We start from the raw sequence: 227,253 nt of genomic DNA, 5'->3' as shown, positions 1-227,253 counted from the left end.
GTCGACGACGCCCAGGTGCCCGGCTGGGGAAAGGCGGTCGGACGCCAGGTCATCCTGGCGCTGCTCAACTTCTTCTGCTACCTGCCGCAGATCGTCAACGCGATCCTGCTCGCGAAGGACCCGCAGAAGCGCGGCTGGCACGACAAGGCCGTCGGCACCCGGGTCGTCACGACGCGCTAGCGGCGGGCGCCCGCCTGGCGGTCGACGATCGCGAAGACCCGCGCGGGGAAGCCGGAGCCTTCGCGCGGCTTGGGCCAGGTCGCCACCACCAGGGCACCGGTGGCCGGCACCCGGTCGAGGTCGGCGAGCAGCTCGACCTGCCACTTGTCGGCGGCCAGGATGTAGGTCTCGGCCGGGGCGGAGCCGCCGGCGACCACGGCGCCGGGGTCGGTGTCGGTGGTGTCGTGACCCACGGCGGCCACCTCGCGCTCCTCGACGAGGAAGCGCAGCGCGTCGACGCCCCAGCCGGGGTAGTGCGCGGTCCCGTCGGCGTCGCGGTTGGCCATCGCCTCGCCGTCGGGCCACCGGGTGGCCCACCCGGTCAGCAGCGCCACGAAGGACCCGGGCCCGATGCGCCCGTGCTGCTGCTCGTGGGCCGCGATGTCGGCGGGGGTGACGAGGTGGTCGACGTCGGCGGCCACCTGGCGGCGTACGTCGACGACCACCAGCGGCAGGATCATCTCGGTGACCGGCAGCTCGTCGAGGGTCCGGCCCCCGCGGGCGAAGTGCGCCGGCGGGTCGACGTGGGTGCCCCACTGGCCGATGTGGGTGTAGCGGTGGGCCAGGAAGCCGGTACCCACCGTCCCGACGCCCTCGTCGAAGTGGAAGAGCGTCTCGCGCTCCTCGTCGGGGAAGGCGAAGTAGTGCGGGATGCCCGGCCCGAACGCGTGGGTCAGGTCGATCCACTCGCAGGTCCGCAGGCGGGTCAGGACGTCGAGCAACGAGTCGGCCATGCCGCGGATGCTAGTCGCGCCCGGGTCTGCGCGAACCCCCCCTCACCCGTCCTGACGAACCTCACCGCGACACGCCGCGAGGGCGTGCGGGCCGTCAGGATCGTGGGCGCACCCGCACCTTCTGGCCGGGCTCGATGTCCACCCGCCCCTTGGCGGGCCAGCCGTTCCACCGGCGGATCTTGGCGCTGGGCCGGTCGAACCAGCGCGAGACCCGTGCGAGGGTCTCGCCCTCCTGGGCGCGGTAGATGCCGCGGTGGTTCGCGACAGGACGGCGCAGCGGGGTCGGGCACGGCGAGAGGTTGGGCTCGGTCCAGGCGGGGGCGAGCTCTCCGACCCACTTGGCGCAGGGCCCGTGGTCGAGGGCACGCGGCGAGCCGGCCCACCACGAGGTGCGCCTGGTGGCGCCGTTCCAGGTGAAGGAGAGGTGGATGTGGTCGGTGTGCGGGTCCTGGCCCTCGTAGCGCTGCCAGCCCGCGGCGGCGTCGTACCCACGCCAGATCTTGCGGTTCCAGATCATGTACATCACCCCCAGGCGCCGGGCGCGAGCCGCAGCCTCGCCCTTGACGCCGCGGGTCAGCCACGTGGTCGCGCGGCGGGCGGTGCGCCGGTCCTTGGCCTTCGAGGCGCGCAGCGACCAGTCCCACGCCCGCCCCTCCTTGTGCTCCGAGAGCCCGCCGCTGCTGCAGGCCCGCGTGATCCCACCGCTGCCTCCCCCGAACTTGGCCAGCAGCAGCCGGCGCGCCGCCAGCACGCCGGGCTTGGCGACCGGGTCGCAGGAGACCTGCCCCTGGTACGTCGGGAAGGCGTCGACCTCCTTGGCCTGTGCGGAGGGCGCGGCGAGCAGCACCGAGCTCGCGAGCGCGGCTGCGAGGGCGAGCGCCAACGGGCGCGCAGGACTGGTGAGGGGCATGAGGGTGCTCCGGGGGGTGAGCGGCGGGGGAACGAACGCCCCTGAGGGTATCCGTGCTCGGTCCACAAGAGTGTGGAGTCGCGGATGGACGTGGTGGATCCGGGACTCCACACTTCCCCGACCCCGACCCCGACCCCGTCCCCGACGCGAGGTGCGGGGCTAGATGCCGAACGGCGCGGCGTACCTCACCGTGCCACTCGGGAGGGCGCGGTCCGGATGCAGGCTCAGAGCCATGAGCGCGTCGTCCGGTACGTCGATCGAGAGCTTGATGTCGAAGAGCGATGCGCGGCGAAACCCGAACCGTGGGTAGTAGTCGGGATGTCCCAGGACGATCACGAAGGGTCCTTCGTCCCCGCGAGCCGCATCCAGCAGGGCCCGGACGGCCGCAGATCCGGCTCCTGTGCGCTGGTGCTCGGGCAGCACCGAGCACGGAGCCAAGCACAGGGCCGGGGCGTCGTCGACCCAGCAGCGCGTGAGGAGCGCATGACCGACCACCCGGCCATCGGGCGTGGTCGTCACCATCGAGAGCCCGTCGATCCACGCGTCGTCGGCGCGCAGCGCATCGACCAGGTCGGCTTCGTCGCGGGTCTCGAAAGCAGCCATGGTGACGGCGCGGACCGCGGCATGGTCGCTCTTCTTCTCCGGTCGGGTCGTCCATGCGTCGTGGCTGTTCATGCTGCCTCCTTCGGCCGTGGCTCAACATTGCCAGAGCGTCCCGGTGTCGCTGCTCAGCAGAGTCCTGCCAGTCCGGCCGTCTACTCGACCTGACGCCCGCACGCCACCATCTTCCAGTCGGTCGGCGCGGAGGTCCTCTCCGTGCCCCCGTCGGTGTACGCGACCCGAAGAGCGTTCGCCGCGGCGCCGTCCGGGCCCACACGCATCGAGACCGCGAGGTACTGGGACACGTGGGACCCCTGGGAGCCGCAGGCCTCCACCTCGACGTCGTCCAGGCCGCTGACGGTCCCGAGCGTGTTGCCGCCCCACTTGATGTAGGACGAACCACCCCTCTCGACCTGCTCGGGCACGCCCTTCAAGTAGCCGCCACGGGTCACCCTGGCGCCCCGCTCGGGGTCGTCCTCGTAGGTCAAGAGGTGGTAGGCGACCTCGGTCGGAGCGACCTCGACGTCCATGTCCGCATCCCTCAGGGTCAGCGTCTGTGCGGAGGAGCTGCAGAGCGGGAAAGCGAACGTCGCCCACCAGCCCTGAGGGCGTCGCGGCGCCTCGAAGGCGAACCCGCCGGTTCCCGCCTTCACCACCAGCCCCTCATCCGGCGCGGTGTCGGGACCCTCGGCATTCCGCGGGTCGGAGCATGAGCCGAGGACCAAGCAGGTGGCACCCCGACAAGGAGGTGCCGGCGTGGTGGTTGCGGGCGTTCGTTGTGACTCACCTGAAGCGCTCCTGGACCTTCCCAGCATGGAGACCGGGCGTGCGCGGCCAGTTGGTTGTGCGTACCGCCCGCCCTCAGTGGGCCATGTCGACGAATCGCGAGTAGTGGCCCTGGAAGGCGACGGTGATGTCGCGGGTCGGGCCGTTGCGGTGCTTGACCACGAGCAGGTCGGCCTCGCCGGGGCGGGTCGACTCCTTCTCGTAGGCGTCCTCGCGGTGCAGCAGGATCACCATGTCGGCATCCTGCTCGATGCTGTTGTGCAGCGCGATGCCGTTGGCGACGAAGTTGTGCACGCCGAGAACCGTGGCGTCGTAGACCGCCTGCTCGCCGACCGGCTCGACGCTGGCGATGGCATCCCAGTAGACGTCGTTGGTGGCCAGGACCTCCAGGTCGGCGTCGCCGAGGACGCCGGCCACCTTGGCCAGCCGTTCCCGGCTCGGCGCGTGCTTCCACATGGTCGAGCCGCCGAACGAGGTCCCCATGGCGGTGGCGAACTCGCGGTGCGTCATCTGGCGCTCAGCGAGCTCCTGGCGCACGCGTCCCCACACCTCCTGCGGCACCGTGTCGAGGTTGGTGTTGGGCCGGACGTCGCGCAGGGCCGACGCGAGACGGGTGACCTGCTCGCCGCGGGCACCGTGCACACCGATCTCGTCGAGGAAGCGCAGCTGGTTCTCGGCGCCGACCACGTGCACCTGCCACCCGTCGCGGTAACCGGCCTTGCGGGACCGCTTGATGCGCGTGAAGACGTTGTAGCGCGCCAGGAGCCGGGCCACGTCGTCGGCAAGGCGCCGGCTGGTGGAGGCGTAGTAGACCCGACCCATGCGCCGCTTCTCGTCGAGGTGCACGCACCCGTCGGTGGCCCACAGGTGGTGCAGGAACAGGCCGACCTGGTCCTTGGGGAGGCCGAAGACCCAGTCGGGCACGAACTTCTCGTGGCTGCGGCGCCCGAAGAGACCGTCCTCGTCGAGCCAGGCCGCGATCGGGTTGCGCCGACCACGCGCCAGCCCGAACGGCGCCGGGAGCCGCAGCGTCGTCACCCGGGCCGCCGGGTAGTCGTCGCGCACGGCCGTGATGCCGAAGCGGCGGTGCGCCGCCTCCGCCACCACGGCGAGGTTCGCCTCGTCGATGCTGGCGTAGCGCAGCGGCTGGCGCTTCACGAAGGATCCGTCGCCGAGCAGGTGCGCGAGCAGCACGACCTCGTCGGGGTCGCGCGGCGTGATCTGCAGCGGCGGCGGCACGTGGCGCACGGACCCGACGCGGGAGCCGACGGTCAGCTCGGCGAGCGGCACCCAGCCGTCGTAGGTCAGGAAGGGGTGGTTGCCGGTGGCCTCCACGGTGCGGCCCGAGGACAGCGTCACGCGGTACGTCGCCTTGGTCCCGCTCGGGAACGCGTGCGTCAGGGTCCGCGGCACCAGCTTGAGCCGCTCGTCGAGCGCCCAGACCGGGATGTCGGCGGCGCCCGTCTCCATCAGCTCGCCGAGGCTGATCTCGGCGTTGGTGTCGGCGCGCAGGAGCCGGGTCTCGGCGGTCAAGCAGCCCGACTCACGCAGGTCGCTCATCGCCGGTCGCTTGTCGGCGCGCTGCTCGGAGCCACGGTTGAGCTGCGAGAGCGCGATGATCGGGACCTCGAGCTCCTTGGCGAGCAGCTTGATCTGGCGGGAGAACTCCGAGACCTCCAGCTGGCGCGACTCGACCTTCTTGCCCGAGCTCATCAGCTGCAGGTAGTCGATGACGATCAGCTGCAGGTCGTGCTTCTGCTTGAGCCGCCGCGCCTTGGCGCGGATCTCCATCATCGTCATGTTGGGGCTGTCGTCGATGAAGACCGGGGCCGAGGAGACCTCGCCCATCTTGCGGGCCAGCTTGGTCCAGTCGTCGTCGCCCATCGCGCCGTTGCGGATGTGGTTGAGCGGCACCTTCGCCTCGGCCGAGAGCAGGCGCATCGTGATCTCGGAGCGCGTCATCTCGAGGCTGAAGAAGACGCTGGTCAGGTTGTTGTGGATCGACGCCGCGCGGCAGAAGTCCAGAGCCAGCGTCGACTTGCCCATGGCCGGACGCGCCGCGACGATGATCATCTGGCCCTTGTGCAGGCCGTTGGTCAGCTCGTCGAGGTCGGCGAAGCCGGTGGGCACGCCGTAGATGCCCGACTCGCGGTTGCCGATCGCCTCGATCTCGTCGAGGACGCCGTCCATGATGTCGGAGAGCGGGGCGTAGTCCTCGCCGGAGCGCTTCTCGGCGAGCTTGAAGACCTCGGCCTGGGCCTGGTCGACGATGTCGTCGACCTCGCCCTCGCCGGCGTAGCCGATCTGCACGATCTTGGTGCCCGCGTCGACCAGGCGGCGCAGCACCGACTTCTCGCGCACGATCTCGGCGTAGTAGCCGGCGTTGGCCGCGATCGGGACGTTGGCCGACAGCGTGTGCAGGTAGGGCGCGCCGCCCACCTTCTGCAGCTCGCCGCGGCGCTGCAGCTCGGCGGCGACGGTGACCATGTCGACGGGCTCGCTGCGTCCGTAGAGGTCGATGATCGCGTCGTGGATCGTCTCGTGGGAGGGCCGGTAGAAGTCGGCGCCCCGGACGCGCTCGGTGACCTCGGAGATCGCGTCCTTGCTGATCAGCATCGAGCCCAGCACCGACTGCTCGGCCGCCATGTCCTGCGGCGGCGTGCGGTCGTTGGGGCCGCTGCGCGGACGCTCGCCGGGGGCGTAGGAGACGGGGCCGTCGCCCCAGTCCTCGTACGGCGGCTCCTCGGCCGTGCGACCGCTCTGCTCGGTGATGCTCACGTGCTCTCCCATGCCTGGTCCCGGACCGACCCCGTGCCGGCTGGGCCGGTCCCACGACGCTAGGTCCGGCCACCGACAGACCGGCGCCGGACCGCTCGCAGACCGGTCCCGCACGACGTCTCGAGGACCTCGTCCGCGTGACCGTACGTGCCCAACGGCTCCATCGGAAAGCCGGTTGTCCACAGGCCCTGGGGATAACTACCTCCGACCCGTGGACGACACGCGGTGACGTGTGCACTGCCTGGGGACGCACCTGTGGAAAGAGTGGTCAATCTGAGCTCCACTGCCCCTCTGACCTGCGGTGATGCTTATCCCCACCTGTGGAGGAGAAATTGTGGCGCGGTCGGTGCGTTCATCTCCCGGTCGCCTCGTCGCTGCCCCGGAGGTTTGTCGACAATGCTTCCGCTAGCGCACTTTCCACAACTTGTCCCCAATTCGGGACAGAGACCGCCGGCCGGTCTGGTCCGCCCGGCGCCTACGATCCGCTGGTGAGCCCACGACCCGGTACATCCGAGCACCGGGCCACCGACCGCGAGATCTGGCGGCTGGCCGTCCCGGCCTTCCTCGCGCTGGTCGCCGAGCCGCTGTTCCTCCTCGGCGACGCGGCCGTCGTGGGCCGGCTCGGCACCACCGAGCTGGCCGGTCTCGGCATCGCCGCGGTCGTGCTGCAGACCGCCGTGGGCCTGTGCGTCTTCCTCGCCTACGGCACCACCGCCAGCGTCGCGCGCCGCCTCGGCGCCGGCGACCTGCGCGGCGCGCTGGCCCAGGGCGTCGACGGGCTCTGGCTCGCGGTCGGCATCGGGGTGGTCACCACCGTCGCCGGCGTCGCGCTCACCGGCCCGCTCGTGGCCGCGTTCGGTGCCGGCCCCGAGATCAGCGCGCAGGCCACGACGTACCTGCGCATCGCCTTCCTCGGCACCACCCCGCTCCTGCTGATGCTGGCGGCCACCGGGGTGCTGCGCGGGATGCTCGACACCCGGACCCCGCTCTACGTCGCCGTCGGCGGCAACGTGCTCAACATCGTGCTCAACGTCGTGCTGGTCTACCCGGTCGGCCTGGGCATCGCCGGCTCGGCGATCGGCTCGGTCGTGGCCCAGGTGCTCAGCGCCGCCGTGCTCTGCGCCGTGGTGGTGCGCGGCGCCCGCGCCCAGGGCGCGCCGCTGGGCCCCGACCTGCCCGGCATCCGGCTCGCCGCCCGGGCCGGGGTGCCCCTGGTGGTGCGCACCCTGACCCTGCGCGCGGCCATCCTCGCCACGACGTACGCCGTCACCCTCGGCGCCGCGCCCGGCGCCGGGCTCGACGTCGACCTGGCCACCCACCAGCTGGCGATGACGCTGTGGGGCTTCCTGGCCTTCGTGCTCGACGCCATCGCGATCGCCGCCCAGGCACTGACCGGTCGCACCCTGGGCGCCGGCGACGTCGAGGCCACCCGGCGGCTGACCCGCCGGATGCTGCGCTGGGGCGTGGTCAGCGGGGTGGTCACCGGGGTGCTGCTCGCCGCGGCCAGCCCGCTGCTGGGCCCGCTCTTCAGCCGCGACCCCGCCGTCCACGAGGCGCTGGTGCCGGTGCTGCTGGTCGCGGCCCTGGGCCAGCCGGTGGCCGGCATCGTCTTCGTGCTCGACGGGGTGCTCATCGGCGCCGGCGACGGGCGCTACCTGGCCCTCGGCGGGCTGGTCACCCTGCTGGTCTACCTGCCCGTCGCGCTGCTCGCGGCGTCGTGGGGCGGGCTGCTCGCGCTGTGGGTGGCCTACACGACGGTCTTCATGGGCTCGCGGATGGTCGTGCTGGTGCTGCGCGAGCGCGGCGACGCCTGGGTCGTCACCGGCGCCGGCACGCCCGGGCCGGCCCGGCCACGGTCGAGCACGGAGTCGTAGGCTCCCCGCCATGGCCCCGCTCTCCCTGGTCGCCTCGGGCCTGCTCCTGGTCGCGCTGGTCGCCCCCGTCGGCGGGTACGACGTGCTGGCCGACTGGGCGGGCTGGGCCCTGGTCGTCGTGGCCCTGCGCCGCCTGCCCGGCGCGACCGCGACCCGGCAGCGACCGCTGCTGGTCGGGCTCGCGGTGGCCGCGGGCCTGCTGGCGGCGCTGCTGTGGTTCCCGGTGCTGCACCAGCCGCTGGTCGACGTCGACCCCGCCGTCGCCTGGGCGCTGAGCCTGCCGGCCCTCCTGGTCAGCGTGCTGTTGGCCCACGAGCTGGCGGCCGCGGCCGCGAGCGCCCACGACCGCTCGGCCCGGCGGCGCTGGCAGCTGGCACGTACCGTCGCCGTGCTCGTGGCCGTGCTGCCGGTGCTCGTCTACGGCGCTGGTCTGGACCGGCTCGAGCCCCTCGCCTTCGTGCTGGCCGACCTGCTGATCCTCGCCGTGATCGTGATGCTGCTGGTCGATGCGCGGCGACCGTGGGCCGGAGGCACCCCCCGCGACTTCGGCCGAAGCCCCGCGGACGCGGCCGGGGGTTCGTAGCCTCAGGCGCAGCGGGGCGTTGAAGCATCGACCCCGCCAGCCCCCGGAGGAACCTCGATGACCGTCCCCTCGTCCGTGCGTCGCGGCGCGACGCTGTCCGCGGCCGTGCTCGTGGGCACCCTGCTGCCGGTGCTCTCCCTGCCCGCCGCCCAGGCCGACCCCGGCTGCACCACCGAGGCGGCCCCGCCCGGCGAGCTGCCGCTGCCGCTCCCGCTCCCCGCCCCGATCGGCCCCGGCGACCGCTGCGACGACAGCGAGGCGCCGGTGACCTCCTCGGTGAGCGCCGTCCCCGCCGCCAACACCGCCGGCTTCATCGCCCGTGACTCGGTGACCTTCACCTTCACCGGCGCCCACACCGACGCCGACGCCGACCCGATCGCCTTCGAGTGCCAGTTCTTCAACACCCCCGAGGCCCCGGCCGACGACGACTGGACCCCCTGCGCCAGCCCGCAGACCTACTCCGACCTCGAGGACACCCGCCGCCAGCTCGGCGGGGTCGAGACGCCCTACACCTTCCGGGTGCGTGCGTACGACGCCGCCGACCGTGGCATCGACGCGACCTCGCCGACCAACCTGCTGCTCGGCACCGGCGGCGCCGAGACCGACCTGCCCGACACCGACCAGACGCCCGAGGAGACCAGCTTCAAGGTCGACACGCAGCGTCCGGTCGCGAGCATCTTCAACACGCCCTTCGACCGGCTGACCCCCGAGCGGCCGATGATCACCACCGACAGCCCGACGCTGCGCATCAACGGCAACGAGCCGGCCCTGGTCTTCGACTGCGACATCGACGGGCGCGCGGTGCCCTGCCGCGACGACAACGTCACCTTCCCCGACCTCGGCCCCGGCACCCAGACCCTCTCCGTCTCGGTCACCGACCGGGCCGGCAACACCTCCGCCGCGCCGGTCACCACCACCTTCACGGTGCCCGAGGACCTGGTCGCCCCGGGGCGGCGCTGGAAGACCCGGGCCTCGCGCCAGGCGTTCGGCGGCGACTACCTCGAGGCGTCGGCGTACAAGACCAAGCTCACCGTCGCCGGTGTCGACGTCCGCGAGGTGCGCCTGCTGGCCACCACCGGCCCGAAGAGCGGCAAGCTGAAGTACAAGACGCCCGGGGGCGCGTGGCGCAAGGTCAGGCTCGGTGGCAAGACCACCAAGCGCGGCCAGGTCGTCGTCGTGCGCAACGAGCAGAGCGCGCCGTTCACCGGCAAGATCGCCTTCCGGGTGATGAGCCGCGGCAAGCCGGTGCAGCTCGACGCGATCATGCTGCGCTGAGCGCCGCCTGACGACGCACGACGGGCCCGGACCTCCAGTGGAGGTCCGGGCCCGTCGGCGTGGAGCGGGTGCTGCTGGGTCTCAGGCCTTGACGACGTTGAGGGCCACCGTGGCGGACACCTCGTCGTGCAGTCGCACGGAGACCTCGTGGGCGCCGAGCGAACGGATCGGGTTCTTGACCGCGATCGTGCGCTTGTCGACGGCCTCGCCGGTCGTCTCGGTCAGCGCCGAGGCGATGTCGGCGGGGGTGACGGCGCCGAAGAGACGCCCGCCCTCGCCGGCCTTGACGGCGACGTTGACCGACGTGGCCTCGAGCTTCGCCTTGATCTCGGCGGCGTGCTCGATGCCACGGACCGCACGGCTGGTGCGCGCTGCCTTGATCGACTCGACGGTCTTCTCGCCGCCGCGGGTCCAGCGGATGGCCACGCCACGGGGCACGAGGTAGTTGCGGCCGTAGCCGTCCTTGACCTCGACCACGTCGCCCGGGCCACCGAGACCGGTGACCTCCTGGGTCAGGATGAGCTTCATCGTCCGTGCTCCTCTCAGCGACCGGTGGAGGTGTAGGGCAGCAGGGCCACCTCGCGGGCGTTCTTGACGGCGATGGCCACGTCGCGCTGGTGCTGGACGCAGTTGCCGGTCACCCGACGCGCGCGGATCTTGCCGCGGTCGGAGATGAACTTGCGGAGCAGGGTGGCGTCCTTGTAGTCGACGCCGCTCGCCTTCTCCTTGCAGAACTGGCAAACCTTCTTCTTGGGCTTGCGAATCACTGCCTTGGCCATTGTGGTGCTTCCTTTCTAGAAGCCCGCCCCGGAGTGGGTACCGGGTCGGAATGGGTCAGGTTGATCTGGACAGGTGGTGCTGGACCGAGGGTCCGGGATCAGACGGCGATCAGAACGGGGGCTCCTCGCCCACGCCCGGGGCGCCCCAGGGGTCGTTGCCCTGGGCCGGTGCCGGCCGGGACTGGCCCCCGCCGAACCCGCCGCCCTGCTGGCCCCCCTGCTGGGGAGCCGGCGAGGCCCACGGGTCGTTGGCCGGGGCACCGCCCTGGCCTCCGCCCTGCTGGGCGCCGCCGGAGTAGCCTCCGCCGCCGCCCTGGCCACCGCCGGAGTAGCCCCCGCCGCCGCCCTGTCGGGTCGTGCGGGCGACCTTGGCGGTCGCGTAGCGCAGGGACGGGCCGACCTCGTCGACCTCGAGCTCCATCACGGTGCGCTTCTCACCCTCGCGGGTCTCGTAGGACCGGGCCTTGAGGCGGCCCTGGACCACGACGCGCATCCCCTTCTGGAGGGACTCGGCGACGTTCTCCGCGGCCTGGCGCCAGATCGAGCAGGACAGGAACAGCGCTTCGCCGTCCTCCCACTCGTTGGTCTGGCGGTTGAGGGTGCGCGGCGTCGACGCGATCCGGAAGTTGGCCACGGCCGCCCCCGAGGGGGTGAAGCGCAGCTCCGGGTCGTCGACGAGGTTGCCGACCACCGTGATGACGGTCTCGCCTGCCATGAGGTCTCCCTAGCGGTGTGCTGATCCTGGTGCTGTTCGGTCGTCCGAGACAGCGTTCGCGACCATGGTGGCCGTTCGCGCCGACATCGGACAGGGGTCATCCACAAGTGGACGACCCGAGGCGTCGAGCCGGGGCTCAGTGCGCGTCGGGCCGGATGACCTTGGTGCGCAGGATCGCCTCGTTGAGGCCGAGCTGACGGTCGAACTCCTTGACCGTGTCGGGCTCGGCGTTCAGCGAGATGACGGCGTAGATGCCCTCGGCGTTCTTCTTCACCTCGTACGCGAGGCGACGACGTCCCCAGACGTCGACGGACTCGACGGTGCCACCGTCCTTGGTGATCACGTTGAGGTACTTCTCGAGGGACGGCTGAATCGTCCGCTCTTCGAGGCTGGGGTCGAGGATGACCATCACTTCGTAGGCACGCATAGCGGTCTCCACCTCCTCTGGACTCGGCGGCCACGGTCTCTCCGTGGCAGGAGGGCTGTGCGTTCCCGCGCCCGGCACGCCGCGGAGCGACGCGCTGGTGGGAGCGGGGACCGAGGACACGGACCCGTCGGTGGGTCGTGCGATCTCGGACAGGGCAAGATAGCAGCGCACCGGCGTGCCGGCCCAAACCCGGCTGTGGACGACGCCGCATGGCCGGTCCCCGCAGCGGGTAGACAGCCCGTGTGAGCCACCCCCGTCCGCCGCACCCCCCGCCGGCCCGGCCACCGGCGCGTCCGCCGACGAGCCCGCCGGCGCGCCTGGCCGGTCGCTACGAGCTCGCCGACCGCATCGGCCTGGGCGCGATGGGGTCGGTCTGGCGGGCCTGGGACCACCAGGCCGGGCGCTGGGTGGGCGCCAAGCTGCTCGACCAGGGCGCCACGCGCGCGGACGCCGGGATGCTGCTGCGCTTCGTGCGCGAGCAGTCGGTGCGCATCGCGCACCCCCACGTCGTCGCCCCCACCGGCTGGGCCGCCGAGGACCACCTGGTCGTCCTGACCATGGACGTGGTGCGCGGCGGCTCGCTCGACGACCTGCTCGCCGAGCACGGGCCGCTGCCCGAGAGCTACGTGCGGGTGCTCCTGGCCCAGCTGCTGCGCGCCCTGGCCGCCGTGCACGAGGCCGGTGTCGTGCACCGCGACGTCAAGCCGGCCAACCTCCTCCTCGAACCCACCGGCGGTGCCCGGCCGCACCTGCGCCTGGGTGACTTCGGCGTCGCCACCCTGCTCCACGAGCCCCGGCTGACCCGGCACCCCGGCGCGGTCGGCACCGACGGCTACATGGCCCCCGAGCAGCGCGGCGGCGCTCTCCCCGACCCGCGCCAGGACCTGTACGCCGCCGGCGTGGTCGCGCTGCAGCTCCTCACCGGCCGCCCGCCGGCTCCCCAGGGGCCACCGGCCCCGCCGACCCCGGCGACCCCGGCGCCGGGGGACCTCGGCGGGCTGCTCGCAGCGCTGACCAGCCCCGACCCGGCCCGCCGGCCTCCCACCGCCCTGGCCGCCCTGGAGCGCCTGCACCGGCTCGGCGTACCGCCGGGCACGCCCTGGGACCAGGAGCCCCGGCCCCCGCACGTGCCCGACCGGCTCGGCGAGCCCGCTGCGCCGCGGTCCTCCTCCGCCGGTCCGCCCCGCACCCGGACGGGGCTCGCGGCGCTGTGCCTGGCCGGCGCCTCGACGCTGTGCCTGGTGGCGCTGGGGCTGCTGCTGGTCGGCTGAGCGTCCGGCCGCCACGGCCTCAGCGGCGGCGCAGCAGCAGGAGGCCCGCGACGAGCAGCACCAGCGCGGCCAGCAGCAGCACGCTCGCCACGCCCAGCCGCTGCTCAGCCAGCGCCGGAAGGAGGAGGACCGCTCGCGGGTGCACGGGGCCAGCGTTCCCGGGACCACCCCCGACAAACCCCCGAGCCCGCGGCAAGCGCCCGCCGAGCACCGCGAGGAGGCCGGCGCCGGGCCCTGGGGCGCGTGGTCGGTGCCCGCTCCTAGGCTGGGGACATGTCGCCGCAGTCCCAGCAGATCGCCATCGGTGCCCACGTCGACCAGGCCGACCCGGTCGGGGAGGCCCGTGAGCGCGGGGTGCCGCTGGTCCAGATGTTCCTCGGCGACCCGCAGGGCTACCGGGGCCCCGAGATCCAGCACCCCGGCGGCGCGGCCGGCCTGCGCGACGAGGCCGCGGAGGCGGGGGTCGAGCTCTACGTGCACGCGCCGTACATCGTGAACGTCGCCACCACCAACAACCGCATCCGGATCCCCAGCCGCAAGCTCCTGCAGCAGCACATGGACGCCGCGGCCGAGATCGGCGCGAAGGGCCTCATCGTGCACGGGGGCCACGTCAACAAGGCCGACGACCCGTCGATCGGCTTCGACAACTGGCGCAAGGCCGTCGAGGCGACCGACGTCAAGGTCCCGCTGCTGATCGAGAACACCGCCGGCGGGGACAACGCGATGACCCGCTACCTCGAGCGGATCTCCGGCGTGTGGGCCGCGATCGAGGGCACCGACGGTGCCGACATGGTCGGCTTCTGCCTCGACACCTGCCACGCCCACGCCGGCGGCAACGCCCTCGAGACCGTGGTCGCCGACGTGCTGGCCATCACCGGACGCATCGACCTGGTGCACGCCAACGACAGCCGCGACGAGTTCGGCTCGGGCGCCGACCGGCACGCCAACTTCGGCGCCGGGCGCATCGACCCCGACCTGCTGGCCGCCGTGGTGCGCGACGCCGGCGCGCCGGTCGTGATGGAGACCCCGGGCCCCGCCGAGGCGCACGTCGCCGACGCGGCCTGGCTCCGCGATCGGCTGTAACGTCGCCGCCGTGACCCGCAGCGCGCCCCGAGCCGAGACCTCCGCCCCGATCCGGGTGCGGGAGATCACGCCTGCCGAGCACCTGGGGTTCCTCGAGACCCGCGAGTCGGCCAGCTTCCTGCAGACCCCCGCCTGGGGCCGCGTGAAGTCGGAGTGGCGCCGCGAGTCCCTGGGCTTCTTCGACGGCGACGAGCTCGTCGGCGCGGCGCTGGTGCTCTACCGTCAGCTGCCCCGCCTCAAGCGCTACCTGGCCTACGTGCCCGAGGGCCCGGTCATCGACTGGGCCGACGACGACCTGGCCCGCTGGCTGCGGCCGCTGGCCGCCCACTGCCGTGGGCGCGGCGCCTTCGGGGTGCGAATGGGCCCGCCGGTGGTCACCGCCCGCTGGAGCGCCCAGCAGGTCAAGGACGGCATCGCCGACGACGCCGTACGCCGCCTCGGCGACCTGGCTCCCCTCGAGCGCGACCACGTCGGCGCGCGGGTGCTCTCCCAGCTCGCGTCGCTGGGCTGGCGCCACCAGGGCGTGGAGGGCGGCTTCGCCGCCGGGCAGCCGCAGTTCGTCTTCCAGGTGCCGCTCGTCGACGCCGACGGCGCCGCCCTCGACGAGGACGCCGTGCTCAAGGCGATGAACCAGCAGTGGCGCCGCAACATCAAGAAGGCCGCCAAGGCCGGCGTCGAGGTGCAGTCGACCTCGGGCGTGGCCGAGGCGCTGGAGGCGCTGGAGGCGTTCCACGAGCTCTACGTGCACACCGCGGAGCGTGACCACTTCACCCCGCGCCCGCTCTCCTACTTCCGCACCATGGTCGAGGCGCTGGCCGGCGAGGGCGAGGAGCTCGGGCAGCCCGACCGGATGCGCCTGCACCTGGCCCGCCACGAGGGCGACCTGGTCGCGGCCACCATCGCGATCCGCGTCGGCACCCACGCCTGGTACTCCTACGGGGCCTCCTCCACCGAGAAGCGCGACGTGCGCGGCTCCAACGCCGCGCAGTGGGCGATGATGCGCGACGCGCTCGCCGCCGGCGCCCACGTCTACGACCTGCGCGGCATCACCGACACCCTCGACGGCGACGACAGCCACGTCGGGCTGATCCAGTTCAAGGTCGGCACCGGCGGCCAGGCCGTCGAGCTGGCCGGCGAGTGGGACCTGCCCCTCAACAAGGTGCTCTACCGCGCCTTCAGCCTCTACATGGCACGCAGGTGAGCGCGCGATGAGCCTGGTCCTGACCGTCGACGGCCCGCGCTGGCGCGAGCACCTGCGCCGCACCGCCGCGGCCCACCCCGGCCTGGTGCCCGTCGTCAAGGGCAACGGCTACGGCTTCGGGCTGGGCCGCCTCGCGCGGCGTACCCAGTGGCTGGCCGAGCAGGACCTGGGCCACGACGCCGGGGCCGGCACCTGCGACACCCTGGCCGTGGGCATGTACGACGAGATCGGCGAGGTCGCCCAGCGCTTCGGCGGCAGCATCGTCGTGCTCACCCCGTGGCGCCCGTTCGGCACCGCGCTCGAGGCCACCGCCGACGACGCGCTGGCCGACCGGCTGGTGCACACGGTGGGCCGCCTCGAGGACCTGCGCGACCTGCTCGAGCGCCGCCCCCGCGCCCGGTTCGTGCTGGAGCGGATGACCAGCATGCAGCGCCACGGCTTCAGCGCGCGCGGCCTGTGGTCGGTCGGCGAGGTGCTGCGCGCCCACCCCGGCGCCCGGCTCGAGGGCGTGGCCATGCACTTCCCCCTCGCCCACGGCTCGCACACCTCCGAGGCCTCGCGCCTGCTCACCGACGTCGTCGGCGCCGAGCTGCCCGAGGGCCCCGGCGCCCGCACCGTGTGGGTCTCGCACCTCAGCGACACCGAGCTGGCCGGGCTGGCCGCCCGCTGGCCCGAGTACCGCTTCCGCTCCCGGATGGGCACCGGCCTGTGGCTGGGCGAGCGCAGCGCGCTGACGGTGACCTCGACCGTCCTCGACGTGCACCCCCTCGAGCGCGGCGACGTCTTCGGCTACCGGGGCCGCACCGCCCCCAAGTCGGGCCACCTGCTGGTCGTCACCGGCGGCACCGCCCACGGCATCGGTCTCGAGGCGCCCACCGGCGACCTCGGCCTGCGCGGGCGCGCCGCGACCCTGGCCCGCGGCGGCCTCGACGCGGTCGGCTTCGTGCGCTCCCCGTTCTCCATCGACGCCAAGCAGCGCCTCTTCGCCGAGCCGCCCCACATGCAGGCCTCGATGCTCTTCCTGCCCGCCGGCGCCCGGGTGCCGGCCGTCGGCGACACCGTCGACGTCCGGGTGCGCTACACCGCCACCACGTTCGACCGCATCGTCGTCACCTGAGGGTGCGTCGGACCCCTGCATGAGTCCCCGGCTGACCGGGGACTCCTGCACTTGTCAGGGGTTGCAACACCCATCAAGCGCATGAGTCACCGGCTGGCCGGGGACTCATGCAGCCGGTCCGTACGCCGCCGCACCGGGTCGTGGCGGGGCCGCCAGACGTCGCGGGTGACCAGGGCCACGAGGTAGAGCTCGGCGGCGACCCGGAGCACGATGGCGACCCAGTAGAAGCCGGCGTCACCGCCCCCGCCGGCGTCGAGGAGGCCGCCGAGGTACCACCAGACCGACGCGAAGTAGAGGACCTCGCCGGCCTGCCACACGAGCTGGTCGCGCAGCCGGGGCCGGGCGAGCACCGCGAGCGGCAGCAGCCACAGCACGTACTGCGGCGAGTAGACCTTGTTGACCAGCAGGAAGCCGGCGACCAGCAGGAAGCCGAGCTGCGCCAGGCGCGGGGTCTCGGGGGCCAGCATGCCGAGCACGAAGACGCCGGCGCACCAGGCGGCGAAGAACACCAGCGAGGTGGTGTTGATCGTGGAGGGCGTGATGTCGAGGTCGGCGGCCTGCGCGGCGACCAGCCACAACGAGCCGAGGTCGGCGCCGCGCTCGGAGTTGAAGGACCAGAAGACCCGCCACTGCTCGAGGCCGGTCAGCACGGCCGGCAGGTTGGCCAGCACCCACGCGACGCCCGCGCCCAGCCAGGCCAGCCCCAGCGCGCGCCACCGGCGCTCGCGCAGGCAGATCACCAGCAGCGCGCCCAGCAGGAAGAGCGGGTAGAGCTTGGTGGCGGTGCCGAGGCCGACCAGCACCCCGGTCAGCAGCGGTCGCCCGGTCGCCCACGCCCACGTCGCGCCGGCGACCAGCACCACCGCGAGCAGGTCCCAGTTGACCAGGCCGGTCAGCAGCAGCGCCGGGGAGACGGCGAACCACAGCGCGTCCCACGGTCGCCGCGGGTGGGTGCGGGCCAGCAGCCACACCGCGAGGAGGGTGAGCACCGCGAAGCCGAGCGCGTTGACGATGACGAACGCGCGGATCTCGCGCTGGACCTCGACGTCGCCGAAAAGCGAGCCCGGGTCGGCGGCGCGGCGCGCATCGAGGTCGGGCAGGCCGGTGAGCCCCTCGGTCAGCCCCTGCGCCACCAGCGCGGTGCCCCAGGCCCAGTAGGAGATCCCGACCGGGTACTCCATCACCTCGGGGTAGCGCTCGCGCAGCGACTCGTCGCCCGAGTAGGGCCAGGCCCGCTCGACCAGCGCGCGTCCGGTGTAGAGGTAGGGCAGGTCGGAGTAGCACATCTGGCTGAAGCGGGCGTCGCTGTCGCTCCAGGTCTCGGAGTAGCAGGGCGCCTTCTGGAGCATCCCCAGCGCGACCACGACCGCGGCCAGGGCCAGCAGCACCCGCACCGGCGTCCACCAGGGGTGCCGGCCGGCGCGCTCACCCAGGGGCCCGCCGAGACCCTCGCTGAGGGTCGCGGCGAGCGGGTCCTCGCGGGTGGGCGCGCCGTCGGTCACTGCACGCGGCGGCGCTCGGCGTACGCGGCGTCGTCACGGCCCGCGCCCTGGCCCGGCGAGGGCGAGCCGCCCCCGGCGGCCGGGGACGAGGTCGACGACGGCTGCGACGTCGGCGAGGAGCTGCCCGAGGGCGACGGGCTCCCGCTCGGCCCGCAGAGGATGCCCTCGCAGTCGTCGGTGGGGCTCGGTGTCGGGGTGGGCGCCTCGGTGGTCGGCTCCTCGGTGGGGCTCGGCTCCTGGGTCGGCGACGGCTGCTTGGTGGGCGACTGCTGCGTGGGCTGCGGGCTCGACGGCGTCGGCGGGGCGGTCGTCGGCTCGTAGCCCGGGGGCGCCTCGCCGTCGACGAAGACCGGCTCGGGGAACTCCTCGACCTCCAGGCCCTCCATCAGGTCGCTCATCACCGCGAGCCAGGTGTCGGCGGGGTAGGCGCCACCGAAGTACTCCGGCAGCCAGCCCTGCAGCTGCTCGTTGCCCTTGCCGCGCACGTACATCACCGCGGTCGACATCTGCGGGGTGTAGCCGGCGAACCAGGCCGAGGAGACCTCGCCCTTGCCGTTGGTGGCCGTGCCGGTCTTTCCTGCGGCGGGGCGGCCCAGGGCGAGCGCGGCGGTGCCGGAGCCGCCGGTGACGTTCTGCTGCAGCGCGTAGGAGACGTCGGCGGCGATGTCGGCGCCCACGGCACGCTGGGTGCTCTCCTCGTGGGTGTACTCGACCTCGCCGTCGGCGCCCACGACCTCCTCGACGACGTACGGCTCGGAGTAGACGCCCTCGTTGGCGATCGTCGCGTAGGCGTTGGCCATGTTGATCGGGCTCACGGTCGCGTTGCCCAGGGCGATGCCGGTGATCGGCTCGAGGCCCGGCGAGGTCGGCGGGATGCCGGCGGCGTTCTTGCCCGCCTCACCCGGCGGGATGCCCATCGCGTTGGCCATGTCGAGGATCTTCTGGGGGCCCTTGTCCATCGCCAGCGTCATGTCGATGAAGGCGGAGTTCGCGGACTTCTGGGTCGCGTAGACCATGTCGATCGCCGAGCCGTAGCTCGCGTCGCCCTGGTTCTCGATCTCGGTGCCGTCGGGCAGCTCGTAGGGCGAGTTGCCGTCGAAGGTGTCGCGCAGCGAGAAGCCCTCCTTGATGGCCGCCGCGAGGGCGAAGGCCTTCAGCGTCGAGCCGGCCTGTCCGCCCGTGACGGCCCAGTTGTACTGCGACTGCACGTAGTCCTGGCCGCCGTAGAAGCCGCGCACGGCACCGCTGCCCGGCTCGACGCTGGCCACACCGACGTGCAGCTGCTTGTCGCCGAAGCCCTCGGGGCGCGCCTCGAGCACGCCCTCCTCGGCCGCCGTCATCGCGTCCTCGGTGAAGGTCGTGGTGACCCGCAGGCCGCCCCCGTCGATCTCGTCATCGCTGAAGCCGAGGCGGTTGAGCTCGTCGCGCACCATCTCGAGCACGTGGCCCTTCTGGCCGCCGTAGGTGCTCTGGGCCTGGATCTTCGGGAACTTCGGCAGCCGCTTCACGGCCTTCTCCGCGGCCTCGGGAGTGATGGTCTCGAGCTTCTCCATCTGGCTCAGCACGTAGGCGTAGCGCCCCTTGAGGGCCTGCTTGGAGTCCTTGCCGCCGGCCGGGTCGAAGCGCGAGGGGTTGTTGAGCACCGAGGCCAGCACCGCCGACTGGCGCAGGTTCATGTCGGCGGCGTCCTTGTCGAAGTACGCCTGGGCGGCCGCCTGCACGCCGTACGCGCCACGACCGAAGTAGATGGTGTTGAGGTAGCCCTGCAGGATCTCGGTCTTGGACTGCTGTCGGTGCAGCTTCAAGGCCAGGATGGCCTCCTTGACCTTGCGCTCGTAGGAGCGCTCCTGGGTCAGGTAGAGCACCTTGACGTACTGCTGGGTGATCGTGGACGCGCCCTGGGTGTCGTCGCCCGCGGCGTTGTTGAAGAAGGCCCGCGCGATGCCCTTCGGGTCCAGGCCCGAGTCGCTCCAGAACGACTGGTTCTCGGCGGCGACCACCGCGTCCTTGATGGAGTCGGGCATCTCGTCGTAGGAGATCGAGGTGCGGTCCTGGGTCGCGAAGCGGCCCGCCTCGGTCTTGCCGTCGGCGTAGTAGACGAAGGTCGTCTCGGTCTCGAACTCCGCGTTGGGGTCGGGGATGTCGGTGCTCTGGTAGAGGTAGAAGAACCCGCCGGCCGCGAGCAGGACCCCGACGACACCGGCGATCGAGCCCCACTTGAGGACGCTGAGGGAGCGCTGCTTCCAGGTGCGCGGCGTCTTCTTCTTGGGCGTCTTCTTCACGGCCGGGCCCGCGGCCCTGCGCTTGGCTGTCACGTCGGTGCTGCTCCAGGGGAAGGGGGCGCGCGGGGGGCGCCCGGTGGTCCGGACCGTCCATCAGGGTACGCACCCGCGGCCAGGACGCGCCGATCACGGCGCGACGCGGCTGACCACGCACTTTTCTCATCGCAGGGATATATCGCTACGATAGGTCGCATGGCACGTCGTGGAGAGACCATCGAGCTGGCAGTCCTCGGACTGCTGCACGAGGGACCCATGCACGGCTACGAGCTGCGCAAGCGGCTGAACCTGATGCTCGGCTGGGGCCGGGTGCTCTCCTACGGCTCGCTCTACCCGACGCTGAAGAAGATGCTGCGCGCCGGGCTGATCGACGAGTCCGCCCCCACCCGCACGCCCGTGAGCCGTCGGCCCCGGATCACCTACGAGGTCACCGAGGCCGGCACCCATGAGTTCGAGCGGTTGATGTCGGAGGTCGGTCCCACCGCGTGGGAGGACGACAACTTCGACATCCGCTTCGCCTTCTTCTCCTCCACCGACATGGAGATCCGGCTGCGGGTCCTCGAAGGCCGCCGCACCCGCCTCCAGGAGCGCCTGGAGCGAGTCCAGGGACAGCTGTCGATGACCCAGAAGGAGGTCGACCGCTACGCCGCGGAGCTGCAGCGCCACGGCGTCGAGTCGGTCGAGCGCGAGGTGCGGTGGCTCTCCGACCTCATCAACGCCGAGCGCGACGGCAACCACCCGGGTCGCGACGCGGCCCGACCGCAGTCCGCCCAGGCCCAGCAGTCCCCGCAGTCCCCCCGGGACGCGCACACCGACGAGAACGACGACCAGCACGTCCCACCGGACACCTCAGCCGAGGTGCCGGCGACCACAGCTCGACGACCCGGCCCCGCGGCCGGGGAGTCGTGAGACAAGGAAGGAACGACCCGATGGGTTCGGTTCGAGTAGCAATCGTGGGAGTCGGCAACTGCGCCACCTCCCTCGTCCAGGGTGTCGAGTACTACAAGGACGCCGACCCCGAGGGCAGCGTCCCCGGTCTGATGCACGTCATGTTCGGCGAGTACCACGTCAAGGACGTCGAGTTCGTCGCCGCCTTCGACGTCGACGACATGAAGGTCGGCAAGGACCTCTCCGAGGCCATCCACGCCTCCCAGAACAACACCATCAAGATCGCCGACGTGCCCACCCTGGGTGTCGAGGTCCAGCGCGGCCCGACCCTCGACGGCCTGGGCAAGTACTACCGCGAGACCATCGAGGAGTCCGGCGCCGAGCCGGTCGACGTCGTGGCCACGCTGCGTGAGGCCGAGGTCGACGTGATGGTCTCCTACCTGCCCGTGGGCTCGGAGGAGGCGGACAAGTTCTACGCCCAGTGCGCCATCGACGCCGGCGTGGCCTTCGTCAACGCCCTGCCCGTCTTCATCGCTTCCGACCCCGAGTGGGCCAAGAAGTTCGAGGACGCCGGCGTCCCGATCGTCGGCGACGACATCAAGAGCCAGGTCGGCGCCACCATCACCCACCGCGTGATGGCCCGCCTGTTCGAGGACCGCGGAGTGACGCTGGACCGCACCTACCAGCTCAACGTCGGCGGCAACATGGACTTCAAGAACATGCTCGAGCGCGAGCGCCTGGAGTCCAAGAAGGTCTCCAAGACCCAGGCCGTCACCTCGAACCTGACCGGTGAGCTCAAGGGCAAGATCTCCGACCGCAACGTCCACATCGGTCCCTCCGACCACGTCGAGTGGCTCGACGACCGCAAGTGGGCCTACGTGCGCCTCGAGGGCCGCGCCTTCGGCGACGTGCCGCTGAACCTCGAGTACAAGCTCGAGGTCTGGGACTCCCCCAACTCGGCCGGCATCATCATCGACGCCCTGCGCGCCGCCAAGATCGCCAAGGACCGCGGCATCGGCGGACCGATCATCTCGGCGTCGTCGTACCTGATGAAGTCCCCGCCGGTGCAGCTGCCCGACGACGAGGGCCGCCGTCGCGTCGAGGCGTTCATCGCCGGCGACGAGTAGCCAGCAGCTCCCAGGAGCACCAGCAGCACGACGAACGGCGCGGACCCACCCGGGTCCGCGCCGTTCGTCGTCGGACGTAACCCCGGGTGTACGGGGGTCGTTGCCCGGGGGACGCGCCCCTACCAGGGGGCGCCCCGTCTCGAGGACCACCATGCACCCCACACCCCGCCACCGCCGGCGGCTCCGGGCCACCGCCCTGCTCGCCGCCGGCACCACCGCACTCTCGGCGATCGGGGCCCTCGGCCTCGGAGCCACCGCCGGCGCCGCCCCTGCCAGCAGCCCCGCCAGCGCCCTCGCCGCCACCGCGGCCCCCGGCGACGTGGCCGCCCCGCCCAGCGAGGCCACCCTGGGCGACCTCGCCGTCGAGAACAGCTTCGTCTCCTCGGTGGGCTGGGTGAAGCCCGGTGAGACCTACCCCTCGCGGATCCTGCTCACCAACTCCGGCACCACCCCGGTCACCGGTGTGAGCATCACCGTCACCGCCCCGCGCGGCAGCACCATCACCGGCGCCCGCGCGCCGGGCGGGACCTCCGCCAGCCCGGTGCCCGCCGGCGGCACCGAGACTCTCGTGTGGACCGTGCCGCTGGTGCCCGCCGGCAGCGCCGAGTCGCCGGCCCGGGTCACCCTGGTGCTGGAGCACCGGGCCGACTCGCTGGCCCAGGAGCCCACCATCGTGTGGCGCGACCTGTCGACCACCGCCCGGATCACCCGCGCGGCGCAGAGCACCAGCGTGACCAGCCACGGCCCGAAGGTGATCCCGCCGGACGAGATCTACGACACCGCGCGCTACGGCGACCGCCCCTTCCCGATCGTCCCGGTGCAGTACACCGACCGCGCCTACCAGGCCACCCACACCGGCGACCAGCTCGAGAAGGTCATCAACGACCCGGCCTTCGAGGGCTCCACCTTCAACCTGTTCCAGGAGATGAGCCTGGGCCAGCTGTTCCCCGAGGGCACCGTGCCCTCGGCCGGCCTCGACGGCACCGACTTCACCTACGCGCCGGGCTTCGAGTTCACCGGGGTCGAGCCGGGCCAGACCTGCACCGGCGGCCTGACCTACGCCGACTCCCCCCTCGACCCGGCCGGCACCCCGCTCTACCCCGAGCGGATCAGCGACGGCGTCTACAACCTGCCCGGCAACACCGCCTACTACGGCGCCGACGCCAACGGCTCCGCGCTGATCGGCGCGCTCGCCGGCGTCGGAGCCCTCCAGGCCATCGACAGCGGCTGCGGCACGCCCGGCAAGATGGTCTACGACGCCGCGGCGATCGCCGACCCCGAGGTCGACTACTCCGACTTCGACACCGACAAGGACGGCGTCGTCGACTTCTTCATGGCCGTCTTCGCCGGCTGTGGCGGCAACGGCGCCAGCCAGCTCAGCGTGGCCGGCTGCGAGTACGCCGGCGCGCCGTACGACAACGTGTGGCCGCACTCCTCGTCGCTGGAGTTCTACTACACCGACCCGACGACCGGGCTGGCCGGCTTCACCACCGACGACCAGCTCAAGGACCTCGAGGGCCGCCCGCTCTGGTACACCGACACCGCGCGGACCACGATGACCACGACCGACAAGGGCGCCGACCTCAAGGTCTTCGTCCGGGTCGGGCCCTACAACGTCAACCCCGAGACCGCCATCGACGCCGCGAGCGTCATCAGCCACGAGTACGGCCACTCGCTGGGCCTGCCGGACTTCTACTCCACCGGCAGCCGCGAGACCTACGGCGACTGGAACCTGATGGCCACCGACCAGTCGCAGAACATGGACGCGTTCTCGCGCCAGGAGATGGGCTGGGTCGTCCCGCAGGTCCTCGACGCCTCGACGTCGGTCACGGGCTGGAAGGACTCCAAGACCGACATCGACGCCATCACGTGGCAGACCCCCGACGGCACGCCGTACACGCTGCGGGAGGGCACCGACGGCCGCGTGCAGAACTCGCAGATGTACGTCGCCAAGCTGCCCGGTCGCCAGCTGCTCGACCCGGCCGTCTTCGACTCCGGTGACAAGGCGAGCAAGACCCACGCGTGGTGGTCGGGCTCGGGCAACGACTTCGGCTGCGCTCCGCAGAGCGGTCGCAACCTCGACGTGGCGATCCCCCAGCTGGCCAGCGTGCCCGCGGGCAGCACCGTCGAGCTGTCGATGAAGTCGTGGTGGGACATCGAGTGGGACTACGACTACGGCTTCGTGCTCACCACCACCGACGGCGGCAAGACCTACACCTCCCACGAGTCGGAGGAGGGCTACACCACCTCCAACACCGACCCCACGGCCGGCAACCCCAACCAGAACCAGTGCCAGGCCACCTTCGACAACGGCCTGACCGGCACCTCCGGCAGCTACCAGGCCGGCTCGGAGGCCATCGACCGCAAGCTGGGCGAGACCCCCGAGGCGGTCTTCCTCGCCGACCGCTACGACATCAGCGAGCTCGCCGGGCAGCAGGACGGCGCGCTGCGCTTCAGCTACGCCACCGACCCGGGCCTGGCCCGGCCAGGCTGGTTCGTCGACGACCTCAAGGTCACCGTCACCGAGCCCGGCAAGGCGCCGTACGACGTGCTGGTCGCCGACCTCGAGACCAGCGGCGGTCCCGACGACGGCCGCATCTTCAACGGCGGCTGCCGCAAGGACCTGGCGGTGGCCCAGAGCTGCACCCAGGGCTGGAAGTTCCTGCAGGCCGGCGCGGCCTCGCAGCAGGACCACGCCTACTACCTCGAGATGCGTGACCGGTCGGGCTTCGACTTCGACGGGAAGGGCCAGGCCGACCGCGGCGGCGCCGCCTTCGAGGCCGGCCTCTCACTGGTCTACACCGACGAGGCGCACGGCTACGGCAACACCGGCACCGACAACCCGCCGGCCCAGTCGCCGCTCGACGCGACGCCCACCCCGGGCAGCGACACCCCCGAGCTGGCGGACGCGGCGTTCACCGCAGCGGCGGGGCGCTCGAGCTTCTCCGACGCCCCGGCGAAGCCGCACGTGGACAACTACTCCGACCCGAGCACCACGTCGGGCGACTGGGAGTTCGCGTTCGGCTGCCTCGGCTTCACCGTCAAGGAGATGACCGGCGCCGACGCGGCCCCGGCCAACAACCTGACCGGCGTGGTCGACCTGACGGTCGGCTCCGGCTGCGGCGAGTTCGACTACGGCTACCTCGACGAGGAGCCGGCCGGCGACAACACCGCGCCGCAGGCCGCGGCCAAGGCCACCCCGGCCACGGTCGGGACCGGCGACGAGGTCACGCTCTCGGCCGAGGGCAGCACCGACGCCCAGACGCCGGCCGCCGACCTCGACTACAGCTGGGACCTCGGCGACGGAGGCAGCACCAAGGACGCGACCGGCCAGGTCGTGACCACGACGTACGACACGGCGGGCACCAAGACCGCCACGGTCACGGTGACCGACCCGCAGGGCGCCGTCGACACCGCGTCGGTGACCATCACCGTCACCGAGGGCGACGGCGAGAACACCGCCCCCACCGCCGAGGCGCGGGCCAAGCCGGCGCGCGCGACCAACGCGCGCTCGGTGCGGCTGTCGGGCAAGGGCTCCAGCGACGCCGAGTCCGACGCCAAGGACCTGACCTACACCTGGGACTTCCACGACGGCGGCAGTGAGGTCGACGCCCGTGGGCGCCGCACCAAGCACCGCTTCCGCGAGGTGGGCATCCAGAAGGTGACCCTGACGGTCACCGACGAGGCCGGCGCCAGCGACACCGACACGATCCGGTTCCGGGTGCACCGGTTCTCGGCCTGCCAGTCCGGCAAGGTCGAGCGCTCCGGCTCGTGGCGCACGGTCGGGTCGCAGCGCGGGCCCGGAGGCAACTACTGCGACAACGCGGCCAAGGGCCAGGGCGGCGGCAAGGACGTGCTGCGCCTCGACTTCAGCGGCCCGCAGGCCGCCGTGGTCTACGGCACCGACGCCCGGGGCGGCAAGGCCACGGTGCTCGTCGACGGCGAGCGCGTGGGGGTGGTCTCGTTCAGGAGCGACGAGCCCTCGCGGCGCGTGGCCCTCGAGCGCCGGTTCACCGGTCTCGGCAAGGGGTCGCACACGCTCGTGCTGAAGGTCCGCTCCCGGCTGGCCTACGTCGACGGGTTCGTGACCAGGAAGTAGCGCCAGCAGCACAGCGCCGGCGCCGGTCCCCGCATGGGGCCGGCGCCGGTCTGCGTCCGCGCCGACTCCGCTGGTCGAGCAGTGACGAGCGCCAGCGAGGAGCGTCGCCGAGACCCGGTGACCGACGTGCCCGCCGTACGCCATGGGGTCACCGGGTCTCGGCGTCGCTCGAGCCTCCGGCCCTCGCTGCTCGACCAACGGTGCGGCGCTGTCGTTGCTCGAGCAGTGACGAGCGCCAGCGAGGAACGACGCCGAGACCCAGTGGGCCCCGTGCCCGCCGTGCGCCATGGGGTCACCGGGTCTCGGCGTCGCTCGAGCCTCCGGCCCTCGCTGCTCGACCAACGGTGCGGCGCTGTCGTTGGTCGAGCAGTGACGAGCGCCAGCGAGGAACGTCGCCGAGACCCGGTGACCGACGTGCCCGCCGTGCGCCACGGGGTCACGGGGTCTCGGCGTCGCTCGAGCCTCCGGCCCTCGCTGCTCGACCAACGCTGCGGCGCTGTCGTTGGTCGAGCAGTGACGAGCGCCAGCGAGGAACGTCGCCGAGACCCGGTGACCGACGTGCTCACCGTGCGCCATGGGGTCACCGGGTCTCGGCGTCGCTCGAGCCTCCGGCCCTCGCTGCTCGACCAACGCTGCGGCGCTGTCGTTGGTCGAGCAGTGACGAGCGCCAGCGAGGAACGACGCCGAGACCCAGTGACCAACGTGCTCACCGTGCGCCATGGGGTCACCGGGTCTCGGCGTCGCTCGAGCCTCCGGCCCTCGCTGCTCGACCAACGCTGCGGCGCTGTCGTTGGTCGAGCAGTGACGAGCGCCAGCGAGGAACGACGCCGAGACCCAGTGCGCACCGTGCCCGACGTGCCCGCCGTGCCCGCCGTGCGCCATGGGGTCACCGGGTCTCGGCGTCGCTCGAGCCTCCGGCCCTCGCTGCTCGACCAACGGTGCGGCGCTGTCGTTGGTCGAGCAGTGACGAGCGCCAGCGAGGAACGACGCCGAGACCCAGTGGGCCCCGTGCCCGACGTGCCCGCCGTGCGCCATGGGGTCACGGGGTCTCGGCGTCGCTCGAGCCTCCGGCCCTCGCTGCTCGACCAACGGTGCGGCGCTGTCGTTGGTCGAGCAGTGACGAGCGCCAGCGAGGAACGACGCCGAGACCCAGTGGGCCCCGTGCCCGACGTGCCCGCCGTACGCCATGGGGTCACGGGGTCTCAGCGTCGCTCGAGCCTCCGGCCCTCGCTGCTCGACCAACGACGAGTGGCCCTCGCTGCTCGACCGACGGTGGGACGGGTCAGGAGGCGAGGGTGTCGCGCATCCGCTCGAGGGTGCGCTGCATCCCCGCGCGCAGCTCGTCGGTGAAGGCGGGGACGCCGCCGAAGGCGACCTTGGTCAGCCCGAGCGAGAGGGCCGAGACGCCCTCGGGGGACTCACGCTTGTGCACGATGCGGGTGCGGGTGCCGCCGTCGAGCGGCTCGAGGGTGAAGGACCACACGGTGCGGTTCTCGACGACGCGGAAGGCCACCTCGCGGTGCGGCTCGAAGCGCACCACCTTGGCCTGGGTGGGCCAGTGCATCCAGCCCCGGTGGTTGAGGTTGATCATCCGGCTGCCCAGCCGCACCGCGCCGCCGGGCACGAAGGTGCGCCGCACCTGCGGGCTCCACTCCGGCATCCGGCGCACGTCGCTGACCAGCGCCCAGGTCTGGGCGGGGGTCGCGTCGACCTCGATCTCGGCGTGCAGGTCGGTGCTGGACTCGGGGCCGGACTGGGGGCCGGACTGGGGGCTGGGTGCGGTCGTCATGGCCGTGACCGTACCGTCGGTATGCCGTGCTCGGCTAGCGCTGTGCCCACCAGGCGAGCAGCTCCTCGCGGGCCCGCTCCTCGCCCAGCGGCCCCTCGTCCATCCGCAGCTCGAGCAGGTGCCGGTAGGCCTCGCCGACCTCGCGGCCGGGGCCGACGCCGAGGATCTCCATGATCTGGTTGCCGTCGAGGTCGGGGCGCATCGCACCCAGCTCCTCGGCCTCGGCCAGCCGCTCGATGCGCGCCTCGAGGTCGTCGTAGGTGCGCGCCAGGCGCTCGGCCTTGCGCCGGTTGCGGGTGGTCGAGTCGGCGCGGGTCAGCACGTGCAGCCGGGTCAGCTGGTCGCCGGCGTCGCGGACGTAGCGGCGCACCGCCGAGTCGGTCCACTCCCCGCTGCCGTAGCCGTGGAAGCGCAGGTGCAGCTCGACCAGGGTGCTGACCGCGTCGATGTCGTCGTTGGAGAAGCGCAGCGCCTTCATCCGCTTGCGGGTCAGCTTGGCGCCGACCACGTCGTGGTGGTGGAAGGTGACGGTGCCGTCGTCGAGGAAGCGGCGGGTGCGCGGCTTGCCGACGTCGTGCATCAGCGCCGCCAGCCGCGAGACCAGGTCGGGCCCGCCGAGGCGCTCCTCCTCCTGGTCGATGGCCTGCTCCAGCACCGTCAGGGTGTGCTCGTAGACGTCCTTGTGCCGGTGGTGCTCGTCGCGCTCGAGAGCCAGGGCCGGCAGCTCGGGCAGCACCAGCTCGGCCAGCCCGGTGTCGACCAGGAGCGTGAGCCCGCGCCGCGGGTAGGGCCCCATCACCAGCTTGACCAGCTCGTCGCGCACCCGCTCGGCGGAGATGATGTCGATGCGCCCGGCCATCGCGCTCATCGCCGCCACCACCGACTCGTCGACCTCGAAGCCGAGCTGGGCGGCGAAGCGCGCCGCGCGCATCATCCGCAGCGGGTCGTCGGAGAAGGAGTCCTCGGGCGTGCCCGGGGTGCGCAGCACCCGGTGGGCCAGGTCGAGCACGCCGCCGTGCGGGTCCTCGACCTCGCGGCCGGGCAGCCGCACCGCCATCGCGTTGACGGTGAAGTCGCGGCGCCCCAGGTCACCGGCCAGGGTGTCGCCGAAGGCCACGTCGGGGTTGCGCGACGACGGGTCGTAGGACTCCGAGCGGTAGGTCGTGATCTCGACCTGCCACTCGCCCTTGCGGCAGCCGATGGTGCCGAAGTCGCGGCCCATGTCCCACATCGCGTCGGCCCAGCCCTTGAGCAGCCGCTCGGTCTGCTCCGGGCGCGCCGAGGTCGTCAGGTCGAGGTCGTTGTGGTGGCGGCCCAGCATCGCGTCGCGCACCGGACCACCGACCAGCGCGATCTCGTGGCCGGCCTCGGTGAAGCGACGGCCGAGCTCGTCGATGACGGGAGCGATGCGGTCGAGCTCGGCGGCGACCGATCGCTGCACCTCGACCATGCTGAGGGGGGCGGGCTCGTCGTGGGGCACGGGCCGACAGTCTAGGTGCCGGCCCCCACTACAGTCGGGGCGTGGTCCTCCCCCGCTCACTGCGCCCTGCCCCCGGGGCCCGGCACGGTCGACGCGGGGGTGCCGGACGGCTGGTGGCCGGCGGCGTCGCGGGCGTCGTGGTGGCGATGAGCACGGCCGGCGGACTCGTCGCGCCGGTCCAGGCGTCGTACGCCGCCGCCGCCGACGAGGGCGACCGGGAGCCGCTCAGCGTCACGATCGAGTCGCTGACCCCCGGCGAGCTGCCCCGCTCGGGCCCCATCGAGGTCAGCGGCACCGTCACCAACGTCGACGACGAGACCTGGACCACCGTCAATCTCTACCCCTTCCTCGGCGACACCGCGCTGACGACGCCCGCCGACCTCAGCGAGGCGCGCAGGACCCCGGTGCGCGACTTCGTCGGCGCCCGGGTCACCGACCCCGGCCCGTACGCGACGATCGAGACCCTCGAGCCCGGCGAGTCGGCCGACTACTCCTTCACCGTGGCCCGGTCGCGCCTCGACGTCGACGAGCGCGGCGTCTACTGGTTCGGGGTGCACGCGCTGGGCCAGGACGCCGCGGGACGCGACCTCAACGCCGACGGCCGCGCCCGCACGTTCCTGCCCTGGGTCGGCGGCGAGGACCGCAGCCTGCGGGTCTCGGTGGTGGTCCCGCTGCGCAAGCGGGTGCTGCACGACGCGCAGGGCCGGGTCGCCGGCCTCGAGTCGTGGGAGCGGGCCCTGGCCCCCGGCGGGGCGCTCACCGAGCTCGTCGACCTCGGTGCCGGCGCCGACGACGCCTCCCTGACCTGGCTGGTCGACCCGGCGGTGGTCGACGCCGCGAGCCGGTTGGCCGCCGGCAACCCGCCGCGCTCCATCGAGCCGACGATCGACCCGGCCGACCCCGACGCCCCCGACGGCGACCAGACGGAGCCGACCGGCACGCCGGGCGCCGACGACTCCCCGGTCGCCCCGGAGACGGATCCGGCCCCCGAGGACGCCGACCCGACCGCGCCGGGGCCGACCGAGCGCAGCACCGTGCCCCCGCGCCTCGACGAGGAGGCGCTCTCCGAGCTCGACCCCGAGGCCGAGCAGCTGGCCCGCGACGCCGGCGACTGGCTCGACGCGCTCGGCGCGGCGGTGCGGCCGGGCTCGCAGGTGCTGGCGCTGCCGTACGGCGACCTCGACGTCGCCGCCGCCGCGCGCCTGTCCCCCGAGCTCTACCGCTCGGCCCGCCGGCGCGCGGGATCCGAGCTCGAGGGCGTCGAGCTCACCACGAGCCCGGCGCTCGCCTCCCCGCTCGGCTTCCTGCCCCTGGAGACGCTGGCCGAGGCCCGCGAGGACGAGACGATCCTGCTCACCGACCGGATGCTCGACGGCCAGCGGGCCGTCGACCCGCTGCCCACCGTGGTCTCCGTCGACGACCGCACGGTGGTGCTGTCGTCCTCGGGTGCCGCCGACGGCGGGCCGAGCCCGGGTGATCGGCTCTCGACGCTCGCGCTGCGCCAGCGGGTGCTGAGCGAGGCCGCCGTGCGGCTGCTCGACACCGGTCGGCGCTCCCCGCTGGTGCTGACCCTGCCGCTGGGCTGGGTGCCCGACGGCGACGGCACCGCCTTCTTCGAGGGGCTAGGCACCTCGTGGGTCGACCTCGACACGGTCGCCGAGGCGACGGCCGGGCGCCGTCCCCTGCCCGTGGACCCCGACGAGCTGCGCTACCCCGACAGCCAGCGCGAGGCCGAGCTCGGGCCCACCGACCTCGCCGCCGTCACCGAGCTCGTCGAGGCCGGCCAGCACCTGCAGGACCTGCTCACCTTCAACGACCGGGTCGGCTCGGTGGTCTCGGCGACCGCCTACCCCACCGCCTCGTTCCTGACCCGCCCGGCGCGGGCGGCGGCCCTGCGCTCGGCCCGCGCCGCGACCGACGACGTGCGCGACCTGCTGGGCGCGATCGAGGTCAGCGCACCGCCCGGGGTCACCCTGTCGAGTGCCAGCGGGCGGCTGCCGGCGACGATCACCAACAACCTCGACCAGGCCGTGACGGTGCGCCTCGACGCCCGCTCCGACCAGCCGATGACGCTGCGGGTCCCCGAGAGCATCGAGATCGGCCCCGAGAGCTCGACGACCGTGCTGCTGGGCGCCACCACCGAGCAGCAGGGCGTGCACAACGTGACCCTGGTGCTCACCGACGTCAACGACGTGCCGCTCGGCGACGTCGACGTCGTGCCGATCCGTGCGGCCCAGGTGAGCCGGGTGATCTGGCTGATCATGGGTGCCGGGGCGGCGCTGCTGCTGGGCGCCATCGTGGTCCGGCTCGTACGCCGCGTGCGCGCGGCCCGCGCCTCCTCCCGCGCCTCCTCCCGCGCCCAGCCCGACCAGTCCCAGCCCGACGCGACCCAGGAGCAGGCGTGAGCACCAGCACCGACGAGGAGCGCTCCAGCATCCTCGGCTCGTCGGCAGTGATGGCCGCGGGCACCACGTTCTCGCGCCTCAGCGGCTTCATCCGGGCCTCGCTGCTGGCCGCGGCGCTGGGCAACCTGCTGCACGCCGACGCGTTCAACATCGCCAACACGATCCCGAACATGCTCTACATCCTGCTGGCCGGCGGCGTGTTCAACGCGGTGCTGGTGCCCCAGCTGGTGCGGGCGCTGCAGCACGACGACGACGGCGGCGAGGCCTACACCAACCGGATCGTGACGCTGGCCGGGCTCTTCCTGGCCGCCGTGACGGTGCTGCTGGTCGTGGCCGCGCCCCTGGTGGTGGGCCTCTACACGACCGACTGGCCCCCGGAGGTGCGCGAGTCGACGATCGACTTCGCCCGCTACTGCCTGCCGCAGGTCTTCTTCTACGGCATGTTCGTGCTGGTCGGGCAGATCCTCAACGCCCGCGGCACGTTCGGGCCGATGATGTGGGCCCCGATCGCCAACAACGTCGTGGCCGTGGCCACCCTCGTGGTCTACCTGCTGGTCTTCGGCGCCGCACGCGAGTCCGAGCGGTTCGCCGGGTTCAGCGCCTCCGAGGAGCTGCTGCTGGGCCTGGGCTCGACCGCGGGCATCGTGCTCCAGCTGCTGGTGCTGCTCCCGTTCCTGCGCCGCGCCGGCTTCCGGTTCGTGCCGCGCTTCGACTTCCGCGGCACCGGCCTGGGCCACACCCTGCGCCTGGGCGGCTGGACGGTCGGCTTCGTGGTCGTCAACCAGGCGGCGTACACGGTCGTGATCAACCTGGCCTCGACCGGCACGGCCGGCGGCGACCCCGACGGCACCGGCGCGACGATCTACTCGGCCGCGTTCCTGATCGTGATGGTGCCGCACTCGATCATCACGGTCTCGCTGGCCACCGCGATCCTGCCGCGGCTCTCGGCCCGCGCCGCCGGCAACGACCTGCGGGCGCTGGGCGAGACGCTCTCGTCGACGCTGCGCACCGCGCTGGCGGTGATCGTGCCGTTCGCGGCCCTGCTGCCGCTGCTGGCCCCCGACCTGCCCCGCATCCTGTTCGGGTACGGCGCCGCGGCCGACACCGTCGGCAACTACGTGCCGACGCTGGCCCTCTTCGGGCCCGGCCTGGTCTTCTTCACCGTCCACTACGTGGTGCTGCGCGGCTTCTACTCCCTCGAGCAGACCCGCACCGTCTTCCTCGTGCAGTGCGCCGTGGGGCTGACCAACGTCGGGGTCGCGCTGGCCCTGGTGCTCACCACCGGCCCCGCCGCGACCGCGCCCTCGCTCGTGCTGGCCTACGCGGCGGCGTACGCCGTCGGCTCGTTCGTCTCGTGGAGCGTGCTCTCGCGCCGGATCGGCGGTCTCGGTGGCCGGGCCCTGCTGCGCTTCGTGGTGCGCACGCTGCTGGTGGTCGCCCTCAGCACCGCGGTGGCCGGGCTGGTCGCCTGGGCGCTGCACCAGGTCGGCCCCGAGGAGAGCCGGGCGATGGCCGGCCTGCGGGTGGCGGTCGTGGGTGCCGTCGACGTGGCGCTCTTCCTGGTGCTGGCCCGGCTGGTGCGCCTGAGCGAGGTCACCGACGTGCTGCGCACGCTCACCCGCCGCGTCCCCGCCCCGCAGCGCGACTGACCCCCCTACGATGGCCGGAAGCCCGTCCACCTGCCGAGCCCCCGCGAAGGAGCGCAGTGCCTCACTCGATCCGGCCCGGTGACCTGCTCGCCGGCCGGTACCGCCTCGTCGACCTGCTCAGCGAGAGCGGGAACGGGCGCTTCTGGCGTGCCCACGACCGGATCCTCGAGCGGCACGTGGCGCTGCACGTGATCTCCGCCGACGACCCGCGCTCCGAGGGGCTGCTGCGGGCCGCCCGCCGCTCGGCGACCGTGCTCGACCCCCACATCCTGCGGGTGCTCGACGCCGAGGAGCTCGACGGCCTCTGCTACGTCGTCAACGAGTGGGGCACCGGCACGTCGCTCGACATCATGCTCGGCGCCGGCGGGGTCCTCTCGCCGCGCCGCGCGGCCTGGATCGTGGCCGAGGTCGGCGCGGCCGCCACCGTCGCGCACGGCGCCGGCGTCGCCCACGGGCGGCTCAACCCCGAGAACGTCCTGGTCGACCTGCACGGCTCGATCCGGGTCATCGGCTGGTGCGTCGACGCCGCCCTGCACGGCAACCCCGACCCGCGTGTCGAGGACGACGTCGACGACCTGGCCGGGCTGCTCTACGCCGCCCTCACCGGCCGCTGGGCCGGCGCCTCGGACTCCGCGGTGCCCTCCGCCCCCCGCGAGCACGGCCGGGTGCTGCGCCCACGGCAGGTGCGGGCCGGCATCCCCCGCCCGCTCGACGTGCTCTGCGACGAGGTCCTCGACCTCTCCGGCCGCGGTCGCGGCCTGCGGGCCCCCGAGTCGTCACGCGGCCTGACCGCGGCGCTGGAGGACTTCGTGGGCGACCCGGCCGGCATCCCCGAGTCGCTGGTCGAGCGGCTGGTCTCGCGCGGCAGCGGCCCGGTGCGCTTCAGCGCCGTGCCCGAGCTCGGGCTGCGCCCGGCCGACGAGCCCGAGGTGGAGCCCACCCGCGTGGTCCGCGCCGAGGACCTGCCCCGCGACGAGCCGACGACCCCGGTCCCGGACGAGCCCGAGGAGCCCACGGTCGCGGTGCCGCTCGAGGCGCCCGCCGCCGCCGGACCGGAGACGGAGCCGGACGCACCGACTCAGGTGACCGAGATCGACAACGCCGACACGGACACCGGCACCGACGCCGGTGCCGAGCCCGGCCCCGTCGTCGAGCCGGAGGGCGACCTGCCGACCCAGGCCGGGCTCCCGTCCTTCGACGACGACGACGAGGAGCGGGAGGGCCGCAGCCAGCGGCCGGTGCCCGGACCGCCGCCGCCGCCGCTGGAGGAGCCCGCCCCGCGGCCCCTCTTCGCCCCCGAGCCCCCCGACGGTGGTCCCGTACGACGCCCCCGTCCCGGCGCCGCGGCCGCCACCGGCGCGGGCGACTACTGGCCGTGGGACACCGGGACCGGCCACGGCACCGCCACTGGTCACGGCACTGGTCACGGCACTGGGACAGGCACGGGTGTGGGCGCCCTCGGGTCGATGACCCACACCGGCAGCGGCGTCCTCGGCGAGGGCGTGGGCGTCGAGGACGACCAGGTGCCGGGCCGCAGCACCTTCCGGCTGGCCGCGCTGCTGCTGGCGGGCGTGCTGCTGGTGGTCGCGGTGGCCGTGGCCTTCAACCTGGGGCGCGGGCGCACCCCGCTGGGCAGCGTCCCCGAGGACGAGGCGTCCTCCACGCCGGGCTCGGCGGCCACCGCCTCGGCGACCCCGGAGCCGCTGACCGGCCTCAGCGTCACCGACCTCGACCCGCAGGCCGAGCCGCCCGAGGAGTACCCCGAGCTCACCGGGAACACGGTCGACGGCGACCCCGCCACCAGCTGGCGCACCTCCACGTACAACCAGGACCTCGGCCCGGCCGGCCTCAAGACCGGCGTCGGGCTCGTCGTCGACCTCGGGAGCGCCGCCGAGGTCCGCTCGGTCGAGCTCGACCTGGTCGGGGAGGGCTCCCAGGTCGAGCTCTACGTCACCGAGGAGGCGCCCACCGCGGTGGCCGACCTCGATCCGGTCGCCGACGTCACGGCCGGCTCCACCGAGAGCATCGAGCTCGAGGAGGCCGTCGCGGGCCGCTACGTGACCATCTGGTTCACCTCGCTGCCCGACGTCGGCGACGGCTTCCGCGGCGAGGTCTCGGAGATCCGGGTGCTCGGATGAGCACGCGATGAGGGGGCACCGCCAGGACGAGCGCCCGCTCGCCGAGCTCGACGACCGCGCCCTGCTGGCCGCCCACGTCGCCGGTCGCGAGGGCGCGTTCGGGGAGCTCTTCGGCCGGCACCGCGACCGGCTCTGGGCGGTGGCGCTGCGCACGACCGGCCAGCCCGAGGACGCCGCCGACGGCCTCCAGGATGCCCTGGTCGCGGCCTACCGGCGCGCCGGCTCCTTCCGCGGCGACGCCGCGGTCACCACGTGGCTGCACCGCATCGTCGTCAACGCGTGCCTCGACCGGCTGCGGGCCGCCCGCGTGCGGCGTACCGACCGGCTGCCCGACGACCTCGAGGAGTACAACGAGCGCGGCGACACCCGCACCGCCACCGCCGAGACCGAGGACCCGGCCGAGCAGTCGGTGCGGGCCGAGCGGCGCCGCGCGGTCCTCGACGCGCTGGGCCGGATCAGCCCCGAGCAGCGCGCCGCCATCGTGCTGGTCGACATGGAGGGCTACCCCGTGGCCGAGGCGGCACGCATCCTCGACGTCGCGGCCGGCACCGTGAAGTCGCGCTGCTCGCGTGGGCGGGCCCGCCTCGCGGCCCACCTCGCCGAGCTGCTCGTCGACGACGACACCGCCCCGGGTGACCCGCACCACCCGCCGACGGGGAACCCAGGAGGCCCGGCGCGCGTCAGACCGGACGACCCGCGCGGACCACCCGCGTCACCGTCCCGCCCCTGAGAGCCGGCGAGGTGGCCGACCCCGGCCACCGGCATCCGGAGGCCACGGGCGAGGATGATCCGTCGGAGCCGCACGAGACCGACCCCGCACCGCACGCACCCCCACGACGTCGAAGGAGGCGAGATGACCGGGCACCCAGCGCCCTCCCCCGGGGAGGAGGCTCGACTGCGACGTCTCCTCGCCGACGCGCGCCACGAGGCCCCGGTGCCCGCCGACGTCGCCACCCGGCTCGACGAGGTCCTGGGCCGGCTCGAGGCCGGTGAGGACGTGCCCAGCGGCATCAGCGGCACCGGCGTGCTCGAGCTCGCCGCGGCCCGCCGTCGCCGCGCGGGCTCGATGCTGGTCGCAGCCGCGGCCGTGGTCGCCGTCGGGATCGGTCTGGGCCAGGTCGTCGACCTCTCGGGCGGCTCCAGCGCCGACTCCAGCGCCGACTCCAGCGCCGGCTCCGACGGCGCCGCCGAGAGCTTCGTGAGCGCCGAGCGGGACGAGCAGCGTGAGCGCTCGGCCGCCCCCGACCGTGGCGACACCGGCGAGGGCGGGTCCAGCCCCGGTGGCGCGGCCGCCAACGACGTCGGCCCGGGCACCACGATGATGCGCGAGGAGCCCCAGCGCGCCGTCGTCGTCGTCGACCGCCGGCTGGCACGCGTGGGCGACGACTCCTTCAGCGACGACTCCGCCGTCGTGCAGCGTCGCGCCATCCGCCGCGGCGGAGGGCCCTCCGCGCGGGTCGCCCGGCTGCGGGCCGCGCCGCGCCCGGTCGCACGCCGCTGGCAGGACTGCGCACCCGCCGAGTGGGGCGAGGGCATCCCGATCGCGGTCCTCTACGACGGCGAGCCGGCCGTGCTCGCCTTCCGGGCACCCGCCGGCGACAGCCAGGTCGTCGACCTGCTGCAGTGCGGCACCGGCGGCGTGCTGCGCAGCACCACGCTCCCCCGCCGCTGACCCGCCGCTGACCCGTCGCCGACCGGCCGCCGACCTGCCTCGCGCCGGTCGCGGGTTCGTCACGGGCCGGACACCCGCCGGGCACCCCGTTCCGGGAGCGCGCGGGAATGCGGCTCACCTAGGATCGGTTGGACCCCACGGACCAGGAACCGGTCCAACCCCCTGACCGAGGAGCAGCTGGACGCATGGCCGAGAACGACATCCGCAACGTGATCATCATCGGCTCGGGCCCCGCCGGGTACACCGCGGCGGTCTACGCCGCTCGTGCCAACCTGCACCCGCTGGTGTTCGAGGGCTCCGTCACCGCCGGCGGTGCGCTGATGAACACCACCGAGGTCGAGAACTTCCCGGGCTTCCGCGACGGCATCATGGGCCCCGCCCTGATGGACGAGATGCGCGGGCAGGCCGAGCGCTTCGGCGCCGAGCTGGTGGCCGACGACGTGGTCGAGGTCGACCTGACCGGCGACGTCAAGACCGTCCGCACCGCCACCGACACCCACCGGGCGCACGCGGTGATCCTGGCGACCGGCTCGGGCTACCGCGAGCTGGGCCTGCCCAACGAGAAGGCGCTCTCGGGCCGCGGCGTCTCCTGGTGCGCCACCTGCGACGGGTTCTTCTTCCGCGACCAGCACATCGCCGTGGTCGGCGGTGGCGACTCCGCCATCGAGGAGGCCACCTTCCTGACCCGCTTCGGGTCGAAGGTCTCCCTGATCGTGCGCCGCGACGAGCTGCGCGCCTCCAAGATCATGCAGGAGCGCGCCTTCGCCGACCCCAAGCTCGAGATCATCTGGAACAGCAAGGTCGCCGAGATCAACGGCACCGACAAGCTCGAGTCGCTCACGCTGGAGGACACCACCACCGGCGAGCAGCGCTCGCTCGACGCCACCGGCCTGTTCATCGCCATCGGCCACGACCCGCGCTCGGAGCTGCTGGTGGGCCAGGTCGACCTCGACGACAACGGCTACGTGCTCGCCGAGCACCCCAGCACCGGCACCAACCAGCCCGGTGTCTTCGCGTGCGGCGACCTGGTCGACCACCAGTACCGCCAGGCGATCACCGCCGCCGGCACCGGCTGCGCGGCCGCGCTCGACGCCGAGCGCTTCCTCGCCGAGCTGGAGCACGTCGCCGCCAACCCGGCCGAGGCGCAGGAGCGCGCCGACGCCGAGGTCGTCGGAGCCTGAGCCGGCGAGCCCCGTGGGGCCGTGGAACATCGCGGCCCCCGGCGGCGTTCCTCACCCAGCACCCCGCACCACCAGCACCACCCCGGCACCCAGCCACCACCCAGCCACCACCACAGATCCCGAAAGGTCCCACCATGGGCAACATCTCCGCCGTGACCGACGCCGAGTTCGACCAGACGGTCCTGATGGCCGACAAGCCGGTCCTCGTGGACTTCTGGGCCGAGTGGTGCGGGCCGTGCCGCCAGGTCGCCCCGATCCTCGACGAGCTCGCCGGTGCGCACGGCGACAAGATCACGTTCTTGAAGATGAACGTCGACGAGAACCCCGTGACCCCCTCGTCCTACCGGGTCACCGGCATCCCGACGATCAACGTCTACCAGGGCGGCGAGGTCGTCAAGACCATCGTCGGCGCCCGCCCGAAGGCCGCCCTGCTCAAGGAGCTGGCCGACTTCATCTGATCGGCGGCTCCACCCACGCGTGACCGGACCCCCGGTGCCTCACGGCGCCGGGGGTTCGCTGCGCTCGGCCGCGGGGACCGCGACCGGCCGCACCGCGCCGCGCAGCCGCTCGATCGCGGCCTCCACCTCGTCGCGCCAGGTCAGCACCGAGCCGAGGTCCATCCGCATCCGTGGCGTCAGCGGATGCGGGCGCTGGGTGCCGAAGCCCACCCCGCCGAGGAAGCCCACCGGCAGCGCGCAGCCGGCCACCTGCGACCCGCCCCACGCGCGCGGCCCGTGCCCGGGCACCAGGTCGGTGCGCCCGAAGGCCTCCACCGCGCGGATCCCGCCGCGCCCGAGCAGGTCGCGGGCCATCGCCTGCACCAGCACCCGCCCCAGGCCCCCGCCGGCGTGCACCGGGTCGACGTACCCGCTGACGAGCAGCACGGCGTCGGGCGAGACCGGGGAGGTGGCGAAGGCGTCGGCTCCGGGCACGAACGCCGGCGGCGCGTAGACCAGGTGGCCCACGGCGCGTCCGTCGACCAGCACCACCCGGCCGCAGGATCCCCACTCGCGCAGCACCCCGGAGGTCCAGGCGGCACGCTCCTCGGCCGCCTCGCGCGGCGTGCAGGCGCGGGCCCGGCGCACCGGGTCGAGCTGCCAGACCGCGCAGGTGCGGCACGGCGCGTCGAGCTCCTCGAGCAGGTCCAGCGTCAGCCGGACGACCCTGCGTGCCACCTGCCACACCCGCCTCACCGTGGACTGTGAGCCGTTCGACCCGCCCACCACGCGATCTGCGCGTGCGCGCGAGCCCGGCATCCCTCATGCTAGACCTGTCATGGATTCCACACCCGCGCGCTCGCAGACCCGCCTCGACTCCTTCGTCGACCTCTACGCCGCGCGCACGGCCGGCATGACGGCCTCGGAGATCCGGGCCCTCTTCGCCGTCGCCTCCCGGCCCGAGGTCGTCTCGCTGGCCGGTGGGATGCCCAACATCTCCGGACTGCCGCTCGACGTCGTCGGTGGCGCCATCGGCGAGCTCGTCGAGAAGCACGGCACCGTGGCGATGCAGTACGGCTCGGGCCAGGGCGTGCCCGAGCTGCGCGAGCAGATCACCGACGTGATGCGGCTCGAGGGCATCGAGGCCCACCCCGACGACGTCGTGGTCACGGTCGGCTCCCAGCAGGCCGTCGACCTGGTCACCCGCGTCTTCTGCGACCCCGGCGACGTGGTGATCTGCGAGGCGCCGTCGTACGTCGGCGCGCTGGGCGTCTTCCGCGCCTACCAGGCCGAGGTCGTGCACGCCGAGATGGACGCGCACGGGCTGGTGCCCGAGGCGCTGCGCCAGGCGATCGCCTCGGTCAAGGCCGCAGGCAAGACGATCAAGTTCCTCTACACGATCCCGAACTTCCACAACCCCGCCGGCGTGACCATGTCGGCCCAGCGGCGCACCGAGGTGCTCGAGATCTGTCGCGAGGAGGGCGTGCTGATCCTCGAGGACAACCCCTACGGGCTGCTGGGCTTCGAGCGCGAGCCGCTGCGCGCGCTGCGCGCCGACGAGGCCGACACCGTGATCTACCTCGGGTCCTTCTCCAAGACCTTCGCCCCCGGCTTCCGGGTCGGCTGGGCGCTGGCGCCGCACCCGGTGCGCGAAAAGCTGGTGCTGGCCCAGGAGTCCGCGACCCTGTGCCCCCCGCAGTTCTCGCAGATGGCGGTGTCGTCCTACCTGGCCAGCCACGACTGGGTCGGACAGATCAAGCAGTTCCGCGAGATGTACCGCGAGCGCCGCGACGCCATGGTCTCCGCCCTCGACGACCTGATGCCCGCCGGTTGCACGTGGAACGTGCCCGAGGGCGGCTTCTACGTCTGGCTGGGCCTGCCCCCAGGCATCGACGCCAAGGCGATGCTGCCTCGGGCTGTCACGGCCCGGGTGGCCTACGTGCCCGGCACCGCGTTCTACGCCGACGGCTTCGGCTCCAGCGCCATGCGTCTGTCGTTCTGCTACCCCACCCCGGAGCGGATCCGCGAGGGCGTACGCCGCCTCGCCGGGGTGCTCGAGGCCGAGATCGAGCTGCGCGCGACGTTCGGCGCGACGCTGCCCGAGCGCGGCCTGCCGGCCGGCTACGACGCGCCCGGCAGCGACGTCAGCTGAGCAACGGCGGGGCGATGCCTGCGCACGTGGCAGGATCAGGCCTGTGCTGGACCTGACCTATCCCCCGATCATCCTCGCAGCCAAGACCGGATTCCGGCTGCTGGGCCAGCGCATCACGATGACGGGCACCGAGCACGTGCCACGTGAGGGCGGTGTGCTCCTCGCCTGCAACCACATCGGGTACGTCGACTTCGTCTACGGCGGCCTGGCCGCCAACCCCTCGGGTCGCCTCATCCGGTTCATGGCCAAGCGGGAGATCTTCGACCACCCGCTGGGCGGGCCGCTGATGCGCTCGCTGCACCACATCGAGGTCGACCGTGGCGAGGGCCTGGCCTCCTTCCGCACCGCCGTCGACTTCCTGCAGCAGGGAGAGGCCGTGGGGATCTTCCCCGAGGCCACCATCTCCCGCTCGATGGACCTCAAGGAGTTCAAGACCGGCGCCGTGCGGATCGCCGCCGAGGCCGGCGTGCCGATCGTGCCGGTGATCCTGTGGGGCACCCAGCGGATGATGACCAAGGACCACCCCCGCGACTTCTCGCGGGGCAAGACCATCTCGCTGACGGTGGGCGAGCCGATGCACCCCGACGGCAGCGACCCGGTGGGCCAGACGGCCCAGCTGCGGGAGCGGATGTCGTCGATGCTCGACGGCGCCATCGCGGCCTACCCGGCCGACGAGCAGCCCCCGGGCTCCTGGTGGGTGCCCGCGCGCCACGGCGGCTCCGCCCCGACCCCCGACGAGGCCGCCCGGCTCGACGTGGAGGAGAAGCGTGCCCGCGCGGCCAAGCGGGCCGCCAAGCGCGCCCAGGGCTGACCCTCCCCCGCTGCCCCGAGGAGCTTCATCGGCCGGCCGACGGATCTGACGGGTGGACGATGAAGCTTCGTCGTCCACCCGGGAGCTTCATCGGCCGGCCGATGAAACTCCAGATTGCTTTGTCGACAAAGTGACATGTCGATTGAGTGATGTGTTGATTGAGTGATGTGTCGCTAGATCGGCCTGTCCTGGCGGTTGCGTGGGTCGATGACGTCGATGATGCGCTGCAGGTCGTCCATCGTGGCGAACTCGACGCTGATCTTGCCCTTGCTGCGTCCCATGTCGACCTTGACCCGGGTCTCCAGGCGGTCCGAGAGCCGCTCAGCGATGTCGGCGAGACCCGGCGCCGACGGCTTGGACCGCCGGGTGCGCGGGCCGGGCCGGTCGTGGTCGCCGACGGCGACGATCTCCTCGAGCCCCCGCACGCTGATGCCCTCCGAGACCACCCGCTGGGCCAGCCGGTCCTGCAGGTCGGCGTCGTCGACCGCGAGCAGGCTGCGCGCGTGACCGGCCGAGAGCACTCCCGCGGCGACCCGGCGCTGCACGGCGGGGCTGAGCCGCAGCAGGCGCAGGGTGTTGGAGATCTGGGGGCGTGAGCGCCCGATCCGCTGGGCCAGCTCGTCGTGCGTGCATCCGAAGTCCTCGAGCAGCTGGGCGTAGGCCGAGGCCTCCTCCAGCGGGTTGAGCTCCGAGCGGTGCAGGTTCTCCAGCAGCGCGTCGCGCAGCATGTCGGTGTCGTCGGTCTCGCGCACGATCGCCGGGATGGCGGTCAGGCCGGCCTCCTGCGACGCGCGCCAGCGTCGCTCGCCCATCACCAGCTCGAAGCCCTCGTCGGCGACGCGACGCACGACGATCGGCTGGAGCAGCCCGACCTCGCGGATCGAGTGCACCAGCTCGGCCATCGCGTCCTCGTCGAACACCTGGCGCGGCTGCACCCGGTTGGGGACGATCTGGGCGACCGGGATCTCGCTGAACCAGGCCCCGTGCACCGGCGCCAGCCCGGGGTCCACGCTCCCACGTCCGTCACCATCGGGTGCACCGTCCGCGGCGGACCGGTCGGCACCGTCGGTGCCGGCGTCGTGCTGCGACGGAGAGGCGTCCTGGGTGGCACCGGGGCCACCCGTTCGCCCGACCTCGGGGCCGGCGGCGGGGGAGGTGGGAATCAGCGATCCGAGGCCCCGACCGAGGCCGCGGCGCGTGGCGGGACGAGGTGCGTTCACGAGCGGACTCCTCGGTGGGTGATCTCGCGTGCCGCCTCCAGGTAGGACAGCGCGCCGGGCGAACCCGGATCGTAGGTCATGACCGTCTGCGCGTAGGACGGCGCCTCGGAGACCCGGACCGAGCGGGGGATGGCGGTGCGCAGCACCTGGTCGCCGAAGTGCTCGCGGACCTCCTCCGCGACCCCCGCCGCCAGCCGGGTGCGCCCGTCGTACATCGTGACCAGGATCGTGGAGACCGACAGCGCCGGGTTGAGGTGCGCCTTGACCATGTCGACGGTCTCGAGCAGCTGTCCGAGCCCCTCCAGCGCGTAGTACTCAGCCTGGATCGGGATCAGCATCTCCTCGCCCGCCACCAGGGCGTTGAGCGTGAGCAGCCCCAGCGACGGCGGGCAGTCGACGATCACGTAGTCGAACCGGTCGTCCCCGGCCTCGGCGGCCGAGCCCACCCCCGGGTGGCCGTGGATGGCCTTGCGCAGCCTGCCCTCCCGGGCCACCACGCTGACGAGCTCGATCTCCGCGCCGGCGAGGTCGATCGTGGCCGGGACCACCCAGAGGTTGTCCACCTCGGGGCACGGGCTGATGACGTCGGTGAGCGGCGCGCCGTCGACCAGCGCGTCGTAGGTGCTCGGGACGCCGCGGTGGTGGTCGACGTTGAGCGCCGTGGAGGCGTTGCCCTGGGGGTCCAGGTCGATCACCAGGACCCGCTGCCCCAGCTGGGCGAGGGCCGCGGCCACGTTGACGGTCGTGGTGGTCTTGCCCACGCCGCCCTTCTGGTTGGCCACCACGAAGACCCGGGTGGCGTCGGGGCGGGGAGCCGGGGGGAGGGACCGGGACCGCAAGCGCACCGAGAGGCTGTGCTCGGCGGCCTGAGCCAGGGGAGTGGCCTCGTCCGCGAAGCCGGACGGCTGGTCGGCCAGGTCCGCCGCGGTCCGCACCTGGTACGCCGCTACCGGCGCCGCACTGGTTTCACGTGGAACGTCGGGTCCCTGGTCGCCGGTTTCACGTGAAACATCATCGGGGCCGACCATCGGAACTCCTGTGGATAAACTGTTGAAACTGTGGACAACCACGCTCAGACCGCGCTTCGGACCGGTGGATAACTCTGGGGACAGAGGTGGAGCCCCCGCGCTGCACCGACGCGGCACCACCTGGGTCACGTGGGGCCGGACCGACGCGACTGACGACGAGCCCGCTTGCCGCCAGCGCCGGAACGCCCCGCCTTCGCGGCGCCCGCGCGCTGCGGCGGCCACGATACCGAGGCCGGGTCCCCCCAGGCCACTCGCAGCACCCAGGTCGCCTCCTCCAGCACGGATTCGCCGAGGCGGCCGATCTCGGGCTCAGCGCATCGCCAGACGGCCAGCTCGGCGCGCGTCCGCTCGACCTCCTCGGCGACCGAGGAGCCCTTCATCGCCAGGAGGGCGCCCGAGGGGGCGACCAACGGCATCGACCAGCCGAGGAGGCGCTCCAGGGGAGCGACCGCCCGGGAGGTGACGACGTCGAAGGTGCGGCGCCCGTGCACCTCCTCGGCGCGTGCGCGGACCACCTCGACCTGTCCGGCGAGCTCGAGCTCGGCGACGACCTCCTCCAGGAAAACGGTGCGTCGCAGCAGGGGCTCCACCAGGGTCACCCGGACGTCTGGACGGGCCAGCGCCAGCACCACGCCGGGAAGGCCGGCCCCCGACCCGATGTCACAGACCTCGACGCCGGGCGGCACCCACTCCGAGAGCACGGCGCTGTTGAGCAGGTGCCGGTCCCAGAGCCGGGGGACCTCCCGGGGCCCGATCAGGCCTCGCTCCACCCCGGCCTCGGCCAGCAGCGAGGCATACCGCTCGACGGCTGCCATCCGCTCGGACGGGAACACCCCCCGGGCCACGTCGGGCACGGGGGGTGTTTCACGTGAAACCGAGCCCGGGGGCCGCTCCTCACTCAGGGAGGATCACCACGTAGCGACGCGGCTCGACGCCCTCGGACTCCGAGCCCAGCCCAGCGGCCGCGACGGCGTCGTGCACGACCTTGCGCTCGAACGGGCTCATCGGCTCGAGGTCGACGCGCCGACCGGACTGCCGCGCCTCGGCACACTTCTCGGCGGCCAGCGCCTCGAGCTGCGTGCGCTTCTCGGCACGGAAGCCCGAGATGTCGAGCATCAGCCGCGAACGCTCGCCGGTCTCGCGGTAGACGGCCAGACGGGTCAGCTCCTGGAGCGCGTCGAGCACCTCGCCACGAGCACCCACCAGCTGGGAGAGGTCGGCACCCACGATCGAGACGGCCGCACGGTCGCCCTCGACGTCCATGTCGAGGTCGCCGTCGAGGTCGGCGATGTCGAGGAGCTCCTCGAGGTAGTCCGCGGCGATATCGCCCTCGTTCTCGAGGCGCTCGACGCGCGAGCTGTCGCTCTCACCGGCGACGGCCGGCTCGGCCTGCTCCTGCTCGGCACTGACGTCCTGGGTCACGTCCTGGGTCACGAGGAACCTCCGTTGGTCGAGTCCGGCTTGGGGTTGCCGGTCTGCCGGCGCTGCTGCCGGGTCTGCTTCTTGGGCTGCTGGCGCTGCGCAGGGCGGCGCGGCGTCGGGGGAGCGGTCGGCTCGTCGACGGCGACCACGTCACCGTGCTTGACGGCCTTCGCCTTCTCGCGCTCGGCCTTGGCCTGGAAGGCCGGCGTGCCGGGGGCGGGGTTGTTGCGGATCACGTAGAACTGCTGGCCCATCGTCCACAGGTTGGAGGTCGTCCAGTAGAGGAGCACACCGATCGGGAAGGCCACGCCACCGAGGCCGAAGGCGACGGGGAGCACGTAGAGCAGCATCTTCTGCTGCTGCGCGTAGGGCCCGGACAGCGCGTCCGCCGGCATGTTCTTGCTCATCAGCTGGCGCTGGGTGAAGAAGGTGGTGGCGGTCATGGCGAGCACCAGCACCAGCGCCAGGAACATCACGCCCGGGTCGCCGCCGCCCTCGCGCCAGATGCCGGCCTGCCAGAAGCTGTCGGCGATCGGGATCTGGCCGAAGATCTTCGCGTCACCGAACTGGCGCGCCAGGTCCTCGGTCAGGAAGCCGTGCGCGGTCTGGTTCTTCGCGGCCTGGTCGAGCAGTCGGAAGAGGGTGAAGAAGATCGGCATCTGCAGCAGCAGCGGCAGGCAGGACGCGAACGGGTTGGTGCCCGAGTCCTTGTAGAGCTTCATCGTCTCCTGGGCGAGACGCTCCCGGTCGTGACCGTACTTCTTCTGCAGCTCCTTGACCTTCGGCTGGATCAGCTGCATGTTGCGGCTGGCCTTGATCTGCTTGACGAACAGCGGGATCAGCAGCGCGCGGATGACCAGGGTCAGGCCGACGATGGAGAGCACCCACGACATGCCGCCCGCGGGGTCGAGACCGAGCAGGTCGAACAGCTTGTGCCAGCCGATCAGGATGCCCGAGATGGCGTAGTAGAGCGGCGTCGCGATGAAGCCGAAGATGTCGCCGATGATGCCCACCGATCAGGCTCCTTGCTGGGTCGAGTGCGGGGAGGGTGCGGGGCTGCTGCGTGCCGGAGGTTCCGCACCGGGTGGTGAGGAGCCCCGCGCGGGCGGCACCGGGTCGTAGCCCCCGGCCGCCCACGGGTGGCAGCGACCGACGCGCCGGGTGGCCAGCCGCGTGCCCCTCAGACTGCCATGCACCTGCACGGCCTCGAGGGCGTACGCCGAGCACGAGGGGTGGTAGCGGCAGACCTGGCCGTAGATCGGGCTCACCACGGCGCGGTAGACGCGCAGCAGCGCGACCAGCACGTGCTTCACGGCCGTACCCGCTGCAGGCAGCGGTCGAGGTCGGTGCCGAGCTCGGCGTACGACGCCTGGGCAGCGGCGGGCAGCGCCCGGACCACGAGCACAGCAGAGCCCGGGAGCGTCGAGACGTGCTCCCGGGCCAGGTGGCGCAGTCGGCGCTTCACGCGGTTGCGAACCACGGCGTTGCCCACGGCCTTGCTGACCACGAACCCGATGCGCACCACGTCGTCGTCGCCGACCAGGAGGTGCGCCACCAGCGTCCGTGACCCCGCGCGCCGACCTCGGCGTGAGGCGGCTCGGAAGTCCGAGCCGTCACGCAGACGGTGGGCGGCGGGGAGCAACGGCCGAGGGGGCCGTCGCTCAGACCGAGATGCTCTTGCGGCCCTTGCGGCGCCGCGAGTTCAGGATCGAGCGGCCGGCGCGGGTGCGCATGCGCAGGCGGAAGCCGTGCACCTTGTGGCGGCGGCGGTTGTTCGGCTGGTACGTACGCTTGCTCACGGCTGATGTTCTCTTTCGCTGGACGTCTGTGCAGTGTCGACCCGGCCAGGACGAGGGGGTCTCCCCGTCGGCGGCGCGGGTTGTGCCCGTGCGCGGACGCACGGTCGGTGTCGCCCTTCGGCTGCCACCGCCCACCCACGACGCAGGCCCCGCGGGTGCGGGGTTCGGCGTGGACATGCGGCACCAGTCGACATCTAGTGACCGGCCAACGGTACGCGCGCGGCGAGACCAGGGTCAAACCCTCGCGACCGTCCTGTGCATCGACCCCGCGAACCTGTGGAGAACGTCTTGCTGGTGCCCGCGTGAGCGGGTTAGGTTCGAGGACGTCGACGCGCCGTTCGACGCCGCGCCGACAGGGCCCCCACCGGTCCTCAGCACGTGCGGCACGACCTCGCCGTACCGCCGCTGACCTGCGAAGACAAGATCCAGAACGGTCACGGCGTGCCGGGAGGCGACCCGGGGCGACCCGTCCCCAGCACCCCGCTCACAGCCTGTGGAAAAGCCTGTGGAACGAGGTGGCCCAGTTCGGACCAGGCAGGAGATCCACCTCGTGGAGGACAGCAGCTCGGAGCTCGGGAACGCGTGGGCCAGCGTGCTCGCGGACCTGCAGCCCAACCAGCGGGCCTGGCTGCGCGCCAGCGAGCCGGTGACCCTGCACGGGAACACCGCGATCGTGGCCGTGCCCAACGACTTCACCCGCAACCAGCTCGAGGGCCGGCTGCGCGGCCAGCTCGAGGACGCCCTGACGGTGCGGTTCGGGCGCGAGATCCGGATCGCGGTCACCGTGAACCCCGAGCTCGAGGAGAACGTCGCCGAGCCCACGCCCCTGCCGGCCGACGACTCAGGTCGATATGTCGACATGTCTCCTTCGGTGGTCCCGCCGCCGACCGAGGCGCCTCGCCAGCACGTGCCCGACGAGCGGGACGCCCCCGCCCCGGCGCAGGCCCCCAGCGCCCTGGAGACCCGGCTCAACCCGAAGTACACCTTCGAGACCTTCGTCATCGGCTCCTCCAACCGCTTCCCGCACGCCGCGGCCGTGGCGGTGGCCGAGGCGCCCGGCAAGGCCTACAACCCGCTGCTCGTCTACGGCGACTCCGGGCTGGGCAAGACCCACCTGCTGCACGCCATCGGCCACTACGTCCGCTCGCTCTACAACGGCGCCAAGGTGCGCTACGTCTCGAGCGAGGAGTTCACCAACGAGTTCATCAACGCGATCCGCGACGACCGGCAGGACCGGTTCAAGCGGCGCTACCGCGACGTCGACGTCCTGCTGATCGACGACATCCAGTTCCTGGAGGGCAAGACCCAGACCCAGGAGGAGTTCTTCCACACCTTCAACACGCTGCACAACGCCAACAAGCAGATCGTGCTGACCTCCGACCGGCCCCCCAAGCGCCTCGAGGCCCTCGAGGACCGGTTGCGCAACCGCTTCGAGTGGGGCCTGATCACCGACGTCCAGCCCCCCGACCTCGAGACCCGCATCGCCATCCTGCGCAAGAAGGCCGCGATGGACCGGCTCACGGCGCCGCCCGACGTGCTCGAGTTCATCGCCTCCAAGATCCAGACCAACATCCGCGAGCTCGAGGGCGCGCTGATCCGGGTCACGGCCTTCGCGAACCTCAACCGCCAGGAGGTCGACATGACCCTGGCCGAGATCGTCCTCAAGGACCTGATCCCCGAGGGCGGGGAGCCCGAGATCACCGCCGGGCTGATCATCGCCCAGACCGCCGCCTACTTCGGGCTGGCCATCGACGAGCTCACCGGGCCCAGCCGCGGACGGCACCTGGTGATGGCGCGCCAGATCGCGATGTACCTGTGCCGTGAGCTGACCGAGCTCTCGTTGCCCAAGATCGGTGCGCAGTTCGGCAACCGCGACCACACGACCGTGATGTACGCCGACCGCAAGATCAACCAGCTGCTCGCCGAGCGTCGCGCGGTCTTCAACCAGGTCAGCGAGCTCACCAACCGGGTCAAGCTGCAGGCCCGCCAGGGCTGAGCCCACCCCCAGATCGCCGTGGAGCCTGTGGATCAACCACCCCGGGCACTACGAACTACACGGGGAGGATCTGTGGAACCGCAAGGGAAAGCCGGGCACGACCGCCGCCCGGTGCACACGCCCACGCTGCTCGTCCGGATCCTCCTCCACAGCCCCTGTGCACGACGATCGAGCCGGCTGACCTGCGGGTTTCATGTTCCTCCACAGTTTCCACCGCTGCTATGACTCCTACGGACCTCCATCAAGGTCACGAGACCCGTCAACTCCTCCCAGGCCCCCTCCCTGGGGAAAACGCCCCGGGCCTCCCGACGGCGCCGGCCTCGTGGCAGGATTCGTCTCCCACCGCCCGCTGACCGCGCCCGCCTCGAAGAAGGACTCCCCACCGTGAAGTTCCGCGTCGAACGTGACGTGCTCGCCGACGCCGTCGCGTGGGCAGCTCGCAGCCTCCCGGTCCGACCCAGCGTGCCCGTGCTCGCGGGGCTGCTGGTCGAGGCCACCGACCAGGGCCTGCTCTTGTCGACCTTCGACTACGAGACGTCGGCACGGGCCACGCTGCCGGCGGAGGTCTCGGGCGAGGGTCGTGCGCTGGTCAGCGGTCGCCTCCTCGCCGACATCTGCCGCAGCCTGCCCGCGAAGCCGGTCGAGATGGTGCTCGACGGCGCCCGCGTCTCGCTCACCTGCGGATCCGCCCGGTTCAGCCTGCAGACCATGCCGGTCGAGGACTACCCCTCGCTGCCCGAGATGCCGGCCGCGACCGGCACCGTGCAGAGCGACCTGTTCGCCCACGCGGTCGCCCAGGCCATCACCGCGGCCGGCCGGGACGACATGCTCCCCGTGTTGACCGGCGTGCGCATCGAGATCGACGGCTCGTCGATCTCGTTGCTGGCCACCGACCGGTTCCGGCTCTCCCAGCGCGAGCTCGGCTGGGACCCCCGCACCCCCGACGAGTCGATGGCCGCACTCGTGCCCGCCAAGGTGCTCGGCGACACCGCCAAGTCCCTGACCGCCGGCAGCGAGGTGACCATCGCGCTGGCCGCCAGCGGCTCGGGCGAGGGCATCATCGGCTTCGAGGGCGCGGCCGGCGGCGGGATCCGGCGTACGACGACCCGGTTGCTCGACGGCGAGTTCCCCAAGGTCCGCAGCCTCTTCCCCAGCGAGCACCTCACGGTGGCCAAGGTCGACAAGGCGGCGCTGATCGAGTCGGTCAAGCGCGTCTCGCTGGTCGCTGAGCGCAACACCGCCGTCCAGCTCGCCTTCAGCGAGGGCGTGCTGACCCTCGACGCCGGATCCGGCGACGAGGCGCAGGCCTCGGAGTCGATCGAGGCCGACGTCGACGGCGAGGCGCTGACCACCGGGTTCAACCCCCAGTTCCTCCTCGACGGCCTGACCGCGATCGACGAGTCGGTCGTCGAGCTGGCCTTCACGCAGGCCTCCAAGCCCGTGGTGATCAGCGGATCCCCGGCCGAGGGCGACACCGACCCCGGCTTCCGCTACCTGCTGATGCCGCGGCGCCTGCTCTCGTAGGCGTGCCTGCGCACGACCTCGCAGACCGACCACCCGCAGACCGGCCCCACAGCAAGGAGCGCACCATGGACATCGGACTCGTCGGACTCGGCAAGATGGGCGGCAACATGCGCACCCGCCTGCGCAACGCCGGCCACACCGTCATCGGCTTCGACCTGGACCCCGAGAAGCGCGACGTCGACAGCCTCGAGGCGATGGTCGAGGCGCTGCCCTCGCCCAAGGTCGTGTGGGTGATGGTCCCCTCCGGCAAGATCACCCAGGACACCGTCGACGCGCTCGGCGAGCTGCTCGGCGAGGGCGACCTGGTCATCGACGGCGGCAACTCGCGCTGGACCGACGACCAGGCGCACGCCGCCCAGCTCGGCGAGAAGGGCATCGGCTTCCTCGACTGCGGCGTCTCCGGCGGGGTCTGGGGCCTCGAGAACGGCTATGCGCTGATGTACGGCGGCAGCGCCGACGACGTCGCGACCGCCCAGCCGATCTTCGACGCCCTCAAGCCCGAGGGTGACTTCGGGGCGGTGCACGCCGGCAAGGTCGGCGCCGGGCACTTCTCGAAGATGGTGCACAACGGCATCGAGTACGCCGTCATGCAGTCCTACGCCGAGGGCTGGGAGCTGCTGCAGGCCGTCGACGTCGTCGACAACACCACCGAGGTCTTCCGCTCCTGGCGCGAGGGCACCGTGATCCGCTCCTGGCTGCTCGATCTTCTCGTGGGCGCCCTCGACGACGACCCGGGCCTGGCCTCGATCGCCGGGTACGCCGACGACTCGGGCGAGGGCCGCTGGACCGTCGAGGCCGGCATCGAGAACGCCGTGGCCACCCCGGCCATCACCGCCGCCCTCTACGCCCGCTTCGTCTCCCGCCAGGACGACTCCCCCGCCATGAAGGCGGTGGCCGCCATGCGCAACCAGTTCGGTGGCCACGCCGTCAAGGGCGTGGAGAAGTCCGGCGTCGAGCCCGGCCCGGATCCCGACCTGGCATGACGTGCACGTCTCGCACCTGACCCTGCACGACTTCCGCTCCTACGCCTCGGCCGAGGTGGCGCTGGAGCCGGGCGCCACGGCGTTCATCGGCCGCAACGGCCAGGGCAAGACCAACCTGGTCGAGGCGATCGACTACCTCTCCCGGCTCTCCTCCCACCGGGTCGCCTCCGACGCGCCGCTGGTGCGCGCGGGAGCCGACCAGGCGGTGGTGCGTGCGGCCGTGGTCCGCGACGGGCGCACGGCGGTGCTCGAGGTCGAGGTGAACCCGGGGCGCAGCAACCGGGCGCGGGTCAACCGCTCGCCGCTGCCCCGCGCCCGCGAGATCGTCGGACTGGTGCGCACGGTGGTCTTCTCGCCCGAGGACCTGGTGCTGGTCAAGGGCGACCCCTCCGACCGGCGCCGCTTCCTCGACGACCTGCTGGTGCTGCGCGCCCCGCGGCTGGCCGGGGTGCGCGCCGACTACGACCGGGTGCTGCGCCAGCGCAACTCGCTGCTCAAGACCGCCGGGCAGGCGCGGCGCGGCTCCTCCTCCCAGGAGGGGGCGCTGGCCACCCTCTCGGTGTGGGACGACCACCTGACCCGCACCGGCGGCGAGCTGCTCGCCGAGCGGATCGCCCTGGTCGACGCGCTGCGGCCCTACCTGGCCCGTGCCTACCAGAGCGTCGCGCGGGGAGCGGGACGCGACGACGCGGCGCTGGAGTACCGCCCCAGCCTCGAGCTCGACGGGGCCCGCTCGGCGGGTGAGCTCGCGGCGGCCCTGCTGGCCGAGGTCGAGCGCCGCCGCGGCGACGAGCTCGACCGCGGCGTCTCGCTGGTGGGACCGCACCGCGACGACCTGCTGCTCAGCCTGGGCCACGGCGCGGGCCCGGACGAAGGGCCCGACGGCGGGCCCGACGGCGAGGGGTCGCCGCCGCGTCTGCCGGTCAAGGGCTACGCCTCGCACGGCGAGTCCTGGTCGTTCGCGCTGGCGCTGCGGCTGGCGTCGTACGACCTGCTGCGCGACGACGGCGACGACCCGATCCTGATCCTCGACGACGTCTTCGCCGAGCTCGACACCGAGCGCCGCGAGCAGCTCGCCGACCTGGTGGCCGGTGCCGAGCAGGTGCTGGTGACCGCGGCCGTGGCCGCCGACGTGCCGAAGGCGCTGTCGGGGGTGCGCTACCTCGTCGGTGGCGGCGAGGTGCGTCGTGAGCCCTGAGCCCACCGACGGATCCTCCGGCGAGGACCACGAGGACCCGGCGGCGCAGCCGGGCGAGGGCGAGGGCGAGGAGCACCGGGCCGACGGGCTCGAGCTGGCCCGCCGCATCGCCCGGGCCACGGCGGGCGCGGGCGGCTCCCCCGCGCGGCGCCGCAAGCCGCGTCGCGCGGGTGGCGACCCCGCCGGCAACAAGGGGTCCGGCTCGCACCCCGACGACCGCGACCCGCAGACCCTCGACGCCACGCTGGGCCGGCTGGTCGCCGACCACGGCTGGGAGCTCGACCTGCGGGTCCACGGGGTCTTCGGGCGCTGGGTGGAGATGGTGGGCGGCGAGGTGGCCGGGCACTGCACCCCCGAGTCCTTCGCCGACGGCCGGCTGGTGGTGCGCACCGACTCCACCGCCTGGGCCACCCAGCTGCGGCTGCTGGCGCCCTCGCTCGTACGCCGCCTCAACGAGGAGCTGGGCCACGGCACCGTGACCGTGATCGAGGTGCTCGGCCCGCACCTGCCCACCTGGCGCAAGGGCCCGCGCTCGGTGCGCGACGGCCGCGGGCCGCGCGACACCTACGGTTGAGCCGGCGAGGTCGTCGAGCAGGGGGTGGCTCCGGCACAGGCGATCTGGGGCCCTCTCGGTGGTACCCGTACCCGTCGACACCCCTGGGAGGCGCTCCCAGACACCTCCCTGCGGCCGTGAGGGAGTCTTTTCGCGGTCGCGACACCTGACACCTGGGGACGAAGCGTGTCCTGGGGCCCGCAGAGCGGTAGCATGGCCCCCGGGTCGCCTCTGGCGACCCGACCCATGTCCTGGCTCGTCGCACGAGCCTGCAACGAAGAGGTGGACGTGTCCGACGAGACCCCGACCCCGGACGACCAGCAGGACCCCACGGCGACACCCCCCGCACCCCCCGCGGTCCCGGCCGACCTGCGCCCCAACGGGGTCGACTACGACGCCTCGGCGATCCAGGTGCTCGAGGGCCTCGAGGCGGTGCGCAAGCGCCCCGGCATGTACATCGGCTCGACCGGCGAGCGCGGCCTGCACCACCTGATCTGGGAGATCGTCGACAACGCGGTCGACGAGTCGCTGGCCGGCTACTGCGACCGGATCGTGCTGACCCTGCTCGCCGACGGCGGCGTGCGCGTCGAGGACAACGGTCGCGGCATCCCCACCGACACCGCGCCGGGCCAGGAGCTGCCCGCGCTCACGCTCGCCCTGACCGTGCTGCACGCGGGCGGCAAGTTCGGCGGGGGTGGCTACAAGGTCTCCGGCGGTCTGCACGGCGTCGGCGTCTCGGTCGTCAACGCGCTCTCCTCCCACGTGGTGGCCGAGGTCAAGAACCGCGGCCACCTGTGGCGCCAGTCCTTCACCATCGGCGTGCCCGACGCCGACCTCGCGCAGGTGCGCCCGCTGCGCGACGACGAGGGCAGCGGCACCACGATCACCTACTACCCCTCGCCCGACATCTTCGAGACGATCACGCACTCGCTCGAGACGATCACGTCGCGGGTGCGCGAGTACGCCTTCCTCAACAAGGGCCTCGAGATCGTGGTGCGCGACGAGCGCCCGGCCGCCGACGCGGTGATGGACGCGGTCGAGGACGACACGGCCTCCGACGACGTCGACCGCACCGGCCCCGCCGCGATGCAGCGCGGCGCCGACGGCGGCTCCGAGCAGGTCTTCCGCTACGACCGCGGCCTCGTCGACTTCGTCGAGCACCTCAACCGCACCAAGACCGTCGCCAACCCCTCGGTGATCTCGTTCGAGGCCGACACCCCCGAGTCGGTCGAGAACCACATGAGCCTCGAGGTGGCGATGCAGTGGAACACCTCGTACGCCGAGTCGGTGCACACCTTCGCCAACACCATCAACACCCACGAGGGCGGCACCCACGAGGAGGGCTTCCGCTCCGCGCTCACCTCGCTGATGAACAACGCCGGCTTCGACTGGGGGTTGATGAAGAAGCAGGAGGACCGGATCACCGGTGACGACATCCGCGAGGGCCTCACCGCGATCATCTCGCTCAAGCTCGGCGAGCCGCAGTTCGAGGGCCAGACCAAGACCAAGCTCGGCAACACCGAGGCCAAGGGTTTCGTGCAGCGCGTCGTCAACGACCAGCTCGGTGCCTGGCTGGAGCAGAACCCGCAGGAGGGCCGCGAGATCATCCGCAAGGCCCAGGCCGCGGCGCAGGCCCGCGTGGCCGCGCGCAAGGCCCGTGACCTGGCCCGCTCGCGCAAGGGCCTGCTCGGCGGTGGCGGCCTGCCCGGCAAGCTCTCGGACTGCCAGTCCACGAACCCGGCCGAGTGCGAGGTCTTCATCGTCGAGGGCGACTCGGCCGGCGGCTCGGCCCGCCAGGGCCGCGACCCGCGCATCCAGGCGATCCTCCCGATCCGCGGCAAGATCCTCAACGTCGAGAAGGCGCGCATCGACAAGGTGCTCGGCAACGCCGAGGTGCAGTCGATCATCTCCGCCCTGGGCACCGGCATCCAGGAGGAGTTCGACGGCGACAAGCTGCGCTACCACAAGGTCGTGCTGATGGCCGACGCCGACGTCGACGGCCACCACATCAACACCCTGCTGCTGACGCTGCTCTTCCGCTTCATGCGGCCGCTGATCGAGCACGGCTACGTCTACATGGCCCAGCCGCCGCTCTACCGGCTGCGCTGGAACAAGCCGCACGAGCACGAGTTCGTCTTCTCCGACGCCGAGCGCGACGCGCTGCTGCTCGAGGGCCAGGCCCAGGGCAAGAAGCTGCCCAAGGAGAACGCGGTCCAGCGCTACAAGGGCCTCGGCGAGATGAACGCCAAGGAGCTGTGGGAGACCACGATGAACCCCGACCAGCGGCTGATGCTGCAGGTCACGCTCGACGACGCCGCGCACGCCGACGAGATCTTCTCGATCCTGATGGGCGAGGACGTCGAGCAGCGCCGCTCCTTCATCCAGCGCAACGCCAAGGACGTCCGATTCCTCGATATCTAGGTATCTAGCCCAGACCTTAGACAATCGTAGAAGCGACGAGAGAGACACAGAGACGTGACTGAGACCCCCACCGACGGCGGCGGCCCGATCGTTCCCGGCCCGGGAGGCCGCATCGAGCCGGTCGAGCTGCAGACCTCCATGCAGCGCGCCTACATCGACTACGCGATGGCCGTCATCGTCGGACGCGCCCTGCCCGACGTGCGCGACGGGCTCAAGCCGGTGCACCGGCGCGTGCTCTACGCGATGTTCGACGGCGGCTACCGGCCCGACCGCGGCTTCTCCAAGTGCAGCCGCGTCGTGGGTGACGTGATGGGTCAGTACCACCCGCACGGCGACACCGCGATCTACGACACCCTGGTGCGCCTGGCGCAGCCGTGGGTGATGCGGGCGCCCCTGGTCAACGGGCAGGGCAACTTCGGCTCACCGGGCAACGACTCGGCCGCCGCCATGCGGTACACCGAGTGCCGGATGGCCCCGCTGGCGCTCGAGATGGTGCGCGACATCGAGCAGGACACCGTCGACTTCCAGCCCAACTACGACGGCCGCTCCTCCGAGCCCGTGGTGCTGCCCGCGCGCTTCCCCAACCTGCTGGTCAACGGATCCGCCGGCATCGCGGTCGGCATGGCCACCAACATCCCGCCGCACAACCTGCGCGAGGTCGCGGCCGGCGCCCGCTGGGCGCTGGACAACCCCGACGCCTCCAAGGAGGAGCTGCTCGACGCGCTGCTCGAGCGCATCAAGGGCCCCGACTTCCCCAACGGCGCGACCATCGTGGGTCGCGAGGGCATCGAGCAGGCCTACCGCACGGGTCGCGGCTCGATCACCCAGCGCGCGGTGATCCAGGTCGACGAGGACACCAACGGGCGCACCTGCCTGGTGATCACCGAGCTGCCCTACATGGTCAACCCCGACAACCTCGCGCTCAAGATCGCCGAGCTGGCCGACTCGGGCAAGGTGCAGGGCATCTCCGACGTGCGCGACGACACCTCCGACCGCACCGGCCAGCGCCTGGTGGTCGTGCTGCGCCGCGACGCCGTGGCCCGGGTGGTGCTCAACAACCTGCTCAAGCACACCGAGCTGCAGAGCAACTTCAGCGCCAACATGCTGGCGCTGGTCGACGGCGTGCCGCGCACCCTGTCGATCGACGCGTTCATCAGCAACTGGGTCGCCCACCAGATCGACGTCATCCAGCGGCGCACCCGCTTCCGCCTGGCCGAGGCCGAGCGCAACGCCCACGTCTACCGCGGCCTGGTCAAGGCGCTCGACGCCCTCGACGAGGTCATCGCGCTGATCCGCCGCTCACCCGACGCCGACGAGGCCCGCACCGGGCTGATCGAGCTGCTCGACATCGACGACGTGCAGGCCGAGGCGATCCTGGCGATGCAGCTGCGGCGCCTGGCGGCGCTGGAGCGCCAGAAGATCATGGACCGCCTGGCCGAGCTCGAGCTGATCATCGCCGACCTCGAGGACATCCTGGCCAACGAGGCCCGCCAGCGCCGGATCATCTCCGACGAGCTCGGCGAGATCGAGGAGAAGTACGGCGACGACCGCCGCTCCCAGATCATCGCCGCCGACGGCGACCTGTCGATGGAGGACCTGATCCCCGACGAGGAGCTCGTCGTATCCATCACCCGCGGCGGCTACGCCAAGCGGACCCTGCGCCACCAGTACCGCCTGCAGAAGCGCGGCGGCAAGGGCGTGCGTGGCGCGACCCTTCGCGGCGACGACGTCGTCGAGCACTTCATCGCCACCACCAACCACCACTGGCTGCTGTTCTTCACCACGGCCGGGCGGGTCTACCGCACCAAGGCCTACAACCTGCCCGAGGCCTCCCGCGATGCCAAGGGCGGCCACGTGGCCGGGCTGCTGTCCTTCCAGCCCGACGAGTCGATCGCCCAGGTGCTGGCGATCCGCGACTACGACCAGGCGCCGTACCTGGTGCTCGGCACCCGCAGCGGCCTGGTGAAGAAGACCCGCCTGGGCGACTACAACTCCCCGCGCCAGGCCGGCGTCATCGCCATCAACTTCCGCGAGGACGACGACGAGCTGATCGGCGCCGAGCTGGTCGGCCCCGACGACGACATCCTGCTGGTCTCCCGCAAGGGCCAGGCGGTGCGCTTCCGCGCCGACGACGCCCAGCTGCGCCCGATGGGGCGCGCGACCTCGGGCGTCTCGGGCATGAAGTTCCGCGACGGCGACTCGCTGCTGTCGATGTCGGTCATCCGGGCCTCGCAGGTCGCGGCCGAGGTCGCCGCGGGCCTCAGCGAGACCAACGAGGACACCCCCGACGTCGACCCGTCCTCGGCCGGGCTGGTCGAGCCGGTCGAGCCCGCGGAGGTCAAGGCGCAGTACGTCTTCACCATCACCGACGGCGGCTTCGCCAAGCGCACCCGCATCAACGACTACCGGCTCACCAACCGCGGCGGCCTCGGGGTCAAGGCGATGGGCCTGGCCAACGAGGACCGCGGCGGCCTGGTCGGCGCCTTCATCGTGGAGGAGGGCGACGAGGTCCTCTCGATCACCGCCTCCGGCCAGGTCGTGCGCAGCCCCGTCAACGCGGAGTTCCGCCCGACCGGTCGCTCGGCGATGGGCGTGAAGTTCGTGACGCCCAAGAAGAACGACTCCGTGGTGGTCGTGGCCCGCTCGGTGGAGGCCAAGGTCGACGCCGAGGACGGGGCCGACGAGGGTGTCGACGAGGGCGCCGAGGACGGTGCCCAGGCTCTCGAGAACGCGGACGACTCGACCGCGGGTGCAACAATCGGTGCCGACGACGCGTCCGAGACGGTGGGGCAGAGCACCGAGGACGTGCCTGACGACGACACCGAGGATGAGAGCTGATGACCGAGCGATCGACCGAGTCCCGATCGACCTCCGGGTCGAAGCCCACCTCCGAGGCCGCTTCGAAGCCGGCGAAGAAGCCGGCGAAGAAGCCGGCCGCGGGGTCGTCCGCGAACCCCACGGGGGCGTCCTCCGACGACACCGCGGTGCGTCCCCCGCTCACCGAGCGGATCCAGGGCCGGGTCACCAAGGCCGCCGAGGAGCACAAGGCCAACCGTGAGGCCAAGAAGCAGGCCGCGAGCGCGGGCAGTGCCAAGGCGGCCTCCGCCTCGGGGTCGAAGGGCACGCCCCGCGGCCCACGCCGGGCTCGGTTGCGGCTGACCCGCATCGACCCCTGGTCGGTGATGAAGACCGCCTTCCTGCTCTCGGTGGCCTTCGGCATCGTCACGGTGGTCTCGGTGCTGATGGTGTGGACCGTGCTCGACGGTGCCGGGGTGTGGGAGTCGATCAACCGCACCGTGACCGACGTCGTGGGCCAGGAGAGCGCCTCCGACTTCGACGTGGAGAACTACATCGGCACCTCGCGGGTCATCGGCTTCACGATGCTCATCGCGGCCGTCGACGTGGTGCTGCTGACCGCGATCGCGACGCTGGGCGCCTTCCTCTACAACATGGCCGCCGCGCTCCTGGGCGGCGTCGAGGTCACCCTCGCCGAGGACAACTGATCCCACCCACCCCGTGCCCGCACCGCGTTTTGTCCGCGCGCGAGGGCGTCGGGTAGTCTCCCCTCTCGGTCGTCCGGGTCCCTGACCCGTGCCGATCCCGCCGGCTGCTGCCGGTGTGGGGCCTATAGCTCAGACGGTTAGAGCGCTTCCCTGATAAGGAAGAGGTCACAGGTTCAAGTCCTGTTAGGCCCACCACCATCCACGTCCCACCAGCGTGATCCGATCCGTGCCGGGAGGCTCGTCGTGAAGAAGATCCTGATGCTCCTGCTCGCCGCCGGTGGCGCCCTCGCGGCCAAGAAGAAGTACGACGAGTCGCAGGCCGAGCAGGCCCTGTGGGCCGAGGCGACCGACCCGGTCGCGAAGGGCTGATCCCGACCCTGTTCCAGGGGCCTTGGCGCAATTGGTAGCGCACCTGCTTTGCAAGCAGGGGGTTAGGGGTTCGAGTCCCCTAGGCTCCACCACCGCGGCGTCCCTCCCAGGTGCTTGACTTGGTGCCGTGACGACACCGCCCGATGCCCAGCGCCTCGTCGAGCAGCTGATGGCCGACCCCGGCTCCGCGGAGAGCCGGGCGCTCCTCGAAGGCCTGCTGAACGGCCGGGTGAGCAGTCTGCTCGAGCGGCTGCGGGCCGTCGACGCCCCGAGGCTGCTGCAGGTCCCCGCCGAGGTCCGCGGGTTCCGGGTGCGCCTGGACCTGCACGGCGCCAAGCCGCCGGTCTGGCGCCGGCTCGAGCTCCCGGGCGACCTCGACCTGCCCGCGCTGCACGACGTCATCCAGGCAGCCATGGGGTGGTACGACTGCCATCTGCACCGGTTCCGCACCGGCAGCGACCCACGTGCGCCCGGGTTCGTCACCCGTTTCGACGTCGAAGAGGGCGAGGAGGGCACGCTCGAGGACGGCGTGCGCCTCGACCAGCTGGTCGCGCAGCGGGGCGACCAGCTCTGGTACGAGTACGACTTCGGTGACGGCTGGGAGCACCGGCTGACCGTCGAGGCGGTGCTCGACGAACCGCCCGGGGCGCCGCGCTGCACGGGCGGGCGGATGGCCTGCCCGCCCGAGGACTGTGGCGGGGTCGACAGCTACCAGGAGCTGGCGGCCTGGGTGCGCAGCGGGTACGACGCGGCACACCTGCCCGCCGCCTTCGACGGGCCCGCCCACGCGCACGCCTGGCTTCCCGACGATTGGGACCCCGACGCCTTCGACCCGGCCCCGGTGGACCTCGCGCTCGCCGCGGCGGCAGCCGAGCCGGCCACCGTCACCGCCGAGCTGGCATCGCTGGCTGAGGAGCTCGAGCGCCACGGCTCCCGCCAGCTCAGGGAGGTGCTGGCCCGGCCGCTGTCGCACGGTCCCACCGACGTCGGCGAGGAGCAGGCGGCACGGCTCACCGGGACCTACCGCACCTTCCTCGACGTCATCGGTGACGGCGTGACGCTGACCGCGGCCGGCTACCTGCCGCCGGCGGTGGTCGAGCAGCTGGCGGACCGGCTGGGGGTGAGCGAGTGGTGGCTCGGCCGGGCCAACCGAGAGGACATGACCTTCCCCGTCGCCCACGTCCGCACCGCCGCCCGGGCCCTGGGCCTGGTCAGCCTGCGCAAGGGCCGGCTGGCCCCGACCGCTGCTGCCCGGCGCCTGGGCGCCGACCCGCAGTCCCTCCTGCGCCACGTGGCGGGGCGACTTCCGCTCGGCACCAGCGACGCGGACCGGCAGGCCGGCTGGATGGCCCTGGCCGTGGCCGGCAGCGGCGTACCGGCCGGGCAGTGGCGCGGCGAGATCACCCTGCTGCTGTACGCCCTCGGGTGGCGCGACGGTGACGACCGGGTCTCCCCGCCGCCGGCCCGCAGCCCGACCCTCGACGTCCTCGAGCACCTGGCCGGGGGACCGGGTGTGCGCACCCACCAGGTGCGGGAGGTGGACCCGGCGGTGGCCGCCACCGCCCGCGCGGTCACCGCGCCGACGTAGAGGAACTGGCGCCGGCTCGTGGGTCGGGTCGCATCCAGGGGATCCCCGCGTGGGCCGGGCCGGGCGGTGGCAGACTCTGCGCCGTGCTCTCTCGACCGGTCCTGGCGCTCGCTGCTGCCCTCGTGGCGCTGAGCGGGTGCAGCAGCCCGATCGAGGCGCCCGATGCCAACGAGCCGGCGGTGCCGCTCGCCACGGCGGCCGTCACCGAGCAGCGACCCCCGGCCGCCCGGGTGGTGCTCGACTACGTGCCCGCCGACGTCGCGCGGGTCACGGTCACCGACTACGAGCAGGTGGCGCTGCAGCTGGGCGTGGTCGACCTGGCCAGCGACCTGGGGGCCGGCGACCGGGCCGACTTCTGGCGCCGTGCCGAGACCGAGACCGTGCTGCTGGCCGACGGGCTGCTGCGCCCGGTGCAGCAGCGGCTGCAGCGGGACTTCTCCCTCGGCCAGGAGGACGTGCGGTGGGAGGCCCGGCTCTTCGACGACACCGGCCGTGAGGTCGGGTTCGTGCAGTCGTGGGCCGCGATCATCGACCCCGGCGTGCTGCGCCGCGCCGTCGAGGCGGGGGTCGGGCCCCTGCGCGGCGCCACGGTGCTCGCCGAGGAGAGCCTCGTGCTCTCAGGCGTCGCCGAGGAGGTCGAGGAGCCCTGGGGCGGCGAACGGCTGGCCGAGCTGGTCGCCGGGCCGGCCACGTCGACGTACCTCGAGCTCGGCTGCGTCGACGAGCCCGGTCGAGACGCCCTCGACGAGCTCGAGGCCTACACCGTCTCCTTCGGCAGCGTCCTGGCCACCGCACGGCTCGGGGCCGGTCGCCGCGACCTCTTCGATCGGCTCGAGAGCGCGGCGGGCGACGACTCCTTCTCCGAGGTCTTCACCGGCGGAGCCGCGGACCCCTCCAACGGCCGCCTGGGCTACGAGATCGCCTCGCCACCGCGGGCGGCCGCCCTCACGCTGCGCCGGGCGCTGCCGTTCGCGGCCTGCGCCGGCTGACGCTGCTGCTCGGGCGGACCGGGTCGACCGGGCTCGTCGGGGGTCAGTGGCCCGCGGCGTGCACGCTGCGCACCGTGGGCGAGGTCTCGACCTGCGAGGCGTCGGGGTAGGTGCCCAGCAGCCGGTCGGCCGTGCCGGCGCTGGTCACGGTGAACCAGTAGTTCTCGTTCTTGTAGTGGTGCAGCCGGTGGTTGCGCCACAGCGCGCGGTACCAGCGCGAGCGGGGCCGGTAGTCGCTGTGCACCAGGTAGTGGGTCCACTCGTAGCCCAGCATCAGCGCGTAGACCGAGACCAGCAGGGTGCCTGCACCCGCGAGGGTCGGGACCGCCAGCCACGCCACGACGACGTACGCCGGCAGCAGCCAGACCAGGACCGGCCACGGGATGAAGACCAGCGGGAGCAGCCGCGGGTCGGCGTGGTGTGCCCGGTGCTCGCGGGCCAGGAGGGAGTCGATGCGCAGCGGCCCGAGGCTGCGGGGGCGCCAGTGCAGGATCGCGACGTGCACGACCCACTCGATGAGCGGGAAGGCCGCGACCAGGCCGACCGGGAAGGCCAGCTCCCACCAGCTGCCGGAGCCGAGCAGCACCCGGCCGACGACGGAGGCGACCAGGAACGTGGCGATCATCGGCGGGCTGGGGTGGCGCCAGAACTCCCGCCAGGCGCCCCGCAGCGACAGGCCGGCGCGCCGCCGGGCCTGACCGGTGATCCGGGCCTCCTCGGCCGCCAGTCGCTCGGCGGCCAGGGCGTCGACCGTCCCCGGGTCGAGCCGTCCGGTCTGCTCGGTTCCGTCGGTGCTCATCGCTCCTCCTTCGTGCTGCCCAGCGCGTCGAGCGCCTCCATCAGGCTGGTGGTGGCCGGGCGCAGCACGCTCTGCGCGGCGACCCGGGCGGTGTGCGGGTCGCCCGCGGCGATCGCAGCGGTGAGCACCCGGTATGCCTCGACGTGACCCACCTCGGCCGCCATCACCGGCGCCAGCGCCTCGAGCGCGGGTTCGTAGGCGGCGCGCAGGCTGTTGAACATGAGGCGGAAGACCACGGAGTCGGCGGCGTCGACGACCTGGTCCCAGAAGGCCAGGGCGTGCACCTGCTGCTGCACCCCGTCGTCGGTGCCGGCCAGGTCGTCGAGGGTCGTGGCGAGCGTCGCCGCCAGCGTGGTGCCGCCCCGCTCGGCGGCCAGTGCCGCCGCGGCGGGCCCGATCGCCAGGCGGGCCTCCAGGATGCTGCGCACGACTGCGGCGTCCAGGGTGCCCGAGCGCACGAGCAGGCGGGGCAGCAGGTCGAGGCCGGCGGAGCGCTTGAAGTCGCGCACCAGCGTGGCGCCGCCCTGGCGCACGTCGACGAGCCGGGTCGCGGCCATCCGCTGCAGCGCCTCGCGCACAGCGGGCCGGGAGACACCCAGGACCTCGGCCAGACGGCGTTCGCTCGGCAGCGGCTCGCCGGGGGACAGCTCGCCGTCGACGACGTCGGCCAGCACCTGGTCGAAGACCTCGTCGGGCACGGAGCGGCGGTGCACGGGATGCAGGGGCATGCTCGGACCGTAGATGGGTGCGGCCCGGTGGTCAAGTGGTCTGACCACTTCTCGAGAAGGCCGCGGCGACGAGCCCCGTGGTCCGCTCTCCTATCCTGAAGGGGTGATGACGGCCCTGGCACCGCGCTACTGGGGCGCGCACCTCCTGGCGCTCGTGCTGGTGGCCGCGGCGGCGGGCCTGGGCTGGTGGCAGTACGCCGCCTACCAGGCGCAGCAGGAGGCCGAGGCCCGCGACCTGACGCGGGCCGAGCCGGTGGCGCTCGGCGACGTGATGGGCCCCGACGACCCGTTCCCGGCCCCCTCGGTCGGCCAGCCGGTCACCGTCGAGGGGACCTGGGTGCCCGGGGGCACCGTCTACGTCGAGGGTCGCGAGCACGACGGCACCGACGGCTACTGGGTGCTGACGCCGCTGGCGGTCGGCGACGACGCCGACGCCCCTGCGCTCCCGGTGGTGCGCGGCTGGGTGGCCTCGCCCGACGACGCCACCGCCCCGCCGGAGGGCGCCGGCTCGGTCCAGGGCTGGTTGCAGCCGGCCGAGGGCACCGGCGCCGCCGACGACGACCGCAGCGACGACGTGGTGCCGCAGGTGCGCACCGCCGACCTGATCCAGCACGTCCAGCAGGACCTCTACGGCGCGTACGCCGTCGTCGACCACGACGCCGAGGCCAACGCCGCGCTGGTCGGCGCCGACGCCCTCGAGCCCGCCGACCTGGCGGCGCTTCCCCGGGCCGCGGGCTCGACCGGCCTGCGCAACCTGCTCTACGCCCTGGAGTGGGTGCTGTTCGGCGGGTTCGCGGGCTTCGTGTGGTGGCGCTACGTGCGCGACCTCACCACGGCACCGGCCGAGTCGGCCCCGAGCGCGGACGAGCCCGAGGACCGCCCGGTAGCGTCGAGCCCGTGAACGACGAGCTGCGCGCCCCGCTGGCGGCGTACCGGGTGATGGCCACGATCGTGGGAGTGCTCCTGGTGGTGCTGGTCCTCATCGGCCTGCCCCTGCACTACGGCTACCTGGTCTCCGACGCCGCGTGGCTGGCCGAGGGCAGTGGCGGCGGATGGCAGCTCGGCTCCGACATCTCCGCCTACCTCGGCGTCGCCCACGGCTGGCTCTACATGATCTTCCTCTTCTGCGCCTTCTGGCTCTCGCGCCGTGCCGACTGGGAGATCGGCTTCACCGCGGTGACGCTGGCCTCCGGCACCGTGCCGCTGCTCAGCTTCTGGGCCGAGCACCGGGCCACCCGCCGGGTGCGCGCGCTGCAGCGCAGCGACGCCGCCCCCGCGGCCCGCTGACGAGCACGCCGAGGAGGATCAGATGACCACCGCGTTCGTCCTCGGCGGCGGCGGCGCCCTGGGCGCCGTCGAGGTCGGCATGCTGGCCGCCCTCCTCGAGCGCGGCGTGCGCCCCGACCTGGTGCTCGGCACCTCGGTGGGCGCCATCAACGGCGCGTTCCTGGCCCAGGACCCCGGTCTCGACGTCGTCGAGCGGCTCACCGGGCTGTGGCGCTCGGTGGCCGCCAACCGGCACGAGGTGTACGGCGACCGCCCGCTGCGCAGCGTACGACGCGCGGTCGCGACCGGCACCCACCTCTACTCCGCGCGGCCCCTGGCCACCCGGCTGCGCGAGGAGATCGGCGACGTCGACTTCGCCGACCTCGCCGTACCGCTGCAGGTCTGCGCGGCCAGCATCGAGCGGGCCGCCGAGCACTGGTTCGACAGCGGCCCGGTCGTCGACGCCGTGGTCGCCAGCGCGGCCGTGCCCGGTCTGCTGCCGCCCGCCCGCGTCGGCGACGAGCACTTCCTCGACGGCGGCATCGTCAACTCGGTGCCGGTGGCGCGCGCGCACCAGCTGGGCGCGACCCGGATCTTCGTGCTCCAGGTCGGTCGGGTCGACCGGCCGCTCCAGCCGCCGCGGCGGCCCTGGGAGGTCGCCCGGGTCTCCTTCGAGGTCGCGCGTCGGCACCGGATGAACCGCGAGCTGGCCGAGCTGCCGCCCGAGGTGGAGGCCCACCTGCTGCCCGCCCGGGGCACCTCGGCGCGCGACGACTCGGTGCGGGCCGGCACCGACTTCCGCGACGTCGAGAGCCGCATCGAGCTGACCCGGGTGGCCAGCGGCGAGTACCTCGACGCCCTGGGCGCAGCGGGAGCGAGCGGGCCCGGGCCCCGCGGCTGACATGATCGCGGCGTGAGCATCCTGCGCCGCGCCCTCACGGCGCCCCTCGTGGTGCTCCTGACCGTGGTGGTCTGGGTCAGCCTGCCGCTGTGGCTCATCGGCGCCGCCGCGCTCTCGCCGTTCGTGCCCGGGCGCTGGCGGGCCCTGCGCCTGACCTGGCTGCTGGTGGTCGCGCTCACCGCCGAGACCCTGCTGCTGGTGGTGCTGCTGGGCATGTGGCTGGCCAGCGGCTTCGGCGCGCGGTTGCGCTCGGCGTACTGGGAGGGCGTGCACTACGACCTGGTGCAGGGCACGATGTGGGTGCTCTTCAGCGAGGCCAGGCGGGTGCTGCGGCTGCGCATCGAGACCCAGGGGCCCGCGCCCGACGCGCACCCGGGCGTGCCGCTGCTGGTCTGCTGCCGCCACGCCGGGCCGGGTGACTCGTTCACGCTCGTGCACGCGCTGATGGACTGGTACGACCGCGAGCCCCGGGTCGTCCTCAAGGACACCCTGGCCTGGGACCCGGTGGTCGGCACGCTGCTGCGCCGGCTGCCCGCCCGGGCGATCAGCCCCGGGTCGGGTGAGGACCTCGAGACCCAGATCGCCGAGCTGGCCACCGGCCTCGACCGCGACGACGCGTTCGTGATCTTCCCCGAGGGCGGCAACTTCACCCAGGCCCGTCGGGACCGGGCCATCGAGCGTCTCGACGGCCTGGGGCTGCACGCGATGGCGCGCCGGGCGGAGACGATGATCCACGTGCTGGCGCCGCGGCCCGGCGGGCTGCTGGCCGCGCTCGACGCCGCCCCGGAGGCCGACGTGGTGATGGTGGCCCACACCGGGCTCGACCACCTGCTGACCGTGCGCGACCTGTGGCGCGAGCTGCCGATGGACAAGCGGCTGGTGATGCGGTGGTGGCAGGTGCCGCGCGAGGACATCCCCGCGGGTCGCGAGGAGCGCATCGCGTGGCTCTACGACTGGTGGCAGCGCATCGACGACTGGGTCGAGCAGCACCGGCCGGAGGAGCTGTCCCCCGGCCGGGCCGCCCGACGCCGGTCGTCAGGCTGACCGCTCAGCTGTCCTTCTTGTCGTCCTCGATGTCGACGACCTCGGCCGGCTCGTCGGGGGTGGTGACCGGGTGCACGGTCTCCGCCTCGTCGGCCAGCGCCTCGTCGGGCGAGGAGCCGCCCGTGTCGTCGCTGGCACCGGCCATCGGCGCGGCCGGGGTGGGCGCCGCGCCCGCACCGGTCGACGTCGTCGCCGCCGCTGCACCCGTGCCGCTCGCCGGCGGCGTGGGCACGTAGGAGGACTGCCAGTTCTGCGACTCCGAGCCGCCCTGCAGCTTCTTGGCCACGACCCCGACGACGGCCGCGAGGCCACCGACGAGGACGAGCTTCTTCAGCTTGGAGCCCTTCTTCTTGGGCTTCTCGCCCTTGAGCTCGGCGACCTTGCCGGTGGCCTTGCCGCCCAGCTCACCCGCGCGCGCCGCGGCACGCTCGTTGAGGTCGGTGGCCTTGGCGCCGGCGTACGCCGCACCCGTGGCGACCAGCGGGGCTGCCTTGGCCTTGGCGTCGGCCAGCGCGGGGGCCGCCTTCTCGCGGGCCTCCTGGCCCAGCACGACCGCGCGGTCGCGGGCGTCCACGACGTACGGCGTGGCGCGGGTGCGGGCGTCGGTCAGCGCCGGCCCCGCCTTGGCGCGGGCGTCGGCGAGCACGGGGCCCGCCTTCTCCTTGGCGTCGGCCACCAGGTGGCGGGCCTCGTCGCGGGCGGTGCTGACCGCCGACTCGACCTGGGGACGCACGGACTCGACGACCTGCTCCACGTAGTCACCGGCCTGTTCGATGAGGGACTTCTTCCTGCGCAGACGCATCCGCGTCACTTCCTCTCCTCGGTTTGTGATCCATTCGACCACGACGGCCTCGGGCCCACCCAGGCGCCCTGTGTCTCCACGGGGGCCACGCCGCGTGGTGCGAGGTCACCTGCAGGAGGGCCTTTTGCGCCTCCGTGCGAGGATCGTCCCGCACGCACGACGCGTCGTCGTACACCCAGAAGTACCCCCTCTCGCGAAAGGCAGTCATGGCGGACCCGCAGGCCATCCTCAAGACCAACCGGGGCGACATCGTCCTGAACCTCTTCCCGAACCATGCGCCCGAGACGGTCGCGAACTTCACGGGGCTCGCCACCGGCGAGAAGAAGTACGACGCCGGCAACGGCAAGACCGGCCCGTTCTACGACGGCCTGGGCTTCCACCGCGTCATCGCGGGCTTCATGATCCAGGGCGGCTGCCCCCTGGGCACCGGCACCGGCGGTCCCGGCTACACGTTCAAGGACGAGCCGCACCCCGAGCTGGTCTTCGACAAGCCCTACCTGCTCGCGATGGCCAACGCCGGCCCGGGCACCAACGGCTCGCAGTTCTTCATCACCCTGGGCGCCACCACGTGGCTCAACCACAAGCACACCATCTTCGGCGAGGTCGCCGACCAGGCCTCGCGCGACGTCGTCGACGCCATCGGCAGCACCGCGACCGGTGCGGGCGACCGCCCGGTCGAGCCCGTGGTCATGGAGTCCGTGGAGATCGTGGAGGCCTGAGGCACCCGCCTCGGCCTGCACCGAACGCCACCGCCCGACCTCGTGAGCCAGACGCCCTCGCCCGAGCCGGCGCCTGGGGTCGGGGTGCCGGTCTGCTACCGGCACCCCGACCGCGAGACCTACATCCGCTGCCAGCGCTGCGGCCGGCCCATCTGCCCGGACTGCATGCACGACGCCTCCGTGGGCTTCCAGTGCCCCGAGTGCATCTCGGCCGGCGCGCGCCAGACCCGCCAGAACCGCACGGCGTACGGCGGGCTGCGGCCCACCGACGCGACCCGCACCTCCATCGCGCTGATCGCGCTCAACGTCGGGGTGTGGCTGGCGATCGCGCTGACCGGTGGCTCGGGCAGCCGCCTGGTCGACCTGCTGGCCCTGCGCACCAACGGCGTGTGCCTGACCGGTGACGGCGGCTTCGACGTGCCCCGCGCGGTGTGCGAGGGCAACGGGACCTGGCTGCCGGGCTTCGTCGACGGCGCGCTGTGGCAGGTTCTCAGCTCGGGCTTCACCCACGTGCAGCTGATGCACCTGGGCTTCAACATGCTCGCGCTCTACATCATCGGCCCGCAGCTCGAGGCGGTGCTGGGGCGTGCCCGCTTCCTCGCGCTCTACCTGACCTCCCTGCTGGCGGGCTCGGTCGTGGTGCTCTGGTTCGCCGGCCAGTACGGCGCCACCGTGGGCGCCTCGGGCGCCATCTACGGCCTCTTCGCCGCGCTGCTGGTCGTGGCCCGCAAGGTCGGCGCCGACATGCGCCAGCTGGTCATCCTGGTCGGCATCAACGTCGTGATCACCTTCGCCGTGCCGAACATCTCCTGGCAGGGCCACCTCGGCGGCTTCCTCGGCGGCGCCCTGGTCGCGGCGCTGCTGGTGCACGCCCCCCGTGGCCCGCGCCGCTCGGCCTTCCAGCTCGTCGGGCTGGTCCTGGTCACCCTGTCGCTGCTGGCCGCGGCCGTCCTGCGCATCGCCGCCCTCAGCTGACCCGGCCCTTATCTCCCGCCCACCCGGCGCAGATCTCTCGCTGACCCGGCCCACATCTCGCGCCCACCCGGCGCAGATCTCGCCCTGCCCACCTGGTGCAGGTCTCGGCCGACTCGACGAGAGATTCAGGCCGGGTCAGGGCGAAGTACGGGCCGGGTCAGGGCGAGATCTGGGCCGGGTCGGCGTTTGGGGCGGGTGTTTGCGGGGGAGGTTGTCCACAGATGAGTCCACAGATGTGGAGAACTACACGCGTGTGATTCGTCCACAGCGTTGTCCCCAGGTGTGCAGAACCGCCCGCCACCTGACGGTGACGGGCGGTCCGGATGAAGCTCTGTGCGGGGGGCCGGAGGGGCCCCGAGGCTCACTCCCAGCGGGTGGCGAAGACGAAGCCGACGCCCATGAAGGCGATGCCCACGAACAGGTTCGACTGCAGCAGGTCGTTGAAGACCGGGATCTGGTCGAGCTTGTCGTTGGCGAAGACGTAGTAGACGCAGATCCACACCAGGCCGATGAGGAAGCAGCCCAGCATGCCGGTGACCACGCCGCGGCCGCGGCCCATCGGGGTGCTCGGGTGGGCACTGACGGCCAGGCCGAGGAAGAGCAGCCCGAATCCGATGACGTAGTTCCACCGGACCAGGTCGGCCATCCAGGCGGGGCTGCCCGGCTCGGCCTCGAAGTCGGTGGGGTCGGCGCGCACGCCGAAGTAGTAGTAGAGGACCCACGCGATGCCGGCGACGACCAGCAGCAGCGCCGCCACCGAGCGGGGAGTCACGACCGGGCCCCGCGGCTCGGCCAGCTCGTCCTTGACCTTCTGTCTCACGTCTACTCCTGCAGGTGTGGGCCGCGACGTGCAGCCTGCGGCCCCCGTGGGCTCGGTGCGCCCGCGGGTCGCGGGCTACCTTAGTGGGCATGACGCCGGGTTCCCACGCGAGGCCGACCCCGGGGGAGCCGCCCCCGGGCTGGTGGTCGCGCGTGCGCGCCCGGGCGGGCGTGGTCGCCGGCGGCTCGCCGGAGCGCCGCCGGCCCGCTGGCTGGCGGGTCCTGACCCCCACGGTCGTGCTGCTCAGCGGGAGCCTCTTCGCCGTCAGTGCCGTCAGCTCCGACGGCACCGACCTGCGGCCGGGCATCACCGACCTGACGACGCTGGTCAGCTCGGAGGCCGAGCAGTACGAGCAGCTGCGCAGCCGGGTGGAGGCGCTGACCGCGGACGTCAACGACCTGACCGACCGCCTGGCCGACCGCGACGTGGCTCGGGTGCAGGGCCGCATCGAGGAGTACGCCGACCCCGCGGGGCTGGTGCCGGTCGAGGGCGAGGGCGTCACGATCACGCTGACCGACAGCCCGCTCGGCGTCGACGAGACCGACCAGCCCGAGCGCTTCCTGGTCGTGCACCAGCAGGACATCCAGGCGGTCGTCAACGCGATGTGGCGTGCCGGCGCCGAGGCGGTGACGATCCAGGGCCAGCGGGTCGTGTCGACGACCGGCATCAAGTGCGAGGGGCCCTCGGTGACCCTGCACGGGGTGCCCTACCCGCCGCCGTACGTCATCTCGGCCGTCGGCGACCCCGAGGAGCTCGCGGAGTCGGTCGAGGGCGACCGCTACCTCTCGCTCTACCGGCAGCAGTCGGCGCAGGAGGACATCCAGATCGGCTGGGAGGCCTCCTTCGATGAGGAGGTCGAGGCGCCCGCCTACTCCGGCCTGCTCGACCTGTCGTACGCCGAACCCATCGTCTGACCCGCCCGCGCGTGGTGCCCGTGGGTCGGGCCCCGGTCAGGCGGAGGGCGCGCGCCGACCCCGGCGACCGCCGTTGTTGCCGTTCCCGTTCCCGTTCCCGTTGCCGTTGAGCAGGCCGTCGGACGGCGTGGGGTCGTCGGTCGGCTCGTCGGTGGGATCCTCCGACGGCTCGTCGCTGGGCTCCTCCTCGGAGGGCTCCTCGGTCGGCTCGGGCTCCTGGGCCACGAAGAGGTTGACGTCCTGGCCCTGGCTGAGCCGCTCGCCGGCGGCCGGGATCTGCTCGGTGACGGTGCCGGGCTCGGCCTCGGGGTCGGAGTCCTCGCGGATCACCGGGTTGAAGCCCGCGTCGCGGATCTTCTGCTCCGCGACCCGCTGGGCGTCGCCCACGACGTCGGGCACCTTCTCGGGCCCCTCGGAGACGATGACCGTGACCGTCGAGCCGTCCTCGACCTGGGTGCCGGCGGGTGGCTGCTGCTCCAGCACGAGGTTGCGGTCCTCATCGGAGGAGCGGCGCTGCACGTCGACCTCGAAGCCCTGGCCCTCGAGGGTGGTCACCGCCTGGTCGCGGAAGAAGCCGGTGACCTGGGGGACGGCCACCTCGGGCAGGCCGGCCGAGACGGTCAGCAGCACCGTCGATCCCGGGTCGACGAAGCTGTCGCCGGAGGGATCCTGGCCGATGACCCGGCCCGCCGGCCGTTCGGAGGTCTCGAACTCGGTGTCGACGCCGAAGCCCTTCTCACCCAGGATCCTGCTGGCGGCGGCCTCCTGGCGCCCCACCACGTCGGGCACGGCCACCTCCTCGGGCGCGGCCGGGAAGAGGCGTGGCCACAGCAGCACCCCGGCCACGACGAGCCCGATGACCAGCAGCCCGAGCGCGACCAGCCACCCCACGGGGCGGCGCTCCTCCTCGGCGGCGGGCAGCGGAGCCGCCTCGGCGGCCGGCACCGGTCGCGCCGCCACCGCGGTGGCGGTCGCCGGCAGGGGCGGCGGCGGGGTCGCCTGCACCGGACGCCCGGCCAGGTAGCGCTCGATGTCGGTGCGCATCGCCGCCGCGGACTGGTAGCGGTCCTCGACCCGCTTGGCCAGCGCCTTCATCACGATGGCGTCGACCTCGGGCGGCAGGGCGGTGTCGTGGTCGGACGGCGGCTGGGCCTGCTCGCGCACGTGCTGGTAGGCCACCGCGACCGGCGAGTCACCGACGAACGGCGGCCGCCCGGTGAGGAGCTCGTAGAGCAGGCAGCCGGCGGAGTAGACGTCGGAGCGGGAGTCGACGGTCTCGCCGCGGGCCTGCTCGGGGGACAGGTACTGCGCGGTCCCGACCACCGCGGCGGTCTGGGTCATCGTCGAGGAGGCGTCGCTGATGGCGCGCGCGATCCCGAAGTCCATCACCTTGACGTCGCCCGTGGGCGTGAGCATCACGTTGCCGGGCTTGATGTCGCGGTGGATGATCCCGGCCCGATGGCTGTAGTCGAGCGCGGCCAGCACGCCGCTGGTGATCTCGAGCGCCCGCTCGGGGAGGATCTTGCGGCCCTCACGCAGGATGTCGCGCAGGGTGCGCCCGGCGACGTACTCCATCACGATGTAGGGCTGCTGGACCCCGGAGCCGTCGTTGGCCTCCTCCTCGCCGGTGTCGTAGACGGCCACGATCGCGGGGTGGTTCAACGAGGCCGACGACTGCGCCTCGCGGCGGAAGCGGGCCTGGAACGTGGCGTCGCTGGCCAGGTCGGTGCGCAGCCGCTTGACGGCCACCACCCGTCCGAGCCGCTCGTCGGTGCCCTTGCGGACCTCGGCCATGCCGCCGCGGCCGAGCATCTCGCCGAGCTGGTAGCGCCCGCCGACGGTGGAAGGGGTGCCGCTCATCCGGTGGCTCCGTCCGTGGGGTTCGCCTCGGTGGGCGTCGCGGTGGGCGTCGCGGAGGGCTCGGTCGGCGTGGGGTCCTCGGTCGGGGTGGGCTCGGGAGCCTGTCCCCAGTAGCGCACGGTGACGGTGTCGCCCTCCTGCAGGGAGCCGGTCGGGTTCACCGACTCCACGGCGCCCTCCTCATGCGTGCCGTCGTTGTCGAGCTCGTCGAGGGTCACCGAGAGGCCCTGCCCGCGCAGGTCGGCCTCGACCTCGCCGACCGGGCGCCCGACGTAGTCGGAGGCGACGACCTCGACGGTGGCGGGCTGGGTCGCGGTCGGGGACGGCGGGGTGGGGGTCGGCTCGGCGGACGACGTCGTCGGCGACGGCTCCCGGGTGGGCTCGTCGGCCGGCTCCTCGTCGTCGCCGCCGGTCACCAGCAGCACGATGATCAGGGCGCCGACGGCGGCCAGCAGCAGCACCATCAGCACCACCGCCCAGGGGCCGCGGCCCGACCGGCCGGAACCGGCGGTGCCCGTGGTGCCCGTGGTCGTGCCGGTCGTGCCGGTCGCGGGGGTGCCGTGCACCGGGGTGGCCGGGGCCGACCCGGCCGCCGCGCCGGCGAGCCCCGCAGCGGCGCCCGCGCCCGCCCCGGCGGCCGGCAGCACCTGGGTGGAGCCGGGGGAGGGGTGGTCGACGACCGCGGTCGGGGCGTCACCGGCGCCGGCGGCACCACTGGGGTCGCGCAGGGCCGCGGCCATGGCGGTCGCGTCGGGCCAGCGCTCGCCCGGATCCTTCGCCAGCGCACGGCGTACGACGGCCGCGAGCGGCGCCGGCACCTCGTCGGGCAGCTCGGGCACGGGCTGGTTGAGGTGCGCCAGCGCCGTGGTCACCGGCGAGTCGGTCTGGAAGGGGCGTCGCCCCGCGAGGCACTCGAAGGCCACCACCCCGAGCGCGTAGACGTCGGAGGCGGCGGTGGCGGTCTGGCCGCGGGCCTGCTCGGGGGACAGGTACTGGGGGGTGCCCATCACCTGCCCGGTCTGGGTGACGCCGACCGCCTCGGCGGCCCGGGCGATGCCGAAGTCGGTGACCTTGACCCGCCGGTCGGGGGTGACCAGCAGGTTGGCGGGCTTGACGTCGCGGTGCACGATGCCGGCGGCGTGCGCGGCGGCCAGCGCGGTCGCGGTCTGGGCCAGCAGGTCGGAGGCGACCTCGGGATCCATCGGCTGCCCGGGGCGCAGCAGCGCCGAGAGCGGCTGGCCCTCGACCAGCTCCATCACCAGGTAGGGCTGGGCCATCGTCGAGCCGGCCCGCTCGCCCGCCTCGCCGAAGTCGTAGACCGCGGCGATGCCCGGGTGGTGCAGCGACGCGGCGTGCTGGGCCTCGGTCTCGAAGCGGCGCCGGAACTCGGGGTCCTCGGCGTACTCGGGCTTGAGCAGCTTGACGGCCACCGAGCGGCCCAGGGTGGTGTCGGTGCCGCGCCACACGGTGCCCATCCCACCGGTGGCCAGCAGCGAGTCGAGGCGGTAGCGGCGCGCGTCGTCGGCGAAGCGCTCGTCGTCGCCGCCGGTGGGCAGCACGCCGGTGGGGGTGTCGTCGCTCATCGGTTGATCACCGCCTCCATCACAGCCTTGGCGATCGGGCCGCCCAGCAGGCCGCCGGCGATCTCGCCGCGGGCCCGGCCGGGGGCGTCCTGGATCATCACCGCGACCGCCACCTCGGGGTCGTCGGCGGGCGCGAACGAGACGAACCAGGCGTACGGCGCCACGTCGTCCTGGCCGCTCTGGGCGGTGCCGGTCTTGCCGGCGACCTGGATGCCCGGGATCGCGGCCGGGCTGGCGGTGCCGTTGTCGACGGTGGAGACCATCAGCTCGGTCAGCTGGTCGGCCGTGGAGGCCGAGACCGCCTCGGAGAGCTCCTCCTCGTCGGTGGCGTCGATCTGGTCGAACTCGGGGCTCTGCACCTCGTCGACCAGGTAGGGCTTCATCACCGAGCCGTCGTTGGCGATGCCAGCCACGACCATCGCCATCTGCAGCGGCGTCGCGGCGACCTCGAACTGGCCGATGCCGCTCTGGCCGGTCTGCGGCTCGTTCATGCCCTCGGGGAAGCGCGAGGTTGCCTGGGGCAGCAGGTCCTCGAAGTACTGCTGGTTGAAGCCGAACGCCTCGGCCTGCTCCTGCATCGCCTCGGCGCCCAGGTCGACGGCCAGCCGCGCGAAGGTGGTGTTGCAGGAGTTCTCCATCGCCTGGGCGAAGGGGATCCGGTCGGAGCCGCAGTCGCGGCCCTCGTTGTCGATCAGGCCGGAGTCGTCGCTGGTCAGCGGCAGCTGGTAGCTCGGCCCGCCGGGCACGAGGTCGTCGGCTTCGTAGTCGCCGCTCTCGATCGCGGCGGCGGCGGTGACGATCTTGAAGGTCGAGCCGGGAGGCAGGGTGGTCTGGATCGACCGGTTCAGCAGCGGCTCGTCGTCGTCGGCCTCGAGCCGCTCGGCGGCCGCGTTGACCTCTTCGAGGTCGTGGGAGGCCAGGGCGTTGGGGTCGAAGGTGGGCAGCGAGACCATCGCCAGCACCTTGCCCGAGCGCGGCTCGATCGCCACGACGGAGCCCTCGCCCTCGGGGCCGACCACGGCGCGCAGGCCGTCGTACGCCGCCTGCTGGGCCGCCGGGTCGATGGTGAGCTGGACGTTGCCGCCCTGGCTCTCCTTGTTGCTGAGCAGGTCGACCAGCCGGGTCACGAAGAGCCGGTCGTCCTCGCCGGAGAGCAGCTCGTTGTAGGTCTGCTCGACTCGCTGCTGGCAGCCCTCGCAGGTGGCCGGCTGGGCGTTGTAGAAGTTGAACCAGCCGGTGAGGTGGCTGTAGAGCAGCGGCTTGAGGTAGGTGCGCTGGTAGTCGTAGCGGTCGTCGACCGGCTCGCTGCGCGCGATCGGGTCGTTGCCGACCAGGATCGCACCGCGCTGCTGGGAGAAGCGCTCGTCGAGGGCGCGGCGGTTGTTGGGGTCGTCGTTGAGCCCGTCGGCGCGCCAGAACTGCAGGTAGGTGACGTTGGCCAGCAGCGCCACGAAGAGCAGCAGGCAGAAGACCGAGATCGTGCGGATCGGCTTGTTCATCGCTGGACCCTCACTACCTGGGTGTCGTCGTCGGAGCCCTGGTCGGCGCCGCCCGAGAGGTCGGGCAGCGGTCGCCGGGCGAGGTCGGAGACGCGCAGCAGCAGCGCGACGATGACCCAGTTGGCCACCAGCGAGCTGCCGCCGTAGGACAGGAACGGCGTGGTCAGGCCGGTCAGCGGGATCAGCCCGGTGACGCCGCCGACGACCACGAAGACCTGGAGCGCCAGGACCGCCCCGAGCCCCGCGGCCAGCAGCTTGCCGAAGCCGTCGCGAGAGATCAGCGCCGCGCGAAGCGCGCGCTCCACGATGATGCCGTAGAGGACCAGCACGGCCATCAGGCCGGTCAGGCCGAGCTCCTCGCCGATGGCCGCGACGATGAAGTCGGACTCCGCGAAGGGCACCCGGCCCGGGTCGCCGTCGCCGAAGCCGCGGCCGATCAGCCCGCCCCAGGCCATCCCGAAGAGCGCCTCGAGCGGCTGCTCGCCGCGCCCGTCGGTGCCGGCGCCGTAGTGGGAGAACGGGTCGAGCCAGATGTCGACACGGGTCTGGACGTGGCCGAAGATCCGCCACGCGGCCAGGGCGCCCCCGAGGAACAGCGCGCCGCCGACCACGAGCCAGCCCGGGCGCTCGGTGGCGACGTAGAGCATCACCAGGAAGAGGCCGAAGAAGAGCAGGCTGGAGCCGAGGTCCTTCTGGAAGACCAGGATGCCCAGGCTGACCAGCCACATGCCCAGCACCGGCCCGAGGTCGCGGCCGCGGGGCAGGTCGACGAAGAGCACCCGGCGCCCGGCCAGGGCCAGCGCGTCGCGGTGCTGGACCAGGTAGCCGGCGAAGGCGACCACGAGCAGCACCTTGGCGACCTCGCCGGGCTGCAGGCTGAAGGGGCCGAGCTGGATCCAGATCCGCGCGCCGCGCACCTCGTTGCCGATCAGCGGCATCATCGGGGTCAGCAGCAGCACGATCGCGCCGAGCCCGCTGGTGTAGGTGAACCGGGTCAGCACCCGGTGGTCGCGCAGCAGCAGCAGGGTGGCGATGAACAGCCCCACCCCGACGCTCATCCAGGTCAGCTGGCGCGAGGCGAAGGCGCTGCCCTGGTCGAGGTCGATGCGGTGGATCACGGCCAGCCCGAGGCCGTTGAGCGCGGCCACGACCGGCAGCAGCACCGGGTCGGCGTACGGCGCCACCAGGCGCACGACGACGTGGCAGGTGATGATCAGCGCGGCCAGCCAGCCGCCGTAGCCGACCAGGTCGGCGGGCACGCTCTCTTCCACGCCGACACCCACCGCGGCGTAGGCGCCGATGCCGACCATCAGCGCCAGGACGAGCAGGAACAGCTCGGCGCCGCGACGGCGGCGGTGCACGAAGGCCAGGGGGCCGGAGGGACCCGAGGGGCCCGCGGAGGCGGGGGAGGTGGTCGTCACTGCGCCACCTCGCCGGTCTCGGGGGACATCTCGCCGGCCAGGTTGTCGACGATCGCCTCGGCGTCGGCGAAGTCGTCGGCGGCGATGCCGTCGCGCACGCCCTCGGAGACGAAGGCCGGCAGCCGGTCGAGCTCGACGTTGGTGGTCGCGAACGGCTCGGAGAGGTCGACCCCGGGCAGGCTGGTGTTGACGCCGCGGAAGATCACCACGGTGCCGTCCTGCTCGCCGACGTAGTACTGCGCCTGGCTCCACGACCAGGCCGCCGCGGCGACCATCCACACCACGCCCGCGGCGATGAGCAGACCCAGCAGGCGGCGTACCCAGAAGAACCGGGCGGGCTCGCGGGGCGCGTAGCGGGCGGTCTCGGGGTCGATCGGGTCGCTGGGGATGGCGTGCACGTCGTCGGGCAGGTCGGGCAGGTCGGCCTGCACCGGCTCCAGCTCGCCGGTGTCGCCGGAGCGGTGGCCGCGGAAGATGCCGGTGGGCCGGGGGCCCTTGGGGGCGCGGCGACGCAGCTCGGCGGCGGCGCCGACGAGCATCGGCTGCAGCTCGGCGAGGTCGTCGGCCCGCGCGGCGGCGGCCTCCTCGTCGAGCACGTCGGCGACCACGCAGGTGACGTTGTCGGAGGAGCCGGCCTCGAGGCTGGCGCGCACCAGCTCGACGGCGGCGTAGTCGGGGGTGCCGGTGGAGAGCACGTCGGCCAGGCGGGCGTCGTCGAGGACGCCGCTGGCGCCGTCGGAGCAGACCAGCAGCCGGTCACCGGTCTGCAGGTCGGCCAGGAAGAGGTCGGGCTCGGCCTCGTGCACGCCGTCGAGGGCCTTGAGGATCAGGTTGCGGTGCGGGTGGACCCGCGACTCGGGCTCGGTGATGCGGCCCTCGTCGATGAGGCTCTGCACGAACGTGTGGTCGTGGGTGATCTGGCTGATCTCCCCGGCCCGGTAGAGGTAGGCGCGGCTGTCGCCGATGTGGCCGACCCCCATGCGCTGGCCGTCGAAGTACAGGACGGTCGCGGTGGTGCTGGTGCCGTTGAGGGCGGGGTCGTCGTCGACGATCTCGCCGATGCGGTCGTGGGCGCGGTGCAGCGCGCCGGCGACGCGGCCCAGCAGGTCGTCGGGGCTCAGCTCCCCCGGCGGGTCCTCGTCGAGGCGGCGCAGCTGCTGGACGGCGGTGCCGCTGGCGATGTCGCCGCGGGCGGCGCCGCCCACGCCGTCGCAGACGGTGAGCAGCCACGGTCCGGCGTACCCGGAGTCCTGGTTGTCCTTGCGGACCCGCCCGACGTCGGAGATCGCTGAGTAGTGGAGCCGGAGCGGGCCGCTCACTTGCGCAGCTCCAGGATCGTCTTGCCGATGCGCACCTGGGTGCCCATGGTGATCGTGGTGGGCTGGGTGATGCGGACCGTGCCGATGTAGGTGCCGTTGGTCGAGCCGAGGTCCTCGACGAACCACTGGTCGCCGGAGGCCGCGACCCGGGCGTGCCGGGTGGAGACGTAGTCGTCGTCGAGGCGGATCGCGGCGTCGGAGCCGCGGCCGATGAGCAGGGGGGCGTCGGCGAGGTCGGCGCGCTCGCCGGCGTTGCCGCCCTCGACGACCAGGAGGTGGGTCGGCGCGCCGCGGCGCCTGCTCGGCTTGGCGGCCTTGCTCCGCTTCTCCTTCTTGGCCGGCGGCGCCTGCCCGCCCCGGGCGGTCTCGGGCACCCGGGCGCCGAACATGTCGGAGCGGATGACCGAGATGGCGGAGAGCACGAAGATCCACAGCACCGCCAGGTAGGCGATGCGGATCAGCAGCAGGGTCAGCTCAGACATCGGCGTGCTCCTGCTCGATCCGCACCGTCATGGTCGTGTTGCCGATCTTGACCTCGGTGCCGTCGCCGGCCACCGAGCTGGTCATCTTCTGCCCGTCGACGAGCATGCCGTTGGTCGAGCCGAGGTCGCGCACGTCGACGCGCGGGCGCTCGCCGGCGGCGTCGACGCGGAACTCGATGTGGCGCCGGCTGACGCCCGGGTCGTTGATGCGCACGTCGGCGTCGGTGCCGCGCCCGACCACGACGCTGCCCCCGAGCAGCGGGTGGCGGGTGCCGTTGACCTCGAGGAGCGCCTTGGCGCGACCGACCTGGGTGTGGGTGCTGTTGCCGGTGACGCGCGCCTGGGCCTGGCTGCGGATCCGGAACCGGCCGGTGGTCAGGTCGTCGGCACCCTCGAACTCGATGGTGATGGGGCCGGGGAAGGAGTAGGCGTTGGCCTGGGCGTGCTCCTCGAGCTGGCGCACCAGCTCGTCGGCCATCGCGGTGTCGTACGGCGCCAGGCGCTCGAGGTCGGTGCCCGACAGCTCGACGTGGAAGTCGTTGGGCACCAGGCGCCGCTGGCGGGAGAGGATCTGCGCGTTGTTGTCGCACTCGCGCTGCAGCGCGGCCGCGATCTCCACGGGCTGCACCGCCGAGCGGAACGCCCGGGCGAACGCTCCGGAGATCATCTGCTCGAGCCGCTGCTCGAACCGCTGCAAGGCGCTCACTCGGCCTCCTTCCGTCCTGGGCGACGCGGGGAGCCGGCTCCTGGTGCAGGCCGACCGGCCCGGCGGGGGTGCCGGGTCGCACCCGATCGTAACGGGGTCGAGCGGTGGGAGTGGGCACCCCCGACCCCCGGGGGCGGCCCGGTTTGGGGAACGGAGAGCCGCTGGGCTAACCTCATCACGCTTCAAGCGCGAGTGGCGGAATAGGCAGACGCGCACGGTTCAGGTCCGTGTGTCCGAAAGGACGTGGGGGTTCAACTCCCCCCTCGCGCACCATCACAGAGACCCGGCCCAGAGAGATCTGGGCCGGGCTTCTGCGTTGTACGGGGCGGTCGCGGGCCCTTCGGCACCTGGAAGCTGATGGGCCACGCTCCAGCTGTGCTGGAGCGGCGCGGGCGCCTGCAGCGCCGGGCCGGCCGGAGCGGCGTACGCCGCAACCTCGTCCTCGTCGAGGATCTTCCGGTCGATGCCGATCCGGTACCCGCTCCTGGCGCCCTCCTTCCACACCGCCCGGACCGGCCCCTAGGGTCGGCGATGTCGTCCTCGCTGCGCCCGCGCGGTGCCGGGCTCGCCTCGTTCACCGCGGCCTACGCGGTGGTGCGCACCGGCTGGCTGGACGAGCGTCGGGGTGCCGTGCTCTTCGTGGCCCTGGTGCTGCTCTGCGAGCTCGTGGGGTCCCTGCCCCTGGCGGTGCCCGTGCTGATGCACCCCGGCAACGTCGTCTTCGCCGTCCTGCTGCTGCTCACCGTCGGGCTCGAGGGTCGGCTCGTGCGGCGGGGTGTGCCGGCGGGCTGGGGGCTCGCGGCGCTGGGCACCCTGCTGTCGGCCTTCGCGGTCTGGAGCCAGGCCCAGGACGGGTCGCCGTTCTGCGCGCCGGGGTCGCTGCTGTTAGCGGCACGCCGTGTGGCACCTGCTCGACGCGTTCGCCGCCTGGTTCCTGGCTCAGCACTATCGGGCCCGCCGGACCCGGTCGTCGTCCTGACGCCCCGCACCGCGACACGCCGTGCCGGGGTGCGGGGCGTCAGGACGAGTGGCTCAGCCGGCGGCGCGCTCGCGGGTACGGCGGGCGAGCGCGGCCAGCGCCTTCGGGAAGATCTCCGCAGGGGGAGTGACCAGCCCGGCGCCCACCTGGCCGACGCCGGCCCGGTTACCGGCCATGCCGGTGTTGATCTGCGGCAGGATCTGCGTGCGGCAGACGAGGCCCACGTCGATGCCCGTCGGGGCTCCCGCGAACTCGAGGACCGGGATGCTCCACCGCGGGTTCTCCGCCAGCGTGATCTCCCGCATCCGGCGGGTGGTCGCCAGGGCGTCGGGCACGGTGCCGCCCACGAGCCGCACGATCGCCGGCGCGGTGGCCATCGAGAACCCACCGATGCCGGCGGTCTCGGTGATCGCGGAGTCGCCGATGTCGGGGTTGGCGTCCTCGGGGCCGTAGCCGCCGAGGAACAGGCCGTCGGCCACCTGGGCCGGGCCTGTGAACCACTGGTCACCGGTGCCGGCGACCTGGATGCCGAACTCGGTGCCGTTGCGGGCCATCGCCACCACCATCGTGGAGCCCTCGATCCCCCGGGCGGCGTCGAGGGCGAGCTTGCACGCCGGCATCGCCAGGTTGAGGAAGAAGTGGTCGTTGCCGCCGATGAAGCGCAGCGTGTCGGCGACGTCCTTGGCGTCGGCCGACGACTCCGCGAGCGCCGGTGCGAGGTCGCGCAGGAGCATCAGGGTGCCGGCGCGGTTGCGGTTGTGGGCCTCGTCGCCCATCTGCAGCATCTGGGTCAGGATGCCGGTGACGTCGACCGGCCCGGTGGCCTTGACCGCCCGGGCCAGCAGCGGTCCGAGCACCGCGGACATCCAGCGCAGGCGCTCGAGCACCTCGGGGCCGTACGCGCCGTAGCGCAGCACCTTGCCGAGCCCCTCGTTGAGCGAGCAGTAGGTACGCCGCCCGCTGGCGGGGTCCTCGAGCACGAACATCCACATCGAGGGCGAGACCACCCCGGCCATCGGACCGACGGCGCTGCGGTGGTGGCACGGCTCCAGGGAGACCGCGTCGCCCCGCTCGAAGAGCGCGACCGCGTCCTCCGGGTCGTCGACGAGGCCCTCCAGCGCGGCTGCGGCCATCAGCCCGCCGCGCAGGGGACCGGTGGCGGCCTCCCACGCGATCGGCGGCCCGGCGTGCAGGAACTGGCCGGCCTCGAGGCCGAGCACCTCGGAGGCGGGCGCCACGTCGACGAGCACCGCCTGCACGTCGAGCATCGCCTGGACCGCCCGCGCGTTGGCGTCGCGGCGCAGCGGGTCGGCCGCGACGACCGCGAGGTCGTCGGTGGTGCCGTCCATCGGGGGGCGCCAGTCGACCCGGGAGACCGGGACTGCCTGCAGGTCGACGGCGTCGGCGAAGAGGTCGACGCCGGAGGCGGCGACGCCCTCGGGAGCGGCGGTGGGGCGGGCGGGCGTCGTACGGGCGGTCATCGGGTGCCTCCGGTCAGGGCGATGGCCCGGCGCGTGGCCCGGGCGTTGGACAGGTGGACCTCGGCGCCGGCCTCGGCCAGGGTGCGGGCCTGGCGGGACAGCTGCTGGGGGTCGGACTCGGTGCCGACGCACGCGACCACCACCGGGAGGTCCCGGCCGGCGGCGCGAGCGGTCTCGATGGCGGCGGTGATGGCGGGGGCGAGCGCCCCGGCCGGGTCGGGCTCGGCGCCGTGGCCGAGCACCACGTCCATCAGGATGCAGGCGGTCGAGGGGTCGGCTGCCGCCCGGGCCAGGTGGTCCAGGCGCAGCGTCGGGTCGATCATCGGGTGCGCGCGGCCGGCGGTCAGCGTGTCGTCGCCGAAGTCGATCATCGTGTGCGCGTCGGCGCTCAGCGAGGAGTCCAGCGCCAGCTCGGGCGAGAGCGGGATGTTGCTGCGGATGCCGCCGAGCTCGGCGGCGGCGATCAGCATCGACTCGTCGCACAGCGTGCCGCCGACGAAGAGACCGCGCAGATGGGTGCCGTTCGTGCCCTCGGCGGTGCCGCCCCACGCGGGCCAGTCCGGCGCGCTGGTGCCGAGGGTGCCCAGGACGGCCTCGGCCGCCTGCGTGAGGTCGGGCTGCCCGGCGCCGAGCAGGGCGAGGTGGACGGGGGTCGACAGGCTCGCTGCGAACTCACGGAGCTCGGCGGCCACCTCAGGGGCCGGGGGCTTCGAGACCACCACGACCAGCTCGATGGTCGGGTCCGCGTCGAGGCGACGCAGCGCCTCACGGGTCGAGCGGCCCGCGACCTGGCTGCCCAGGTCGCGCCCGCCGACGCCGAGGGCTGCGCCCACGCCGACACCGGCCGCGTCCAGCAGGCACATCAGCTGCTGGCAGCCGGTGCCCGACGCAGCGACGATCCCGACGGGGCCCGGCCGGGTGGTGTTGGCGAACCCGAGGCCCAGGCCACCGACCATCGCCGTGCCGCAGTCGGGGCCCATCACCAGCAGCCCGCGCTCGGTGGCGACGTCCTTGAGCGCGATCTCGTGCTCGAGAGGCATGTTGTCGCTGAAGATCATCACGTCGCGCCCGGCGTCGAGGGCGTCCATGGCCTCGACCATCGCGTGCTGGCCGGGCACCGAGATCAGGGCCAGGTCGGCTCCCGACTCGGCGAGCGCGCGACCGGTGGTGCGGGTCGGGGCCTCCTCGACGCTGCCGCCGCCGCGACGGCTGGAGGCGGCCAGCGCCGCGTCCACCGCGGCCAGGGCGCTCTGCACGTCGCCGTCCTCGGCGAGCATCAGGGCCACGACCATGTCGTTGGGCGTCGTCGCCGGCAGGTCGAAGCCCATCGACTCGAGCACCTCGAGGTTGAGCGGGGTCGCCATCGCCACCTGGGCGCTGCTCACGCCGGCGGTCGCGGCCACGTCCTTGCTGACCTGGAGCAGGGCGACGGAGTCGGCGTACGCGCCGGTGCGCACCTCCACGTGCTGGCGGGGTGCGGCGAGCGGGGGACTGGTCATGGTGTGAGGCTCCTTGACGCGAGGTGGTGGAGGGCGATCGAGGCACCGAGCAGGAGCCCGGCGCCGGAGGTGTGGCCGACCCGCAGCAGCGCGTCGACGTCGACAGCGACGCGGACGTCGAGGTCGGGGGCGGGGTCGGCGAGGTCCAGGACCAGCCGACGGAACTGGGGCAGCACCTCGCCGCGGGTCGCGCAGCCCAGCAGGGTGGCCGACAGGGCGGTGGTCGCAGCGGGCGCGTGGCGGCGTACGGCGTCGGCGAGGGCGAGCGCGACGGGGGCGCGGGCCGCGAACGCCGCGGCCAGCCAGCCGCAGAGCACGTCGTCACCCACCGGGGTCAGGCCGCTGCCGCGGCCGAGCAGCACCGGGACGCAGTCGGCGGACCCCGCGGCGAGGGCGGCGAGCGCGGCCGCGGGCAGCTCGGCACGCACCCTCGACGTCCGGTCGCCGACGAGGTCGGCCAGCACCCGGGAGGCCGGGTCGAGGGCTGCGTCGGGGAGTCGGGGCACCGTGGCGTCGACGACGCGGGTCACGACCGCCGCCGTGTCACCGAGGAGCGCCTGCCCGCCGCCGAGCACCGCCTGGGTCGCCCCGGCGACGTCGCCCGGCAGCCGGGGCAGGGTGGTCTGCAGGCCGCAGGGCACGGCGCTCGCTGTCGCCGAGAGCACCCCGAGCACGGCGAGGTCCGGGGCCGCGGCGGCCGTCGTCGAGCCGCGCAGGTCGAGGTAGACCGCGTCGACGCCGCGGTGGAGCACCGGCACCGTCCGGACGGGCCCGGCCAGCAGCTCGCCCACGAGGGCGGGAGCCGCAGCCACGACGCGACGGTGGGTGCTCATGCGTCCTTCCGGGTCGATGACCCCGTGCTGTCGGGGCCGCCCTCGACGCTAGTGCGCTGACGTACAGTCTGCCGATGGTAGGTATTGCCAAGTCTGAGCCGCTAGGGGTGCAACCGTTGATAAGTCCCACGTACGGCGTCCCGCTGCGGGACCTGCTCCGTCTCGAGGGGATGACAGGGGTCACCGTGCTCGCGGGCCACGGTGGCCTGGACCGGATGGTCCTCGGGGTCAACGTGATGGAGGTCCCCGACATCGCCGACTGGGTCAAGCCGCACGACCTGCTCGTGACCACCGGCTTCCCGCTGGCGTCGGGCGAGGACCAGCGCGGCGGCGCGGTGTCCTTCGCGCGCCTGGTGCGCGACCTGCACACCCGCGGGCTCGCGGGGCTCGGGATCAAGCTCGGGCGCTACGTCGACACGCTCGACCCCGAGGTGCTCGCCCTGGCCGACGAGCTCGACTTCCCGGTGCTGGGGCTGCCGATGGCACTGGCCTTCGACGAGCTGCTGCGCCAGGCCTACGGCCGGCTCAACGAGCTCACCTCGGGGGTGCTGGAGCGCATCGACGCCCTGCACCGGGCCCTGACCCTGCTCGTGCTCGAGGGTGGCGACCTCGACCAGATCGCCGCCGAGGTGGCCCGGGTGCTCGACCTGGGTGTGCTGGTCACCTCGACGGACGGTCGCGAGCGCGCCGCCGCGCTCCCCGACCCGCTGCGCCACCGGCTCGAGCAGGCCGACCTGCTCGAGCCGGGCGGACGGTTCCGGGTGGAGCGGGCCAGCACCCGCCCGGTGCCCGTCGGCGACGGGGAGGTCCGGCTGCAGCCGATCGTGGCGGGCGGGACCGACCTGGCCCGGCTGGTGTGCTTCAGCCCCCACCGGGCGCTCTCCCACGACGACGTGGGTGCCATGGAGCGGGCCGCCACCGTGGCCGCGCTGCTGGTGACCAGGCAGGAGGCGGTGGCGGCGGTCGAGAACAAGTACCGCGGCGACTTCCTCCGCGACGTCTTCCTGGGTCGGGCCGGTGACAGCACCTACGTCACCGAGCACGCGGCCAGCCTGGGCTGGGACCTCGGCGGCCCGATGCACGTGGTCTCGGCCGAGCTCGACCCGTTGGCGCCCGACGAGCCCCCGGTCTCGGGCCGGGTGCTGCGCAGCTGGCAGGAACGGTTCGCGACCGCGTGGCGCCAGGTGTGCGAGGGTCGCCGGCCGGTGGTGCCGACCGTGGACTTCACCGCCGAGGTGGTGGCCCTGGTGCCCGTCGGCGAGCCGGGCCCCGACGGGGCCGGCCCCGTGGACCGGCTGGTCTCCGCGGTGCAGGGCGACCGGGGCGGTGGCCGGCGCCCGTTCTCGGTGGGCGTCAGCCGCCTGGTCACCTCTCCCGAGCAGCTCGCCGAGGCCTATCTCCAGGCCCGGCGTGCCACCGAGGTGGGCCGTCGGGTCAAGGGCGGCAGCAGCACCACCCGCTTCGACGACCTGGGGGTGCACCGGCTGATCGCCCTGGTCCCCGACCCGGCCGAGGCGCGTGCCTTCGCCGTCGACGTGCTCGGCGAGCTCGCGCAGGACACCGAGGACGCGGCCGACCTGCGCACCACGCTCCAGATGCTGCTCGACCACAACCTCAACGTGGCCGAGGCCGCGCGCCGCCAGTTCTTCCACTACAACACGATGCGCTACCGGGTCGGCAAGCTCGAGCGGATTCTGGGCCCGTTCACGACCGACCCGCACCTGCGCCTCGACATCGCCGTGGCGCTGCAAGTCCTCCAGCTGCGCACCTGAGAACCGTGCACAAGGAGTGCCATCCTTGCCCGGACCTGCTTGGCAACACTCGCCCGTGCTCGCATGTGAGCCGCGACACTAGCGTCGCCTGGACGGTCTCGGACGAACGCAAGGAGCTGAAGATGAGCATGTTCAAGTGGGAGGTCGTCCACGGCGGCAAGACGCCACCCCCCGGCGAGGCGGTCGGACCGCTCCAGAGGCTGAGCTGGCCGCGCACCGCCGGCCTCGGCGCGCAGCACGTGGTCGCCATGTTCGGCGCGACCTTCGTGTTCCCCATCATCATGGGCCTCGACCCCAACCTGGCGATCCTCTTCTCGGGCATCTGCACGATCCTGTTCCTGCTGATCGTCAAGAACCGGGTCCCCAGCTACCTGGGCACCAGCGCCGCGTTCGTCTCCGGCGTCGTGGTGATCCGCGACCAGGGCGGTGACTCCGCCGACGTCACGGGCGCCATCCTCGTCTCCGGCCTGCTGCTGGCCGCCGTGGGCGTGGCCGTCCACTTCGTCGGCGCCCGCTGGCTCAAGGTCATCCTGCCGCCGGCGGTCACGGGTGCCGTGGTGATGCTGATCGGCTTCAACCTGGCGCCCGTCGTCGCGAACGTCTACTGGCCCCAGGACCAGTGGATCGCCTTGGCGACCGCCTCCTTCATGGTGCTCGCGGCTGTGCTGTTCCCGGGGTTCTGGTCGCGCATCGCGGTCTTCCTCGCCCTGATCTTCGGCTACGCCGTGTCGTGGCTCGCCGACCGTGTCGTCGGCCCGGTCACCTCGGTCACCGGTGACGGCTCGGGCGAGCTGGTCACCCGCGACCGCGTCGACTGGAGCTCCGTGGGTGCCGCCGACTGGCTCGGCCTGCCCGGCGGGACACTGCCCGACGGCGTGGACGTCGTCCACGGCCCCAGCTTCTCGCTCACCTTCGCCCTGCTGGTCCTGCCCGGCGTGATCGCCCTGATCGCCGAGAACACCGGGCACGTGCGGGCCGTCGCCGAGATGACCGGCGACGACCTCGACCCCTACATGGGTCGCGCCATCGGCGCCGACGGCCTGGCCACCGCGCTGGCCAGCTCCTTCGGCGGCTCGCCGACCACGACGTACGCCGAGAACATCGGCGTCATGTCGGCCACCAGGGTCTACTCCACGGCCGCCTACTACGTCGCGGCCGCCGTGGCGATCGTGCTCGGACTGAGCCCCAAGTTCGGTGCGGTCGTCAACGCGATCCCCGGCGGCGTGCTCGGCGGGATCACCGTGGTCCTCTACGGCATGATCGGTCTCATCGGCGCCAAGATCTGGGTGGAGAACAACGTCGACTTCGGCAACCCGGTCAACCTGATCGGCCTCTCGGCCGGCCTGATCGCCGGCATCGGCGGCGTGACCCTGCAGGTCACCGACGACTTCGAGCTCGGCGGCATCGCCCTGGGCACGATCCTGGTCCTCGTCTACTTCCACCTCGTGAAGGGACGCAAGGAAGAGCTCGGCTCGGGAGAGGTGACCAAGGTCCTGTGAAACCCGCCCCCTTCTCGTACTCCAGACCCACCACGCTCGAGGAGGCGCTGGCGGACCTGGCCGCCGACCCCGACGCCAAGGTCCTCGCCGGTGGCCAGAGCCTGGTGCCCCTGCTCTCGATGCGGCTCGCCGCGCCGAGCGCGTTGGTCGACATCAACGCCGTGCCCGGCCTCGACCACGTGCGCGCGGACGAGGAGGGGGTGCGGGTCGGGGCCCTGGCCCGGCACGCCGCCGTGATGGCCGACCCGGCCGCTCGACGGGTCCAGCCCCTGGTCTCGCTGGCGCTGGAGCGGGTGGCCCACCCGACCATCCGCAACCGGGGCACCACCGTCGGGTCGCTGGTGCACGCCGACGCCTCGGCGGAGATGCCGGTGGTGCTGGTGCTCCTCGGGGGCAGCATCACCGCCGCCTCCGCCACGGGCACCCGCACCATCGAGGCCGCGGACCTCTACGTGGGCCCGCTCGAGAGCACCCTGCGCCACGACGAGATCGCCACCGAGGCGTTCTTCCCGGCCCTGCCCGACGACGCCGGCGTGGCCTTCGACGAGATCGCCCGCCGCCACGGCGACTACGCCCTCTGCGGGGTGGCCGCGGTGGTGCGCGCCGACGAGGCCGGGACCATCACCTCGGTCCGGGCCGGCTACCTGTCGGTCAGCGACCTGCCGACGGTGGTGGACCTCTCCGAGGCCTTCGCCGCCGGCGCCGTCGACGAGGCGAGCCTCGACGCGGCCGCCGACCTGGCGCTGGCCTCGCTCGAGCCTGCGGCAGACATCCACGCCACCGCTGACTACCGGGCCCACCTGGCCCGGGTGCTGACGAAGCGGGTGGTCCGACAGGCCCACGACGACTGCACCGCACGACGCGAGGGAGACGCATGAGCACGAACGCCCCGACCCAGACCGACCCGGACACCGGCGAGGAGCTCCACGACGTCCGTCTGCACGTCAACGGGATCGTGCACCAGGTGCGGATCCCCGGCCGACGCCTGCTCTCCGACGCGTTGCGCCACGACCTCGGCCTCACCGGCACCCACGTCGGCTGCGAGCACGGCGTCTGCGGCGCCTGCACGGTGCTCCTGGAGGGCAAGCCGGTGCGCGCCTGCCTGATGTTCGCCGTCTCCGCGGCCGGCCAGGAGCTGACCACCGTCGAGGGGCTCGCCGCGCCCGACGGTCGGCTCGGTCCGGTGCAGCAGGCCTTCAAGGAGTGCCACGGCCTGCAGTGCGGCTTCTGCACCCCCGGCTTCCTGACCACCATCACCGCCGGCCTCCGGGACAATCCCGACCCCACCGAGGACGAGGCACGCGAGATGATCGGCGGCAACCTGTGCCGCTGCACCGGCTACCAGAACATCGTCTCCGCGGTGTGCCGGGCCGCGGAGATCGCCCGGCTCGAGCCCGAGGGGGAGCAGGCGTGACCACCAAGCTCTTCGGCCAGGCCGTCCAGCGCGTCGAGGACGACCGGCTGCTGCGCGGGCAGGGTCAGTACACCGACGACCTGATGCCCGGCGCGCTGCACGCCGCCATCCTGCGCAGCCCGCACGCCCATGCCCGGATCCTGGAGATCGAGGTCGACGCCGTGCTCGACGTCGAGGGGGTCGTGGCCGTCTACACCCACGACGACCTCGCCGGGGCCATGGCCGAGCCGCTGCCGCTGCTGATCCCGCACCCCACTCTCACCCACGGGCGCACCCAGTACGCCCTGGCCCGCGACGAGGTCAACTACGTCGGCGAGGCGATCGCGATGGTCGTGGCCGTCGACCGCTACGTCGCCGAGGACGCCGTCGCGCGGATCCGTGTCGACTACGAGGTGCTGCCGCCGGTGGTGGGCATCGAGAACGCCCGCGACGGCGACCTGCTCGTCCACGACGACGTGCCGGGCAACCGAGCCGCGCGCATGGAGCAGCAGGTCGGCGACGCCGAGGCCGCGATCGCCGCCGCGCCGCACCGGCTCAGCCTCGACCTCCAGGTCGAGCGCAGCGCCTGCATGCCGATGGAGGGCCGGGCCACCCTGGCCCGCTGGGACACCGACTCGCACCGGATGCAGGTGTGGACCTCGACCCAGACCTCGACCGGGGTCCGGGCCGCCGTCGCCTCCAAGCTGGGCCTCGACCTGGGCCAGGTCGACGTGATCACCCCCGACGTCGGGGGCGGCTTCGGTGTCAAGATCGTGCACCCGTGGCCCGAGGAGCTGCTGGTGCCGATGGCGGCCCGCGCCGTGGGCCGACCGGTGAAGTTCATCGAGGACCGGCGCGAGCACTTCATCTCCTCGGCCCACGAGCGGGGTCAGCTCCAGCACGTCGACGTCGGTTTCGACGACGACGGTCGCCTGCTCGGTCTCTCGGTGCAGTTTTGGCACGACAACGGCGCCTACACGCCGTACGGGCTGATCGTCCCCATCATCACTCGACCCAGCTGCTGGGCCCCTACAAGCCCGACAACTACAAGGTCGTCTTCGACAGCCTCTACACCAACACCGTCATCGTCACCCCGTACCGCGGGGCCGGACGCCCGCAGGGCGTCTACGCGATGGAGCGGACCATGGACGCGATCGCGGCCTACCTGGGCAAGGACCGCACCGAGGTGCGGGCCGCGAACTTCATCCAGCCCGACGAGTTCCCCTACGACCACGGTCTGCTCTTCCAGGACGGCCGCCCGCTGATCTACGACTCCGGCGACTTCCCGGCCTCGCTGGAGAAGCTCAAGGCACTCGTGGACTGGGACGACTTCGAACGGATCCGCGACGAGGCGCGCGCCGAGGGCCGCAAGGTCGGCATCGGCATCGCCTGCTACGTCGAGGGCACCGGCGTGGGGCCCTACGAGGGCGGCCACGTGCACGTCGAGACGTCGGGCAAGGTGAAGGTGTCCACCGGCTTGACCAGCCAGGGACAGGGCCACCAGACCGCCTTCGCCCAGATCGTCGCCGACGAGCTCGGGGTCCCCTTCGAGGACGTCGAGGTCGTCACCGGCGACACCCGGCGCTCGCCGTACTCGGTGGGGACCTTCGCCTCGCGGGCCGCGGTCATGAGCGGTTCGGCGATCGCCCTGGCGGCACGCAAGACCCGTGAGAAGGTGCTGCGGATCGCCGCGGATGCCCTGGAGACCACCCCCGAGGACCTCGAGATCGTCAACGGGGTCGTGCAGGTGAAGGGCGCCCCGGGCAGCCGCATCGAGCTCGGCACCATCGCGGTCCTCTCCAACCCGCTGCGCTACGCCTTCGACGAGGCGTCGAAGGCAGCGACCCAGTTCGTGGTCGGCGACCCGAGCAAGCCGCCCGTGGCCGAGGACGACGAACCGGGTCTGGAGGGCAGGGACTACTACTCCCCGCCGCGCTCCACGTTCGCCAACGGCATGCACGCCGTCGTGGTCGAGACCGACCCGGACACCGCCGAGATCACGATCCTGCGCTACGCCGTGGTGCACGACTGCGGCAACCTGATCAACCCGCTCATCGTCGAGGGCCAGGTCCACGGTGGCGTCGCCCAGGGGGTGGGCGGGGCGCTCTACGAGCGGATGGCCTACAACGAGCACGGACAGCTCGAGAACGCCTCGTTCATGGACTTCCTGATGCCCTACGTCAGCGAGGTCCCGAAGCGGATCGAGATCGACCACCTGGAGACGCCCTCGCCGCTGAACCCGTTGGGGCTCAAGGGCGCCGGCGAGGCCGGGGTCATCCCGTCGGCGGCCGTCTTCGCCTCGGCCATCGAGGACGCCGAGGGATTCCCGATCACCTCGATGCCCATCTCCCCGTCGGAGCTCTTCGCGCTCCGGCTCCACCACGAGCAGAAGCTCCAGGAAGGACCCCACGCATGAGAATCTCCGGAGAAGCCGTCCTCGAGGCCCCCGTCGAGCAGGCCTGGGACGCGGTCCTCGACCCGGCCGTGCTGGTGCGCACCATCCCCGGCTGCGAGCAGCTGCAGGTCACCGGCGAGAACAAGTACGACATGGTGGTCACCGCCGGCGTGGCCGCGATCCGTGGCACCTACACCGGCACCTGCGAGCTGCGCGACCTGCAGCCGCACGAGTCGCTGGTCCTCAAGGCCGCGGGTGCCGGGGCCCCCGGCACCATCTCCGCGGACGTGAAGGTGACCCTCGCCGACACCGGTGAGGGCACGACCCTGCTGACCTACGAGGCCGTGGCCGTCGTCGGCGGCATGATCGGCGGGGTGGGCCAGCGGATGCTGTCCTCGGTCAGCAAGCGGCTCGCGGGTGAGTTCTTCTCGTCCATCAACCGGGTGCTCACCGGAGCCGAGCGCCAGGAGGTCGTGACCGGGGGTGCCCCGGCAGCGCCGGCCGTCTCCGGGGACGCCGCCGCCGCGCCCGCGGCGGGAGTCACCTTCAGCGCACCGCCTCGCGGCGGTGGCGGCGGTGCCGCCGGGCTGCCCGGGGGCGACTTCGTCCAGGGCGCGCTGGTCGGTGGCGCCCTCGTGCTCGCCGGCGTGGTGGCCGGCGCCCTGGCCGCGCGTCGTCGGGGCTGAGCGGGTGACCGGGGTGAGCGGGATCGACCACTTCAGCACCGCTCGCGAGATGGCCGCGGCCCTGCGTGCTCGCGAGATCTCCGCCCGTGAGCTCCTCGAGCTGCACCTGACCCGGATCGAGGAGGTCAACCCGCAGGTCAACGCGCTGGTCAGCCTCGACCCCGACCGGGCCCGGGCGCAGGCGGCGGACGCCGACGAGCGCCTGGCGCGGGGCGAGCAGGTCGGCGCCCTGCACGGCCTGCCCTACGCGGTCAAGGACACCCACGCCACCGGCGGGTGGCGCACGACGTACGGCTCGCCGCTGATGGCCGACCACGTGCCCGAGGCCGACGAGCTGGTCGTCGAACGGGTCCGAGCCGCCGGTGCCGTGGTCGTCGCGAAGAGCAACGTGCCCGAGTTCGCGGCCGGCTCGCACACCTTCAACAAGGTCTTCGGGACCACGCTGAACCCCTACGACCTCGGCCGCTCCGCGGGCGGGTCGAGCGGGGGCTCCGCCGTCGCGCTCGCCGCCGGCATGGTGGCCCTGGCCGACGGCAGCGACATGGGCGGCTCGCTGCGCAACCCCGCCTCCTTCAACAACGTGGTGGGGCTGCGTCCCGGACTCGGGCGGGTGCCCGAGTGGCCCCAGCGCAACGGCTGGGAGACCACCTCGGTGAGCGGCCCGATGGCACGCACGGTGGAGGACCTGGCGCTGCTCCTCTCGGTGCAGGCCGGTCCCACCCCCCGGGTGCCGATGGCGCTGGAGACCCCGGGTGCGGTCTTCGCCGAGCCGCTCGGGCGAGCCGACGGCTCGCCGCTGGCGGGGCTGCGGGTGGCGCTCTCCGCCGACCTGGGGGGAGCCTTCGAGGTCGACCACGAGGTCGCCCGCGTGCTCGCGGACCAGGTCGCCGAGCTGGAGGACGCCGGCAGCACGGTCGTCGACGCCCATCCCGACCTGCGCGAGGCGGAGGACACCTTCCGCACCCTGCGGGCCTGGCACTTCCAGGCGAAGTTCGGCGACCTGCTGGCGGCGCACCCCGACGACTTCAAGGCGTCCCTGGCCGACAACATCCGTGCCGGTGCCTCGCTGAGCGGGGCCGACGTGGCCCGGGCCTACGCGCAGCGCACCACGCTCGGTGAGCGGATGCGCACCTTCTTCGAGTCCCACGACGTGCTGGTGATGCCGGTCAGCCAGGTCCCGCCGTTCCCGGCGGACCAGGAGTACCCGCAGGCGATCAACGGTCGGCCCCAGGAGACCTACCTGGACTGGATGCGGTCGGCCTACCTGATCACCGTGACCGGCTGCCCGGCCATCTCGGTGCCGGCCGGGTTCACCGCCGACGGTCTGCCCGTGGGGATCCAGATCGTCGCTCCCCACTCGGGTGAGCGTCGGCTGCTGGAGATCGCCCATGCCTTCGAGCAGCGCACCCGCGTGGGCGAGCGTCGCCCCGGGCTCGGCAAGGGTTGACAGGCAGAACGGCACCCTGGCGGGCCAGTTGGCGAATCATGACAATGAAATCCTGATCCGACGGCGATAGTTGACCTGTCGGAACTCGGCGGGTCTGGATGGAATGGTCCCGTGAACGGCGAAGAGCTTTCCCCAGGACAGGAGCGGCCCGTGACGCAGGACCGGCGCATCAGGATCGGCATCGACACCGGTGGCACCTTCACCGACGTCGTGGCCTTCGACGAGGAGAGCGGCGATCTCGTCTCCACCAAGACGCCGTCGACGCCGGGCAACCCGGCCGACGGCTTCCTGGCCGGCGTGGAGAAGGTGCTGGGCCTCCTCGGTCTGCCCACCGACCACGGCGACGCGATCGCCGCGGTCAGCCACGGCACCACGGTGGCCACCAACCAGCTGCTCGAGGGCAAGGTCGACGAGCTCGGCTTCATCACCACCGAGGGCTACGAGGCCATGCTGGAGATCGCGCGCCAGTCGGTGCCCGACGGCTACGGCAACTCCTACTTCTGGGTGAAGCCCGACCGGATCGTCCCCCGCCACCTGGTCAAGGGTGTCGGCGGCCGGCTGGACCACACCGGCGCGGAGGTGCGGCCCTTCGACGAAGAAGGCGCACGTGCCGCCGCCCGCTGGTTCCGCGACCGGGGCGTGAACACCCTCGGGGTCTGCCTGCTGCACGCCTATGCCGACTCCTCGCACGAGGAGCGGATGCGCCAGATCCTGCGCGAGGAGCACCCCGACGCCGTCGTCAGCGTCTCCTCCGAGGTGCTGCGGGAGTACCGCGAGTACGAGCGGGCGATGACCACGCTCGTCGACGCCGCGGTCAAGCCGAAGCTCTCGCGCTACGTCACCAACATCAAGACCCGGCTGGACGCCTTCGCCTCCTCCGACGCCGTCGGGGGGGACACGGGGAGCGGAGCCCCCCGTGCGGTGCCCTTCTACGTGATGAAGTCCAACGGCGGGGTGCTCTCGGCCGAGGAGGTCGTCCACCAGCCGATCACCACCGTCCTCTCCGGCCCCGCGGCCGGCGCCCTCGGCGCCGCGCTCATCGCTCAGGTAGCCGGCTTCGACAAGGTCCTCACCTGCGACGGCGGCGGCACCTCCACCGACGTCTCCGTGGTCATCGACGGCCAGCCCACCCTGACGACCGAGGGCAGCGTCGGCGCCTTCCCGAGCAAGATCCCCATGATCGACGTCGTCACGGTCGGCGCCGGTGGCGGCTCGGTGGCCTGGCTCTCCCCCGAGGGGACGCTCAAGGTCGGTCCGCACTCGGCCGGGGCCGACCCGGGCCCGCTGTGCTATGCCAAGGGGGGCGCCGACGTCACCATCACCGACGCGCACGTCACCCTGGGCCGGATCCCTCCCCACCTGCTCGGTGGCGAGATCCCGCTCGACGTCGACGCCGCCCGCACCGGCGTCGTGGAGCTGGCCGGCAAGCTCGGGATCACCCCCGAGGAGTGCGCCGACGGCATCCTCGAGATCTCGGCCTGGAACCAGGCCAACGCGCTGCGCCAGATCACCGTCAAGCGCGGCCTCGACGTCCGCGACTTCACCCTCACCACCTTCGGCGGCTCCGGCTCGCTGCTGCTGTGCCGCCTGATGGACGTGCTCGGTCTGCGCACGGTCCTCGTGCCGCCCAACCCCGGCAACGTCTCGGCGTTCGGCCTGCTGACCGTCGACGTGAAGAACGACTACGTGCAGACCCACGTCGCGCTGCACGACGACCTGCCCGCCGCGACCGTCGCCGGCATCCTCGACGAGCTCACCACCAAGGCCGCCCGCGCCCTGGACGGGGAGGGCTTCGCCGCCGACCAGCACCGGTTCGCGCGCACCGCCGACGTGCGCTACTTCGGCCAGGCCTACGAGGTGCGGGTGCCCGTGCCCGACGGCCCCGTCGAGCAGGGCACCCTCGACGAGGTCGCCCGTCGCTTCCACGCCGAGCACCGCGGCCTCTACGGCTACGACTTCTCCGCCGACGACAGCCAGCAGGTCGAGTGGGTGAACATCCGGGTCTCCGGCATCGGGCCGATCCAGCGTCCCGACATCGCATCCGAGACGGTCGCGGCCGACCCCGGCACGCCCGAGCCCGTCAGCCGTCGACCGGTCTGCTTCGAGCCGGCCACCGGGTACGTCGACACCCCGGTCTACTGGCGCGCCGACCTGGCCCCGGGCCAGCAGGTCGCCGGCCCCGCCGTGGTCGAGGAGTTCGGCTCCACCGTGCCGCTGCACCCGGGCTTCGTGGCCCGCATCGACACCCACCGCAACGTGATCGTGACCCGAGAGGACGTGACGGCATGACCGCCGCCCCCGCCACCGAGCCCGCCACCGACTCCGTCGAGCCCGGCACGGAGGTGCCGTCGGCCAAGGCGCCCACCCAGTTCCCCTTCGCCAGCCTGACCGCCGACGCTGGCGCAGCCGCCGACCCGGTGCTCGTCGAGATCGTGCAGGGCAGCCTGGCCTCGGTGGAGATGGAGGTCGAGACCGCCATCGGGCGCACCTCGCGCTCACCCATGATCCGTGACGCCCACGACTTCCGGGCCGGCATCCACGACCGGCTGCTGCGCAAGCTCACCGGTCGTTCCTACAGCGCGCTGGTGCACCCGATCGCCCGCGACTTCCCTCTGGAGGAGATGCGTCCCGGCGACGTGTTCTTCCACAACGACGTCTACGAGTCCGAGGGCGGCATCGGCCACCTGCCCGACCTGTGCGTCACGGTGCCGGTCTTCCACGACTCGGGGGACGGCCCCGAGGTCGTCGCCTTCGTCCAGGCCTTCGGTCACCACGACGACATCGGCGGCGCGGTGCCCGGGTCGATGCCCAGCCACGCCACCTCGGTCTTCGAGGAGGGCCTGATGGTCCCGCCGATCAAGCTCTGGGACCAGGGCGTCCCGGTGCGCTCGGCCCTGCGGATCATGACCCGCAACTCCCGGATGCCCGAGTCGCTGGCCGCCGACCTCGACGCCGAGTGCTCGGCCTGCCTGATGGGCGCGCAGCGCCTGGGCGAGCTCTTCGACCGCTACGGCCGCGCGACCGTCGAGGCCTGCTTCGACGCGATCATCGACCGCACCACCCAGACGTACCGACGCGAGATCCTCTCCAAGATCCCGGTCGGCAGCTGGGTCTGGGAGGACTACGCCGAGCACGACGGTGTCGACGAGCCGCAGCTGCACACGCAGCGCATCACGCTGACAAGGACCCCGGCGGAGGACCCCGAGGGCGAGCGGATCGTCATCGACTTCGCCGGCACGTCACCGCAGGCCAAGGGGCCGATCAACCACTGCGGTGACTACTCGGACGGCGTCTTCCTCAAGAAGTGGCTCGCCCCGATCCTGCGCAACCTGGCCGACACCCCGGAGCGGATGGCCGAGCTCGACGTCAACGAGGGCATCATCCCCCTGATCGAGATGCGCTTCCCGCCGAAGGGCACGCTGCTCACCCCGGAGTTCCCGGCCCCGACCAACGCCCGCACGTTCGTGATCCTGCGACTGCTCGGCGTGCTGGCCGGTGTGGTGGCGAAGGCGGTCGACGGCCGGATGCCCGCCGACCAGGAGACGATCCGCTACACCGGTGTGTACGGCGACGACATGGAGGGCCGCCCCTACCTGATGCGTGAGGTCCTCGGGGGTGGCTCCGGAGGGCGCTACTACGCGGACGGCGAGGACACGATCCACGTGGTGCCCGACTCGCGGAACCTGCCCAGCGAGTTCACCGAGTCGCGGTTCCCGTTCCTGGTCGAGAAGCTCGGCCTGGCCATGGACTCCGGCGGCGCCGGCCAGTTCCGTGGCGGCCTCGGCTACGAGAAGCACATCCGGATGCTCAAGGACGGCCACTTCATGTCGATCGCCGACCGGTCGATCCTGGCCTGCTGGGGCGTCAAGGGCGGCCAGGCCGGCCGGCCCTTCGAGGTCGTCATCGACCCCGACGGCCCGAACGAGCGGGTCGTCGAGGCGCTCGCCGACGACGAGCCCGTCAAGGCCGGAGAGGTGATCCGGATCCGGACCACCGGCGGCGGCGGCTGGGGCGACCCGCTGGTGCGGGACCCGGAGATGGTCGTGCGGGACGTGGTGTGGCGCAAGGTCTCGCCCGAGGCGGCCCTCGCCGACTACGGCGTCGTGCTGACGGGCTCGCTCGACGACGACACGCTCGACTTCGACGCGGCCGCGACCGAGCAGAGGCGTGCCCAGGTCGCCGGTGACCGCCCGGAGCAGGCCTTCTTCCACCGTGGGCCGGGCTACGCCCAGCTCAGCGGTGGCGCCGAGGTCGCCGACGTCGACTGGCTGTGAGCCGACCACGGGTGGGCGTCCTGGCCGGTCGCGGCAAGACCGGCCGGGCGCTCGCCCGCGCCCTCGAGAGCCACGGCGCCCAGGCCCGGGCCCTGGGCAGCGCGGACCTCGAGCGCCTCGAGGAGGCCCTGTCCGGGCTCGCGGCGCTGCACCTCATGGCGCCCAACCTGCACCCCGCCGAGCCCGACCTGGTCGGCGACGTCCTGACGGCGGCGCGGGCGGCCGGGGTGGAGCGCGTGGTCTACCACTCGGTCGCGGCGCCGTACGCGCCGTCCATGCCGCACCACCTGGGCAAGGCCCGGGGTGAGGACCTGGTCCGGCGCAGCGGGCTGGACTGGACGATCCTGCAACCGTGCGCCTACGTGCAGAACCTGCTGCCGGGGCTGCGGGAGGACGAGCCCGCGGTGCGGGTGCCCTACGACCCCGACCGGCTCTTCGGGCTGGCCGACCTCGACGACGTCGCCGAGGCGGCGGCCCGGGCGCTGCTCGACGACGGTCACACGGGCGCGACCTACGAGCTCGGCGGACCGAGGCTGGTCTCGGCACGCGACGTGGCGCAGGCCGCCAGCGCGGTCCTGGGCCGGGCGGTGCCGGTGCTGCGGGTGGCGCCGGAGGAGGCCGCCGCGACTGCGCCGGAGCACGAGCGGGCCTGGCTCCGTGCGATGTTCGAGCACTACGACCGGCACGGGCTGCCGGCCGGCGGGCTGGTCCTGCAGGCACTGCTGGGCCACAGCAGCACCACGCTGGAGCAGACCCTGGCCCGGGAGCTCGGGGACCTGGTCTCCCCGCGTTCGGCACCTGGCAAGTCCTGACCACATCCGGGCCTGCTGTTGGGTGATGTTGCCCGTGCCAAGCCGGGACGAGGACCCTAGGTTCGACACCATGCGGATCGTGATCGCCCTCGGTGGCAACGCCATGACCTCCTCCGACGGCAGTGCCCGTCCCGAGGACCAGGCGCGTGCGGTCGCGGAGGCGGCCGAGCCGGTGGCCGACCTCGTCGTGGCGGGCCACGACGTGCTGCTGACCCACGGCAACGGCCCCCAGGTGGGCAACCTCCTGCTCAAGAACGAGCTGTCGGCCTCCGTGGTGCCGCCGGTGCCGCTGGACTGGTGCGGCGCGCAGACCCAGGCCACCATCGGTGCCCTGATGCTCAGTGCCCTCGACGGCGCGCTGGCACGACGGGGCAGCGAGCGCCGCTCGGCGGCCCTGGTCTCCCGCACGCTGGTCGACGCCGCCGACCCCGGGTTCACCGCCCCGACCAAGCCGATCGGGCGCTACCTCCCCGAGGACGAGGCCCGGGTGCTGATCGAGCACGGCCAGCACTTCGTCGAGGTCCCCGACCGCGGCTGGCGCCGCGTGGTGGCCTCGCCGGAGCCGCTCGAGTGCCTCGACAGCCCGGCCGCCGACACGCTGCTCGCGCAGGGCTACCTCGTGGTCTGCTCCGGCGGCGGCGGCATCCCCACCGTGCGGCGCGGCGACGGCACCCTCGCCGGGATCGAGGCCGTGATCGACAAGGACCTGACGGCCTCCCTGATCGCTCGGCAGACCTCGGCCGACGTCCTGGTCATCGCCACCGACGTCGACTCCGCGGTCACCGACTGGGGCACGCCCCACGCCCGGCCCATCGGCGAGGTGAGCGTGGCCGAGATGCGCGCCATCTCGCGCGACCAGGGCTTCGCGGCCGGCTCGATGGGCCCGAAGATCGAGGCGGTGACGCGCTTCGCCGAGCAGGGCGGCGGCACCGGCATCATCACCTCGCTGTCCCGCATCGCCCAGGCGATCGAGGGGCACATCGGGACCCGGGTCGTGCCGGGCACTCCCGCCCCGCGCTGATCCACCCACCAGCTCCACCCGGCTCCAACCCAGCTCAAACCCAGCTCCAACCCCGCAACAGCCCAGCAACAGCCCAATGGAAGGAAGCGGACGTGCCCGCAGCAATCGAAGTACGCAAGGTGCCGATCCACTCCGTCGCCGACGCGAGCGAGCTCGCGAAGCTCATCGACGACGGCGTGATGGAGGCCGACCGAGTCATCGCCATCATCGGCAAGACCGAGGGCAACGGCGGGGTGAACGACTACACCCGCATCATCGCCGACCGCGCCTTCCGCGAGGTCATCGCGACCAAGGGCACCCGTTCGGCCGAGGCCGTGCGCGAGATCCCGATCGTGTGGTCGGGCGGCACCGACGGCGTGATCAGCCCGCACGCGACCATCTTCGCGACCCTGCCCGACGACCAGGTCGAGAAGACCGACGAGCCGCGGCTCTCGGTCGGCTTCGCGATGAGCGAGCAGCTGCTTCCCGAGGAGATCGGGCGCACCCCGATGATCGAGAAGGTCGCCGACGCGGTCAAGGTCGCCATGGAGCGCGCCGGCATCACCGACCCCGCCGACGTGCACTACGTGCAGACCAAGACCCCGCTGCTGACGATCAACACCATCCGTGACGCCAAGAGCCGCGGCAAGACGGTGTGGACCGAGCACACCCACGAGTCCATGGACCTCTCGAACGGCGTCACCGCCCTCGGCATCGCCGTCGCACTGGGCGAGATCGAGATGCCCACCGACGACGACGTGATGCACAGCCGCGAGCTCTACTCCGCGGTGGCCTCCTGCTCCTCGGGCGTCGAGCTCGACCAGGCGCAGGTCGTCGTGGTCGGCAACGTCCGCGGCGTCGGCGGCCGCTACCGCATCGGCCACTCGGTGATGGACGACGCCCTCGACCAGGACGGCATCTGGGACGCCATCAAGGACGCCGGTCTCGAGCTGCCGGAGCGTCCGCGCACCGCTGACCTCGACGGTCGCCTGGTCAACGTGTTCCTCAAGTGCGAGGCCAGCCAGGACGGCGAGGTGCGTGGACGTCGCAACGCCATGCTCGACGACTCCGACGTGCACTGGCACCGTCAGATCAAGGCCTGCGTCGGTGGCGTGACCGCCGCTGTCACCGGCGACCCAGCGGTGTTCGTGTCGGTCTCCGCGGCCCACCAGGGCCCCGAGGGTGGCGGCCCGGTGGCCGCCATCGTCGACATGGGCTGAGCCAGCCCACGCGCACGACGAAGGGGCGCCCCCCGCGGGGGGCGCCCCTTCTGTGCGTTGCGCCCTGCCGGCCCGGGGGCCGCTGGGCGAGGTCGCAGCCTCAGCCGGCGTAGCGCTGACGGCGGCGGGCCAGCACGGTGGGCGTGCTGAGCTCGGCGAGGCAGCCGAGCTCGTGGCGCAGCACGCTGCCCAGCCGGCGGCAGAACTCCTCGGGCTCCTGTGCGGCGTCGGGCCGCTCGGGGACGATCCTGTCGACGATCCCGGCGGCCCGCAGATCGTTGGCCCGCACGCCCTGCTGGCGCGCCATCTCAGGGGCCCGGTCGGGGGTGCGGTGCATGATCGCGGACGCACCCTCGGGGGGCAGCGGGGAGAGCCAGGCGTGCTGGGCGGCGATGACCCGGTCGGCGGGCAGCAGCGCGAGCGCGCCACCCCCGCACCCCTGGCCGAGCAGCACGGTGAGCGACGGCGACTGGAGGGTGACGAGGTCGGCCAGGCAACGCGCGATCTCGCCGGCCAGGCCGCCCTCCTCGGCCTCCGGCGAAAGCGCGGCCCCCGGGGTGTCGATCACCGTGACCAGCGGCAGCCGCAGCTCGGCCGCCAGCCGCATGCCTCGCCGGGCGGCCCGCAGGGCGCCGGGGCCGAGCGGGGCGAGCTCGGTCTGGGTCGAGCGGTCCTGCCCGAGCAGCACGCAGGGCGCACCCTCGAAGCGGGCCAGCGCGAGCAGCATGCCCGGGTCGCTCTCGCCCTCGCCGGTGCCGTTGAGCGGGATCACCTCGGAGGCCGCGAGCCGCAGCAGCTGACGCACGCCCGGGCGGCCCTCGTCACGCGAGCGGGTGATCGACTCCCAGGCGTCGATGTCGCCGTCGGGAGCCGGGGAGTCGGCGAGCGGGTCGGGCACCGGCCCGGGTGCCGGTGCGGTCAGCACGGCCAGGGCCCGCTCGACGATGGCCGGCAGCTCCTCGGGAGGCACGACGCCGTCGATCAGCCCGTGGGCGTAGAGGTTCTCCGCCGTCTGGACGCCGGAGGGGAAGCTCTCGCCGTAGAGCGCCTCGTAGACGCGTGGGCCGAGGAAGCCGAGCAGCGCCCCGGGCTCGGCCACCGTGATGTGGCCCAGCGATCCCCACGAGGCCATCACGCCGCCGGTGGTGGGATGGCGCAGGTAGACCAGGTAGGGGAGCCCGGCGTCCTTGTGCCGGGCCACTGCGGCCGAGATCCGCGCCATCTCGACGAAGGCGACGGTGCCCTCCTGCATCCGGGTGCCGCCCGAGGTGGGCGAGGCCAGGAGCGGGAGCCCCTCGGCCGTGGCCCGCTCGACGGCGGCGATGAGGCGCCGCGACGCCGCGACCCCGATGGAGCCCGCGAGGAAGGCGAACTCGCCGGCGACGAGAGCGACTCGACGTCCGCGGACCAGGGCCTCTCCGGTGATCAGGGCCTCGTCCTCGCCGGACCTCTCGGCCGCGGCGGCCAGCTGGGCGGCGTACTCGGGCGAGATGTCGCCACGCTCGGGCGGGGTGTCCCAGCCCACGAACGAGCCCGGCTCGACCACCCGGGCGATCAGCTCGCGGGCGGTCGTGGCGACCCGCTTCACTGCTGCGGCTCGCGAGCCCAGGCGCGGATCGCCGCGTCGTGCTGGCCGAGGGTGGGCGGCGCCTCGTGGGTCTCCCGGCCACCGGAGAATGCGTTGTCGTCGAAGCGGATGGGGGAGCCGGGCAGCTGCAGGGCCCCCTGGGTCGGGTGGTCGACGTCGAGCAGGAGGCCCTGCGACCGGGTCTGCTCCCAGTCGTAGACGTCGTCGATGGAGCGCACCTTGCCGGAGGGGATGCCGGCCTCGCCGAACAGGGCCAGCCAGTGCTCGGCCGGCTGCTGGGCGAGGACCTCCTCGATGGCGGCGGTCAGCTCGTCGCGGTGCCCGACCCGGTCGCCGTTGGTGGCGAAGCGCGCGTCGTCCACGTCGAGCCCGGTCGCGGCGGCGAAGGAGCGCCACAGCGTCTCGGAGCCGCAGGCGACCTGGACCGGCGAGGTCGCGGTGTGGAACAGCCCGTACGGCGCGATCGAGGGGTGGTGGGGCCCGGACATCCCCGGCACCTCCTTGGCGACCGTCCACCGGGTGCCCTGGAAGGCGTGCACGCCGACCACGCTGGCCAGCAGTGAGGTGCGCACGACGCGCCCGAGGCCGGTGCGGGACCGCTCGTGGAGGGCTGCCAGGACGCCGTACGCGCCGTTCATGCCGGCGAGCAGGTCCGCGATCGGCACGCCCACCTTCGTCGGCTGCTCGGGGTCGCTGCCGGTGATGCTCATCAGCCCGCCCTCGCCCTGCGCGATCTGGTCGTAGCCGGCGCGGCTGGCCTCGGGGCCGTCGTGGCCGAAGCCGGTGATCGACAGCAGGATCAGGCGCGGGTTGAGCTCGTGCAGCCGTTCGACCCCGAAGCCGAGCCGCTCCAGCACGCCGACGCGGAAGTTCTCCATGAGCACGTCGCTGCGGCGCACCAGGCCGGCGAGGACCTCGCGGTCCTCCTCGGTCTTGAGGTCGAGGACGACCGACTCCTTGTTGCGGTTGGCGGCCAGGAAGTAGGTCGACTCGCGCTCGTCGCCCTCGCCGACGAAGGGGGGACCCCAGCCGCGGGTGTCGTCGCCGGCCGGGCTCTCCACCTTGATCACCCGGGCGCCCATGTCGCCCAGCATCATCGCGGCGTGCGGTCCGGCGAGGGCCCGGGTCAGGTCGAGCACGACGAGGTCGTCAAGGGGTGCTGGATGCGGGGACATGGCCGCACGCTAGCCCCGCGCCGGGCCGGTCTGTATGGCACCACCTGCCAACGACTCCCGTGTCCGGTTGTGAGGAGTCCTTCGGGGGTGACCGGGCCGGGCCGGGCGCACGCCTAGGCTCGACGGCATGGACGCCCCCGCGCTGCTCACCCGTGCCGTCGACGCCGCGCTGGACCGGTCGGTGGTGCTGGGCTACACCTCCATCGGCTCCGGCGTGCGCCGCAGGTTCTGGCCCGCCGACCCCGAGCCCGGCGCGCTGGCCGGCAAGCGGGTGCTGGTCACCGGGGCCACCTCGGGGATCGGGGAGGCGATGGCGCGCTCCTTCCTCGACCTCGGCGCGACCGTGCACCTGCTGGGCCGCAACCCCGACAAGGTCGCCGACCACGCCCGCGAGCTGCGCCTCGAGGTGCCGAACGCCGATGTCGTCGAGGAGGTCTGCGACATCAGCGACCTCGACGCCGTGCGCACCTTCGCCACCGACCTGGCCGGGCGCGTCGAGGCGCTGCACGGGCTGGTGCACAACGCCGGGCTGATGCCGCCCGAGCGCACCGAGAGCAAGCAGCGCCACGAGATGTCGCTGGCCGCCCACGTGCTCGGCCCGCACCTGATGACCCACCTGCTGCGCGAGCGCCTGGTCGCCGGGCCCGGCTCGGTGGTGTGGATGAGCTCGGGCGGGATGTACGGCTCGGGACTGGCCACCCGCGACGACGACGAGATCGAGTACCGCCGCGGCGAGTACAAGGGCGTGCAGGCCTACGCCCGCACCAAGCGGATGCAGGTCGTGCTCGCCGACGCCTGGGCCACCGAGCTGGCCGGCACCGGCGTCCTGGTCGAGAGCATGCACCCGGGCTGGGTGCGCACCCCCGGCGTCAGCGAGAGCCTGCCCACCTTCGACAAGGTCGTCAGCCGCCTGCTGCGCGAGCCCGAGGACGGTGCCGACACCGCCGTGTGGCTGGTCGCCACCCGGCCCGCCTCCGGCGGCCAGCACTTCTGGCACGACCGCGCCCAGCGCCCCACCACCTTCGGCTGGCAGCGCGAGCAGGACCCCGACCTGCGCGCACGCCTGCTCGAGTACGTCGCCACGGTCACCGCCACGCCCCGGCTCGGCTGACCTGCAGACCCGGGCGGGGACCGGCCAGGGCAGCGGGCGGCCTCCTTTACCCGGGGTGCCGCCGCCGCTACGTTGACGCGATGGCGTCTCGGGCTCCCTCGACAGCGGCCGCGCGCACCGCCGTCGTCGCGGTCGCGGGGTGCACGCTGGTGGTGCTGCTGCTGGCGGTCTGGGCGGCCTCCACCGGGCCCGGCGAGGTCCTGCGCGGGGACGGCCCGGGTCGTGTCGTGCTGCCCTCGTCGACCGCGACGACGCCGTCGCTCGCCGACCTGGGAGCCCCGGGGGAGAGGCCGCCGCCGCGTGCCCAGGACCAGTCGCCGCTGCTGGGCCTGCTGGCGTCGGTGCTCGTGGGCCTGGTCGCGGTCGCGCTGGGGCTCGCCGTGGTGGTGGGAACGGTGCTGGCCGTGCGTCACCTGCTGCGGCTGCGCCCGCCCGCCGCCGAGCCGGGCGAGCACGTCGACTTCGAGGTCCTGGACGCGCCGTCGCGGGCCGCCCTGCGCGACGCCCTGGCGGCCGACCTCGAGGAGCAGCTCCGCGAGCTGCGCCACGGGACGCCGAGGAACGCCGTCGTGGCGAGCTGGCAGCGGTTCGAGGAGCTCGCGGCCGCGGCCGGGGTGCCCCGCCGCGAGTCGGAGACCTCCAGCGAGCTGGCCCAGCGGGTGCTCGACCTCGCCGGCGTCGACGCCCACGCGGTGAACGCCCTGGCCGAGGAGTTCCGCGCGGCGCGCTTCAGCCGCCACGAGGTCGGCGAGGACGCCCGGGTGCGGGTCCTCGCGCTGCTGGAGGAGGTGCACGCCGGACTCGGCCCGCGGCCCGGCGTGCGGCCCGGTGTGCGGCCCGGGGGACGGGCGTGACGCGGCGCTGGCGCGCACGGGTGGTGGCGTCGACGGCGCTGGTCGTCGTGGTGGCGCTGGCGCTGCAGGTCGCCGGCTTCGAGCCCGACCCGCTGCGCGTGCTCCTGCTCGGGGCGGTGTGCGTCTCGGCCGCCTGGGTCGTGATCGACGTGCTCGTCGACCCCGGGCCCGGCTGGGGCGTGGTGGTGGAGCCCGCGGTCGCGGAGCCCGGCGCCGACACCAGGCTGTCGACGTACCGGCGGATGCTGGACAGCCACCTCCAGGGTGCCGCCCCCGACCCGGCCGTGCGGGACGCGCTGGCCCGGCTGGCACGGGCGGTGCTGGCCCGGCGCCACGACCTGACGTGGGACGACCCGGCGGCCCGGGAGCGGCTGCACCCCGACCTGCTCGCGGTGCTCGACGCCGCGCCGCGGCGCCTCGACGGCGCCGAGATCGACCGTTGCCTGCACCACATCGAGGAGATCTGAGATGACCCCGTCCCTGACGGTCCAGGAGGCCGGGCGCCGCGCCGGCGACGTCCTCGCCGAGGTGGAGCGCACCGTGATCGGCAAGCACCACCAGCTCGAGGTCGTGCTGGCCGGGCTGCTGGCCCGGGGCCACGTCCTGCTCGAGGACGTGCCCGGCCTCGGCAAGACCCTGGCGGCACGCTGCCTGGCCCAGGCCCTGGGGCTGGACTTCGCCCGGGCCCAGTTCACCCCCGACCTGCTGCCCGCCGACCTGACCGGCTCCTTCGTCTACGACCAGCGCAGCCGCGACTTCGAGCTGCGCCGCGGCCCCGTCTTCACCGGGCTGCTGCTCGCCGACGAGATCAACCGGACCCCGCCCAAGACGCAGGCCGCGCTGCTGGAGGCGATGCAGGAGCGCCAGGTGACCATCGAGGGCCGGACCTTCGTGCTGCCCGAGCCCTTCCACGTGCTCGCCACCGCCAACCCCGTCGAGCACGAGGGCACCTACCCCCTGCCCGAGGCCCAGCTCGACCGCTTCCTGCTGCGGGTCTCCTTCGGCTACCCGTCCGCCGACGAGGAGCACGCCGTGCTGACCGGGCGGCTCGACCGGCGCCGCGAGGAGGTCGTCCTCGACCGGGTCACCGACGCGGCCGGGCTGCTGGCCATGCAGGAGGCCGTGGAGGACGTCGAGGTCGACGAGAGCGTCACCCGCTACTGCGTCGCCCTGTCGACGGCGACCCGCTCGCACCCGCAGGTGCTGACCGGCGCGTCCCCCCGCGGGTCCCTGGCCCTGGTGCTCGTCGCCCGGGCGCTGGCGGTGCTGCGGGGCCGCGACTACGTCGTCCCGGAGGACGTGAAGGCCGTCGCGGTGCCCGTGCTGGCGCACCGCATCACGCTGCGGCCCGAGCTGTGGATGTCGGACGCCTCGACCGAGCAGGTCGTGGCCGCGGTGCTCGCCCAGGTGGCCGTCCCGGCCACGCTGGAGCCCGCGTGGCCCGGTGGCGGGCGACGGCCTCCCTCGGCCGGGCGGTGCTGGTCGCGACGACGGCGGGCGCCCTGGCGGTCCTCCTGGGCGACCCGGTGCTGGTGGTGCTGGCCGCACCGCTGGCGCTCTGCGCCGCGCTGGGGCTGCTGCACGCCACCCGTTCGCGGCCCCGGGTCGACGTGCTGCTCGACCACTCGGTGCTGCACGAGGGCCAGGGCACGACGTCACGGCTGCGGCTCGAGGACGCCGACGCGGCCGAGCACGTGGCCAGGGTCAGCGGGCGCGCGGCGTACCTGGCGCTGCACCCCGCCGACGGCGTCGTCGGGACCCTGTGGGACCCGCGGCGCGGTCTCGACCTCGAGGTGGGCCCACGGCGGTGGGGCCTGCACCGGCCCGCCGAGGAGAAGGTGGCGCTCACGACGGCCTGGGGCGCCTGGCGGTGGGGTCCGGTGGCGCTGACGGCTCCGTCGCTGCGGGTGCTCCCCGGTCGCACGGCCTTCGACTCCCGGGCCGAGATGCCGCAGCCGGTGGGCCTCGTCGGCGCCCACCGCTCTCAGCGCAACGGGACCGGCACCGAGCTCGCCGGCGTGCGCGGCTTCCAGGTCGGCGACCGGCTGCAGCGGATCGACTGGCGGGTCTCGCTGCGCACCGGCGAGCTGCACGTCGTCTCCACCCGCAGCGAGGAGGACAGCGCAGTGCTGCTGGTGGTCGACGCGCTCGCCGACCACGGCCGTTCCGGGGGGATCGACGGTGAGGCGAGCAGCCTCGACCTCGCGGTCCGCGCCGCGGCCGCCGTCGCCGCTCACGTGGGCCGCGCCGGTGACCGCGTGGGCCTGCGGGTCGTCGGGCCCGCGGCGGCAGCGGTGGCCTACGGGTCCGGAGCCCGCCACCAGCAGCGGATCCTCACCACCCTCGCGGGCGTGCGGCCCGGCCGTGCCGCAGCCCTGACCGCTGACCGGCTCCGCCTGCGGGTCGCGCCCGGCACCGTCGTCGTGGTGCTCTCGCCGATGCTCGACGAGCTCGTCTCGACGATGACCGCCACCCTGACGCGCAACGGCCTGCCGACGCTCGTGGTCGACACCCTGCCTCCGGTGCTCGCCCCGGCGCCGGTCGCCGCCGGGACCGCGGGCGTCGAGGCGCTCGCGTGGCGGATGCGGCGCGTCGAGCGCGACCTGCTGCTCGACGAGGTCCCCGCGCACGGGTGCCCGGTGGTCCCCTGGCGCGGGCCGGGCACCCTCGACCAGGTGCTGCGCGGACTCTCCGGGCCGGCCCGGGCCCGCCGGGCGGGTGTCCGGTGAACGGGTGGCAGGTGAGCCGGTGGCTGGGGGCTGTCGGCGCGGGGCAGTGGACGCTGCGGGCGCTCGTCGCGCTGATGCCGCTGGCGGCCGTGCTGTGCACGCTCGGTGCCGGAGAGGGGCCGGCCGCCTGGTTCGTGGTGCTCGTGCTGGTCCTGGGCGTGGGCTGGGCCTGCTTCCCCGAGTCGGCCGCGGGCGCCACGGTGCTGGTGCTGGTCCTCGCCTGGTGGGGCATCGGCCTGCGCGACGGGCTGGACCTGTGGGCGCTGCCGGCCAGCCTGGCCCTGCTGACGGCGCACGTCGCGGCCACCGTGGCGTCGTACGGGCCGGTGAGCATGCCGGTCGACCCGGGCCTGGCGCTGCTGTGGCTGCGCCGGGGCCTGCTGGTCCTCGTGGCGGCGCCCGCGACCTACGCGCTGGCGCTGGTCGTCAGGGACGCCCCACCCGTTGCCGGGGTCTGGCTGGCCGGCGCGGCGGCGGTGGCCGCGGCGGGCACCGCGGCCTCGGTGCTCCTGGGCGGGCCCGACTGACCCGACCGACCCGTCTGGCCGACCCGTCTGGGGGGAGCCGGGGGTCGCGGCCGGATACTGGTCGGGTGAGCCGACGACTGAAGACCTGGCTGCTGGTGGGCGTGCTGGTCACGATGATCAACCTGCCGCTGGCCGGCAGCCTGCTGCAGCAGCGGGACCTGCGGTCCAACGGCACCCGGGTCGACGTGCCGGCCCAGCCGGTCACGGTCTCCGCGGAGGCCGGCAGCGACGTCGTCGACCGGCTGGTGGGGGTCTCGCTGCCCGACGCCGTGGTCGAGGCCGTGGTGGGCGAGCAGCGCGAGCAGGACGCCCCCGAGGCGCAGGACGAGCGGGTCGTGGTGTCGCTGGAGCAGCCGGCGTACGACGCGGTGGTGGAGAGCGGGCGCGCCGAGGTCGTCTACCTGCCCGACAACCCGAAGGTCTACCGGGTGACCGGGCGCGACTCGGGCAACGCGGCGCTGCTGACCACGTTGGTCGCCGACGGAGTGCTCGTGGTGCTGGTCGGGCTCTTCCTGCTGCTGCGCCACCGGCTGCGCCCCGAGCTGCGGCTGCTGGCCACGGGCGACCTCGAGACGAGCTCCGACACCGACGGCCTGCTCGAGCGGATCGAGGGCCAGACCTACCGGGTGCGCGGCGCGGTGGCGGCGATCGAGGACGACGAGGTGGTTCTCGAGGTCGGCGACCGGCGGGTCCGGGTGCACCTCGACGGCCACCACAACCCGGCCAGGCACCAGGAGGGCGTCGAGGTCCGCGGCACGATGGTGGGCTGAGCAGGAACTGTTGCCGGCTCGAGGGGAACTGGCGCCGGCTCGCGCCCGGTGGGTGGGGTGTCGGTGACCCGGCGGCTGCCACACTGCCTGGCATGACCGCCTTGGACGACTTCAGCGCCCGCAGCATCGACGGCCGGGAGGTGGACCTCGCCGACTACCGCGGCCAGGTCGTCCTCGTGGTCAACACTGCCTCGCAGTGCGGCTTCACCCCGCAGTACCAGGGCCTGCAGCAGCTGCACGACGCCTACGCCGAGCGGGGGTTCAGCGTGCTGGGCTTCCCCTGCGACCAGTTCGGCGGCCAGGAGCCCGGCGAGGACGACGAGATCGCCGGCTTCTGCGAGCGCAACTTCGGGGTCACCTTCCCGCTGTTCTCCAAGGTCGAGGTGAACGGCGACGACGCCCACCCGCTCTACCAGTGGCTGCGCTCGGAGAAGGGCGGGATGCTGGGCAGCAGGATCAAGTGGAACTTCACCAAGTACCTCATCGGGCGCGACGGGTCGGTCGTCGACCGCTACGCGCCCACCACCAAGCCCGAGAAGATCGCCGCCGACATCGAGAAGGAGCTCGCCCGATGACCCGCTTCTCCGCCAGCACCGAGGCCACCGCCGTCGTGAGGGCGACCCGCCAGGAGATCTGGGACCTGCTGGTCGACCCCGACGCGATCGCCGAGATGACGCCCTTCGTCAAGCGGATCACCGCCGACGGCGACCACTGGCGCTGGGAGATGAGCGGCCTCGAGGTGCTGGGCAAGAACGTCTCGCCCGCCTTCACCGAGAAGATGACCTTCACCGACCTCGAGCGCATCGAGTTCCGCCACGACCCGCCCGCCGGCACGACCGAGCGCTCGGCCGTCGAGGGCTGGTACGAGCTCTCCGACGCCGAGGAGGGCACGCACCTGGCGACCAACCTCGAGATCACCCTCGACCTGCCGCTGCCCAAGGTCTCCTCGAAGGCCGTGACCGCGACGATGGGCGGGGTCATCGAGAAGATGGGCGACCGGTTCTCGAAGAACCTGCTCGACCGGCTGGGCACCACCGAGGCCTGAGCGGGTCGGCCGGGCCGGTTCGGGCCGGCTCGGTGCGAAGTCTGGGCCGGGTCAGCGCGAAGTTCGGGCCGGGTCGGCAGCAGCCCCCGGCCGCGGTGGCCGGGGGCTGCTGCGTCGTACGCCGTCGCGGTGCGGCGGCGGGGCGGCTCAGACCCGCTGGGCCTGCTCGTCGCTGAGCTCGTCGAGCTCGCCGTCGAGGTCGCCCTCCTCGGCGTGGTAGCCGGGGCCGCGGTCGAGCTTCTCGCCCTCGACGTCGACGTCGGGGAGGATCTTGTCGAGCCAGGCCGGCAGCCACCAGGACTTGTCGCCCATCAGGTAGAGCAGCGCCGGGATCAGCACCATCCGCACCACGAAGGCGTCGAAGACGATCGCGATGGCCAGGGCGAAGCCCATCGACTTGATGATCGCGTCGTCCTGCAGGATGAAGGCGGAGAAGACCGCCGTCATGATCGCGGCCGCCGCGGTGACCACGCGCGCCGAGTTGCGGAACCCGTCGACGATCGCCTCGGGGGTCGACATGCCGTGCACCCGGGCCTCACGGATGCGGGTCACCAGGAAGACCTGGTAGTCCATCGCGAGGCCGAAGACGACGCCGATCAGGAACAGCGGGATGAAGCTGACCAGCGGCTGGCCCTCGACGAGCCCGCCCCAGCCGAGCTGGAAGACCGCCACGGTGGCGCCCAGGGTGGCCAGCACCGAGAGCAGGAAGCCCAGGGTCGCGGTGAGCGGCACCAGGATCGAGCGGAAGACGATCATCAGCAGGATGAACGCCAGGCCCACGATGATGGTCAGGTAGACGGGCAGCGCGTCGGCCAGCCGGTCGGAGACGTCGGTGGTGATCGCGGTCAGGCCGGTCACGCCGATGTCGGTGCCGGTGGAGTCCTCGATGTCCGACTCGCCCTCGCGCAGGTCGGTGAGCAGGTCCTGCGCCTCGGCGTCGGCCGGCCCGAACTCGGGCAGCACCTGCACCAGGGCGCCGGTCGAGGCCGCCGCCGGCGTGCCGGGCTCGGCGCTCGGGTCGGCGTTGGTGGCCACGACCTGGGCGTTCTCGACGCCCTCGAGGCCGGTGGCCCACTCGACCACGCCACCGAAGGCCGCGCCCTGCTCGCCGTCGGCCACGTCACGGGCGTCGACGACGACCAGCAGCGGCGCCTCGCGGCCGGGGCCGAACTCCGCGGAGATGATGTCGGAGGCCTGGCGCTGGGTGGTGTCGCTGGCGGCGGTGGAGTCGGTGGGGAAGGCCAGCTGCAGCTCCTTGAGCGGGATCGCGAGCGCACCGAGAGCCACGACGACCACCAGCACCAGGGCGACGGGGCGCTTGCCGACCCAGCGGGCCCAGCGCACGCCGTTGTTGACGACCAGGCCCTGCTCGTCGCGCTTCGGTGCGTAGCGGCGCACCTGGCCGCCGAAGGCGCGGCGCCCGAGCAGGCCGAGCACGGCGGGCAGCAGCGTGAGCGAGATCAGCACGGCGACGAACACGGTCGCGGCAGCCGCCAGGCCCATCGCGCTGAGGAACGGGATGCCCACGACCGAGAGGGCCGAGAGGGCGATCAGGACGGTCAGGCCGGCGAAGACCACCGCGGAGCCGGCGGTGCCCACCGCGATGCCCACGGCGCGGGCCCGGTCGTCGGTGTGGTGCAGCTCGGTGCGGTAGCGGGCCAGGATGAAGAGCGTGTAGTCGATGCCGACGGCCAGGCCGATCATCGTGGCCAGGATCGAGGTGCTGCTGGAGATGTCGACGACGGCGGTCATCGCGGTGACACCGGTCAGGCCGATGCCGACGCCGATCAGGGCGGTGATGATCGGCAGCCCGGCGGCCACCAGGGAGCCGAAGGTCAGGATCAGCACGAGCAGGGCCACGCCGATGCCGATGGCCTCGGAGGCCAGGCCGGGGGTGGTGAAACCGGTCGCGCCGGAGCCGTTGGCCTCGACGACCAGCCCCTGGTCACGGGCGTCGTCCATGACGTCGTCGAGGGCGTCGAGGGTCGTCATCTCGACCTCGGCGGGGCTGTCGACGTCCCAGGTGTAGGTGATCAGCCCGGTGCGGCCGTCCTCGGTCAGCGGCGAGAGGGCCGCGGCGTTGGTGCGCGCCTGCTCGACCGAGCCGCCGGAGGCCTCGGCCTGCTCGACCAGCATCTGCTCCTGCCCGGCCGCGACCTCGCCCGGGGGCAGGATCTCGACGTCGTCGGGCTGCTGCGGGAGCGCCTCGAGGTCGGCGATGAGGTCCTCGACGACGGCGGCGTTGTCGGGCTCGGCCAGGGTCTCGCCCTCGGGCGCCTGGACCACGACGTTGACGTCGGCCTGGTCGAAGGCGCTGGTGGCGCCGGGGAAGAGCTCGGCCTGCAGGTCGGCGGCCTGCTCGGAGGGGATGCCGGGGATGGTGAAGTTGTCCGACATCGGCTTGGAGAAGGCGGCGGCGAGGCCGATGATCACGGCCAGCACGACCACCCACGCGGCGATGAAGAACGGCCAGCGTCGGTAGGCGGTGGTCCCGAGTCGGGCTAGCAGGGTGGCCATGGTGTCTCTCCTGTGGGTGGCACGCTCGTGCCGGTCGTGGGTCTGGGCTGGATCAGGCAGGGGTCAGGCAGGGTCAGGCAGGGGTCAGGCCGGCCGGGAGGTGCGACCGAGGAGCTCGCCGGCCACGCGCAGGTGGTCGACGAACAGGTCGACCAGGTCGGTCTCGGTGGGGTCCTCGGCGGCCAGGTAGGCCCGCATCGAGGAGTCGAAGACGGCCACGAGCAGGCGCACCATCAGGTGGGCCCGGTCCTCGCCGAAGCCGTCGCCCTCGCGCTGGAGGATCAGGGCGACGATGTCGTCGGCGGTCTGCTCGAAGTGCTCGTGCACCGCCTCCATCAGCCGGTTCGAGCAGGTCAGCACGCTGCGGCGCAGAGCGACGGTCTGCTGGTCGAAGTCCTCGCCGGCCAGGATCGGTCGGGCCAGCACCGCGAGGTCGTCGACGAGGTAGCCGCTGGGACCGCCGGCCACGAAGGTGGCGAAGGCGTCGGCGGCGACCTCGTCGCGACGCCGGATGGGGGAGCCGACCGCACCGAGCACGGCATCGACCTTGGAGCTGAAGTAGTTGAACAGCGTGCGGCGCGACACCTCGGCGGCGCCGGCCAGGTCCTCCATGGTCCAGCCGTCGAGGCCGCGGCCCTGGGTCAGCTGCATCGCGCACCGGTGGATGCGGGCGCGGGTCAGGGCCTGCTTGGTGGGCGGGACCACCGGGGACGTGGTTGCACTCTCGGACACGTAGTGCATTCTGCACTATCAAACCAAAAGTGCAGAACTTTGTGCCGTCCGTCACAAGGTGGGGTGGTCGCGCGTCCGACTTGCCGGTAACCACCCGGTGGGCAGAGGCTGAGCACGTGTCCAGGTCAGCCACCACGTCGTCGTACTCGATCACCATGCGTCTGCACACGGCGCCCGACCACGGTGTGGTGGGCGCGGTAGCCACCGCGATCAGCCAGGCCGGGGGCATCGTCACCGCCATCGACGTGGCCGAGTCGAGCCACGAGCGCCTCGTCGTCGACGTCACCTGCTCGGCCGGCGACGCCGACCACGCCCAGGAGCTGCAGGACGTCGCGGCCGCCGTGCCGGGCGTCGAGGTCTACCGCACCAGCGACCGCGTCTTCCTGCTGCACATCGGCGGCAAGATCGAGGTCGGCTCGAAGGTGCCGCTGAAGAACCGCGACGACCTCTCGATGGCCTACACCCCCGGCGTCGGCCGGGTCAGCATGGCGCTCTACGAGAACCCCGAGGACGTGCGGCGCCTGACCATCAAGGGCAACTCCGTCGCGGTCGTGACCGACGGCTCCGCGGTGCTCGGCCTGGGCAACATCGGCCCCGGCGCGGCGCTGCCGGTGATGGAGGGCAAGGCCGCGCTCTTCAAGCGCTTCGCCGACATCGACGCCTGGCCGATCTGCCTCGACACCCAGGACACCGACGAGATCGTGCGCGCCGTCGAGCTCATCGCCCCCGGCTTCGGCGGCATCAACCTCGAGGACATCGCCGCCCCCCGCTGCTTCGAGATCGAGCGTCGCCTGCGCGAGAGCCTCGACATCCCCGTCTTCCACGACGACCAGCACGGCACCGCGATCGTGGTGCTCGCCGCGCTGACCAACGCGCTGCGCGTGGTCGGCAAGCAGCTCGACCAGGTGCGCGTGGTGGTCGCCGGCGCAGGCGCCGCCGGCACCGCGATCGTCACGCTGATGCTCGCCGCGGGCGTGGGCGACGTGGTGGTCTGCGACAAGGACGGCGCGCTGTCGAGCGACGACGACACGCTCTCGCCTGCGATGGCCGAGCTGGCCTCGCGCACCAACCACGAGCGCCGCCGCGGCGACCTGCACACGGTGCTGCACGGGGCCGACGTCTTCATCGGCGTCTCCGCGCCCGGCGTGCTGCAGGCCGAGTGGATCCCCGACATGGCCGACGACGCGGTCGTCTTCGCGCTGGCCAACCCCGACCCCGAGGTCGACCCCGCCGAGGCCTCGAAGTACGCCGCGGTGGTGGCCTCGGGCCGCTCGGACTACCCCAACCAGATCAACAACGTGCTGGCCTTCCCCGGCGTCTTCCGCGGCCTGCTCGACGCCCGGGCCTCCAACGTGACGATCGAGATGATGCTCCGGGCCGCCGAGGCCATCGCCCACGTCGTGCACGACGAGGAGCTCAACCCCAGCTTCATCATCCCCACCGTCTTCCACCCCGACGTCCCGGGCGCGGTGGCCTCGGCGATCAAGGGCTGAGCGGGCTCCTCGGCGCGGCCCCTCGGCCCGCGCTGCTCAGCCCTGGGCGGAGGAGTCGGGCGCGGCGACGCGCAGCTCCTCGAGGGGGCGCATCTGCACCCGTCGGTCCAGCGCCCGGCCCACGTCGGCGCGGCGCTGGGCGGTGACGGTGACGGCGTACGGCGCCCCGCGCACCAGCACGCTGCCCGACCACAGCCGCGGGTTCTTGGCGCCGTCGACCTCGGAGGTGCGCCACCGGTCGCGCCGCACCCCGCTGGAGGAGCGGTCCTTGACGGGCTCGACGCCGTGCAGGTCGCCGAAGTAGCGGCGAGCCGCCTTGGCCCCGCTGACCTGGCTGTAGGTGATCGAGACCGGCCCCGCCAGCTCGACGTCGCAGGTCCACATCGCCGGCCGCTTGAACTGCGGGTTCTCGACCAGCTCGTCGCGGCAGGTCTGCTGCTCGGGGTCGAAGGAGGGGAAGACGTGCTCGAGCCCGGCACGGCCGGTGGGCAGCACGCAGGAGCGCTCGTCGGTCTTGACGTCGCCGTTCCAGCAGGTCACGCCCGTGGCGTCGGTGCCGGTGGTGCTGCTGGCCGCCGGCTCGTCGTCGCCGGGCCACACCAGCGTGCTGCCGACGTACGCCGCCACCGCGAGCCCGGCCAGGAGCGGCACCACGACCAGCGCGGTGCGGGCCCGGCTGGGGCGCGAGTAGAGCGCCTCGAGCATCCCCGCGGGCAACGCCGGCTGGGTGTCTGCCTCGGAGTCGCCCTGGGGGCCGCCCTGGGGGCCGCCCTGGGGGTCGGCTGGGCTGTCGGGGCGCCGGGGAGCGCTCACGTCCGCCTCCTCGTGGTCGGTGGCACGGCGGCGACTCCCATTGTGCCCGCTGCCGCGCCCGGGCCGGTTCACCTGTGTGGCGCCCCCCGCGGTCTGGACCGGTGTGGACCAGGGACCTCCGACCCGTGCGGCCCGGCGGGGACGGGCGCACCATGAGTCATGTCCTACGGAGTGCTGTCGTCGAAGAGCGTGCACGTGCTCGTCGAGACCGTGGCAGCCACGGGGGCGACGGCATCGGACGCCGCGCTCCTGCGCTTCCAGGGGGCCTGGGGCTCGACGTGGGTGGCCGGGCGCCTGACGACCACGACGCTGCACCTGACCTTCATGCCCACCCGGGCCGCGCGGGGCGCCTCGATGCTCACTGTCGACCTGCGCGAGGTGAGCGGGGTGGAGGTGGGCGGCGGCCGCGTCTCGCGGGCGGTCGGCGTGCGGACCCCGGCGCACGTGCTGCGGATCCGGTGCCTGGGCGCGCCGGCGCTGGCCGAGCAGCTGGCGGCACTGGCGCGGGAGGCGGGGGCCCGCCGCAGGTGAGGCCGACGGCGAGCTCGAGGCCCGATGTTTACAACTAGACCCCTCTTGTCAATCTGCTTGACATTCCCTACGGTGTTGTCAAGCAGATGTCGTGACCCCCGTCACCGCCAGGAGGCTCCCCGTGGCCAGCAGCACCGCACCGTCCCCCTCGTCCCCGCAGGTCCCGCGCTCGACCGTGCCCGAGGGCTCGACCGAGGCCTGGAGCGACCACAAGCGCTACCTGTGGCTGATCGGGCTCGTCGTGCCCTCGCTGGCCTTCGTCGCCGGCGGCGGCTGGGCCCTCACCGGCTGGGGCGTGTGGTTCTGGGTCGGCCCGATCGTGGTGCTCGGGGTGGTGCCCGCCATCGACCTGGTCGCCGGCCTCGACCGCGCCAACCCGCCCGACGACGCCATCGAGGCGCTCGAGAGCGACAAGTACTACCGCTGGATCACCTACGCCTTCCTGCCGATCCAGTACGCCGGGTTCGTCGGCGCGCTCTACGTCATCGCCAACGGGGCGCCCTTCGGCCTCGGCGAGCTGAGCACCGTCGACAAGATCGGGCTGGCCCTCTCGATCGGCGTGATCGGCGGGATCGGCATCAACACCGCCCACGAGCTGGGCCACAAGCGCGAGGCCAACGAGCGCTGGCTCTCGAAGATCGCCCTGGCCCAGAGCTTCTACGGCCACTTCTACATCGAGCACAACCGGGGCCACCACGTGCGCGTGGCCACCCCCGAGGACCCCGCCTCCAGCCGCTTCGGCGAGAGCTTCTACCGGTTCTGGCCGCGCACCGTGCTGGGCTCGCTGCGCAGCGCCTGGCACCTGGAGAAGAAGCGCTACGCCCGCAAGGACACCCACCCCTTCCACCTCGGCAACGACGTGCTCAACGCCTGGCTGATGTCGGCGGTGCTGTGGGGCGCGCTCACGGTGTGGCTGGGCCCGGTCGTGCTGCCCTTCCTGGTGCTCCAGGCCGTCGTCGGCTTCTCCCTGCTCGAGGTCGTCAACTACATGGAGCACTACGGGATGCGCCGCCAGAAGGTCGGCTCGGGCACCCGCCAGCGCTACGAGCGCGTCGACCCCTCGCACTCGTGGAACTCCAACAACATCGCCACCAACGTGCTGCTCTACCACCTGCAGCGCCACAGCGACCACCACGCCAACCCCACGCGCCGCTACCAGACCCTGCGCGACTTCGAGGAGAGCCCGGTGCTGCCCACCGGCTACGCCGGCATGATCGTGCTGGCGCTCGTGCCGCCGCTGTGGCGCCGGGTGATGGACCCCCGGGTGCTGGCCCACTTCGACGGCGACCTGACCCGCGCCAACCTCGACCCGCGCAAGCGCGAGCGGATCCTGGCCGCGCACCCCGTCCCGCCCGTGGCCGGGGCTCCCACCGTCGAGCCGACCGTCGAGCCCACCCCGGCCGAGCCTGCGCCCGAGCCGACTGCGGCGGGCCGGTCGGCCGACGTACCGGCCCCGGTGGCGCAGGAGCCGCAGGACGACGAGGTGCTGGCCGCGCGCTGCCCGGGCTGCGGGCACACCTACGAGGTCGCCGTCGGCAACGAGCTCGAGGGCTTCGCCGCCGGCACCGCGTGGGCCGACATCCCCGACGACTGGTGCTGCCCCGACTGCGGGGTGCGCGAGAAGGTCGACTTCGTCGCCCTGAGCAACGCCGAGGCCCGCTGATGCGCATCGAGGTGGACCGCGACCGCTGCGAGGGACTGGGCATGTGCGAGGCGATGGCCAGCGACGTCTTCGAGATCGACGACGACGAGGTGATGCACGTGCTGGTGGAGGAGCCCGAGGAGTCGCAGCGCGCCCACGTGCACGCCGCGGTGCAGGCCTGCCCGGTGCTGGCGCTGACGCTCCAGGGATGATCCTGGCCGTCCCGGGTGGACGTGGCCCAGGGATGAGTGTCGCGACGCCAGCAGGGATGGCTGTGGCGATGCCGGCGGGGGTGGTGGTGCTTCCTACACTCGACGACGTGAGCACCGCCGCCCCGCCCAGCATGCGCGACCGCGTCGTGGACTCGGCCGTGCGGCTGACCACCGAGGTCGGCTGGGCCAAGGTGACGATGGCGCGCCTGGCCGACGACGTGGGCGTCTCGCGCCAGACCGTCTACAACGAGGTCGGCACCAAGGCCGGGCTGGCCGAGGCGATGATCCTGCGCGAGCTCGAGCGCTTCCTGGCCACGGTGACCGTCGCCTTCGACGAGCACCCCGACGACCTGGTCGAGGCGATCCGGGCCTCGGCCCGCTCGGTCCTCGAGGTCGCCCCCAGCAACCCCCTCCTGCACGCGGTCGTCTCGGCCACCCACGGCGCCGACACCGAGCTGCTGCCGCTGCTGACCACCCACGCGGGCTCGCTGCTGGCCGCCGCCAAGGACGTCATCGCGGCGCGGATCGCGCCGTACGACGTCGACCTGCGCGCCGCCGAGCTCGACGCAGCCATCGACATGGTGGTGCGGATCGTGCTCAGCCACGTGATGCAGCCCTCCGGCCCGGCCGAGGCCACTGCCGACCAGATCGCCTGGATCGCCGCTCGGGTGCTGGGCGCCTAGCCCGGCGCCGCCCGCGCCCCCACACGCGGGAGTTTCATCGGCCGGCCGACGGATCTCCTGGGTGGACGATGAAGTTTCGTCGTCCACCCGCCAGGTTCATCGGCCGGCCGATGAATCTCCAGCAGCGCGGGCCACGGAGAGCTCGCGGGCCTCGCGGAAGGCGCGGGTGACGTACTCCGGCACCGGCAGGCCCTTGTCGCGCGCCCACAGCAGCTCCATCTCGACACGGGCGATCTGGGCGGTGAAGTCGGAGTCATCGTCGATGCCGAGGGTGGCCATCAGGTCGCCGAAGTCGGCCTTCTGCTCGTCGTCGTTGGCGCCGACGGGGGAGAAGGAGAGGCGGCGCAGGTGGCGCACCAGCCACTTCTGCCAGGCCGCCAGCTCGCTCCACAGCAGCCGCGCGGAGAGCTGGTAGAAGGCGTAGTGGCCCGGCTCCTGGCGCCGGATCGGGGCGATGATCGTCTGGGCCACCGCCGTCTCGCCCATCTCGGCCACGCCGTCGTGCAGCAGGTTGTAGGCCAGCACCGCCGAGCGCTCGGTGGCCATGCCGGTGACGTAGTAGAGCATCCGCGAGACGTCCTGGAAGGCGCCGAGGTGGCCCAGCGCCCCGAGCACCTTGAGCTTGGTGCCGATCGAGTCGAGGTCGGCGTTGGCGTTGTCGCGGCCCAGCCGCACCTGCAGCTCGTCGAGGATGCGCCCGTGCTGGATCTCCTGGGGCTGCCACACGTCGCGGTAGAAGTGCACGTCGACCTCGGGCGGGTCGGGCAGCATCGTCATCAGCTCGAGCACGTTGCGGTCGACCTCGAGCTCGACGCGGGCCATGTAGTCGAGCACGTGGCCGAAGCGGGCCTCGAGGGTGACCGGGTCGATGACGGTGAAGTCGACGGAGTCGAGGGCGATGGGCGGGTGCTCGGCACCGAGCCGGTCGACGTGGTCGACCAGGCGCTGGGCCGACGGGCGGGGCTGGGACACCCTGGGATCCTAGGCTGGCCGGGTGTCCACGTCCGCATCACCCGACGGCCCCGGGCTGGTGCGCACCGGCTCGGCCACCGGTCGAGCCGTCGTGGGGGCCGCGACCCTGGGCTCGGCCATGTCGCTCTTCGACGGCACGGTGGTCAACGTCGCGCTGCGCACCATCGGCGCCGACCTCGACGCCTCGATCAACGACCTGCAGTGGATCACCAACGCCTACCTGCTGGCCCTGGCCTCGTTGATCCTGCTCGGCGGCTCGCTGGGCGACCGGCTGGGCCGGCGCCGGGTCTTCGTGACCGGCACGCTCGCCTTCGGCGTCGCGTCGGCGCTGTGCGGGCTGGCGCCCAGCGCCGAGGTGCTGGTGGCCGCCCGGGCGCTGCAGGGGGTCGCCGCCGCGCTGATGGTGCCCGGCTCGCTGGCGATGATCCAGGGCGCCTTCCACCCCGACGACCGGGCGCGCGCGATCGGCACCTGGACCGGCCTGGGGGCGATCGCGGCCGCCGCCGGACCGCTGGTGGGCGGCGTGCTGGTCGAGCACGCCGACTGGCGGCTGATCTTCTGGATCAACCTGCCGGTCGCGGTGCTGACGCTGTGGTTGGCCCGCGGCGTGCCCGAGACCCGCGACCCCGGAGCCGCCCAGCACCTCGACCTGCCCGGGGCCGTGCTCGGCGCGCTCGCGCTGGGCGGGGTCACCTACGCGCTGGTGCAGTGGGGCGACCCCGCCGCGTGGCCGGCCGTCGTGGTCGGTCTCCTCGCGGGGCTGGCGTTCGTCGTCGTCGAGTCGCGGGTCGCCGAGCCGATGCTGGCGCTGGGGATCTTCGCCGACCGCACCTTCTCGGCCACCAACGCGATGACCCTGCTGGTCTACGGCGCCCTGTCGGTGCTGCTCTTCATGCTGCCGCTGCAGCTGCAGGTGGTCGGCGGCGACGGTCCGCTCGCGGCCGGGCTGGCCACGCTGCCGCTGCCGCTGGTGATGCTGCTGCTCGCCGGTCGCGGTGGGGCGCTCGGCGCGCGCATCGGGCCGCGGATCCCGCTGACGCTCGGCCCGCTGGTGATGGCGACCGGCGTGCTGCTGCTGCTCGGCGCCGGCGAGGCGGCGTACGTCGTCGCGGTGCTGCCGGGCGTGGTCGTCTTCGCGCTGGGCCTCGCGCTGCTGGTGGCCACCCTGACCGCGACGGTGCTGGCCGCGGCCCCCGACGAGCACGCCGGCATCGCCAGCGGCGTCAACAACGCGGTCTCGCGGGCGGGTGGCCTGCTGGCGGTCGCGGCGGTGCCGAGCCTGGTCGGCCTCAGCGGCGAGGAGTACGCCGACCCCGCGGCGCTGGACCCCGCCTGGACCCTGGTGGTCCTCAGCTGCGCCGGGCTGCTGGTGCTCGGCGGCGCCATGTCGTGGGTGGCGCTCCCGCGCACCGCCTACGCTGGTGGCCGGGCCCGCGTGGGGTGAGCCCGGGGAGGAGCGCGCCATGAGGCGAGCGGGGCTGCGAGGCCGGTCCCTGTCCCGGCGCGCGCCGATGGGCGCAGCTATCGCGCTGGTCCTCCTGCTGCCCGGCTGCGGCAGCCCGGACGCCGACGAGGCCACGCAGGGCGCCGAGGCCCCCGCCGTCGCTGGCACCCCCTCGCCCGCCGACGCGGCGTCCGGGCCCGCACGCGGCACCGGGTCGGGCAAGGACTCCGAGGACGGCGACGGCTCGGCCGGCGGCGAGCAGCCCACGGTCGGTCTCGACCCGGCGTTCGCGGTCGAGGCGCCCGGGCGCCTCAAGGACCTGCCGCGCACCGCCGACATCCTGGTGCAGACCGAGAGCGGCATCACCGACGAGACGCTCGAGGAGATCCGGGCGCTGCCCGGCGTCCAGGACGTCGAGCAGTTCTCGATGTTGCAGGTCGGCATCGAGAACCGGGTGCTCAACCTGGCCGCCGTCGACCCCGCCACCTTCCGTCGCTTCACCCCCGGCCAGGTGCCCCGCAGCCGCGAGGTCTGGGACCGCGTCGCCGGCGGCGAGCTGGCCATCAGCCCCGAGCTGCAGAAGAAGCTGCCCATCGACGAGCAGGGCTTCGTCACCCTCGACACCGGCAGCCCCGAGGTGCACCTAGGGGCCCTGGCGCCGCAGATCGAGAACGCCGTCGACGCCGTCGTCAACGTCAAGTGGGGCGCCGAGCTCGGCGCCGAGCCCGGCAACGCGCTGCTGGTCTCGACCGGCATCACCGCCCCCGACAAGGTGGTCAAGCCGCTGACGCGCCTGCTGCCGCAGCAGACCTCGGTGCAGCGCCTCGACTCGGTGGCCCGCTTCGGCCTCGACATCAACGCCAAGCAGACCGCCTTCGTGGTCGGCTCGGTCTCCTCGGCGGTCGGGGTCTTCAACTACACCGTGCTCGGCGGGGGCCGGATCGCGCCCGAGCCGGCCTGGGAGCGCGCCAACATCATCACCGCCCAGGTCCCGATCCTCGGCTCGGTGCGCTGCAACAAGGCGATCATCCCGCAGCTCACCGCGGCGCTGCGCGAGGTCGTCGAGACGGGCCTGGCCGACGAGATCAACCCCGGCGAGTACGCCGGCTGCTACTACCCGCGCTTCATCGCCGGCTCCACGACGCTGTCCAACCACTCCTTCGGCCTCGCCCTCGACCTCAACACCCCCGGCAACCAGCGCGGCACCGTCGGCGAGATGGACCGCACCGTGGTGGCCATCTTCAAGAAGTGGGGCTTCGGCTGGGGCGGCGACTGGCGCTTCACCGACCCGATGCACTTCGAGGCCGTGCGCATCGTCGACGTGCGCTGAGCCTCGGCAAAGTTCGGCGCGATCCGCCCCGGCGCCCGGTCCGGCTCGTGCACGATGGTGCCGCCCGACCGTCCCCCGCCGGTCCCCTGCCCCAGGAGTCCCCTGTGCCCTTCTCCCGCCTCACCACCCCGCTCGCCGGCCTCGCCGTGGCCGCGGTGCTCTCCGTCGGCCCCGTCCCGGGCGCCCAGGCCGCACCCCCCGTCGAGGGCGACTGCGCCAAGCAGCAGGCCCAGGTCGACCGCGCCGCCGCCAAGCTCGAGCGCCTGCAGGACGTCTTCACCAAGGCCAAGCGCGAGGTGCGCAAGACCAAGAAGGCCGCGGCCCAGGCGGAGACCGAGGAGGAGCAGGCCGAGGTCGAGGAGGACCTCGACGACGCCAAGCAGGACCGCACCAAGGCGAAGAAGGCGAAGAAGGCGCAGGTCCAGCGCCTCGCCAAGGCCGAGCAGCGGCTGGCGAAGTGCGAGGAGTCCGCCGAGCCGACGGAGCCGACCGAGCCGACCGAGCCGACCGAGCCGACCGAGCCGACGGAGCCGACCGAGCCGACCGGGCCCTGAGCCGGCAGCCGAGCCGTCAGGCCAGCGCGGCGGCGACCTCGGTCGCGATCCTCGCCATCGTGGCGCGGGCACGGACCGGGTCCTCGGTCAAGAAGTAGTGGTCGACGCCCGGCGTGACGTCGTGCCACACCTCGACCCCGGCCTCGCGCAGCCGCACCGCGTAGTCGTCGCCGTCGCGGCCCAGCGTGTCGCGCTCGGCGGTCAGCACCAGCGCCCGGGGCAGCCCGGCCAGCGAGGGCGCCAGCAGCGGTGAGGCGTAGGCCTCGGCGCGCGTCGCCGGGTCGGGGAAGTACGCCGCACGCACCAGCGCCCGCAGCGACGGGGAGATCGTGCCCGGGCCGCCCCGGGGCACCTCCGTGGCCAGGTCGAGCGCCGGGACGCCGAGCACCTGCAGCCGCGGGTCGAACGAGGCCGCGTCGCGCGCCATCAGGCACACCGCGGCGGCCATCCCGCCCCCGGAGGAGAAGCCGCCCACCGACACCGGCGCCGAGGCGGCGGCCCGTGCCGCGACGTCGTGGGACTGCTCCTGGGCGCGCGGGTAGACGGCGTACGGCGCGGCGGTGAAGTCGACGTTGAGCACCCGCACGCCCGCGGTGGCGGCCAGGTAGCGGCACCACCAGTCGTCCATGCCCGGGTGCCGCATCAACCAGGCGCCGCCGTGCAGGTGCACGTGGGCCGGCGCGTCGTCGCGACCGCGCAGGGCGGGCGGGGCGTACTCGCGCACCGGCACCGGACCGTGCCGGGTGGGCACCCGCAGCCGGCGGGGCCGGGGCAGGTCGGAGCCGGCGAGGCGCAGCTCCTCGCCGTAGCGCACCGCGAAGCGGGCGCCGGCATGGATCAGCATCGCCTGGAGACGTTGGGCGGGTCGCACAACGGACCTTCGGACCCGCGGCCCGTCCGGATGGCTACGGTGGCCACATGCGAGCAGTCCAGGTCATCGACACCACCGGTCCCGAGCACCTCCAGGTCAACGACGTCGCCGAGCCGACCCCCGGCGCCGACGACGTGCTGGTGGAGGTGCACGCCGTCGGCACGTCCTTCCCGGACCTGCTGCTCAGCCGCGGCGAGTACCAGATGCGGCCCGAGCCGCCCTTCACGCTCGGCGTCGACTTCGCCGGCGTCGTGGTGCAGGGTCCCGAGGACCGCGCCGACCTCGCGCCCGGCACCCGCGTCGCCGGGGTCGCGCCCTACGGCGCCGCGGCCGAGCTGGTCGTCAACCCGGCCGTGTCCACCTTCGCTCTGCCCGACTCGCTGAGCCTCGACGAGGGCGCGGCGCTGCCGATGAACTACCTGACCGCCCAGTTCGCGCTCGCCGAGCGCGGCGGGCTGAAGAAGGGCGAGACCGTGCTCGTGCACGGCGCCGCCGGCGGCGTCGGCACCGCCACCATCCAGGTCGCCAAGGGGTACGGCGCGCGCACCATCGCGGTCTGCTCCACCGAGGCCAAGTGCCAGGTCGCCCGCGACGCCGGTGCCGACGAGGCCGTGCTGATCGACGGGTTCAAGGACGCCGCCAAGGAGCTCACCGGCGGCCTCGGAGTCGACATCGTCATGGACGTGGTGGGCGGCGACGTCTTCACCGACTCGCTGCGCGCGCTCGCCCCGCAGGGCCGCCTGCTGGTGGTCGGCTTCGCCGCCGGCCAGGGCATCCCCGAGGTCAAGGTCAACCGGCTGCTGCTCAACAACATCGACGTGCGCGGCGTCGGCTGGGGCGCCTACGCCATGATGCGTCCCGGCTTCATGGAGCAGCAGTGGGCCGAGCTGGTGCCGATGATGGAGGCCGGCACGATCCGCCCGCCCGTGGGTGCGACGTACGGCATCGAGGACTTCGGCAAGGCGCTGCTCGACCTCGACCAGCGCCGCACGCTCGGCAAGGGCGTGGTGCGGATCCGCTGAGCGTGGCCCCGCCCGCCGCTCAGCCCGGTCTGCCCGGTCAGCCCAGGGGGCGCAGCGGGTGGATGGCCACGTCGCCGGCCAGCGCCGGGCCGAGGACCTTGAAGACCTCGGCCATGTGCGGCGTCCTCATGTGGGCGTCCATGGCCTCCTGGCTGGCCCACTCCTCGACCATCACGAAGGTGCCGGGGGCGGCGTTCGACTCGAAGCAGTCGTAGGCCACGCAGCCCTCCTCCTGCTGGGTCGCGGCGACCAGGTCGCGCAGGCCCGCGCGCACCGCCTCGGCGTGCTCGGGGGCGGTGGGGATGGTGGCGACGACGCGCAGGTGCTGGGCTGCAGGGGATGTCATGGCGGCGAACCTATCGGCCCTCGCTGCCCGGCGACAGGGACGCACCGGCGATGATGGGCCCGTGGACGAGCACACGCTGGACCCCGAGGAGCGGCTGCGCCGCGCCGGCCACGTCATCCTCGACGGCGTGGTCGCCGCCGAGGCCGACCCCGACGTGCTGCCCGGCGGGCCCAACCCCGTCGAGCTGGCCTTCGGCCACCTGCTCGAGATCGGCGCGGTCGAGCTGAAGATGGACGAGGACGGCGACGAGCTCGAGCTCGACATCTCCCCGCTGATGGGCGGCGTCATGCTCGTCGTACGACGCCTGGTCGCCGAGCTCGCCGCGCGCGACCGGGTCGACCCCGAGAGCGTGGTGATGTCGGTGCGCGCCGCCATCGACCAGGCCGCCGGCTGAGCCCGCCCCACGGCGGCGCACCCGGCCACCCGGGCAGGGGAGGGCGCGGCGGCTAGGGTCGTGGGGTGAGCATCCTCGACGACGCCCGCCCGGGCATGGACCCCGACACCCGCCCCCAGGACGACCTCTTCGGCCACGTCAACGGGCGCTGGCTGGAGGAGACCGAGATCCCCTCCGACCGCTCGAGCTGGGGCCCGTTCGTGCAGCTGGCCGACGCGGCCGAGGCGCAGGTGCGCGACATCATCACCGACCTCGCCGCCCTGGCCACCGCCCCCGACCAGGAGGCGCCCGACGAGGACGCCCGCAAGATCGGCGACCTCTTCGCCTCCTTCATGGACACCGAGGCGATCGCCGCCAAGGGCATCGAGCCGGTGCGGCCGCTGCTCGACGCGGCCGCGCGCCTGCGCGACAAGCGCGACCTGGCGGCCTTCCTCGGCGAGTTCGAGCGGATCGGCGGCCACGGCCTCTTCGGCTCCTACGTCGACACCGACGACAAGCAGTCCGACCGCTACCTCTTCCACCTGGTCCAGGGCGGGCTCGGGCTGCCCGACGAGTCCTACTACCGCGACGACAAGCACGCCGAGACCCGCGAGAAGTACGTCGCCTACCTGACCCGCCTGCTGGGCCTGGCCGACCACGCCGACCCCGAGGGCGCGGCCCGCACCATCCTGGCCATCGACACCCGCCTGGCCGCCGGGCACTGGGAGCGCGCGGCGACCCGCGACGTGCAGAAGACCTACAACCTGCGCACCCTGGCCGAGCTGCAGGAGATGTGCCCCGGCTTCGACTTCGACGTCTACGTCACCAACCTCACCGCCTCGACCCGCACCGCGGCCGACGTGCTGGGCGAGGTCTGCGTGCGCCAGCCGTCGTACTTCGAGCACCTCTCCACGGTGCTCGAGGAGGTGCCGGTCGAGCAGTGGCGCGACTGGTTGACCAGCCACGTGCTGCGCGCCACCGCGGCGTACCTGCCCGACGACTTCGTCGAGACCAACTTCGACTTCTACGGCCGCACCCTGTCGGGCACCCCCGAGCTGCGGGCGCGCTGGAAGCGCGGCGTGTCGCTGGTCGAGGGCGCGCTGGGCGAGGCGGTGGGCCGGGTCTACGTCGAGCGGCACTTCCCGCCGCGCTCGAAGCAGATGATGGACGACCTGGTGGCCAACCTGCTGGCCGCCTACCGGGTCTCGATCTCGCGCCTGGACTGGATGACCGAGGAGACCAAGGAGCGCGCCTACGAGAAGCTGGCGACCTTCCGGCCCAAGATCGGCTACCCCGAGACGTTCCGCGACTACTCCGCCCTGCAGGTGCGCCAGGACGACCTGATGGGCAACGTCGCCGCCGCCTCGGCGTTCGAGACCGACCGGCAGATCACCAAGATCGGCTCGCCCGTCGACCGCGACGAGTGGTTCATGCTGCCGCAGACCGTCAACGCCTACTACAACCCCGGCACCAACGAGATCTGCTTCCCCGCCGGCATCCTGCAGGCGCCGTTCTTCAGCCCCGACGCCCACCCGGCCGAGAACTACGGCGGCATCGGCGCGGTCATCGGCCACGAGATCGGGCACGGCTTCGACGACCAGGGCGCGCAGTACGACGGCGCGGGCAACCTCAACGACTGGTGGACCGCCGACGACAAGGCCGCCTTCGAGGTGAAGTCGAAGGCGCTCGTCGCCCAGTACGACGAGTTCGAGCCGCGGGCGCTGCCCGGCGAGAGGGTCAACGGCGCGCTGACCGTCGGCGAGAACATCGGCGACCTCGGCGGGCTGACCATCGCCCACGAGGCCTACCTGATCTCCACCGACGGCCGGGCCTCGGTCGAGGAGCGGCGCACGCTCTTCACCAACTGGGCCTACGTGTGGCGCACCAAGCGCCGCAAGGAGCAGGAGGCGCAGTACCTCACCATCGACCCGCACTCCCCGCCGGAGTTCCGCGCCAACATCGTGCGCAACCTCGACGAGTTCCACGAGGTCTTCGAGACCCGCGAGGGCGACGGGCTGTGGCTCGACCCGAGCCAGCGGGTGCGGATCTGGTGACGGCCCGGGCCTGACGTCATACGGGCGGGACGTCCGCCTGTGCGCGACGTATGACGTCCTGGGTGCTGGCCGAGCGTGGCGTCTTCCACAGGCGGGGGACGGGCGCTGCGTGCCGTCGGTGCGCGCTGGTAGACAGGGCGCCATGACCTCCCCCGCAGCGAGCCCAGCGGCGACCCCCGCTCCCACCGTCGACCGTGCCGAGGCACGGGAGGCGGCCGAGGCGCACCTGCGGGCGCTGGTGGGTCGCGACGACGCGGTGCTGCGCGAGGACCAGTGGTCGGCGATCGAGGCGCTGGCCGTCGACCGGCGCCGCGCCCTGGTCGTGCAGCGCACCGGCTGGGGCAAGTCGGCGGTCTACTTCGTGGCCACGCTGCTGCTGCGCGAGCGCGGTGCCGGCCCGACGGTGATCGTCAGCCCGCTGCTGGCGCTGATGCGCAACCAGATCCAGGCCGCCGAGCGCGCCGGCATCCGCGCGGTGACCATCAACTCCACCAACATCGGTGACTGGGAGCCGATCCACGAGGCCATCCAGGCCGGTGAGGTCGACGTGCTGCTGGTCAGCCCCGAGCGGCTCAACAACCCTGGCTTCCGCGACGAGGTGCTGCCACGCCTGGCCGCGACCTGCGGCCTGCTGGTGGTCGACGAGGCGCACTGCATCTCCGACTGGGGCCACGACTTCCGCCCCGACTACCGCCGCATCCGCACCCTGCTCGACGACCTCACCGAGGGCATCCCGGTGCTGGCCACCACCGCGACCGCCAACCAGCGCGTCACCGAGGACGTCCAGCAGCAGCTGGGCCGCGACGTGCTGGTGCTGCGCGGCTCGCTGGACCGCGAGTCGCTGCGCCTGGGGGTGGTGCACCTCAAGACCGCCGACCAGCGCCTGGCGTGGCTGGCCGACCACCTGGCCGAGCAGCCCGGGTCGGGCATCGTCTACTGCCTCACCGTCGCCGCCACCCAGGAGGTCGCCGACTACCTGCGCAGCCGCGGCCACGAGGTGGCGGCGTACTCGGGGCAGACCGAGACCACCGAGCGCCAGGCGCTCGAGGGCGACCTGGCCGCCGGGCGGGTCAAGGCGCTGGTGGCGACCTCCGCGCTCGGGATGGGCTTCGACGCCAGCCTCGGCTTCGTGGTCAACCTGGGCGCGCCGAGCTCGCCGGTGGCCTACTACCAGCAGGTCGGGCGAGCCGGGCGTGGCCTCGACGCCCGCAGCGAGTCGGCCACGGTGGTGCTGCTGCCCGCGGTCGAGGACCGCGACATCTGGGCCTACTTCGCCTCCTTGGCCTTCCCCCGCGAGGAGCAGGTGCGCGAGACGCTGGCCGTGCTCGCCGAGGAGGGGCGCCCGATGAGCACCGCGGCGCTCGAGACCCGCGTCGAGCTCAACCGCACCCGCCTCGAGACGATGCTCAAGGTGCTCGACGTCGACGGCGCCGTACGCCGCGTGCGCGGCGGCTGGGAGTCCACGGGTCGGGAGTGGACCTACGACGAGCCGCGCTACCGCCGGGTCGCGGAGGCCCGCCAGCGCGAGCAGGACGCGATGCTGGAGTACCTGCGCACCGACGAGTGCCGGATGCTCTACCTGCGCGACCAGCTCGACGACCCCGAGGCGCAGGCCTGCGGGCGCTGCGACAACTGCGGCGGGCTGCAGCTCTCGACCGACGTCTCCGCGGCCGCCATCGAGGAGGCGCAGGCCCGCCTGGCCCGACCCGGTGTGCCGGTGGCCCCGCGCAAGATGTGGCCGACCGGCATGGACCGCCTCGGCGTCCAGCTCAAGGGCAAGATCTCCGACGGCGCCGCCGAGGAGGGCCGCGCCGTGGCGCGCCTGACCGACCTGGGCTACGGCCAGGCGCTGCGCGAGCTCTTCCGCGAGGGTCCCGACGGCGTGGCCGACGTGCCGGTGCCGGTGCCGCTGGTGCAGGCCGTGATCGAGGTCCTCAACGACTGGCGCCCGCAGGTCGACGCGATCGTCTCGGTCGAGTCGGTGCGCCGCGGCGAGCTGGTCGACAGCCTGGCCGACGGTCTCTCGCGCTACCTCCAGGTGCCGCTGCTGGGCCGGTGGGCGGTGGTCGACCCCGACGTCGCGCCCGGCCAGGGCTCGATGAACTCCGCCCAGCGCGTGGCCGCCGTCGGCCGCCGCTTCGACCTGCACGCCGACCCCGGCTCCCTGGAGGGCCGCTCGGTGCTGCTGGTCGACGACCTCACCGACACCGGCTGGACCCTGACCATGGCCGCGCGGGCGATCCGCCGCGCGGGTGCCGTCGCCGTACGCCCGCTGGTGCTGGGCGTCTCCGGCTGAGCCAGCGGCCGCGGGACGTCATACCTCCCGCACCGACGGACGTCCCGCCTGCATGACGTCCCGAGCGGTGGCCCCTAGGGTCGGGTCATGCGCTTCGGGCTGACGATCCTGACCGACCTGCCGTGGGCCGAGGCCGGGCCGCGGTGGCGGGCCGCGGAGGAGATGGGCTTCGACCACGCCTGGACCTACGACCACCTGGTGTGGGGCGGGCTGCCGGAGAGCCCGTGGACCGGTGCGGTGCCGACTCTGGCCGCGGCCGCGGCCACGACGCAGCGGATCGGGCTGGGCACCCTGGTGACCGCGCCGAACTTCCGCCACCCCTACCCGTTCCTGCGCGACGTGCAGGCCCTCGAGGGCATCGCCGACGGCCGGGTGCTGCTGGGCCTGGGCGTCGGCGGCGACCGCGACTCCGAGGTGCTCGGCGGCGAGGCGCTGAGCACCCGCGAGCGGGTCGACCGGTTCCAGGAGTTCGTGACCCTGCTGGCCCGGCTGCGCGACGAGGACCACGTCGACGCAGACGGACGCTGGTTCGCCACCCGCGACGCCCGCACCCTGCCGCCGCTGCGGCGTACGCCGTTGCTGGTCGCGGCCAACGGCCCCCGCTCGCTGCGGTTCTCGGCGCGGGCGGGCGACGGGTGGGTGACCACCGGGCCGCACGCCGAGACCACGCTCGAGGGCTGGTACGCCGGCCTGGCCCGCGCCCGCGACACCTACGAGGAGGCGCTGGTCGCCGCCGGGCGCGAGCCCGCCGACCTGCCCCGCTACCTGCTCGCCGACACCGGGCGCGTGGGGCCGGCCGGCTTCGCGCTCGCGAGCGTCGGCGCCTTCGAGGACATGGCCGGCCGGGCCGCCGAGCTCGGGTTCACCGACCTCGTCACGCACTGGCCGCGCGGCGTGCAGCCCTACGCCGGCGACGAGCGGGTGCTCGAGCAGGTCGCCGACGCCCTGCCGCGGCTGCGCGGCTGACAGACCAACGGGGAAGTAGCGCCGGCTCGCACGGAACTGGCGCCGGCTCGCGGCTCAGCCCTCGCCGGCCACCAGCACCTCGAGGGCGCGGGAGCGGTCGAGGCGCTCGCGCACGTCGACAGGCACGTCCTCGAGCATCCGGTAGGCGGTGAAGAAGGCGTCGAGCTCGTCGAGGAAGGCGGGCGGCAGGTCGCCGAGGTCGCGCAGGTGGTCGGCGTGGTGGTCGGTCTCGGGCACCACGATCAGCTTGGTCTCGGCGATGTCGCCGACCTGCAGGGCGAAGGCGCCGATGACCCGGCAGCGCATGTGCACACCGGGGAAGGTCGCCTCCTCCAGCAGCACCAGCGCGTCGAGGGCGTCGCCGTCCTCGCCCTCGGAGCCGATGACGTAGCCGTAGTCGCCGGGGAAGCCGGCCGGGCCGCCCAGCCGGCGGTCGAACCAGATCTCGCCGTCCTCGGAGGCCTCGTACTTGTTGCGGCTGCCGCGGGGGATCTCCACCACCACGTCGCAGCGGCCGTCGCGGTGGAGCTGGTCGCGGTCGTCGTCAGTGCTCATCTGGTCGACCGTAGCCGGGAGCGCGCCCCGGCGACTCACCCGCGGATCGCCTCCGGCGACGGGGCGCGGGAGTAGCGTCACGCCATGGCGTCCCGGGCCTCGCGCCGTCTCCTCACCGTCCTGCTCGGGCCGGTCGTGCTGCTGGGCGCCTGCGCCGAGGACGACAGCCCGTCGTCCGCTCCCGGCGGCGACCCGACCGCGGTCGTCATCACCGAGCGGGCCCTGGCCGCCGCGGTCGAGACGCACCTGGGCCGCGAGGCCGTCGCGGCGGCCCCGCTCTTCAGCGGCGACGGCCTGCCCCCGGGCGCGGTGGGTGTCGAGCTGGCCTTCGACCGGCCGGTAGGTGACCACGCCCACGTGCGCGTGGTCGTCTCGGCCCCGGGCGCCGACCCCGATGCCCAGCAGCTCCGGAGCTGCCGGGGGATGCCCGCGACGTGGGACTGCGAGCAGGACGTGGTCGGCGCGACGTCGTACGTGCTGCTGCGCGAGGCCGGCTACCCCGAGGAGGACCCGGGACTGGTCGGGGCGGTGGGCCGCCGCGACGGGGTCGTGGTGCTCGCCACGGCCTACGGCCCCTTCGTGGCGGCCGCCGGCGACGAGGGGGAGGCCGACGACGTGGCCCAGACCCAGGAGCTGGCCGACCTGCTGCGCGCGGTGGTGACGGACCCCGGGGTGGGGCTGCGCACCAGCGAGCACTACGAGGAGGCCGGGGCGGCGATCGAGGACGACCGGTGGCTGGACTGGTACGGCCAGGGCAACGGGGCGAGCGAGCCCGAGGGCTACCGACCCACCTGAGCCGTCGACGTAGGCGGACCATCGACGAGTCATCGACGAATCAGGGTCAAGAGCGCTCTTCAACTACCCTTCCGCGACGTGAGAGCCGGACGTCCCCCCAGCCCCCGCACCCGCCTCGTCCTCGGCGGGCTGCTCGCCGCCGCCCTGGCGGCGCTGCCGCTGGTCGCCGAGCCGGTCGCCGACCAGGCGAGCGCCGACGCCGGCACGCCCCCGGTCGCGGCCGAGGGCATCCGGCCGCTGCCGCAGGTGCGCAAGGCCGCGGCGCCCGACGCGCCCAACATCATCCTGATCACCACCGACGACCAGACGCTCGACGACCTGCGGCACATGCCGCAGACCCGCAAGAAGCTGGGCAAGCACGGTGCGGTCTTCAAGGACATGGTCTCGCCGCACCCGCTGTGCTGCCCCGCGCGCGCCGAGATCATCAGCGGCCAGTACGCCCAGAACAACGGCGTGCACTCCAACGGCGGCGAGTGGGGCGGCTACATGGCCCTGCGCGAGCCCGACAACACCCTGCAGCGCTGGCTCTACGAGGCCGGCTACCACACCGCGGTCGTCGGCAAGTTCATCAACTACTGGTTCCCCGAGACCCAGGCCGTGCCGCTGGGCTGGGAGTGGTTCGACGCCTCGGCGAAGAACTCCTTCGGCTACTACGACTTCGACATGTTCACCAACGGCGAGCGCACCCGCTACGACGACGGCGAGTCCTACTCCACGACCTACACCACCGAGCGCACCGTGCAGCTCGTCGAGGACTGGAGCGCCGGGCGTGACCCGCTGCGCGACGGCGCGCCGGGCGAGGACAAGCCGTTCTTCATCTGGACCTCCTACTACGCCCCCCACGGCGAGTGCGGCGAGGGCTCCTGCAAGGTCGGCCCGGCCCCCGAGAAGCGCTACCGCGACCTCTACCCCGGCGCCACGCCGCCCAGCTTCGCCAAGGCGTCGTACGACGCCCGCCTCGACGACCCCAACCCGCACATCAAGGGCAAGGCGGTGCTCGACCGCGCGCGAATCGCGCAGTTCCACCGCCAGCGGATCCAGTCGTTGCGCAGCGTCGACGACGGCGTGACCGCGATCGTGCGGGCCCTGCGCGCGGCGGGCGAGCTCGACGACACCGTGGTCATGTTCACCTCCGACAACGGCTACCTGCTCGGCGAGCACCGCTACCTGGGCAAGACCCTGGCCTACGAGGAGGCGCTGCGGGTGCCCCTCCTGGTGCGCGGCCCGGGCATCGCGCGGCGGACCAAGGTCACCGAGCCGGTCACCACCGTCGACCTGGCCTCGACCGTCGTCGACCTGGCCGGCGCGACCCCGGGCCGCACCCTCGACGGGCGCAGCCTCGCCGGGGCCGCCCGCGGCCAGGCCCGGCTGCGCGCCGACACGGTGCTGGTGCAGGCGGGCGCCCGCTCGGCCCGCGCCGGGACCGGACCGTGGATGTTCCGGGGCGTGCGCACCGACCGCTACACGCTCACGAAGTGGCGCAAGCGCTCGGGCCGCATCCACATCGACCTTTTCGACCGCCGCCGCGACCCCGAGCAGGTCGACAACCTGGCGGGCACCCGGCGCTACCGCCCGGTGCGCCTGGAGCTGAAGAAGCGGCTGCGCGCCCTCGACGGCTGCGCGGGCAGCGACTGCTTCCAGCGCTTCGGGCCGGTGCCGGCCCCGCGCCGCGGCTGACGCCCCTCCTCTTCAGCCCCGTCGCCCCAGCCCGTCGCCTCGGCCCGTTGCCTCAGCCCGGCTGCTCAACTCGGTCGGGCCCCGCTCGTCGACCGGGCCCGGGCCTGGCCCGGTGTCTCGCCGCGCCAGCGGCGGAAGGCCCGGGCGAAGGCGGTCTCGTCGGAGTAGCCCAGGCGCAGCGCCACGTCGGAGACCCGCTCGCCCCGCTCGAGGGCCCGCACCGCGAGCTGCTCGAGGGTGCGCTCGCGCACGGCCGAGAAGCTCAGCCCGTCCTCGGCGAGCAGCCGGTTGAGGTGCCGCCCGCTGTGGGCGAGGTGCTCGGCGACCCGCTCGCGGCCCCAGTCGGGGTGGGCCAGCACCACCTCGCGCACCCGCACGGCCAGGTCCTGCTCGCCGAGCCGGGCCAGGGTGCGGTCGGCCAGCTCCCGCAGGTGGTCGCGCAGCGCCGCGTTGGCCTGCACCAGCGGCAGGTCGAGCTGGGCGGCCTCGAGCACCAGCGCGTGGCCGGCGGCGTCGAAGCGCACCGGCAGGCCCAGCACCGCGGCGTGCGCCGGGTCGGGGCCGGGGGCCGCGTGCGCCAGCTCGAGCGCGACCGGCGCGACGTGCCCGCCCGTGGCCCAGCGCGCCAGGTGCAGCAGCGTGGTCAGCGCCGCCTCCGTGCGCTCCAGCGGGCGTACGCCGAAGTCGTGCTCGAACTCGACCCGCACGAGCGGCCCGTCGCGGTGCAGGGTGAACGCCCCCGGGCCGATCACCGGCGCGTAGGCCGTCAGCTCCTCCAGCGCCTCGCCCAGCGTCGCGCAGGTCACCAGCAGCATGCCGGCGCTGTCGAGGTGCCCGACCTGCATCCGCAGCCCCAGGCGCAGCCCGGCCAGCGGGTCGCCGGCGCCCGCGCAGTACTCCTCCCACAGCTCGTCCTGCCAGGCCAGCGGCACCCGCTCGGCGGCGCGCAGCCGGGCGACCAGCGAGTCGTCGAGGGCGATGCCGGTCTCCTGCGCGGCCTGCAGCAGCGCGTGCGCGTACTGCGCGGTCACCTCGCGCCCGGGCCTGGGGTCCATGGCCCGATCATCTCCTGCGCGTCCCGGATTGCCGACCGGGCCGTCCCGAAGGGCCGGGCGCCGGCGCGATGCTGCTCCTAGGGTGACGTGGGTCACGGCACCGTCGCGGTGCCGGGGAGGAGAGGGTGATGGAGACGCACGGGTACGCCGTGGTGGGTGCCGGACCGATGGGGCTGGCCTGTGTGCGGGCGCTGACCCGGGCCGGGCTGCCCGTGACCGGGCTCGAGCTGCACACCGACGTCGGCGGGCTGTGGGACATCGAGAACCCGCACTCGACGATGTACGACAGTGCGCACCTGATCTCCTCGCGGCACATGACCCAGTTCGCCGAGCACCCGATGGACCCCGCGGGGGCGGCGTACCCCCACCACAGCGAGGTGCGCGACTACCTGGCCTCCTACGCCGAGCGCTTCGACCTGCGCTCGCACTACGAGCTGGGCACCCGGGTGGTCTCGGCCCGCCCGCACGAGGCCGGCTGGGAGCTGGTCACCGAGCACGACGGCGAGCAGCGCACCCGCGTCTTCGAAGGCCTCCTGGTCGCCTCGGGCACCCTGCACACGCCCCGGCTGCCGCAGCTGCCCGGCGAGTTCGCCGGCACCGTGCTGCACTCCTCGCAGTACCGCTCGCCGTCGGTGTTCACCGGCCAGCGGGTGCTGGTCGTGGGCTGCGGCAACTCCGGCGCCGACATCGCCGTCGACGCGGTGCACCACGCCGCGAGCGTCGACATGAGCGTGCGCCGCGGCTACCACTTCCTGCCCAAGTTCGTCGCCGGCCGGCCCATCGACACCCTCGGAGGCCGGCTGCGGCTGCCCCGGGCGGTCAAGCAGCGCGTCGACGGCGCGCTGATCCGCGGCCTCGTCGGACGGCCCAGCGACTACGGCCTGCCCGACCCCGACTACCGGCTCTACGAGTCGCACCCGGTCGTGAACTCGCTCGTGCTGCACCACCTCGGGCACGGCGACATCACCGCGCGGCGCGACATCACCGCGATCGAGGGGCACCGGGTCACCTTCGGCGACGGCGAGAGCGCGGAGTACGACGTGCTGCTGCTGGCCACCGGCTACGAGCTCGACTACCCCTTCCTCGACCGCGGCGACCTGGCCTGGCCCGCGGGCGTGGACGCGCCGCAGCTCTACCTCAACGTCTTCCACCCCGAGCGCGACGACCTCTTCGTGATGGGGATGGTCGAGGCCACCGGACTGGGCTGGGAGGGCCGGCACCAGCAGGCGCTGCTGGTCGCGCGCTACCTGGCGCACCGGCGGGCCGGCACCGGCGCCACCGGCCCCCTCGACCGGGCCCGGCGCGAGCGCTCGACCCAGCGCGAGGACGGCGGCTACGACTACCTGCCGCTGGCGCGGATGGCCTACTACGTCGACAAGCAGACCTACCTCGACGCGCTCTCGGCGCACCTCGCCGAGCTGCCCGAGCTCCCCGAGCCGCCCGCTGCCCCCGCGCGGCGCGCCGGCGAGCGGGTGCACGCATGACCGAGATCGCGCTGCCCGACCTGACCCTGCTCAACATCCTGCTCGGCCTGATGATGTTCGGGGTCGCGCTCACCCTGCGGCCGGCCGACTTCGTGCGCATCGTCAAGGCGCCCAAGGCCCCGGCCGCCGGCCTGGTGGCGCAGTTCGTGCTGCTGCCGGCCGGCACCTGCCTGGCGGCCTGGCTGCTGCCGGTCAGCGCCGAGGTCGCGCTGGGGATGATGCTGGTGGCGGCCTGCCCCGGCGGGTCGTTCTCCAACATCCTGACCTGGCTGGCCCGCGGCAACGTGGCGGTCTCGGTCTCGATGACGGCCGTCTCGAGCCTGGCGGCGACCGTGCTGACGCCGCTCAACTTCGCGCTCTACGGCACCCTCAACCCGCGCACCCGCGACCTGATGACCGACATCTCGCTCGACCGGGTCGACCTGCTGCTGCTCGTGCTGCTGGTGCTCGCGCTGCCGATGGCGCTGGGCATGCTGGTCGGGGGCCGGTTCCCGGGCTTCGCCGCGCGCAGCGAGAAGCCGTGGCGGATCGGCTCGATGCTGGTCTTCCTGGCCTTCGTCGCGATCGCCTTCGGCAACAACCTCGAGCTCTTCCTCGACCAGATCGGCACCTTCTTCTGGGTCGTGGTCGGCCACAACGCGCTGGCGCTGCTGCTGGGCCAGCTCATCGGCCGGGGGCTGCGGATGCCGGTCAGCGACCGCCGCGCGGTCACGCTCGAGGTCGGCATCCAGAACTCCGGGCTGGGCCTGGTCATCGCCTTCACCTTCTTCCCCGAGCTCGGCGGGGTGCTGCTGGTCGCTGCGTTCTGGGGCGTGTGGCACCTGGTCTCCGGGCTCACCCTGGCCCAGGTCTGGTCGCGGCGCCCGCTGCCGGCCGACGACCCGGTGCACCGCGACCCGGTGGGCGCGCGATGAGCCGCCGCGTCGTCGTCACCGGTGCGGCCGGCTACCTGGGCCGCCAGCTCGCCACACGTCTCGCGGCGTCGTACGACGTGCTGGGGCTCGACGTGCGCGACCCCGCCGAGGTGGCGGACCCGGGCGAGCTGGGCTTCGAGCTGCGCCGCGGCGACGTGCGCGACCCGGCGCTCGTCGAGACGCTGCGCGGCTTCGGCGCGACCCACGTCGTGCACCTGGCCTCGGTGCTGGTCGCCTCCCGCGACCGGGCCCGCGACTTCGACATCGACGTCAACGGCACCCGCAACGTGGTCGAGGCCTGCCTGGGCGCCGGGGTGGAGCACCTGACGGTGACCAGCTCGGGTGCGGCCTACGGCTACCACCCCGACAACCCGGCGTGGATCGACGAGCACGACCCGCTGCGCGGCAACCCCGAGTTCGCCTACAGCGACCACAAGCGCCGGGTCGAGGAGCTGCTGGCCGGCTACCGCCAGAGCCACCCGCGGCTGCGCCAGCTGGTGCTGCGCCCCGGCACCGTGCTCGGCGACAGCACCGACAACCAGATCACCGGGCTGTTCACCGGCCCCCGGGTGGTCGCGCTGCGCGGCTGCCCCTCGCCGTTCGTGCTGATCTGGGACCAGGACGTGCTCGGGGTGCTCGAGCAGGGCATCGCGACCGACCACGCCGGGATCTACAACCTCGCCGGTGACGGCGCGCTGACCATGCCCGAGATCGCCGAGCGGCTCGGGAAGCCGCTGCTGGCGCTGCCGGTGCCGCTGGTGCGCGCCGGGCTGCAGGTGCAGCGCTGGCGGGGGAGGCCGGTCGGCCCCGAGCAGGTGGCGTTCCTGCGCTACCGCCCGGTGCTGTCGAACCGGCGGCTCAAGGAGGAGATGGGCTACGTGCCGCAGCGCACCACGCTCGAGGTGCTCGAGGGCTTCGCCCAGGCGCGCGGGATGGTGCTGGCATGAGGGGGTCGGCGTGAGCGTCGTGCTCGTGACCGGCGCGGCCTCCGGGCTGGGCTGGGCGATGACCCGGCGCTGGTACGAGGCCGGCCACGACCTGGTGCTCGCCGACGTCGACGCCGCCGGCCTGGCCGACCGGGTCGACGGCCTCGACCCGGAGCGGGTGCTGGGCGTGGTCACCGACGTGACCGACGCAGGCGACCTGGCGGCGCTGGTCGAGGCGACCCGCGAGCGGTTCGGTCGTCTCGACGTGCTCGTCAACAACGCCGGCATCACCCACCGCAGCCCCGCGCACCGCACCGACCCCGCGGTCTTCCGCACCGTGATGGCCGTCGACTGGCAGGGCCCGGTCGAGCTGACGCTGGCGGCGCTGCCGCTGCTGCGCGAGAGCCGCGGCACGGTCGTGTGCATCTCCTCGATGGCCGGCTGGATGCCGGTGCCCGGCCGGGCGGCGTACGGCGCGGCGAAGGCGGCGCTCACCCAGTTCTTCGAGGTGCTGCGCCTCGAGCTGGAGCCGCAGGGTGTGCGGGTGCTGATGGTGCACCCCTCGTTCCTGGACACCCCGATCGAGCAGCACGCCCTGGGTGAGGACGGCCGGCCCACCGGTCGCGCCCGCTCGACCGTGGGGCGGCTGCGCTCGGCCGACGACACCGCCGCGCGCATCGACCGGGCGCTGCAGGCCGGCCGGCCGCGGCTCTTCCCCGACCGGGGCACGGTCGTGGCCAGCCTGCTGTGGCGCCTCGCGCCCTCGCTCTACCAGGCGCAGGTGCGCCGGCGCTTCGCCGACGACCTGCGCTAGGCGCCGGGTGTCGGCCGCGGCGTGTACGTGGGGCAGCGGCGACCCAGCAACCCATCGGTGCCCACACCCGGTTGCTGACGCACCGCGGGCGTGGCTGTGCGAAGCCCCTCGGTGTGCTGGCAGCCGAGCCCGCAGCCAGGACGGTTGCTGGTGCACCGCCCGACTCGATGGGCCGTTGTGCCCGTTCGACTACGACCTGCTCAAGCCGCACCGACGCGGGGCTGACATGCGACTCTGCCGCGTAGCGTGCTTCGCCTGACCGACGATGACGCATGGATTCATCGGGAGCGCACCGCGCTCAGTCGGTGAGTACGTCGAGTGCTGACATCGCGTCGTCGCGGGCCCGTGCCGGGAGCCGCGTCCAGGCAGGGTGTCCGGCTGGGAGGCGGTCGCGGAGCCAGATGAGGCGCGGGCGGTCGGAGCCGGTGATCTCTCGCGCTCGGCGAAAGGGTCGTCGATGCATGCCAGGAGCGCGGCGGCGTCGTAGAGGTGGCGGTCTGGGTCGCGGGAGTCGGCTTTGTGGGCGGCGGACTTGAGGACGACGGCGCCGAAGGGCCGCGGGACCGAGATGGTGGTGAAGGTGCCCGGGGTGATCTCCAAGCGGGCGTTGATGGTGCGGCGCAGCGCCTGGGTGCCACCCTCGATCTGGACCATGTCGCGGCCAGCGAGGCGCTCGGTGACGCTCGGGGCGTGGTGGTCGGAGACGAGAACGTCGACGATCTCCTGTGTCTTGTCGGCCTCCTCCGGTGCGCCGGTGACGAGGTCGATGGTGCTGGTTCCGCGCAGGAAGCGGTGGGCGGTGTTGTTGCGGGGGTCGACTGCGGAGCGCAGTTCGTAGCCGAGGGCACGCAGGGCCCCGGCAGTGGCGTCCGCCACACCGCGGGTGGTCTCGATGTGCAGGACGATGTCGACATCGTTGGTCGGGCGCACGACGCCCAGGCCGTGGTGCACCGAGTGGAGCTGGGTCATCAGGCCGCCCACCAGGGTCCACCGGTCGGCGGAGAGGACCGAGGCGATTTCGGCGACGTTCGGCCACGGGTCGGGCCACCCGCCTTCCGCGCCAGTGATGTCGACGGTGGGACGCTCCGGCTTGATCGGGTCGCTCACGCGAAGGTCTCCAAGACGATGCGTAGCGCTCGCTCCCCCAACCCGCGCTCGCGGGGGTCGAGGGAGGTGGCGGCGTCGATGGCTCCTAGGGCCCGGCCATGCGCGAGCCGCCGTACGGTGTCGAGATCGAAGGAGGTCGCGCGCAGGGTGATGGCCCCCGAAGCGTCCTGGCGGAGCCGGTAGCGTCGTACGGCGTTGTCGAGGTCGTCCGCAGCCAAGTAGCCGTCGACGACGGCGGCGTCCTCCACCAGACCCAGGCGCGAGCGGTCCACGGTGACGAGGTCGTGGCGTAACCGCTCCGCGACGGAACGGTGCCCGGTGCAGGTCGTGACCTGTGCCCGGCCCCGCAGCCGGGTGAGCAGGTCGTCGGTCTCGGTGACCTGGCGTAGGGCGGAGCGCAGTCGTGAGCGCTGGACCTGGCCGAGCCAGGGAGCCTGCTCGCCGGAGAGGAGCGCGATGGCGCCCCAGGCTGTGTGCTCAGCCCATACGCGCTTGCGGCCGCCGGAGTGGGAGGCCAGGTAGCGCTCAACGGAGGCACGGTCAACCAGTCCGGCGCCAACGCGAATGATCTGGCCGGACTCGACGAGAACGTTGAAGTGCCGGACGGTGACGCCTAGGGCGTGTCTCCTAAAGAACGCGGGGTCGGGCCGGGATTGTTGACTCATGTCGCGTTCTGCTGTGCTGACTGACGCTCAATGGGCCCGTGTCGAGCCTCTGATGCCCTCGTCTGACGGGCAGAGGGGGCGGCCGTTCCGCGATCACCGACAAGTGATCGAGGGCATCGTCTACCGGCTCCGGACCGGGGTGGCGTGGCGAGACCTGCCGGAGTCCTTCGGACCGTGGCAGACGATCTGGAAGCGTCACAAGCGGTTCAGCACGGACGGGACCTGGGACAGAATTCACGCTCGCCTGGTTTCTGAGGCCGACGCCGCTGGAGCCGTGGAATGGAACGTCTCGGTCGACTCCACGATCAACCGCGCTCACCAGCACGCCACCACGTTGAGCCGGGTCGAGGTCCCAGCCGGGCGCCGCACAGGGGGCTGAACCGAACTACAAGGATCTGCGGGCCGAGCCTCCCGACCATGCCCTCGGTCGCTCGCGCGGCGGGATGTCGACCAAGATCCATCAGCTCGTCGACGGACAGGGCCGCCCACTGGTCATCGCGCTGACACCAGGCCAGTCCGGCGACTCGCCCATGCTCAAGCCTCTCCTGTCGCACCTGGCCGTCAAGCGAATGGGGCCAGGGCGGCCGCGCACCCGCCCGGATGCGGTGCTCGGCGACAAGGCCTACTCCTCACGCGCGATTCGCACCGAGCTGCGATCACGAGGTGTCCGAGCGGTCATCCCGCAGCCTTCGGACCAGATCGCCCACCGCAAGCGTCGCGGCTCGGCCGGCGGCCGGCCGCCGGCATTCGACGCCACGACCTACAAGGGGCGCAACGTCATCGAGCGATCCTTCAACGACCACAAACAGTGGCGCGGTCTGGCTACCCGCTACGACAAACTCGCCGCGGTCTACCGAGGAGGCGTGGTCCTACGCGCCATCACCATCTGGCTTCGCGAATAGGGAGACACGCCCTAGCTCGTAGCCGAGGTGGCTGGCCACGGCGACTATCCCGAGCCGGGTCCAGCGACGGTAGGGCATGCGTCTCAGGGTACCCGCGCGGCTACTGGTCAGCGGACGTCCTCGGACCGGGACAGGAGTCCGCACTCGCGCGTGTGCGGACCGGCGGAGTGGTCGACCAGACCGTGACGAAACGGCGGCGAAGTTGACGTTCGCACAGGGTCGTGACCACAGCATTCCCGGAGCGTCTCGACGGCATGCCGCAGCCCTCGATGACCGTGCCCTCCCAGTCTTGGAGGTCGCCGTAGGTGCTTGGCTCGGCTCTGCGGTGGACGACCCGTGCCAGGAGCCAGCGGAGCGTCTGCGACGTCCTCGGTGTCGAGGACACGGTGCGGGTCGATCGCGGATCGTCTCGTATGTCGTCCGTTCCGCGTTGGGCGTCTACTGCATGGGCAGCGAGATGTAGCCCCGGATCGGGCCGGAGTGGAGCCTGACGGCCGCGTCGAGGTCGACGTCCCAGTCAGGACGGCGAGTCAGCAGTGTCTGGAGAGCGATGCGTGCTTCGAGGCGGGCCAAGGATGCGCCGAGGCAGAAGTGGATGCCGCGTCCGAAGGCAACCTGTCGTTCGGGGTGCCGGTTGACGTCGAAGCGGTCTGCGTGGGGAAAGGCGTGATCGTCGCGGTTGGCCGAACCGAAGAGAAGCAGCACCGTGTCACCGGTCTGCATGCTTTCCCCGTGCAGCTCCACCGGCGCGGTGAGGGTTCGCGCGAGGCCCTGGACGGGTGAGTCGAAGCGAAGTAGTTCCTCGACCGCGGCCGGCACGAGTTCTGGGTCGTCCGCCAGCTGCTGTCGGACATCGGGGTGCTGGGCGAGCACCACGGCGCTGTTGGAGAGTAGGTTGGTGGTGGTCTCGTGCCCGGCGACGAGCAGCAGTAGGCAGAACCCGAGCAGCTCTTCTTCGCTGAGGTACTCGCCGTCGACTTCGGCCTGGACGAGTGCCGTCATGAGGTCGTCTTGAGGGTGCGCGCGTCGCTCGGCGAGGAAGGCTGTGAAGTACTCGTAGAGCGCGGCGGCGGCATCCAGCCCGGCGCCGAACTCTCCTCGGACAGGATTCGACTGGATCAGCGTGGTGGACCATGCCCGGAACTGATCACGGTCGTCACGCGGAACGCCGAGCATGTCCGCGATGACGATGGCGGGAAGCGGGCCGGCGAACCCGGAGACGAACTCCCAATTGCCTGCCTCCGGAGTTTGGTCGAGGAGGTCCTTGACCAAGGTCTCGATGTGCGGCTCGAGCGCTGCGATGCGACGCGGGGTGAAGGCTCGACTGACGATCTGGCGCAGCTGGGTGTGCCGGGGTGGATCGCTCATGATGAGCATCGGCAGGAACAGTTCCGTCATGTCGACCCCGGGTGGGGTTGGGAAGATGCCCGACGCTGAGGAGTACGTCGCCGGGTCGGCCAGGGCGGCGGAGACGTCGTCGTACCGGCTGAGTACCCACGAGTTGGCCTCGCGCGACCAGTGGGCCGGGGAGTTGGCCCGCAGCTCTCGGTAGACGGGATAGGGGTCAGCTATCACCTCGGCGTCGAACGGGCTGTAGGTCAGTGGCTGATCGCTCATCGAACATCTCCTTCGCGGTCGCTCCTTCATCCGCAGCCCTCGGCTGTGATCGATGTCGAGTACGGACAGTGGGCGGGGGCGACGACCGTGCCGCCCACCGACCGTCGCTCGGTGGGCCGCGTCATCTTCTGAACTCTTGGTTTGTACTGTGAGTACAACATACGATGTCGCATAGGTCGAGACCCGCGACCTCACCGAGATCGACGGCACCCGAACGGAGACGTGTGGGATGAGGAAGCTTCCGGCGAAGTTGGCCAGTCAGCTCTACGGGGCGGCGGAGCTGATCGCGGAGCGCGGTCTGGACGGCACCAAGATCGAAGACATCGCCGAAGCCACGGGCATCCCCAAGGCCACGATCTACTACCACCTCGACGGCAAGAATGCCGTGCTGGAGTTTCTCCTCGGCGACCTGTTGGACATGATCGCCGGAGCCGTCGGTGTTGCGGTCACGAGTGAGGAGAACGCGCGGACCCGACTCGAGGCGGCTGTGCTGGCGCAGCTGGGCGTGATGCTCGAGCACCCGTCCTTGTGCCGGGCACTGGTCGGCGACCTCGGACGCGCGACCCGGCTGCCCGAGTTGGCGGCGGCACTGCGGACTGCCTTCTACGAACCGATCGAGCAACTATTGGCTGACGGTGTCTCCGACGGGTCCCTGCGCCAGGTCGCCGACCCGGCAGCCGTGGCCTTGAGCGTCTTCGGTGCCATCACCGTCGCTGGCCTCAGCGCGGCCGTCGAGGGGCCCTCCGCCGACCCGTCCGCCGACGCAGCACGGTTCTCCGCCGCGATCACCGAGCTGGTCCTCGACGGTCTCGCGACACCTGGCAGTCGCGACCAGCGGCGGGGTGACCCGCTGTGAGCAGCATGGAGGAGCTCCTCGCCAGCTGGAACGAGAAGTTCCGGCTGCACGCTGATGGTGCTCAACTTCCCCCGCACCACACCCTCTGCCTCGCCTGTGGACCCGACAACCCGCACGGCCACCACCTCACCGTCAATCGTCGAGGAGAGGAGGTGCACGCGACCCACGTCTTCGATGAACGTCACGTGGGCGCACCCGGGATCGCCCACGGCGGTGCCGTAGCAACCGTTTTCGACGACCTCTTCGGGTTCCTGCTCTACCTCACGGGCGGTCCTGCGGTGACCCGGAAGCTCGAGGTGCTCTACGACTCACCGGTCATCCTCGGCACTACCTACGACCTCGCCGCCAGGGTCACCCGCACAGAAGGGCGCAAACTCTTCATGGAAGCCGACATGAAGCAGCTCGGAGGGTCACGTGTCGCCTCCGCCTCGGCCCTCTTCCTTTCTGTGGACGTGACCCACTTCAACCAGGGCTTGCCAATCTGACGCAGACAGTCCGGCGCCGTTCTTCCGGACCAGAGGGTTCCGAGCCGCGCTCGTGGGGGCCGCTCGATCCCGCCGCGCAAGTGCACCTTCTGGGCGCCACGCACCAACAACGTCAGCTCCTGCTCGATTGTCTCCACCGAGACCAGCTCGCCCTCCGCTTTTTGTTGCATGTAGCACCCATACCGCTAGCCGAGGGGGAATCCTGCTCTGTCTCTTGCGCCATAGCCGGGGACGCCTGCGCAGGCGCCGCGACCCACGGGTGGCGGTGGGCAGGCTGCAAGCCGACGCGGGTCGAAGATAGGGCCGAGTGTCCGCGGGCAGACGGACGCCGTGTCAGGAGATGTTGCCGACCAGGTAGCGCTGCAACGTAGGAGCAAACGCGGCCACCAGCTCGTCTTGGCTTGCCGAGGTCAGATCTTCGAGTCCGACGACGTGGCGAGCCACGGCAATGCCCAGGATCTGCGACATGACGAGCACGGCGCGCAATGGTGCCTGCCCGGCTCCGAGCTGGGACACGATCGGTTCCAGCACCCCCGTCGTGAACTTGTCCCGAATCATGCGGGCAGTGTCGGCTTCGACCCCGGCGGTGCGGATGATTGCGAGGATACGCTGCCGCCGGCCTGCTTCATCGAGGGCTTCGATCAGGCACCTGGCTAGGCGCTCGCCGACGTCCCTGGAGTCGCCGTCGAGGAGCTGAGCCCTCAACGCGGCCGAATCGAAAGAGAGGACGGTCACCTCGTCGAAGAGCTCCCGTTTCGAGCCGAAGAAGTATGCCACCAGGGCGGCATCGACGCCTGCCTGTGCCGCGATTGACCTCATGGTCACGCGGTCGTAGCCGCCGGCGGCGAACTGCTCGCGAGCGGCCCGAGCTATCTGCTCGCGTGTCACGCTGTGCCCCGGTCGGCGTCCTGAACCTCCCGGGCTGAGCCTGGGCGTTGCCGTCCCGGGGGTCTTTGTTCGGCCAGAAGGTTGCTCCATACACAACTCACTCCGTGCTCAGTGTGGATGCTGGCGTCGCCTCTCCGTCCCGGGGATCGCCGGCGGAGCCGAATCGACGCTGACAAGGCTCGATAGCGCGCTTCCCGAATCTACCCTGTTCCTCCTATGTATTTCGGCGTACCGTGGGCTGTGCCACTGTGGCTGGGGTGATCGTGAGGCCCGGCTCGCCGCTAGGGGTGGAGGTGAACGAAGTGAGGTACGGAGATCCGTACGGGCCGGCATGGCAACAGCTGGGAAGCGCGTTGTGGGATGCGTTGGCAGTCGTGTTGTGGACGCTGGTGGCTGGCAGCATCGCGTTCGGCTCATGCTGGTGCATGGGCCAGTTCATGTACACCGCGTGGGTTCGCGAGCATCCGCCTCCGCGCCTCCGGTTCGTTGCCGAACGCAAGCTGCGCAGGGATATCGCCCGAGGGCTGGGCGACCTCGAGGAGTACCTGCGCGAACGCGGTCCAGCCTGCCCCCACGATGTTCCTTCTCGTCCCGCGCGGTTTCGCACGTGGAGGCGCCCAGGCGCGCCCCGGCGGTAAGCCAACCTCCATCGCGCCGGACGCCCTCGGTCAGCCGTTCGCTAACTCATCGCTGATGGGCGGGCCCAGACACCCCGTCCGGGGGCCCGGCGATGGCGGCCACCAAGCAACTCCATCAACCCCAGCAGCGACGTTGAGCGCTTTCCGCGCAGCGAGCTGGCACTAACGGAGCTGCGCTTGTGTGACTCGCGGAGCGGTCCAGGCTGACTGTCGAGCCAAAGGGCCGATGGCCGCCCACGTTCAGAGAGGCTGGCAGACGCCGTAGGTCTGGGGCGGCTCCTGAAACATCGCCCGACGTTCGACTCTGGAAGCTTCGCCTACTTCAGTTGCGGACCTCGAGGTGTTGACGACCCGGAGCCTCAGCCTCCTCGTTGAGCATCGTGAGCAGTTTGTCCCCCTCGATGTCGAGGTCTGGCAGCACGCGGTCGAGCCAGCGGGGCAGCCACCATGCTCGCTCGTTGAAGACGGCCATGAGCGCCGGGACGAGCGTCAGCCGGACGACGAAGGCGTCGATAAGGATGCCAGCGGCGAGGGCAAAGCCGATCTGCTTGATCATGATGTCGTGGCTGAAGATGAAGCCGGAGAAGACCGCGACCATGATGATGGCGGCTGCGACGACGACCCGGCTGGCTTGGTCGAACCCGTGGACGACGCTCTGCCGTGCTCCCTCACCGTGGATGTGTGCCTCGCGCATTGAGGAGACCAGGAAGACCTCGTAGTCCATGGCCAGTCCATAGAGGATGCCGGTGACGATGATCGGCATGAAACTCATCAGCGGCCCCCCGGTGTCGAACCCGAAGAGGCTGCTGAGCCAGCCCCACTGGAAGACGGCAGTGGTGGCGCCGAAGGTGGCCAGGATGCTGAGCAGGAAGCCGGCTGTGGCCTTGATCGGGACGACTACCGAGCGGAAGACCAGCATCAGGATCAGCACGGAAAGCGCGATGATGATGCCGAGGTAGAGCGGAAGGACGTCGGCGAGCTTGTCGGACATGTCGATGCCGATGGCGGTGAACCCAGTTACGCCCAACTGTACCTCATTGTCGCCGGCGATCGCGTTGTCGGGCTCGCGCAGCGAAGTCACCAGGTCGCTGGTGACCTCGTCGCTCGGGCCGGAAGTGGGGATGACGCTGAACACGGCCAGGTCGCCGGCTTCGTTGACGCCGACCGGGGCGGCCAGCACGATGTCGTCTCGGTCCTGGAGGTCGGCGATCAGTTTCGCGGTCAGCTCGGGTGTGACGCGGCCGGCGGTGCCGGTGGGTTCTGCGGTGACGAGTAGGGGACCGTTGAATCCCTCGCCGAAGCCTTGCGAGACTGCCTCGTAGCTCTGCCGGGCGGCGGTGTCCTGGTTCGCGGTGGCCCCGGTGGGGATGCCCAGGTTCATGCTGGCGGCGGGGATCGCCATCACGCCCAGGATGGCGACCACACCCACTATGACGGGCCACCGGAACCTGATCACGCCTTTGACCCAGTGGTCGGCGACACTGTGTGATTCCTCCTTGACCTTGGCGCGGCGTTGGGCTCGGGCCTTGTCCGAGCAGATCCGCTCACCGACCAGCCCTAGCAGTGCGGGCAGCAGGGTCAGCGCGATGAGGACGGCCAGGGCCACCGTGGACGCCGCGACCAGGGCCATCGTGGAGAGCATGGCGATGCCGATCACGGTCAGTGCGGTCAGTGCGATGAGGACGGTCACGCCGGCGAAGAAGACGGCACTGCCCGCGGTGCCGACTGCTCTGCCGGCCGCCTCCTGCGCGGTGAGTCCGCGGTCGAGGATGAGCCGTCGCTGCCGGTTGACGACGAACAGCGCGTAATCGATGCCGACGGCGAGGCCCACCATGAGACCGAGCACTGGGGTGGCGGAGTTCATCTCGACGGCCGTCGAGAGCGCGTACGCTCCGCCGACGCCGATGCCGACCCCGACCAGCGCGGTGACCAGGGGAAGGCCGGCCGCGATCAGCGAGCCCAGGGTGAGCACCAGCACCAGGGCGGCGACGGCGAGACCGATCACCTCGCCGATGCCGACCGGGATCTCGATGGCCTTGAGCGAGTCGCTCGGGAGCACGGTGATCCCGGTCCCGTGCTCCGCGCGCTCCACCACCTCGACCACCGAGGTGACGTCATCGTCGGTCAAGGAGGTCGAGGCGACCGTGAACTGGAATTGGAACAGCGCGACCTGACCGTCGGAGGACACCAGCACGCCGGGCACAGGTGCTCCGTCCACCAGCAGCGGCTGGTAGGGAGGCGTCTGCCCCTGCGCCGATCCCGTCGGGGGAGTGCCCGGTGCATTCTCCTCGGGAGTGCCTGGAGCGCCTTGATCAGCCGCACCCGGAGCAAGGTCGAGGGGGTTTACGACCTTGTCGAGGTCATAGACGTCGTTGACGGTGTTGGTGATCACCGAAAGGCGGTCCGCGGTGTCGAGTCGTTCACCCTCCGGGACGGTGAAGACGACGCTGGCCTGACCTCCCGAGGCTGCAGGCAGCTCATCGGCTACGCGGTCGAGCACGGTCTGTGCCTCGGTGCCCTCGATCTTCATCTCGGAGCTGACACTGACCCCGTTGATAGCGACCGCACCGACGACCACGGCGAGGACCGCGAGCCAGCCCGAGATGAACAGCCACGGCTTGCCGAAGGCGGTTCGTCCGAGCCGGTACAGGAAGGTGGACATGGGTCTGGTGCTCCTTGAGGGCGAGGGGGTTCTAGAGGCCGTTGCGTAGGTAGTCGAAGGTCAGGTCGAGAAACGAGCTGTAGTCCATCGCGGCGGAGCTGAGGTCGCTCTCGCCGCTGAGGTGGACGTCGAGGGTGCCCTCCAGGGCGGCCATCACGGCGCCGTACACCGCGCCGAACAGCAGCGGCACATAGATCGAGGGGTACCGGTCCCCGGCCACCGACCCCAAGAGCTCCTGGGCGGTATGACGCATGCGCTGCTGAACACCCAGGACGTAGGGCTCCAGGGTCGGGTACTGCCGCGCCATCGTCATCAGCTCGCGCATCGTCAGCAACGTGTCTTCGGTGAACTGCTCCCTCATGACGGCCAGCAGGGCATCGAGCAAGGGCAGGTCTGCGGGGAGGCTGGTCAGGATCTCGCTGACGTCGTCGACCCGGCCGAACGCGACCGAAGCGACCGCCTCTTCCTTGCAGGAGAAGTGGTTCGCGAAGGTGCGTCGCGAGTAGCCCGCTCGGTCGACCACGTCCGCGGTGACGAAACCGAACAGGCCACGCTCTCGGGTGAGCTGGAACGCCGCCACGGCCAGCGTCTGTCCCGTCGCCTCTCGCTTGAGGTCACGCAGTCCACGATCCATGTGCGCAGTATGACCTGTCGTGCCCAATGGGCAACATTGCCCACCGAGCAGAGCCGTGGCTTCGGGGCGCCATGGACCGCAACAGTCCGACGCGCTCGGTAGCGTGGCGGCAACAGCTCGCCATCGCCCTCCGGCGCCGCGGGTGGCATTGGGTGGGCGTCCAAGGATGGGAGTGCGCGCATGGGCACTGCGGGGGATGGGACGGACGCTGGACGCGTAGCGGACCTCACGCAGCTGGCTGACGGCGCGCAGTTCGCTGACGCCGTGCTGGCTCTACTGGCGGTCGCTCGGCGGACCAGGGGCCGACTGCAGCCCCTCTTCGAGGACGTCACCGTGCCGCAGCTGGTACTGCTGGATGCTGTCCAGGCCTGCGGGCGGGAAGGCATCGTCGCAATCTCGGAGTACACGTTGCTCAGCCAACCGACCGTGACCCAGCAGGCCGCCGCGCTAGAAGCCGCCGGGCTTCTGCGTCGCATCGCAGCCGAGAACGATCGGCGCCGGCGGGTCCTCACGCTCACCGAACGCGGTGAGGACCTCCTGGCATCTAAGCGCGGACTGGTTGCCGACCGGTTATCAGTGGCCTGGGCATCGCTCAGCGCCGAGGAGCGGTCGATCGCGGTCCCGCTGCTGCGTCATATCATTGACCTTGTCTCGGAGTTGGCCTGACACTTGCACGCACGGACGCGGGAGGAGCCGGCGCCTGCGGCCGGCCGATCGGGACGAGCGCGCTCGGGTGGTGCGTGGCCAGCTGTTGGCACGGGCGGCGACGGCCGAGCCCATCCGACTACGACCGACGGACTGACGCGAGGGCCCGCATCTCCCCTGCGCCCCGTCGTAGGACCTGCGAGGGTCTGACCTAAGCCGCCTCCATCAGGGCGAAGTGGGGCCGCGCACGTTCGCCGGTTCGAGAAGTTGGAGACGCCTCTGTTTCGGGCACACCCACCATCGGAGATGCAGGCACGAGAGTCACCAGGAGGCCGGTGTAGCAGACAAACGTCCGAGCCAGCAGTCCCGAGCTCGGCGGTGGTGCTCGCGTGCTGGCGTTCGCTGACTTGCCTACGATTGGTCACCCATCGCTGAGTTCGCCCGCCGCTTTGCGCATCTGAGAGATGGCATGGTCTTCGTCTCTGGGGAGCGTCGCGACGAGCTCATTCACCCGTCGCCAGCGGTCGAACGTCGCTGCGTCGCTACGGCCGGCCGCAGCCAGCGCCGACCACGTGTCCGCGCAGCGCAGGAGCGCGGTTCCGGCCTTCGCCATCTCAGCGGACCCCGTTAGCCGAGCCACGTCGGCACAGAAATGTGCCTGCAACCGGCGGAACAGGCCGCCGCCGGTCCCTGCCTTCTCCACAAAGGCGTGGAGTGAACGCAGCGCGACGTCTAGTTCCGGTTCGGGCATGAGCCCCGGCCACCGGTCGACATCCTCGGCGAATACCGCGACTCCACTGATCCCCGCAGCAGCAACGGCATCCGGCGGCAGCGCCGACGTATCCGGGATAATCGCGGTTACCGGCGCTTGCATGTTCTCGACCGAGGCGACGAGGGCCGAAGCCGCGGTCGGGCGGAGACCGGGCAGGCTCTGGGGCCAGTTCACGAAGTACGTGGTGTGCCTCGTGGGCACGGGGAACGACCGTGACGCGCGCGCCCGCGCAAGAGCCTCGTAGGAGACTTCCTGCACCTCGGCTCGGTCGTTGTCCACCACAAAAGCCTTCTCCGTCTCGTCGTCATAACCGATCACGACGATGTCATGCCGACTCATCTGAAGGCGGACATTGAGGTAGGGCAGCTCAGCAATGTCCGCCCACATCAGCACGGGACGGCCTCGCTGGAGCTCCCTGCGGACCCAGCCCCAACCGGTCACGGGGTCGTCGGTGCCACGGACGTCGACCTCTGCACCGAGCCTCGAAAGAAGGTCGACCTCAAGGTCGCTGCTACGCCCGACGAAGTAGATGGGCGGGGTGAGAGCCGGCACGCGCAGATAGGTGAAACCCAGACCGCCGCCCATCCCGAAGACCAGACCTTCGCTCGGTACCTCCTCCCAGCCGAGACCGGCCCACTCCAGGAGGTCTCTCAGCGCTCCGGAACCGCAATGACCGGCCTCGCGGTGGGGATAGTCCAGCAGGATCCGCCGCGGCTCCGGCTGTCGGGGCAGGAACTCAGCTGACATGGCAACTCCTGGATGGGCTCGCAGGGCTCTGTGCGTACGCCGGTGGGTCGGGCGCGGCGGGTTCCGCGACTCTACATTTCGCTGAGGCACGCAGGGGCTCGCGGTCGACGGCGGTCGTGAGGGCTGGTGCAGGTCACGATTCGAGGGACAGGAACCGGACGGCGACGTCGGAGATCTTGCGCGCCGTCGCGGTTCGGTCCCACTTGGGGAGCGCCAGATGACTGACCGTCAGGCGCACCATGGTGTCGGCCGCGTCGACGACGTCGTCTGGGGGAAGACTCGGGTAACTCTTCGCCACCCATGCGGCTAGGGTGTCGGAGGCGAGGTCGAGAAGCCGCGCGGATGTCGTGAGCAGCGGGAGCATCCCTGTGGACGGCTGACTGCCCGCATCCAGGTCTCGGTTGGAGATGAGCACTGCCTTGAGCAGGGGGCTGCGCTCGGCCTCGATCAAGGTGTAGTCGACGGCTGCTGCGATGCCGCGTTTCGCATCGCCGATGTGTGCCTCCAGCGCCTTCTGGATGCCCTCCAGGAAGCGCGAGGCCTCGCGGAGCACGAGGGCTTCTCCAAGGCCGGCCTTGTCACCGAACTCCTTGTAGAGCGCCGCTCGCGACACCCCGGCACGATGCGCCACCTCTCCCATGCGCACCCGGTCCCAGCCGCGGTCGACGATCAGGTCGTGGGCAGCCTCGAGGACAGCGGCGCGCATGTGCTCCCTGAACCGTTCGCGCATGGAGGGTCCCCGCATGTCAGAGAGGTTAGCGATTCGTGTCTCGCGACCGACTCGCGTCACTGACCTGGACACGCCCGCACGCTCCTAGCGTGCTCGTGGGCCAGTTGGTCGACCATGACGGCGAGGGTGTCCTGAAGCCTCTGCACCCCTACAGCGACTGCCGTCGCCCTCGGCAACTCTCGGAGGTCCTCGAGTTGCACCGGGTCCCCGACCAGCAGGGTGACCCGACGACGGCGGCGGCCCAGCACCACCCTCCCTTCGTAGGCTGGCACGATCGCCTGCACGCCCCATTGAGCAACGGGAATCAATGGAGCCGACGTCTCGAGTGCGATGCGGACAGCACCCGACCTGAGCGACATCAGACGTCCATCCGGTCGCTTTGTGATCGATCCTTCCGGATACACCACGACAAGAGCGCCACGCTCCACGGCTTCGACCGCGGCACGGATCCCTGACCGGCCGTCGGACCGATCGACCTCGACGTGGCCGGCCGACCGGAACCACCAGCCGACTGCTCTACTTTGAAACAGGCTCGCCTTGGCCATGAACCGGGGGGTCCGGCCCTGGGCGAGGATCATCTCCCCCAGGAACAGCGGGTCGGCCTGGGAGACATGGTTGGCCGCCAGCACCACGCCTCCCGACCCGGGCAGGCGCTCCGTACCGCGCCAGTCCGCTCTCCTGCCCAGCAGCAGCAGCGGTTTGCAGACGAGCAACGCCAGCCACCACGCAGGCCCGCGGGCGTCTCTGGGGACGCCTCTCGCGCCCGCGGACCGACCCGAGTCACGCAAGTCCGGAACGATACGCAGGACTCCCATCGCCGTCCAGACCGTCGACCTCCAAGCCATCCTTGCTCACCTCGGCGGGCAATGGCTCGATGGTGACCACGACCAGCGGTCACTGCGGCTTCTCACACCGCCACCTCCGCTGTCAGGGCGGCCATGTCGGCCGCAGTCCCCTGGGTGAGCATGCGTTTGGTGGTCATGAAGTCCCGGGGACGGTTGACACAGTCAGCAGCTATCGGCTCGCCCTTCCGGAGGTAGTAGCAGGTGAAGTCGCGGTCACGGGTCGGGTCACCGCTCATGACGATGTCGTCATAGGCGGTGTTGAGTCCCGCGATCTGGAGCTTGAGGTCATACTGGTCCGACCAGAACCACGGGAGCGCCGCCACCTCCTTGTCATTTCCACAGATAGTCGCCGCTGCCACCTTGGCCTGCTCCACTGCACTCGGGACCGACTCCAGCCTGATTCGTCGGCCGTAGCGGGGGATGTCCTGCGACGTACAGTCCCCGGCCGCCACGATGTCAGGGTCACTGGTGCGGGCGTGGGCGTCGATGAGGATCCCGTCGTCCACGACCAGGCCGGCTGCCTCGGCGAGTTCGGTGGTCGGCTCGATCCCGATCCCGACGATCACAAAGTCCGCTTGGACCGACTCGCCACTGGCCAGCACCACCTCTCGCACGCGGGTGTCGCCGACCAGGGCCTCTACCGAGGCGTTCGTCCTCACGTCGACGCCCTCTTCTTGGTGGATCCGTGTGAAGAAGGCCGACACCTCAGGGGCAGTGACCCGCTCGAGGACCCGGTCTGCGGCCTCGAGGACCGTGACGTGGAGGCCCAACGAGCGCAGCGAGGCGGCGGTCTCCAGCCCGATGTACCCACCACCCACGATGACGGCGTTGCGCCCGGGGATCGCGTCCTCGCGGATCCGCTCCACCCCCGACGATTGACGCAGGTAGTGCACCCCGTCGAGGTCGGCACCCTCGGCGCGGAGACGTCGGGGGTGCGCTCCCGTGCACAGAGCAAGAGCGTCATAGGACAAGCGGTCCCCGGTGCCGAGCACGAGCTCGCCCGCCGGCCGGTCGATCTCCTGCACGCTGGCAGTCACCCGCTCGACGTCCTGCTTGACGTAGAAGTCCTCCGACCGGATGGCCAGCTCCTTCAGCGAGCACTTCCCGGCCAGATATGCCTTCGACAACGGAGGCCTTTGGTACGGCAGCGCCGACTCGTCACCGACCAGCACGATCTCACCCGACCAACCCTCTCGGCGGAGGCTGGTGACCAGCTGCACCCCGGCATGGCTGGCGCCGACCACCACCGCGCGCCCTGAGCTCATCCGCTGCCCTTGGGGGTGAGCTCGACCATCAGCTTGCTGATGCCGCGAACAAAGTTGGACTGCACGTACTGCGGCTCACCGACCACATCGATCCTCTCGAAGCGCGGGAGCAGCTCCTCCCAGAGGATCCGCAGCTGCAGCTCGGCCAACCGGTTGCCCATGCACCGATGCACGCCGAAGCCGAAAGCGATGTGGTTGCGGGCGTTGCGACGGTCGATGATCAGCTCGTCCGGCCGCTCGAACACCGTCTCGTCGCGGTTGCCGGACGCGTACCACATCACCACCTTGTCGCCCTTGCGGATGAACTGACCGTTCAGCATGGTGTCGGTCTTCGCGATCCGCCGCATGTACGCGAGCGGCGTCTGCCAGCGGATGATCTCCGAGACCATGTTCGGGATCAGGTCCGGATTGGCCTTGAGCTTCTCGAACTGGTCGGGGAACTGGTTGAGTGCAAGAACTCCGCCGCTCATCGAGTTGCGTGTGGTGTCGTTGCCGCCCACGATCAGCAGAACAAAGTTGCCGATGAACTCCATCGGACGCTTGATCAGGTCCTTGGTGCTCTCATCGCTCTGCAGCATCGTGACCAGGTCGAACCCGGGCTCTTCGCCGGCCGCGAGCCGGGCGGCCTTGTCGTGCCAGAGTTCAGTGAGTCCTCGCGCCATCTCGAGCATGCCCCGGAACAGCTCGTCGTTGTCGGTAGTGGCCGGGCCGCCGTTGGTCTGCTCCATCGAGGTTGCCAGGTCCGACCACTCGACGAGCTTGTGCCGCTCCTCGAAGGGGAAGTCCAACAGCGTGGCCAGCATGCGGGCGGTCAGTTCGATCGACACCGTGCTCACCCAGTCGAACGGTTCGTTGACGGGCAGGTTGTCCAGGACGTCCCTGACGCGCTCGCGAATGAGGTCCTCCATCTCGTGGAGGTTCTTCGGTGCGACGACACCTTGTACGGCGCGCCGCTGTATGTCGTGCTTGGGCGGGTCCATGGCGATGAACATCGCGACGTCCATGAACCGCGGGGGTGTTCCGATGACGATGAGAGGCTCGGCGGAGAAGACCTCGTGGTTCTTGTCCACCGCCATGATGTCGGCGTGACGCGTCACCGACCAGAACGGGCCGAAGGGACTGTGGGGCTGGTAGTGGACCGGAGCCTCGTTGCGCAGACGTTCGAAGTAGGACGCCCACCGCCCCTGTCGGTAGAGGAACGGGTTGCTGAGGTCGATCTCGGCGAGGGGGACCTCTTCGACCGGCGGGATCCGGGCCTCGACGAACATCGGCCCGTTCGCGCCGGTGACCCAACGCCGGCCCTTGTCGTAGAGGCGCGCGCCCTGGATCTGTCGCTCCAGGGGGATGGCGGACTCCACCTTCGTTTTCACTGTTTCTGGGATCTTCACTTCTGGGAACTTCATCGGGCTTGACCCTCCTGCTACATCTGGAACTCGGGCAACTGCACCGTCAAGCCGTCCCACGATTTGCAGACCTTGACTTGGCACGACAGGCGAGACGTCGGCTGTCGCTCGGGGTTCATCGACAGCATCTCCTCCTCCTCGGGACCGGACCGGCCGACCTTGTCGGCCCAGGCGCGATCAACGATCACGTGGCAGGTGCCGCATGCGGCCTCGCCGCCGCAGTCGGCATCGATGCCCGGGATGGCGTTGTTCGTCGCCACCTGCATCAGCGAGCTGCCCTCCTCGAGCGGGGCCTCGTGCTGCTCCCCATCGTGCGACATGAAGGTGACCACTGCCATCGACAATTCTCCTACCTTTGCCTACCGGATAGACGTTTCGATGATGATTGTTGTCGACTGTCCCCGGCAAAGCCATGTCGTATCGTGTCAGTATGTTGTGAATTCGGATCACGTGAGGATTGCCTGTGAGGACAGACGAGCCAGGCGTCCCGTCGCTGGCCTTCGTGCAACTGCTGAGCAGTCCGGCGATCGACGCGGACGCCGTCGAGCGTTTTCGCGTCATCATGGCGCGCGAGGGAACCGGTGAGCTGGCTCTCATCCGGACCCAGGGCGAGGCACCGCTGCGATGGTTCCGCGAGGTCTATCCCGACCTCGACATCGAGCAGGCCACCCGGCTCGGGATCGCCTGCGCAGAACACGCGCAGCTCACATCCTTCGGACCGTTGAGTGTCCCGTTGGTCAGCGCGTGCACCGTCGAAGAAGTCGTGGAGCTGCTGACCTATCTGCCCTTGATCACCAACGCGGTCACCACGCAGTTCCAACCGCAGCAGGACGACCTGACGATCCGGCTGTCGGGGAACGCAGGCGACCCCGATCTCGACTGTCTGGTCGTCACCTACTGCGGACTGGCACTCCTACGGCTGATCGACCTGGTGGTCGTCGAGGCCTCGGAGGCAACCATGCACAGCCACTGGCCGGAGCCGAGCGTGCTACCCCGAGAGGCCGCGAGCCGGTCCCGGCTCGAGTTCGACGCCCCCTTCTCCTACCTGCACATGCCCGCGAGGACGCTTCAGGCTGCCTGCCGCTTCCCCGACCCGATCTCCTACGAACTCGCCGTCACCGAGCTCCAGCAGGCGCTCGCGTGCCGAGCCGACACCCCGGAGTTCACCCGCAGAGTCTGGGCGTTGCTCGACGACGGGTCCGGGGCAAGGACGATCCAGTCCGTCGCGGACGAGTTCTCGATGTCCTCGAGCACCCTGAAACGGCGCCTCGCCGCTGAGGGGACCAGTTTCCGCGAGCTGCTGCAGCAGTCGATGGTCGACCGCGCCAGGAAGCGGCTTCTCGACCCCTCCACGTCGGTCGGCGAGGTCGCCAACGAGCTGGGCTACAGCGATCTCACCAACTTCTCGCACGCCTTCAAGAAATGGACCGGCAGCTCACCGAGCCACTTCCGACGTGAGCACGAGGTCCGTTGAGGCGAGAGTGCTCAGTCCGAGCTTCCTGACGGGTCCACGGGTGCATGCTCGCCGGCCTCCCCGGCGTTCCCAGGACCAATGAAGGCGTCGTCGGCAAGCCCGACGCCGGGGGCCATGCGGCCGTAGGTCTGCTCGAGGGCCGTCTGGATCCGGTCCAGCGGGAGGTCGTCGAAGCTGCCGTGGTCCCGCACGTACTCCATGTGCCGGGTGCCGTCGGAGGGTGAAGGCGTGCATGAGCGCGTCGCTCTGTCCGTCGAAGTCCACCGGGGGCACGTCGAAGCGCTCGCACAGCTCGACATTGAAGGCCGGCGTCGCCTTCATCCATCGCCCGTCGAGGTGGACGCTGCAGTACCCGTGGTACACGAACAGGTCCGTGCCACCCATGACGGCCCGTAAGGTGTCGGTCTGCAGGTGGTTGCGGACGTCAGCGAAGCCCAGCCGGGCGGGGATGCCCACGGCCCGCAGCACCGCGGTCAGAAGCACCGCCTTGGGAACGCAGTAGGCGCGGCCCGCCTCGAGCACGTAGCTCGCCCGGTAGTGCGCAGGATCTCGGGACACCGAGTAGGGGTCGTACCAGACCCTGTCCCGGACCGCTGCGAAGAGGAGGCTCGCTCGCTCACGAGGGCTCGACGCGCCGGCGATCACCTGCTCGGTGAAGTCGCGCACCGAAGCGCTGTCGTGATCAAGGAAGAAGGTCGCTCGAGGTGCGGTCCCGCGGTCGGCGTCATCGCCGCCGCCAGTGGGCATTGCTACTACGAGCAGGGCAGTCCCTTCTTGAGCCATGCCTCGTCACGGTGATCGGCGGGCTGCAGACCGATAGTGAGCCACACCAGAACAGCCGGTGGGCAGCCGCGTGGAGAGCTCCCCGCCGATCACCTGGACCGAGTCTGGCCAGACACCGGCCCTACGGGAATCGTCTAGTAGCCGCGAAGGTCGCACTCACCCGGACTTCGCCCGTCGCGGTCGCGAGGTGGGTGGGTCGTGGCAGTCTGAAGCTGTGACCGAGCAGGATCCGTGGGTAGAGGCTGAGACTTACACCTGGGAGCAGGACATGCGACGGGAGTTGGCCGACTCCGCGAGCGGCGAAGATGCCTGAGCCGCCGTGGCCAAGCCCGGACAACCCGATGCTGGCCGCGTTGCTGCACGACGCTGGCAAGAACGTCGACGCTCTCGGCGTAGACGCCGCGTTCATCCAGTTAGCGACGCACTGTTGGTTCGAGGGCGGGATTGAGGCCTACGACCGTGGCCAGCGCGATGCTCGCGGAGCGCCCGCCGAAGGCTGACAGGGGATTCGACCCGGTACCACTTACGGTCCACATTGGGCCCGCGCTACTCGGTGCCAGGCGGGTATCCTGAGATCGGACGCGAGGGCGCATCCCTCACCACACCGTGCGAATCGGTAGCTTCCGATCCAGGACCGAAGTAGTCGCGACGCCCTCGACGGCGTCCAGAGGTCGCAGGTTCAAATCCTGCCCCCGCTACAAAGTTCAGGCTCGGAATCCACGGATTCCGAGCCTGAAAACATTTAGAGACTTGATCGAGTGTCCACTTAGTGACTGGCCATCCGGACAGCGCTGTCGCGCACGGTGAGCGCTCCCGCCGCTCGCCGCAGGGGGCGCAGAGTGGAACCTCACGACTATCGTCGGCTGGACCGTCACTGACACGCTCGTCCGATAGCTGCGCTGTCAAGGTAAGTATCCGATCGGATACTATATGGATATGGCTCAAGGAAACGTGATCAGACAGGCCCGCGACGAGGCGTGCCTGTCTCAGGCCGCCTTGGCCGAGATCTCAGGTACCTCTCGGCCCACGCTGTCGGCATACGAGCACGACCGGAAGTCGCCCACCCTGGCCACCGCAGCCAGGATCGTCGCCGCCGCGGGATATGACCTCGCCATCACCCCCCGCATCGAGTTCCGGCACGTCGCTGTCGACCGCGGCCGCCCGGTCCAGGTCCCCACCGCGCTACCCAGGCTGCCGCTCCACCGCGCCCTGGCCACCGTGGAACTCCCGCTGCACCTGAACTGGTCCGACGGAGCCCGCCGCTACGAGCTGCGCGACCGCCGCCAACGGGCCCGGGTGTACGAGATCGTCTTGCGCGAGGGCCGGCCCGACGACGTCCTCACCTACGTCGACGGCGCGCTGCTGGCCGACCTGTGGGACGAGCTCGTGCTCCCGCGCGCCATCCGCACCGCGTGGCATGCCGTCGCTACGGGTGAGACCACCGGGAAGGTCGCCTGATGGATCGCCCCCAACAGCTCACGGATCTCCAGGTCGATCTCGCCGCCGTCTTCTTCGGCCTCGACGCAGCCGAGGGCTACGTCGTCGCCGGCGGTGCCGCGCTCCTCGCCTCAGGCCTCATCGACCGGCCCACCGAAGACCTCGACCTGTTCGCCGCGACACCCACCACGTCAGTGACGCCGGCCAAGGACGCCTTCGTGCAGGCGCTTCGCGAACGGGACTGCGGCGTGGACCTGATCCAGGATGGACCCACGTTTTGCCGGATGGTCGTCACCCGGGCGGGGGAGGAGACCCTGGTCGACCTCGCCATCGACTCCCCACCCCACAGCAGACCGACCATCACCGTCCTCGGCCCCACCCTGGCGCCACTCGAACTCGCCGGCCGGAAGCTGCTGGCTCTCTTTGGCCGGGCCGAGGCTCGCGACTTCGCCGACATCTACGTACTCGCACACCACTTCGGCAAAGAGGCCCTCATCGAGCAGGCGCGGACGCTCGACGCGGGCTTCGACCTCAGCGTGCTGGCCCAGATGACCAAGACCATCGAACGCTTCGACGACCAGGAGATCCCACTCGCCGCTGACGATCTCTCGAACGCCCAGACGTTCTTCACCGACTGGGCGCGCGAACTCAGCTAAAGGCTGGGACGGATGATGTGTCCTTCCAGCATTCCCCGGCGCCAAGCGGGATCTTCGACCACGGGATCAGCCTTCTCTGTTCCTCAAAGACGAGGAGCGGCTGCAGCGCGAGATCGCCAAGCGTCGCGCGGGCCCGTGGGCTCTCGCTATGAGCCTCTCTGCAGCGCGTCCCCTCGCGCACGCTGCGGCGCTTCTCGCCGGCGCGGGAGCTGCCGACCGCCGTCGGCTGCGACAAGAATCCGACCGCGCTGGGCGCAGCAGCGCATCGGTTGGCTGTGTCGGTGCTGTTCCGTAACGTCGTTCGGGACAAGACACGAAGGAGCTGGCCGTGCAGAGGATCGTTGTGAACGCTAAGCCGGGAGGCTTCGCTCTCTCGCGCGAGGCCGCTTCTGCGCTTGGACTTGAGATGGACGATGAGCCGTCGTTCATGAAGCCTATCGGGTCATCGGGGAAAACGCGCTTGCCAGAGATGATGCCCGCCTTGTCGACGTGGTCGAGCGCCTCGGCCGGCATGCGAGTGGCCCGCACGCCGAACTCGTCGTGATCTGCATCCCCGACGGCGTCGACTGGGGAATCGCGGAGTACGACGGCGCCGAGTGGGTGGGCGAACGACATCGCGCGTGGATGCCGAGGGAGAGCGACGTAGTGGGCTACGACGGGGTGCTCCAGACACCCGCAGCCATCGTCGCGCCGCGCAACGACAAGCCGCCCTCATCGAGCAGAGCGAAGCGTTAGACGCAGGATCCGCCCTCAGCTCAGAGCAGGGCTGGGTGAGACATCAGGACTGCCGCCGACTTCGACCGTCGTCGGAGGCCCTGGTGGCCGTCGACAGCAGCAGGCTGGCTGCCTCGCTGAGGCGTTCGCCGCTCCGCCAGACCGCGGTCAGCGGCCTCCGCAGGTCGAGTTCGGTGGGCACCGCCCGTAGGCGTCCGGTCTCCAGTTCGGCGCGCACGGCGAGTCTGGAGGCGACGGCAGGTCCCACTCCCGCCACGGCGGCGCCGATCAGTGCGGCGGTGGAGGAACCTTCCAGGGCGATCTCGGGCTGTCGCCGCAGCGCCGACTCGAAGGTGCTGCGGGTGCCGCTGCCGGGCTCGCGCAACACCCAACGTGCGGCAGCGAGCTCATCTCGGGTCAAGGGCGTCGAGCGGCGAGCCCAACGGTGGTCTCTGGCTACGACGACTTCCAGCTGGTCGTGTCCCACGACCGCACGGGCCAGCCCTACCGGGAACAAGGAGGACTCGATGAAGCCGATGTCGACGTTGCCGGCTCGCACCTCCGCTGCCACCGCCTCGGAGTTGACGACCCGGAGCTCCGGCTGAATGTCTGGATGGCTGACGTGGAGCTCGCCGAGCCACCGCGGCAGCAGTTGCTCGGCGATGGTCAGGCTGGCTGCGACCACCACTGCGGCATGGCGTTGCGAGGCGAGCGTGTGCATCGCGGCCACCATCGTGTCAGCCGCGTGTAGGAGCTCCCGGGCCCAGGCGACGGCGGCCTCGCCGTCGCGGGTCAGCTTCGACCCGCGGGCGGAACGGTGCAGGATCGCGACCTGCCACCGCGCCTCGAACTCCTTGACCCGGGCGCTGGCGGCCGGCTGGCTCAGGCCGCGCGTGCGTGCGGCGGCGTTGAGGCTGGTCGACTCCGAGACCGCGACGAGCAGGCGCAGCGTCTCCAGGTCCGGGTCACGAGTCATCACCAAATCCTATAGGTCGCCACCGATCAGGGGGTTCGCAAGGCGCTCTCGGCGGGAGAGGGTCCAACCATGCTCGTCACCCTGATGGCTCCGGTGGCCCGGGGTCGCGCCTACCTTCCGCCGCTGGCAGCCGCCGTACTCGCGATGCTGCTCAGCGACGTGGTGCCGATGCTGGGCGCGTTGCTCCTGGCGCTGTTGTTCGGGGCCGTGCTCGCCAACTCGGGCTGGGTCAGCTCTGAGTTCTTGGCCGACCAGGCGGCCGTCACCAAGGGGCTGCTCAGAGCCGGAGTGGTCCTGCTGGGATTGCGTCTCCCGTTCCAGGAGATCGCCCGGGTCGGTGTCACCGGCGTACTGGTCGTGGTCGTCACGGTGAGCGTGACCTACTTCCTGACCCGCTGGTTCGGTACTCGGATGGGACTGGACGCTGGGCTCGTGACGCTCCTGGCCGCTGGGTTCTCCATCTGCGGCGCGGCCGCCATCGCGGCCGTGAGCGACGTCGTACGCGCCCGCCAACGAGATGTCGCTCTTGCCGTGGCCATGGTGACGGTCTTCGGCGGGCTGATGATCGGCTTCGTGCCCTGGGCGGCGGCCCTGCTCGGACTCACCGACGTGCAGTCGGCCGTCTGGGCGGGAGCCAGCATCCACGAGGTGGCCCAGGTCGCCGCCGCCGCCTCCCTCATCGGCGGCAACGCGGTCGCCTTCGCCATGCTGATCAAGCTGGGTCGAGTGGCGATGCTCGCGCCCGTCTCCTGGCTGGCCGGCCGAGCCCACGCCGCGAGCGGGACCTCGCCGATGGTCCCCGGGTTCATTCTCGGCTTCGCGGTGATGGCCGCAATCCGAACGATGGCGCCGCTGCCCGTCGCCGTACTCGATCTCGCCGACACGGCGACCACCGTGCTGCTGGCTGGCGGCATGTTCGGTCTGGGTGTCGGCCTGCGCCTGCGCGACCTGTGGCCCGTCCCGCCCCGGGTGCTCTGCCTGGCGGCGGCCTCCACTGCCATCGCTCTCGGTACGTCGTTGGCCCTGATCCTGATCCTCTTCTGATCGGCCAACGGCTTGTCCTGCGTGCCTCGGTTTGAGGTGGTGCCACGTGGGCAACGGTCGGCATGGAACTCACCGCACTTGCCTTCGCCGTGCTCACCGCCATGGTGGGCTCGTACATGGCCGGACTGCTGCTGCGGACCGGCCGACCGGCGTCCACCGCAACTCGGAGCCGACTGCCGTCCTGGGCGGTGCTGGGCCACGGATTTCTCGCGCTGGTGGGCATCGCCGTGTGGATCATCTACGTGTTGCAGGGGAGCGACGGACTCGCCTGGGCGGGGTTGGTGGTGTTCGTCCTCGCGGCCTCCGGAGGAACATTGATGTTCCTGCGGTGGCGCCTTGACCGGCGTGGGTCGCGTGCTGAGGTGGAGCGCCGCAAGCGTGACCTGGCCGAGCAGCAGATCCCGTCATCCGCGGTGCACCTGCACGGAGCCTTGGCGTTCGGCACGCTCGTACTGGTTCTGCTCGTCGCAGTTGACGTTGGCTGATCCAACCGGGCGTCCGCCGGCAACGCGTCAGGTGAGCTCCCGGTTGAGCTCACGAAGGAACTCGTCAGCCATCCCCAGCTGAGCCTCGAGCTTCACGCGACGGTCGGCGGCCTCCGCGAGGATCGCAGCCAACCGCGCCCGCGCCTGGTCATGCTCCGCCGGACGGTTTCGGTCGCGCAACGCCTCGATGTCACGCATCGCGGCGCTCATCTGATCGAGGGTGAACCCGAGGGGCTTCATCCGCCGGATCACCAGGATCCTCTCGACGTCGGCCTCGGTGTAGAGGCGGAAGCCTCCCTCCGTGCGCCCCGAGGGCCGCAGCAGCCCGACCTCCTCCCAGTGACGCAGGCTCCGCAGCGACAGCTCGGTGCGGGCGGCGACCTCGCCGATCTGCATGACGGCGGGGGAGGCCGCGGATGGCTCGCTGGTCAGGGCGGGCCTCCCTTCACGGTCCTCGAGTTCAACTCTCACGTTACGTGAGGTTAGAGTGATGCACAGACTTTTGCCGGCGAAAGCCGGGATGCGCCCATGGTGCACCACCTCAACTCAGATCCAAGTCGTGCGGGCTTTTTGCCCAGCCCCCCGGCGCTGACCTCTGCCGCCCCGAATGGAGCCGTGCTCTTGAGCACCACCCTGACTCATCACCCTGAGCCCACCGTGCGCGCCGCACTGCGCTCACCCAAGCTGCTGCGCACCGAAGTCCTCGCTGGTCTGGTGGTCGCGCTGGCCCTCATCCCCGAGGCGATCTCCTTCTCGATCATCGCCGGCGTCGACCCACGAGTCGGACTCTTCGCCTCTTTCACGATGGCTGTCTCGATCGCCTTCCTGGGCGGTCGGCCGGCGATGATCTCCGCCGCCACGGGGGCCGTCGCTCTGGTGATCGCGCCGGTCGCGCGCAACTACGGCATGGACTACTTGATCGCCACCGTCCTGCTGGCCGGTGTCCTCCAGATCGTCCTCGGGCTGGCCGGCGTCGCCCGCCTGATGCGGTTCATCCCGCGCTCGGTGATGGTGGGCTTCGTCAACGCCCTGGCGATCTTGATCTTCCTCGCCCAGGTGCCGCACCTGGTCGACGTGCCATGGCTGGTCTACCCGATGATCGCGGTCGGCATCGCCGTCATGGTGGCGCTCCCGAAGGTCACGAACGTCGTCCCGGCGCCCCTCGTCGCCATCGTGGCCCTGACCGGCTTCACCCTCCTGGCCGCGCTCGACGTACCGGATGTCGGTGGTGAAGGCGAGCTCCCCGACAGCCTTCCGTCGCTCTTCATCCCCGATGTGCCCTTGAACCTGCAGACCTTGGAGATCATCGCCCCCTACGCGCTCGCGATGGCGCTGGTGGGCCTGCTGGAGTCGCTGCTGACGGCGAAGTTGGTCGATGACATCACCGACACCCACTCCGAGAAGACCCGCGAGGCGTGGGGTCAGGGAGCCGCCAACGTCATCACCGGCTTCTTCGGCGGCATGGGTGGTTGCGCCATGATCGGCCAGACCATGATCAACGTGAAGGTCTCCGGTGCCCGCACCCGGATCTCCACGTTCCTCGCAGGCGTCTTCCTGCTCGTCCTCGTGGTCGGGTTCGGCGACATCGTCGCGCTCATCCCGATGGCTGCGCTGGTCGCGGTGATGATCATGGTCTCGGTGGGCACCTTCGACTGGCACAGTGTCCGACCCGCCACCCTGCGCAGGATGCCGAAGTCGGAGACGCTGGTGATGGTCTCCACCGTCGCCGTGACCGTCGGGACCCACAACCTCGCGATCGGCGTCGGCGTCGGTGTGCTGGTCGCCATGACCCTGTTCGCCCGCCGGGTCGCCCACCTCACCGACACCCACCGCGAGCTCGTCGAGGGCGCAGACGGGGCTGTCACGGCCGTCTACACCGTCAGCGGCGCGCTCTTCTTCGCCTCCAGCAACGATCTCTACACCCAGTTCGAGTACGCCGATGACCCCGACCGCGTGGTCATCGACCTGTCCCAGTCGCACGTGTGGGACGCCTCGACCGTGGCGGCGCTGGACGCCATCGCGACCAAGTACGAGCGCAAGGGCAAGACGGTCCAGATCGTCGGGCTCAACCAGGCCAGCGCCGAGCGGCACGGGCGCCTCACCGGCGAGCTCCCCTCGCACTAGGGCGGGCAGGCCCGCCCGTCGTCAGCCGCGCGGCTGTTCCACACCCATCAGGGCTGATTGCGCCAGTAGTCGTTCGCGGCGGCGATGGTGGCGAACTCGACGGCCACCACGTGTGCTGCCATGGTGAGCGCCTCCGCGTCGGAGGCGTACCCCGGACGCAGCGTCTTTCGGACATCGGCGTCGGGCTGGATGGCGCCGATGCTCTTGCGTGCCACGGCGAGGGCGAGCTCTCGCCCTTCCTGCGGGGTCGCCGTGATCAGGGTGTTGCCTGGGATGAGCTCCATGGCTGGACCTTCCTCGTCGGTGTCCGTCAGCGACCGTGCCGGCTGCTGTCGGCATCCTCGCATCGGAACAGCCGGACCGGCTGTTGATGCTCGAGCGTTCGGCGAAAGAGGTGACCGTTTTACTGCTGATTGGCCCGGTCAGGTGACTCACGCGGGGAAGTGCTGCTCCGCCCAGGCCCAGTCAATCCGCTCCTGTTCGAGCCGCACCCGTTCACCGAGTCGGTCGGCGACCAGGTCGTCGTACACCTCGTGCTCGGTGGGAGTGAGGCGCGTGAGGGCGGCGGCCGTGGGCGTCGGCTCGCTGCCCCAGCGATCGCGGTGGCGCAGCAGCGTGGAGCGGTCCATGAGAACCGACCGTGTGTGCGGCAGCCAGGCCCTCAGCCGGTCGAGGATGGCGAAGCCGTGGGTGTCGAGATCGCCCCAGTAGACGACGTCGGCCCCGGCCAGCCACGGGAGGCGGCCGATGCGGTCGACCTCGAAGCCCTTGCCCCAGAGCACGGCACCGTCCAGGGGGATGGGCACGCTGAGGTAGGTGATCTCGTTCTCGCAGACGAGCACGGTGCGGGGGCGGAGGTCGAGCGCGGCCAACTCGTCGCCGCGGACGGCCAGCTCGGTCAGCGGCGCGGGCAGACCAAGGCCGGGGGAGACGCGCAGCCGCACCAGCTCGGGCTTCGCCCGGAGCCCGAGGTCGGTGAGGAAGCCGATCGCCGTGGTCGAGACTCCGAGGAGGGCGGCGAGCGTCGGCCGATGGCGTTCGGCGAACTTGGTGTCGACACCGGGCGCGCTGATCTCACGGAGGTACCTGCCGGAGCCGCGCTGCGCGTCGAGCCAGTCGTACGCCGCCAGCAGCCGCGGCCACTCGGCCTCCAGGCCGAGCGCCTTGTGCGGGTGGGAGAGCACCCATGCCCGCACCCTCGGGTGATCGGCGACCAGCGCCTCGACCTCGGTGAAGCGATCGACTTCCGCAGCGACCCCCAGCAGCGCCCATGCCTGGGCGTAGCTCTCCACCACAGCACGGGCGGGAATCTCGTTGCGGCCCACGTGGCGTCCGCCGATGGTGGTGTGGACCAGGCGATACCGAGCTCCAGCGACCTTCTCCAGCCGCGCGACCCAGGCCCGGACCGCGTCGAGGTCGGCTCCGATCTCCGCCGGACCCGGCCCGCGCAGGGCGACGTCCACGACGGGGAAGTCCTCACCGGCGGCGAGAGCCCGCAGCAGCGACCCATCGTCCCAGCGTCGGCGTACCTTCGCCCGGACGTCCTCCGGCGTCGACCAGCGTGCGCTCACCGCGTGCTTCCGGCGCGCCGCTCGTGGAACGTGGCACTTGGAGGTTCGGATCGGGATGGGGTTTACGGGGTGGCTCGGTGGTGCGTGGTCATGTTCAGGGTGGAGCGGGCTGGATGGTGCGCGGTCGTCGGTCGCGATGAGGGCTTGTTCGGGGTGCGGGAGCGAGGGCTGGTGGGTGGTGAGTGATCGCCAGAGGCGGGCTCACTGTCGTAGGTCACTGTCAGAGTTCGAATCGACCTGAGCTAGGGATGACCAGATGAGTCAGCAGACGATCAAGCAGCGGGCACGGAGGAAGGCGCATGACGCGGTGGCGCGGCAGCGCAAGGAACGCGCCGAGCGGGAGCGGCGGCTAGAGAACCTGGCGGTGCAGGTCCTGACGGCGGTCGAGGAACGCGATGCGGCGGTGGCCGACACCGAGCAGCGCGCGGGAGCGGCGCTGCGTCAAATGACCGAGGCCGAGGGTCTGACGCTGAGCGAGGCGGTCGAGTGGTGCGGGGAGGAGATCTCCGTGCGGGAGGCGACGCGGCTGCGGCGACTGGCGGGGGACGACGGCGCCGACACGGCGGGCGAGTCGAGCGGGCCGACGAATTCGGCGGCGGCCCAGGGTGGGGGAGTGAGTGCCGGTACGGCGGCTGGATGACGCCGGCCTCGCGGCGGTGGCAGCGGCGATCGCGGACGCGCGGGTGCTCGCGCGGTACCGGGCCAAGGTGGCGACGGTGCCGGGCAGCGAGTGCCTGTGGTGGACCGGGGCGGTTGCCGGTCGGTCCGAGCGCGAGCGCACGGACGGCGGCGGCCATGGCCGGTTCTGGTACGCCCCGGGGCGCGTGATCATCGCGCACCGGTTCGCGTTCGCGGTGATGAACGGAGTGGAGGCGCTCGCGCAGGCGCGGCTGCTCGGGCACCGGTGTCACAACCCGCTGTGCCAGCGGATCGCGCCGGACCACGTGGTGGTGTCGAGCGCGGCGCAGAACCGGCGCGAGTGGTCGGTCCAGCGGCGGCTGCCGTACAGCCCGCTGGCCGACCCGCGCGGGCCGCGTCGGCGGGCGCGGGAATTGCGCGACCTCGCGCGTGAGGACCCGCAGCTAGGGCGTGTCTCCCTATTCGCGAAGCCAGATGGTGATGGCGCGTAGGACCACGCCTCCTCGGTAGACCGCGGCGAGTTTGTCGTAGCGGGTAGCCAGACCGCGCCACTGTTTGTGGTCGTTGAAGGATCGCTCGATGACGTTGCGCCCCTTGTAGGTCGTGGCGTCGAATGCCGGCGGCCGGCCGCCGGCCGAGCCGCGACGCTTGCGGTGGGCGATCTGGTCCGAAGGCTGCGGGATGACCGCTCGGACACCTCGTGATCGCAGCTCGGTGCGAATCGCGCGTGAGGAGTAGGCCTTGTCGCCGAGCACCGCATCCGGGCGGGTGCGCGGCCGCCCTGGCCCCATTCGCTTGACGGCCAGGTGCGACAGGAGAGGCTTGAGCATGGGCGAGTCGCCGGACTGGCCTGGTGTCAGCGCGATGACCAGTGGGCGGCCCTGTCCGTCGACGAGCTGATGGATCTTGGTCGACATCCCGCCGCGCGAGCGACCGAGGGCATGGTCGGGAGGCTCGGCCCGCAGATCCTTGTAGTTCGGTTCAGCCCCCTGTGCGGCGCCCGGCTGGGACCTCGACCCGGCTCAACGTGGTGGCGTGCTGGTGAGCGCGGTTGATCGTGGAGTCGACCGAGACGTTCCATTCCACGGCTCCAGCGGCGTCGGCCTCAGAAACCAGGCGAGCGTGAATTCTGTCCCAGGTCCCGTCCGTGCTGAACCGCTTGTGACGCTTCCAGATCGTCTGCCACGGTCCGAAGGACTCCGGCAGGTCTCGCCACGCCACCCCGGTCCGGAGCCGGTAGACGATGCCCTCGATCACTTGTCGGTGATCGCGGAACGGCCGCCCCCTCTGCCCGTCAGACGAGGGCATCAGAGGCTCGACACGGGCCCATTGAGCGTCAGTCAGCACAGCAGAACGCGACATGAGTCAACAATCCCGGCCCGACCCCGCGTTCTTTAGGAGACACGCCCTAGACGCTCAGCGGCCTCGGTCGTCCTCATCAGTTCGTCACCTACGGCCATAACAGTAAATATCTCTTCCGGGCGGTTATCTGTAAAGCCGCCCAGGGACGGGGTCGTCATGCTGCCTGCGGCCAGCGCTCGAGCCCCGTGTGCAGCGGCAACCCCGGCCCTCAGTGCACCAGCGCGCCGGGCTCGACCTGGCGGGCCGGCTTGCGGCGGGGCAGGAAGAACGCCGGCACCAGCACCAGCGCCACCAGCACCGTGGCCACCACGAACGAGCTGCCGAAGGCCTCCGACATGTCGGAGAGGCCCTGGGCCAGCACGCCCGGCTCGACCGGGGTGCCGTCGCGCATCGCGGCCTGGGCCTGGCCGACGGCCGGGGAGTCCTTGAAGCCGTTGGTCAGCAGCACCGAGAAGACGGCCGTGCCGATCGACGCGGCGACCTGCTGGGTGATGTTCATCAGCGTGGAGCCGCGGGCGATCTCGTGGTCGCTGAGCGTCTGCAGCGCCGAGGTCATGATCGGCATCATCGTGCCGCCCATGCCCAGGCCCATGACGAACAGCGCGCCGATCAGGTAGGCGTACGACGGGTCGCCGACCTTGGCGAAGGCCTCACCGAGCTCGACCGAGCCGGGGCCTACCGAGACCTGGGTGAACATCGCCATCCCGACCACGATCAGGCTGATGCCGCTCATCACGATCTTGCCGGGGCCGATGCGGTCGGTCAGCACGCCCGCGACCGGCATCGTCAGCATCGCGCCGATGCCCTGCGGGGCCAGCAGCAGGCCGGCGCCCAGGGTGGTCTCGTCTCGCAGGAAGAGGAAGTACTGCGGGAAGAGCAGGCTGGCGCCGAAGAAGGCGATCGCGAAGAGCGACATGGCGATCACGGCGGTGGTCAGGGTGCGGTTGCGGAAGAGGTGCAGGTCCATCAGCGGGTGCTCGGGCGGCGCCTTGAGCGTGCGCAGCACGAACACGGTGACCAGCAGCAGGCCCAGGGCCGCGGTGACCAGCACCTTGCCCGCCAGCACGGTGCCCTCCTCGGGGATCGAGGAGACGCCGTAGAGGAACAGGGCCAGGCCCGGCGAGAGCAGGAGCATGCCGACGAAGTCGAAGCGCTCGGAGGGGGTGGGCGCGTCGGCGGGCAGCACCTTGGCGGCGTACACGAGCGCGAGGATGCCGATCGGCAGGTTGATCAGGAAGATCCAGTGCCACGAGGCGATGTCGATCAGCCAGCCGCCGAGGATGGGCCCGAAGATCGGGCCGAGCAGCATCGGCACGCCCAGCACCGCCATCACGCGGCCGATCCGGTGCGGGCCGGCGGCGCGGGTCATGATCGTCATGCCCAGCGGCATCAGCATGCCGCCGCCCAGGCCCTGCAGCACCCGGAAGAGGGTCAGCATCTCGACGGTGGTGGCGGCCGCGCAGAGCAGCGAGCCGGCGGTGAAGAGGGTCACCGCGAGCATGTAGAGGCGCTTGGTGCCGAAGCGGTCGGCCGCCCAGCCGGTCAGCGGGATCACCGTGGCCAGCGCCAGGGTGTAGCCGGTCATCGTCCAGGCGGTCTGCGCCGGGGTGGCGTCGAAGTCGGCCTGGAAGGTCGGCTGCGCGACGCTGACGACGGTGATGTCCAGGATCGACATGATCGCGCCCAGCACGACCACGCCGGCCACGAGCAGCACGTTCTTGTCGAGCTTGTCGTCGTCGGGTCGCGGGGCGGGCGCCGGGGTCGGCGCGGTGTCGGTGCTCACCGACCAAGGCTAGGTAGGGAGTCCTCTCAGCGCGAGCGGATATCGCGTGCGTTGGGTCACGTCGCGGCTCGGGAGGCGCGGGTCAGCCGCACACGGCCTCGACGGCCGCCACCAGCCGCGGGTCGTCGGGCGCGACCGTCGGGCCGAAGCGGGCCACGACCGCGCCGTCGGGTGCGACGAGGAACTTCTCGAAGTTCCACCTCACGTCGCCGGCCTCGCCGTCCTGGTCGGGGACACGGGTCAGCTCCTCGTAGACCGTGTGCCGCGAGGGGCCGTTGACCTCGACCTTCTCGCTCATCGGGAAGGTGACGCCGTACGTCGCGGAGCAGAAGGTGGCGATCTCGTCGGCGCTGCCGGGCTCCTGGCCGCCGAACTGGTTGCAGGGCAGCCCGACCACGGTGAAGCCCCGCCCGGTGTAGCTCTCGTGCAGCTGCTCGAGGCCGGTGTACTGCGGAGTCAGCCCGCAGCGGCTGGCGACGTTGACCAGCAGCGCGGCCCGGCCGCCGGTCAGGTCGCGCAGGGTGCCCTCGGTGCCGTCGAGGCGGGCCAGCGGTGCGTCGAGGATGCTCATGGCCCCCGAGCCTAGGACGCGCGCGCCCCGCCCCCGGGCACGTGGTCGGTGGCGGGGGCTAGCGTCGCGGACGTGAGCTTCGTCCCGGTCACCGGCACCGCGACGTTCCTGCCGGCCGACCCGCCGCGCGAGGGCGTCGTGGAGTTCGTCGACGCCCGGCGCACCGTGGCGCTGCCGGTGCGCGCCGCCCTGCCGGTGCTGACCAAGGCCCACGCCCGCGACGACCTGCACCCCAGCGTCGGGCTGCTCTCGGGCGCGGTGCTGCTCGGCATGCGCGTGGTCGCGGCCGGCGCGTTCGAGCCCGCGCCCGCCGACGGCCGCCCGCCGCAGTGGCGGGTGGCCCCGCTGGGCGACGACGACGAGGACCGGGTGCGGATGCTGGCCCGGGCCCGCGCCCACGAGGGCTGCGACGAGGCCGAGGCCGAGCAGGTCGTACGCCGCGTGCTCGACGCCGTGGTCGACGCGATGCCGCGCGGCGCCCCGGTCGCGCCCTCCCGGCCGGCGCGGCCGCGGCCCGGGCCGGCCGAGCGCCCCGGGGTGACCGCCGCCGGGGAGGGCGGCCTGCAGCCCTCGGCCGACTTCCGCGACCGGCTGCAGCGCCGGATCGCCCGGCACCGCCACGCCGGCCGGCTGCCGCACCTGGTGACCGTCAGCCTGCGGGTCGAGGCCGACGAGGAGGAGCTGCTCGGCGGCACCGTGCGGGTGGTCCTGCAGGTGCACGACGAGCGCGACCCGCTGCACGTCACCGACGCCGCGTCGCTGTGGCTCGACGAGCCCGAGGTGCACGGCTTCGGCGAGCGGGCCCGCACCCACGCCACCATCGCGCTGCGCGCCGCCGCCGAGGCGTGGCCGGTGCTCGAGCGGCTGCTCGACCTGCGGGTCCCCGACCAGCTGACGCTCGACTCCGACGAGCTGGTGAGCCTGCTCGACGACGGGGTCGCCGCCCTGGCCGGTCTCGGTGTCGACGTGCTGTGGCCCAAGAGCCTGGGCCGTGAGCTGACCACCCGCGCCGTGCTCGACAAGGCGCCCCGCAGCCCCGGCCCGCGCGAGGAGCCGCTGCAGACCGGGCTGCTGACGCCCGAGAGCATGTTCGCCTTCCAGTGGCAGGTGGCGCTGCACGGCGACCCGCTCACGCCCGAGGAGATGGACCAGCTCGCCGAGGCCGCCTCGCCGGTGATGAAGCTGCGCGGGGCGTGGACCGTCGTCGACCCCGCGGTGGCCCGCCGGGCCCGCAGGCGGCTGGTCCGCGAGGTCCGCCCCGCCGAGGCGCTGGCCTCCGCGCTCACCGGCGTCGCGGCCGTCGAACGCGGGGCCGAGAACCAGGAGAGCGTGGTGGTGGGCGCCAGCCTGCTGCAGGTGCGCGACCGGATCACCAGCGCCGCCACCCGCGACCCGGTGGAGCCGCCCGCGGGCCTGGCCGCCACCCTGCGCGACTACCAGCGGCACGGGCTGACCTGGCTGGCCGACCTGACGTCGTACGGGCTGGGGGCCTGCCTGGCCGACGACATGGGCCTGGGCAAGACCGTGCAGGTCATCGCCCTGCACCTGCACCGGGTCGAGGCCGCGCGCGCCGAGGGCCGCGAGCCGCTGCCGTCACTGCCGACACTGGTGGTCTGCCCGACCAGCCTGCTCGGCAACTGGGAGGCGGAGGTGCGGCGCTTCGCGCCGGGCGTGCCGGTGCGGCGCTTCCACGGCTCCGCCCGCAGCCTCGGCGACCTCGAGGCGGGGCTCGACGGCGACCCCGGCTTCGTGCTGACCACCTACGGCACGATGCGCAGCGACGCGAAGGACCCCGAGACCTCGAGCCTGCGCCCGGTGGCGTGGGGGGTCGTGGTCGCCGACGAGGCCCAGCACGTGAAGAACCCGCGTGCCGCGACCGCCCGGATGCTCCGCACCCTGACCAGCCAGGCCCGGGTCGCGCTCACCGGCACCCCCGTCGAGAACGACCTGACCGAGCTGTGGGCGATCCTCGACTGGGCGATCCCGGGCCTGCTCGGCAGCCGCAACGCCTTCCGCCGGGTGTGGGCCGCGCCGATCGAGACGGGCGAGGAGCCGACGAAGGCGCGCCAGTTCGCCGACCTGATCGCGCCGTTCCTGCTGCGCCGGCGCAAGTCCGACCCCGGCATCGCCCCCGAGCTGCCGCCCAAGACCGAGACCGACCACCCGCTGAGCCTGACCCGCGAGCAGGTGGTGCTCTACGAGGCGTTTGTGCGCGACACGATGGAGCGCATCGAGCGCGCCGACCCCGACTCGCGCCGCGGGCTGGTGCTGATGCTGCTGACCGGGCTCAAGCAGATCTGCAACCACCCCGCCCACTTCCTCAAGCAGGCCGGCGGCCGGCTCGGGGGCCGCTCCGAGAAGCTCGACCTGCTCGACGAGCTGGTCGGCACGGTGCTGGCCGAGGACGGCGCCGTGCTCGTCTTCACCCAGTACGTCGCCATGGCCCGGCTGCTCGAGCGGCACCTGGCCGTCAGCGGGGTGCCCACCCAGCTGCTGCACGGCGGCACCCCGGTGCGTGAGCGCGAGGCGATGGTGCGCCGCTTCCAGGACGCCCCGGCCGGCGAGGCGCCGGTCTTCCTGCTCTCGCTCAAGGCCGGCGGCACCGGTCTCAACCTGACCCGCGCCGACCACGTCGTGCACTTCGACCGGTGGTGGAACCCCGCCGTCGAGGAGCAGGCCACCGACCGGGCCTACCGGATCGGGCAGACCCGGCCCGTGCAGGTGCACCGCCCGGTGGTGCGCGGCACCATCGAGGAGAAGGTCGCCGAGCTGCTCACCCGCAAGCGGGCGCTGGCCGACGCGGTGCTCGGCAACGGCGAGGCCGCGCTGACCGAGCTCAGCGACGACGAGCTGCGCGACCTGGTCACCCTGCGCCGGGAGGACTGAGTGGTGAGCGGGCAGACCGTGGTGCACCCGCGGCTGCCCCCGCGCCGCCGCACCAGCCGCGCCGACCGGTGGTGGGGCAAGGCCTGGGTGCGTGCGGTCGAGGAGTCGGCGTACGCCGAGGCCGACCTGGTCGCGGGTCGCTCGCTGGCGCGCTCCGGGCAGGTGGGGGCGATCGAGGTGGGCCCCGGCTCGGCCGTGGCGGTCGTCGAGGAGCGCGGTGGTCAGTGGCGGGTCGAGGTCGCGGTGCCGGTGCTCGACGACGCCGGCGCGGCGGCGCTCGTCGAGACCGTCGCCGCCCAGGCCGGCCGCGTCACCGCGCTCCTGGCCGGCGACCTGCCCCACGAGCTGGTCGAGCACGCCGAGGAGGCCGGCGTCGAGCTGCTGCCCTACGGCGGCGAGCTCGAGACCACCTGCAGCTGCGAGGGGTGGGTCGACCCGTGCGTGCACGCGCTGGCGGTGCTGCACCAGCTCACCTGGCTGCTCGAGGCCGACCCGTTCGTGCTGCTGCACCTGCGCGGAACCGGCCGCGAGGAGCTGCTGGCACGGCTGCACGCCCGCGCGCCCGACGTTCCCGACGGCGACGCCGAGCCCGACGACGACGACCTGACCACGGCGTACGACGCCGCCGCGCGCGCCGCCCGGCTGCTCGAGGTGCTGCTGGGCGACGGGCCTCCCGAGGTGGACCACCTGCTGTGACCGGTCGCGCTGGTCTCCCGGCGTAGCGTGGGGAGCATGAGCGTGAGCACCTCCGACGACCTGCGCCTGGGCACCCGGTTCGCCGACGCGCTGCCCGAGCTGGCGGTGCGCTGGCAGGCCGACGAGGCCCCGGAGCCGCGGCTGGTGGTGCTCAACGAGCCGCTGGCGCACGACCTGGGCCTCGACCCGGCCTGGCTGCGCAGCGACGACGGCGTGGCCCTGCTGGTGGGCGCCGTGCTGCCCGAGGGCGCCACGCCGGTCGCGCAGGGCTACGCGGGCCACCAGTTCGGCGGCTACTCGCCCCGGCTCGGCGACGGCCGGGCGCTGCTGCTCGGCGAGCTGGCCGGCCCCGACGGCGAGCTGCGCGACCTGCACCTCAAGGGCTCGGGGCGCACCCCGTGGGCGCGCGGCGGTGACGGGCTCGCCGCGCTCGGACCGATGCTGCGCGAGCACGTCATCAGCGAGGCGATGCACGCCCTGGGCATCCCGACCACCCGGTCGCTCGCGGTGGTGGCCACCGGCCGCGCGGTGCACCGCGAGCAGCCGCTGCCCGGCGCCGTGCTCGCCCGGGTCGCCTCCAGCCACCTGCGGGTCGGCAGCTTCCAGTACGCCCGCGCCAGCGGCGACCTCGACCTGCTGCGGCGCCTGGCCGACCACGCCATCGAGCGCCACCACCCGGCCGCCCGCGAGGCCGGCCCCGGGGGAGCGGCGTACCTCGCGCTGCTGGAGGAGGTGGTCGACGCGCAGGCCAGGCTCGTCGCGCAGTGGGTGCTGGTCGGCTTCGTGCACGGCGTGATGAACACCGACAACATGACCATCTCGGGCGAGAGCATCGACTACGGCCCGTGCGCGTTCCTCGACGCCTACGACCCGTCGACGGTCTTCAGCTCGATCGACACCGGCGGTCGCTACGCCTTCCGCAACCAGCCCGCGGCCGCGCAGTGGAACCTCGCGCGGCTCGCCGAGGCCCTGCTGCCGCTCATCGACGACGACGAGGAGCGCGCCGTCGCGGCGGCGACCGCCTCGCTCGAACGCTTCGCGACGGCGTACGCCGACGCCTTCACCGACGGCGCGGCCGCCAAGCTGGGCCTGCCCGAGGGGCTCGAGCGGGCCCTGGTGGCCCCGCTCGTCGAGGACCTGCTGGCGCTGATGGCCGCCGCGCGGGTCGACCACACCTCGTTCTGGCGCTCGCTGGGCGACGCGGCGCGCGGTGACGCCGAGGGTGTGCGCGGGGTGGTGCTCGACCTGCCCGGCCTCGACGCCTGGCTCGAGCGCTGGCGCGCCCTCGACCCCGACGCCGACGCGATGGACCGCGTCAACCCCGTCTACGTGCCACGCAACCACCTGGTCGAGGAGGCCCTCGAGGCCGCCACCGCGGGCGACGTGGCGCCGCTGCACCGGCTGCTCGAGGCCGTCACCGCGCCGTACGACGAGCGGCCGGGCCTCGAGGCCCACGCGCGCCCGGGCCCGGAGGGGGCCGGGCCCTACGTGACGTTCTGCGGCACCTGAGCCAGGCCCGCCGGCTCCAGGCCGAGGGCGCCCAGCGCCATCCGGTGCAGCAGGTCGCCCATCGCCGGGTCGGGCAGCAGCGCGCTGTGCGGGGTGGAGTTGATCAGCCCGAAGGCCGCGTGTGCCATCGACCGCGCCTGCTCGAGGCCGAGCCCGGGGTGCACCGACTGCAGCTCGCGGGCCCACACGTCGACGTAGGCCCGCTGCAGCGCCCGCACCTGCTCGCGCGCCTGCTCGGGCAGCGACTCCCAGTCGCGGTCCTGCACGACGATGAGCGGGCGGTGGCGCAGCGCGAAGTCGACGTGCCAATCGACCAGCGCCACCACCGCGGCCCGGGCGTCGGGGGCCGCGGCCACCCGCTCGCGGCCCACCTCGAGCAGCTGCTCGCTGATCGAGACCAGCATCGCGGCCAGCACGGCGTCCTTGGAGGCGAAGTGCTTGTAGAGCGCCGGCCCCGACACCCCGCAGGCCGCGCCCAGGTCGGCCACCGAGACCCCGTGGAAGCCGCGCTTGGCGAAGAGCTCCGCCGCGGTGGCCAGGATCTGCTCGCGCCGGGACATGCCTCGAGGTTAGCGCCCGTTAACCCCGACCCGGCCCATATCTCGCGCCCACCCGGCCCATTCCGGCATCCCGGGTGTCAGTTCGGGCCGGGTCAGCGCGAGATATGGGCCGGGTCGTGGTGGTGAGGCAGGTTAATGATCGCTAACCTGGGCGGGTGAGCGAACTGAGGGACCTGGTCGCCGACCTGCGCGAGCGGCTGGCGGCGGCACGGACGGGCGGCAGCGAGGCGGCGCGGGCCAAGCACACCGGGCGCGGCAAGATGCTGGCCCGCGAGCGGGTCGACCGCCTGCTCGACACCGGCAGCCCCTTCCTCGAGCTGAGCCCGCTGGCGGCCACCGAGATGTACGGCGCGCCGGGGGAGACGCCGGTGCCCAGCGCCGGCATCGTCACCGGGATCGGCCGCATCCACGGGCGCGAGTGCGTGATCGTGGCCAACGACGCGACCGTCAAGGGCGGCACCTACTACCCGATGACGGTCAAGAAGCACCTGCGCGCCCAGACCGTCGCGGCCGAGAACCACCTGCCCTGCGTCTACCTCGTCGACTCCGGTGGGGCGTTCCTGCCGATGCAGGACGAGGTCTTCCCCGACCGCGAGCACTTCGGCCGGATCTTCTTCAACCAGGCGAACATGTCGGCCGCCGGCATCCCGCAGATCGCCAGCGTGATGGGCTCGTGCACCGCCGGCGGCGCCTACGTGCCGGCGATGAGCGACGAGACCGTGATCGTCAAGGAGCAGGGCACGATCTTCCTGGGCGGCCCGCCGCTGGTGAAGGCGGCCACCGGCGAGGTCGTGACCGCCGAGGAGCTCGGCGGCGGCGACGTGCACGCCCGCACCTCCGGCGTGGTCGACCACCTCGCCGACGACGACGCCCACGCGCTCGACATCGTGCGCAGCGTCATCGGCACCCTCCCCCCGGCGCGCCCCCACCGCACCGCGGCCGCCGAGGTCGAGGAGCCGCACGAGCCGCCCGAGTCGCTCTACGACGTGGTGCCCACCGACACCCGCACGCCCTACGACGTGCGCGAGGTGATCCGGCGCGTCGTCGACGGCAGCCGGTTCCACGAGTTCAAGAAGCTCTACGGCGACACCCTGGTCTGCGGCTTCGCGCGGATCTGGGGCCACGAGGTCGGCATCGTGGCCAACAACGGCATCCTCTTCAGCGAGTCGGCGCTCAAGGGCGCCCACTTCATCGAGCTGTGCAACCAGCGCGGCATCCCGTTGGTCTTCCTGCAGAACATCTCCGGCTTCATGGTCGGGCGCGAGTACGAGAACAACGGCATCGCCCGCGACGGCGCCAAGCTCGTCACCGCGGTCGCCTGCAGCGTGGTCCCGAAGTTCACCGTCGTCATCGGCGGCTCGTACGGCGCCGGCAACTACGGCATGTGCGGGCGGGCCTACGACCCGCGCTTCCTGTGGATGTGGCCCAACGCCCGGATCTCGGTGATGGGCGGCGAGCAGGCCGCCGGCGTGCTCTCCACCGTGCGCCGCGACGGCCTGGAGGCCCGCGGCGAGGAGTGGAGCGCCGAGGACGAGGAGCAGTTCAAGGCCCCGATCCGCGAGCAGTACGAGACCCAGGGCTCGCCCTACTACGCCACCGCGCGGCTGTGGGACGACGGCGTCATCGACCCCGCCGACACCCGCCGCGTGCTCGGGATGGGCCTGGCCGCCACGGCGTACACGCCGATCCCCGAGCCCCGCTACGGCATCTTCCGGATGTGAGATCACCCCACGACGTTCTTCGTTCCCCCGCTGCGCTCCTCCACGATCAACGCCGCGGGGACCCCGAGGGAACCAAATGATGGAGACGCACATGCATACCCTCCTGGTCGCCAACCGCGGCGAGATCGCCCGCCGGGTCCTGGCCACCGCGCGCCGCCTCGGCTGGCGCACCGTGGCCCTGCACACCGACCTCGACGCCGGCGCGCTGCACGTCACCGAGGCCGACGTCGCGGTGCGGGTCGGCTCCTACCTCGACATCGACGAGGTCGTCGCCGCCGCCAGGGACACCGGCGCCGGCTTCGTGCACCCCGGCTACGGCTTCCTCTCCGAGCGGGCGCCCTTCGCCCGGGCGCTGGCCGAGGCCGGCGTCACCCTGGTCGGCCCGACCGCCGAGGTGATGGACGCGATGGGCCGCAAGGACGCCGCGCGCGACATCGCCGTCGCCGCGGGTGTGCCCGTGGTGCCGTCGTACGACCTGGCCGACGACCCGGCCTCCTTCGCCTACCCGGTGCTGGTCAAGGCCGCGGCCGGCGGCGGCGGCAAGGGCATGCGGGTCGTCCGCTCGGCCGGTGAGTACGCCGAGGCGCTGGGCGCCGCGCGTCGTGAGGCCAGCTCGTCGTTCGGCGACGACACCATGCTCATCGAGAAGTACGTCGAGTCGGGCCGCCACGTCGAGGTGCAGGTCATGGGCGACACCCACGGCCACGTGGTGCACCTCTTCGAGCGTGACTGCTCCACCCAGCGCCGGCACCAGAAGGTGCTGGAGGAGGCCCCGGCCCCCACGATCAGCGACGAGCAGCGCTCTGCGATCACCGCCTCGGCCGTCGCGCTGGCCGCTCAGGTCGGCTACACCGGCGCCGGCACCGTCGAGTTCCTCCTCGACAACGATTCCGGCGAGTTCTACTTCCTCGAGATGAACACCCGCCTGCAGGTCGAGCACCCGGTCACCGAGGAGGTGGCCCGGGTGCGCGGCGAGCGCGTCGACCTCGTGGCGCTGCAGCTGCAGGTCGCCACCGGGGAGCCGCTGGGCTTCGACCAGGACGACGTCGGCCTCGAGGGACACGCGATCGAGGCGCGCGTCTACGCCGAGGACTCCTTCGGCGGGTTCCTGCCCCAGGCCGGCACCGCCACGCTGGTGCGCTGGCCGGCGAGCGTCGAGCGCCAGGGCGCCCGGGTGCGCGTCGACCACGCGCTGGTCTCGGGCCAGGAGATCTCCACCGCCTACGACCCGATGCTCGGCAAGGTCGTGGTGTGGGGCGGCGACCGCGAGGCCGCCCGCACCGGCCTGGTCGCCGCCCTCGACGACACCGCCGTGCTCGGGCTGACCACCAACACCGGCTTCCTGCGCGCGCTGGCGGCGGGGGAGGAGTTCCGCGACGCCACCATCGACACCGCCTGGCTCGACCGGCACGAGGTGCCCGCCCCCGACGGCTACCTGGCCCGGGTCCTCGCGGCCTGGACCCAGGTGCTCCTCGACACCGGCGAGGCCGACGCCCCGGCGGGCGGCCCGGCGGGCGCGCCGCCCAGCGGCCCCTGGCACGCCGACGGCTGGCGGATGGGCGCCGACCCGGCGCCCGACACCGTGACCCTCGACGGCACCAGCCTCGTGGTCGACCGGCACCGCGGCCGGGTCGACGACCACGAGGTCCGCACGGTCTCGGTCGCCGACCACACGGTGCACCTGATCGTCGACGGCCACGCCGAGCACGCCGTGCTCGACGTGCGCTCCGGCGACGTCGAGGTGGCCCACCGCGGGCAGCGCTGGGCCTGGCAGCGCCCCGACCCCTTCGCCGACCACGGCCCCGAGGTCGGCGACGGCTCGCTGGTCGCGCCGATGCCCGGCACCGTGCTCGACGTCCGCGTCGAGCAGGGCCAGCGGGTCGCCGAGGGCGACGTGCTCGGTGTGCTGGAGGCGATGAAGATGGAGCTGGCCCTGACTGCGCCCTTCGACGGCACCGTCACCACGGTCGACGCCGAGACGGGACGCCAGGTGCCGCTGGGGCACGTGTTGTTCCACGTGGAACCAAGCGACCAGGAGGGGGAGCAGGCATGAGCGGGGCTGCTGGGCGCGAGCCCGCGATCGGCGCGCTGCCCATGCGGGTGCCCACGCCCGGCCTGCCCGAGCGGGTCACGATCTACGAGGTCGGGCCCCGCGACGGCCTGCAGAACGAGCAGGCGCTGGTGCCGCTGGAGACCAAGGCGACGTTCGTGCGCCGCCTGGTCGCCGCCGGCCTGCCCGTCGTCGAGGCCACCAGCTTCGTGCACCCGAAGTGGGTGCCGCAGCTCGCTGACGCGGCCGAGCTGGTGGCGCTGCTCGAGACCGACGACCAGCTCGGCGACCGGGCCCGCGACCTAACGGTGCTGGTGCCCAACGAGCGCGGCCTCGACCGGGCGCTCGAGCTCGGCATGCGCCACGTCGCGATCTTCGGCTCGGCCACCGAGACCTTCGCGGCCAAGAACCTCAACCGCACCCTGTCCACCCAGATGGAGATGTTCGAGCCGACCGTGGCCCGCGCCCGCGAGGCCGGCCTCGACGTGCGCGCCTACGTCTCCATGTGCTTCGGCGACCCCTGGGAGGGCCCGGTGCCGATCGAGCAGGTCGTCACGGCCGGGCGCCAGCTGCTCGACCTCGGTGCCTCCCAGCTCAGCCTCGGCGACACCATCGGGGTCGGCACCGCCGGCCACGTCACCGCCCTCGTCGAGGCCTTCGCCGAGGCCGGCGTCGGCCCCGAGCGGCTCGCGCTGCACTTCCACGACACCTACGGCCAGGCGCTGAGCAACGTCCAGGCCGGGCTCCGCGCCGGCGTCACGACGTACGACGCCTCGGCCGGCGGGCTGGGCGGCTGCCCCTACGCCGTCAGCGCCACCGGCAACCTGGCGACCGAGGACCTCGTCTGGCTGCTCGACGGCCTGGGCATCGAGCACGGCGTCGACCTCGGGGCCCTCGTGGCCACCAGCGCGTGGATGGCCGGGGAGCTCGGGCGCCCCAGCCCGTCGGCCGTCGTTCGGGCCCTCGGGGCCGATCGGGCACAATCACCCGCGTGAGCAACCGACGCGTCTACCTGCACATCGGCGCGCCGAAGACCGGCACGACCTACCTGCAGGACCGGCTGGCCCGCAATGCGAAGTCGCTGGCCTCCCACGGCGTGACGCTGCCGACCCGCAGCCCCGTGGTGAGCCCGGGGCTCTTCCACTTCCGCGCCGCGCTCGACCTGCTCGGCCAGGACTGGGGCGGCGAGCCCGGCCACGCCGAGGGCAGCTGGGAGGCCCTGGTGCGCCGGGTCAAGCGCAGCAGCGGCACCGTCATCGTCAGCCACGAGATCCTGGCCCCCGCCCCGGCCGAGGCGGTCGCCCGGGCCAAGCGCGAGCTGGGCGGCGCTGACGACGTGCACGTCGTCTACTCGGCGCGCGACCTGGGCCGCCAGCTGCCGGCGGCCTGGCAGGAGAGCATCAAGCAGGGTCGCAAGTGGACCTACCGCCAGTTCCTCAAGAAGGTGCGCCAGCGCCAGCCGTGGTTCTACCGCTCCTTCGACCTGCCCTCGGTGCTCGGCACCTGGAGCGCGGGCCTGCCACCCGAGAACGTCCACGTCGTCACGGTGCCCCAGCGCGGCGGCGCGACCGCGCCCGACGCGCTGTGGCAGCGCTTCTGCGCCGCCTTCGGCATCGACCCGGCCTGGGCGCCCGAGGAGTCCGAGCGGCGCAACCCCTCCCTGGGGGCCGCCGAGACCGTGCTGCTGCGCCGGCTCAACAAGCGGCTGGGGCGTCGTACCCGCCGCGAGGTCACCTACGACACCCTCGTCCGCGACCTGCTCGCCGAGCAGGAGCTCGCGGGCCGCAAGGGCGCCGCGCCGCTGGGGCTGCCGCCCAAGATGTACGACTGGGCCGAGGCCGAGGCCGAGCGCTGGATCGAGTACGTCGAGGGTTCCGGCGTGCAGGTGCTCGGCGACGTGGCCGACCTGCGCCCGCAGCGCCCGGCCGACGGCACCTGGGTCGACCCCGACAAGATCTCGGCGCGCGCCGAGCTCGCCGTGGCGATCGACGCGCTGACGGCGATGACCCGCGAGGCCGCGCGGCGCGAGGACCCCGACCAGCAGCTGGTCAACCGGGTCCGCTCCCAGGCCCGCCGCCTGCGCGACCAGTGAGGCGCCGGTGACCGACCAGTGACCGCCCAGTGACCGCCGAGCACGACGAGACCGCGGGCGAACGCCGCGCCTGGGCCTGGTCGGCCCACCTGCTCGACGGCGGTACGACGCCCTGGTCGCGGTGGGCGGGCACCGGCGAGCGCGCCGGGCGGGTGCTGCCCGGCGCCCAGCAGCTCGAGCTGCTGCGCCGGCTCAACCTGGCCGCGCACGAGCTGGGCGGGCGCCCGGAGCAGGAGCTGGCGCGCCGCGTGCTCGAGGCCAGCGCCCCGGGCCGCGGGCGCCCCGACCTCGAGCTGCTCGGCGCCGCCCCGCTCTCGCGCTTCGGCCCCGAGCCGGTCGACCCGGCGGGGCTGCCCGTCGACGAGCTGGTCAGGGTGGCCACCAACCTGCTGGCCGAGGACCTGAGCGCCGCGCCGCTGCCCGGCCCGGGCCCGGTGTCCCGGCTGCGCCAGGCGCCGCGGCCCTGGCGCCCGCGCTACCGCCTGGTCGGCGACCCGTGGCGCGCCGACGCGACGCGCCGTCACCTGCTCGCGCACGGCCGGCCTCCGGGCGGGCCCGACCCGACCGTGCTGGTGCTCGGCGGCCCGCTCTCGACGATGCTGGTCGACCTGTGGACCGACCGGGCCTTCTCCACCGGCGGCCCGGTGCCGTCGTGGCGCACCTGGGTCGACACGGTCGTCGAGACCGGGCGCCTGGGCCGCGGCGCCGACCCGGTCGCCTCGGCGCGCCGCTGGACGGCCCGGGTCGGCGCCGACCGGGTGCGCGTGGTCCTCGACCCGGCCGCGCTGCCGGGCCAGGTCGGCGTACGCCGCGTGCCGGCGGCGCCGCGGCTGCCGGCCGACGCGATCGACCTGGCTCGCCGGGTCGGCAGCGTCCTGGGCCTGCTGGTCACCCCCGCCCGGGGGCGCCAGGTGCTCCGGCAGGTGATGCTCCCGCGCCTGCTCGACGCGCCCGCGCCGCTGCCGGGCTCCTCGCCGGGCCCGGTGCTGGGCGTCCCGCCCGAGCACCACCGGTGGGTGGTGCGCCGTTCGCGCCGGATGCGCCACGAGCTGCTCGCGGCGCCGTACCCTGTCGTCGGCACGGTGCTGGGCTCCGCCGACGCGCTGCTCGACCACCCGCGCCGCCTGGCCGGCGCCGAGCCGGGGGAGCCGCACGACGACCGGGTGCTCGACCTGGCCGTGCGGATGCTGCTCGAGCACGCGGAGCCACACCCGGGCGCACACCCAGGCCGCCACCCCGCCCCCCACGCAGACCACGACCCAGACCGACCCAGGCAGGAGGACCGACGGTGAGCCAGCGGGTCCTGCTGCACGTCGGCACCCCCAAGACCGGCACCTCCCACCTCCAGGACGTGCTGTTCCGCAACCGCGAGCGACTGCTCGAGGCGGGCGTGCTCTACCCCGCGGACCGCTTCGACGCGCACTTCCTGGCCGCGCTCGACCTGATGCGGCTGCCCTGGGGCGGCCTGGAGACCGAGGCCATCGGCGCCTGGGACGAGCTGGCCGCGAAGGTGCGGGCCCACGAGGGCACCGCCATCATCAGCCACGAGATCCTGGCCACCGCCTCGCGCAGCCAGGTCGGGCGCGCGCTGGCCTCGCTGGGCCACGACGACGGCACCGAGGTGCACGTGGTCGTCTCGGTGCGCGACCTGGTGCGCCAGATCCCCGCGGAGTGGCAGGAGAACGTCAAGCACCGCAGCACCATCACCTTCGAGCGCTTCCTGGCCGAGCTGCGCGACCCCGAGCGCGCGACCCGCATCGCCACCTGGTTCTGGGGGGTGCAGGAGATCCCCGAGATCCTCGACCGGTGGGGCCACGCCCTGCCGCCCGAGCGGGTGCACGTGGTGACGGTGCCGCCGCCCGGCGGTCCCCGCGACCTGCTGTGGCAGCGGTTCTCGCACACCTTCGGCCTCGACGAGCTCGGCGAGGTCGAGCTCGACCTCGAGGCCGAGCGCGCCAACCCCTCGCTCGGGGTGCCCGAGACCGCGCTGCTGCGGCGCATCAACAAGGCCGTCAACCCGGTGCTCGACCCGCCCGACTACCGGCCGCTGGTGCGCGAGCTGCTGGCCCACCAGACCCTGTCGGCGCGCACCCGGTCGGCGCGCCTGGGCCTGCCCGCCGACGTGCACCCCTGGGCCGAGGAGCTCGGGCACGCGTGGGTCGCCGAGTTGCGCCGCCGCGGCTATGACGTGGTCGGCGACCTCGACGACCTCACCGGCGCCGCCGCCGCGCCGCACTGGGCCGACCCCGACTCACCGCGTGAGAGCCAGGTGGCCGCCGCCGCGGTCGACGCGGTCCGCGCGCTGCTGCTCGACAACGCCCGGCTGCGCCACGAGGAGGAGCGGCTGCACGGCGAGGTCGACCACCTGCGCCGCGAGCTCGACGCCGCGCGGCCGGTGCAGCGGGCCAAGGAGCGCGCGCTGCGCGTCGTACGCCGCTCGGCGCCGGGCCGCGCGCTGCACCGGGCCTACCGGTTGGCCAGGGGCCGCAGCTCGCGCTCGGCGTAGCGCCCGATGCGCCACGTGGCGTAGCCGTCGGCGCCCATGCCCACGACGCCGCCCACCATCGGCACCCGGCGGGCGACCGTGACCGCCATCCGCTTGCCCAGGATGCGCGAGATGATGTCGTCGGCGACCGCCGAGGAGATGGCGCGGTCGAGGGCCTGGTCGGAGTCCGGCCCGGTGGCCAGGTCGGCGGGGTGCGCGGGGACGGTGCCGGCCTTGACGAGGCGCTGCACGCTGTCCTCGCCCAGCAGGCAGACCAGGATCGCGTTGCGCACCCGCGGGTCGTCGAGGTCGTAGCCGCGCAGGTGCGCGATGCCGGCGATCATCCGGCACTGCACGAGCGCGAGGCCGGTGATGTTGGCGGGGATCGCGACGGCGGCGGTGACCACGCCGCCGATGTTGGTCAGGAACCCCTGGGCGCCGGCGTAGCGCACGTGGTTCTCGATGACCTCGTGCACGCCCTTCTCGGCGTCGCCGTGCTGCTCGCGGCGCTGCTCGTCGGCGGCGGCCGCGGCGGGCGGCAGGGGCCCCACGCCGCTGATGGCGCGGTGGAGCGCCTCCCGCACGAACGACGACGTCACGCCGGGGGCCATGCCGGTCACCTTGGGCGCCAGTCGACGACCGATCTGCCCCGTCAGGGCTCCACGCTTGCTCATGTGCCGATGGTAGGCAGCCCGGGCCCGCCACAAACCCCCCTCCGGGTCTGTGCCGCGGCCCGCATGGTCGTTAGCGTCGCCCGGGTGCCGATCGAACCCCCCGCCTCCCCCTGGTCGTTCGGCGACCCCGCCCGCTTCGACGCGCGCGACGACCTGGTGGGGGTCGGCGCCGACCTGGAGCCCGGCACCCTGCTCTCGGCGTACCGGCAGGGGCTCTTCCCGATGCCCTCGGGCCACGCCGGCGACCCGATGTACTGGTTCTGCCCGGTGCGGCGCGGGGTGCTGCCCCTCGACGGGCTGCACGTCTCGCGCTCGCTGCGCCGCTCGGTGCGCACCTACGAGACCCGCGTCGACACCGCCTTCGAGCAGGTCCTCGACGCGTGCGCCGACCCGCGCCGGCCCTCGGGCTGGATCGACGACGACATCCGCGAGGCCTACCTGTGCCTGCACGACCTCGGCTGGGCCCACAGCGTGGAGACCTGGCACGAGGGACGCCTGGTCGGTGGCCTCTACGGCGTCGCCTCGGGCGGGCTCTTCGCCGGCGAGTCGATGTTCCACCGCGAGACCGACGCCTCGAAGGTGGCCCTCGTGGCCCTCGTCGACCTGCTCGACGACGAGCACGCCGCCGACCGGCTGCTCGACGTGCAGTGGAGCACCGCCCACCTGGCCAGCCTCGGCGTCGTCGAGATCGACCGCGAGGAGTACCTGCGCCGGCTCGCGGTCGCGGTGGCGCTGCCGCCGCCGGCGGCCTTCGCCTGACCCGGACCCCCACCCCCCCCAGCCCCCAGCCCCCAGGAGACCCCGTGACCGCCTCCCGCTCCCTGCCCCGGTCCGTACGCCGTCCCGCCCTGGGCGTCGCCGCGATGGCGCTCGTGCTCGGCGGCGCCGTGGCGTGCGGCGGCGACGAGCCCTCCGCCGCGCCCACCGAGCCCTCCGCGGCCCCCGACGACGCCTCGCGGGAGGACTTCTGCGGCGTCTACGCCGAGATCGAGGACAGTGGCGGCGACGACCTCGACGCCGCCAAGGACGCCGTCGACCGGCTGGTCGAGGTCGGCACCCCCGAGGACATCCCCGACGACGCCCGGTCCGGCTTCGAGACCCTCGGCGAGCTGGTGCGCCGGGCCGACGGCCAGGACGACCTCGAGACCCTGGGCGAGGACCTCGGCGAAAAGGTGCAGCGCGACTTCGTGGCCTTCATCGGCTACGTCTCCCAGACCTGCGCCGACGAGCTCGACCTGCCCACCGAGGAGGACCTCGGCGAGCTCGACCCCCAGCAGCAGTAGGCCGCACGTGCGGCGGCGTTCAGGTTCCTCTCGGGATCCTGTGGCACCGTCGTGGGCTGCGCCGGGGCAGCTGCCCCGTGCGCCCTCGAACGGAAGGACCCCCCGTGAAGCACGCTCTCGCCCCCCTCGCGGTGCTCGTCGCCCTGACGGCCAGCGCCTGCGGCTCCGACGACGAGACGTCCGACGCGGCGAGCGACCCGACGACCCCGTCGTCGAGCTCCCCCTCGGCCGCCGGCGAGCCCGGCAGCGACGACGCGTTCTGCACCGCCCTGGTGGGCAACGGCGCCCTCGAGGACGGCTCCGACGTCGAGGCCCTCAAGGAGGGGCTCAGCGCCAGCGGCATCCCCGACGACGCCCCGCAGGACGCGTCGAAGGGCCTCGACGTCTATCTCGAGATCCTCGCCGAGATCGACACCGACGCGACCGCCGAGGACCTCGCGGCCATGGACGACTTCGACCTGTCGAAGGCCGAGCAGAACCAGATGAACGCGCTCGTGCAGTACGCCGGCGCCACCTGCGCCGAGACCGCCGCTCCCGAGGACGGTGCCGAGGACGCTCCCGAGGACGGCACCGAGGGGGGCACCGGCGAGGAGTCGGAGCCCGCCGAGGGGCAGGACGACTCCTCCGAGCAGTGAGCTAGACGACCTGGGGCGTCCGGCCGGTCTCGCTGACCATCGGCCGGCCGGCCGCCTCCCAGTCGAGCATCCCGCCCCCGAGGTTCACCACGTCGTGGCCCTGCTGGCCCAGCCAGGCCACGGCCTGGGCGGAGCGGCCGCCGATGCGGCACACCACCAGGACCTGACCCTCGGGCACCTCGTCGACGCGGGCGCCGAGCTCGCCGAGGGGGATGTGCTGGGCGCCGTCGATGTGGCCGTGCTCCCACTCGGTCGGTTCGCGGACGTCGAGCACCGAGAGACCCGGCGGCACCGGGTCGGGCACTCCCTCGACGTGGACGGTCGGGATCGTGGTCATGGGTTCCTCCCGTGGGCGACCCGCCCATCCTAGGTCGGCGACCGGCGGGGCGCGCCCGTAGTCTCCTCGCGTGAGCCGACGCTCGGGCGACGTCATCCCGCTTCGCGCCGCGGCGCGGGTGTGGTTCGCGATCTCGCTGCAGACCTTCGGCGGCCCGGCCGGCCAGATCGCGGTGATGCAGCGGGTGCTGGTCGAGGAGACCCGCTGGATCGGCCAGCAGCGCTTCCTCTTCGCGCTGTCCTACTGCACCCTGCTGCCCGGACCCGAGGCGCAGCAGCTGGCGACGTACGTCGGCTGGCTGCTCAACGGGGTGCGGGGTGCGCTGGTCGCCGGCGTGCTGTTCGTCCTCCCTGGCGTCGCGGCGCTGCTGGTGCTCTCGGGCGTCTACGTGACCTACGGCGAGACCACCGTGGTGCAGGCGCTCTTCCTCGGGCTCGCGCCAGCGGTGATCGCGATCGTGGCGCAGGCCGTCGTACGGGTCGCGCGGCGTGCGCTGCTCCACCCGGCGCTGGTCGCCCTGGCCGTGGCGTCCTTCGGCGCCCTCGCCCTGCTCGCCGTCCCGTTCCCGCTGGTGGTCGCGGGGGCGGCCGCCGCGGGGTGGGTGCTGGGGCGGGTGCTGCCCGGCGTGGGCGAGCCGCCCGCCCGTCCGGCCGGGTCGGGCCCGGCGCCGCTGATCGCCGACGACGCGCTGCACAGCGAGCCGCCCGGGGCGCGGCGCTCGGCCACGGTGCTCGGCGTGGGGCTGGTGCTGTGGGCGGCACCGGTCGCGGCGGCGGCCCTGCTGCTGGGCCCCTCGAGCATCCTGGTCGACCAGGGGCTGTTCTTCTCCGGGGCGGCCCTGGTCACCTTCGGTGGCGCCTACGCCGTGCTGGCCTACGTGGCCCAGCAGGCGGTCGAGGTCTACGGCTGGCTCGCGCCGGGCGAGATGGTGCGCGGCCTGGCCCTCGCCGAGACCACGCCCGGGCCGCTGGTCATGGTGGTCCAGTTCGTCGCCTTCGTCGGCGCCTACCGCGCGCCGGGCCCGCTGGACCCGTGGGTGGCGGCGGTCCTGGCGGCGCTGCTGACCACCTGGCTCACCTTCGTGCCCTGCTTCCTGTTCATCCTGCTCGGGGCGCCGTACGTCGAGCGGTTGCGCGGCAACCGCTCCCTCGCCAGCGCGCTGGCCGGGATCACCGCCGCCGTGGTGGGTGTGATCGCCCACCTGGGCCTCTACTTCGCCCTGCACACGCTCTTCGGCGCGACCGAGGTGGTCGCCCGGGGACCGCTGTCGCTGGAGGTCCCGCTGCCTGACTCGGTGCGCTGGCCCGCCGTGGTCGTCGCGCTGCTGGCCGCCGTGCTGGTCCTCCGGCTCGGCTGGTCGGTGCTGCGGGTGCTGGGCGTGTGCGCGGCCGTGGGCCTGGTCCTGGGCCTGACCGTCGGAGTCGGCTAGTCGACCCCGGCCCCCGCCGAGCACCTCCGGGCCACGCCGCGCCGGTCACTTGAGCAGCTTGCTCATCCTCCGGTCGGCCAGCGGCTTGCCGCCGGTCTGGCAGGTGGGGCAGTACTGCAGGCTCGAGTCGGCGAAGGAGACCTCGCGCACCGTGTCGCCGCAGACGGGGCAGGCCTGGCCGGTGCGCCCGTGCACCGCGAGGTTCGTCTTCTTCTCGCTCTTCAGCTCGCTGGCCGCCAGGCCCCGGGAGCGGTCGACGGCGGCGCCCAGGGTCTCGCGCAGGGCGTCGTAGAGGACGGTGAGCTCGTCGTCGTCGAGCGAGGAGGCCGGTTTGTACGGCGACATCCGCGCCGCGTGCAGGATCTCGTCGGAGTAGGCGTTGCCGATGCCGGCGATGGTGCCCTGGTGGCGCAGCACCCCCTTGAGCTGCTTGCGGCCCTCGGCCCGCAGGATCTCGCCGAGCCGCTCGCGGGTGAAGTCGTCGGTGAGCGGGTCGGGGCCCAGGCTGGCGATGCCGGGCACCTCCTGCGGGTCGCGCACGACGTACATCGCCAGGCTCTTGCGGGTGCCGGCCTCGGTGACGTCGAGGCCGGTCTCGTCGTCAAGCACGATGCGGGCCGCGATCGTCGACTTGGGGCTGGGCTTGGGCGGGGCGGCGGGCACCTCGTCGCGCCAGCGCACCCAGCCGGCCCGGGCCAGGTGCATCACCAGGTGGGTGCCCGACAGGTCGATGTCGAGGAACTTGCCGTGGCGGGTGACGCCGTCGACGAGCACGCCCTCGAGCGCGTCCAGCGGCGGGTCGAAGGTCTTCAGCGCGCTGAACTGCGCCAGGTGGACCTTGGTGAACGCACGCCCGGCCAGCCGGCCCCCCAGGTCGAGGGCCAGCGCCTCCACCTCGGGCAGCTCCGGCACGGACTCATCCTAGGCAGCCGGCGGCACCTGGGGGAGGGCCTCAGCGAGCGGACGGCGAGCGAGAGGCTGGCGGCGGACGGGACGTGGGGCGATGATGGAGGCATGTCGCCGGCGCGGAGGCTCTCCGACGCGGGGTCGATCTTCCTCGACCGCCGCGGCGACGACCGTGCGCTGCGGGTCTCCTGGCACCACGACGACGGGCTCGTGGTCCTCTCCCTGTGGCGCGACAACCTGTGCACGGGCTCCTTCCGCCTGCGGGTCGACGAGGTCCCCGGGCTGATCGCCCTGCTGCGCGAGGGGCTCGACGCCCAGTACGTCGCCGCCCGAGACCGGGTCGAACGGACCGGCTGACGTCCGACCCGCGATCCGGCTCGCTAGTCGAATATCCGGATTCCGCTAGAGAAGCCGATACCGTCCGATCGTGGACCCCGTGCGCAACCCCTACGCCCCCGGCGCCGGCCAGCGCCCGCCCGAGCTGGCCGGGCGCGACGAGCAGCTGCGAGCCTTCGACGTCGTGCTCGAGCGGGTCGCCCGCGGGCGACCCGAGCGCTCGCTGGTGCTGACCGGGCTGCGCGGGGTCGGCAAGACGGTGCTGCTCAACGCGCTGCGCTCGGCCGCCGTACGCCGCGGCTGGGGCACCGGCAAGCTCGAGGCCCGCCCCGACCAGGGGCTGCGGCGTCCGCTGTCGAGCGCGCTGCACCAGGCGATCCGCGAGCTGGGCCACCCCGAGCAGGACCAGGTCGACCAGGTGCTGGGCGTGCTGCGCGCCTTCGCGCAGCGCGAGGCCGGCGCCGACGCCAAGCTGAAGGACCGGTGGAGCCCCGGCATCGACGTGCCCGCCGCCCGGGGGCGCGCCGACTCCGGCGACATCGAGATCGACCTCGTCGAGCTGCTCACCGACGTCGGCGGGCTGGCCTCCGACCTCGGCAAGGGCGTGGGCGTCTTCATCGACGAGATGCAGGACCTCGGACCCGCCGACGTCTCGGCCCTCTGCGCGGCCTGCCACGAGATCAGCCAGTCGGGGCTGCCGGTGATCATCGTCGGTGCGGGCCTGCCGCACCTGCCCGCGGTGCTCAGCGCCAGCAAGTCGTACTCCGAGCGGCTCTTCAGCTACCAGCGCATCGACCGGCTCTCCCGCGACGCCGCCGACCGGGCGCTGTGCGCGCCCGCCGCCGAGGAGGACGCCGAGTTCACCGACGACGGCCTGGCCGCGATGTACGCCGCCACCGGCGGCTACCCCTACTTCATCCAGGCCTACGGCAAGGCGGTCTGGGACCACGCCCCCCGCTCGCCGATCAGCGCCGACGACGTCGCGGTGGCCGCTCCCGAGGCCGAGCGCGAGCTGGCGGTCGGCTTCTTCGGCTCCCGCTACGAGCGCGCCACCCCGGGGGAGCGCGACTACCTCTGCGCCATGGCCGACGCCGCCGCCGACCTCGGCGAGGACCCGGTCGGCGCGGTCGCCACCGCCGACGTCGCCGCCGTGCTCGGCAAGAAGCCCCAGTCGCTCTCCCCGGCCCGCGACGCCCTGCTCAAGAAGGGGCTCATCTACTCCGGCGAGCGCGGCCGGATCGCCTTCACCGTCCCCCACTTCGGCCGGTACCTGCGCGACCACGCCGACCCGGCCTGAATCTCCTGCCCACCCGGCCTGGACTTCGCGCTGACCCGGCCTGAATCTCCCGTCCACCCGGCCTGGATCGACACCCGAGGGACCCGGACCACGACCCAAGCCACGACCCGCACCCCTCGGGGGGAGTGGGCGCCCGAGGGGGCGTGGCACCGTCGGGGCCATGAGCCACCACGACCCTGCCGCCGAGTCCATGGGCCCCACCGACGACGCCCGGCGCCACGAGCCCGACCGGGGCGCGGGCCTCGCCGACCAGGAGGCCGAGCCCACCGTGGCGCTGCAGCGGGTGCTGCGCAGCGTCGGCGACGAGCTGTCCGGCCGGCCCGAGGACGAGGTGCTCGCCGAGCTGCACCGTCGGCTGCCTGAGGGGTCGCGCCCGCCCGAGGCCAACCTGCGCGCCGCCGCCACCGCCATCAGCGAGGGTCGGCACGAGGACGGCAGCCGCTGACGGTGCTCGCCCGAACGGGCGAGGTGCGCGATGATCGCCGGATGAGGCCCCAGGTCCTTGCCCATCGCGGCGCGAGCCACGACCACGCCGAGCACACGCTGGGGGCCTACATCGCCGCGCTCGACGACGGCGCCCAGGGCCTGGAGTGCGACGTGCGGCTGACCGCCGACGGGCACCTGGTCTGCGTGCACGACCGCGACCTGCGGCGTACGGCGGCCACGCGCGGCACCGTGTCGACGATGGACCTGGCCGACCTCTCCGAGCTCGACTTCGCGACCTGGAAGCACCCGTGGGCCGAGCTCGACGACGAGCGCCCCGACGTCGACGAGGAGCACGGCAAGGTCCTGACCCTGCGCAAGCTCTTCGAGGTCGCCGCCGACTACGACCGCCGCGTCGAGCTTGCGGTCGAGACCAAGCACCCCACCCGCTACGGCGGTCTCGTGGAGCAGCGGGTGGTCGAGCTGCTCGCCGACTTCGGCTGGACCGCTCCCGGCGGGCCGGCGCGGGTGATGAGCTTCTCGTGGCAGGCCCTGCGCCGCGTACGACGCCGCGCGCCCGACGTGCGGGTGGTCCAGCTGATCGACCAGATGGGGGCGTGGCCGCTGGTGCGCCGCAGCGTGGGCCGCGACTGGATCCTCGGCCCCGGCGTGCAGGAGCTGCGCGAGCACCCGCGCACCGCCCGCCGGATCGCCGACAGCGGCCACGAGGTGCACGTGTGGACGGTCAACACCCGCAGCGACCTCGAGCTGTGCCTCGAGCTGGGCGTCAGCGCCGTGATCAGCGACCGGCCGGCGTACGTGCTGGAGCTGCTCGACGACCTCGGGGTCCACTAGCCGCCCGCGCGCCCGGTAGGTTCACGCCCATGGCGAAGAAGTCCCGCACCAAGGCCCGTGACCAGCGCACCACCGAGTCGACCCCCGGTGAGGTCGGCCCCCGCCAGCCCTGCCCGTGCGGCTCCGGCAAGCGCTACAAGGCCTGCCACGGCGCGCCCGACGGCGGCGCGGCCGCATTCGTGCCCCGCCCCTTCGAGGGCCTTCGCTCGGAGTGCGACGTGATCGCGCTGCGCGAGCTGGTGCCCGCCGGCACCGCGCCCCTGACCCTCGACCCGTCGGTGGAGGGCTCGGAGCGCAAGGTCACCCTGTGCTCGCTGCTGCCGATGGCGGCGCCGGCGATGGTGCGCGAGAGCGGCGAGATCTGGCTGGGCCTGCAGGTCCAGCACTCCTTCGGCGACCCCGCGCGCGACCTGGGTGCCGTGCTGACCAAGGCGCTGGCCGCCGCGGAGGCCGGCGAGACCGGCGTGGTGGGCCTGACCGACGCCCCCGGCGCCGGCCCCCGGCTGCAGGACCTGGTGACCGGCGACGAGCTCGACGTCACCGTGCACGAGGGCTTCGACTACTGGATCGCCGACGTCGAGGACAAGGACTCGATGGCCGGCGCGCTCGACCAGGCTAACGAGGCGGCCTACCCGACGGTCCGGCTGACCCAGGTGGAGTCGGCGTACTGGACCAACGTCGGCACCAAGGAGCACCTGCGCTGGGTGATGCCCGAGCCCGAGGACCGGCTGCTCGACGCGCTGGCCCGTCTGCACGCCGCCGGCAAGGACGACATCGCTCCCGGCTCGCGCCTGGTCGGGATGTTCCGCGCCCACGGCCTGCTGGCCCCGGTCTGGGACCTCCCGGTCGGCACCGGCCCCGAGGCGCTCGAGGACCCGGCCGCGCAGTTCGCCGCCGACCTCGCCACCGCGCTGGCCGACGAGTCGCCGCTGAGCACCGAGGAGCGCGCCGCGCGCTCCGGGCTGGCGAACCGCCAGGTCACCATCCGCTGACCGCTCAGGCGCGGCGCAGCACCCACGGCTGCAGCCGCGAGTAGCCCTTGACCGACGCTCGCTGCGGGCGCCGGAACGTGTACGCCGCCTGGTCGCGCCCCGCGTCGAGCGCGACCAGGCGCTCGTGCGCGCGCTCGTCGACCAGCACCGTGCCGGGCCGGGCCAGCGAGGTCAGCCGGGCCGCGATGTTGACGGTGGGGCCGAGCACGTCGGCCAGGCGCAGCACCACGTCGCCGTACGCGACGCCGGCGCGCACCGCGGGGAACCGGTCGTCGGGGTCGTCGCCGCGGCGCAGCATGTCGAGCGCGATCTCGGCGGCGGTGGCGACGTCGTCGGCGACCAGGAGCACCTCGTCGCCGATGTTCTTGATGACGCGCCCGCCGCGCTCGACGACGACGCTGCTCGAGACGTGCTCGAACTCCTCGATCCAGGACACCAGCTCGCTCTCGCGCAGCGACTTGGAGCGCGAGGTGAAGCCGACGATGTCGACGAAGCACACGGCCTGCGGCAGCACCGTCTCCCCGGGCGCGCCGGCGCCCGCGCCGGTCGCCTGGTCGCTCAGCGCCAGCAGCCGGCTCGAGGCGCCGGCCAGGTGCCGCTTCCAGGCGTAGGTCTGCAGGCGCTCGACGCGTGGCAGCACCTCGGCCACCAGCGCCGTCATCGCCTCGACGGTGGCGGCGGGGTCGTCGGCGCCCTCCGCCTCGCCGGCGGCGTGCTCGGCCGCGACCCGGGCCAGCAGGGTGGTCTGCCACTCGGCCAGACGGGCGAAGGAGCGGCCCCAGGTGCGCACCAGGGCGGCCTGGGAGTCCTGGCCGAGCACGCCCAGGCCGGTCAGCTCGGCGCTCAGGCGCAGCGCCTCGACGTCGGCCTCGGTGAAGGCGACGTCGTCGTCGGCGGTCTCGGCGAAGCCCAGCAGCCGCCACAGCTCGCGGGCCAGCTCGAGCGGCACGCCCGCCCGCTCTCCGACCTCGATGCGGGTCAGGTGGGGGGCCTGGCCCAGCAGCAGCTCCTCGACCCGGTCGGCCGAGACCCCCGCCCCGGGCGCGGCGGCCGGCCCGTCCTCGGGCTCAGGCACCGGCGTCGCCCACCGGCTCAGCGGTGCTTGGCGCGGTCGGCGTCGAAGCGCTCCTTCGCGACGTCGTCGAGGGCCTCGCCGAAGCTCGGCAGCTCGACGGCGAGCTTGTTGAGCGCCTCGGCGGTGAAGTGGATCAGCTCGAGGGGGCTGAGGGCCACGACGCTCGCGGTGCGCAGCGAGTGGTTGACGATCGCGGCCTCGCCCATGATGTCGCCGGGGCCGAGCTGGGCGATCTCCTCGCCGTGCTGGCGCACCGAGACGGTGCCCGACAAGATGATGTAGGCCTTGTCGGCGCCGGTGCGCTCCGAGATGGGCGCCCAGCCCTCGGGCAGGGTCACTCGGGTTCCCGCGGAGGAGATCTTGGCGATCTCCTCGGGGGTGAAGGCGCTGAAGAACGAGCCGGCCACGGGCACAACCTTTCGGGGGTTCGGGGTCCCTCCCGCGGTGATCCTCGCGGACCGGCCGCGGGCTGGCAACCACCCGTCGTGCGCGTCACAGCCGCCCAGGGGGAGGAACTGGCGCCGGCTCGCGCGGAACTGGCGCCGGCTCGCGGGTCAGAGCGGGTCGCGCACGATCGGGCAGCTCATGCAGCGCGGACCGCCGCGGCCCGACCCGAGCTCGGAGCCGGCGATGCGCACCACCTCGATGCCGGCCTCCTCCAGCCGGTCGTTGGTCTCGTCGTTGCGCTCGTAGGCGACCGCGACCCGGGGCGCGAGGGCCAGGGTGTTGTTGCCGTCGTCCCACTGCTCGCGCTCGGCGGTGACCGGGTCGAGGCCGGTGTCGATGTGGTGCAGCTCGTCGATGCCCATGGCCTTGGCCGCGGCGACCAGGAACGGCTCGGCGCCGGAGACGTCGAGGCGCAGCGTGGACTCGTCGTCGGTGTCCTCGGCCAGGGTGACCGTGTAGGCCTGCAGCGAGTCGGCGACGTTGGGGTACATCACGACCTTGTCGACGTCGACCAGGGTGCAGATCGTGTCGAGGTGCATGGTGGCCCGCTCCTGGGTGATCGGCACCGCCAGCACCGTGCGCGCCAGCCCGGCGTGGAAGACCTGGCGGGCGAAGCGCTCCACGCCGGCGGGGGTGGTGCGCTCGCCGACGCCGACCGCGATGACGCCGGGGGCCAGCAGCAGCACGTCGCCGCCCTCGACGTGCTCGGAGTGCCAGCCGTGGATCTTGCGGGTGCCCCGGAAGCGCGGGTGCTCGGTGTAGATCAGCTCGGTCAGCTGGGTCTCACGGGTGCGCGCGGGCATCGCCAGCGACGTCACCGCCACCCGGTCGCGCACCCACACGCTGGAGTCGCGGGTGAACAGCAGGTTGGGCAGCGGGTCGACCAGGAAGTCGTAGGGCGAGAGCAGCGAGGTGACCAGGCCGAAGCCGCCGCGCACCTCGTCGTTGCGGATGCCCGCCGTCAGGTACGCCGTGAGGTCCTCGGGGCCGGCGTCGTGCAGGAAGCGGCCCAGGTAGCTGCGCAGCGTGTCGCCGAGGTGCAGGCCCGACAGCGCGGCGGTGATGGCGTGGTTGCGCGCCATCTCGTCCTGCAGCGTCTCGGTCAGCAGCTGGGTCAGGTAGAGCACCTCGACGTCGCGGGCGCGCAGCGCGTCAGCGAAGGCGTCGTGCTCCTCCTGGGCGCGCGCCACCCACGGGATGCCGTCGAAGAGCAGGCGGTCGTTGTTGCGCGGGGTCAGCCGCTTCAGCTCGTTGCCGGGCCGGTGCAGCATGACGGTGCGCAGCCGGCCGACCTCGCTGTCGGCGCCGTGCATGGGCTGGTCGGCGCTCGGGTGCGGGCTCGCAGTCATGGGCTCACCCTAGTGCCGCGGGCCCGCGGGTCGTCAGGCCAGGAGCTCGTACGCCGTCAGGCTCGCCAGCGCCAGGCAGACGGTCGCCCCGCCCCACATCAGCACGTGAACCGGCACCCGCCGCGTGAGCGCCCGCCCGACCAGCACCGCGAGGGCGCTGACGGTGAGCAGTGCGGCCAGGGCGCCCACGAAGACCGGCAGCACGGCGTCGAAGCGCGCCACCAGGGTGATGGTGAGCAGCTGGGACAGGTCGCCCCACTCGGCGGCGAAGAGCACCAGGAACGAGGCCAGCACCGCGCGCCAGCCGGTGGCGGGGGTGGCGCGCTCGAGGATCTCGGCGCCCTCGGCCGCTTCGTCATCTGCCTGGTCGGCCTGGCCGGCCCGGGCCTGCCGGGCCTCGCGCGCCAGCAGCGCGGCGCCGACCAGGAACATCACCGCGGCCAGCCCGCGCACCAGGTCGTCGGGCAGGAACGAGACCGCCCGGCCCAGCAGCACCGCCACGCCGGTCTGCACGGTGAAGGCCAGGCCGACGCCGAGCCAGACCAGCAGCGGCCGGTAGCGGGTGCTGAGCACCAGCGTGGCCAGGAACGTCTTGTCGGGCAGCTCGACCAGGAAGATGGTGCCGAACGTGATCAGCAGGGCGCTCAGCTCCACCGGGGGTCCTCCTCGACCTGTCTCTCAGCCTGGGCCGGTCACTCGATCAGCGACCGGGCCGCCGCCTGCGCCTCGGCGAGCACGTCGCGCGCGGGGCGGCCGGTGGCCTGCGCCACCGCCGCGACATCGTCCCACTCGGGCTGGGCGGTCACGACGCGGCCCCGGTGCCGCGAGACCTTGACCCGCACCTGCACCCCGTCGACCTCGACGGCCGCGACCGCGCGCTCGAGGGCCCGCTTGGTCACGGTGTGCTCGCGCAGCCCGATGGTGGAGGTCTGGGCGAAGACCACGTCGCGCACCCGCTCGGCCAGTGCCGGGCGCACCAGCACCGACAGGGTGTGGGCCGGGCGGCCCTTCTTCATGGTGATCGGGCTCAGCCACGCGTCGGCGGCGCCGGCCGCGAGCAGCGCCTCCAGCACCCCGGGCCACAGCCGCGGGTCGAGGTCGTCGACGTTGGCCTCGACCACCAGCTCCTGCGGGTCCTGCCCGCCCCCGGGAGCGTCGGGCGCGTGCGCCGCGCCGGCCAGGACCCGCACCACGTTGGCGTGGGTCGCCGGGTCGCGCCCGCCCGCACCGACCCCCACGGCCGCGACGGCCATCGCCGGCTGCGGCCCCCAGTCGTCGGCCAGGCCGACCAGCAGCGCGGCGCCGGTGGGCGTGCACAGCTCGGCGGGCGGCGCACCGGCCGGTCCGGCGTACGACGGGACGCCGCGCAGCAGCTCGACCACGGCCGGCACGGGCACCGGCAGCGAGCCGTGGGCGGCGCCCACGCGCCCCGAGCCGACCGCCACCGGGCTGACCACGACGGGGCCGCCGTGCACGCCGAGCAGGTGGGCCAGGCCGGCGCAGACCCCGACGACGTCGGCGATGGCGTCGAGGGCACCGACCTCGTGGAAGGCCACGTCGTCGGGGGAGTGGTCGTGCACCGCGCCCTCGGCGGCGGCCAGCCGCGCGAAGACGCCGGTGGCCCGCTCGCGCACTGCCTCGTCGAGGTCGGCCGCGGCGAGCAGGCGGCGTACGTCGTGCCAGGTGCGGTGGGTGGCGCTGTCGGCGACCTCGACGTGGCACCGGATGGCGCCCAGGCCGGCCCGGTGGACCCGCTCGACGCGCAGGGCGACCGGCTCGGGGGTGACCGCGTCGACGGCGCCCTGCAGCACCTCGACCGGCACGCCGGCGCCGACCAGGGCGCCGAGCAGCATGTCGCCGCTGGCCCCGGCGGTGGCGTCGACCCAGAGGCTCACGGCTGCGCCCCGGGCGCTGCGCGGGTGCCGCGGGGCGCGCTCTGCCGGGCGATCCGGGCCGCCAGCACGCCCGCGCCGTAGCCGTTGTCGATGTTGACCACGCCGATGCCGGGCGCGCAGCTGTTGAGCATCCCCAGCAGCGCCGAGACCCCGCCCAGCGAGGCGCCGTAGCCGATGCTCGAGGGCACCGCGACCAGCGGCACGCCGACCAGCCCGCCGACCACCGACGGCAGCGCGCCCTCCATGCCGGCCACCACCACCAGCGCGTCGGCCGCGGCCAGCTCGTCGCGCACCGCGAGGAGGCGGTGCAGCCCGGCGACGCCGACGTCGTCGACGCGGCGGACCCCGGCCCCGTGCGCGGCCACGCTGAGGGCGGCCTCGGCGGCCACCGGGGCGTCGGAGGTGCCGGCCGCCACGACCAGCACCAGGCCGCGGGGGGACGGCAGCGGGCCCAGCATCGCGGCGCGGGCCACGTCGTCGACCGTGGCCTGCGGCAGCTCGCGGGCCACGAGGTCGAGCGCCTCGGGGGCCAGCCGGGTCGCCAGCACCGCCCGGTCGGGGTGCTCGCGGTGCAGGGTCCGGAGCAGGGTGACGACCTGCTCGGGCCGCTTGCCCTGGCCCAGGACGACCTCCGGGTCGCCGGTGCGGGCGGCCCGGTCGACGTCGAGACGGGCGAAGCCGAGGTCCTGGGTGCGGGGCTCGGTGGGGTCCACGGCGCCGAACCTACCCGCCCTCGCGTTGACGGATGTTTCACGCACCCGGGTTTCCACTGCGGTGTGGTGGGTATGCCACAGGCACCGCCGTCGGCGGTCCACGGAGGACATGGGGGTCTGATGGTGGAGCTCGACATCGCACACGAGGTACGCCGCATCTCGGCGAGCCGGCTCGCCTTCGACAGGTCGGCGCAGACGCTGACCTTCCGCCCGCGAGGCGCGACGCCCGTCGGCATCGCGGCCGACGAGCAGACGCTGCGCAACTGGCTGCAGGGCGCCCTGCTCAGCGTGGACGTGGCGCCCAGCCGGGCCCAGCCCCACGAGCGCGCCATCGAGGTGCTGCTGCGCAAGCTGCAGGAGCGCCACGACCGCGGGCACGACCCGTTCGCCGACTACCGGGAGCGGCCGCGGGCGGCGCTCACGCCGTCGCTGCACGAGCCGGCCCTACCGGTGCTGGTCTCCTAGCCCGCTCCGACCGGGGCGGCTACTCGGCGCGGAAGGCGTCGGCGGGGTAGGTGCCGATCAGCTTCACCTCGGTGGTGAAGAACGCCAGCTCCTCCAGCGCGCGCTGCAGCGGCGGGTCGTCGGGGTGGCCCTCGACCTCGGCCAGGAACTGGGTGGCGGTGAAGTGCCCGTCGACCATGTAGCTCTCGAGCTTGGTCATGTTGACGCCGTTGGTGGCGAAGCCGCCCAGCGCCTTGTAGAGCGCGGCCGGCAGGTTGCGCACGTTGAAGACGAACGTCGTGACCAGCGGCCCCGAGCCCTGCTCCGCGGGCTTCGCGTCGCGCGAGAGCACCACGAAGCGGGTGGTGTTGTGCTCCTCGTCCTCGACGTCCTCGGCGAGCACCTCGAGGCCGTAGATGCCCGCGGCCAGCGGCGGCGAGATCGCCGCCTGGGTCGGGTCGCCGGCCTCGGCGACCTCCCGGGCCGCCCCGGCGGTGTCGCCGGAGATCTGCGGTGACAGCCCGTGCTCGCGGATGATGCGCCGGCACTGGCCCAGCGCGTGCACATGGCTGTGCACGGTGCGGATCGTGCCCAGGTCGGCGCCGGGCACCGCCATCAGGTGGAAGCGGATCCGCAGGAAGTGCTCGCCCACGATGTAGAGCGTCGAGGCCGGCAGGAAGTGGTGGATGTCGGCGACCCGGCCCGCGATCGAGTTGTCGATCGGGATCATCGCCAGGTCGGCCTCGCCGCCCTCGACGGCGGCGAAGACGTCCTCGAAGGAGGCGCAGGCCAGGGCCTCCCACTCGGGGTAGTGCTCCTGGCACACGATGTGGGAGTTCGCTCCGGGTTCGCCCTGGTAGGCGATGCGTCGCACGGTGGGCACGCGGTGAGTCTAGGGTCGGCCGCGTGCTCGCCCTCACCGTCGTCTCCCTGGTGGTCTCCCTGGCCGCCCTCGCCCTCGCCGCCCACGTCCTGCGGCGTACGCCGACCGGGTCGGCGGGAGGTGCCGACGCGCTGCCCGAGGACGTGGTCGGGCTGCGCCAGGAGGTCGCCGCGCTGCGCACCGAGGCCCGCGACGCGCTGCGCCACCTCGCGGTGGTGCGCTACGACGCGTTCGGTGACATGGGCGGGCACCTCTCCTGGTCGGTGGCCCTGCTCGACGACGCCGGCTTCGGGATCGTGCTGACCTCGATCCACGGGCGCAGCGAGGCCCGCACCTACGCCAAGTCGGTCGCCGGCTGGACCTGTGACCAGCAGCTCTCCCCCGAGGAGGAGGAGGCGATCTCCGCCGCCCGGGCGGGGTGAGCAGCGCCCTGGCACGATCTGGGAGTGACCCGACCCCCTGAGAGCGCCCTCCCGCCCGCCGACGACACCGCCCGCTGGTGGACGCTGGTGGCGGTCTGCACGGGCGTGTTCATGCTGCTGCTCGACATCACCATCGTCAACGTCGCTCTGCCCGACATCCAGGCCCAGCTCGGCGCGAGCCTGGCCGACCTGCAGTGGGTCATCGACGCCTACGCCCTGAGCCTGGCCGCGCTGCTGCTGACCGCGGGGTCCCTGGCCGACCTCTACGGCCGGCGCCGGGTCTTCGCCATCGGGATCGGGCTGTTCACCCTGGGCTCCTTCGCCTGCGGGATCGCCCAGGACGTGCTCTTCCTGACCCTGGCCCGGGCCTTCCAGGGCATCGGCGGCGCCGCGATGTTCGCGACGGCGCTGGCGCTGCTCGCCACGGCCTTCACCGGGCGCGAGCGCGGGATCGCCTTCGGTGCCTTCGGCGCCACCACCGGCGTCGCGGTCGCCATCGGGCCGGTGCTCGGGGGCGTGCTGACCAGCGGGCTGTCGTGGCGCTGGATCTTCTTCGTCAACATCCCCATCTGCGTCGTCGCCCTCCTGGTGACCCTCGGCCGGGTCCGCGAGTCCCGCGACCCGCGGGCCGGGCGGCCCGACTGGTGGGGCTTCGCCACCTTCAGCCTGGCCCTGGCGGCCCTGGTCTACGGCCTGATCGAGGCCGGGCAGCCCACGCGCGGCTGGGACGACACGCGCGTGCTGGTCTGCCTGGTCGGCGCCGCGCTGCTGATGACGCTCTTCGTGGCCACCCAGCTGCGCCAGCGCGAGCCGATGCTCGACCTGCGGCTGCTGCGCAAGCCGACCTTCGTCGGCGGCCTGGTCGCGGCGTTCGGCGTCTCCGCCTCGGTCTTCTCGCTGCTGGCCTACCTGGTGATCTACCTGCAGAACGTGCTCGGCTACTCCGCCGTCGGCACCGGGGTGCGGCTGCTCTTCCTCTCCGGCGCGTCGTTCCTGGCCGCCGCGGTGGCGGGGCGCCTGACCGAGAAGGTGCCCACCAAGTGGCTCATCGGCCCGGGCTTCCTGGTGCTCGGCGTCGGCCTGGTGCTGCTGTGGGGCATCGAGCCGGGCTCGTCGTGGACCGGGCTGGTCGCCGGCCTGCTCGTCACCGGGGTCGCGATCGGGATGATCAACCCGCCGCTGGCCTCGACGGCGGTCGGCGTGGTGAGCACCGACCGGGCCGGGATGGCCTCGGGCGTGAACTCCACCTTCCGCCAGGTCGGCATCGCCACCGGCATCGCCGCCCTGGGCTCGATCTTCGGCAACCAGATCTCCGCCGCGGTGCGCGAGGGTCTCGCCGGCCAGGTGCCCGACCGGGCCCTGCCCGGGCTCGACGCCGCCCTGTCCGGCGGGCAGGTGCGGGTCGCCGCCGAGGCGGCCCAGCAGGGCGCCGGGGGCGGCGCGGCCGGCCAGCAGGCCTACGACCTGGTCACCTCGGTCGGCACCGTCGCCGTGGTCGACGCGCTCAACCACATCATCGCGATCGCCGCCGTCATCGCCTTCGTCTCGGCCGCGCTGTGCCTGGTGCTGATCCGGCAGCGCGACTTCGTGACCCCCGGCGAGCCGGACGCCCGGGTGCCGGCACAGCCATGATGCCCAGCGCGTGGCCCAGCGCGTGGCCCAGCGCGTGGCTCAGCGCGGGACGCGCACCAGCAACCGGCCGTGGATGCACTCCATCCGCAGCTCGCGGCCCGGGCCGATCGAGTCGCCGTCGAGCTGGCGGGGGGTCTCCTCCTTGGTGCGCACCACCACCGAGGCGCCGGTCTTGCGGTCGACCAGCTCGTCGGTGTGCTTGCGCTTGAGCAGCACCCGCCAGGCCAGCGGGATCCAGGCGAAGAAGTTGCGCGGGTGCAGGATCACCACGTCGAGCTGGCCGTCGTCGATGGTCGCGTCGGGCAGCAGCGGCATCCCGGCCTGCAGGAAGCCGACGTTGCCGACGACGACGGTGCGCGCGCGGTGGGTGGTGAAGTCGGCCCCGTCGACCGAGACCTCCACCTTCATCGACGGGAACATCAGCGACTTCAGGCCGCTGAGCACGTAGGCCAGCCAGCCGACCCGCTTCTTGATGTCCTCGTTGACGCCCTCCATGATCGCGGCGTCGAAGCCCATCCCGGCCATCACCATGAAGTGGGTGCCCTCGATGCCGTCGCCCTCGACGGCGACCATGTCGATGGCGCGGTCCTGCCCGGTCAGGGCCACGTCGATGGCGGCGCGCAGGTAGAGCGGGATGCCGAGGTTGCGGGCCAGCAGGTTGCCGGTGCCGGCCGGCACGATGCCGACCGGGATGCCGGTGCCGGCCAGCTCGGCGCACACCTCGCGCACGGTGCCGTCGCCGCCGCAGACCAGCACCATGTCGGCGCCCGCGACCGCGGCCTCGGCGGCCATGCCGGTGCCGGGGTCCTCGATCGTGGTCAGGTGCCACGTCGGCTCCGACCAGCCGGCCTCGGCCGCCATCACCGAGACCGTGTGGCGGAAGGCGCCCTCGTCCTCGACCTTGATCGGGTTCAGCACCACCGCGAGGCACCGCTGCGTCGGGATCGCCTCGGGCAGCGGCTCGGCCTTGACCGCGTGGCTGCGCGGCAGCGGCGAGTAGAGCGCCAGCACCAGCAGGCCCACCCCGACCCCGAGGAGCACCCCCGCGACCACGTCGGTGGCGTAGTGGCGACCCAGCAGCACCCGGTCGAGCCCGGCCACGACGACCAGCACCGCGGCGGCGGCGTACACCAGGCGGCGGGTGCCCAGGCGGCGGACGAGCATGATCGCCAGCACCACGCAGACCGTGGCGTAGGCGGCGGTCGACGAGGCGTGGCCCGACGGGAAGGCGTTGCTGGTCAGCGAGCCCGCCTCGGTCTGCCAGTCGGGGCGCTCGCGGGCCACCAGCAGCTTGAGGCCGGTGGTGGCCAGGCCGGTCAGCCCCATCACCACGACCGTGTACGCCGCCGCACGCCGGTGCCCGCGCGCGAACATCGCCACCGCCAGCACCACGGTCAGCACCGTCATGCCGATCGTGCCGAGCGCGGTCTCGACCAGCCGCAGCGGGGCGTCGAGCCAGTCGACGTCGACCGCGTCGGCCGCCAGCGGCTCCCCGCGGTCGTCGAGGCCCGAGAGCGGGCCCCATCCGCCGGACACGGCGAGGGCGAGGAGGGCGAAGAGCACGAAGCAGGCAGCAGCCCAGCTCAGCAGCACGTATCGGGAGCGGTCCAGCACGCCGACCAGTATGGGTGACGCGGCTGTCCACAACGGGGGTGAGGCGCTGCGGGGCCCGGCGATAGCCTTCACCCCATGATCGATCCCCGCATCCTGCGTGACGACCCCGACCGCGTCCGAGCCTCGCTCGCCAAGCGCGGCCTGTCCGCCGAGGTGGTCGACCGCGCCCTGGCCGCCGACACCGCTCGCCGTGCCGCCATCGCGGCGTACGAGACGAAGCGGGCCGAGCAGAAGCAGCTCGGCAAGCAGATCCCGCAGGCCCAGGGCGAGGAGAAGCAGGCGCTGCTGGCGCAGACCAAGACGCTGGCCGCCGACGTCAAGGCCGCCGAGGCCGCACAGGGCGAGGCCGAGGCGACCTGGCAGGACGCGCTGGCCTCGATGCCCAACCTGACCTCCGAGGAGACCCCGCCGGGCGGCGAGGACGACTTCGTGGTGCTGGAGACCGTCGGCACGCCCCGCGACTTCGCCGCCGAGGGCTTCGAGCCGCGCGACCACGTCGAGCTGGGCCGGATGCTCGGCGCGATCGACATCGAGCGCGGCGCCAAGGTCTCGGGCAGCCGCTTCTACTTCCTCACCGGCATCGGCGCCCAGCTCGAGCTGGCGCTGGTCAACCTGGCCATGGAGCAGGCCCGCGAGGCCGGCTTCACCCAGGTCGTGCCGCCGTCGCTGGTGCGTCCGCGCGCCATGGAGGGCACCGGCTTCCTGGGCCAGGCCGCCGACGACGTCTACCGCATCGAGGGCGAGGAGCTCTACCTCGTGGGCACCTCCGAGGTGCCGATGGCCGCCTACCACTCCGACGAGATCCTCGACGGCGACGACCTGCCGCTGCGCTACGCCGCGTTCAGCCCCTGCTTCCGCAAGGAGGCCGGCTCGCACGGCAAGGACACCAAGGGCATCATCCGCGTGCACTGGTTCGACAAGGTCGAGATGTTCGTCTACACCACGCTCGAGGACGCCGAGGCCGAGCACCAGCGGCTGCTGGGCTGGGAGAAGGCGTTCCTCGACAAGCTCGAGCTGGCCTACCAGGTCATCGACGTCGCCGCCGGCGACCTGGGGCTCTCGGCGATCCGCAAGTTCGACTGCGAGGCCTGGATCCCCACCCAGGGCAAGTACCGCGAGCTGACCTCGACCTCGAACTGCACCGACTTCCAGACCCGCCGCCTCGACACCCGCGGGCGCTTCGCCACCGACAAGGGCACCGAGATGCGCCCCGTCGCCACCCTCAACGGCACGCTGTGCGCGATGACCCGCACCATCGTGGCGATCCTCGAGACCCACCAGCAGGCCGACGGCTCGGTGCGGGTGCCCGCCGCGCTCCAGCCCCACCTGGGCGGCCTGAAGGTCATCGAGCCGGTCACCCGATGACGTCCTGGACCCCGCGCCTGGTCGCCCTCGACATCGACGGCACCCTGCTGCGCTGGATCGACGGCACCGGCACGTCCCACGAGGAGATCACCCCCGCGGTCCACGACGCCGTACGCCGCGCGCAGGAGGCGGGTGCGCACGTCGTGCTCGCCTCGGGGCGCTCGCCCGACGGGATGACCGGGGTCGCCGACCTGCTCGGCCTGGCCACCGAGGACTCCCCGGTGTGGGTGGTGTCCTCCAACGGAGCCGTGGTCTTCCGCTACCCGCCGATGCAGGTGGTGCACGAGGAGACCTTCGACGCCCGCGCCGCGGTCGCCGCGGTGCTGACCGAGCACCCGCAGGCGCTGGTGGCCGTCGAGGAGCGGGGCCGGGGCTACCGGGTCAACCGGCACTTCCCGATGGGCGAGCTGTCGGGCGAGATGATCCTCAGCGAGGTCGAGTCGATGGTCGCCGAGCCGGTCAGCCGCGTGATCATCCGCGACCCCGACGCCACCGTCGAGGAGTTCGTCGCGCTCGCCGGGCGGCTCGGCCTGCACGGCACCGACTACGTCGTGGGCTGGACGGCGTGGCTCGACCTGGCACCGGTCGGGGTCTCGAAGGCCTCGGGCCTCGAGGTCGTGTGCCGCGAGCTGGGCGTCGAGGCCGCCGACGTGCTGGCCATCGGCGACGGACGCAACGACGTCGAGATGCTCACCTGGGCCGGACGCGGCGTGGCGATGGGCCAGGCCGTCGAGGAGGTCCGCGCGGTCGCCGACGCGGTGACCTCGACCGTCGACGACGACGGCGCGGCGGTCGAGATGTCGCGGTGGTGGCCCGCGTGAGCAGCGCCGTGCCGCAGCCGGGGGTGCTGCCGCTGGAGGTCCGCACCGAGCGGCTGCTGCTCGTGGTGTGGAGCCCCGGCGAGGCCGCCGACATCGCCGCCGGGCGCCGGCGGCCCGAGTGGCACGCCGACTACCCGCGGCCCGACGACCGCGACGCCGCGACGCTCTACGAGCCGCACAGCCCCTGGAGCCCGCGCCACGTGGTGCGCGGGCGCACGGTGCTGGGCTCGATCGGCTGCTTCGGCGCGCCCTCGCCCGCCGACGACGGGGTCCCCGAGGTCGAGGTGGGCTTCGGGCTGGTGCCCGAGGCGCGCGGCTGGGGCTTCGCCAGCGAGGCGCTGGCCGGGCTGGTGGCGGCCCTCGACGTGGCCGGGGTCCGGGTGCGTGCCGCGGTCGAGCCCGACGACCGCGCCAGCCTGCGGGTGCTCGCCCGCTGCGGCTTCACCGGCCTGCGCGGCTCCGACGAGGACGGGCGCCTGGTGATGGTGCGCCCGCTGCCGGTGGCCGCGTCGTGAGCGGCGCCGCTGTGCCGCCGGCCGGGGTGCCCCGGTTGCCCCGGCTCGTCGCGACCGACCTCGACGGCACGCTGGTGCGCAGCGACGGCACCGTGTCGGCGTACACCCGCGAGGTGCTGCTCGAGCTCGACCGCCGCGACGTGCCGGTCGTCTTCGTCACCGGCCGCCCGCTGCGGTGGGCCGCCGACGTCTTCGAGCACGTGGGCGCCCACGGGCTGGCGATCATCTCCAACGGCGCGCTGGTCTGGGACGTCACCGGCGACCGCGCCGTGCTCGAGCGGCCGATCGAGCCGCAGCTGGGGCTGGAGGTCTGCGCGGCCCTGCGCACGGCCGTGCCCGGCACGTCGTACGCCGTCGAGACGATGCGGGGCATCGAGCTCGAGCCCGACTTCATGGAGCGCTACCAGGTGCCCGACGCGGCCCGGCGCGCCCCGGTCGAGGAGCTCTTCGACGGCCCGGCCCTCAAGCTGCTCGCGCGCCACGAGGAGCTGGCGCCCCAGGAGTTCTGGGACGTCGCCGAGGAGGTCACCGGCGGCCGGCTGGTGATCACGTGGTCGTCGTCGACGACGCTGCTCGAGATCAGCGGTCCGCAGGTGACCAAGGCCTCGACGCTCGAGCTGCTCTGCGCCGAGCGCGGCATCGCCGCCGACGAGGTGATCGCCTTCGGCGACATGCCCAACGACCTGCCGATGCTCGGGTGGGCCGGCACGTCGTACGCCATGGCCGACGCGCACCCGACGGTCACCGAGGTCGCCGACCACGTCGCCCCAGGTCACGACGACGACGGCGTGGCGCGGGTCCTGGCTGGTGTGTTCGACCTGTGATCTGGTCTCATGGCAGCGTGCCGAGCCCTCGACGACTGACCGCGCGCCCGTCCGGGCCGTTCGCGGTGGTGGGCAGCCTGGTGCTCGCCGCGCTCCTCGGGTCGGGGCTGCTGCTCGGCGCGGGAGCCCTCCTGACGCCCGCGGGAGCCACCGGTGAGCGGTGCGACAGCGACACCTCGGTGAGCTCGCAGGCCCGCCAGGCCCAGGCCGTCTTCTCCGGCACCGTGGTCTCCAGCAGCGCCGAGCGCCGCTCGGGTGGCCAGCGCGGCGTCGAGCTGACCCACCAGGTCGCCGTCGACCTGGTCTACAAGGGCACCAGCCGGGTCACCGAGGTCGAGGTCGAGGTGGTGACCACCCGCAGCTCGGGCGGGTGCGACCTGGGGCGCCTGCAGGACGAGGAGTCCTACGTCTTCTTCGTCAGCGCCGACCCCGAGACCGAGGGCCGCTTCGTGGCCGCCGGCGACAGCGGCACCGCCACCCGCGACGCGGCGCTGGTGCGCGACATCGAGGAGATCTTCCCCAACCCGAGCCCGCCCGTGGCCGCCGAGCCGCCGGCGGCGCAGTTCGAGCGGCTCGACCTCGACGAGCCCACCCCCCTGCCCCGGGCCCTGGCCCCGGGCGCCGCGATGGTGCTGGTCGGCGGCCTCGGCCTGGTGCTGGCCCGCCGCCTCGCCCGCCGCTGACCCGGCCCAGACTTCCCGCCGACCCGGCCCAGACTTCCCGCTGACCCGGCCCAGACTTCCCGCTGACCCGGCGCAATCTTCCTGCTGACCCGGCCGGCGCCCTCCGACTGCGGACCTGGGTCGACACCGTGGGAAGTACGGGCCGACTCAGGGTGAAGAATGGGCCGACTCGGTGTGAAGTTCGGGCCGGCTCAGGGTGAAGAATGGGCCGACTCGGTGCGGAGTCCGGGGCGGGTCAGAGGTACATGCCGCCGGAGTCGCCGTGGTCGGCGCCCGGGGCCTGACCGGGCTGCCCGGGCTGGCCGGGCTGGGCGCCGTGGGCCCCCGGCCCGGCGGGCAGGCTGCGGCGCATCTGCTCGAACTGGGCCTTGGCGGCCATCTGCTGGGCGTAGATGGCGGTCTGGATGCCGTGGAAGAGGCCCTCGAGCCACCCCACCAGCTGGGCCTGCGCGATGCGCAGCTCGCCCTCGCTGGGCGTGCCCTCCTCGGTGAAGGGCAGCGAGAGCCGGTCGAGCTCCTCGACCAGCTCGGGCGCCAGCCCGTCCTCGAGCTCGGTGATCGAGGCCTGGTGGATGCCCTTGAGGCGCTGGCGGCTCGCCTCGTCGAGCGGGGCCGCCTTCACCTCCTCGAGCAGCTGCTTGATCATGCTGCCGATGCGCATCACCTTGGCCGGCTGCTCGACCAGCTCGGTGATCGAGCGCTCACCCGCCTCGTCGTCCTGCTGCTGGGCCTGTGCGAGCGCCGAGGCCGGCAGGGTCCCCATCGGCTGGCCGTCGGGGCCGACGATGACGACGTGCTGGTCCTGCTCCCCGGCGGGGGAGCCCTGGTCACCGGACTGGCCCGCGGGCTGGGCGTCGGACGGGGCGTCGGACTGGGACTGCTCGTCGGGGTGCTGGCTCATGGGCCCCAGCCTAGGAGGCGGCGTGGCGGGCCGGTGCGGCCCTACAGGGTGAGCAGGATCTTGCCGGTGTGCGCGCCCGAGCCCATCAGCTCGTGCGCCTCGCGCACCTGCTCCAGCGGCATCGTGCCGTGCACCACCGGGCGCACCGACCCGTCGGCGACCAGCGGCCACACGTGCTCGACGACCGCAGCGCAGATGGCGGACTTCTCGCTGACCGGCCGCGAGCGCAGCGAGGTGGCGATGACCGCTGCACGCTTGCGCAGCAGCACGCTCAGGTCGAGCTCGGCCTTGGTGCCGCCCTGCATGCCGATCACGACCAGCCGTCCCTCGGTGGCCAGGGCCTCGACGTTGCGGGCGAGGTACTTGGCGCCCATGTTGTCGAGCACGACGTCGACCCCGCCGTCGGTGCTCTCGCGCACCACCTCGACGAAGTCCTGCTCGCGGTAGTCGATGGCCACGTCGGCCCCGAGCTCGCGGCAGAACGCCAGCTTCTCGGGGGTGCCGCCCGTGGTCAGCACCCGCGCCCCCAGCGCGTGCGCCAGCTGGATCGCGAAGGTGCCGATCCCGCCGGCCCCGCCGTGCACCAGCAGCGACTCCTCGGGCCGCAGCCCGGCGACCATGAAGACGTTCGACCACACCGTCGCCGCCACCTCGGGCAGCGCGGCGGCCGTGACCAGGTCGACCCCGTCGGGCACCGGCATCACCTGCCCGGCCGGCACCACGACGTACGACGCGTAGCCGCCGCCGGCGAGCAGGCAGCAGACCGCGTCGCCCACGGCCCAGTCCTCGACACCCTCGCCGAGCGCGGCGACGGTGCCCGAGCACTCCATGCCGATGACCTCGGAGGCGCCGGGCGGGGGCGGGTAGAAGCCCTGGCGCTGCAGCAGGTCGGCGCGGTTGAGGCCGGCCGCGGCCACCTCGACCAGCACCTCGCCGGGCCCCGGGGTGGGGTCGGGGAGCTCGGCCACGGACAGGATCTCGGGTCCGCCGGACCCGTCGGCGACGACAGCACGCATGCCCCCACCCTAGGGGCCGCGCCTACTCCTCCTCGGCGGCCTCGTGCCCGGGCTCGGGGTCGCGGCCCAGGAGGTCGTCGAGGTCCTCGATCTCGGTCAGCGGGTCGGTCGCCCCGTCGAGGTCGTCCTGGGCGGCATCGGTGCCGAGGTCGTCGGCCGCTGCGGTGGGGGTGTCGGTCGCGGCCGGCTGGTCCCAGCCGTCGGCCAGCGCGCGCACCCGCTCGGCGAGCTCCTCGACCACGGCGGGGCCGCCGCCCTTGGCGCCCGCGGCGAGGCCGAGGAGGTAGGTCGACAGCGGCGCAGCCGGTCGCGCCACGGCGTGCGCCACGTCGCGGGCCAGGTCGAGCAGCAGCGCCTCGTCGACCTCCGCGTCGAGGTCGAGGGCGTCGCAGAGCTCGTCGATCCAGTCGTGGAGGTTCACGGGCAAAGCCTGGCGACCCGGGCCGTCCGGCGCAACACCGGCGTACCTCGTCGTCCAGGTCGTGGTCCGGGTCGTGTGCCTGAGGACGCGCCAGGACGCGTCAGGGGACCACGACCCAAGCCACGACCCAGGCCACGACCCAGGCCACGACCCGACCCACGACCCGGCGCAGGGGGACGGGTCAGTCGTCGGCGAGGTCGCGCAGGTCGGCCCAGGTGTCGACGTCACGGTGCTCGCGGCCCAGGGCGGGGACCTCGGCGAGGTCGAGGCGGGCCAGGAGGCGCCGCAGGGCCATGCCGTGCTGCTCCTCGTGGGTGGGGCGTACGTCGTCGAGCCGGTCGGTGCGCAGCACCAGCGCCAGCGCGTGCCGCCCGTCGGGAGCCACCAGCACCGCCCCGTCGCGCTCGACCGGCGCGTCCACCCCGCCGCTGACCGCCCGCCGCAGCCGCGCGAAGGTCCCGGGGCCCACATGCGGCATGTCGACGGCGAGCACCCCGAGCAGCCGCGCCGGGCGCAGCAGCGCGTCGCGCCCGGTCAGCAGGGCCGCGACCGGCCCGCCGTGGCGGGGGTCCTCGCGGGTGAAGGTGACCGGCCGGTGGGTCGGCACCGGGTCGCCCACGACGACCACCTCCCTGGCGTCGAGGCAGGCGTCGAGGGCGTGGGTCAGCAGGGTGCGCCCGTGCAGCTCGACCGAGGCCTTGTCGGCCCCGTCGAGGCGCACTGCGGTGCCCCCGGCCAGCACCACGGCGCTGAAGGACGGGTCCGCGAGGTCGCTCAGGTCGTCGGGCTCCACGCCAGCAGGATGGCAGCAGCGCCCGCGGCTGGCAGGCTGGTGTCCATGACCACGCTGCGCGTCGCCCTGGTCCAGGAGGCCTCCGACACCGATCCCGCCGTCAACCGCGCCCGCCTGGCGCAGCTGGTGCCCGAGGGCCACGACCTCGTCGTGCTGCCCGAGGCGTTCGCCCGCGACTTCGGCTCCGCCGGCTCCGACGTCAGTGCCGACGCCGAGGCGGTCGACGGCCCCTTCGGCGCCGAGCTGGCCCGCGTGGCCGACGAGCGGCGTACGACGGTCGTGGCCGGCATGTTCGAGACCGGTCCCGACCCGCAGCGGCCCTGGAACACGCTGCTGGTGCGCGGCGCCGCGGAGGCGGAGTACCGCAAGATCCACCTCTACGACTCCTTCGGCTACCGCGAGTCCGACCGGCTCAGCGCCGGCGACCCGACCCCGGCGCTGGTCGACGTCGGCGGGGTCCGGGTGGGGCTGATGACCTGCTACGACCTGCGCTTCCCCGAGCTGGCCCGGCTGCTGGTCGACGCCGGCGCCGAGCTGCTGGCGGTGCCGGCGGCCTGGGTGGCCGGTGAGCGCAAGGTCGAGCACTGGCGCACGCTGCTGCGGGCCCGCGCCATCGAGAACACCGTGTACGTCGCTGCCGCGGGGCAGCCCGCGCCGCGCTACAGCGGGCACTCCATGCTCGTCGACCCGCTGGGCGACGTGCTCGCCGAGGCCGGTCCCGACGCGGGACTGGTCGAGGGTGTGGTGGACCTCGCTCGGCTGGCCGAGGCGCGGCGCACCAACCCCTCGCTGGCCAACCGCCGGTTGTAGCCTTCGTCGACGTGTCGTCAGCCGTCTCCCTCCGCCTCGCGCAGGTCAGCAGCTCGGTCGACCGCCTGGCCGGCTCGCGCTGGCCGCTGGTGGCCTGGTCGGTCATGGTGGCCGGGGGGCTGGCGGTGCTGGTGGCGGGCGTGCTCGAGCTGGGCCCGGCGTGGCTGCCCGGTGTCGGATCGGTCGCCGTGGCCGGGGCCTTCACGTGGGCGCTGGCCGCACGCACCGGCGGGCGTCCGGTCGTCTTCGGCACCCTCGCGGTGGCCATCGGGGTCGCGGTGCTGGTGCTCGACGAGGACCGGCTGCGCACCGGGGCGGCGGTCTGGACCTGCGTGGTGGCCGCGGTGCTGGCGGTGATGGGCACCGTGCCGGCGCGCCGGCTGCGGCACGCGGCCCGCGAGGCGCTGCTGGCCACCCTCGTCGCCGCCGTCGGGGCGCTGGCGGTGGTCGGCTTCGAGCCGGTGGTCAGCGTGGTCAGCTTCGAGTACGCCACCCTCGGCCTGGCGCTGCTGGGCGTCTTCGCCCTGGTCTTCCGCCTCGGCGCCGGGTTCCACGGCCTGGGCCGGCGCGGGCTGCTGATCGTGCTGGTGGGCGGTGCGCTGCTGCTGCTCACCCTGGCCTACGCCGAGCTGCTGCGCCGCTACGGCCCCGGCGCCATGGTCACCGACCTGCTCGACGTGGTGCGCTGGTCACGCGAGAACCTGGGCGCCTTCCCGCGCCCCATCGCCACCGTGCTCGGCGTGCCGGCGCTCGTGTGGGGCTGCCACATGCGGGCCCGGCGCCGTCAGGGCTGGTGGGTCAGCGCCTTCGGCGTGGCCGCCACCGCGTCGGTGGCCAGCTCGATGATGAACCCGTCGGTCGCGCTGCTCGAGGTGGGCCTCTCGATCGGCTACGGCCTGGTGATCGGCGTGCTCATCGGCGCCGCGCTGATCCGCCTCGACCTGCGCCTTACCGGGCCCCGCGGTCGCCGTGCGCGACGCGCGGAGGAGCGGGCGGCCGGGCGGCCCGAGCCGGCGCGCGGCCAGGCGCTGCTCTGAGCCGGTCCCTCGCACCGCCGGGCGACGGATCCGGCGTACCTGCCGGTAACGGCTAGGTTCGAGTCGTGGCTCGTGAACAGGTGCAGCAGATCGCGGCGGAGATGGTCGCCAACGTGCTCGAGGTGGCGGTCGCCGCCGGGGAGCACGTCGAGGTCGGCGACACGGTGGTGCTGCTGGAGTCGATGAAGATGGAGATCCCGGTCATCGCCGAGCACGCTGGCACCGTGGTGGCGATCAAGGTCGCGCCGGGCGACGTCGTCCAGGAGGGCGACCTGCTGCTCACCCTCACCCGCTGAGCGGCGGCGTCGGGGAGCCTGGCAGAGGGGGCGGGATTCGAACCCGCGGTAGGTCTCCCTACGACCGCTTTCAAGGCGGTTCCGATAGGCCACTCCGGCACCCCTCCGTGCCCGCGCCGGGCCCGGCGCGTGCCAGGTCACTCTAGAAGACCGCGCCCGGGCGCCCGGGTGGCGCCCCGCGAGAGCGGTGGTGTGGAATCGGGTCATGTCCGGTACGCCGCTCCCCACGCCGCACGACTACCGCTTCGCGCAGGCCTTCACGGTGCGGCTGGTCGGGCTCAGCCTCGTGGCCCTGGCGCTGGTGATGTTCGCCGGCACCGCCGTCGTCGCCGTGAGCGGCGTCAACGCCGACGTGCTGGTCGTGCTGCTGGGCGTGGGCGTCGCGGGCGTCTTCGGCCTGGGCTGGTGGCTGCGCAACCGGGCCTTCGTGCTGCGCGCCGAGAGCGAGGGGTACGTCGTCGGGCCGGTGCGCGGTGCCGGCGTGAAGCGGGCCCGGTGGAGCGAGGTGAGCCAGGCCGCGACCACCACCGTGCGCGGCATCGACTGCCTCGTGCTGCACCTGGAGGACGCGCGCGCCACCACGATCCCCGTCGAGGCGCTGGCAGTGGACCGGGAGCAGTTCGTGCGCGAGATGCAGCGCCGCCTGCGCGCCGGCCAGGGCCACCGGCCCCTCGGCTGAGGTCCGCGGGCGCCCTGATTGGTGGCGGGCGGCCCCGGCCTTGTAGCCTGTCGGCGCTGCCGGGAGGCGTCGCCTAGTCCGGTCTATGGCGCCCGCCTGCTAAGCGGGTTTGGGGCTACAACCCCATCGAGGGTTCAAATCCCTCCGCCTCCGCCAGCGCACGACCCCCGCAGGTCCCCAGGACCTCGGGGGTCGTGCCACGTCCGGGTCCGGGCGTCCTCGCCGCCGCCTCTCGCCCGTCTGCATGTTTGTGCATTGCACGAACATGGCCCGGCGCTCACGGTGTCGCCGGGCCGCGGCTGGGGCAGACTCGGACCCCACGGGCCACGACCTGGCCCGACCGGAGCACCAGGAAGGTTCACCATGAAGATCGTCCGCAAGGCCGGGCTCGTCGTCGCCACCACCGCCGTCACCGTCGGGATGCTCGGGTTCGTGGCCCCCGCCCAGGCCATGGACAGCAGCTGGGGTTGCGGCGGCTACTGCCGCAAGGCGCCCTGAGCCGTCCCCCCTCAGTCGCCCCCTGACCGGCTGACGCCAGCGTCCCCCCGCTGCGGCGTCGCCGTTCACCAGAGGCCCCATCCGTCCCGGTGGGGCCTCTGGTGCGTCCTCAGCCCTCGCCGCCGGCCGCGTCGTCGGGGTCCGGGCGCGACCCGGCACGCGAGGCGTCCGACTCGGTGCCCGAGAGGCCCAGGCGGCCCATGGTGTAGCCGAGCTGGAAGCGGGTCTCGGCCTCGTACTCGTCCTTGAGGTCGGCGACGTAGCCGGCGTAGGTCCGGGGGCTGACGCCCAGGCGCTTGGCGCTGACCGGGTCGGCGTGGCCCTCGACGAGCATCCTGATGGTCATCTGCCGCTGCTCCACGGCGATGTCCTTGAGCATCGAGGTGTCCTTGTTGGTGAAGGCGCGCCCGCGCTCCCAGGCCCGCTCGAAGACGTCGACGAGGTAGGCCACCACCGACGGCTCGCGCACCGCGATGGCCACCCGCAGGTCGTCGCCGCCCGGGATCACCGCGACCCGCCGGTCGACGACGATCATCCGGTTGAAGAACTCGTCGAGGGTGCGGACCTCGGCGCCCCGCTCGGTCACCGACGCCACGTAGCGGTGCGTGACCGTGCTGCGCCGGGCGCTGTGCTGGTAGAGCGTGCGGATGCGCACGCCCCGCTCGAGCGCCGCGATGTCACGCCGGGCGGCGGCCTCGAGGGTGGCGGCGTCGCGGCCGGCCTGCGGCTGGGCGGTGAGCATCTCCTCCTCGACCTCGGCCACGAGACCGTCGAGGTAGGTGCTGATGGCGTGGTCGCGCAGGTAGGTGAACGGCCCGCCGCGCTCGCTGTGCGGGGCGCGTCGCCAGGTCTGGGCCAGGCCGCCGAAGGCCCGGGCCCACTGCGAGGACTCCTCGAGCAGGCGGCCGGCGTCCTGGCTCAACGGCGAGACGACCCGCGACTGCACGCTGGTCGGGTCCTCGGGCAGGTACGACGCGCCCTCGGGGTCCAGGTGCAGCAGGCCCAGCTCGACCAGCAGGTCGAACGCGGGGCGGGTCTCGGCCTCCTCGGCGAGGCGGGGGTCGTCGGTGCGCAGCCCGCCCTCGGCGACGGCCGCCTCGTACAACGGCGCGGCCTGCGACTCCAGCAGCGCACGGTGCTCGGGTCCGTAGCTCGACACCTGGTCCTCCTGTGCTGACGGGGCGGGTGCGCCCTGGGTGCGGATCTGCCGGGGGACTGCCCGGCGGCGGGACTCCGAGGGGACGATCCTGTCACACGGGTGTACCCCACGGAGCCGTCCGGAATGCACGGACCCCGCTCCCGGTGGGGGAGCGGGGTCCGGTGCTGGCGCGCGGGGCGCGCGGGTGGCTCAGACGCCGAGCCGTGCCTTGAGGCCGTCGAGCTCGGTCCAGAGCACGCCCGGCAGGTCGTCGCCGAACTTCTCGAACCACTCCTGGATCTGCGGGATCTCGGCCTTCCACTCCTCGGCGTCGACCTCGAGCGCGGCGACCAGCGCCGCCTCGCTCATGTCGAGGCCGTCGGTGTCGAGCGACTCCGGGGTCGGCACGTGGCCGATGGGGGTCTCCACGGCCGCGGCCTGGCCGTCGATGCGCTCCACGACCCACTTCAGCACGCGGCTGTTCTCGCCGAAGCCGGGCCACAGGAAGCCGCCCTCGTCGTCTCGGCGGAACCAGTTGACGTAGAAGATCCGCGGCAGCTTGGAGGCGTCGTTGTCCTTGCCGATGTTGATCCAGTGGCTGAAGTAGTCACCGGCGTTGTAGCCGATGAAGGGCAGCATCGCCATCGGGTCGCGGCGCACCACGCCGACCGCGCCGGTCGCGGCGGCGGTGGTCTCCGAGGAGAGGGTGGCGCCGAGGAAGGTGCCGTGGGTCCAGTCGCGGGCCTCGAAGACCAGCGGCACGGTGGTCTTGCGGCGACCACCGAAGAGGATGGCGTCGATCGGGACGCCGCGCGGGTCGTCGTACTCGGCGGCGAGGATGTCGCACTGCTTGATCGGGGTGCAGTAGCGGCTGTTGGGGTGGCTGGAGAGCTCGTCGGACTCGGGGGTCCAGGGCTCGCCCTTCCACGAGGTGGCCTTCGCCGGCGGGTTCTCCAGGCCCTCCCACCACACGTCGCCGTCCTCGGTGAGCGCGACGTTGGTGAAGACCGAGTTGCCCTTGTTGATGGTGCGCATGGCGTTGGGGTTGGTGTGCTCGTTGGTGCCCGGCGCCACGCCGAAGAAGCCGTACTCGGGGTTGACCGCCCAGAGGCGCCCGTCCTCGCCGATGCGCATCCAGGCGATGTCGTCGCCGAGCGTCTCGACCTTCCAGCCCGGGATGGTGGGCTGCAGCATCGCCAGGTTGGTCTTGCCGCAGGCGCTGGGGAAGGCCGCGGCGACGTACTTGGTCACGCCCTGGGGGCTGGTGAGCTTGAGGATCAGCATGTGCTCGGCGAGCCAGCCCTCGTCGCGGGCCATCACCGAGGCGATGCGCAGCGCGTAGCACTTCTTGCCCAGCAGGGCGTTGCCGCCGTAGCCGGAGCCGTAGGACCAGATCGCGCGCTCCTCGGGGAACTGCACGATGTACTTGGTGTCGTTGCAGGGCCACTTCACGTCGGCCTGGCCCTCGGCGAGGGGGTGGCCCACGGAGTGCACGGCCTGCACGAAGTCGGCGTCGAGCTCGGTCATCCGGTCCAGGACCTTGGCGCCCATCCGGGCCATGACGCGCATCGAGGCGGTGACGTAGGCGGAGTCGGTCAGCTCGATGCCGAACATCGGCTTCTCGGACTCGAGGTGACCCATCACGAAGGGGATGACGTACATGGTGCGACCGGTCATGCAGCCGTCGTACAGGCCGCGCATGATCGACTTCATCTCGTCGGGCGCCATCCAGTTGTTGGTGGGCCCGCAGTCCTTCTCGTCGACCGAGCAGATGTAGGTGCGGTCCTCGACGCGCGCCACGTCGATGGGGTCGGAGGCCGCGTAGTACGAGTTCGGCTTGATGCTCGGGTTGAGCTGGGTGAACGTGCCGGTGCCGACGAGCGCGTCGGTCAGCTTGGTCCACTCCTCGTCGGAGCCGGTGCACCAGTAGATCTCGTCGGGCTTGGTCATCGCCGCGACCTCCGCGACGAAGTCCAGGATGCCCTGGTGGGTCGTGGGAGCGTCGGTGAGTGCCTGGTGGGCGGTCATCTGCCTCTTACCTCTCGCGCATTCGCGGGGCCTGGCCTCGCGGATGCGGGGACGGCGCCCCGGCCGTCGAGCGTATCGACGGTGTGTCGTGGAGCTGGTGTGGATCGCGTGGCCTCGTTGCCGGCGACTTTTGTAGGGTCCTGGTGCGGTGCCGATGAGGGTCCCCGCCTGGGACTTCGGCGAATGTACCGCCGCTCTTTAACCCCGCATATTGGATCGTTCAACGCTGTGTGCTGTCGGTCACACGGCGGGCCCGGGGCGCAGGGGCTCGCACGGGTGGGTGAGGCGGGCGCCGGGGGTGGACGGGTCGGTTGGACCCATGCAGGTCGAGGTGGTCGTCGTCGTGGTGGCGGTCCTGGGTCTGGGGGTCGCCGCCCTGTCCTCCAGCATCGATCGGCTGCCGGTCTCCGAGCCGCTGCTGGCGGTGGTGGCCGGGGTGCTGGTCGGGCCCCGGGTGCTCGGGTGGGTGGCGCTGCCCGAGCTGGGCGGGGGCGCCCACGAGCTCCGGGAGGTGGCGGTGGTGCTGCTCGCGGTGTCGATGATGGCGATCGCCCTGCGCTACCCGATCGCCGACGTACGCCGTCGCGCGGGGCCGGTGGGGCTCCTGCTGGGCGTGCTGATGCCGGTGATGGCGCTGGCCTCGGCCGGGGTGGCGTGGGCGGTGCTGGGGCCGGCCGCCGGGCTGGGTGCCGGCGCCGCCCTCCTGCTCGGCGTCGCGGTGTGCCCGACTGACCCGGTGCTCAGCTCGAGCGTGGTGACCGGCGGGCCGGCCGAGCGCGACATCGAAGAGCGCACCCGTCAGCTGCTGTCGCTGGAGTCGGGCGCCAACGACGGCCTGGCCCTGCCGCTGGTCGTGGTGGCGGTGGCGGTCGCCGGTCCGCTGACCGGCGGTGAGGCGGGCCTCGAGGTGCTGCGCAGCGTCCTGGGTGCGCTGGCGCTCGGGGCCGCCGCCGGGTGGGGCGCCGGCCGGGCGGTGCGGCTGGGCGAGCAGCACCGGGACACGAGCCCGGCGCAGGCGGTCCTCTTCACCCTGGTGCTGGCGCTCGGCGTCCTCTCGGCCGCACGCCTTCTCGACGTCGGCGCCGTGCTCGCCGTCTTCGTGGCCGGGCTGGTGCTGAACGCGACCTGGACCAGCGACGACCGGGTGCGCGCCCTGACCGTCGACGAGGCGCTCAACAAGTACGCCGTGCTGCCGGTCTTCGGGCTGCTCGGCGTCGCCCTGCCGTGGTCGGCCTGGGCCGAGACCGGGTGGGTGCTGGTGCTGCTGGTCGTCGGGGTGCTGCTCCTGCGTCGGCTGCCGTGGCTCCTGGCTCTCGCCCCGGTCCTGCGGCTGCCCCGCCGCGACGCGCTCTTCCTCGGCTGGTTCGGGCCGATCGGGGTCTCCGCGCTCTACTACCTGATCGAGGTGGGCGAGCGGGTGCCCGGCAGCGGGATCGTGGTCACCGCCGGCACCGCGGTCGTGGCCGGCAGCACCCTCGTGCACGGCTTGACCGGCAGCCCAGGCCGAGCGGCGTACGCACGGGTGGAGCGTGGGTGAGCCCGCGACCCGGGCCCGATTTCGGCTCGCGCTGCGTCTGCGCTAATCTCCTTGGGTCGCAGGGCATGCCGTGCGACGGGCGCCTGTAGCTCAACGGATAGAGCATCTGACTACGGATCAGAAGGTTTGGGGTTCGAATCCCTACAGGCGCGCAGAGCACAACGGCCTCTGACCTGCTACGACCGGGTCAGAGGCCGTTGTGATTTCCTATGGAATTGCAGATCGGGCGCAGGCGGACACACTCCGGACACAGTTGCCCCTTCGCTCTTTGCCCTGTGGGGACTGGAGCGCGTCGGCCAGCGGCAGTGGCCAGAAGCCGAGGCGCAGGTCGACGCAGCTCGGGCCGGCGCCGGTACCCCTCACCGACTCCGACCCGGGGACGCCGCGCCGAGACCCGGTCGACCGTCCTTTCGTGAGTGAATATTCGCCTTACTGGGGTCCAGCGGCGGCGTGTTCCGGGGCCGTCGGGGTGACTGCTCGTTAGCGGGCTTGGGGGCCGGTGTTGGCGTCGTTGGGGGCCACCCGTTTCTAGGCTCCTCCCGCCGTGCGTATAGGGCGCACAGCGGAAGGAGCGGATCATCGATGGTACGGAAGATCAAGGCGAAGCTCGTGCTGCAGTTGCGAGCCGAGGGCCTCTCAGGGCGAGCGATCGCGTCCTCGCAGGGAATGTCACGCAAGTCCATCACTGCGGTGCTGGACGCTGCGGACGTAGCCGGCATCAGTTGGGACGACGTCGCTGAACGCCCAGAGGACGAGGTGTACGCGCTGCTGTTCCCCGGACGCGGTGAGCACGAGAGCGTGTTCGCCCAGCCGAACTGGGACCAGGTCCACAAAGAGATGGCCCGGGTCGGGGTGACGCTGAAGCTGCTGCACAGCGAGTACACCGACTCATGTGCCGCGGCTGGCGAGCCAGCGATGGGCTACGACCGGTTCTGCCGCACCTACCAGCGCCACGTGCTGGTCACCGGCGTCGCGTCGCGTGTGGGTCACAAGGCCGCCCAGACCGTCGAGGTCGACTGGTCCGGCCCGTCGATGCAACTGAGCGACCCGGTCAGCGGAGCCACGAGGACGGTGTACCTGTTCGTGGGGTGCCTGCCGTTCAGCCGGTACGCATTCGTGGAGCCGACCCTGGACATGAAGCAGGACACCTGGCTGCGGGCTCACGTGGCGATGTTCGAGGCCTTCGGCGGTTCGGTGCCAAGGATCGTGTCGGACAACCTGAAGACCGGAGTGATCAAGCATCCCCGTGACGGCGAGATCGTCCTCAACGACGCCTACCGTGAGATGGCTGGGCACTACTCGGCCGCGGTGCTGCCAGGCCGGGTCCGCAAGGCCAAGGACAAAGCCAGCGTCGAGAACACGGTGTGGCACGTCGCGATGCGAATCATCGCCGACCTGCGTGATGAGAGGTTCACGTCGCTGCCCGAGCTCAAGGCAGCCATCACCAGCCGCGTGGAGGCCTACAACGGCGAGCCGTTCCAGAAGCGACCCGGCTCGCGGGCGAGCGTGTTCACGGCCGAGGAGCAGCCGCTGCTGCGGCCGCTGCCACAAACGGCCTACGAGATCAGCCGGTGGGTCTACGGGCGTCGGGTCGGGCGCAACGGGCATGTGGTGTGGGAGAAGAACTTCTACTCCGTACCGTTCGCCCACGTCGGCGCCTTGGTCGACCTGCGTATCACCGACCGGGTGCTGCAGGCCTACCGCGGCACCGCGCGGCTGAGCAGCCACTTGCTGCTGCCGCCGGACGCGGCCAACGAGTACCGCACCAACGACGCCGACCTCCCGGTCGGCGAACGCTATCGCCAGTGGGACCCGGACCGGGTCAGGGACTGGGCTGAGCGGATCGGCCCGGCGACGGTGAGCGTGGTGAACCGGATCTTCGAGTCCGTCCCGGTCGACGAGCAGGGCTTGGACGCCGCCCTGGCGGTGCTGCGGCTGTCGCGACGTTTCTCGGCCGAGCGGGTCGAGGCAGCCTCCCGGCTGGCGTTGGCAGGTCGGGTGCGGTCCCCGCGCTATGCGCACCTGCACCCCATCTTGGTCACCGGGCAGGACAAGACCGCCGGGCTGCGGCCACCACGCGAGGAACCAGCAGAAGCCGGTGGCTACGTCCGTGGTGCCGGCTACTACGCGGGCGGTGCCAAGTGAACGGCATCGACATCGAGACCAAGCGCAAGCTGCGTGAGATGGGCGCCGCGCCGCTGCTGGAGGCGCTCGAGGCCCAGGACGACACCCTCACACTCGGGATGGGCTTCGGTGAACGGCTCCGGTTGGTGGTCGACGAGGCACACTCGACGTTCAACCACGCCAAGGTCGAGGGCCTGATCCGCCGCGCCGGACTGCGGTACCCCGGCGCCGACCTGCGCCGGCTCGATCTGGTCGAGGAACGTGGGCTGGACCGTCAGGTGATCGCCCAGCTCGGGACCTGCACGTTCATCGAGCGACAGCAGAACGTGGTGTTCCAGGGCTTCACCGGCTCTGGGAAGTCCTACCTCGGATGCGCGCTAGCCAAGCAGGCCTGCCAGCACCGGATCCGTGCCCACTACATCCGCATGCCCGACCTGGAAGAAGCCTGGGCGCTGGCCAGTGACAAGCCACAAGGAGCGACGAAGTTCCTCAAGAAGTACGCGGCCTTCACGTTGCTGGTGATCGACGAGTGGCTGCTCGACCACCCCGACGACGCCATCAGGAGCATGCTGCTCGAGCTACTGGAACGCAGGTACGACACCGGGTCCACGGTGTTTTGCACCCAGTACGCCAAGAAGGACTGGCACCAGCGGCTCGGATCAGGAGTGCACGCCGACGCGATCATGGACCGCATCGTGCACAACACCATCTGGGTCGACACCGGCAACCACAACATGCGTGAACACGCCTCGATGAACCGGTGAAAACAGCCGTTGGGGGCCGGTGGCCCCCACACCTGCGGCCACTGGCCCCCAACGGCAAGATCCACGGCCCCCAGCCACCCGATCCAGTGGTCCCCAAGCCTTCAAATACTCAGTGAGTCCAGCTGAGCAGCGCCGGCAGAGCTCCGAATCCGGCGCGTCATCCATTGAACGAGTAGGGGTGACGTCGGCCTCGTCACCACATGTCACGTTGAATCGCCCCGGGTTTCGTGGAGGCTGCGCGACGTCTAGTGAGCCGCCGCGCGGCCCAGGTATGCCTCGCGTACCTCTTCCGACCGTGACACCTCACTCATGGAGCCAGTCGCCACGATGTGCCCGTTGTTGAGGACCACGACGCTGTCGGCCAACGCTGTCACCGCCTGGAGCACGTGCTCGATCATCACGATGGCCACGCCTGTCTCACGGCAGGCGCGCACCTGCTGGATCACCACGTCGACCTCGACCGGGGTCAGGCCCGCCATCACCTCGTCGAGGAGGAGAAGCTTGGGGTTCGCGGCCATGCCTCGGGCGAAGTCCACGACGCGTACCATCGCCGTGGGAATGTCCCCGAGCCGGCGCGAGCGGTAGGGCCACAGGTCGAAGCTCCTGAGCTGCTCCTCCGCGATCCGGTTGACCTCGCGATAGTCGCTCGACTGCCGGTAGGCGGCCATCGCCACGCACTCGAACACGTTCAGCTCGGCGGTGTTTCCCGTGACCTGGAACGTACGTGACACGCCCATAGCAAATGCCTTGGCAGCCGGTCGGCCCGTCAGGTCCTCACCGTCGAGGGCAATGGTTCCGGCGTTGGGCGACAGGTATCCAGAGATCAGGTTGACGAGGGTCGACTTTCCCGCGCCGTTGGGCCCGATCAGAGCGGTCACCTCCCCGGCTGCGGCGGTGAAAGAGACGTCGGTCAACACTTTGAGGCCACCAAAGCTCTTGGCGACCTCACGCAACTCAAGCATGTGCTGTCTCCTTCTCCTTCGACTCGTGCTGCACGGTCGCTGGCTCCCCTTGCGTCGACGAGAACACCCGGTCGAGCAGGGTGTTCCACATCGGGACGATCCCGTCGGCGCCGAGCCGCAGGATGAGGATCACCACCGCGGCGTAGGCGATCTGCGTGATGCTGGAGATGCTCGAGCTGGTGACGTCGAAGGACCGAAGCCCCTCCTCCAGCGCAGCGATGCCGATGCCCGCCACGATCGGTCCGGCGATGGTGGACGATCCACCGATGATCGCGCCGACCATCATGAGGATGCCGATCTCCAGAGTCAGCACCGACTCGTAGCTGACGAAGCTGGTGTACTGCGCGATCAGGCTGCCCGGGATGGCGGTCAGGCCCATGCTCAACCCCATCGCCACCGCTTGGTTGCGGACGACGTCAATGCCCATGCTCGCCGCCATGTCGGGGTCCTCCCGGATGAACGGAAGCGAGCGGCCGAAACGTGTGCGGCTCGTCATCCACACCGTGCCCAGTACGATGAGCACCAACATGGCGAGGGCCACGTAGTAGAGCGGCTTAGGGTCGAGGAACCACTGAAGGTGGGTGAAGCCCTCGTTCATCGTGTTGTTCTGCAGTCCGTCGACCTTCCCGGTGACGGACCATGAGGCCGCGAGACCTGAGATGGCGAGCGAGAGTGCCGCCGTACCGAGGGCGAAGAAGAAGGCGTTCACCCCGAATCGGCTCATGACGAGGCTCACGAGCACACCGACGACGCTGGAGACCAGCATGCCGACGAGGATGGCGAGCCAGACGTTGATGCCATGGCCCCACGTCAGGATGGCCACCGCGAAGGCACCGATGCCGAACCCTGCGACGTGGGCCAGTGACAGCAGCCCGACAAGTCCGCCCGCGATGTTCCAGGTGAAGTTACGCATGGCATAGATGAGCGCGACGAATCCGACGCCCACGAGTGCGGGGTCCACCAGCCACGGATAGACCACCGCGCCGACGAGCGCCGCAACCATGATCACCGTGTTGACCGCCTGCCGTGGAGTGGAGGGCTTGAGGTCGTGCAGGAGCGGGCTCATGCGAAGGCCGCCTTTCTCACGATCAGTCCCTGCGGGCGGATCAGGATCACCAGCAGGAACGTCAGGTAGATCGCTGAGGACGTCAATGATCCGGATACGAACACGCTTCCCGCCGCTTCGGCCATCCCCAGCAGGATCCCGGCCATGACGGTCCCCCAGAGCGAGGCGACGCCGCCGACCACAACAATGATGAAGGCTTTGATCGTCAGGTCGAGCCCGTAGTGCGGGGAGACGGGCTGGAACGGGATGAGCAGTGCACCGGCGATCGCGGCGATGCCGGCGCCGAAGGCGAACGTGCCGCGG

The 227,253-nt window shown here is 72.6% G+C and carries 212 protein-coding genes, 6 tRNA genes and 5 pseudogenes (2 of these 223 cut by a window edge); 133 read left to right on the top strand and 90 right to left on the bottom strand.

Annotated features, from left to right (window positions below; all coding sequences use genetic code 11):
• Positions 1–180, top strand: partial view of an RDD family protein gene (locus JOE61_RS10575; protein WP_193671109.1) — the final stretch only. It extends 342 nt beyond the left edge of the window; 180 of the gene's 522 nt are visible here — the last part of the coding sequence; its start codon lies off the left edge, out of view; the stop codon is at positions 178–180.
• On the opposite strand, the gene JOE61_RS10570 is transcribed toward JOE61_RS10575, so the two are convergent.
• The 5 genes from JOE61_RS10570 to JOE61_RS10550 all read right to left on the bottom strand — a co-directional run bounded on the left by JOE61_RS10570 (position 177) and on the right by JOE61_RS10550 (position 5,895).
• Complete coding sequence (locus JOE61_RS10570) at positions 177–953, bottom strand: cyclase family protein (RefSeq protein WP_193671108.1); 777 nt, start codon at positions 951–953, stop codon at positions 177–179. The genes JOE61_RS10575 and JOE61_RS10570 overlap by 4 nt on opposite strands.
• A 94-nt stretch (positions 954–1,047) precedes the next feature.
• Positions 1,048–1,863: a LysM peptidoglycan-binding domain-containing protein gene (locus JOE61_RS10565; RefSeq protein ID WP_193671107.1), complete on the bottom strand. Its 816-nt coding sequence runs from the start codon at positions 1,861–1,863 to the stop codon at positions 1,048–1,050.
• Positions 1,864–2,022: 159 nt separating this feature from the next.
• Positions 2,023–2,538, bottom strand: coding sequence for a GNAT family N-acetyltransferase (locus tag JOE61_RS10560; protein WP_193671106.1), 516 nt, complete (start codon positions 2,536–2,538; stop codon positions 2,023–2,025).
• 80 nt (positions 2,539–2,618) lie between these two features.
• Entirely contained in the window at positions 2,619–3,116 is a 498-nt protein-coding gene (locus tag JOE61_RS10555) for a hypothetical protein (protein ID WP_193671105.1), read from the bottom strand.
• 208 nt (positions 3,117–3,324) lie between these two features.
• The gene (locus JOE61_RS10550) at positions 3,325–5,895 is read right to left on the bottom strand and encodes a replicative DNA helicase (RefSeq protein ID WP_204797403.1); all 2,571 of its coding nucleotides are present in this window, start codon (positions 5,893–5,895) and stop codon (positions 3,325–3,327) included.
• Between the two features lie 620 nt (positions 5,896–6,515).
• Here JOE61_RS10550 and JOE61_RS10545 point away from each other — a divergent pair.
• Genes JOE61_RS10545 through JOE61_RS10535 form a run of 3 tightly spaced genes read left to right on the top strand, consistent with a single transcriptional unit; the run spans position 6,516 to position 9,759 of the window.
• Entirely contained in the window at positions 6,516–7,901 is a 1,386-nt protein-coding gene (locus tag JOE61_RS10545; protein ID WP_307822930.1) for an MATE family efflux transporter, read from the top strand.
• 10 nt (positions 7,902–7,911) lie between these two features.
• Positions 7,912–8,484, top strand: a complete 573-nt coding sequence (locus JOE61_RS10540) for a hypothetical protein (protein WP_193671103.1) — start codon at positions 7,912–7,914, stop codon at positions 8,482–8,484.
• A 57-nt stretch (positions 8,485–8,541) separates the two neighbouring features.
• Entirely contained in the window at positions 8,542–9,759 is a 1,218-nt protein-coding gene (locus JOE61_RS10535) for a hypothetical protein (RefSeq protein ID WP_193671102.1), read from the top strand.
• 81 nt (positions 9,760–9,840) lie between these two features.
• Here the strand turns inward: JOE61_RS10535 and rplI are convergent, their stop codons facing one another.
• The 4 genes from rplI to rpsF all read right to left on the bottom strand — a co-directional run bounded on the left by rplI (position 9,841) and on the right by rpsF (position 11,680).
• Positions 9,841–10,287 (bottom strand): 50S ribosomal protein L9, encoded by a 447-nt coding sequence (gene rplI / locus JOE61_RS10530; RefSeq protein ID WP_193671101.1) that lies wholly within the window; start codon positions 10,285–10,287, stop codon positions 9,841–9,843.
• 14 nt (positions 10,288–10,301) lie between these two features.
• Positions 10,302–10,538 carry a 30S ribosomal protein S18 gene (gene rpsR, locus JOE61_RS10525; protein WP_179614814.1) on the bottom strand — a complete coding sequence of 79 codons (237 nt, stop codon included), beginning with the start codon at positions 10,536–10,538 and terminating at the stop codon, positions 10,302–10,304.
• Between the two features lie 109 nt (positions 10,539–10,647).
• Positions 10,648–11,253, bottom strand: a complete 606-nt coding sequence (locus tag JOE61_RS10520; protein WP_193671100.1) for a single-stranded DNA-binding protein — start codon at positions 11,251–11,253, stop codon at positions 10,648–10,650.
• A gap of 136 nt (positions 11,254–11,389) precedes the next feature.
• A complete protein-coding gene (gene rpsF, locus JOE61_RS10515; RefSeq protein WP_179614816.1) occupies positions 11,390–11,680 on the bottom strand; it encodes a 30S ribosomal protein S6 in 291 nt (96 codons plus the stop codon).
• Positions 11,681–11,922: 242 nt separating this feature from the next.
• Here rpsF and JOE61_RS10510 point away from each other — a divergent pair, with 242 nt between their 5' ends.
• On the top strand, positions 11,923–12,951 hold the full coding sequence (locus JOE61_RS10510; RefSeq protein WP_307822929.1) for a serine/threonine-protein kinase: 1,029 nt from the start codon (positions 11,923–11,925) through the stop codon (positions 12,949–12,951).
• Positions 12,952–12,970: 19 nt separating this feature from the next.
• On the opposite strand, the gene JOE61_RS22175 is transcribed toward JOE61_RS10510, so the two are convergent.
• Positions 12,971–13,096, bottom strand: a complete 126-nt coding sequence (locus tag JOE61_RS22175) for a hypothetical protein (protein ID WP_264675533.1) — start codon at positions 13,094–13,096, stop codon at positions 12,971–12,973.
• Between the two features lie 128 nt (positions 13,097–13,224).
• Here JOE61_RS22175 and JOE61_RS10505 point away from each other — a divergent pair, with 128 nt between their 5' ends.
• Genes JOE61_RS10505 through JOE61_RS10495 form a run of 3 tightly spaced genes read left to right on the top strand, consistent with a single transcriptional unit; the run spans position 13,225 to position 16,352 of the window.
• A complete protein-coding gene (locus JOE61_RS10505; protein WP_193671099.1) occupies positions 13,225–14,034 on the top strand; it encodes a deoxyribonuclease IV in 810 nt (269 codons plus the stop codon).
• Positions 14,035–14,044: 10 nt separating this feature from the next.
• Positions 14,045–15,235, top strand: a complete 1,191-nt coding sequence (locus JOE61_RS10500; RefSeq protein ID WP_307822927.1) for a lipid II:glycine glycyltransferase FemX — start codon at positions 14,045–14,047, stop codon at positions 15,233–15,235.
• Positions 15,236–15,242: 7 nt separating this feature from the next.
• A complete protein-coding gene (locus JOE61_RS10495; RefSeq protein ID WP_193671098.1) occupies positions 15,243–16,352 on the top strand; it encodes an alanine racemase in 1,110 nt (369 codons plus the stop codon).
• 86 nt (positions 16,353–16,438) lie between these two features.
• Here the strand turns inward: JOE61_RS10495 and JOE61_RS10490 are convergent, their stop codons facing one another.
• Complete coding sequence (locus JOE61_RS10490) at positions 16,439–17,854, bottom strand: glycosyltransferase family 87 protein (protein ID WP_193671097.1); 1,416 nt, start codon at positions 17,852–17,854, stop codon at positions 16,439–16,441.
• Positions 17,851–20,169 carry a transglycosylase domain-containing protein gene (locus JOE61_RS10485; protein ID WP_193671096.1) on the bottom strand — a complete coding sequence of 773 codons (2,319 nt, stop codon included), beginning with the start codon at positions 20,167–20,169 and terminating at the stop codon, positions 17,851–17,853. The genes JOE61_RS10490 and JOE61_RS10485 overlap by 4 nt, the downstream gene beginning before the upstream one ends.
• Positions 20,170–20,328: 159 nt before the next feature.
• Between JOE61_RS10485 and JOE61_RS10480 the strand changes: the two genes are divergently transcribed.
• The 3 genes from JOE61_RS10480 to JOE61_RS10470 all read left to right on the top strand — a co-directional run bounded on the left by JOE61_RS10480 (position 20,329) and on the right by JOE61_RS10470 (position 26,247).
• The gene (locus JOE61_RS10480) at positions 20,329–21,042 is read left to right on the top strand and encodes a PadR family transcriptional regulator (protein ID WP_193671095.1); all 714 of its coding nucleotides are present in this window, start codon (positions 20,329–20,331) and stop codon (positions 21,040–21,042) included.
• Between the two features lie 20 nt (positions 21,043–21,062).
• Complete coding sequence (locus tag JOE61_RS10475) at positions 21,063–22,148, top strand: inositol-3-phosphate synthase (protein WP_193671094.1); 1,086 nt, start codon at positions 21,063–21,065, stop codon at positions 22,146–22,148.
• A 151-nt stretch (positions 22,149–22,299) separates the two neighbouring features.
• Positions 22,300–26,247, top strand: a complete 3,948-nt coding sequence (locus tag JOE61_RS10470) for a PKD domain-containing protein (protein WP_193671093.1) — start codon at positions 22,300–22,302, stop codon at positions 26,245–26,247.
• Between the two features lie 1,282 nt (positions 26,248–27,529).
• Here JOE61_RS10470 and JOE61_RS10465 read toward each other — a convergent pair.
• Positions 27,530–28,036: an SRPBCC family protein gene (locus JOE61_RS10465; protein WP_193670583.1), complete on the bottom strand. Its 507-nt coding sequence runs from the start codon at positions 28,034–28,036 to the stop codon at positions 27,530–27,532.
• A gap of 34 nt (positions 28,037–28,070) precedes the next feature.
• Entirely contained in the window at positions 28,071–29,486 is a 1,416-nt protein-coding gene (locus tag JOE61_RS10460; protein WP_193670601.1) for a CCA tRNA nucleotidyltransferase, read from the bottom strand.
• Between the two features lie 71 nt (positions 29,487–29,557).
• Between JOE61_RS10460 and JOE61_RS10455 the strand changes: the two genes are divergently transcribed.
• The 7 genes from JOE61_RS10455 (at position 29,558) to trxA (ending at position 39,019) form a co-directional block, all read left to right on the top strand.
• A complete protein-coding gene (locus JOE61_RS10455) occupies positions 29,558–31,921 on the top strand; it encodes a DUF6049 family protein (RefSeq protein WP_193670582.1) in 2,364 nt (787 codons plus the stop codon).
• Positions 31,918–33,570, top strand: a complete 1,653-nt coding sequence (murJ, locus tag JOE61_RS10450) for a murein biosynthesis integral membrane protein MurJ (RefSeq protein ID WP_307822925.1) — start codon at positions 31,918–31,920, stop codon at positions 33,568–33,570. The genes JOE61_RS10455 and murJ overlap by 4 nt, the downstream gene beginning before the upstream one ends.
• A gap of 56 nt (positions 33,571–33,626) precedes the next feature.
• Positions 33,627–35,708, top strand: a complete 2,082-nt coding sequence (locus JOE61_RS10445) for a protein kinase family protein (protein ID WP_193670581.1) — start codon at positions 33,627–33,629, stop codon at positions 35,706–35,708.
• Positions 35,709–35,715: 7 nt separating this feature from the next.
• Positions 35,716–36,438: an RNA polymerase sigma factor SigM gene (gene sigM, locus JOE61_RS10440; RefSeq protein ID WP_193670580.1), complete on the top strand. Its 723-nt coding sequence runs from the start codon at positions 35,716–35,718 to the stop codon at positions 36,436–36,438.
• Between the two features lie 123 nt (positions 36,439–36,561).
• Positions 36,562–37,380 (top strand): hypothetical protein, encoded by an 819-nt coding sequence (locus tag JOE61_RS10435; protein ID WP_193670579.1) that lies wholly within the window; start codon positions 36,562–36,564, stop codon positions 37,378–37,380.
• A gap of 185 nt (positions 37,381–37,565) precedes the next feature.
• On the top strand, positions 37,566–38,561 hold the full coding sequence (trxB, locus tag JOE61_RS10430) for a thioredoxin-disulfide reductase (RefSeq protein ID WP_193670578.1): 996 nt from the start codon (positions 37,566–37,568) through the stop codon (positions 38,559–38,561).
• 134 nt (positions 38,562–38,695) lie between these two features.
• Complete coding sequence (gene trxA, locus JOE61_RS10425; RefSeq protein WP_204797212.1) at positions 38,696–39,019, top strand: thioredoxin; 324 nt, start codon at positions 38,696–38,698, stop codon at positions 39,017–39,019.
• 39 nt (positions 39,020–39,058) lie between these two features.
• Here trxA and JOE61_RS10420 read toward each other — a convergent pair whose 3' ends face one another.
• Entirely contained in the window at positions 39,059–39,736 is a 678-nt protein-coding gene (locus JOE61_RS10420; protein WP_193670577.1) for a GNAT family N-acetyltransferase, read from the bottom strand.
• Positions 39,737–39,836: 100 nt separating this feature from the next.
• Between JOE61_RS10420 and JOE61_RS10415 the strand changes: the two genes are divergently transcribed.
• Positions 39,837–41,150, top strand: coding sequence for an aminotransferase-like domain-containing protein (locus tag JOE61_RS10415; protein ID WP_193670576.1), 1,314 nt, complete (start codon positions 39,837–39,839; stop codon positions 41,148–41,150).
• Positions 41,151–41,193: 43 nt separating this feature from the next.
• The gene (locus JOE61_RS10410; protein WP_193670575.1) at positions 41,194–41,961 is read left to right on the top strand and encodes a lysophospholipid acyltransferase family protein; all 768 of its coding nucleotides are present in this window, start codon (positions 41,194–41,196) and stop codon (positions 41,959–41,961) included.
• Positions 41,962–42,134: 173 nt separating this feature from the next.
• Here the strand turns inward: JOE61_RS10410 and JOE61_RS10405 are convergent, their stop codons facing one another.
• From JOE61_RS10405 to rpmH, 8 genes are all read right to left on the bottom strand, one after another.
• The gene (locus JOE61_RS10405; RefSeq protein ID WP_193670574.1) at positions 42,135–43,181 is read right to left on the bottom strand and encodes a ParB/RepB/Spo0J family partition protein; all 1,047 of its coding nucleotides are present in this window, start codon (positions 43,179–43,181) and stop codon (positions 42,135–42,137) included.
• A complete protein-coding gene (locus tag JOE61_RS10400) occupies positions 43,178–44,116 on the bottom strand; it encodes a ParA family protein (RefSeq protein ID WP_193670573.1) in 939 nt (312 codons plus the stop codon). Before JOE61_RS10400 ends, JOE61_RS10405 begins: the two co-directional genes overlap by 4 nt.
• A gap of 218 nt (positions 44,117–44,334) precedes the next feature.
• Positions 44,335–45,063, bottom strand: coding sequence for a 16S rRNA (guanine(527)-N(7))-methyltransferase RsmG (gene rsmG, locus JOE61_RS10395; RefSeq protein ID WP_307822924.1), 729 nt, complete (start codon positions 45,061–45,063; stop codon positions 44,335–44,337).
• A gap of 40 nt (positions 45,064–45,103) precedes the next feature.
• Positions 45,104–45,643, bottom strand: a complete 540-nt coding sequence (locus JOE61_RS10390; protein ID WP_443678573.1) for a Jag family protein — start codon at positions 45,641–45,643, stop codon at positions 45,104–45,106.
• Positions 45,640–46,644 carry a membrane protein insertase YidC gene (gene yidC / locus JOE61_RS10385; RefSeq protein ID WP_193670572.1) on the bottom strand — a complete coding sequence of 335 codons (1,005 nt, stop codon included), beginning with the start codon at positions 46,642–46,644 and terminating at the stop codon, positions 45,640–45,642. Before yidC ends, JOE61_RS10390 begins: the two co-directional genes overlap by 4 nt.
• Before the next feature lie 3 nt (positions 46,645–46,647).
• Entirely contained in the window at positions 46,648–46,944 is a 297-nt protein-coding gene (gene yidD / locus JOE61_RS10380; protein ID WP_204797211.1) for a membrane protein insertion efficiency factor YidD, read from the bottom strand.
• On the bottom strand, positions 46,941–47,273 hold the full coding sequence (gene rnpA, locus JOE61_RS10375) for a ribonuclease P protein component (protein ID WP_193670571.1): 333 nt from the start codon (positions 47,271–47,273) through the stop codon (positions 46,941–46,943). Before rnpA ends, yidD begins: the two co-directional genes overlap by 4 nt.
• 19 nt (positions 47,274–47,292) lie before the next feature.
• Positions 47,293–47,430, bottom strand: a complete 138-nt coding sequence (gene rpmH, locus JOE61_RS10370; protein ID WP_193670570.1) for a 50S ribosomal protein L34 — start codon at positions 47,428–47,430, stop codon at positions 47,293–47,295.
• A gap of 505 nt (positions 47,431–47,935) precedes the next feature.
• On the opposite strand from rpmH, the gene dnaA reads away from it, so the two are divergent.
• The 13 genes from dnaA to JOE61_RS10310 all read left to right on the top strand — a co-directional run bounded on the left by dnaA (position 47,936) and on the right by JOE61_RS10310 (position 62,554).
• On the top strand, positions 47,936–49,426 hold the full coding sequence (dnaA, locus tag JOE61_RS10365) for a chromosomal replication initiator protein DnaA (RefSeq protein WP_372440069.1): 1,491 nt from the start codon (positions 47,936–47,938) through the stop codon (positions 49,424–49,426).
• A gap of 384 nt (positions 49,427–49,810) precedes the next feature.
• Positions 49,811–50,950 (top strand): DNA polymerase III subunit beta, encoded by a 1,140-nt coding sequence (gene dnaN, locus JOE61_RS10360; RefSeq protein WP_193670568.1) that lies wholly within the window; start codon positions 49,811–49,813, stop codon positions 50,948–50,950.
• 65 nt (positions 50,951–51,015) lie between these two features.
• Positions 51,016–51,933 (top strand): phosphogluconate dehydrogenase (NAD(+)-dependent, decarboxylating), encoded by a 918-nt coding sequence (gnd, locus tag JOE61_RS10355; protein ID WP_193670567.1) that lies wholly within the window; start codon positions 51,016–51,018, stop codon positions 51,931–51,933.
• 1 nt (position 51,934) lies between these two features.
• On the top strand, positions 51,935–53,131 hold the full coding sequence (gene recF / locus JOE61_RS10350; protein WP_193670566.1) for a DNA replication/repair protein RecF: 1,197 nt from the start codon (positions 51,935–51,937) through the stop codon (positions 53,129–53,131).
• On the top strand, positions 53,121–53,705 hold the full coding sequence (locus JOE61_RS10345; protein WP_193670565.1) for a DciA family protein: 585 nt from the start codon (positions 53,121–53,123) through the stop codon (positions 53,703–53,705). Before recF ends, JOE61_RS10345 begins: the two co-directional genes overlap by 11 nt.
• Before the next feature lie 267 nt (positions 53,706–53,972).
• Positions 53,973–56,105, top strand: a complete 2,133-nt coding sequence (gene gyrB, locus JOE61_RS10340; RefSeq protein WP_372440068.1) for a DNA topoisomerase (ATP-hydrolyzing) subunit B — start codon at positions 53,973–53,975, stop codon at positions 56,103–56,105.
• A gap of 54 nt (positions 56,106–56,159) precedes the next feature.
• On the top strand, positions 56,160–58,943 hold the full coding sequence (gyrA, locus tag JOE61_RS10335) for a DNA gyrase subunit A (protein ID WP_193670563.1): 2,784 nt from the start codon (positions 56,160–56,162) through the stop codon (positions 58,941–58,943).
• Positions 58,943–59,608, top strand: coding sequence for a DUF3566 domain-containing protein (locus tag JOE61_RS10330; RefSeq protein WP_193670562.1), 666 nt, complete (start codon positions 58,943–58,945; stop codon positions 59,606–59,608). Before gyrA ends, JOE61_RS10330 begins: the two co-directional genes overlap by 1 nt.
• 118 nt (positions 59,609–59,726) lie before the next feature.
• Positions 59,727–59,803 (top strand) — tRNA-Ile (locus JOE61_RS10325).
• A 48-nt stretch (positions 59,804–59,851) separates the two neighbouring features.
• Positions 59,852–59,977, top strand: coding sequence for a DLW-39 family protein (locus JOE61_RS21690; RefSeq protein ID WP_302709375.1), 126 nt, complete (start codon positions 59,852–59,854; stop codon positions 59,975–59,977).
• Positions 59,978–59,993: 16 nt separating this feature from the next.
• Positions 59,994–60,069, top strand: a tRNA-Ala gene (locus tag JOE61_RS10320).
• 35 nt (positions 60,070–60,104) lie between these two features.
• On the top strand, positions 60,105–61,565 hold the full coding sequence (locus tag JOE61_RS10315; RefSeq protein WP_307822923.1) for a plasmid pRiA4b ORF-3 family protein: 1,461 nt from the start codon (positions 60,105–60,107) through the stop codon (positions 61,563–61,565).
• Positions 61,566–61,648: 83 nt separating this feature from the next.
• Positions 61,649–62,554, top strand: coding sequence for a hypothetical protein (locus JOE61_RS10310; RefSeq protein ID WP_193670561.1), 906 nt, complete (start codon positions 61,649–61,651; stop codon positions 62,552–62,554).
• A gap of 43 nt (positions 62,555–62,597) precedes the next feature.
• On the opposite strand, the gene JOE61_RS10305 is transcribed toward JOE61_RS10310, so the two are convergent.
• Together JOE61_RS10305 and JOE61_RS10300 are read right to left on the bottom strand one after the other, a co-directional pair.
• Positions 62,598–63,353, bottom strand: a complete 756-nt coding sequence (locus tag JOE61_RS10305; RefSeq protein ID WP_193670560.1) for a sterol desaturase family protein — start codon at positions 63,351–63,353, stop codon at positions 62,598–62,600.
• Positions 63,350–64,081: a FadR/GntR family transcriptional regulator gene (locus JOE61_RS10300; protein WP_193670559.1), complete on the bottom strand. Its 732-nt coding sequence runs from the start codon at positions 64,079–64,081 to the stop codon at positions 63,350–63,352. Before JOE61_RS10300 ends, JOE61_RS10305 begins: the two co-directional genes overlap by 4 nt.
• A 106-nt stretch (positions 64,082–64,187) precedes the next feature.
• On the opposite strand from JOE61_RS10300, the gene JOE61_RS10295 reads away from it, so the two are divergent.
• From JOE61_RS10295 to JOE61_RS10280, 4 genes are read left to right on the top strand one after another with little or no spacing between them, the layout of a single operon-like run.
• The gene (locus JOE61_RS10295) at positions 64,188–64,982 is read left to right on the top strand and encodes an SURF1 family protein (protein WP_193670558.1); all 795 of its coding nucleotides are present in this window, start codon (positions 64,188–64,190) and stop codon (positions 64,980–64,982) included.
• The gene (locus tag JOE61_RS10290) at positions 64,979–65,368 is read left to right on the top strand and encodes a DUF3817 domain-containing protein (RefSeq protein WP_204797210.1); all 390 of its coding nucleotides are present in this window, start codon (positions 64,979–64,981) and stop codon (positions 65,366–65,368) included. The genes JOE61_RS10295 and JOE61_RS10290 overlap by 4 nt, the downstream gene beginning before the upstream one ends.
• Before the next feature lie 22 nt (positions 65,369–65,390).
• Positions 65,391–66,248, top strand: coding sequence for a patatin-like phospholipase family protein (locus JOE61_RS10285; protein WP_193670557.1), 858 nt, complete (start codon positions 65,391–65,393; stop codon positions 66,246–66,248).
• A 12-nt stretch (positions 66,249–66,260) separates the two neighbouring features.
• Positions 66,261–67,292: a 1-acyl-sn-glycerol-3-phosphate acyltransferase gene (locus JOE61_RS10280; protein WP_193670556.1), complete on the top strand. Its 1,032-nt coding sequence runs from the start codon at positions 66,261–66,263 to the stop codon at positions 67,290–67,292.
• A gap of 4 nt (positions 67,293–67,296) precedes the next feature.
• On the opposite strand, the gene JOE61_RS10275 is transcribed toward JOE61_RS10280, so the two are convergent.
• Positions 67,297–68,103, bottom strand: coding sequence for a hypothetical protein (locus JOE61_RS10275; RefSeq protein WP_193670555.1), 807 nt, complete (start codon positions 68,101–68,103; stop codon positions 67,297–67,299).
• Positions 68,104–68,300: 197 nt separating this feature from the next.
• Between JOE61_RS10275 and JOE61_RS10270 the strand changes: the two genes are divergently transcribed.
• Positions 68,301–68,813, top strand: a complete 513-nt coding sequence (locus tag JOE61_RS10270; protein ID WP_193670554.1) for a peptidylprolyl isomerase — start codon at positions 68,301–68,303, stop codon at positions 68,811–68,813.
• Between the two features lie 42 nt (positions 68,814–68,855).
• Entirely contained in the window at positions 68,856–69,788 is a 933-nt protein-coding gene (locus JOE61_RS10265) for a rhomboid family intramembrane serine protease (protein ID WP_307822922.1), read from the top strand.
• A 361-nt stretch (positions 69,789–70,149) separates the two neighbouring features.
• Here the strand turns inward: JOE61_RS10265 and JOE61_RS22485 are convergent, their stop codons facing one another.
• The gene (locus tag JOE61_RS22485) at positions 70,150–70,608 is read right to left on the bottom strand and encodes a cell division protein CrgA (RefSeq protein WP_193670553.1); all 459 of its coding nucleotides are present in this window, start codon (positions 70,606–70,608) and stop codon (positions 70,150–70,152) included.
• Between the two features lie 89 nt (positions 70,609–70,697).
• On the opposite strand from JOE61_RS22485, the gene JOE61_RS10255 reads away from it, so the two are divergent.
• A complete protein-coding gene (locus JOE61_RS10255) occupies positions 70,698–71,522 on the top strand; it encodes a DUF881 domain-containing protein (RefSeq protein ID WP_204797209.1) in 825 nt (274 codons plus the stop codon).
• Between the two features lie 36 nt (positions 71,523–71,558).
• On the opposite strand, the gene pknB is transcribed toward JOE61_RS10255, so the two are convergent.
• From pknB to JOE61_RS10220, 7 genes are read right to left on the bottom strand one after another with little or no spacing between them, the layout of a single operon-like run.
• Positions 71,559–73,382 (bottom strand): Stk1 family PASTA domain-containing Ser/Thr kinase, encoded by a 1,824-nt coding sequence (gene pknB / locus JOE61_RS10250; protein ID WP_193670552.1) that lies wholly within the window; start codon positions 73,380–73,382, stop codon positions 71,559–71,561.
• A complete protein-coding gene (locus JOE61_RS10245) occupies positions 73,379–74,965 on the bottom strand; it encodes a protein kinase domain-containing protein (RefSeq protein WP_193670551.1) in 1,587 nt (528 codons plus the stop codon). Before JOE61_RS10245 ends, pknB begins: the two co-directional genes overlap by 4 nt.
• A complete protein-coding gene (locus JOE61_RS10240; protein ID WP_193670550.1) occupies positions 74,962–76,464 on the bottom strand; it encodes a peptidoglycan D,D-transpeptidase FtsI family protein in 1,503 nt (500 codons plus the stop codon). Before JOE61_RS10240 ends, JOE61_RS10245 begins: the two co-directional genes overlap by 4 nt.
• Positions 76,461–77,885, bottom strand: a complete 1,425-nt coding sequence (locus tag JOE61_RS10235; protein ID WP_307822920.1) for an FtsW/RodA/SpoVE family cell cycle protein — start codon at positions 77,883–77,885, stop codon at positions 76,461–76,463. Before JOE61_RS10235 ends, JOE61_RS10240 begins: the two co-directional genes overlap by 4 nt.
• A complete protein-coding gene (locus JOE61_RS10230) occupies positions 77,882–79,204 on the bottom strand; it encodes a PP2C family protein-serine/threonine phosphatase (RefSeq protein ID WP_193670549.1) in 1,323 nt (440 codons plus the stop codon). Before JOE61_RS10230 ends, JOE61_RS10235 begins: the two co-directional genes overlap by 4 nt.
• On the bottom strand, positions 79,201–79,686 hold the full coding sequence (locus tag JOE61_RS10225) for an FHA domain-containing protein FhaB/FipA (protein WP_193670548.1): 486 nt from the start codon (positions 79,684–79,686) through the stop codon (positions 79,201–79,203). The genes JOE61_RS10230 and JOE61_RS10225 overlap by 4 nt, the downstream gene beginning before the upstream one ends.
• Positions 79,679–80,392, bottom strand: a complete 714-nt coding sequence (locus JOE61_RS10220) for an FHA domain-containing protein (protein WP_193670547.1) — start codon at positions 80,390–80,392, stop codon at positions 79,679–79,681. Before JOE61_RS10220 ends, JOE61_RS10225 begins: the two co-directional genes overlap by 8 nt.
• 186 nt (positions 80,393–80,578) lie before the next feature.
• On the opposite strand from JOE61_RS10220, the gene JOE61_RS10215 reads away from it, so the two are divergent.
• Positions 80,579–80,665: transfer RNA gene (locus tag JOE61_RS10215), tRNA-Leu, on the top strand.
• Between the two features lie 759 nt (positions 80,666–81,424).
• On the opposite strand, the gene JOE61_RS10210 is transcribed toward JOE61_RS10215, so the two are convergent.
• From JOE61_RS10210 to JOE61_RS10200, 3 genes are read right to left on the bottom strand one after another with little or no spacing between them, the layout of a single operon-like run.
• Complete coding sequence (locus tag JOE61_RS10210) at positions 81,425–82,852, bottom strand: YlbE family protein (RefSeq protein ID WP_193670546.1); 1,428 nt, start codon at positions 82,850–82,852, stop codon at positions 81,425–81,427.
• Positions 82,849–84,351, bottom strand: a complete 1,503-nt coding sequence (locus JOE61_RS10205; RefSeq protein ID WP_193670545.1) for an AllF/FdrA family protein — start codon at positions 84,349–84,351, stop codon at positions 82,849–82,851. The genes JOE61_RS10210 and JOE61_RS10205 overlap by 4 nt, the downstream gene beginning before the upstream one ends.
• A complete protein-coding gene (locus JOE61_RS10200) occupies positions 84,348–85,184 on the bottom strand; it encodes an oxamate carbamoyltransferase subunit AllH family protein (RefSeq protein ID WP_193670544.1) in 837 nt (278 codons plus the stop codon). Before JOE61_RS10200 ends, JOE61_RS10205 begins: the two co-directional genes overlap by 4 nt.
• Before the next feature lie 116 nt (positions 85,185–85,300).
• On the opposite strand from JOE61_RS10200, the gene JOE61_RS10195 reads away from it, so the two are divergent.
• From JOE61_RS10195 to bar, 14 genes and pseudogenes are all read left to right on the top strand, one after another.
• On the top strand, positions 85,301–86,956 hold the full coding sequence (locus JOE61_RS10195) for a PucR family transcriptional regulator (RefSeq protein ID WP_204797208.1): 1,656 nt from the start codon (positions 85,301–85,303) through the stop codon (positions 86,954–86,956).
• 128 nt (positions 86,957–87,084) lie between these two features.
• Complete coding sequence (locus tag JOE61_RS10190) at positions 87,085–88,455, top strand: uracil-xanthine permease family protein (RefSeq protein WP_193670590.1); 1,371 nt, start codon at positions 87,085–87,087, stop codon at positions 88,453–88,455.
• Positions 88,452–89,333 (top strand): FAD binding domain-containing protein, encoded by an 882-nt coding sequence (locus JOE61_RS22480; RefSeq protein WP_193670542.1) that lies wholly within the window; start codon positions 88,452–88,454, stop codon positions 89,331–89,333. Before JOE61_RS10190 ends, JOE61_RS22480 begins: the two co-directional genes overlap by 4 nt.
• Entirely contained in the window at positions 89,330–89,869 is a 540-nt protein-coding gene (locus JOE61_RS10180; protein WP_193670541.1) for a (2Fe-2S)-binding protein, read from the top strand. The genes JOE61_RS22480 and JOE61_RS10180 overlap by 4 nt, the downstream gene beginning before the upstream one ends.
• Positions 89,870–89,952: 83 nt before the next feature.
• A pseudogene (locus JOE61_RS22150) lies at positions 89,953–90,789 on the top strand (molybdopterin cofactor-binding domain-containing protein); the annotation flags it as partial.
• 14 nt (positions 90,790–90,803) lie between these two features.
• Positions 90,804–90,992 (top strand): annotated as a pseudogene (locus JOE61_RS22475) (molybdopterin cofactor-binding domain-containing protein); the annotation flags it as partial.
• A complete protein-coding gene (locus JOE61_RS22145; protein ID WP_307823157.1) occupies positions 90,993–92,264 on the top strand; it encodes a molybdopterin cofactor-binding domain-containing protein in 1,272 nt (423 codons plus the stop codon).
• Positions 92,261–92,929, top strand: a complete 669-nt coding sequence (locus tag JOE61_RS10170; RefSeq protein WP_193670539.1) for an SRPBCC family protein — start codon at positions 92,261–92,263, stop codon at positions 92,927–92,929. The genes JOE61_RS22145 and JOE61_RS10170 overlap by 4 nt, the downstream gene beginning before the upstream one ends.
• Positions 92,930–92,942: 13 nt before the next feature.
• Positions 92,943–94,376 (top strand): amidase, encoded by a 1,434-nt coding sequence (locus JOE61_RS10165; RefSeq protein WP_204797206.1) that lies wholly within the window; start codon positions 92,943–92,945, stop codon positions 94,374–94,376.
• Between the two features lie 150 nt (positions 94,377–94,526).
• Positions 94,527–96,665 (top strand): hydantoinase/oxoprolinase family protein, encoded by a 2,139-nt coding sequence (locus tag JOE61_RS10160; RefSeq protein WP_193670538.1) that lies wholly within the window; start codon positions 94,527–94,529, stop codon positions 96,663–96,665.
• Complete coding sequence (locus JOE61_RS10155) at positions 96,662–98,650, top strand: hydantoinase B/oxoprolinase family protein (RefSeq protein ID WP_193670537.1); 1,989 nt, start codon at positions 96,662–96,664, stop codon at positions 98,648–98,650. The genes JOE61_RS10160 and JOE61_RS10155 overlap by 4 nt, the downstream gene beginning before the upstream one ends.
• Complete coding sequence (locus JOE61_RS10150) at positions 98,647–99,462, top strand: SDR family oxidoreductase (RefSeq protein ID WP_193670536.1); 816 nt, start codon at positions 98,647–98,649, stop codon at positions 99,460–99,462. The genes JOE61_RS10155 and JOE61_RS10150 overlap by 4 nt, the downstream gene beginning before the upstream one ends.
• Before the next feature lie 70 nt (positions 99,463–99,532).
• Positions 99,533–100,483: a carbamate kinase gene (locus JOE61_RS10145; RefSeq protein ID WP_193670535.1), complete on the top strand. Its 951-nt coding sequence runs from the start codon at positions 99,533–99,535 to the stop codon at positions 100,481–100,483.
• Positions 100,484–100,575: 92 nt separating this feature from the next.
• Positions 100,576–101,682 (top strand): barbiturase, encoded by a 1,107-nt coding sequence (gene bar, locus JOE61_RS10140; RefSeq protein WP_193670534.1) that lies wholly within the window; start codon positions 100,576–100,578, stop codon positions 101,680–101,682.
• Between the two features lie 100 nt (positions 101,683–101,782).
• Here bar and JOE61_RS10135 read toward each other — a convergent pair whose 3' ends face one another.
• Both JOE61_RS10135 and JOE61_RS10130 read right to left on the bottom strand, forming a co-directional pair.
• Positions 101,783–103,270 carry a carboxyl transferase domain-containing protein gene (locus JOE61_RS10135; protein WP_193670533.1) on the bottom strand — a complete coding sequence of 496 codons (1,488 nt, stop codon included), beginning with the start codon at positions 103,268–103,270 and terminating at the stop codon, positions 101,783–101,785.
• Positions 103,267–104,445 carry a CaiB/BaiF CoA transferase family protein gene (locus JOE61_RS10130; RefSeq protein WP_193670532.1) on the bottom strand — a complete coding sequence of 393 codons (1,179 nt, stop codon included), beginning with the start codon at positions 104,443–104,445 and terminating at the stop codon, positions 103,267–103,269. The genes JOE61_RS10135 and JOE61_RS10130 overlap by 4 nt, the downstream gene beginning before the upstream one ends.
• A gap of 127 nt (positions 104,446–104,572) precedes the next feature.
• Here JOE61_RS10130 and JOE61_RS10125 point away from each other — a divergent pair, with 127 nt between their 5' ends.
• The 9 genes from JOE61_RS10125 (at position 104,573) to JOE61_RS10085 (ending at position 111,481) form a co-directional block, all read left to right on the top strand.
• Entirely contained in the window at positions 104,573–105,556 is a 984-nt protein-coding gene (locus JOE61_RS10125) for an SDR family NAD(P)-dependent oxidoreductase (protein ID WP_193670531.1), read from the top strand.
• Between the two features lie 80 nt (positions 105,557–105,636).
• Entirely contained in the window at positions 105,637–106,410 is a 774-nt protein-coding gene (locus tag JOE61_RS10120; RefSeq protein WP_193670530.1) for a DUF4129 domain-containing protein, read from the top strand.
• Positions 106,407–106,877 carry a hypothetical protein gene (locus tag JOE61_RS10115; protein ID WP_193670529.1) on the top strand — a complete coding sequence of 157 codons (471 nt, stop codon included), beginning with the start codon at positions 106,407–106,409 and terminating at the stop codon, positions 106,875–106,877. Before JOE61_RS10120 ends, JOE61_RS10115 begins: the two co-directional genes overlap by 4 nt.
• Before the next feature lies 1 nt (position 106,878).
• Entirely contained in the window at positions 106,879–108,300 is a 1,422-nt protein-coding gene (locus JOE61_RS10110; RefSeq protein ID WP_193670528.1) for an AAA family ATPase, read from the top strand.
• A complete protein-coding gene (locus JOE61_RS10105; RefSeq protein WP_193670527.1) occupies positions 108,249–109,139 on the top strand; it encodes a DUF58 domain-containing protein in 891 nt (296 codons plus the stop codon). The genes JOE61_RS10110 and JOE61_RS10105 overlap by 52 nt, the downstream gene beginning before the upstream one ends.
• 11 nt (positions 109,140–109,150) lie before the next feature.
• Positions 109,151–109,666, top strand: coding sequence for a hypothetical protein (locus JOE61_RS10100; protein ID WP_193670526.1), 516 nt, complete (start codon positions 109,151–109,153; stop codon positions 109,664–109,666).
• A 65-nt stretch (positions 109,667–109,731) separates the two neighbouring features.
• Positions 109,732–110,436 (top strand): hypothetical protein, encoded by a 705-nt coding sequence (locus JOE61_RS10095; protein WP_193670525.1) that lies wholly within the window; start codon positions 109,732–109,734, stop codon positions 110,434–110,436.
• Between the two features lie 92 nt (positions 110,437–110,528).
• Positions 110,529–111,011 carry a glutathione peroxidase gene (locus JOE61_RS10090; protein WP_193670524.1) on the top strand — a complete coding sequence of 161 codons (483 nt, stop codon included), beginning with the start codon at positions 110,529–110,531 and terminating at the stop codon, positions 111,009–111,011.
• Entirely contained in the window at positions 111,008–111,481 is a 474-nt protein-coding gene (locus JOE61_RS10085; protein WP_193670523.1) for an SRPBCC family protein, read from the top strand. Before JOE61_RS10090 ends, JOE61_RS10085 begins: the two co-directional genes overlap by 4 nt.
• Before the next feature lie 147 nt (positions 111,482–111,628).
• Here JOE61_RS10085 and JOE61_RS10080 read toward each other — a convergent pair whose 3' ends face one another.
• Together JOE61_RS10080 and JOE61_RS10075 are read right to left on the bottom strand one after the other, a co-directional pair.
• Entirely contained in the window at positions 111,629–113,998 is a 2,370-nt protein-coding gene (locus JOE61_RS10080) for an MMPL family transporter (protein WP_193670522.1), read from the bottom strand.
• Between the two features lie 84 nt (positions 113,999–114,082).
• Positions 114,083–114,730 (bottom strand): TetR/AcrR family transcriptional regulator, encoded by a 648-nt coding sequence (locus JOE61_RS10075; RefSeq protein WP_193670521.1) that lies wholly within the window; start codon positions 114,728–114,730, stop codon positions 114,083–114,085.
• Positions 114,731–114,885: 155 nt separating this feature from the next.
• Between JOE61_RS10075 and JOE61_RS10070 the strand changes: the two genes are divergently transcribed.
• On the top strand, positions 114,886–116,223 hold the full coding sequence (locus JOE61_RS10070) for an NAD-dependent malic enzyme (RefSeq protein WP_193670588.1): 1,338 nt from the start codon (positions 114,886–114,888) through the stop codon (positions 116,221–116,223).
• 36 nt (positions 116,224–116,259) lie between these two features.
• Here JOE61_RS10070 and JOE61_RS10065 read toward each other — a convergent pair whose 3' ends face one another.
• Positions 116,260–117,036, bottom strand: a complete 777-nt coding sequence (locus JOE61_RS10065) for a hypothetical protein (RefSeq protein WP_193670520.1) — start codon at positions 117,034–117,036, stop codon at positions 116,260–116,262.
• A gap of 159 nt (positions 117,037–117,195) precedes the next feature.
• On the opposite strand from JOE61_RS10065, the gene JOE61_RS10060 reads away from it, so the two are divergent.
• From JOE61_RS10060 to JOE61_RS10045, 4 genes are all read left to right on the top strand, one after another.
• Positions 117,196–117,567: a hypothetical protein gene (locus tag JOE61_RS10060; RefSeq protein WP_193670519.1), complete on the top strand. Its 372-nt coding sequence runs from the start codon at positions 117,196–117,198 to the stop codon at positions 117,565–117,567.
• A gap of 121 nt (positions 117,568–117,688) precedes the next feature.
• The gene (locus JOE61_RS22470) at positions 117,689–119,230 is read left to right on the top strand and encodes a fatty acid desaturase (protein ID WP_193670518.1); all 1,542 of its coding nucleotides are present in this window, start codon (positions 117,689–117,691) and stop codon (positions 119,228–119,230) included.
• The gene (locus JOE61_RS10050) at positions 119,230–119,421 is read left to right on the top strand and encodes a ferredoxin (protein WP_193670517.1); all 192 of its coding nucleotides are present in this window, start codon (positions 119,230–119,232) and stop codon (positions 119,419–119,421) included. Before JOE61_RS22470 ends, JOE61_RS10050 begins: the two co-directional genes overlap by 1 nt.
• A 107-nt stretch (positions 119,422–119,528) precedes the next feature.
• Positions 119,529–120,104 (top strand): TetR/AcrR family transcriptional regulator, encoded by a 576-nt coding sequence (locus JOE61_RS10045; RefSeq protein ID WP_307822916.1) that lies wholly within the window; start codon positions 119,529–119,531, stop codon positions 120,102–120,104.
• Positions 120,105–120,200: 96 nt separating this feature from the next.
• On the opposite strand, the gene JOE61_RS10040 is transcribed toward JOE61_RS10045, so the two are convergent.
• On the bottom strand, positions 120,201–121,076 hold the full coding sequence (locus JOE61_RS10040; protein WP_193670516.1) for a GTP-binding protein LepA: 876 nt from the start codon (positions 121,074–121,076) through the stop codon (positions 120,201–120,203).
• Positions 121,077–121,098: 22 nt separating this feature from the next.
• On the opposite strand from JOE61_RS10040, the gene JOE61_RS10035 reads away from it, so the two are divergent.
• From JOE61_RS10035 to JOE61_RS10025, 3 genes are all read left to right on the top strand, one after another.
• The gene (locus JOE61_RS10035) at positions 121,099–122,520 is read left to right on the top strand and encodes an MFS transporter (RefSeq protein WP_307822915.1); all 1,422 of its coding nucleotides are present in this window, start codon (positions 121,099–121,101) and stop codon (positions 122,518–122,520) included.
• Positions 122,521–122,539: 19 nt separating this feature from the next.
• Entirely contained in the window at positions 122,540–123,850 is a 1,311-nt protein-coding gene (locus JOE61_RS10030; protein ID WP_227492213.1) for a M15 family metallopeptidase, read from the top strand.
• A 104-nt stretch (positions 123,851–123,954) separates the two neighbouring features.
• Positions 123,955–124,404 (top strand): hypothetical protein, encoded by a 450-nt coding sequence (locus JOE61_RS10025; protein ID WP_193670515.1) that lies wholly within the window; start codon positions 123,955–123,957, stop codon positions 124,402–124,404.
• A 16-nt stretch (positions 124,405–124,420) separates the two neighbouring features.
• Here JOE61_RS10025 and JOE61_RS10020 read toward each other — a convergent pair whose 3' ends face one another.
• The gene (locus JOE61_RS10020) at positions 124,421–125,248 is read right to left on the bottom strand and encodes an alpha/beta hydrolase fold domain-containing protein (protein ID WP_193670514.1); all 828 of its coding nucleotides are present in this window, start codon (positions 125,246–125,248) and stop codon (positions 124,421–124,423) included.
• Positions 125,249–125,322: 74 nt separating this feature from the next.
• Between JOE61_RS10020 and JOE61_RS10015 the strand changes: the two genes are divergently transcribed.
• Positions 125,323–126,297, top strand: coding sequence for an NADPH:quinone oxidoreductase family protein (locus tag JOE61_RS10015; protein WP_193670513.1), 975 nt, complete (start codon positions 125,323–125,325; stop codon positions 126,295–126,297).
• A gap of 37 nt (positions 126,298–126,334) precedes the next feature.
• Here JOE61_RS10015 and JOE61_RS10010 read toward each other — a convergent pair whose 3' ends face one another.
• Positions 126,335–126,643, bottom strand: coding sequence for a putative quinol monooxygenase (locus JOE61_RS10010; protein ID WP_193670512.1), 309 nt, complete (start codon positions 126,641–126,643; stop codon positions 126,335–126,337).
• Positions 126,644–126,704: 61 nt separating this feature from the next.
• On the opposite strand from JOE61_RS10010, the gene JOE61_RS10005 reads away from it, so the two are divergent.
• The 4 genes from JOE61_RS10005 (at position 126,705) to JOE61_RS09990 (ending at position 132,332) form a co-directional block, all read left to right on the top strand.
• On the top strand, positions 126,705–127,037 hold the full coding sequence (locus JOE61_RS10005; RefSeq protein WP_193670511.1) for a hypothetical protein: 333 nt from the start codon (positions 126,705–126,707) through the stop codon (positions 127,035–127,037).
• 65 nt (positions 127,038–127,102) lie between these two features.
• Positions 127,103–129,070, top strand: a complete 1,968-nt coding sequence (locus JOE61_RS10000) for a M13 family metallopeptidase (RefSeq protein WP_307822914.1) — start codon at positions 127,103–127,105, stop codon at positions 129,068–129,070.
• A gap of 142 nt (positions 129,071–129,212) precedes the next feature.
• A complete protein-coding gene (locus JOE61_RS09995; protein WP_193670510.1) occupies positions 129,213–131,366 on the top strand; it encodes a DEAD/DEAH box helicase in 2,154 nt (717 codons plus the stop codon).
• An 87-nt stretch (positions 131,367–131,453) separates the two neighbouring features.
• The gene (locus JOE61_RS09990) at positions 131,454–132,332 is read left to right on the top strand and encodes an LLM class flavin-dependent oxidoreductase (protein WP_193670509.1); all 879 of its coding nucleotides are present in this window, start codon (positions 131,454–131,456) and stop codon (positions 132,330–132,332) included.
• Between the two features lie 54 nt (positions 132,333–132,386).
• Here JOE61_RS09990 and JOE61_RS09985 read toward each other — a convergent pair whose 3' ends face one another.
• Positions 132,387–132,887, bottom strand: a complete 501-nt coding sequence (locus JOE61_RS09985) for an inorganic diphosphatase (RefSeq protein ID WP_193670508.1) — start codon at positions 132,885–132,887, stop codon at positions 132,387–132,389.
• 84 nt (positions 132,888–132,971) lie between these two features.
• Between JOE61_RS09985 and JOE61_RS09980 the strand changes: the two genes are divergently transcribed.
• Both JOE61_RS09980 and JOE61_RS09975 read left to right on the top strand, forming a co-directional pair.
• A complete protein-coding gene (locus JOE61_RS09980; protein WP_193670507.1) occupies positions 132,972–133,682 on the top strand; it encodes a hypothetical protein in 711 nt (236 codons plus the stop codon).
• A 78-nt stretch (positions 133,683–133,760) separates the two neighbouring features.
• Positions 133,761–135,359, top strand: a complete 1,599-nt coding sequence (locus tag JOE61_RS09975; RefSeq protein ID WP_193670506.1) for a sulfatase family protein — start codon at positions 133,761–133,763, stop codon at positions 135,357–135,359.
• A gap of 65 nt (positions 135,360–135,424) precedes the next feature.
• On the opposite strand, the gene JOE61_RS09970 is transcribed toward JOE61_RS09975, so the two are convergent.
• Positions 135,425–136,414, bottom strand: a complete 990-nt coding sequence (locus JOE61_RS09970) for an AraC family transcriptional regulator (RefSeq protein WP_193670505.1) — start codon at positions 136,412–136,414, stop codon at positions 135,425–135,427.
• A gap of 128 nt (positions 136,415–136,542) precedes the next feature.
• On the opposite strand from JOE61_RS09970, the gene JOE61_RS09965 reads away from it, so the two are divergent.
• The 4 genes from JOE61_RS09965 to JOE61_RS09950 are packed head-to-tail and all read left to right on the top strand — an operon-like array spanning position 136,543 to position 140,552.
• Entirely contained in the window at positions 136,543–137,898 is a 1,356-nt protein-coding gene (locus JOE61_RS09965) for a flavin-containing monooxygenase (RefSeq protein ID WP_193670504.1), read from the top strand.
• Positions 137,895–138,812 carry a bile acid:sodium symporter family protein gene (locus tag JOE61_RS09960; RefSeq protein WP_193670503.1) on the top strand — a complete coding sequence of 306 codons (918 nt, stop codon included), beginning with the start codon at positions 137,895–137,897 and terminating at the stop codon, positions 138,810–138,812. Before JOE61_RS09965 ends, JOE61_RS09960 begins: the two co-directional genes overlap by 4 nt.
• Complete coding sequence (locus JOE61_RS09955) at positions 138,809–139,759, top strand: SDR family oxidoreductase (protein WP_193670502.1); 951 nt, start codon at positions 138,809–138,811, stop codon at positions 139,757–139,759. The genes JOE61_RS09960 and JOE61_RS09955 overlap by 4 nt, the downstream gene beginning before the upstream one ends.
• 10 nt (positions 139,760–139,769) lie before the next feature.
• Positions 139,770–140,552, top strand: coding sequence for an SDR family oxidoreductase (locus JOE61_RS09950; protein ID WP_193670501.1), 783 nt, complete (start codon positions 139,770–139,772; stop codon positions 140,550–140,552).
• A 189-nt stretch (positions 140,553–140,741) separates the two neighbouring features.
• On the opposite strand, the gene JOE61_RS09945 is transcribed toward JOE61_RS09950, so the two are convergent.
• Together JOE61_RS09945 and JOE61_RS09940 are read right to left on the bottom strand one after the other, a co-directional pair.
• Positions 140,742–141,659, bottom strand: coding sequence for a hypothetical protein (locus JOE61_RS09945; RefSeq protein WP_204797204.1), 918 nt, complete (start codon positions 141,657–141,659; stop codon positions 140,742–140,744).
• Positions 141,656–142,324 (bottom strand): hypothetical protein, encoded by a 669-nt coding sequence (locus tag JOE61_RS09940; protein WP_193670500.1) that lies wholly within the window; start codon positions 142,322–142,324, stop codon positions 141,656–141,658. The genes JOE61_RS09945 and JOE61_RS09940 overlap by 4 nt, the downstream gene beginning before the upstream one ends.
• On the opposite strand from JOE61_RS09940, the pseudogene JOE61_RS09935 reads away from it, so the two are divergent.
• A pseudogene (locus JOE61_RS09935) lies at positions 142,323–143,226 on the top strand (IS5 family transposase). The gene JOE61_RS09940 and the pseudogene JOE61_RS09935 overlap by 2 nt on opposite strands.
• 438 nt (positions 143,227–143,664) lie before the next feature.
• Here JOE61_RS09935 and JOE61_RS09930 read toward each other — a convergent pair.
• Positions 143,665–144,843 (bottom strand): cytochrome P450, encoded by a 1,179-nt coding sequence (locus JOE61_RS09930; RefSeq protein WP_068111696.1) that lies wholly within the window; start codon positions 144,841–144,843, stop codon positions 143,665–143,667.
• Positions 144,844–145,072: 229 nt separating this feature from the next.
• Between JOE61_RS09930 and JOE61_RS09925 the strand changes: the two genes are divergently transcribed.
• Both JOE61_RS09925 and JOE61_RS09920 read left to right on the top strand, forming a co-directional pair.
• Entirely contained in the window at positions 145,073–145,699 is a 627-nt protein-coding gene (locus tag JOE61_RS09925; RefSeq protein WP_068111701.1) for a TetR/AcrR family transcriptional regulator, read from the top strand.
• A 5-nt stretch (positions 145,700–145,704) separates the two neighbouring features.
• The gene (locus JOE61_RS09920; RefSeq protein WP_068115057.1) at positions 145,705–146,184 is read left to right on the top strand and encodes a PaaI family thioesterase; all 480 of its coding nucleotides are present in this window, start codon (positions 145,705–145,707) and stop codon (positions 146,182–146,184) included.
• 333 nt (positions 146,185–146,517) lie between these two features.
• Here JOE61_RS09920 and JOE61_RS09915 read toward each other — a convergent pair whose 3' ends face one another.
• The 3 genes from JOE61_RS09915 to JOE61_RS09905 form a co-directional block, all read right to left on the bottom strand.
• Positions 146,518–147,072, bottom strand: a complete 555-nt coding sequence (locus JOE61_RS09915; RefSeq protein ID WP_068111705.1) for a TetR/AcrR family transcriptional regulator — start codon at positions 147,070–147,072, stop codon at positions 146,518–146,520.
• A gap of 960 nt (positions 147,073–148,032) precedes the next feature.
• Positions 148,033–150,372: an MMPL family transporter gene (locus tag JOE61_RS09910; RefSeq protein WP_068111707.1), complete on the bottom strand. Its 2,340-nt coding sequence runs from the start codon at positions 150,370–150,372 to the stop codon at positions 148,033–148,035.
• 31 nt (positions 150,373–150,403) lie between these two features.
• The gene (locus tag JOE61_RS09905; protein ID WP_068111710.1) at positions 150,404–151,006 is read right to left on the bottom strand and encodes a TetR/AcrR family transcriptional regulator; all 603 of its coding nucleotides are present in this window, start codon (positions 151,004–151,006) and stop codon (positions 150,404–150,406) included.
• Between the two features lie 333 nt (positions 151,007–151,339).
• Here JOE61_RS09905 and JOE61_RS09900 point away from each other — a divergent pair, with 333 nt between their 5' ends.
• Positions 151,340–151,672 (top strand): MarR family transcriptional regulator, encoded by a 333-nt coding sequence (locus JOE61_RS09900; RefSeq protein WP_166318101.1) that lies wholly within the window; start codon positions 151,340–151,342, stop codon positions 151,670–151,672.
• Positions 151,673–152,072: 400 nt separating this feature from the next.
• On the opposite strand, the gene JOE61_RS09895 is transcribed toward JOE61_RS09900, so the two are convergent.
• The 6 genes from JOE61_RS09895 to JOE61_RS09870 all read right to left on the bottom strand — a co-directional run bounded on the left by JOE61_RS09895 (position 152,073) and on the right by JOE61_RS09870 (position 157,751).
• Positions 152,073–153,170 (bottom strand): BtrH N-terminal domain-containing protein, encoded by a 1,098-nt coding sequence (locus tag JOE61_RS09895; protein ID WP_068111716.1) that lies wholly within the window; start codon positions 153,168–153,170, stop codon positions 152,073–152,075.
• 133 nt (positions 153,171–153,303) lie between these two features.
• Positions 153,304–153,900 carry a TetR/AcrR family transcriptional regulator gene (locus JOE61_RS09890; protein WP_204797203.1) on the bottom strand — a complete coding sequence of 199 codons (597 nt, stop codon included), beginning with the start codon at positions 153,898–153,900 and terminating at the stop codon, positions 153,304–153,306.
• A 56-nt stretch (positions 153,901–153,956) separates the two neighbouring features.
• The gene (locus JOE61_RS09885; protein ID WP_227492390.1) at positions 153,957–154,745 is read right to left on the bottom strand and encodes a lysophospholipid acyltransferase family protein; all 789 of its coding nucleotides are present in this window, start codon (positions 154,743–154,745) and stop codon (positions 153,957–153,959) included.
• A 62-nt stretch (positions 154,746–154,807) separates the two neighbouring features.
• Positions 154,808–155,965, bottom strand: coding sequence for an NAD(P)/FAD-dependent oxidoreductase (locus JOE61_RS09880; protein WP_443678572.1), 1,158 nt, complete (start codon positions 155,963–155,965; stop codon positions 154,808–154,810).
• 41 nt (positions 155,966–156,006) lie between these two features.
• On the bottom strand, positions 156,007–157,413 hold the full coding sequence (locus tag JOE61_RS09875) for a cytochrome P450 (protein WP_068111724.1): 1,407 nt from the start codon (positions 157,411–157,413) through the stop codon (positions 156,007–156,009).
• 17 nt (positions 157,414–157,430) lie between these two features.
• Entirely contained in the window at positions 157,431–157,751 is a 321-nt protein-coding gene (locus tag JOE61_RS09870; RefSeq protein ID WP_068111727.1) for a 2Fe-2S iron-sulfur cluster-binding protein, read from the bottom strand.
• 125 nt (positions 157,752–157,876) lie between these two features.
• Here JOE61_RS09870 and JOE61_RS09865 point away from each other — a divergent pair, with 125 nt between their 5' ends.
• Complete coding sequence (locus JOE61_RS09865; protein WP_068111730.1) at positions 157,877–158,887, top strand: AraC family transcriptional regulator; 1,011 nt, start codon at positions 157,877–157,879, stop codon at positions 158,885–158,887.
• A gap of 11 nt (positions 158,888–158,898) precedes the next feature.
• On the opposite strand, the gene JOE61_RS21670 is transcribed toward JOE61_RS09865, so the two are convergent.
• Both JOE61_RS21670 and JOE61_RS21665 read right to left on the bottom strand, forming a co-directional pair.
• The gene (locus JOE61_RS21670; protein WP_227492395.1) at positions 158,899–159,087 is read right to left on the bottom strand and encodes a hypothetical protein; all 189 of its coding nucleotides are present in this window, start codon (positions 159,085–159,087) and stop codon (positions 158,899–158,901) included.
• Between the two features lie 169 nt (positions 159,088–159,256).
• Positions 159,257–159,634 (bottom strand): annotated as a pseudogene (locus JOE61_RS21665) (transglutaminase-like domain-containing protein); the annotation flags it as partial.
• Positions 159,635–159,975: 341 nt separating this feature from the next.
• On the opposite strand from JOE61_RS21665, the gene JOE61_RS09855 reads away from it, so the two are divergent.
• The 4 genes from JOE61_RS09855 to JOE61_RS09840 all read left to right on the top strand — a co-directional run bounded on the left by JOE61_RS09855 (position 159,976) and on the right by JOE61_RS09840 (position 162,498).
• Complete coding sequence (locus JOE61_RS09855; protein ID WP_135268400.1) at positions 159,976–160,170, top strand: hypothetical protein; 195 nt, start codon at positions 159,976–159,978, stop codon at positions 160,168–160,170.
• Between the two features lie 451 nt (positions 160,171–160,621).
• Entirely contained in the window at positions 160,622–161,128 is a 507-nt protein-coding gene (locus JOE61_RS09850; RefSeq protein WP_307822913.1) for a helix-turn-helix transcriptional regulator, read from the top strand.
• Positions 161,128–161,763 carry a nucleotidyl transferase AbiEii/AbiGii toxin family protein gene (locus JOE61_RS09845; protein WP_193671114.1) on the top strand — a complete coding sequence of 212 codons (636 nt, stop codon included), beginning with the start codon at positions 161,128–161,130 and terminating at the stop codon, positions 161,761–161,763. Before JOE61_RS09850 ends, JOE61_RS09845 begins: the two co-directional genes overlap by 1 nt.
• 489 nt (positions 161,764–162,252) lie before the next feature.
• Positions 162,253–162,498: a hypothetical protein gene (locus JOE61_RS09840; RefSeq protein WP_193671115.1), complete on the top strand. Its 246-nt coding sequence runs from the start codon at positions 162,253–162,255 to the stop codon at positions 162,496–162,498.
• Between the two features lie 43 nt (positions 162,499–162,541).
• Here the strand turns inward: JOE61_RS09840 and JOE61_RS09835 are convergent, their stop codons facing one another.
• Positions 162,542–163,453: a LysR substrate-binding domain-containing protein gene (locus tag JOE61_RS09835; protein ID WP_193671116.1), complete on the bottom strand. Its 912-nt coding sequence runs from the start codon at positions 163,451–163,453 to the stop codon at positions 162,542–162,544.
• Positions 163,454–163,522: 69 nt separating this feature from the next.
• Here JOE61_RS09835 and JOE61_RS09830 point away from each other — a divergent pair, with 69 nt between their 5' ends.
• Together JOE61_RS09830 and JOE61_RS09825 are read left to right on the top strand one after the other, a co-directional pair.
• The gene (locus JOE61_RS09830) at positions 163,523–164,497 is read left to right on the top strand and encodes a YeiH family protein (RefSeq protein ID WP_193671117.1); all 975 of its coding nucleotides are present in this window, start codon (positions 163,523–163,525) and stop codon (positions 164,495–164,497) included.
• A gap of 62 nt (positions 164,498–164,559) precedes the next feature.
• Complete coding sequence (locus tag JOE61_RS09825; RefSeq protein ID WP_193671118.1) at positions 164,560–164,982, top strand: hypothetical protein; 423 nt, start codon at positions 164,560–164,562, stop codon at positions 164,980–164,982.
• A 27-nt stretch (positions 164,983–165,009) separates the two neighbouring features.
• Here the strand turns inward: JOE61_RS09825 and JOE61_RS09820 are convergent, their stop codons facing one another.
• On the bottom strand, positions 165,010–165,378 hold the full coding sequence (locus JOE61_RS09820; RefSeq protein ID WP_193671119.1) for a MerR family transcriptional regulator: 369 nt from the start codon (positions 165,376–165,378) through the stop codon (positions 165,010–165,012).
• Between the two features lie 225 nt (positions 165,379–165,603).
• Here JOE61_RS09820 and JOE61_RS09815 point away from each other — a divergent pair, with 225 nt between their 5' ends.
• A complete protein-coding gene (locus tag JOE61_RS09815; RefSeq protein WP_227492391.1) occupies positions 165,604–167,106 on the top strand; it encodes a SulP family inorganic anion transporter in 1,503 nt (500 codons plus the stop codon).
• Between the two features lie 47 nt (positions 167,107–167,153).
• Here the strand turns inward: JOE61_RS09815 and JOE61_RS09810 are convergent, their stop codons facing one another.
• Positions 167,154–167,390 (bottom strand): hexameric tyrosine-coordinated heme protein, encoded by a 237-nt coding sequence (locus JOE61_RS09810; protein ID WP_193671121.1) that lies wholly within the window; start codon positions 167,388–167,390, stop codon positions 167,154–167,156.
• Between the two features lie 147 nt (positions 167,391–167,537).
• Positions 167,538–168,677 (bottom strand): Wadjet anti-phage system protein JetD domain-containing protein, encoded by a 1,140-nt coding sequence (locus JOE61_RS09805; RefSeq protein ID WP_193671122.1) that lies wholly within the window; start codon positions 168,675–168,677, stop codon positions 167,538–167,540.
• 256 nt (positions 168,678–168,933) lie between these two features.
• On the opposite strand from JOE61_RS09805, the gene JOE61_RS09800 reads away from it, so the two are divergent.
• Both JOE61_RS09800 and JOE61_RS09795 read left to right on the top strand, forming a co-directional pair.
• Positions 168,934–169,317 carry a hypothetical protein gene (locus JOE61_RS09800; protein ID WP_193671123.1) on the top strand — a complete coding sequence of 128 codons (384 nt, stop codon included), beginning with the start codon at positions 168,934–168,936 and terminating at the stop codon, positions 169,315–169,317.
• Between the two features lie 16 nt (positions 169,318–169,333).
• Complete coding sequence (locus tag JOE61_RS09795) at positions 169,334–169,807, top strand: hypothetical protein (protein ID WP_307822912.1); 474 nt, start codon at positions 169,334–169,336, stop codon at positions 169,805–169,807.
• Here the strand turns inward: JOE61_RS09795 and JOE61_RS09790 are convergent.
• From JOE61_RS09790 to JOE61_RS09780, 3 genes and pseudogenes are all read right to left on the bottom strand, one after another.
• Positions 169,775–170,678: pseudogene (locus tag JOE61_RS09790) on the bottom strand (IS5 family transposase). The gene JOE61_RS09795 and the pseudogene JOE61_RS09790 overlap by 33 nt on opposite strands.
• A gap of 208 nt (positions 170,679–170,886) precedes the next feature.
• Complete coding sequence (locus JOE61_RS09785) at positions 170,887–172,461, bottom strand: DHA2 family efflux MFS transporter permease subunit (RefSeq protein WP_193670901.1); 1,575 nt, start codon at positions 172,459–172,461, stop codon at positions 170,887–170,889.
• 82 nt (positions 172,462–172,543) lie between these two features.
• Complete coding sequence (locus tag JOE61_RS09780) at positions 172,544–173,032, bottom strand: glutathione peroxidase (protein ID WP_193670900.1); 489 nt, start codon at positions 173,030–173,032, stop codon at positions 172,544–172,546.
• Between the two features lie 72 nt (positions 173,033–173,104).
• Here JOE61_RS09780 and JOE61_RS09775 point away from each other — a divergent pair, with 72 nt between their 5' ends.
• The 3 genes from JOE61_RS09775 to JOE61_RS09765 are packed head-to-tail and all read left to right on the top strand — an operon-like array spanning position 173,105 to position 178,123.
• Positions 173,105–175,918, top strand: a complete 2,814-nt coding sequence (locus JOE61_RS09775) for a DEAD/DEAH box helicase (RefSeq protein ID WP_193670899.1) — start codon at positions 173,105–173,107, stop codon at positions 175,916–175,918.
• Between the two features lie 3 nt (positions 175,919–175,921).
• Positions 175,922–176,614 carry an SWIM zinc finger family protein gene (locus JOE61_RS09770; RefSeq protein ID WP_193670898.1) on the top strand — a complete coding sequence of 231 codons (693 nt, stop codon included), beginning with the start codon at positions 175,922–175,924 and terminating at the stop codon, positions 176,612–176,614.
• A 36-nt stretch (positions 176,615–176,650) separates the two neighbouring features.
• Positions 176,651–178,123 carry a protein adenylyltransferase SelO gene (locus JOE61_RS09765; RefSeq protein ID WP_193670897.1) on the top strand — a complete coding sequence of 491 codons (1,473 nt, stop codon included), beginning with the start codon at positions 176,651–176,653 and terminating at the stop codon, positions 178,121–178,123.
• Here JOE61_RS09765 and JOE61_RS09760 read toward each other — a convergent pair.
• Positions 178,099–178,683, bottom strand: coding sequence for an SACE_7040 family transcriptional regulator (locus JOE61_RS09760; RefSeq protein WP_193670896.1), 585 nt, complete (start codon positions 178,681–178,683; stop codon positions 178,099–178,101). The two genes, JOE61_RS09765 and JOE61_RS09760, sit on opposite strands and share 25 nt — an antisense overlap.
• A 155-nt stretch (positions 178,684–178,838) precedes the next feature.
• On the opposite strand from JOE61_RS09760, the gene JOE61_RS09755 reads away from it, so the two are divergent.
• The 6 genes from JOE61_RS09755 (at position 178,839) to JOE61_RS09730 (ending at position 187,052) form a co-directional block, all read left to right on the top strand.
• Positions 178,839–180,404 carry a carboxyl transferase domain-containing protein gene (locus JOE61_RS09755; RefSeq protein ID WP_307822911.1) on the top strand — a complete coding sequence of 522 codons (1,566 nt, stop codon included), beginning with the start codon at positions 178,839–178,841 and terminating at the stop codon, positions 180,402–180,404.
• 91 nt (positions 180,405–180,495) lie between these two features.
• Positions 180,496–182,457, top strand: coding sequence for an acetyl/propionyl/methylcrotonyl-CoA carboxylase subunit alpha (locus JOE61_RS09750; protein ID WP_227492325.1), 1,962 nt, complete (start codon positions 180,496–180,498; stop codon positions 182,455–182,457).
• Positions 182,454–183,449 (top strand): hydroxymethylglutaryl-CoA lyase, encoded by a 996-nt coding sequence (locus tag JOE61_RS09745; RefSeq protein ID WP_193670895.1) that lies wholly within the window; start codon positions 182,454–182,456, stop codon positions 183,447–183,449. Before JOE61_RS09750 ends, JOE61_RS09745 begins: the two co-directional genes overlap by 4 nt.
• Positions 183,446–184,546: a hypothetical protein gene (locus JOE61_RS09740; protein ID WP_193670894.1), complete on the top strand. Its 1,101-nt coding sequence runs from the start codon at positions 183,446–183,448 to the stop codon at positions 184,544–184,546. Before JOE61_RS09745 ends, JOE61_RS09740 begins: the two co-directional genes overlap by 4 nt.
• Before the next feature lie 29 nt (positions 184,547–184,575).
• Complete coding sequence (locus tag JOE61_RS09735) at positions 184,576–185,838, top strand: hypothetical protein (RefSeq protein ID WP_193670893.1); 1,263 nt, start codon at positions 184,576–184,578, stop codon at positions 185,836–185,838.
• Entirely contained in the window at positions 185,835–187,052 is a 1,218-nt protein-coding gene (locus JOE61_RS09730; protein WP_193670892.1) for a hypothetical protein, read from the top strand. The genes JOE61_RS09735 and JOE61_RS09730 overlap by 4 nt, the downstream gene beginning before the upstream one ends.
• On the opposite strand, the gene JOE61_RS09725 is transcribed toward JOE61_RS09730, so the two are convergent.
• Positions 187,013–187,705: an EcsC family protein gene (locus JOE61_RS09725; protein WP_193670891.1), complete on the bottom strand. Its 693-nt coding sequence runs from the start codon at positions 187,703–187,705 to the stop codon at positions 187,013–187,015. The two genes, JOE61_RS09730 and JOE61_RS09725, sit on opposite strands and share 40 nt — an antisense overlap.
• A gap of 84 nt (positions 187,706–187,789) precedes the next feature.
• Between JOE61_RS09725 and aat the strand changes: the two genes are divergently transcribed.
• The 3 genes from aat to JOE61_RS09710 all read left to right on the top strand — a co-directional run bounded on the left by aat (position 187,790) and on the right by JOE61_RS09710 (position 189,623).
• Entirely contained in the window at positions 187,790–188,464 is a 675-nt protein-coding gene (aat, locus tag JOE61_RS09720; protein WP_307822910.1) for a leucyl/phenylalanyl-tRNA--protein transferase, read from the top strand.
• A 44-nt stretch (positions 188,465–188,508) separates the two neighbouring features.
• Positions 188,509–188,988: a hypothetical protein gene (locus JOE61_RS09715; protein ID WP_193670889.1), complete on the top strand. Its 480-nt coding sequence runs from the start codon at positions 188,509–188,511 to the stop codon at positions 188,986–188,988.
• Positions 188,989–189,092: 104 nt separating this feature from the next.
• A complete protein-coding gene (locus JOE61_RS09710; protein WP_193670888.1) occupies positions 189,093–189,623 on the top strand; it encodes a hypothetical protein in 531 nt (176 codons plus the stop codon).
• 1 nt (position 189,624) lies between these two features.
• On the opposite strand, the gene JOE61_RS09705 is transcribed toward JOE61_RS09710, so the two are convergent.
• On the bottom strand, positions 189,625–189,960 hold the full coding sequence (locus JOE61_RS09705; RefSeq protein WP_193670887.1) for a rhodanese-like domain-containing protein: 336 nt from the start codon (positions 189,958–189,960) through the stop codon (positions 189,625–189,627).
• Between the two features lie 70 nt (positions 189,961–190,030).
• Here JOE61_RS09705 and chrA point away from each other — a divergent pair, with 70 nt between their 5' ends.
• Complete coding sequence (gene chrA, locus JOE61_RS09700; RefSeq protein ID WP_193670886.1) at positions 190,031–191,389, top strand: chromate efflux transporter; 1,359 nt, start codon at positions 190,031–190,033, stop codon at positions 191,387–191,389.
• 45 nt (positions 191,390–191,434) lie between these two features.
• On the opposite strand, the gene JOE61_RS09695 is transcribed toward chrA, so the two are convergent.
• The gene (locus JOE61_RS09695; RefSeq protein ID WP_193670885.1) at positions 191,435–192,301 is read right to left on the bottom strand and encodes an Fpg/Nei family DNA glycosylase; all 867 of its coding nucleotides are present in this window, start codon (positions 192,299–192,301) and stop codon (positions 191,435–191,437) included.
• Between the two features lie 102 nt (positions 192,302–192,403).
• On the opposite strand from JOE61_RS09695, the gene JOE61_RS09690 reads away from it, so the two are divergent.
• From JOE61_RS09690 to JOE61_RS09670, 5 genes are all read left to right on the top strand, one after another.
• Complete coding sequence (locus tag JOE61_RS09690; RefSeq protein WP_193670884.1) at positions 192,404–192,652, top strand: hypothetical protein; 249 nt, start codon at positions 192,404–192,406, stop codon at positions 192,650–192,652.
• Positions 192,653–192,722: 70 nt separating this feature from the next.
• Complete coding sequence (locus tag JOE61_RS09685) at positions 192,723–193,928, top strand: ATP-binding protein (RefSeq protein ID WP_193670883.1); 1,206 nt, start codon at positions 192,723–192,725, stop codon at positions 193,926–193,928.
• Positions 193,929–194,088: 160 nt separating this feature from the next.
• Complete coding sequence (locus JOE61_RS09680) at positions 194,089–194,373, top strand: hypothetical protein (RefSeq protein ID WP_193670882.1); 285 nt, start codon at positions 194,089–194,091, stop codon at positions 194,371–194,373.
• Between the two features lie 41 nt (positions 194,374–194,414).
• A complete protein-coding gene (locus JOE61_RS09675) occupies positions 194,415–195,206 on the top strand; it encodes a glycerophosphodiester phosphodiesterase (protein ID WP_193670881.1) in 792 nt (263 codons plus the stop codon).
• A gap of 29 nt (positions 195,207–195,235) precedes the next feature.
• Complete coding sequence (locus tag JOE61_RS09670) at positions 195,236–196,198, top strand: DUF5926 family protein (protein ID WP_193670880.1); 963 nt, start codon at positions 195,236–195,238, stop codon at positions 196,196–196,198.
• A gap of 4 nt (positions 196,199–196,202) precedes the next feature.
• Here JOE61_RS09670 and JOE61_RS09665 read toward each other — a convergent pair whose 3' ends face one another.
• The 6 genes from JOE61_RS09665 to larB all read right to left on the bottom strand — a co-directional run bounded on the left by JOE61_RS09665 (position 196,203) and on the right by larB (position 201,677).
• Complete coding sequence (locus JOE61_RS09665; protein WP_193670879.1) at positions 196,203–197,273, bottom strand: adenylate/guanylate cyclase domain-containing protein; 1,071 nt, start codon at positions 197,271–197,273, stop codon at positions 196,203–196,205.
• Between the two features lie 17 nt (positions 197,274–197,290).
• Positions 197,291–197,680, bottom strand: a complete 390-nt coding sequence (locus JOE61_RS22140) for a cyclic nucleotide-binding domain-containing protein (protein WP_193670878.1) — start codon at positions 197,678–197,680, stop codon at positions 197,291–197,293.
• Between the two features lie 147 nt (positions 197,681–197,827).
• Positions 197,828–199,069: an arginine deiminase gene (locus JOE61_RS09655; RefSeq protein WP_227492322.1), complete on the bottom strand. Its 1,242-nt coding sequence runs from the start codon at positions 199,067–199,069 to the stop codon at positions 197,828–197,830.
• A 33-nt stretch (positions 199,070–199,102) separates the two neighbouring features.
• The gene (locus JOE61_RS09650) at positions 199,103–199,723 is read right to left on the bottom strand and encodes a TMEM165/GDT1 family protein (protein ID WP_193670877.1); all 621 of its coding nucleotides are present in this window, start codon (positions 199,721–199,723) and stop codon (positions 199,103–199,105) included.
• 38 nt (positions 199,724–199,761) lie between these two features.
• Positions 199,762–200,964 carry a nickel pincer cofactor biosynthesis protein LarC gene (gene larC, locus JOE61_RS09645; RefSeq protein WP_307822907.1) on the bottom strand — a complete coding sequence of 401 codons (1,203 nt, stop codon included), beginning with the start codon at positions 200,962–200,964 and terminating at the stop codon, positions 199,762–199,764.
• Positions 200,961–201,677: a nickel pincer cofactor biosynthesis protein LarB gene (gene larB, locus JOE61_RS09640; protein ID WP_307822906.1), complete on the bottom strand. Its 717-nt coding sequence runs from the start codon at positions 201,675–201,677 to the stop codon at positions 200,961–200,963. The genes larC and larB overlap by 4 nt, the downstream gene beginning before the upstream one ends.
• Positions 201,678–201,797: 120 nt before the next feature.
• Between larB and JOE61_RS09635 the strand changes: the two genes are divergently transcribed.
• Complete coding sequence (locus tag JOE61_RS09635; protein ID WP_193670875.1) at positions 201,798–202,142, top strand: hypothetical protein; 345 nt, start codon at positions 201,798–201,800, stop codon at positions 202,140–202,142.
• Positions 202,143–202,161: 19 nt separating this feature from the next.
• Here JOE61_RS09635 and JOE61_RS09630 read toward each other — a convergent pair whose 3' ends face one another.
• The gene (locus tag JOE61_RS09630; protein WP_193670874.1) at positions 202,162–203,004 is read right to left on the bottom strand and encodes a prephenate dehydratase; all 843 of its coding nucleotides are present in this window, start codon (positions 203,002–203,004) and stop codon (positions 202,162–202,164) included.
• Between the two features lie 23 nt (positions 203,005–203,027).
• On the opposite strand from JOE61_RS09630, the gene JOE61_RS09625 reads away from it, so the two are divergent.
• Complete coding sequence (locus tag JOE61_RS09625; RefSeq protein WP_193670873.1) at positions 203,028–203,426, top strand: DUF4446 family protein; 399 nt, start codon at positions 203,028–203,030, stop codon at positions 203,424–203,426.
• 24 nt (positions 203,427–203,450) lie between these two features.
• Positions 203,451–205,058, top strand: coding sequence for an MFS transporter (locus tag JOE61_RS09620; protein ID WP_307822905.1), 1,608 nt, complete (start codon positions 203,451–203,453; stop codon positions 205,056–205,058).
• A 39-nt stretch (positions 205,059–205,097) separates the two neighbouring features.
• Here the strand turns inward: JOE61_RS09620 and JOE61_RS09615 are convergent, their stop codons facing one another.
• Positions 205,098–206,672: a bifunctional phosphatase PAP2/diacylglycerol kinase family protein gene (locus tag JOE61_RS09615; RefSeq protein ID WP_193670872.1), complete on the bottom strand. Its 1,575-nt coding sequence runs from the start codon at positions 206,670–206,672 to the stop codon at positions 205,098–205,100.
• Positions 206,673–206,747: 75 nt separating this feature from the next.
• Here JOE61_RS09615 and serS point away from each other — a divergent pair, with 75 nt between their 5' ends.
• From serS to JOE61_RS09590, 5 genes are read left to right on the top strand one after another with little or no spacing between them, the layout of a single operon-like run.
• Positions 206,748–208,037, top strand: a complete 1,290-nt coding sequence (gene serS / locus JOE61_RS09610; RefSeq protein ID WP_193670871.1) for a serine--tRNA ligase — start codon at positions 206,748–206,750, stop codon at positions 208,035–208,037.
• Between the two features lie 17 nt (positions 208,038–208,054).
• A complete protein-coding gene (locus JOE61_RS09605; protein ID WP_204797397.1) occupies positions 208,055–208,858 on the top strand; it encodes an HAD family hydrolase in 804 nt (267 codons plus the stop codon).
• On the top strand, positions 208,855–209,373 hold the full coding sequence (locus tag JOE61_RS09600) for a GNAT family N-acetyltransferase (RefSeq protein ID WP_307822904.1): 519 nt from the start codon (positions 208,855–208,857) through the stop codon (positions 209,371–209,373). The genes JOE61_RS09605 and JOE61_RS09600 overlap by 4 nt, the downstream gene beginning before the upstream one ends.
• Positions 209,370–210,197, top strand: coding sequence for an HAD family hydrolase (locus tag JOE61_RS09595; protein ID WP_307822903.1), 828 nt, complete (start codon positions 209,370–209,372; stop codon positions 210,195–210,197). Before JOE61_RS09600 ends, JOE61_RS09595 begins: the two co-directional genes overlap by 4 nt.
• 17 nt (positions 210,198–210,214) lie before the next feature.
• On the top strand, positions 210,215–210,880 hold the full coding sequence (locus JOE61_RS09590; RefSeq protein ID WP_193670869.1) for a hypothetical protein: 666 nt from the start codon (positions 210,215–210,217) through the stop codon (positions 210,878–210,880).
• A 235-nt stretch (positions 210,881–211,115) separates the two neighbouring features.
• On the opposite strand, the gene JOE61_RS09585 is transcribed toward JOE61_RS09590, so the two are convergent.
• From JOE61_RS09585 to mobA, 4 genes are all read right to left on the bottom strand, one after another.
• On the bottom strand, positions 211,116–211,781 hold the full coding sequence (locus tag JOE61_RS09585) for a bacterial proteasome activator family protein (protein WP_372440063.1): 666 nt from the start codon (positions 211,779–211,781) through the stop codon (positions 211,116–211,118).
• A 41-nt stretch (positions 211,782–211,822) separates the two neighbouring features.
• A complete protein-coding gene (locus JOE61_RS09580) occupies positions 211,823–212,797 on the bottom strand; it encodes an NAD(P)H-quinone oxidoreductase (protein WP_193670868.1) in 975 nt (324 codons plus the stop codon).
• Between the two features lie 22 nt (positions 212,798–212,819).
• Positions 212,820–213,218, bottom strand: coding sequence for a DUF6457 domain-containing protein (locus JOE61_RS09575; protein ID WP_193670867.1), 399 nt, complete (start codon positions 213,216–213,218; stop codon positions 212,820–212,822).
• A 181-nt stretch (positions 213,219–213,399) separates the two neighbouring features.
• A complete protein-coding gene (gene mobA, locus JOE61_RS09570) occupies positions 213,400–214,011 on the bottom strand; it encodes a molybdenum cofactor guanylyltransferase (RefSeq protein WP_307822902.1) in 612 nt (203 codons plus the stop codon).
• Between the two features lie 45 nt (positions 214,012–214,056).
• On the opposite strand from mobA, the gene JOE61_RS09565 reads away from it, so the two are divergent.
• The 3 genes from JOE61_RS09565 (at position 214,057) to JOE61_RS09555 (ending at position 216,154) form a co-directional block, all read left to right on the top strand.
• Positions 214,057–214,821: a carbon-nitrogen hydrolase family protein gene (locus tag JOE61_RS09565; protein WP_227492320.1), complete on the top strand. Its 765-nt coding sequence runs from the start codon at positions 214,057–214,059 to the stop codon at positions 214,819–214,821.
• A gap of 11 nt (positions 214,822–214,832) precedes the next feature.
• A complete protein-coding gene (locus tag JOE61_RS09560; protein WP_193670865.1) occupies positions 214,833–215,858 on the top strand; it encodes a hypothetical protein in 1,026 nt (341 codons plus the stop codon).
• Between the two features lie 65 nt (positions 215,859–215,923).
• On the top strand, positions 215,924–216,154 hold the full coding sequence (locus JOE61_RS09555; protein ID WP_193670864.1) for a biotin/lipoyl-binding carrier protein: 231 nt from the start codon (positions 215,924–215,926) through the stop codon (positions 216,152–216,154).
• 19 nt (positions 216,155–216,173) lie between these two features.
• Here the strand turns inward: JOE61_RS09555 and JOE61_RS09550 are convergent.
• Positions 216,174–216,261 (bottom strand) — tRNA-Ser (locus tag JOE61_RS09550).
• Positions 216,262–216,359: 98 nt separating this feature from the next.
• Between JOE61_RS09550 and JOE61_RS09545 the strand changes: the two genes are divergently transcribed.
• From JOE61_RS09545 to JOE61_RS22135, 3 genes are all read left to right on the top strand, one after another.
• The gene (locus JOE61_RS09545) at positions 216,360–216,833 is read left to right on the top strand and encodes a hypothetical protein (RefSeq protein WP_193670863.1); all 474 of its coding nucleotides are present in this window, start codon (positions 216,360–216,362) and stop codon (positions 216,831–216,833) included.
• 62 nt (positions 216,834–216,895) lie between these two features.
• Positions 216,896–216,989: transfer RNA gene (locus JOE61_RS09540), tRNA-Ser, on the top strand.
• A 207-nt stretch (positions 216,990–217,196) separates the two neighbouring features.
• Positions 217,197–217,331, top strand: a complete 135-nt coding sequence (locus JOE61_RS22135) for a hypothetical protein (RefSeq protein WP_264675530.1) — start codon at positions 217,197–217,199, stop codon at positions 217,329–217,331.
• A gap of 109 nt (positions 217,332–217,440) precedes the next feature.
• Here the strand turns inward: JOE61_RS22135 and JOE61_RS09535 are convergent, their stop codons facing one another.
• Entirely contained in the window at positions 217,441–218,490 is a 1,050-nt protein-coding gene (locus tag JOE61_RS09535) for a phospholipase D-like domain-containing protein (RefSeq protein ID WP_193670862.1), read from the bottom strand.
• Positions 218,491–218,679: 189 nt separating this feature from the next.
• Positions 218,680–220,497 (bottom strand): phosphoenolpyruvate carboxykinase (GTP), encoded by a 1,818-nt coding sequence (locus JOE61_RS09530; RefSeq protein WP_193670861.1) that lies wholly within the window; start codon positions 220,495–220,497, stop codon positions 218,680–218,682.
• 319 nt (positions 220,498–220,816) lie between these two features.
• Between JOE61_RS09530 and JOE61_RS09525 the strand changes: the two genes are divergently transcribed.
• From JOE61_RS09525 to JOE61_RS09510, 4 genes are all read left to right on the top strand, one after another.
• On the top strand, positions 220,817–222,034 hold the full coding sequence (locus JOE61_RS09525) for a cation:proton antiporter domain-containing protein (RefSeq protein WP_193670860.1): 1,218 nt from the start codon (positions 220,817–220,819) through the stop codon (positions 222,032–222,034).
• A 79-nt stretch (positions 222,035–222,113) separates the two neighbouring features.
• A tRNA-Arg gene (locus JOE61_RS09520) sits at positions 222,114–222,186 on the top strand.
• A 430-nt stretch (positions 222,187–222,616) separates the two neighbouring features.
• Positions 222,617–224,179, top strand: coding sequence for an IS21 family transposase (istA, locus tag JOE61_RS09515; protein ID WP_204797200.1), 1,563 nt, complete (start codon positions 222,617–222,619; stop codon positions 224,177–224,179).
• Positions 224,176–224,922 carry an ATP-binding protein gene (locus JOE61_RS09510; protein ID WP_289016757.1) on the top strand — a complete coding sequence of 249 codons (747 nt, stop codon included), beginning with the start codon at positions 224,176–224,178 and terminating at the stop codon, positions 224,920–224,922. Before istA ends, JOE61_RS09510 begins: the two co-directional genes overlap by 4 nt.
• Positions 224,923–225,167: 245 nt before the next feature.
• Here JOE61_RS09510 and JOE61_RS09505 read toward each other — a convergent pair whose 3' ends face one another.
• The 3 genes in view from JOE61_RS09505 to JOE61_RS09495 are tightly spaced (each overlapping or abutting the next) and all read right to left on the bottom strand, a layout consistent with a single transcriptional unit that may run on beyond the window.
• Positions 225,168–225,884: an ABC transporter ATP-binding protein gene (locus JOE61_RS09505; protein ID WP_193669854.1), complete on the bottom strand. Its 717-nt coding sequence runs from the start codon at positions 225,882–225,884 to the stop codon at positions 225,168–225,170.
• Entirely contained in the window at positions 225,877–226,950 is a 1,074-nt protein-coding gene (locus tag JOE61_RS09500) for a branched-chain amino acid ABC transporter permease (protein WP_193669851.1), read from the bottom strand. The genes JOE61_RS09505 and JOE61_RS09500 overlap by 8 nt, the downstream gene beginning before the upstream one ends.
• A protein-coding gene (locus JOE61_RS09495) for a branched-chain amino acid ABC transporter permease (RefSeq protein WP_193669850.1) crosses the window boundary here: on the bottom strand, positions 226,947–227,253 show its final stretch. It continues 554 nt past the right edge of the window; the window shows 307 of its 861 coding nt (coding positions 555–861); the start codon falls outside the window, past its right edge; the stop codon is at positions 226,947–226,949. Before JOE61_RS09495 ends, JOE61_RS09500 begins: the two co-directional genes overlap by 4 nt.

The sequence above is a fragment of the Nocardioides salarius genome, assembly GCF_016907435.1.
GTDB classification, from domain to species: Bacteria; Actinomycetota; Actinomycetes; order Propionibacteriales; family Nocardioidaceae; genus Nocardioides; species Nocardioides salarius.
Note: the sequence above shows the minus strand (reverse complement) of the source record. Positions and strands in the feature narration are given on the sequence as shown.

Excerpts from the sequence above, each read along its gene's own strand:
- gnd (WP_193670567.1), top strand. The coding sequence starts at position 51,016 with ATGGACATCGGACTCGTCGGACTCGGCAAGATGGGCGGCAACATGCGC.
- JOE61_RS09970 (WP_193670505.1), bottom strand. The coding sequence starts at position 136,414 with ATGGACCCCAGGCCCGGGCGCGAGGTGACCGCGCAGTACGCGCACGCG.
- JOE61_RS21670 (WP_227492395.1), bottom strand. The coding sequence starts at position 159,087 with ATGGAGTACGTGCGGGACCACGGCAGCTTCGACGACCTCCCGCTGGAC.
- JOE61_RS10015 (WP_193670513.1), top strand. The coding sequence starts at position 125,323 with ATGCGAGCAGTCCAGGTCATCGACACCACCGGTCCCGAGCACCTCCAG.
- JOE61_RS09830 (WP_193671117.1), top strand. The coding sequence starts at position 163,523 with ATGCTCGTCACCCTGATGGCTCCGGTGGCCCGGGGTCGCGCCTACCTT.
- JOE61_RS10080 (WP_193670522.1), bottom strand. The coding sequence starts at position 113,998 with ATGGCCACCCTGCTAGCCCGACTCGGGACCACCGCCTACCGACGCTGG.
- trxA (WP_204797212.1), top strand. The coding sequence starts at position 38,696 with ATGGGCAACATCTCCGCCGTGACCGACGCCGAGTTCGACCAGACGGTC.
- JOE61_RS10145 (WP_193670535.1), top strand. The coding sequence starts at position 99,533 with ATGCGGATCGTGATCGCCCTCGGTGGCAACGCCATGACCTCCTCCGAC.
- JOE61_RS09930 (WP_068111696.1), bottom strand. The coding sequence starts at position 144,843 with ATGAGCGATCAGCCACTGACCTACAGCCCGTTCGACGCCGAGGTGATA.
- JOE61_RS10190 (WP_193670590.1), top strand. The coding sequence starts at position 87,085 with ATGTTCAAGTGGGAGGTCGTCCACGGCGGCAAGACGCCACCCCCCGGC.
- JOE61_RS09890 (WP_204797203.1), bottom strand. The coding sequence starts at position 153,900 with ATGCGCGAACGGTTCAGGGAGCACATGCGCGCCGCTGTCCTCGAGGCT.
- JOE61_RS10200 (WP_193670544.1), bottom strand. The coding sequence starts at position 85,184 with ATGAGCACCCACCGTCGCGTCGTGGCTGCGGCTCCCGCCCTCGTGGGC.
- JOE61_RS09675 (WP_193670881.1), top strand. The coding sequence starts at position 194,415 with ATGAGGCCCCAGGTCCTTGCCCATCGCGGCGCGAGCCACGACCACGCC.
- JOE61_RS09585 (WP_372440063.1), bottom strand. The coding sequence starts at position 211,781 with ATGAGCCAGCACCCCGACGAGCAGTCCCAGTCCGACGCCCCGTCCGAC.
- JOE61_RS10225 (WP_193670548.1), bottom strand. The coding sequence starts at position 79,686 with ATGTCTGAGCTGACCCTGCTGCTGATCCGCATCGCCTACCTGGCGGTG.
- pknB (WP_193670552.1), bottom strand. The coding sequence starts at position 73,382 with ATGAGCGGCACCCCTTCCACCGTCGGCGGGCGCTACCAGCTCGGCGAG.
- JOE61_RS09725 (WP_193670891.1), bottom strand. The coding sequence starts at position 187,705 with ATGAGCAAGCGTGGAGCCCTGACGGGGCAGATCGGTCGTCGACTGGCG.
- JOE61_RS09990 (WP_193670509.1), top strand. The coding sequence starts at position 131,454 with ATGCGCTTCGGGCTGACGATCCTGACCGACCTGCCGTGGGCCGAGGCC.
- JOE61_RS09955 (WP_193670502.1), top strand. The coding sequence starts at position 138,809 with ATGAGCCGCCGCGTCGTCGTCACCGGTGCGGCCGGCTACCTGGGCCGC.
- JOE61_RS09995 (WP_193670510.1), top strand. The coding sequence starts at position 129,213 with ATGACCTCCCCCGCAGCGAGCCCAGCGGCGACCCCCGCTCCCACCGTC.
- JOE61_RS09820 (WP_193671119.1), bottom strand. The coding sequence starts at position 165,378 with ATGCAGATCGGCGAGGTCGCCGCCCGCACCGAGCTGTCGCTGCGGAGC.
- JOE61_RS09925 (WP_068111701.1), top strand. The coding sequence starts at position 145,073 with ATGAGGAAGCTTCCGGCGAAGTTGGCCAGTCAGCTCTACGGGGCGGCG.
- JOE61_RS09910 (WP_068111707.1), bottom strand. The coding sequence starts at position 150,372 with ATGTCCACCTTCCTGTACCGGCTCGGACGAACCGCCTTCGGCAAGCCG.
- JOE61_RS10495 (WP_193671098.1), top strand. The coding sequence starts at position 15,243 with ATGAGCCTGGTCCTGACCGTCGACGGCCCGCGCTGGCGCGAGCACCTG.
- JOE61_RS10300 (WP_193670559.1), bottom strand. The coding sequence starts at position 64,081 with ATGCCCCTGCATCCCGTGCACCGCCGCTCCGTGCCCGACGAGGTCTTC.
- JOE61_RS09855 (WP_135268400.1), top strand. The coding sequence starts at position 159,976 with ATGCCTGAGCCGCCGTGGCCAAGCCCGGACAACCCGATGCTGGCCGCG.
- JOE61_RS10460 (WP_193670601.1), bottom strand. The coding sequence starts at position 29,486 with ATGGTCGAGGTGCAGCGATCGGTCGCCGCCGAGCTCGACCGCATCGCT.
- JOE61_RS09690 (WP_193670884.1), top strand. The coding sequence starts at position 192,404 with ATGTCGCCGGCGCGGAGGCTCTCCGACGCGGGGTCGATCTTCCTCGAC.
- JOE61_RS09705 (WP_193670887.1), bottom strand. The coding sequence starts at position 189,960 with ATGACCACGATCCCGACCGTCCACGTCGAGGGAGTGCCCGACCCGGTG.
- JOE61_RS09505 (WP_193669854.1), bottom strand. The coding sequence starts at position 225,884 with ATGCTTGAGTTGCGTGAGGTCGCCAAGAGCTTTGGTGGCCTCAAAGTG.
- serS (WP_193670871.1), top strand. The coding sequence starts at position 206,748 with ATGATCGATCCCCGCATCCTGCGTGACGACCCCGACCGCGTCCGAGCC.
- JOE61_RS09580 (WP_193670868.1), bottom strand. The coding sequence starts at position 212,797 with ATGCGTGCTGTCGTCGCCGACGGGTCCGGCGGACCCGAGATCCTGTCC.
- JOE61_RS10020 (WP_193670514.1), bottom strand. The coding sequence starts at position 125,248 with ATGCTGATCCATGCCGGCGCCCGCTTCGCGGTGCGCTACGGCGAGGAG.
- JOE61_RS09960 (WP_193670503.1), top strand. The coding sequence starts at position 137,895 with ATGACCGAGATCGCGCTGCCCGACCTGACCCTGCTCAACATCCTGCTC.
- JOE61_RS22135 (WP_264675530.1), top strand. The coding sequence starts at position 217,197 with ATGAAGATCGTCCGCAAGGCCGGGCTCGTCGTCGCCACCACCGCCGTC.
- JOE61_RS10505 (WP_193671099.1), top strand. The coding sequence starts at position 13,225 with ATGTCGCCGCAGTCCCAGCAGATCGCCATCGGTGCCCACGTCGACCAG.
- JOE61_RS09835 (WP_193671116.1), bottom strand. The coding sequence starts at position 163,453 with ATGACTCGTGACCCGGACCTGGAGACGCTGCGCCTGCTCGTCGCGGTC.
- JOE61_RS10415 (WP_193670576.1), top strand. The coding sequence starts at position 39,837 with ATGGATTCCACACCCGCGCGCTCGCAGACCCGCCTCGACTCCTTCGTC.
- JOE61_RS09545 (WP_193670863.1), top strand. The coding sequence starts at position 216,360 with ATGTCCGGTACGCCGCTCCCCACGCCGCACGACTACCGCTTCGCGCAG.
- JOE61_RS10245 (WP_193670551.1), bottom strand. The coding sequence starts at position 74,965 with ATGAGCGACGACACCCCCACCGGCGTGCTGCCCACCGGCGGCGACGAC.
- JOE61_RS09920 (WP_068115057.1), top strand. The coding sequence starts at position 145,705 with ATGGAGGAGCTCCTCGCCAGCTGGAACGAGAAGTTCCGGCTGCACGCT.
- JOE61_RS10550 (WP_204797403.1), bottom strand. The coding sequence starts at position 5,895 with ATGGCGGCCGAGCAGTCGGTGCTGGGCTCGATGCTGATCAGCAAGGAC.
- JOE61_RS10205 (WP_193670545.1), bottom strand. The coding sequence starts at position 84,351 with ATGACCAGTCCCCCGCTCGCCGCACCCCGCCAGCACGTGGAGGTGCGC.
- JOE61_RS10305 (WP_193670560.1), bottom strand. The coding sequence starts at position 63,353 with ATGAGCACCGACGGAACCGAGCAGACCGGACGGCTCGACCCGGGGACG.
- JOE61_RS09745 (WP_193670895.1), top strand. The coding sequence starts at position 182,454 with ATGAGCGGGGCTGCTGGGCGCGAGCCCGCGATCGGCGCGCTGCCCATG.
- JOE61_RS09875 (WP_068111724.1), bottom strand. The coding sequence starts at position 157,413 with ATGAAGTTCCCAGAAGTGAAGATCCCAGAAACAGTGAAAACGAAGGTG.
- istA (WP_204797200.1), top strand. The coding sequence starts at position 222,617 with ATGGTACGGAAGATCAAGGCGAAGCTCGTGCTGCAGTTGCGAGCCGAG.
- JOE61_RS09760 (WP_193670896.1), bottom strand. The coding sequence starts at position 178,683 with ATGTCCCGGCGCGAGCAGATCCTGGCCACCGCGGCGGAGCTCTTCGCC.
- rplI (WP_193671101.1), bottom strand. The coding sequence starts at position 10,287 with ATGAAGCTCATCCTGACCCAGGAGGTCACCGGTCTCGGTGGCCCGGGC.
- rpsR (WP_179614814.1), bottom strand. The coding sequence starts at position 10,538 with ATGGCCAAGGCAGTGATTCGCAAGCCCAAGAAGAAGGTTTGCCAGTTC.
- trxB (WP_193670578.1), top strand. The coding sequence starts at position 37,566 with ATGGCCGAGAACGACATCCGCAACGTGATCATCATCGGCTCGGGCCCC.
- JOE61_RS10270 (WP_193670554.1), top strand. The coding sequence starts at position 68,301 with ATGGCGGACCCGCAGGCCATCCTCAAGACCAACCGGGGCGACATCGTC.
- JOE61_RS09885 (WP_227492390.1), bottom strand. The coding sequence starts at position 154,745 with ATGGCTTGGAGGTCGACGGTCTGGACGGCGATGGGAGTCCTGCGTATC.
- JOE61_RS10085 (WP_193670523.1), top strand. The coding sequence starts at position 111,008 with ATGACCCGCTTCTCCGCCAGCACCGAGGCCACCGCCGTCGTGAGGGCG.
- JOE61_RS10125 (WP_193670531.1), top strand. The coding sequence starts at position 104,573 with ATGGACGCCCCCGCGCTGCTCACCCGTGCCGTCGACGCCGCGCTGGAC.
- JOE61_RS09655 (WP_227492322.1), bottom strand. The coding sequence starts at position 199,069 with ATGACTGCGAGCCCGCACCCGAGCGCCGACCAGCCCATGCACGGCGCC.
- JOE61_RS09800 (WP_193671123.1), top strand. The coding sequence starts at position 168,934 with ATGAGTCAGCAGACGATCAAGCAGCGGGCACGGAGGAAGGCGCATGAC.
- JOE61_RS10180 (WP_193670541.1), top strand. The coding sequence starts at position 89,330 with ATGAGCACGAACGCCCCGACCCAGACCGACCCGGACACCGGCGAGGAG.
- JOE61_RS10295 (WP_193670558.1), top strand. The coding sequence starts at position 64,188 with ATGACGGCCCTGGCACCGCGCTACTGGGGCGCGCACCTCCTGGCGCTC.
- JOE61_RS09895 (WP_068111716.1), bottom strand. The coding sequence starts at position 153,170 with ATGTCAGCTGAGTTCCTGCCCCGACAGCCGGAGCCGCGGCGGATCCTG.
- JOE61_RS09765 (WP_193670897.1), top strand. The coding sequence starts at position 176,651 with ATGAGCGTGAGCACCTCCGACGACCTGCGCCTGGGCACCCGGTTCGCC.
- JOE61_RS10120 (WP_193670530.1), top strand. The coding sequence starts at position 105,637 with ATGGCGTCTCGGGCTCCCTCGACAGCGGCCGCGCGCACCGCCGTCGTC.
- JOE61_RS09940 (WP_193670500.1), bottom strand. The coding sequence starts at position 142,324 with ATGAGTCAACAATCCCGGCCCGACCCCGCGTTCTTTAGGAGACACGCC.
- JOE61_RS10470 (WP_193671093.1), top strand. The coding sequence starts at position 22,300 with ATGCACCCCACACCCCGCCACCGCCGGCGGCTCCGGGCCACCGCCCTG.
- JOE61_RS09635 (WP_193670875.1), top strand. The coding sequence starts at position 201,798 with ATGGTGGAGCTCGACATCGCACACGAGGTACGCCGCATCTCGGCGAGC.
- JOE61_RS09965 (WP_193670504.1), top strand. The coding sequence starts at position 136,543 with ATGGAGACGCACGGGTACGCCGTGGTGGGTGCCGGACCGATGGGGCTG.
- JOE61_RS09845 (WP_193671114.1), top strand. The coding sequence starts at position 161,128 with ATGGATCGCCCCCAACAGCTCACGGATCTCCAGGTCGATCTCGCCGCC.
- JOE61_RS10030 (WP_227492213.1), top strand. The coding sequence starts at position 122,540 with ATGAGGCGAGCGGGGCTGCGAGGCCGGTCCCTGTCCCGGCGCGCGCCG.
- JOE61_RS10520 (WP_193671100.1), bottom strand. The coding sequence starts at position 11,253 with ATGGCAGGCGAGACCGTCATCACGGTGGTCGGCAACCTCGTCGACGAC.
- JOE61_RS10570 (WP_193671108.1), bottom strand. The coding sequence starts at position 953 with ATGGCCGACTCGTTGCTCGACGTCCTGACCCGCCTGCGGACCTGCGAG.
- JOE61_RS09985 (WP_193670508.1), bottom strand. The coding sequence starts at position 132,887 with ATGAGCACTGACGACGACCGCGACCAGCTCCACCGCGACGGCCGCTGC.
- JOE61_RS09500 (WP_193669851.1), bottom strand. The coding sequence starts at position 226,950 with ATGAGCCCGCTCCTGCACGACCTCAAGCCCTCCACTCCACGGCAGGCG.
- JOE61_RS10560 (WP_193671106.1), bottom strand. The coding sequence starts at position 2,538 with ATGAACAGCCACGACGCATGGACGACCCGACCGGAGAAGAAGAGCGAC.
- JOE61_RS10435 (WP_193670579.1), top strand. The coding sequence starts at position 36,562 with ATGACCGGGCACCCAGCGCCCTCCCCCGGGGAGGAGGCTCGACTGCGA.
- JOE61_RS09980 (WP_193670507.1), top strand. The coding sequence starts at position 132,972 with ATGGCGTCCCGGGCCTCGCGCCGTCTCCTCACCGTCCTGCTCGGGCCG.
- JOE61_RS09530 (WP_193670861.1), bottom strand. The coding sequence starts at position 220,497 with ATGACCGCCCACCAGGCACTCACCGACGCTCCCACGACCCACCAGGGC.
- JOE61_RS09670 (WP_193670880.1), top strand. The coding sequence starts at position 195,236 with ATGGCGAAGAAGTCCCGCACCAAGGCCCGTGACCAGCGCACCACCGAG.
- JOE61_RS10565 (WP_193671107.1), bottom strand. The coding sequence starts at position 1,863 with ATGCCCCTCACCAGTCCTGCGCGCCCGTTGGCGCTCGCCCTCGCAGCC.
- JOE61_RS10130 (WP_193670532.1), bottom strand. The coding sequence starts at position 104,445 with ATGTCCCCGCATCCAGCACCCCTTGACGACCTCGTCGTGCTCGACCTG.
- JOE61_RS10070 (WP_193670588.1), top strand. The coding sequence starts at position 114,886 with ATGCGTCTGCACACGGCGCCCGACCACGGTGTGGTGGGCGCGGTAGCC.
- JOE61_RS10535 (WP_193671102.1), top strand. The coding sequence starts at position 8,542 with ATGACCGTCCCCTCGTCCGTGCGTCGCGGCGCGACGCTGTCCGCGGCC.
- JOE61_RS09680 (WP_193670882.1), top strand. The coding sequence starts at position 194,089 with ATGAGCCACCACGACCCTGCCGCCGAGTCCATGGGCCCCACCGACGAC.
- JOE61_RS10155 (WP_193670537.1), top strand. The coding sequence starts at position 96,662 with ATGACCGCCGCCCCCGCCACCGAGCCCGCCACCGACTCCGTCGAGCCC.
- JOE61_RS10285 (WP_193670557.1), top strand. The coding sequence starts at position 65,391 with ATGACCACCGCGTTCGTCCTCGGCGGCGGCGGCGCCCTGGGCGCCGTC.
- JOE61_RS09870 (WP_068111727.1), bottom strand. The coding sequence starts at position 157,751 with ATGGCAGTGGTCACCTTCATGTCGCACGATGGGGAGCAGCACGAGGCC.
- JOE61_RS10480 (WP_193671095.1), top strand. The coding sequence starts at position 20,329 with ATGGCACGTCGTGGAGAGACCATCGAGCTGGCAGTCCTCGGACTGCTG.
- JOE61_RS10050 (WP_193670517.1), top strand. The coding sequence starts at position 119,230 with ATGCGCATCGAGGTGGACCGCGACCGCTGCGAGGGACTGGGCATGTGC.
- sigM (WP_193670580.1), top strand. The coding sequence starts at position 35,716 with ATGAGGGGGCACCGCCAGGACGAGCGCCCGCTCGCCGAGCTCGACGAC.
- JOE61_RS09810 (WP_193671121.1), bottom strand. The coding sequence starts at position 167,390 with ATGGAGCTCATCCCAGGCAACACCCTGATCACGGCGACCCCGCAGGAA.
- JOE61_RS10475 (WP_193671094.1), top strand. The coding sequence starts at position 21,063 with ATGGGTTCGGTTCGAGTAGCAATCGTGGGAGTCGGCAACTGCGCCACC.
- JOE61_RS10090 (WP_193670524.1), top strand. The coding sequence starts at position 110,529 with ATGACCGCCTTGGACGACTTCAGCGCCCGCAGCATCGACGGCCGGGAG.
- JOE61_RS09525 (WP_193670860.1), top strand. The coding sequence starts at position 220,817 with ATGCAGGTCGAGGTGGTCGTCGTCGTGGTGGCGGTCCTGGGTCTGGGG.
- JOE61_RS10060 (WP_193670519.1), top strand. The coding sequence starts at position 117,196 with ATGTCCTACGGAGTGCTGTCGTCGAAGAGCGTGCACGTGCTCGTCGAG.
- JOE61_RS10330 (WP_193670562.1), top strand. The coding sequence starts at position 58,943 with ATGACCGAGCGATCGACCGAGTCCCGATCGACCTCCGGGTCGAAGCCC.
- JOE61_RS10540 (WP_193671103.1), top strand. The coding sequence starts at position 7,912 with ATGGCCCCGCTCTCCCTGGTCGCCTCGGGCCTGCTCCTGGTCGCGCTG.
- JOE61_RS22145 (WP_307823157.1), top strand. The coding sequence starts at position 90,993 with ATGGACGCGATCGCGGCCTACCTGGGCAAGGACCGCACCGAGGTGCGG.
- rpsF (WP_179614816.1), bottom strand. The coding sequence starts at position 11,680 with ATGCGTGCCTACGAAGTGATGGTCATCCTCGACCCCAGCCTCGAAGAG.
- JOE61_RS10010 (WP_193670512.1), bottom strand. The coding sequence starts at position 126,643 with ATGACATCCCCTGCAGCCCAGCACCTGCGCGTCGTCGCCACCATCCCC.
- JOE61_RS09905 (WP_068111710.1), bottom strand. The coding sequence starts at position 151,006 with ATGGATCGTGGACTGCGTGACCTCAAGCGAGAGGCGACGGGACAGACG.
- JOE61_RS10170 (WP_193670539.1), top strand. The coding sequence starts at position 92,261 with ATGAGAATCTCCGGAGAAGCCGTCCTCGAGGCCCCCGTCGAGCAGGCC.
- JOE61_RS10465 (WP_193670583.1), bottom strand. The coding sequence starts at position 28,036 with ATGACGACCGCACCCAGCCCCCAGTCCGGCCCCCAGTCCGGCCCCGAG.
- JOE61_RS09565 (WP_227492320.1), top strand. The coding sequence starts at position 214,057 with ATGACCACGCTGCGCGTCGCCCTGGTCCAGGAGGCCTCCGACACCGAT.
- JOE61_RS09750 (WP_227492325.1), top strand. The coding sequence starts at position 180,496 with ATGCATACCCTCCTGGTCGCCAACCGCGGCGAGATCGCCCGCCGGGTC.
- JOE61_RS09780 (WP_193670900.1), bottom strand. The coding sequence starts at position 173,032 with ATGAGCATCCTCGACGCACCGCTGGCCCGCCTCGACGGCACCGAGGGC.
- JOE61_RS10255 (WP_204797209.1), top strand. The coding sequence starts at position 70,698 with ATGACGCCGGGTTCCCACGCGAGGCCGACCCCGGGGGAGCCGCCCCCG.
- JOE61_RS10110 (WP_193670528.1), top strand. The coding sequence starts at position 106,879 with ATGACCCCGTCCCTGACGGTCCAGGAGGCCGGGCGCCGCGCCGGCGAC.
- JOE61_RS10210 (WP_193670546.1), bottom strand. The coding sequence starts at position 82,852 with ATGACCGCCCGTACGACGCCCGCCCGCCCCACCGCCGCTCCCGAGGGC.
- JOE61_RS10240 (WP_193670550.1), bottom strand. The coding sequence starts at position 76,464 with ATGAACAAGCCGATCCGCACGATCTCGGTCTTCTGCCTGCTGCTCTTC.
- JOE61_RS09825 (WP_193671118.1), top strand. The coding sequence starts at position 164,560 with ATGGAACTCACCGCACTTGCCTTCGCCGTGCTCACCGCCATGGTGGGC.